The organism is Burkholderia sp. Bp8986 (assembly GCF_003854225.1).
Classification (GTDB): Bacteria; Pseudomonadota; Gammaproteobacteria; order Burkholderiales; family Burkholderiaceae; genus Burkholderia.
Window position 1 is genome coordinate 112646 of sequence record NZ_QTQM01000002.1, and the last position, 226731, is coordinate 339376.

204 protein-coding genes, 1 tRNA gene, 1 pseudogene and 1 riboswitch (2 of these 207 only partly in view) are annotated in these 226731 nt (G+C 68.4%); of the genes and pseudogenes, 106 read left to right on the top strand and 100 right to left on the bottom strand.

Annotation, left to right across the window (positions count from 1 at the left end; genetic code table 11):
• On the top strand, window positions 1-257 hold the 3' portion of the coding sequence (gene nadB / locus DID99_RS02450; protein ID WP_044845597.1) for an L-aspartate oxidase. The gene continues 1330 nt to the left of window position 1, outside the view; only the last 257 of its 1587 coding nucleotides appear in the window; its start codon lies beyond the left edge, outside the window; its stop codon occupies window positions 255-257.
• Window positions 258-349: 92 nt separating this feature from the next.
• On the opposite strand, the gene nadC is transcribed toward nadB, so the two are convergent.
• The 6 genes from nadC to purN form a co-directional block, all read right to left on the bottom strand.
• Window positions 350-1231, bottom strand: a complete 882-nt coding sequence (gene nadC / locus DID99_RS02455) for a carboxylating nicotinate-nucleotide diphosphorylase (protein WP_124523875.1) — start codon at window positions 1229-1231, stop codon at window positions 350-352.
• Window positions 1228-2364 (bottom strand): quinolinate synthase NadA, encoded by a 1137-nt coding sequence (nadA, locus tag DID99_RS02460; RefSeq protein WP_124572035.1) that lies wholly within the window; start codon window positions 2362-2364, stop codon window positions 1228-1230. Before nadA ends, nadC begins: the two co-directional genes overlap by 4 nt.
• 404 nt (window positions 2365-2768) lie before the next feature.
• Entirely contained in the window at window positions 2769-3962 is a 1194-nt protein-coding gene (locus DID99_RS02465; protein ID WP_044845595.1) for an acyl-CoA desaturase, read from the bottom strand.
• A 222-nt stretch (window positions 3963-4184) separates the two neighbouring features.
• Window positions 4185-5567 carry a mechanosensitive ion channel family protein gene (locus DID99_RS02470; RefSeq protein WP_124486993.1) on the bottom strand — a complete coding sequence of 461 codons (1383 nt, stop codon included), beginning with the start codon at window positions 5565-5567 and terminating at the stop codon, window positions 4185-4187.
• Between the two features lie 18 nt (window positions 5568-5585).
• On the bottom strand, window positions 5586-6851 hold the full coding sequence (locus tag DID99_RS02475; RefSeq protein ID WP_044845593.1) for an RsmB/NOP family class I SAM-dependent RNA methyltransferase: 1266 nt from the start codon (window positions 6849-6851) through the stop codon (window positions 5586-5588).
• On the bottom strand, window positions 6848-7510 hold the full coding sequence (gene purN / locus DID99_RS02480; RefSeq protein WP_124486992.1) for a phosphoribosylglycinamide formyltransferase: 663 nt from the start codon (window positions 7508-7510) through the stop codon (window positions 6848-6850). Before purN ends, DID99_RS02475 begins: the two co-directional genes overlap by 4 nt.
• 122 nt (window positions 7511-7632) lie before the next feature.
• Here purN and DID99_RS02485 point away from each other — a divergent pair, with 122 nt between their 5' ends.
• From DID99_RS02485 to dut, 5 genes are all read left to right on the top strand, one after another.
• Complete coding sequence (locus tag DID99_RS02485; RefSeq protein ID WP_044845591.1) at window positions 7633-8625, top strand: bifunctional riboflavin kinase/FAD synthetase; 993 nt, start codon at window positions 7633-7635, stop codon at window positions 8623-8625.
• Between the two features lie 102 nt (window positions 8626-8727).
• Window positions 8728-11565, top strand: a complete 2838-nt coding sequence (ileS, locus tag DID99_RS02490; RefSeq protein ID WP_124666022.1) for an isoleucine--tRNA ligase — start codon at window positions 8728-8730, stop codon at window positions 11563-11565.
• Between the two features lie 2 nt (window positions 11566-11567).
• Complete coding sequence (gene lspA, locus DID99_RS02495; protein ID WP_044845589.1) at window positions 11568-12068, top strand: signal peptidase II; 501 nt, start codon at window positions 11568-11570, stop codon at window positions 12066-12068.
• 67 nt (window positions 12069-12135) lie between these two features.
• Window positions 12136-13347 carry a bifunctional phosphopantothenoylcysteine decarboxylase/phosphopantothenate--cysteine ligase CoaBC gene (coaBC, locus tag DID99_RS02500; protein ID WP_124486990.1) on the top strand — a complete coding sequence of 404 codons (1212 nt, stop codon included), beginning with the start codon at window positions 12136-12138 and terminating at the stop codon, window positions 13345-13347.
• Window positions 13348-13402: 55 nt separating this feature from the next.
• On the top strand, window positions 13403-13849 hold the full coding sequence (gene dut, locus DID99_RS02505) for a dUTP diphosphatase (RefSeq protein ID WP_124486989.1): 447 nt from the start codon (window positions 13403-13405) through the stop codon (window positions 13847-13849).
• Window positions 13850-13912: 63 nt separating this feature from the next.
• On the opposite strand, the gene DID99_RS02510 is transcribed toward dut, so the two are convergent.
• The 4 genes from DID99_RS02510 to clpS all read right to left on the bottom strand — a co-directional run bounded on the left by DID99_RS02510 (window position 13913) and on the right by clpS (window position 18930).
• On the bottom strand, window positions 13913-14683 hold the full coding sequence (locus tag DID99_RS02510; RefSeq protein ID WP_044845586.1) for a membrane protein: 771 nt from the start codon (window positions 14681-14683) through the stop codon (window positions 13913-13915).
• 152 nt (window positions 14684-14835) lie between these two features.
• Complete coding sequence (locus tag DID99_RS02515) at window positions 14836-16215, bottom strand: amino acid permease (RefSeq protein ID WP_124572037.1); 1380 nt, start codon at window positions 16213-16215, stop codon at window positions 14836-14838.
• 103 nt (window positions 16216-16318) lie between these two features.
• On the bottom strand, window positions 16319-18619 hold the full coding sequence (gene clpA, locus DID99_RS02520; RefSeq protein WP_044845584.1) for an ATP-dependent Clp protease ATP-binding subunit ClpA: 2301 nt from the start codon (window positions 18617-18619) through the stop codon (window positions 16319-16321).
• On the bottom strand, window positions 18616-18930 hold the full coding sequence (gene clpS / locus DID99_RS02525; RefSeq protein WP_006398529.1) for an ATP-dependent Clp protease adapter ClpS: 315 nt from the start codon (window positions 18928-18930) through the stop codon (window positions 18616-18618). Before clpS ends, clpA begins: the two co-directional genes overlap by 4 nt.
• A gap of 546 nt (window positions 18931-19476) precedes the next feature.
• Between clpS and DID99_RS02535 the strand changes: the two genes are divergently transcribed.
• Window positions 19477-19680, top strand: a complete 204-nt coding sequence (locus DID99_RS02535) for a cold-shock protein (protein WP_004196460.1) — start codon at window positions 19477-19479, stop codon at window positions 19678-19680.
• Between the two features lie 178 nt (window positions 19681-19858).
• Here DID99_RS02535 and DID99_RS02540 read toward each other — a convergent pair whose 3' ends face one another.
• Entirely contained in the window at window positions 19859-21457 is a 1599-nt protein-coding gene (locus DID99_RS02540; RefSeq protein ID WP_124572038.1) for a multicopper oxidase family protein, read from the bottom strand.
• Between the two features lie 690 nt (window positions 21458-22147).
• On the opposite strand from DID99_RS02540, the gene DID99_RS02545 reads away from it, so the two are divergent.
• A complete protein-coding gene (locus DID99_RS02545) occupies window positions 22148-22372 on the top strand; it encodes a hypothetical protein (RefSeq protein WP_044845583.1) in 225 nt (74 codons plus the stop codon).
• Between the two features lie 129 nt (window positions 22373-22501).
• Here DID99_RS02545 and DID99_RS02550 read toward each other — a convergent pair whose 3' ends face one another.
• Together DID99_RS02550 and icd are read right to left on the bottom strand one after the other, a co-directional pair.
• On the bottom strand, window positions 22502-24730 hold the full coding sequence (locus DID99_RS02550) for an NADP-dependent isocitrate dehydrogenase (protein WP_124666023.1): 2229 nt from the start codon (window positions 24728-24730) through the stop codon (window positions 22502-22504).
• 268 nt (window positions 24731-24998) lie between these two features.
• On the bottom strand, window positions 24999-26255 hold the full coding sequence (gene icd / locus DID99_RS02555; protein WP_044845581.1) for an NADP-dependent isocitrate dehydrogenase: 1257 nt from the start codon (window positions 26253-26255) through the stop codon (window positions 24999-25001).
• Window positions 26256-26530: 275 nt separating this feature from the next.
• On the opposite strand from icd, the gene DID99_RS02560 reads away from it, so the two are divergent.
• From DID99_RS02560 to DID99_RS02580, 5 genes are all read left to right on the top strand, one after another.
• Window positions 26531-27109 carry a pseudouridine synthase gene (locus tag DID99_RS02560; RefSeq protein ID WP_124486986.1) on the top strand — a complete coding sequence of 193 codons (579 nt, stop codon included), beginning with the start codon at window positions 26531-26533 and terminating at the stop codon, window positions 27107-27109.
• A 289-nt stretch (window positions 27110-27398) separates the two neighbouring features.
• Window positions 27399-27611: a hypothetical protein gene (locus DID99_RS02565; RefSeq protein ID WP_072465376.1), complete on the top strand. Its 213-nt coding sequence runs from the start codon at window positions 27399-27401 to the stop codon at window positions 27609-27611.
• A gap of 160 nt (window positions 27612-27771) precedes the next feature.
• On the top strand, window positions 27772-28272 hold the full coding sequence (locus DID99_RS02570; protein WP_044845579.1) for a DUF192 domain-containing protein: 501 nt from the start codon (window positions 27772-27774) through the stop codon (window positions 28270-28272).
• A gap of 223 nt (window positions 28273-28495) precedes the next feature.
• Entirely contained in the window at window positions 28496-30607 is a 2112-nt protein-coding gene (fusA, locus tag DID99_RS02575; protein ID WP_044845578.1) for an elongation factor G, read from the top strand.
• A gap of 177 nt (window positions 30608-30784) precedes the next feature.
• Window positions 30785-31801, top strand: a complete 1017-nt coding sequence (locus DID99_RS02580; protein WP_260426328.1) for a HoxN/HupN/NixA family nickel/cobalt transporter — start codon at window positions 30785-30787, stop codon at window positions 31799-31801.
• A gap of 772 nt (window positions 31802-32573) precedes the next feature.
• Here the strand turns inward: DID99_RS02580 and DID99_RS38325 are convergent.
• A complete protein-coding gene (locus DID99_RS38325; RefSeq protein WP_185733725.1) occupies window positions 32574-33095 on the bottom strand; it encodes a hypothetical protein in 522 nt (173 codons plus the stop codon).
• A 36-nt stretch (window positions 33096-33131) separates the two neighbouring features.
• Entirely contained in the window at window positions 33132-33977 is an 846-nt protein-coding gene (locus DID99_RS02595) for an aldo/keto reductase (protein WP_124523007.1), read from the bottom strand.
• A 168-nt stretch (window positions 33978-34145) separates the two neighbouring features.
• Between DID99_RS02595 and DID99_RS02600 the strand changes: the two genes are divergently transcribed.
• The gene (locus DID99_RS02600) at window positions 34146-34892 is read left to right on the top strand and encodes a GntR family transcriptional regulator (protein WP_044845577.1); all 747 of its coding nucleotides are present in this window, start codon (window positions 34146-34148) and stop codon (window positions 34890-34892) included.
• Between the two features lie 37 nt (window positions 34893-34929).
• On the opposite strand, the gene DID99_RS02605 is transcribed toward DID99_RS02600, so the two are convergent.
• Window positions 34930-36321 carry a CoA transferase gene (locus tag DID99_RS02605; protein ID WP_124666024.1) on the bottom strand — a complete coding sequence of 464 codons (1392 nt, stop codon included), beginning with the start codon at window positions 36319-36321 and terminating at the stop codon, window positions 34930-34932.
• Between the two features lie 139 nt (window positions 36322-36460).
• On the opposite strand from DID99_RS02605, the gene DID99_RS02610 reads away from it, so the two are divergent.
• The gene (locus tag DID99_RS02610; protein ID WP_124666025.1) at window positions 36461-37693 is read left to right on the top strand and encodes a citrate/2-methylcitrate synthase; all 1233 of its coding nucleotides are present in this window, start codon (window positions 36461-36463) and stop codon (window positions 37691-37693) included.
• On the opposite strand, the gene DID99_RS02615 is transcribed toward DID99_RS02610, so the two are convergent.
• A complete protein-coding gene (locus tag DID99_RS02615; protein WP_124666026.1) occupies window positions 37666-37989 on the bottom strand; it encodes a DUF2917 domain-containing protein in 324 nt (107 codons plus the stop codon). The two genes, DID99_RS02610 and DID99_RS02615, sit on opposite strands and share 28 nt — an antisense overlap.
• 191 nt (window positions 37990-38180) lie before the next feature.
• Between DID99_RS02615 and mdtD the strand changes: the two genes are divergently transcribed.
• Window positions 38181-39620, top strand: a complete 1440-nt coding sequence (gene mdtD / locus DID99_RS02625) for a multidrug transporter subunit MdtD (protein ID WP_044845573.1) — start codon at window positions 38181-38183, stop codon at window positions 39618-39620.
• A gap of 182 nt (window positions 39621-39802) precedes the next feature.
• Window positions 39803-41077, top strand: a complete 1275-nt coding sequence (locus tag DID99_RS02630) for an EAL domain-containing protein (RefSeq protein ID WP_044845572.1) — start codon at window positions 39803-39805, stop codon at window positions 41075-41077.
• Window positions 41078-41093: 16 nt separating this feature from the next.
• Here the strand turns inward: DID99_RS02630 and DID99_RS02635 are convergent, their stop codons facing one another.
• Both DID99_RS02635 and DID99_RS02645 read right to left on the bottom strand, forming a co-directional pair.
• A complete protein-coding gene (locus DID99_RS02635) occupies window positions 41094-41708 on the bottom strand; it encodes a bifunctional 2-polyprenyl-6-hydroxyphenol methylase/3-demethylubiquinol 3-O-methyltransferase UbiG (protein ID WP_124486980.1) in 615 nt (204 codons plus the stop codon).
• Window positions 41709-41948: 240 nt separating this feature from the next.
• Window positions 41949-42473 (bottom strand): DUF962 domain-containing protein, encoded by a 525-nt coding sequence (locus tag DID99_RS02645; protein WP_044848582.1) that lies wholly within the window; start codon window positions 42471-42473, stop codon window positions 41949-41951.
• Between the two features lie 81 nt (window positions 42474-42554).
• On the opposite strand from DID99_RS02645, the gene DID99_RS02650 reads away from it, so the two are divergent.
• A complete protein-coding gene (locus tag DID99_RS02650) occupies window positions 42555-43262 on the top strand; it encodes a Crp/Fnr family transcriptional regulator (protein WP_044848581.1) in 708 nt (235 codons plus the stop codon).
• Between the two features lie 141 nt (window positions 43263-43403).
• Window positions 43404-44615 (top strand): chromate efflux transporter, encoded by a 1212-nt coding sequence (gene chrA / locus DID99_RS02655; RefSeq protein WP_124522999.1) that lies wholly within the window; start codon window positions 43404-43406, stop codon window positions 44613-44615.
• A gap of 110 nt (window positions 44616-44725) precedes the next feature.
• On the opposite strand, the gene sodB is transcribed toward chrA, so the two are convergent.
• The gene (gene sodB / locus DID99_RS02660) at window positions 44726-45304 is read right to left on the bottom strand and encodes a superoxide dismutase [Fe] (RefSeq protein WP_124486975.1); all 579 of its coding nucleotides are present in this window, start codon (window positions 45302-45304) and stop codon (window positions 44726-44728) included.
• Window positions 45305-45544: 240 nt separating this feature from the next.
• Window positions 45545-46927 carry an exodeoxyribonuclease VII large subunit gene (gene xseA / locus DID99_RS02665; protein WP_124522998.1) on the bottom strand — a complete coding sequence of 461 codons (1383 nt, stop codon included), beginning with the start codon at window positions 46925-46927 and terminating at the stop codon, window positions 45545-45547.
• 450 nt (window positions 46928-47377) lie between these two features.
• Between xseA and lpxK the strand changes: the two genes are divergently transcribed.
• From lpxK to adk, 4 genes are all read left to right on the top strand, one after another.
• Window positions 47378-48406: a tetraacyldisaccharide 4'-kinase gene (gene lpxK / locus DID99_RS02670; protein WP_124666028.1), complete on the top strand. Its 1029-nt coding sequence runs from the start codon at window positions 47378-47380 to the stop codon at window positions 48404-48406.
• Window positions 48387-48590, top strand: coding sequence for a Trm112 family protein (locus DID99_RS02675; protein ID WP_006750935.1), 204 nt, complete (start codon window positions 48387-48389; stop codon window positions 48588-48590). The genes lpxK and DID99_RS02675 overlap by 20 nt, the downstream gene beginning before the upstream one ends.
• A gap of 116 nt (window positions 48591-48706) precedes the next feature.
• Window positions 48707-49498: a 3-deoxy-manno-octulosonate cytidylyltransferase gene (gene kdsB / locus DID99_RS02680; protein ID WP_044848576.1), complete on the top strand. Its 792-nt coding sequence runs from the start codon at window positions 48707-48709 to the stop codon at window positions 49496-49498.
• A gap of 208 nt (window positions 49499-49706) precedes the next feature.
• Entirely contained in the window at window positions 49707-50369 is a 663-nt protein-coding gene (gene adk, locus DID99_RS02685; protein ID WP_044848575.1) for an adenylate kinase, read from the top strand.
• 134 nt (window positions 50370-50503) lie between these two features.
• On the opposite strand, the gene DID99_RS02690 is transcribed toward adk, so the two are convergent.
• On the bottom strand, window positions 50504-51355 hold the full coding sequence (locus tag DID99_RS02690) for a LysR substrate-binding domain-containing protein (protein ID WP_044848574.1): 852 nt from the start codon (window positions 51353-51355) through the stop codon (window positions 50504-50506).
• A gap of 113 nt (window positions 51356-51468) precedes the next feature.
• Between DID99_RS02690 and DID99_RS02695 the strand changes: the two genes are divergently transcribed.
• Window positions 51469-52125 (top strand): FMN-dependent NADH-azoreductase, encoded by a 657-nt coding sequence (locus DID99_RS02695; RefSeq protein ID WP_124666029.1) that lies wholly within the window; start codon window positions 51469-51471, stop codon window positions 52123-52125.
• A gap of 237 nt (window positions 52126-52362) precedes the next feature.
• Complete coding sequence (locus DID99_RS02700) at window positions 52363-53121, top strand: SDR family NAD(P)-dependent oxidoreductase (RefSeq protein ID WP_124486970.1); 759 nt, start codon at window positions 52363-52365, stop codon at window positions 53119-53121.
• Between the two features lie 79 nt (window positions 53122-53200).
• Here the strand turns inward: DID99_RS02700 and DID99_RS02705 are convergent, their stop codons facing one another.
• The gene (locus DID99_RS02705; protein ID WP_124486969.1) at window positions 53201-54043 is read right to left on the bottom strand and encodes a SirB1 family protein; all 843 of its coding nucleotides are present in this window, start codon (window positions 54041-54043) and stop codon (window positions 53201-53203) included.
• A gap of 8 nt (window positions 54044-54051) precedes the next feature.
• Window positions 54052-55602, bottom strand: a complete 1551-nt coding sequence (murJ, locus tag DID99_RS02710) for a murein biosynthesis integral membrane protein MurJ (protein WP_044848571.1) — start codon at window positions 55600-55602, stop codon at window positions 54052-54054.
• A gap of 304 nt (window positions 55603-55906) precedes the next feature.
• On the opposite strand from murJ, the gene rpsT reads away from it, so the two are divergent.
• Complete coding sequence (rpsT, locus tag DID99_RS02715) at window positions 55907-56179, top strand: 30S ribosomal protein S20 (protein ID WP_006482211.1); 273 nt, start codon at window positions 55907-55909, stop codon at window positions 56177-56179.
• A gap of 147 nt (window positions 56180-56326) precedes the next feature.
• Here the strand turns inward: rpsT and DID99_RS02720 are convergent, their stop codons facing one another.
• Window positions 56327-56647, bottom strand: coding sequence for a DUF3579 domain-containing protein (locus DID99_RS02720; RefSeq protein ID WP_044848570.1), 321 nt, complete (start codon window positions 56645-56647; stop codon window positions 56327-56329).
• Window positions 56648-57063: 416 nt separating this feature from the next.
• Here DID99_RS02720 and argF point away from each other — a divergent pair, with 416 nt between their 5' ends.
• Window positions 57064-57993 (top strand): ornithine carbamoyltransferase, encoded by a 930-nt coding sequence (gene argF, locus DID99_RS02730; protein ID WP_124666030.1) that lies wholly within the window; start codon window positions 57064-57066, stop codon window positions 57991-57993.
• Window positions 57994-58133: 140 nt separating this feature from the next.
• On the opposite strand, the gene murB is transcribed toward argF, so the two are convergent.
• Window positions 58134-59183, bottom strand: coding sequence for a UDP-N-acetylmuramate dehydrogenase (gene murB, locus DID99_RS02735; protein ID WP_124486967.1), 1050 nt, complete (start codon window positions 59181-59183; stop codon window positions 58134-58136).
• Window positions 59184-59319: 136 nt separating this feature from the next.
• Between murB and DID99_RS02740 the strand changes: the two genes are divergently transcribed.
• Complete coding sequence (locus tag DID99_RS02740; RefSeq protein WP_014896235.1) at window positions 59320-59805, top strand: YajQ family cyclic di-GMP-binding protein; 486 nt, start codon at window positions 59320-59322, stop codon at window positions 59803-59805.
• A gap of 130 nt (window positions 59806-59935) precedes the next feature.
• Here the strand turns inward: DID99_RS02740 and plsY are convergent, their stop codons facing one another.
• Together plsY and ybaK are read right to left on the bottom strand one after the other, a co-directional pair.
• Window positions 59936-60574: a glycerol-3-phosphate 1-O-acyltransferase PlsY gene (gene plsY / locus DID99_RS02745; RefSeq protein WP_124570661.1), complete on the bottom strand. Its 639-nt coding sequence runs from the start codon at window positions 60572-60574 to the stop codon at window positions 59936-59938.
• Window positions 60575-60756: 182 nt separating this feature from the next.
• Window positions 60757-61248 (bottom strand): Cys-tRNA(Pro) deacylase, encoded by a 492-nt coding sequence (gene ybaK / locus DID99_RS02750; RefSeq protein ID WP_044848566.1) that lies wholly within the window; start codon window positions 61246-61248, stop codon window positions 60757-60759.
• Window positions 61249-61609: 361 nt separating this feature from the next.
• Here ybaK and DID99_RS02755 point away from each other — a divergent pair, with 361 nt between their 5' ends.
• On the top strand, window positions 61610-63172 hold the full coding sequence (locus DID99_RS02755; protein WP_124570663.1) for a class I adenylate-forming enzyme family protein: 1563 nt from the start codon (window positions 61610-61612) through the stop codon (window positions 63170-63172).
• Window positions 63173-63218: 46 nt separating this feature from the next.
• Here the strand turns inward: DID99_RS02755 and xerD are convergent, their stop codons facing one another.
• The 3 genes from xerD to queG form a co-directional block, all read right to left on the bottom strand.
• A complete protein-coding gene (gene xerD / locus DID99_RS02760) occupies window positions 63219-64193 on the bottom strand; it encodes a site-specific tyrosine recombinase XerD (protein WP_185733726.1) in 975 nt (324 codons plus the stop codon).
• A complete protein-coding gene (locus tag DID99_RS02765; RefSeq protein WP_124486964.1) occupies window positions 64193-64660 on the bottom strand; it encodes a methylated-DNA--[protein]-cysteine S-methyltransferase in 468 nt (155 codons plus the stop codon). Before DID99_RS02765 ends, xerD begins: the two co-directional genes overlap by 1 nt.
• Before the next feature lie 63 nt (window positions 64661-64723).
• On the bottom strand, window positions 64724-65959 hold the full coding sequence (gene queG, locus DID99_RS02770) for a tRNA epoxyqueuosine(34) reductase QueG (RefSeq protein WP_124666031.1): 1236 nt from the start codon (window positions 65957-65959) through the stop codon (window positions 64724-64726).
• 17 nt (window positions 65960-65976) lie between these two features.
• Here queG and tsaE point away from each other — a divergent pair, with 17 nt between their 5' ends.
• Together tsaE and DID99_RS02780 are read left to right on the top strand one after the other, a co-directional pair.
• On the top strand, window positions 65977-66528 hold the full coding sequence (tsaE, locus tag DID99_RS02775; RefSeq protein WP_044848561.1) for a tRNA (adenosine(37)-N6)-threonylcarbamoyltransferase complex ATPase subunit type 1 TsaE: 552 nt from the start codon (window positions 65977-65979) through the stop codon (window positions 66526-66528).
• Window positions 66510-68045 (top strand): N-acetylmuramoyl-L-alanine amidase, encoded by a 1536-nt coding sequence (locus DID99_RS02780; RefSeq protein ID WP_124522990.1) that lies wholly within the window; start codon window positions 66510-66512, stop codon window positions 68043-68045. The genes tsaE and DID99_RS02780 overlap by 19 nt, the downstream gene beginning before the upstream one ends.
• A 45-nt stretch (window positions 68046-68090) precedes the next feature.
• Here the strand turns inward: DID99_RS02780 and DID99_RS02785 are convergent, their stop codons facing one another.
• Window positions 68091-68969, bottom strand: a complete 879-nt coding sequence (locus tag DID99_RS02785) for an EamA family transporter (protein WP_185733727.1) — start codon at window positions 68967-68969, stop codon at window positions 68091-68093.
• Between the two features lie 252 nt (window positions 68970-69221).
• Between DID99_RS02785 and DID99_RS02790 the strand changes: the two genes are divergently transcribed.
• Both DID99_RS02790 and trxA read left to right on the top strand, forming a co-directional pair.
• On the top strand, window positions 69222-70103 hold the full coding sequence (locus DID99_RS02790; RefSeq protein ID WP_124570665.1) for a pirin family protein: 882 nt from the start codon (window positions 69222-69224) through the stop codon (window positions 70101-70103).
• 52 nt (window positions 70104-70155) lie between these two features.
• A complete protein-coding gene (gene trxA / locus DID99_RS02795) occupies window positions 70156-71004 on the top strand; it encodes a thioredoxin (RefSeq protein ID WP_124666033.1) in 849 nt (282 codons plus the stop codon).
• A 102-nt stretch (window positions 71005-71106) separates the two neighbouring features.
• Here trxA and tcdA read toward each other — a convergent pair whose 3' ends face one another.
• Entirely contained in the window at window positions 71107-71964 is an 858-nt protein-coding gene (tcdA, locus tag DID99_RS02800) for a tRNA cyclic N6-threonylcarbamoyladenosine(37) synthase TcdA (RefSeq protein WP_124666034.1), read from the bottom strand.
• Between the two features lie 128 nt (window positions 71965-72092).
• Here tcdA and pdxH point away from each other — a divergent pair, with 128 nt between their 5' ends.
• The 3 genes from pdxH to DID99_RS02815 all read left to right on the top strand — a co-directional run bounded on the left by pdxH (window position 72093) and on the right by DID99_RS02815 (window position 75443).
• Window positions 72093-72737, top strand: coding sequence for a pyridoxamine 5'-phosphate oxidase (pdxH, locus tag DID99_RS02805; RefSeq protein ID WP_044848555.1), 645 nt, complete (start codon window positions 72093-72095; stop codon window positions 72735-72737).
• Between the two features lie 130 nt (window positions 72738-72867).
• Entirely contained in the window at window positions 72868-74088 is a 1221-nt protein-coding gene (locus DID99_RS02810) for a cyclopropane-fatty-acyl-phospholipid synthase family protein (protein ID WP_124486959.1), read from the top strand.
• Between the two features lie 23 nt (window positions 74089-74111).
• The gene (locus DID99_RS02815) at window positions 74112-75443 is read left to right on the top strand and encodes a DUF72 domain-containing protein (RefSeq protein ID WP_124666035.1); all 1332 of its coding nucleotides are present in this window, start codon (window positions 74112-74114) and stop codon (window positions 75441-75443) included.
• 45 nt (window positions 75444-75488) lie between these two features.
• Here the strand turns inward: DID99_RS02815 and msrA are convergent, their stop codons facing one another.
• Window positions 75489-76049, bottom strand: coding sequence for a peptide-methionine (S)-S-oxide reductase MsrA (msrA, locus tag DID99_RS02820; protein ID WP_044844456.1), 561 nt, complete (start codon window positions 76047-76049; stop codon window positions 75489-75491).
• A 563-nt stretch (window positions 76050-76612) separates the two neighbouring features.
• Between msrA and DID99_RS02825 the strand changes: the two genes are divergently transcribed.
• The 3 genes from DID99_RS02825 (at window position 76613) to DID99_RS02835 (ending at window position 79510) form a co-directional block, all read left to right on the top strand.
• A complete protein-coding gene (locus DID99_RS02825) occupies window positions 76613-78019 on the top strand; it encodes a selenium-binding protein SBP56-related protein (RefSeq protein ID WP_124666036.1) in 1407 nt (468 codons plus the stop codon).
• Window positions 78016-78681 carry a hypothetical protein gene (locus DID99_RS02830; protein ID WP_124666037.1) on the top strand — a complete coding sequence of 222 codons (666 nt, stop codon included), beginning with the start codon at window positions 78016-78018 and terminating at the stop codon, window positions 78679-78681. The genes DID99_RS02825 and DID99_RS02830 overlap by 4 nt, the downstream gene beginning before the upstream one ends.
• A 319-nt stretch (window positions 78682-79000) precedes the next feature.
• Entirely contained in the window at window positions 79001-79510 is a 510-nt protein-coding gene (locus DID99_RS02835; RefSeq protein WP_044844459.1) for a flavin reductase family protein, read from the top strand.
• On the opposite strand, the gene DID99_RS02840 is transcribed toward DID99_RS02835, so the two are convergent.
• Window positions 79497-79997 carry an Lrp/AsnC family transcriptional regulator gene (locus DID99_RS02840; RefSeq protein ID WP_044844460.1) on the bottom strand — a complete coding sequence of 167 codons (501 nt, stop codon included), beginning with the start codon at window positions 79995-79997 and terminating at the stop codon, window positions 79497-79499. The genes DID99_RS02835 and DID99_RS02840 overlap by 14 nt on opposite strands.
• Window positions 79998-80127: 130 nt before the next feature.
• Between DID99_RS02840 and kynB the strand changes: the two genes are divergently transcribed.
• The 6 genes from kynB to DID99_RS02875 all read left to right on the top strand — a co-directional run bounded on the left by kynB (window position 80128) and on the right by DID99_RS02875 (window position 87759).
• Window positions 80128-80769 (top strand): arylformamidase, encoded by a 642-nt coding sequence (kynB, locus tag DID99_RS02845; protein WP_124666038.1) that lies wholly within the window; start codon window positions 80128-80130, stop codon window positions 80767-80769.
• 55 nt (window positions 80770-80824) lie between these two features.
• A complete protein-coding gene (gene kynU / locus DID99_RS02850; RefSeq protein ID WP_409333442.1) occupies window positions 80825-82081 on the top strand; it encodes a kynureninase in 1257 nt (418 codons plus the stop codon).
• A gap of 92 nt (window positions 82082-82173) precedes the next feature.
• The gene (kynA, locus tag DID99_RS02855; RefSeq protein ID WP_044844544.1) at window positions 82174-83100 is read left to right on the top strand and encodes a tryptophan 2,3-dioxygenase; all 927 of its coding nucleotides are present in this window, start codon (window positions 82174-82176) and stop codon (window positions 83098-83100) included.
• Between the two features lie 582 nt (window positions 83101-83682).
• A complete protein-coding gene (dalD, locus tag DID99_RS02865; protein ID WP_124570668.1) occupies window positions 83683-85077 on the top strand; it encodes a D-arabinitol 4-dehydrogenase in 1395 nt (464 codons plus the stop codon).
• A 127-nt stretch (window positions 85078-85204) separates the two neighbouring features.
• A complete protein-coding gene (gene xylB, locus DID99_RS02870; RefSeq protein ID WP_124570669.1) occupies window positions 85205-86686 on the top strand; it encodes a xylulokinase in 1482 nt (493 codons plus the stop codon).
• Between the two features lie 116 nt (window positions 86687-86802).
• Complete coding sequence (locus DID99_RS02875) at window positions 86803-87759, top strand: sugar-binding transcriptional regulator (RefSeq protein WP_044844466.1); 957 nt, start codon at window positions 86803-86805, stop codon at window positions 87757-87759.
• Window positions 87760-87772: 13 nt separating this feature from the next.
• Here DID99_RS02875 and DID99_RS02880 read toward each other — a convergent pair whose 3' ends face one another.
• Both DID99_RS02880 and DID99_RS02885 read right to left on the bottom strand, forming a co-directional pair.
• Window positions 87773-89011, bottom strand: coding sequence for an MFS transporter (locus DID99_RS02880; protein WP_124570670.1), 1239 nt, complete (start codon window positions 89009-89011; stop codon window positions 87773-87775).
• On the bottom strand, window positions 89008-90210 hold the full coding sequence (locus DID99_RS02885) for a serine hydrolase (RefSeq protein ID WP_124570671.1): 1203 nt from the start codon (window positions 90208-90210) through the stop codon (window positions 89008-89010). The genes DID99_RS02880 and DID99_RS02885 overlap by 4 nt, the downstream gene beginning before the upstream one ends.
• Window positions 90211-90323: 113 nt before the next feature.
• Between DID99_RS02885 and DID99_RS02890 the strand changes: the two genes are divergently transcribed.
• Entirely contained in the window at window positions 90324-91208 is an 885-nt protein-coding gene (locus tag DID99_RS02890) for a LysR family transcriptional regulator (protein WP_124522973.1), read from the top strand.
• A gap of 13 nt (window positions 91209-91221) precedes the next feature.
• Here the strand turns inward: DID99_RS02890 and DID99_RS02895 are convergent, their stop codons facing one another.
• The 8 genes from DID99_RS02895 to DID99_RS02930 all read right to left on the bottom strand — a co-directional run bounded on the left by DID99_RS02895 (window position 91222) and on the right by DID99_RS02930 (window position 99577).
• Window positions 91222-92331, bottom strand: a complete 1110-nt coding sequence (locus tag DID99_RS02895; protein WP_124570672.1) for an ABC transporter ATP-binding protein — start codon at window positions 92329-92331, stop codon at window positions 91222-91224.
• Between the two features lie 62 nt (window positions 92332-92393).
• A complete protein-coding gene (locus tag DID99_RS02900) occupies window positions 92394-93122 on the bottom strand; it encodes an HAD family phosphatase (protein WP_124522969.1) in 729 nt (242 codons plus the stop codon).
• Window positions 93119-93970: a carbohydrate ABC transporter permease gene (locus tag DID99_RS02905; RefSeq protein WP_124666039.1), complete on the bottom strand. Its 852-nt coding sequence runs from the start codon at window positions 93968-93970 to the stop codon at window positions 93119-93121. The genes DID99_RS02900 and DID99_RS02905 overlap by 4 nt, the downstream gene beginning before the upstream one ends.
• Window positions 93967-94914 (bottom strand): carbohydrate ABC transporter permease, encoded by a 948-nt coding sequence (locus tag DID99_RS02910; protein WP_044844473.1) that lies wholly within the window; start codon window positions 94912-94914, stop codon window positions 93967-93969. Before DID99_RS02910 ends, DID99_RS02905 begins: the two co-directional genes overlap by 4 nt.
• Before the next feature lie 102 nt (window positions 94915-95016).
• Window positions 95017-96342 carry a sugar ABC transporter substrate-binding protein gene (locus tag DID99_RS02915; protein WP_044844474.1) on the bottom strand — a complete coding sequence of 442 codons (1326 nt, stop codon included), beginning with the start codon at window positions 96340-96342 and terminating at the stop codon, window positions 95017-95019.
• Between the two features lie 89 nt (window positions 96343-96431).
• Window positions 96432-97784 carry a D-tagatose-bisphosphate aldolase, class II, non-catalytic subunit gene (locus tag DID99_RS02920; protein WP_124522967.1) on the bottom strand — a complete coding sequence of 451 codons (1353 nt, stop codon included), beginning with the start codon at window positions 97782-97784 and terminating at the stop codon, window positions 96432-96434.
• Entirely contained in the window at window positions 97772-98728 is a 957-nt protein-coding gene (locus tag DID99_RS02925; protein ID WP_185733728.1) for a sugar kinase, read from the bottom strand. Before DID99_RS02925 ends, DID99_RS02920 begins: the two co-directional genes overlap by 13 nt.
• Before the next feature lie 72 nt (window positions 98729-98800).
• Window positions 98801-99577, bottom strand: a complete 777-nt coding sequence (locus DID99_RS02930; RefSeq protein WP_124486942.1) for an L-iditol 2-dehydrogenase — start codon at window positions 99575-99577, stop codon at window positions 98801-98803.
• 328 nt (window positions 99578-99905) lie between these two features.
• On the opposite strand from DID99_RS02930, the gene DID99_RS02935 reads away from it, so the two are divergent.
• From DID99_RS02935 to DID99_RS02960, 5 genes are all read left to right on the top strand, one after another.
• Window positions 99906-100367, top strand: coding sequence for a Fur family transcriptional regulator (locus DID99_RS02935; RefSeq protein ID WP_014896195.1), 462 nt, complete (start codon window positions 99906-99908; stop codon window positions 100365-100367).
• A 48-nt stretch (window positions 100368-100415) separates the two neighbouring features.
• Entirely contained in the window at window positions 100416-101330 is a 915-nt protein-coding gene (locus tag DID99_RS02940; RefSeq protein ID WP_124666041.1) for a metal ABC transporter solute-binding protein, Zn/Mn family, read from the top strand.
• 13 nt (window positions 101331-101343) lie between these two features.
• Entirely contained in the window at window positions 101344-102243 is a 900-nt protein-coding gene (locus tag DID99_RS02945) for an ABC transporter ATP-binding protein (RefSeq protein WP_124666042.1), read from the top strand.
• Window positions 102236-103021 (top strand): metal ABC transporter permease, encoded by a 786-nt coding sequence (locus tag DID99_RS02950; RefSeq protein ID WP_044844479.1) that lies wholly within the window; start codon window positions 102236-102238, stop codon window positions 103019-103021. The genes DID99_RS02945 and DID99_RS02950 overlap by 8 nt, the downstream gene beginning before the upstream one ends.
• Before the next feature lie 195 nt (window positions 103022-103216).
• Window positions 103217-103495: a hypothetical protein gene (locus tag DID99_RS02960; RefSeq protein WP_124486939.1), complete on the top strand. Its 279-nt coding sequence runs from the start codon at window positions 103217-103219 to the stop codon at window positions 103493-103495.
• Window positions 103496-103523: 28 nt separating this feature from the next.
• Here DID99_RS02960 and fghA read toward each other — a convergent pair whose 3' ends face one another.
• Both fghA and DID99_RS02975 read right to left on the bottom strand, forming a co-directional pair.
• Window positions 103524-104372 (bottom strand): S-formylglutathione hydrolase, encoded by an 849-nt coding sequence (gene fghA / locus DID99_RS02965; RefSeq protein ID WP_124666044.1) that lies wholly within the window; start codon window positions 104370-104372, stop codon window positions 103524-103526.
• Window positions 104373-104629: 257 nt separating this feature from the next.
• Window positions 104630-106081: a xylulokinase gene (locus DID99_RS02975; RefSeq protein ID WP_124486937.1), complete on the bottom strand. Its 1452-nt coding sequence runs from the start codon at window positions 106079-106081 to the stop codon at window positions 104630-104632.
• A gap of 449 nt (window positions 106082-106530) precedes the next feature.
• Between DID99_RS02975 and DID99_RS02980 the strand changes: the two genes are divergently transcribed.
• Complete coding sequence (locus DID99_RS02980; RefSeq protein WP_185640842.1) at window positions 106531-107907, top strand: nucleobase:cation symporter-2 family protein; 1377 nt, start codon at window positions 106531-106533, stop codon at window positions 107905-107907.
• 259 nt (window positions 107908-108166) lie between these two features.
• Here the strand turns inward: DID99_RS02980 and DID99_RS02985 are convergent, their stop codons facing one another.
• From DID99_RS02985 to DID99_RS02995, 3 genes are read right to left on the bottom strand one after another with little or no spacing between them, the layout of a single operon-like run.
• Entirely contained in the window at window positions 108167-109690 is a 1524-nt protein-coding gene (locus DID99_RS02985; protein WP_044844485.1) for an efflux transporter outer membrane subunit, read from the bottom strand.
• Window positions 109690-112890, bottom strand: a complete 3201-nt coding sequence (bpeB, locus tag DID99_RS02990; RefSeq protein WP_044844486.1) for an efflux RND transporter permease BpeB — start codon at window positions 112888-112890, stop codon at window positions 109690-109692. Before bpeB ends, DID99_RS02985 begins: the two co-directional genes overlap by 1 nt.
• 15 nt (window positions 112891-112905) lie before the next feature.
• The gene (locus DID99_RS02995) at window positions 112906-114183 is read right to left on the bottom strand and encodes an efflux RND transporter periplasmic adaptor subunit (RefSeq protein ID WP_124486935.1); all 1278 of its coding nucleotides are present in this window, start codon (window positions 114181-114183) and stop codon (window positions 112906-112908) included.
• A 398-nt stretch (window positions 114184-114581) separates the two neighbouring features.
• On the opposite strand from DID99_RS02995, the gene DID99_RS03000 reads away from it, so the two are divergent.
• Complete coding sequence (locus DID99_RS03000) at window positions 114582-115223, top strand: TetR family transcriptional regulator (protein WP_124486934.1); 642 nt, start codon at window positions 114582-114584, stop codon at window positions 115221-115223.
• A gap of 5 nt (window positions 115224-115228) precedes the next feature.
• Here the strand turns inward: DID99_RS03000 and DID99_RS03005 are convergent, their stop codons facing one another.
• On the bottom strand, window positions 115229-115882 hold the full coding sequence (locus tag DID99_RS03005) for a cysteine hydrolase family protein (protein WP_124666045.1): 654 nt from the start codon (window positions 115880-115882) through the stop codon (window positions 115229-115231).
• Window positions 115883-116034: 152 nt separating this feature from the next.
• Here DID99_RS03005 and DID99_RS03010 point away from each other — a divergent pair, with 152 nt between their 5' ends.
• Window positions 116035-117036, top strand: coding sequence for a helix-turn-helix domain-containing protein (locus DID99_RS03010; protein WP_124521101.1), 1002 nt, complete (start codon window positions 116035-116037; stop codon window positions 117034-117036).
• Window positions 117037-117109: 73 nt separating this feature from the next.
• Here DID99_RS03010 and DID99_RS03015 read toward each other — a convergent pair whose 3' ends face one another.
• From DID99_RS03015 to DID99_RS03040, 6 genes are all read right to left on the bottom strand, one after another.
• Window positions 117110-117820 (bottom strand): CoxG family protein, encoded by a 711-nt coding sequence (locus DID99_RS03015; protein WP_124570684.1) that lies wholly within the window; start codon window positions 117818-117820, stop codon window positions 117110-117112.
• Window positions 117821-117848: 28 nt separating this feature from the next.
• Complete coding sequence (locus DID99_RS03020) at window positions 117849-118208, bottom strand: DUF427 domain-containing protein (protein ID WP_044844491.1); 360 nt, start codon at window positions 118206-118208, stop codon at window positions 117849-117851.
• Window positions 118209-118346: 138 nt separating this feature from the next.
• Complete coding sequence (locus DID99_RS03025) at window positions 118347-118784, bottom strand: carboxypeptidase-like regulatory domain-containing protein (protein ID WP_124666046.1); 438 nt, start codon at window positions 118782-118784, stop codon at window positions 118347-118349.
• A gap of 93 nt (window positions 118785-118877) precedes the next feature.
• Window positions 118878-120362, bottom strand: coding sequence for a DegQ family serine endoprotease (locus DID99_RS03030; RefSeq protein ID WP_044844493.1), 1485 nt, complete (start codon window positions 120360-120362; stop codon window positions 118878-118880).
• Between the two features lie 120 nt (window positions 120363-120482).
• Window positions 120483-121829, bottom strand: a complete 1347-nt coding sequence (locus DID99_RS03035; protein ID WP_124486929.1) for an ATP-binding protein — start codon at window positions 121827-121829, stop codon at window positions 120483-120485.
• Between the two features lie 3 nt (window positions 121830-121832).
• Window positions 121833-122495, bottom strand: coding sequence for a response regulator (locus DID99_RS03040; protein ID WP_044844495.1), 663 nt, complete (start codon window positions 122493-122495; stop codon window positions 121833-121835).
• Between the two features lie 183 nt (window positions 122496-122678).
• Between DID99_RS03040 and dacB the strand changes: the two genes are divergently transcribed.
• The 3 genes from dacB (at window position 122679) to DID99_RS03055 (ending at window position 126811) form a co-directional block, all read left to right on the top strand.
• Window positions 122679-124214, top strand: coding sequence for a D-alanyl-D-alanine carboxypeptidase/D-alanyl-D-alanine-endopeptidase (gene dacB, locus DID99_RS03045; RefSeq protein ID WP_124666047.1), 1536 nt, complete (start codon window positions 122679-122681; stop codon window positions 124212-124214).
• A 441-nt stretch (window positions 124215-124655) separates the two neighbouring features.
• Window positions 124656-125570: a sterol desaturase family protein gene (locus tag DID99_RS03050; RefSeq protein ID WP_124666048.1), complete on the top strand. Its 915-nt coding sequence runs from the start codon at window positions 124656-124658 to the stop codon at window positions 125568-125570.
• A gap of 95 nt (window positions 125571-125665) precedes the next feature.
• Window positions 125666-126811 carry an SGNH/GDSL hydrolase family protein gene (locus DID99_RS03055; protein WP_124666049.1) on the top strand — a complete coding sequence of 382 codons (1146 nt, stop codon included), beginning with the start codon at window positions 125666-125668 and terminating at the stop codon, window positions 126809-126811.
• Window positions 126812-126902: 91 nt separating this feature from the next.
• On the opposite strand, the gene DID99_RS03060 is transcribed toward DID99_RS03055, so the two are convergent.
• From DID99_RS03060 to pyk, 6 genes are all read right to left on the bottom strand, one after another.
• Entirely contained in the window at window positions 126903-127931 is a 1029-nt protein-coding gene (locus DID99_RS03060) for an L-threonylcarbamoyladenylate synthase (protein WP_124666050.1), read from the bottom strand.
• Between the two features lie 11 nt (window positions 127932-127942).
• Entirely contained in the window at window positions 127943-129136 is a 1194-nt protein-coding gene (locus DID99_RS03065) for a 5-(carboxyamino)imidazole ribonucleotide synthase (protein ID WP_044844500.1), read from the bottom strand.
• A gap of 88 nt (window positions 129137-129224) precedes the next feature.
• Window positions 129225-129746 carry a 5-(carboxyamino)imidazole ribonucleotide mutase gene (gene purE, locus DID99_RS03070; protein ID WP_044844501.1) on the bottom strand — a complete coding sequence of 174 codons (522 nt, stop codon included), beginning with the start codon at window positions 129744-129746 and terminating at the stop codon, window positions 129225-129227.
• Window positions 129747-129763: 17 nt separating this feature from the next.
• A complete protein-coding gene (locus DID99_RS03075) occupies window positions 129764-130654 on the bottom strand; it encodes a phosphoribosylaminoimidazolesuccinocarboxamide synthase (RefSeq protein WP_124666051.1) in 891 nt (296 codons plus the stop codon).
• A 231-nt stretch (window positions 130655-130885) separates the two neighbouring features.
• Complete coding sequence (gene fba, locus DID99_RS03080) at window positions 130886-131950, bottom strand: class II fructose-bisphosphate aldolase (RefSeq protein ID WP_044844503.1); 1065 nt, start codon at window positions 131948-131950, stop codon at window positions 130886-130888.
• A gap of 312 nt (window positions 131951-132262) precedes the next feature.
• Window positions 132263-133699, bottom strand: coding sequence for a pyruvate kinase (gene pyk, locus DID99_RS03085; protein ID WP_044844504.1), 1437 nt, complete (start codon window positions 133697-133699; stop codon window positions 132263-132265).
• On the opposite strand from pyk, the gene DID99_RS37715 reads away from it, so the two are divergent.
• Window positions 133698-133826, top strand: coding sequence for a hypothetical protein (locus DID99_RS37715; RefSeq protein ID WP_257773798.1), 129 nt, complete (start codon window positions 133698-133700; stop codon window positions 133824-133826). The two genes, pyk and DID99_RS37715, sit on opposite strands and share 2 nt — an antisense overlap.
• A 157-nt stretch (window positions 133827-133983) precedes the next feature.
• On the opposite strand, the gene DID99_RS03090 is transcribed toward DID99_RS37715, so the two are convergent.
• From DID99_RS03090 to DID99_RS03100, 3 genes are all read right to left on the bottom strand, one after another.
• Entirely contained in the window at window positions 133984-135180 is a 1197-nt protein-coding gene (locus DID99_RS03090) for a phosphoglycerate kinase (RefSeq protein ID WP_124521091.1), read from the bottom strand.
• A 279-nt stretch (window positions 135181-135459) separates the two neighbouring features.
• Window positions 135460-135783, bottom strand: coding sequence for an AzlD domain-containing protein (locus tag DID99_RS03095; RefSeq protein WP_124486924.1), 324 nt, complete (start codon window positions 135781-135783; stop codon window positions 135460-135462).
• The gene (locus DID99_RS03100; RefSeq protein ID WP_124486923.1) at window positions 135780-136535 is read right to left on the bottom strand and encodes an AzlC family ABC transporter permease; all 756 of its coding nucleotides are present in this window, start codon (window positions 136533-136535) and stop codon (window positions 135780-135782) included. Before DID99_RS03100 ends, DID99_RS03095 begins: the two co-directional genes overlap by 4 nt.
• A gap of 207 nt (window positions 136536-136742) precedes the next feature.
• Between DID99_RS03100 and DID99_RS03105 the strand changes: the two genes are divergently transcribed.
• The 6 genes from DID99_RS03105 (at window position 136743) to DID99_RS03130 (ending at window position 141321) form a co-directional block, all read left to right on the top strand.
• Complete coding sequence (locus DID99_RS03105; protein ID WP_047898927.1) at window positions 136743-137666, top strand: branched-chain amino acid transaminase; 924 nt, start codon at window positions 136743-136745, stop codon at window positions 137664-137666.
• Window positions 137667-137716: 50 nt separating this feature from the next.
• Complete coding sequence (locus DID99_RS03110) at window positions 137717-137911, top strand: zinc-finger domain-containing protein (RefSeq protein ID WP_006749970.1); 195 nt, start codon at window positions 137717-137719, stop codon at window positions 137909-137911.
• 141 nt (window positions 137912-138052) lie between these two features.
• Window positions 138053-139090 carry a lipopolysaccharide heptosyltransferase II gene (gene waaF / locus DID99_RS03115; protein WP_044844509.1) on the top strand — a complete coding sequence of 346 codons (1038 nt, stop codon included), beginning with the start codon at window positions 138053-138055 and terminating at the stop codon, window positions 139088-139090.
• A 115-nt stretch (window positions 139091-139205) separates the two neighbouring features.
• Window positions 139206-139652, top strand: coding sequence for a nuclear transport factor 2 family protein (locus DID99_RS03120; protein WP_006749968.1), 447 nt, complete (start codon window positions 139206-139208; stop codon window positions 139650-139652).
• Window positions 139653-139685: 33 nt separating this feature from the next.
• Entirely contained in the window at window positions 139686-140723 is a 1038-nt protein-coding gene (locus tag DID99_RS03125; RefSeq protein ID WP_044844510.1) for a hydrolase, read from the top strand.
• Entirely contained in the window at window positions 140716-141321 is a 606-nt protein-coding gene (locus DID99_RS03130) for a DUF2946 family protein (protein WP_044844511.1), read from the top strand. The genes DID99_RS03125 and DID99_RS03130 overlap by 8 nt, the downstream gene beginning before the upstream one ends.
• A 30-nt stretch (window positions 141322-141351) precedes the next feature.
• Here DID99_RS03130 and DID99_RS03135 read toward each other — a convergent pair whose 3' ends face one another.
• The gene (locus tag DID99_RS03135; RefSeq protein ID WP_124666052.1) at window positions 141352-143046 is read right to left on the bottom strand and encodes a M48 family metalloprotease; all 1695 of its coding nucleotides are present in this window, start codon (window positions 143044-143046) and stop codon (window positions 141352-141354) included.
• A gap of 273 nt (window positions 143047-143319) precedes the next feature.
• On the opposite strand from DID99_RS03135, the gene moaC reads away from it, so the two are divergent.
• The 6 genes from moaC to DID99_RS03165 all read left to right on the top strand — a co-directional run bounded on the left by moaC (window position 143320) and on the right by DID99_RS03165 (window position 151401).
• Complete coding sequence (moaC, locus tag DID99_RS03140; RefSeq protein ID WP_124666053.1) at window positions 143320-143808, top strand: cyclic pyranopterin monophosphate synthase MoaC; 489 nt, start codon at window positions 143320-143322, stop codon at window positions 143806-143808.
• A gap of 215 nt (window positions 143809-144023) precedes the next feature.
• Window positions 144024-146711 (top strand): type VI secretion system Vgr family protein, encoded by a 2688-nt coding sequence (locus DID99_RS03145; protein ID WP_124666054.1) that lies wholly within the window; start codon window positions 144024-144026, stop codon window positions 146709-146711.
• Window positions 146704-147573 carry a hypothetical protein gene (locus DID99_RS03150; RefSeq protein WP_124521085.1) on the top strand — a complete coding sequence of 290 codons (870 nt, stop codon included), beginning with the start codon at window positions 146704-146706 and terminating at the stop codon, window positions 147571-147573. Before DID99_RS03145 ends, DID99_RS03150 begins: the two co-directional genes overlap by 8 nt.
• A 79-nt stretch (window positions 147574-147652) precedes the next feature.
• Window positions 147653-148801, top strand: coding sequence for a glycosyl hydrolase (locus DID99_RS03155; RefSeq protein WP_124666096.1), 1149 nt, complete (start codon window positions 147653-147655; stop codon window positions 148799-148801).
• Window positions 148802-148871: 70 nt separating this feature from the next.
• Window positions 148872-150170 carry a glycosyl hydrolase gene (locus tag DID99_RS03160; protein WP_124666055.1) on the top strand — a complete coding sequence of 433 codons (1299 nt, stop codon included), beginning with the start codon at window positions 148872-148874 and terminating at the stop codon, window positions 150168-150170.
• 31 nt (window positions 150171-150201) lie between these two features.
• A complete protein-coding gene (locus tag DID99_RS03165) occupies window positions 150202-151401 on the top strand; it encodes a hypothetical protein (RefSeq protein ID WP_124666056.1) in 1200 nt (399 codons plus the stop codon).
• An 84-nt stretch (window positions 151402-151485) separates the two neighbouring features.
• On the opposite strand, the gene DID99_RS37720 is transcribed toward DID99_RS03165, so the two are convergent.
• From DID99_RS37720 to recA, 9 genes are all read right to left on the bottom strand, one after another.
• Entirely contained in the window at window positions 151486-152256 is a 771-nt protein-coding gene (locus DID99_RS37720) for a TonB family protein (RefSeq protein WP_260444533.1), read from the bottom strand.
• On the bottom strand, window positions 152253-154031 hold the full coding sequence (locus DID99_RS03175; RefSeq protein ID WP_124486919.1) for a Wzy polymerase domain-containing protein: 1779 nt from the start codon (window positions 154029-154031) through the stop codon (window positions 152253-152255). Before DID99_RS03175 ends, DID99_RS37720 begins: the two co-directional genes overlap by 4 nt.
• A gap of 171 nt (window positions 154032-154202) precedes the next feature.
• Window positions 154203-154799, bottom strand: a complete 597-nt coding sequence (locus tag DID99_RS03180; protein ID WP_044844519.1) for a pilin — start codon at window positions 154797-154799, stop codon at window positions 154203-154205.
• Between the two features lie 97 nt (window positions 154800-154896).
• Entirely contained in the window at window positions 154897-155601 is a 705-nt protein-coding gene (locus DID99_RS03185; RefSeq protein WP_124666057.1) for a TerC family protein, read from the bottom strand.
• Between the two features lie 166 nt (window positions 155602-155767).
• Window positions 155768-156649, bottom strand: coding sequence for a succinate--CoA ligase subunit alpha (gene sucD / locus DID99_RS03190; protein ID WP_006477916.1), 882 nt, complete (start codon window positions 156647-156649; stop codon window positions 155768-155770).
• 68 nt (window positions 156650-156717) lie between these two features.
• A complete protein-coding gene (sucC, locus tag DID99_RS03195) occupies window positions 156718-157884 on the bottom strand; it encodes an ADP-forming succinate--CoA ligase subunit beta (protein WP_006755512.1) in 1167 nt (388 codons plus the stop codon).
• Window positions 157885-157952: 68 nt separating this feature from the next.
• The gene (locus DID99_RS03200; protein ID WP_044844521.1) at window positions 157953-158561 is read right to left on the bottom strand and encodes a DUF2889 domain-containing protein; all 609 of its coding nucleotides are present in this window, start codon (window positions 158559-158561) and stop codon (window positions 157953-157955) included.
• A 146-nt stretch (window positions 158562-158707) separates the two neighbouring features.
• Window positions 158708-159577 (bottom strand): recombination regulator RecX, encoded by an 870-nt coding sequence (gene recX / locus DID99_RS03205; protein ID WP_124666058.1) that lies wholly within the window; start codon window positions 159575-159577, stop codon window positions 158708-158710.
• A complete protein-coding gene (gene recA, locus DID99_RS03210) occupies window positions 159577-160647 on the bottom strand; it encodes a recombinase RecA (protein ID WP_044844523.1) in 1071 nt (356 codons plus the stop codon). Before recA ends, recX begins: the two co-directional genes overlap by 1 nt.
• Window positions 160648-160837: 190 nt before the next feature.
• On the opposite strand from recA, the gene DID99_RS03215 reads away from it, so the two are divergent.
• From DID99_RS03215 to DID99_RS03230, 4 genes are all read left to right on the top strand, one after another.
• A complete protein-coding gene (locus DID99_RS03215) occupies window positions 160838-161566 on the top strand; it encodes a response regulator transcription factor (RefSeq protein WP_124486916.1) in 729 nt (242 codons plus the stop codon).
• 17 nt (window positions 161567-161583) lie between these two features.
• On the top strand, window positions 161584-163137 hold the full coding sequence (locus DID99_RS03220; RefSeq protein WP_124486915.1) for a sensor histidine kinase: 1554 nt from the start codon (window positions 161584-161586) through the stop codon (window positions 163135-163137).
• Window positions 163138-163375: 238 nt separating this feature from the next.
• A complete protein-coding gene (locus tag DID99_RS03225) occupies window positions 163376-165034 on the top strand; it encodes an MFS transporter (RefSeq protein WP_124486914.1) in 1659 nt (552 codons plus the stop codon).
• A 124-nt stretch (window positions 165035-165158) separates the two neighbouring features.
• A tRNA-Met gene (locus DID99_RS03230) sits at window positions 165159-165235 on the top strand.
• A gap of 111 nt (window positions 165236-165346) precedes the next feature.
• On the opposite strand, the gene DID99_RS03235 is transcribed toward DID99_RS03230, so the two are convergent.
• A complete protein-coding gene (locus DID99_RS03235; RefSeq protein ID WP_124666059.1) occupies window positions 165347-166318 on the bottom strand; it encodes a LysR family transcriptional regulator in 972 nt (323 codons plus the stop codon).
• 197 nt (window positions 166319-166515) lie between these two features.
• Complete coding sequence (locus tag DID99_RS03240) at window positions 166516-167484, bottom strand: GlxA family transcriptional regulator (protein ID WP_124570692.1); 969 nt, start codon at window positions 167482-167484, stop codon at window positions 166516-166518.
• A gap of 116 nt (window positions 167485-167600) precedes the next feature.
• Between DID99_RS03240 and DID99_RS03245 the strand changes: the two genes are divergently transcribed.
• Window positions 167601-168284, top strand: coding sequence for a DJ-1/PfpI family protein (locus DID99_RS03245; RefSeq protein ID WP_124570693.1), 684 nt, complete (start codon window positions 167601-167603; stop codon window positions 168282-168284).
• An 82-nt stretch (window positions 168285-168366) separates the two neighbouring features.
• The gene (locus tag DID99_RS03250; protein ID WP_124486910.1) at window positions 168367-168678 is read left to right on the top strand and encodes a cupin; all 312 of its coding nucleotides are present in this window, start codon (window positions 168367-168369) and stop codon (window positions 168676-168678) included.
• Window positions 168679-168721: 43 nt separating this feature from the next.
• On the opposite strand, the gene DID99_RS03255 is transcribed toward DID99_RS03250, so the two are convergent.
• The 4 genes from DID99_RS03255 to DID99_RS03270 all read right to left on the bottom strand — a co-directional run bounded on the left by DID99_RS03255 (window position 168722) and on the right by DID99_RS03270 (window position 173268).
• A complete protein-coding gene (locus DID99_RS03255) occupies window positions 168722-169006 on the bottom strand; it encodes a PAAR domain-containing protein (protein WP_044844531.1) in 285 nt (94 codons plus the stop codon).
• Window positions 169007-169133: 127 nt separating this feature from the next.
• Window positions 169134-170336 carry a porin gene (locus DID99_RS03260; protein ID WP_124570694.1) on the bottom strand — a complete coding sequence of 401 codons (1203 nt, stop codon included), beginning with the start codon at window positions 170334-170336 and terminating at the stop codon, window positions 169134-169136.
• 114 nt (window positions 170337-170450) lie between these two features.
• The gene (locus DID99_RS03265) at window positions 170451-171923 is read right to left on the bottom strand and encodes an amidase (RefSeq protein WP_124570695.1); all 1473 of its coding nucleotides are present in this window, start codon (window positions 171921-171923) and stop codon (window positions 170451-170453) included.
• Window positions 171924-171951: 28 nt separating this feature from the next.
• The gene (locus tag DID99_RS03270; RefSeq protein ID WP_124486907.1) at window positions 171952-173268 is read right to left on the bottom strand and encodes an MFS transporter; all 1317 of its coding nucleotides are present in this window, start codon (window positions 173266-173268) and stop codon (window positions 171952-171954) included.
• A 199-nt stretch (window positions 173269-173467) separates the two neighbouring features.
• Between DID99_RS03270 and DID99_RS03275 the strand changes: the two genes are divergently transcribed.
• Both DID99_RS03275 and DID99_RS03280 read left to right on the top strand, forming a co-directional pair.
• Window positions 173468-174385 (top strand): LysR substrate-binding domain-containing protein, encoded by a 918-nt coding sequence (locus DID99_RS03275; protein WP_124570696.1) that lies wholly within the window; start codon window positions 173468-173470, stop codon window positions 174383-174385.
• A pseudogene (locus DID99_RS03280) lies at window positions 174384-174704 on the top strand (LysR substrate-binding domain-containing protein); the annotation flags it as partial. The gene DID99_RS03275 and the pseudogene DID99_RS03280, both read left to right, overlap by 2 nt.
• Before the next feature lie 225 nt (window positions 174705-174929).
• On the opposite strand, the gene DID99_RS03285 reads toward DID99_RS03280, so the two are convergent.
• Window positions 174930-175322 (bottom strand): MAPEG family protein, encoded by a 393-nt coding sequence (locus DID99_RS03285; RefSeq protein WP_124486999.1) that lies wholly within the window; start codon window positions 175320-175322, stop codon window positions 174930-174932.
• Window positions 175323-175741: 419 nt separating this feature from the next.
• Here DID99_RS03285 and DID99_RS03290 point away from each other — a divergent pair, with 419 nt between their 5' ends.
• Window positions 175742-178840 carry a transglycosylase domain-containing protein gene (locus tag DID99_RS03290; RefSeq protein WP_124666060.1) on the top strand — a complete coding sequence of 1033 codons (3099 nt, stop codon included), beginning with the start codon at window positions 175742-175744 and terminating at the stop codon, window positions 178838-178840.
• A 34-nt stretch (window positions 178841-178874) separates the two neighbouring features.
• Here DID99_RS03290 and DID99_RS03295 read toward each other — a convergent pair whose 3' ends face one another.
• Window positions 178875-179222: a GFA family protein gene (locus tag DID99_RS03295; RefSeq protein ID WP_124486903.1), complete on the bottom strand. Its 348-nt coding sequence runs from the start codon at window positions 179220-179222 to the stop codon at window positions 178875-178877.
• A gap of 152 nt (window positions 179223-179374) precedes the next feature.
• On the opposite strand from DID99_RS03295, the gene DID99_RS03300 reads away from it, so the two are divergent.
• Window positions 179375-179620 carry a DUF1272 domain-containing protein gene (locus DID99_RS03300; protein WP_124486902.1) on the top strand — a complete coding sequence of 82 codons (246 nt, stop codon included), beginning with the start codon at window positions 179375-179377 and terminating at the stop codon, window positions 179618-179620.
• A 27-nt stretch (window positions 179621-179647) separates the two neighbouring features.
• On the opposite strand, the gene DID99_RS03305 is transcribed toward DID99_RS03300, so the two are convergent.
• Entirely contained in the window at window positions 179648-180367 is a 720-nt protein-coding gene (locus tag DID99_RS03305; RefSeq protein WP_260426203.1) for a FadR/GntR family transcriptional regulator, read from the bottom strand.
• 119 nt (window positions 180368-180486) lie between these two features.
• On the opposite strand from DID99_RS03305, the gene dgoD reads away from it, so the two are divergent.
• Window positions 180487-181635 carry a galactonate dehydratase gene (dgoD, locus tag DID99_RS03310; protein WP_044844540.1) on the top strand — a complete coding sequence of 383 codons (1149 nt, stop codon included), beginning with the start codon at window positions 180487-180489 and terminating at the stop codon, window positions 181633-181635.
• A gap of 139 nt (window positions 181636-181774) precedes the next feature.
• On the opposite strand, the gene DID99_RS03315 is transcribed toward dgoD, so the two are convergent.
• On the bottom strand, window positions 181775-182707 hold the full coding sequence (locus DID99_RS03315) for a CopD family protein (protein ID WP_124666061.1): 933 nt from the start codon (window positions 182705-182707) through the stop codon (window positions 181775-181777).
• A 377-nt stretch (window positions 182708-183084) separates the two neighbouring features.
• On the opposite strand from DID99_RS03315, the gene DID99_RS03320 reads away from it, so the two are divergent.
• The 3 genes from DID99_RS03320 (at window position 183085) to DID99_RS03330 (ending at window position 186751) form a co-directional block, all read left to right on the top strand.
• Window positions 183085-183849: a c-type cytochrome gene (locus tag DID99_RS03320; protein ID WP_044844542.1), complete on the top strand. Its 765-nt coding sequence runs from the start codon at window positions 183085-183087 to the stop codon at window positions 183847-183849.
• Between the two features lie 19 nt (window positions 183850-183868).
• Window positions 183869-185167 carry a cytochrome c gene (locus DID99_RS03325; protein WP_044844543.1) on the top strand — a complete coding sequence of 433 codons (1299 nt, stop codon included), beginning with the start codon at window positions 183869-183871 and terminating at the stop codon, window positions 185165-185167.
• A gap of 129 nt (window positions 185168-185296) precedes the next feature.
• Window positions 185297-186751 (top strand): DEAD/DEAH box helicase, encoded by a 1455-nt coding sequence (locus DID99_RS03330; protein WP_124666062.1) that lies wholly within the window; start codon window positions 185297-185299, stop codon window positions 186749-186751.
• Here the strand turns inward: DID99_RS03330 and DID99_RS03335 are convergent.
• The 3 genes from DID99_RS03335 to DID99_RS03345 form a co-directional block, all read right to left on the bottom strand.
• Window positions 186745-187254, bottom strand: a complete 510-nt coding sequence (locus DID99_RS03335; protein ID WP_044846780.1) for a hypothetical protein — start codon at window positions 187252-187254, stop codon at window positions 186745-186747. The genes DID99_RS03330 and DID99_RS03335 overlap by 7 nt on opposite strands.
• A gap of 68 nt (window positions 187255-187322) precedes the next feature.
• A complete protein-coding gene (locus tag DID99_RS03340; RefSeq protein ID WP_044846781.1) occupies window positions 187323-188150 on the bottom strand; it encodes a ferritin-like domain-containing protein in 828 nt (275 codons plus the stop codon).
• 314 nt (window positions 188151-188464) lie between these two features.
• On the bottom strand, window positions 188465-190105 hold the full coding sequence (locus tag DID99_RS03345; protein WP_124570698.1) for a gamma-glutamyltransferase family protein: 1641 nt from the start codon (window positions 190103-190105) through the stop codon (window positions 188465-188467).
• Between the two features lie 223 nt (window positions 190106-190328).
• Between DID99_RS03345 and DID99_RS03350 the strand changes: the two genes are divergently transcribed.
• The gene (locus DID99_RS03350; protein ID WP_044846783.1) at window positions 190329-191108 is read left to right on the top strand and encodes a DeoR/GlpR family DNA-binding transcription regulator; all 780 of its coding nucleotides are present in this window, start codon (window positions 190329-190331) and stop codon (window positions 191106-191108) included.
• 315 nt (window positions 191109-191423) lie between these two features.
• Window positions 191424-191621 carry a hypothetical protein gene (locus DID99_RS03355; protein WP_044846784.1) on the top strand — a complete coding sequence of 66 codons (198 nt, stop codon included), beginning with the start codon at window positions 191424-191426 and terminating at the stop codon, window positions 191619-191621.
• Window positions 191622-191712: 91 nt separating this feature from the next.
• Here the strand turns inward: DID99_RS03355 and DID99_RS03360 are convergent, their stop codons facing one another.
• A complete protein-coding gene (locus DID99_RS03360; protein ID WP_044846785.1) occupies window positions 191713-192081 on the bottom strand; it encodes a hypothetical protein in 369 nt (122 codons plus the stop codon).
• Window positions 192082-192243: 162 nt separating this feature from the next.
• On the opposite strand from DID99_RS03360, the gene glpD reads away from it, so the two are divergent.
• The 4 genes from glpD (at window position 192244) to DID99_RS03380 (ending at window position 197167) form a co-directional block, all read left to right on the top strand.
• Window positions 192244-193767, top strand: a complete 1524-nt coding sequence (glpD, locus tag DID99_RS03365) for a glycerol-3-phosphate dehydrogenase (protein ID WP_124486896.1) — start codon at window positions 192244-192246, stop codon at window positions 193765-193767.
• 105 nt (window positions 193768-193872) lie between these two features.
• Entirely contained in the window at window positions 193873-195375 is a 1503-nt protein-coding gene (gene glpK / locus DID99_RS03370) for a glycerol kinase GlpK (RefSeq protein ID WP_124570699.1), read from the top strand.
• Window positions 195376-195471: 96 nt separating this feature from the next.
• Window positions 195472-196188 (top strand): MIP/aquaporin family protein, encoded by a 717-nt coding sequence (locus DID99_RS03375; RefSeq protein ID WP_044846788.1) that lies wholly within the window; start codon window positions 195472-195474, stop codon window positions 196186-196188.
• A 292-nt stretch (window positions 196189-196480) separates the two neighbouring features.
• On the top strand, window positions 196481-197167 hold the full coding sequence (locus DID99_RS03380; RefSeq protein ID WP_124488633.1) for an HAD family phosphatase: 687 nt from the start codon (window positions 196481-196483) through the stop codon (window positions 197165-197167).
• A 90-nt stretch (window positions 197168-197257) separates the two neighbouring features.
• On the opposite strand, the gene ribB is transcribed toward DID99_RS03380, so the two are convergent.
• From ribB to DID99_RS03395, 3 genes are all read right to left on the bottom strand, one after another.
• Window positions 197258-197968 carry a 3,4-dihydroxy-2-butanone-4-phosphate synthase gene (ribB, locus tag DID99_RS03385; protein WP_124488632.1) on the bottom strand — a complete coding sequence of 237 codons (711 nt, stop codon included), beginning with the start codon at window positions 197966-197968 and terminating at the stop codon, window positions 197258-197260.
• Window positions 197969-198086: 118 nt separating this feature from the next.
• Window positions 198087-198235: riboswitch (FMN riboswitch) on the bottom strand.
• Between the two features lie 189 nt (window positions 198236-198424).
• Window positions 198425-199108, bottom strand: coding sequence for a helix-turn-helix domain-containing protein (locus tag DID99_RS03390; protein ID WP_044846799.1), 684 nt, complete (start codon window positions 199106-199108; stop codon window positions 198425-198427).
• A 217-nt stretch (window positions 199109-199325) separates the two neighbouring features.
• Window positions 199326-200501, bottom strand: coding sequence for an MFS transporter (locus tag DID99_RS03395; RefSeq protein WP_124488631.1), 1176 nt, complete (start codon window positions 200499-200501; stop codon window positions 199326-199328).
• 147 nt (window positions 200502-200648) lie between these two features.
• Here DID99_RS03395 and DID99_RS03400 point away from each other — a divergent pair, with 147 nt between their 5' ends.
• From DID99_RS03400 to lnt, 8 genes are all read left to right on the top strand, one after another.
• Entirely contained in the window at window positions 200649-201581 is a 933-nt protein-coding gene (locus DID99_RS03400; RefSeq protein WP_044846801.1) for a LysR family transcriptional regulator, read from the top strand.
• A 273-nt stretch (window positions 201582-201854) separates the two neighbouring features.
• Window positions 201855-203228 carry a tRNA (N6-isopentenyl adenosine(37)-C2)-methylthiotransferase MiaB gene (gene miaB, locus DID99_RS03405; RefSeq protein ID WP_044846802.1) on the top strand — a complete coding sequence of 458 codons (1374 nt, stop codon included), beginning with the start codon at window positions 201855-201857 and terminating at the stop codon, window positions 203226-203228.
• 33 nt (window positions 203229-203261) lie between these two features.
• A complete protein-coding gene (locus tag DID99_RS03410) occupies window positions 203262-204308 on the top strand; it encodes a PhoH family protein (protein WP_124488629.1) in 1047 nt (348 codons plus the stop codon).
• A gap of 152 nt (window positions 204309-204460) precedes the next feature.
• On the top strand, window positions 204461-205246 hold the full coding sequence (ybeY, locus tag DID99_RS03415; RefSeq protein WP_124666063.1) for an rRNA maturation RNase YbeY: 786 nt from the start codon (window positions 204461-204463) through the stop codon (window positions 205244-205246).
• A gap of 14 nt (window positions 205247-205260) precedes the next feature.
• Window positions 205261-205893 (top strand): gamma-glutamylcyclotransferase, encoded by a 633-nt coding sequence (locus DID99_RS03420; protein WP_124488627.1) that lies wholly within the window; start codon window positions 205261-205263, stop codon window positions 205891-205893.
• Between the two features lie 67 nt (window positions 205894-205960).
• On the top strand, window positions 205961-206110 hold the full coding sequence (locus tag DID99_RS37120; protein WP_185500336.1) for a hypothetical protein: 150 nt from the start codon (window positions 205961-205963) through the stop codon (window positions 206108-206110).
• 287 nt (window positions 206111-206397) lie between these two features.
• Window positions 206398-207285: an HlyC/CorC family transporter gene (locus tag DID99_RS03425; protein ID WP_044846806.1), complete on the top strand. Its 888-nt coding sequence runs from the start codon at window positions 206398-206400 to the stop codon at window positions 207283-207285.
• Window positions 207286-207337: 52 nt separating this feature from the next.
• Window positions 207338-209029, top strand: coding sequence for an apolipoprotein N-acyltransferase (gene lnt, locus DID99_RS03430; protein WP_124666064.1), 1692 nt, complete (start codon window positions 207338-207340; stop codon window positions 209027-209029).
• A 165-nt stretch (window positions 209030-209194) separates the two neighbouring features.
• Here lnt and DID99_RS03435 read toward each other — a convergent pair whose 3' ends face one another.
• On the bottom strand, window positions 209195-210832 hold the full coding sequence (locus DID99_RS03435) for a tetratricopeptide repeat protein (protein WP_124666065.1): 1638 nt from the start codon (window positions 210830-210832) through the stop codon (window positions 209195-209197).
• A gap of 344 nt (window positions 210833-211176) precedes the next feature.
• On the opposite strand from DID99_RS03435, the gene glyQ reads away from it, so the two are divergent.
• Genes glyQ through DID99_RS03460 form a run of 5 tightly spaced genes read left to right on the top strand, consistent with a single transcriptional unit; the run spans window position 211177 to window position 216631 of the window.
• Window positions 211177-212181: a glycine--tRNA ligase subunit alpha gene (gene glyQ, locus DID99_RS03440; RefSeq protein WP_080294533.1), complete on the top strand. Its 1005-nt coding sequence runs from the start codon at window positions 211177-211179 to the stop codon at window positions 212179-212181.
• A 22-nt stretch (window positions 212182-212203) separates the two neighbouring features.
• The gene (gene glyS / locus DID99_RS03445; protein ID WP_124570703.1) at window positions 212204-214303 is read left to right on the top strand and encodes a glycine--tRNA ligase subunit beta; all 2100 of its coding nucleotides are present in this window, start codon (window positions 212204-212206) and stop codon (window positions 214301-214303) included.
• 10 nt (window positions 214304-214313) lie between these two features.
• Window positions 214314-214877 (top strand): D-glycero-beta-D-manno-heptose 1,7-bisphosphate 7-phosphatase, encoded by a 564-nt coding sequence (gmhB, locus tag DID99_RS03450; RefSeq protein ID WP_124488623.1) that lies wholly within the window; start codon window positions 214314-214316, stop codon window positions 214875-214877.
• A 43-nt stretch (window positions 214878-214920) separates the two neighbouring features.
• Window positions 214921-215685: a 1-acyl-sn-glycerol-3-phosphate acyltransferase gene (locus tag DID99_RS03455; protein WP_044846811.1), complete on the top strand. Its 765-nt coding sequence runs from the start codon at window positions 214921-214923 to the stop codon at window positions 215683-215685.
• Between the two features lie 46 nt (window positions 215686-215731).
• A complete protein-coding gene (locus tag DID99_RS03460) occupies window positions 215732-216631 on the top strand; it encodes a M48 family metallopeptidase (protein ID WP_124570704.1) in 900 nt (299 codons plus the stop codon).
• A gap of 100 nt (window positions 216632-216731) precedes the next feature.
• On the opposite strand, the gene gloA is transcribed toward DID99_RS03460, so the two are convergent.
• Complete coding sequence (gene gloA / locus DID99_RS03465) at window positions 216732-217121, bottom strand: lactoylglutathione lyase (RefSeq protein ID WP_044846812.1); 390 nt, start codon at window positions 217119-217121, stop codon at window positions 216732-216734.
• A 381-nt stretch (window positions 217122-217502) separates the two neighbouring features.
• Between gloA and DID99_RS03470 the strand changes: the two genes are divergently transcribed.
• On the top strand, window positions 217503-218438 hold the full coding sequence (locus DID99_RS03470) for a DMT family transporter (protein ID WP_124570705.1): 936 nt from the start codon (window positions 217503-217505) through the stop codon (window positions 218436-218438).
• Between the two features lie 116 nt (window positions 218439-218554).
• On the opposite strand, the gene rsmA is transcribed toward DID99_RS03470, so the two are convergent.
• Genes rsmA through DID99_RS03490 form a run of 4 tightly spaced genes read right to left on the bottom strand, consistent with a single transcriptional unit; the run spans window position 218555 to window position 224206 of the window.
• A complete protein-coding gene (rsmA, locus tag DID99_RS03475) occupies window positions 218555-219385 on the bottom strand; it encodes a 16S rRNA (adenine(1518)-N(6)/adenine(1519)-N(6))-dimethyltransferase RsmA (protein ID WP_124666066.1) in 831 nt (276 codons plus the stop codon).
• Window positions 219386-219434: 49 nt separating this feature from the next.
• Window positions 219435-220424 (bottom strand): 4-hydroxythreonine-4-phosphate dehydrogenase PdxA, encoded by a 990-nt coding sequence (pdxA, locus tag DID99_RS03480; protein WP_124666067.1) that lies wholly within the window; start codon window positions 220422-220424, stop codon window positions 219435-219437.
• An 11-nt stretch (window positions 220425-220435) separates the two neighbouring features.
• A complete protein-coding gene (locus DID99_RS03485) occupies window positions 220436-221794 on the bottom strand; it encodes a peptidylprolyl isomerase (protein WP_124488618.1) in 1359 nt (452 codons plus the stop codon).
• A 51-nt stretch (window positions 221795-221845) separates the two neighbouring features.
• Window positions 221846-224206, bottom strand: a complete 2361-nt coding sequence (locus DID99_RS03490) for an LPS-assembly protein LptD (RefSeq protein ID WP_124521052.1) — start codon at window positions 224204-224206, stop codon at window positions 221846-221848.
• Between the two features lie 223 nt (window positions 224207-224429).
• Here DID99_RS03490 and DID99_RS03495 point away from each other — a divergent pair, with 223 nt between their 5' ends.
• Window positions 224430-225479: an aminoglycoside phosphotransferase family protein gene (locus tag DID99_RS03495; RefSeq protein ID WP_124521051.1), complete on the top strand. Its 1050-nt coding sequence runs from the start codon at window positions 224430-224432 to the stop codon at window positions 225477-225479.
• Between the two features lie 31 nt (window positions 225480-225510).
• Window positions 225511-226233, top strand: a complete 723-nt coding sequence (murU, locus tag DID99_RS03500) for an N-acetylmuramate alpha-1-phosphate uridylyltransferase MurU (protein ID WP_124488615.1) — start codon at window positions 225511-225513, stop codon at window positions 226231-226233.
• A 48-nt stretch (window positions 226234-226281) separates the two neighbouring features.
• Here the strand turns inward: murU and DID99_RS03505 are convergent, their stop codons facing one another.
• Window positions 226282-226731, bottom strand: partial view of an ABC transporter ATP-binding protein/permease gene (locus DID99_RS03505; RefSeq protein ID WP_124666068.1) — the 3' end only. The gene runs 1422 nt beyond the window's last position; 450 of the gene's 1872 nt are visible here — the last part of the coding sequence; its start codon lies beyond the right edge, outside the window — the gene reads right to left on this strand; it ends in the stop codon at window positions 226282-226284.

Consider the following 226731-nt stretch of genomic DNA (forward strand, 5'->3'; position numbering starts at 1 on the left):
TCGTGCGCACCGACAAGCGTCTCGAGCGCGCGAAGCACCGCTTGTCGCTGCTGCGCGACGAGATCCACGAGTACTACGCGAACTTCCGCGTGACGCGCGACCTGCTCGAGCTGCGCAATCTCGTCGACGTCGCGACGCTGATCGTGAAGAGCGCGTACTCGCGCCGGGAAAGCCGTGGGCTGCACTACAGCCGCGACTGGCCGCACACGCTGCCGAAGGCGCTGCCGAGCGTGCTCACGCCCCGCTCGCGCCGCTGACCGGTACGCCCTTCCCGGCTGCCGCCGCACAAAAAAAGCCGCTGGCGTCATGCGCGCCAGCGGCTTTTTTCGTCAGACGGTATGTCGCGCGGTCAGTCGACGATCCGCATCGAGTAGTCGGTCGCGCGCACGTCCTTCGTCAGCGCGCCGATCGAGATACGGTCGACGCCCGTCTCCGCGAACGTGCGCACCGTATCGAAATTGACGCCGCCCGACACTTCGAGCACGGCCTTGCCGGACGCGATGCGCACTGCCTCGCGCATCATGTCGAGCGTGAAGTTGTCGAGCAGCACCGACTGCGCGCCATGCGCGAGCGCCGTGTCGAGCTGCGCGAGCGTCTCGACTTCGACCTGCACCGGCACGCCCGATTCGAGCGCGAACGCCGCATCGAGCGCTTCGCCGACACCGCCGGCAGCCGCGATATGGTTTTCCTTGATCAGGATGCCGTCGTACAGCGCCAGACGCTGGTTCTCGCCGCCGCCGACCCGCACCGCGTACTTCTGCGCGAGCCGCAGGCCCGGCAGCGTCTTGCGCGTATCGAGGATCTTCGTGCGCGTGCCTTCGACGCGATCGACGTAACGACGCGTCGCGCTCGCGACGCCCGACAGCAGCTGCAGGAAGTTCAGTCCGTTGCGCTCGGCCGTCAACAGCGCGCGCGCCGGCCCTTCGAGTTCGCAGACGGTCGAATCCGGCGCCATCCGGTCGCCTTCGCGATAGCGCCACTGCACGACGATCGACGGATCGATTCGCGCGATGACGGCCTCGAACCACGGCACGCCGCACAACACGGCTTCCTCGCGCACGATGATGCGCGCACGGCGCCGCTCGCCGGCCGGCACGAGCCGCCCGGTCTGGTCGCCGGTGCCGACGTCTTCGGCGATCGCATCGGCGACGTTGCGCGCGATCGCTTCGTCGAACGCCGCGCCGTATTGTGCGCGGACGGCTTCGAACAGCGGAGAGACTGCGCCGGTCATGCAGCCCCCACGTTCGCGAACAGTTGCTGATCGCGCTGCAGATCGCCGCTCGCTTGCACGCGCTTCTTGTGCGCCGCGGCGAAATCGAGCATCCGGTCGATCGGCAGACGCGCGCGCGCGCCGATCGCCGGATCGACGAAGATCTCGTTGTGACCGCGCTCGAGCACGTCGGCGAGGTTCGCGAGGCCGTTCATCGCCATCCACGGGCAATGCGCGCAGCTCTTGCAGGTCGCACTGTTGCCGGCCGTGGGCGCGGCGATGAAGGTCTTGCCGGGCGCCGCGATCTGCATCTTGTGCAGGATGCCGAGGTCGGTCGCGACGATGAAGTGCGTCGCGTCGAGCTTCACGGCGGCATCGATCAGCTGCGTCGTCGAGCCGACGACGTCCGCCTGCGCGACGACGTTTTCCGGCGACTCCGGATGCACGAGCACCTTCGCGTCCGGATATTCGGCACGCAGCAGGTCGAGCTCGATGCCCTTGAATTCGTCGTGGACGAGGCACGAACCCTGCCACAGCAGCATGTCCGCGCCGGTTTTCTTCTGGATGTAGCTGCCGAGATGGCGATCCGGTGCCCAGATGATCTTCTCGCCCCGCGCGTGCAGGTCCGCGACGATTTCGAGGCCGATCGACGACGTGACCATCCAGTCCGCGCGGGCCTTCACGGCGGCGCTGGTGTTCGCGTAGACGACGACGGTGCGGTCGGGATGCGCATCGCAGAACGCGGAGAATTCGTCGACCGGGCAACCAAGATCGAGCGAGCAGGTCGCGTCGAGATCGGGCATCAGTACGCGTTTGCCGGGGCTCAGGATCTTCGCGGTTTCGCCCATGAAGCGTACGCCGGCGACGACGAGCGTCTGCGCGTCGTGGTCGCGGCCGAAACGGGCCATTTCGAGCGAATCGGCGACGCAGCCGCCGGTTTCGTCCGCCAGTTCCTGCAGCTCGGCATCCACGTAGTAGTGAGCGACGAGCACGGCCTTTTCACGTGCGAGCAGCGCCTTGATGCGCGCCTTCAGTGCGGCGCGTTCTTCGGCAGACGGCGCCTCGGGCACTTTGGCCCACGCCTGGCCTACCCCACAGACGGTTCCCGCCGAGACCGGCCGGTCGTACTCGACGGGTTTGATCGTCGATTGCATCTCCATATCTCCTGTCGACCCGAGTTAGCGCTTTAGCGCTTACTCGGGTCCCATGCTTCGCGGTCGACCCGAGTTAGCGCTTTAGCGCTTACTCGGGTCCCATGCTTCGCGGTCGACCCGAGTTAGCGCTTTAGCGCTTACTCGGGTCCCATGCTTCGCGGTCGGCCAGAGTTAGCGCTTTAGCGCTTACTCGGCCCCATGCTTCGCGGTCGGCCCGAGTTGGCACTTTAGCGCTTTTGCTCCAGCGCCATCCCTGCGCTCGCTCCGGGGCGCCACGTCAGCGCTGCCCCGAGCCTCATACGAATTCCGGCGCTTCCGGTCGCCCTTCGAAAACCGGCCGCCCAAATGAAAAAACCCCGCCAACGCGGGGTTTGTGACGTCCTGAGATTCTAATCGATTTCGAATCAGGCGTAGCGACGCAGGCGCGTCGCGAATTCCTGCAGCGCCTTGATGCCGCTTTGTTCCGCGCGATGGCACCAATCCTGCAATTGCGCGAGCAGCTGTTCGCGCGAAGCGGTCGAGCGATCCCAGATCGCGGCCAGATCCTGGCGCAGCTGGAAGTACGTGTGCAGCTTCTGGCTGTTCGCGAAGATCTCCGGCAGCAGCTTCTTCTGCGGTTCGTCGAGGCCGTCGGCGTCCTTGTGGAACCACTTGCGCGCGCCGCGCATCAGCTGGTACTTCTCGCCGCCGATTTCCTTCAGGTGCGCGAGCTCTTGGCGGTACGCACGCTTCACGGCCTTGCCGTAGCGCGCCATCACTTCGTAGCGGTTCGACAGCACGGCCTGCAGCGTTTCCTGGTCGAGCACCGTCTTCGGCTTGTTCAGGCGCGGCGTCGGTGCAACCTTCTTCACCTTCGCGAGACCGAATGCCGACATGATGCGGATGTACATCCAGCCGATGTCGAACTCGTACCACTTGTTCGACAGCTTCGCCGACGTCGCGAACGTGTGGTGGTTGTTGTGCAGCTCTTCGCCGCCGATCACGATGCCCCACGGGAACAGGTTCGTGCTCGCATCGGCCGAGTTGAAGTTGCGGTAGCCCCAGAAATGGCCGAAGCCGTTCACGACACCCGCGGCCCAGAACGGAATCCAGACCATCTGCACGGCCCACACGGTCAGGCCGAGCACGCCGAACAGCGCGACGTCGATCACCATCATCAGGCTCACGCCGAGGATCGGGTACTTCGAGTACACGTTGCGCTCGATCCAGTCATTCGGCGTGCCGTGGCTGAACTTGCGCATCGTTTCTTCGTTCTTCGCTTCCGCGCGATACAGCTCGGCGCCTTCGAGGAACACCTTCCAGATGCCGCGCGTCTGCGGGCTGTGCGGATCTTCCTCGGTTTCGCACTTCGCGTGGTGCTTGCGATGGATCGCGGCCCACTGGCCCGTCAGCATGCCGGTCGTCATCCACAGCCAGGCGCGGAAGAAGTGACTCGCGATCGGGTGCAGCTCCAGCGCGCGGTGCGCCTGGCAGCGATGCAGGTAGACCGTCACGCCGATGATCGTGACGTGCGTGACGGCAAGCGCGAACAGCGCGACCTGCCACCACGAAAAGCGCAGGAGCCCGTGGGAAAGAAAATCGAGCAGGGAATTCAACAAGGCAGTTACCTGTGGTGAGAGCGATGCCGGCGCAAGCCGACGTCATAAAAATGAAAGCATACCGCGTGTAGACCGGAATTTTACTTCAACCGTTCCAAGTCTTTGTAAAAAATGAATATTCTCTTGTCTTGACGCAACGCAAACAGTCCATCGGCGGACCGGGAAAGGCGCCCGATCCGGTTCTGGCCGCAGGCCCCGCCCGATGCGCGCCGTCGGCCGCATCTACGCGGCCGACGCCCGCCCGTCCACCGATCGGCCATCGGCCACGGGCACGCCCTCGGCGACCACGCCGGTCGCGGCGAACCCCTCCGGCAAACCGACCACGCGCACTTCGCGCTGCGGGAACGGAATCGAGATCCCGTGCTCGCCGAACAGCCGCCAGATGTTGCGGTTCACCGACGAACGCACGCCCGACGTGCCCTTCGCCGCATCCTCGATCCAGAAGCCGAGCTCCAGGTCGATCCCGTCCGCGCCGAAGCCGACCAGATACGGCGTCGGCGCCGGCTCCGCGAGCACGCGCGGCACGCCCTTCGCGGCCTCCGCGAGCACCGCGAGCGCCTGCTCGACGTCGCTGGTATAAGCAATCTGCACGGCAACCTTCGCGTAGCCGCGCGTCAGGTACGACGACTGGTTCTGCACGACGTCGGTGATCAGCTTCTCGTTCGGGATCAGCGTCTCGTTGCCGTCGAGGCCGCGCACGACCGTATAGCGCGTGCGGATCTGCGTGACGACGCCCTGGAGCCCGCCGACGCTGATCGCGTCGCCGAGCCGCAGCGAACGGTCGAGCAGGATGATGAAGCCCGACACGTAGTTGCTGGCGATCTTCTGCAGCCCGAAGCCGAGGCCGACACCGACCGCGCCGCCGAACACGCCGAGCACCGTCACGTCGATGCCGACGAGCGACAGCCCGATCAGGATCGCCGCGAACACGAGCAGCGCGCGGCCGATCCGCGACATCACGACCTTCAGGTTCGCGTCGAGCGTGGTGGCGCGCGCGAGGCGCTCCTCGAGCACCGAGCCGAGCCACATCGCGACCATCAGCGTCACGCACACCCACAGCGCGCCGGAGATCACCGACAGCAGCGTGAGGTGCGCATTCGCGACGCGGAACTGCACGCTGTCGAGCCACGCGATCACGTCGCGCTGGATCCCGAGCACCGTCAGCACCATCGCCGCCCACACGATCACCGACACGATCTTCTCGACGATCGACAGCCACGCATGCGTGTGGCCGTCGCGGGCGAACACGCGCCGCGCGAAGAAGAACAGCACGTAGATCAGCCCGATGCCGAACAGCGGCACGAGCGCGAGCGACAGCAGCGACGTCGACATGAACGGGTCGAACCCGAGCTGCGCGGCCAGCACGAACAACCCGCCGAACAGCGGGAACAGCGCGCGCTTCAGGCTCTGCGCCCCGGCGCCCGGCATCCGGCCGGCGGCGCGCCGGCGCGCGTCGATGCGGCCGTGCACGAACCGCGCGGCAACCCATGCAAAACACAGCGCGCCGACGAGGATCGCCGCCTGCCAGATCATTACCGGCTGGTTGAAGTCGCGGATCACCGACGCGAGCCGGTGCGACAGCAGGCGGTTCTGCAGATTCTCCATCGTCCGTGCGCCCCGCCGTTACTGCGCGGCGCGCCGTTCCAGCACCGCGGCGAAGAAGCCGTCGGTCGCATGGCGGTGCGGCCACAGCGACAGGTAGTCGCCAGTCTCGAGTTCGATGCGCTGGTCGGCCAGCACCTTCTGTGCGGGCACCAGCACGAAGTCCGGATGGTCGGCGAGGAACTGCTCGACGATCGCCTCGTTTTCCGCGTCGAGCACGCTGCAGGTCGCGTACACGAGCCGGCCGCCCTTCTTCACGAGACGCGCGGCGCTCGCGAGGATCGACGCCTGCTTCGGCGTGAGTTCCTCGATCGACGTGCGCGTCTGGCGCCACTTGAGGTCGGGGTTGCGGCGCAGCGTGCCGAGGCCGCTGCACGGCGCATCGACCAGCACGCGGTCGATCTTGCCCGCGAGCCGCTTGATCTTCGCGTCGTGTTCGCTGTCGATCAGCACCGGGTTCACGTTCGACAGCCCGCTGCGCGCGAGGCGCGGCTTCAGCTTCGTGAGGCGCTTTTCCGACACGTCGAACGCATAAAGGCGCCCGGTCGAGCGCATCATCGCGCCGAGCGCGAGCGTCTTGCCGCCGGCGCCCGCGCAGAAATCGACGACCATCTCGCCGCGGCGCGGCGCGACCAGCGAGCACAGCAGCTGGCTGCCTTCGTCCTGCACCTCGATCTGGCCTTCCTCGAACAGCTTCAGACGCGTGAGCGCCGGCTTGCCGACGACGCGCACGCCTTGCGGCGCGAACGGCGTCTCGCCCGCGTCGATGCCGTTCGCGCGCAGCGCGTCGATCACCTGGTCGCGCGTCGCCTTCTGCGCGTTGGCGCGCAGGTCGAGCGGCGCCGGGTAGTTCAGCGCGGCGGCGAGCTGCGCGAGTTCCTCCGCGTCGAAACGGGCGGACAGCGCCTGGTAGATCCAGTCGGGCAGGTTGGTGCGCACGCGCACCGGCAGGCTCGCCGGATCGATCTTCGACACGTGCTCGAGCCACGCGGCCTCGGTGTCCGACACGAACGGCTTCAGCGCATTGCGGCCGAGCGTCTGCATCAGGCCGAGCAGCGTCAGGCGCCGCGCGGGGCTGCCCGTGCCGCTCTCGGCGAGGTGCGAGAACTCCATCTTGCGGCGCAGCACCGCGAACACCGCCTCGGCGATCACGCCGCGCTCGGCGTGGCCGAGCTTCGGGTGCGCACGGAAGAACCGGCTCGTCGTCGCGTCGGCGGGGCCGGTGAACTTCAGCACCTCGGCCAGCAAGGTCTCGGTCTGGCCAATCAGGAATCCGTGCAGCTTCATACGCCCTCGCTCGTTTCGGTATGCGGTTGATCCGCGAAAATCCAGCGCGCCTCTTCCGGCGCGACCACTGCCCTGCCGTTCTCGAGGCGCAGGCGCCCCTCGACGAACCAGCGGACCGCACGCGGATACAGCACGTGCTCGACCGTCAGCACGCGCTGCGCGAGCGCGGCCGCGTCGTCGCCCGCGCGCACGGGCACCGCGCCCTGCGCGACGATCGCACCGCTGTCGAGTTCGGGAATCACGAAATGCACGCTCGCGCCATGCAGCGCGACGCCGGCATCCAGCGCCTGCTGGTGCGTGTGGATGCCCTTGAAGCTCGGCAGCAGCGACGGGTGGATGTTCAGCAGCCGGCCTTCATATCGTCTGACGAAATCGGGCGTAAGGATGCGCATGAAGCCGGCAAGCACGACCAGATCGGGCGCGAAGCGGTCGATCTCGGCGGCGAGCGCCGCGTCGAAGCTGTCGCGGCCGTCGAACGAACGATGGTCGACCACCGCGGTCGCCACCCCGTGCGACGCGGCAAAAGCCAGGCCGGCCGCGTCGGGCCGGTTGGCGATCACGGCGGCGACCTCGGCCGGCCAGCGTTCCTGCGCGCACGCGCGGACGATGGCCTCCATGTTGCTGCCGCGACCGGAAATCAGGATCACGAGTTTTTTCATCCGCGAATTTTACCATTCGCCCCCGCGTTTCCCCCCTTCTCGGCCGCCCGACCGCCCGAACGTTTATAATCTTCTGCTTTGCGGCATCCCACCGCCCATTCCCCGACGCTGCATCCGCTATCGTGAAAGTCTTCCGCGGCCTGCCCAACGCCGAGAGCCGCGCGCCGTGCGCGCTGACGATCGGCAACTTCGACGGTGTCCATCGCGGCCACCAGGCCCTGCTCGCGCGCGTGCGCGCGGCAGCGGACGCGCGCGGCCTGCCCGTGTGCGTGATGACCTTCGAGCCGCACCCGCGGGAATTCTTCAACCCGGCCGGCGCGCCGCCGCGCATCGCGATGCTGCGCGACAAGCTGGAAGCGCTGCGCGAGCACGGGGTCGACCGCGTCGTCGTCGAGCACTTCAACCATACGTTCGCAAGCCAGTCGCCGCAGGCGTTCGTCGAGCGCACGCTGGTGAACGGGCTGCACACGCGCTGGATGATGGTCGGCGACGATTTCTGCTACGGCGCGAAGCGCGCGGGCACCTTCGACACGCTGAAGGCGGCCGGCGAGCAGTACGGCTTCGAGGTCGAGCAGATGGGCACGGTCGCCGGCAGCGACGGCACGCGCATCTCCAGCTCGGGTGTGCGCGCCGCGCTCGCGGCGGGCGATCTCGACGCGGCCGCGCAGGCGCTCGGCCACGGTTACGCGATCAGCGGCCACGTCGCGCACGGGCTGAAGCTCGGCCGCGACCTCGGCTTCCCGACCCTGAACCTGCCGATCGCGCACAAGCGGCCGGCGCTCGCGGGCATCTTCGTCGTGCAGGTGCACGGCCTGGGCCCCGCCCCGCTGCCGGGCGTCGCGAGCCTCGGGCTGCGCCCGACCGTCGACGATTCCGGCCGCGTGCTGCTCGAAGTCCACCTGCTCGACTGGCACGGCGACGCGTACGGCAAACTCATCCGCGTCGAATTCCTGAAGAAGCTGCGCGACGAGGCGAAGTTCGACGATCTCGAGGCGCTGTCGCGCGCGATCGCGCTGGACGTCGCGAATGCACGTGCGTACTTCGTCGAGCGCGACCGCGCGCCGGGCAGCCGCACGACCGGCTTCTCGACCTCGGCGACCGACCGAATTAGCTGATCCGGCCGGCGGCGCCCCGCGCCGCACCCTCGCGCCGCCGACCCGCGCGCATCCCCGATTCACGACGCACGAGCGTCCCCCGATTTAGATAGCGATCCCATCATGAGCAACAAGAAAGCCGATTCGAAACCGCAGGCCAAGTATCCGGTCAACCTGCTCGACACGCCGTTCCCGATGCGCGGCGACCTGCCCAAGCGCGAGCCGCAGTGGGTCAAGGAATGGGAAGAGCGCGGCATCTACGAGAAGATCCGCGCGGCCAGCCAGGGCCGGCCGAAGTTCATCCTGCACGACGGCCCCCCGTATGCGAACGGCGACATCCACCTCGGTCACGCGGTCAACAAGATCCTGAAGGACATCGTCGTCAAGTCGCGCAACATGGCCGGCTTCGACGCGCCGTACGTGCCGGGCTGGGATTGCCACGGGATGCCGATCGAGATCCAGATCGAGAAGCAGTTCGGCAAGTCGCTGCCGGCGGCCGAAGTGATGAGCAAGGCGCGCGCGTACGCGACCGAGCAGATCGAGAAGCAGAAGGTCGGCTTCAAGCGTCTCGGCGTGCTCGGCGACTGGGCGAACCCGTACAAGACGATGAACTTCGTCAACGAGGCGGAAGAAATCCGCGCGCTCGGCAAGATCATCGAGAAGGGCTACGTGTATCGCGGGCTGAAGCCGGTGAACTGGTGCTTCGACTGCGGCTCGGCACTCGCCGAGGCGGAAGTCGAGTACAAGGATCGCACCGACCCGACGATCGACGTGATGTTCGCGTTCGCGGAACCGGAAAAGACCGCGCAGGCGTTCGGCCTGCCGGCACTGCCGCGCGCCGAGGGCGGCATCGTGATCTGGACCACCACGCCGTGGACGATCCCCGCGAACCAGGCGCTGAACCTCCATCCGGAAATCGTCTACGCGCTGGTCGACACCGAGCGCGGGCTGCTGATCATTGCGGAAGAACGTGTCGAAGCCTGCATGACCGACTTCAAGCTGACCGGCCGCGTCGTCGCGACCGCGCCGGGCGTGAAGCTCGCGAACCTGCGCTTCCACCACCCGCTCGCATCGGCCCACCCCGGCTACAAGCGCACCGCGCCCGTCTACCTCGGCGACTACGTGACGACCGACACCGGTACCGGCGTCGTGCACTCGTCGCCCGCCTACGGCATCGAGGACTTCCAGTCGTGCAAGGCGCACGGGATGACCGACTCGGACATCATCAACCCGGTGATGGGCGACGGCCGCTACATCGAATCGCTGCCGCTGTTCGGCGGCCTGTCGATCTGGGACGCGAACCCGAAGGTCGTCGACGCGCTGCGCGAGGCCGGCTCGCTGCTGCGCAGCGAGCACTACAAGCACAGCTACATGCACTGCTGGCGTCACAAGACGGCGATCATTTACCGTGCGACGTCGCAGTGGTTCGCCGGCATGGACGTGGCGCCGCGCGACGGCGGCAAGACGCTGCGCGAAACCGCGCTCGAAGGGATCGACGCCACCGCGTTCTACCCGTCGTGGGGCAAGCAGCGCCTGTTCAGCATGATCGCGAACCGTCCCGACTGGACGCTGTCGCGCCAGCGCCAATGGGGCGTGCCGATGGCGTTCTTCGTGCACAAGGAAACCGGCGAGCTGCATCCGCGCACGCTCGAACTGCTCGAGGAAGTCGCGAAGCGTGTCGAGCAGTCGGGCATCGAGGCGTGGCAGACGCTCGATCCGCGCGAGCTGATCGGCGACGACGCGAACCTGTACGAAAAGAACCGCGACACGCTCGACGTGTGGTTCGACTCGGGCACGACGCACTGGCACGTGCTGCGCGGCTCGCACAAGGATCAGCTGCAGTTCCCGGCCGACCTGTACCTCGAAGGCTCGGACCAGCACCGCGGCTGGTTCCACTCGTCGCTCTTGACCGCATCGATGATCGACGGCCGCGCGCCGTACAAGGGCCTGCTCACGCACGGCTTCACGGTCGACGGCGAAGGCCGCAAGATGAGCAAGTCGCTCGGCAACGGAATCGACCCGCATGAAGTCGCGAACCGTCTCGGCGCGGAAATCATCCGTCTGTGGATCGCGTCGACCGACTACTCGGGCGAACTCGCGATCTCCGAGGAAATCCTGAAGCGCGTGACCGAAGGCTATCGCCGCATCCGCAACACGCTGCGCTTCCTGCTCGCGAACCTGTCGGACTTCGACTTCGCGCAGCACGCGGTGCCGGTCGACGAATGGCTCGAGATCGACCGCTACGCGGTCGCGTTCTCCGCGCAACTGCAGACGGAACTGCTCGGCCACTACGAGAAGTACGAATTCCACCCGGTCGTCGCGAAGCTGCAGACGTACTGCTCGGAAGACCTCGGCGGCTTCTACCTCGACGTGCTGAAGGACCGCCTGTACACGAGCGCGGCCGATTCGCGCGCACGCCGCTCCGCGCAGACCGCGCTGTACCACCTCACGCACGGGCTGCTGCGCGTGCTCGCGCCGTTCCTGTCGTTCACCGCGGAAGAAGCGTGGAAGGTGTTCCAGCCGGCCAGCGACACCGTGTTCACGGAAACCTACTACGCGTATCCGGAAGTCGCCGGCGCGGCCGCGCTGATCGAGAAATGGGCGCTGCTGCGCGACGTGCGCGGCAACGTGACGAAGGCGCTCGAGGAAGCCCGCACCGCGAACCGCATCGGCTCGTCGCTGCAGGCCGAAGTGGCCGTGCATGCGAGCGGCGCGCGCTACGACGCGCTGACGAGCCTCGGCGACGACCTGAAGTTCGTGCTGATCACGTCGGCGGCAACGGTCGTGAAGGTCGACGACGAAGCGCAGGAAAGCGTCGACGTGGCCGCGTCGAAGTACCAGAAGTGCGAACGCTGCTGGCACTACCGCGAGGACGTCGGCGCGCACGCCGATCATCCGACGCTGTGCGGCCGCTGCTTCTCGAACCTGTTTGAAAACGGCGAAATCCGGAGCGCTGCGTAAATATGGCGAAAACCCTGTCGAAACCGGCCAGCGGCGCGCTCGCGCCCTGGCTCGGCATTTCGCTGATCGTGATCCTGTTCGACCAGCTGTCGAAGATCGCGATCCTGAAAACGTTCGCGTACGGGGCGCAGCATGCGCTGACGTCGTTCTTCAACCTCGTGCTGGTGTACAACCGCGGCGCCGCGTTCGGCTTCCTGTCGACCGCGAGCGGCTGGCAGCGCTGGGCGTTCACCGCGCTCGGCGTCGGCGCGACGCTCGTGATCTGCTTCCTGCTGAAGCGCCACGGCCACCAGCGGCTGTTCAGCGTGTCGCTCGCGCTGATCCTCGGCGGCGCGCTCGGCAACGTGATCGACCGGTTGATCTACGGCCACGTGATCGACTTTCTCGATTTCCACCTCGGCGACTGGCACTTCCCGGCGTTCAACCTCGCCGATTCCGCGATCACGATCGGCGCGGTGCTGCTGATCTACGACGAACTGCGTCGCGTGCGCGGCTCGCGCTGAGCGCGCATACTCGGTGGCGACGGCCGGCTTCGCGCCGGCCGTTCCGTTTGACCCTTGGAGGCCTGAGTTGGCACACGCAGAACTCGCAGGAAAACACCTCGTTCTCGGCCTGACGGGCGGCATCGCCTGCTACAAGATCGCCGAGCTCACCCGGCTGCTGACGAAGGCAGGCGCGACCGTGCAGGTCGCGATGACCGAAGCCGCCACGCAGTTCATCACGCCCGTCACGATGCAGGCGCTGTCCGGCCGGCCCGTCTACATGAGCCAGTGGGACGCGCGCATCGGCAACAACATGGCGCACATCGACCTGTCGCGCGAAGCCGACGCGATCGTGATCGCGCCCGCGTCGACGGACTTCCTCGCGAAGCTCGCGCACGGGTTCGCGGACGACCTGCTGTCGACCCTGTGCGTCGCGCGCGACTGTCCGCTGCTCGTCGTGCCCGCGATGAACCGCCAGATGTGGCAGAACCCGGCCACGCAACGCAATGCCGCGCAACTGCGCGCCGACGGCGTGTCGGTGCTCGGCCCCGATTCGGGCGCGCAGGCGTGCGGCGAAGTCGGCGACGGCCGCATGCTCGAGCCCGAGGCGATCTATGAGGCGATCGTCTCGCACTTCGCGCCGAAGGTGCTCGCGCACCGCCGCGTGCTGATCACGGCCGGCCCGACGTTCGAGCCGCTCGATCCGGTGCGCGGCCTCACGAACCGCTCGAGCGGCAAGATGGGCTTCGCGCTCGCGCGCGCCGCGCAGCAGGCCGGCGCCGACGTGCATCTCGTCGCGGGGCCGGTCGCGCTCGACACGCCGTGGGGCGTGTACCGCCAGGACGTGCAGACCGCGCAGCAGATGTACGACGCGGTGATGCAGGCGGTAGCCGACGCCGACATCTTCATCGCGGTGGCCGCGGTCGCCGACTGGCGCGTCGATCAGCCGGCCGAGCACAAGATGAAGAAGACGGCCGACCGCAAGATGCCGGCGCTCGCGTTCGTCGAGAACCCCGACATCCTCGCGTCGGTCGCGGCGCTGCCCGATCCGCCGTATTGCGTCGGCTTCGCGGCCGAAAGCGGCGACCTCGACGTGCACGGCGACGAGAAGCGCAAGCGCAAGAACGTGCCGCTCCTGGTCGGCAACCTCGGCCCGCTGACGTTCGGCCGCGACGACAACGAAGTCGTGCTGTTCGAGGCAGCCGGCCTCACGCGCCTGCCGCGCGCGCCGAAGGACGAGCTCGCGCACGTGCTCGTCGCGGAAATCGCGAAGCGCCTGCCGGACAACCGCCTGATCTGATTACCCGCGCGGCGGCCCGCGCCGCCGCGCCCTTCCCGACCGATTCGACGACCGCATGAAACTCGACCTGAAGATTCTCGACGCGCGCATGCGCGACTACCTGCCCGCCTACGCGACCACCGGCAGCGCGGGCCTCGACCTGCGCGCGTGTCTCGACGCGCCCGTCACGCTGCAGCCGGGCGAAACGACGCTGGTTCCGACGGGCCTCGCGATCCATCTCGAAGACCCCGGCTACGCAGCGCTGATCCTGCCGCGCTCGGGCCTCGGCCACAAGCACGGGATCGTGCTCGGCAACCTCGTCGGCCTGATCGATTCCGACTACCAGGGCCAGCTGATGGTGTCGACGTGGAACCGCGGCCAGACCGAGTTCGTGCTGAACCCGTTCGAGCGGCTCGCGCAACTCGTGATCGTGCCGGTCGTGCAGGCGCAGTTCAACATCGTCGACGACTTCGCGCAAAGCGATCGCGGCGAAGGCGGCTTCGGCAGCACCGGCCGTCACTGAACGGCGCAACGCAAAAAGGGGCCTCGCGGCCCCTTTCCTTTTTCCGATTCAGTGTGACTGCGCTCACCGCTCGGCCGTCTGCGCGATCCGCGCGGGTACGAGTTCGCGGCGCCGCGCCTGCGCGATGCTCGCGTAGATCACCAGCGCGACCAGCACGCCGAGCAGCACCGCCGACGAGCCGACCGTGCCGAGCGCGAGTCCACCCTTGGCGACCGGTTTCGTCAGCAGGTCGCCGACCGTCGCCCCGAACGGACGCGTGAGCACGAACGCCGCCCAGAACAGCAGCACGCCGGAAATGCGCGTGAAGTAGTGCGCGAGCACGATCGCCGCGAGCAGCCCGCCGATCAGCAGCGCGCCGCCGCCGAAGCCGAGGCCCGAGCTGTCCGCGAGGAAATCGCCGAGCGCGGTGCCGAGCGTGTTCGAGAACAGGATCGCGATCCAGTACAGCAGCTCGACCTTGCGCGTGCGGATCAGGTCGACCGACAGCGATTCGCCGCTCAGGCGCCACACCGTGAAGATCGCCAGCAGGATCGCGACGAGAATCGACGAGCCGGCCGCATAGCCGAGGCCGAGCGTGCGGTCCATGAAGTCTGACATCGTCGTGCCCGCCGTGCTCGTCGCGACGATCACGGCCCAGTAGATCGCCGGGCGATATTGCGTCGTCCTGAGCTGCGCGCCGAGCGTGACGAGAAAGAAACCGAACAGCAGGATCGAGCTCACCGCATAGCCGACGTTCAGCGTCATCGAGAGCAGGTCGCCGCCGGTTTCGCCGAGCGTCGTCGCGCAGATCTTCATGATCCAGAACGCGAGCGTGATTTCGGGAAGTTTGTTCATTCGAACCCCTTTTACAGATGGCGCCGGGCTGGCGTGCGCCGGCCCGGATCGCGGACAGGTTCGAATGTAATCGCCGCCGGCTTAACGGAACCTTAGCGCGGCGGGCGTTGCGATGCCGCGCGGGCCGCAGCCCCGCGGCGGGAACGCACGCGTCAGCGCGCGTGCTGGTGCCGATAGTGCAGCGTGTACGCGAGCGTCAGCAGCACGACGAACACGACGCCGACCACCATCGTCATCCGGAATTCGCGCGTGAACGCGGTCGTCAGCAGGATCGCGCCGACGAGCCCGGCACCGAGCAGGCTGCCGAACGGGTGTCCCCACATCCGGAACGCGAGCGCCGGGCCGCGGTACCGCGCGCGAAAGCGCAGATGCGTGACGAAGATCATCATCCACGTGAACAGCGCGCCGAACATCGCGATCGCCATCATCACGGTAAACGCGGTGTCGGGCGACAGCGCGACCAGCACGGCCGCGACCGCGACGCCGCTGGTCGAGATCCACAGCGCCGCGCGCGGCACGCCGTTGCTGCCGAGCCGGCCGAACACCGCCGGCGCGAGCCGCGCGCGCGACAGGCTGAACATCATCCGCGTCGTCACGTAGAGCTGGCTGTTCATCGCCGACAGCGCCGCGATCAGCAGCACGAAGTTGATCACGCCGGCCGCATACGGCACGTGCGTCGCGGCCATCACCTTCACGAACGGGCTTTCGTCGGTGCCGGCCTGGGTCCAGGGCACGATCGCGAGCATCAGCGACAGCGTCAGCAGGTAGAACAGCACGAGCCGGAACACCGTCGAGCGGAACGCGCGCGTGACCGCGTGCTGCGGATCGCGCGCCTCGCCGGCCGCGATCGCGACCGCCTCGATGCTCATGTAGCTGAAGATCGCGACGATCACCGCGACCCAGGTGCCCCACGGCCCTTTCGGCATGAAGCCGCCATGCGCGGTGTAGTTCGCGAAGCCGATGCCGGAAGCCGCCGGCGCCGACCACACGAGATACGCACCGAGCACGATGAACACGACGATCGCCGCGATCTTCAGCAGCGAGAATGCGTATTCGACCGAGCCGTACAGCGTGACGCTCGCCAGGTTCACCGCGATCAGCAGCGCGGAGAAGCCGATCACCCAATACCAGCCGGGCACGGCCGGAAACCAGTACTTCATGAAGACGGCGATCGCGCTGATCTCGGTGCCGATCGCGAACACTACCGCGAACCAGTATGCATAGCGCACGAGAAAGCCCGCGAGCGGGCCGACGTAGTGCTCGGCATACGCGCCGAACGAACCGGCCGTCGGATGCGCGACCGTCATTTCCGCGAGCGCGCCCATCAGCAGCAGCGCGATCAGCGCGCCGATCGCGTACGAAACCAGCACGCTCGGGCCGGCGAGCCCGATCGCGAACCCGCTGCCGAGGAACAGCCCCGTGCCGATCGCGCCGCCGATCGCGATCATCGCCATCTGCCCGGACGTCAGCGCATGGCGCAAGCCTTGTTCGCGCGCGACGATGTTGTCGAACGATCGTTGTTGTTGTGTCACTGCGTTACCACTCCCCTGCACCGCCATCGCGCCACCGGCGCCAGATAAAACGAAACGGCGCGGAGAACTTCCCGCGCCGTTCGCATGAACCACGAATTATCGCTTACTCGACTTCGACCGCCTCTTCGTTCGGCTTGTGCGGCGGATTCGCCAGCTTGTCGAACGACAACTGCACCTTGTCGTTTTCGTCCACGTCGACCGTCACATGGCCGCCATTGACGAGCTTGCCGAACAGCAGCTCGTCGGCCAGCGCGCGACGGATCGTGTCCTGGATCAGCCGCTGCATCGGCCGCGCCCCCATCAGCGGGTCGAAGCCGTGCTTCGCGAGATGCTTGCGCAACGCGTCGGTGAAGAGCGCGTCGACCTTCTTCTCGTGCAACTGCTCCTCGAGCTGGATCAGGAACTTGTCGACCACGCGCATGATGATTTCCTCATCGAGCGAGCGGAAGCTGATGATCGCGTCCAGACGGTTGCGGAACTCCGGCGTGAACAGGCGCTTGATGTCGGTCATCTCGTCGCCCGTTTCGCGGCGCGTCGTGAAGCCGATCGTCGCCTTCTGCATCGACTCGGCGCCCGCGTTCGTCGTCATGATGATGATGACGTTGCGGAAATCCGCCTTGCGGCCGTTGTTGTCCGTCAGCGTGCCGTGGTCCATCACCTGCAGCAGCACGTTGAAGATGTCCGGATGCGCCTTCTCGATCTCGTCGAGCAGCAGCACGCAGTGCGGCTTCTTCGTGACGGCTTCGGTCAGCAAGCCGCCCTGGTCGAACCCGACGTAGCCCGGCGGCGCGCCGATCAGCCGGCTCACCGCGTGACGCTCCATGTATTCCGACATGTCGAAGCGGATCAACTCGATGCCGAGCGTGAACGCGAGCTGGCGCGCCACTTCGGTCTTGCCGACGCCGGTCGGGCCGGAGAACAGGAACGCGCCGATCGGCTTGTCCATCTTGCCGAGGCCCGCGCGCGCCATCTTGATCGACGCGGCGAGCGCGTCGATCGCCGGATCCTGGCCGAACACGACGCTCTTCAGGTCGCGATCGAGCGTCTGCAGCTTGCTGCGATCGTCCTGCGACACGCTCTGCGCCGGCACGCGCGCGATCTTCGAGATGATTTCCTCGATCTCGCTCTTGCCGATCGTCTTCTTCTGCTTCGACTTCGGCAGGATGCGCTGCGCGGCACCCGCTTCGTCGATCACGTCGATCGCCTTGTCCGGCAGGTGACGGTCGGTGATGAAGCGCGCCGACAGTTCGGCCGCGGCCGACAGCGCGCCCGACGAATACTTGACGCCGTGATGCTCCTCGAAGCGCGACTTCAGCCCGCGCAGGATCGCGACCGTCTGCTCGACGGTCGGCTCCGTCACGTCGACCTTCTGGAAGCGCCGCGACAGCGCCGCGTCCTTCTCGAAGATGCCGCGATACTCGGTGAACGTGGTCGCGCCGATGCACTTGAGCGTGCCCGACGACAGCGCCGGCTTCAGCAGGTTCGACGCGTCGAGCGTGCCGCCCGATGCGGCGCCCGCGCCGATCAGCGTGTGGATTTCGTCGATGAACAGGATCGCGTGCGGCCGTTCCTTCAACTCCTTCAGCACCGTCTTCAGACGCTGCTCGAAGTCGCCGCGATACTTGGTGCCCGCAAGCAGCGCGCCCATGTCGAGCGAATACACCTGCGCGTTCGCGAGGATGTCCGGCACTTCGCCGCGCGTGATGCGATAGGCGAGCCCTTCCGCGATCGCGGTCTTGCCGACGCCGGCCTCGCCGACGAGCAGCGGATTGTTCTTGCGGCGGCGGCACAGCACCTGCACGACGCGCTCGACCTCGGGCTCGCGGCCGATCAGCGGATCGATGCGGCCGTCCTTCGCCATCTGGTTCAGGTTCTGCGTGAACTGCGCGAGCGGGGTTTCCTTCTGCGCATTCGCGTCTTCGCTTTCCGCGTTCGCGTCGGACGACTTCGCGGCTTCGCCGCCGTTCGTCTTCGCGATGCCGTGCGAAATGAAGTTCACGACGTCCAGGCGCGTGACGCCCTGCTGCTGCAGGTAGTAGACCGCGTGCGAATCCTTCTCGCCGAAGATCGCGACCAGCACGTTCGCGCCGGTCACTTCCTTCTTGCCGTTCGACGTCGACTGGACGTGCATGATCGCGCGCTGGATCACGCGCTGGAAACCGAGCGTCGGCTGGGTATCGACATCGTCGGTGCCCGGGACGGTAGGTGTGTTGTCGTGGATGAAATTGCGCAGGTTCTGACGCAAGTCCTCGATGTTGGCCGCACACGCGCGCAACACCTCGGCTGCCGTCGGATTATCCAGCAGGGCCAGCAGCAGATGCTCGACCGTAATGAACTCATGGCGCGCCTGGCGTGCTTCCATGAACGCCATGTGCAGGCTGACTTCCAATTCCTGGGCAATCATGCTTCCTCCATCACGCACTGCAGCGGATGCCCGGCCTGCCGCGCATGGGTAACGACTTGCTCAACCTTGGTCGACGCGATGTCCCGCGTATAGACCCCACAAACCCCTCGCCCTTCGCGATGGACCTTCAGCATGATCTGCGTGGCCGTCTCGCGATCCTTCTTGAAATACTCCTGTACGACCATCACGACGAACTCCATCGGCGTGAAGTCGTCGTTCAGCAGCACCACCTTGTACATCGAAGGCGGCTTGAGCTTCTGCTGCTTGCGTTCCAGGACGGTGCTGTCCTGCTTGTCCGGGATAATCGCCATACACCCATTCTAAACAACTCGGACAGGCCCGCAATCCTGCCGTTACCCGACCGACCGGCCGGTGCCCTCCCTGGTTCCCGACGACCCGCGATCGTCTTCGCACCATACGAAAGCCGGCTGCGGTGCCGGCTTTCACGCGTGGCGCGGAACACGAACCGTCAGGGGGAAACTGCACCGGACGTCGCATCCGCGTCCAGTATCCCACAAGCCGGGACGACTCGATCGCGTGTCACTCGAGCCTGGTATATGAGCCGATTATGCGTCTTTTCAAGTCCGCGCGCTCGACGGGATGCTGCAAAGCAAAGCCGGAAAAACCCTGAAAATGGGTTCTTTACAACGTCCCTCTAAACGTCTAAAAATTCCCCTTGACACTCAAATAAAGAGCGCCAACAATCAAGCTGGCACTTTTTTCAACTCGCCAGTTGGCGAAATGAAAGAGGCCGAAGGTGAGCTTGTGAGGGGGGAACGGCTGTATTTTCCGGTCGTTTAGCTTTTCGAGCGTGCTCGTGGTAAGTAGCAGCGACTGTGTGACAGGGGAAGTAGGAAATGGCAACTGGTATCGTTAAGTGGTTCAACGACGCGAAGGGCTTCGGTTTCATCACTCCCGACGAGGGCGGTGAAGATCTGTTTGCGCACTTCTCGGCCATCAACATGCAGGGCTTCAAGACCCTGAAGGAAGGCCAGAAGGTGAGCTTCGAGGTCGTTCAAGGGCCGAAGGGCAAGCAAGCGTCGAACATCCAGGCCGCGTAAGGCACCGGATATCAGACGAAGAAACCCGGCATTGCGCCGGGTTTCTTTTTTTTCAGGCCGGCCACTCGTTAATTCGATTGGCCGGCCTTTTCGTTCAATCCCGATAATCGAACACGTATTGTCTTGTTGCACGCGCAGATCGAATGCCGTCATGCGCGTGAAACATATTCGATATCCGTTACACGACCTTCAGCGTGCCCATCATGCCGAGATCCTCGTGTTCGAGAATGTGGCAATGAAACATGCGCTCGCCGGGCATGTCTTGCGTGACGAGTAGCGTCACGGTCTCGCCGCTGCGCACGTTGACGGTATCGCGCCATGCGCGGAACGGTTCGCTCGTGCGCGTGCCGTCCGACGCGCGCTCGATCACCTGGAATTGCGTGCCATGCAAGTGGAACGGGTGATCCATGTCGGTGGCGTTGCGCAGGGTCCAGCGCTCGACGTCGCCGCGGCGGCTGGTCAGCGTCGCGCGATGCGGCGCGTAGGTCGCACCGTTGATCATGAAGCGCATGCCCGCCGGGCGGCCGTGTGCCGGCCCTTTCATCATCGCGTCCATGTCCATCTTTTCGCCGAACTCGATCGTCTTCTGCGCGACCGGCTCACCGAGCGCGGGCACCCTGCGCAGCGTCGCGGGCAGCGCGCGCGCCGCTGCAGGCGAGAACGCGACATCGGCGAGCGCCAGCGCCGGATCCGGCGGCAGGCTGCCGTGGCCGCCGTCGTGCGACATTGCCATCTTGCGGCGGTCGTATTCGGCCGCCTGCAGCACCGCGCGTGACGCGCGGTCGCCGGCGCGCACCAGCAGTTCCGCACGCTCGCCCGGCGCGAGCAGCAGCGACGTCACGCGGCGCGGCGCATCGAACAACCCGCCGTCGGTACCGACCTGCTCGAACGCGCGGCCGTCGTCGAACGCGACGCGCAGGTAGCGCGCGCTGCATGCGTTCCACACGCGCCAGCGCTCGTCGCCCGCGACGTCGATCCGCGGCCGGCGCGCCCCGTTGACCAGTACGAACTGGCCTTCGCGGCCGTTCATCCAGTCCATCATGTCGTTCGGCGGGATCGTGCCGTCGCGCGCGAGCTTCAGGTCGGACACGAACAGGTTGCGCTCGGGCCAGCCTGCGAGCGGGTCGTCGGCGGCGCGCACGATGAAGGGCCCCGCAAGCCCGCGGAATACCTGTTCGGCCGTCATCATGTGCGGATGGGGGTGATACCAGTAGGTGCCGGCGCTGCCCTTCGGCAGCGTGAAGCGGTACACATGCGACGCGCCCGGCGCGACCGGATCGGACGGATTGCCGTCCTGGTCGGGCGGCACCGGCAGCCCGTGCCAGTGGATCGTCGACGGTTGCGGCAGCTTGTTCACGAAGCGGATCTCGACCGTGTCGCCCTCGCGCACGTCGATCAGCGGGCCGACAACAGGCCCTTGCGTGCCGGCGCCGAACTGCCAGAACGTCGTCGGACGCGCTCCGTGCAGCATCGCACGCGCGACCGGCTGCGCGACCAGCGTCGCGCGGAACGTGCCGGGTTCGCGGCTTTCGTTTGCCAGGATGCGCAGCGACGCGAGCGGCGTGCCGGCCGGCAGGGCATCGGCCGCGGCGAGCGCGGCCGGCGCCGGCTTCGCGTGCTGCGCGTGGTCCGCCATTCCCGACATGCCCGGCATGTCGTCCATCTGATCCATGCCGGCCATGCCCGCGTGACCGGCATGCTGCGCCCATGCGGCGCGCGCAAACAGCGAAGCGGCCGCGACACCGATGGCGTGCGACAGGAAGGTTCTCCGTATCATCAATCGTTCCTCGTTATTCGTGCTGCATCGCGCGGCCGTCGCGACCTGCGCGCGTGCCGGCACGGGGAAGCGCCCGTGCGACGCGCAATCCGATGCCCGCGTCATCATAACCGCAGCACTCGGTCGAAACGCCGCGACACCGCGCGAGCGTCGATACGCCGCACGACGCGGCCGGCCCGACGATTCGCGCGCCGCGCGGGCCGCGTTTTCGCTCATCGAACGACGCCGCGGGCCCCGCTGCCTTCACGCCGGCCGGGGCGATCGACGCCTTGCATCCCCGCTTTGGTCACGCCCGATCGAAGGCATTTGCTGCCGCTGCGCATCGCGTCATCGACGCGTCGCGCGCCCTCTTTGCCTGAACCCCTCGATTTTTCACGATGTGGAACAAGTCTCTGCTTTATAAAAATTCGTGGTGCACGGCACAAATTCGCTGTTTCGCGATGCCAAAAATCATTCCGCAATACAAAACACACGAAATATCACATTGTTTTAAAAGGAGAATTTTTGTTTCGAGAAAGCGTTCTACGCGCACCATCGAGCGCGCTCGCGGACGTAGACTTTGTTCCATGCACTGACGCTTCGCCACGACGTTCGATACGGAACCCGGCGCAAGCAGCCAGTCGGGCCACAGCCGGACGCGCCGGCGGGCGGCACACCAGAATCGCTTGTGATCAGAAAGGGAGAACGGAAATGAAGGGATTTCGCTTTGGTTCAGCGCTCGGGTCGTTCTACATCCTGCCGGCAAACGGCGGCTGGGAAGCGACGTTCGGCAACGCCTCGCTCGGCGCGTTCTCGTGCCCGGAAGTGGCAGCCGACCACATCTCCCGCGGCGACTGCGAACAGCCGTCCGAACTGGATACGGCCACGCTCGAAGTGCCGCACGAAATCGCCGAATGGGAAATCGTTCACGTCTGAATGGCACGCCTGCAACGAAAAACGCCCCGGGTGACCGGGGCGTTTTCATTATCGGCGGGACGGCGAGCCGCCAGGCCCGCCGCATCTGCTGCTGCCGTTGCCAGGGCGCGCGCGGTGGCGCGGCCGGCGTCAGGCGACTGCGTCGACGATGCCGTTCAGCGTTGCGCTCGGGCGCATCGCCTGGCTCGTCAGCTCGACGCTCGGACGGTAGTAGCCGCCGATCGCCTGTGCCTTGCCCTGCGCGGCCGACAGTTCTTCCAGGATGCGCGCTTCGCTGTCGGACAGCGACTTCGCGACGCCTTCGAATTGCGCCTTCAGTGCGGCGTCCTCGGTCTGCTCGGCCAGCGCCTGCGCCCAGTACAGGCACAGGTAGAAGTGGCTGCCGCGGTTGTCGAGGCCGCCGACCTTGCGCGCCGGCGACTTGTTCTCGTCCAGGAACTTGCCGGTCGCCTGGTCGAGCGTCTTCGCGAGCACGAGCGCCTTCGGGTTCTGGTAAGCGTTGCCGAGGTGTTCGAGCGACGCGGCCAGCGCGAGGAATTCGCCGAGCGAATCCCAGCGCAGGAAGCCTTCCTCGACGAACTGCTGCACGTGCTTCGGTGCCGAGCCGCCCGCGCCCGTCTCGAACATCCCGCCGCCGGCCATCAGCGGCACGATCGACAGCATCTTCGCGCTGGTGCCGAGTTCCATGATCGGGAACAGGTCGGTCAGGTAGTCGCGCAGCACGTTGCCCGTGACCGAGATCGTGTCCTTGCCCGCGCGGATGCGCTCGAGCGAGAAACGCGTCGCGTCCACCGGCGTCATGATGCGGATGTCGAGGCCGTTCGTATCGTGATCCTTCAGGTAGCGTTCGACCTTCGCGATGATCTGCGCGTCGTGCGCACGTGCCGGATCGAGCCAGAACACGGCCGGCGCGCCGGTCGCGCGGGCGCGGTTGACCGCGAGCTTGACCCAGTCCTGCACCGGTGCGTCCTTGGTCTGGCACATGCGCCAGACGTCGCCCGACTCGACCGCATGCTCGAGCAGCACGTTGCCGGCTTCGTCGGTGACGCGCACGACGCCGTCGGCCGGGATCAGGAACGTCTTGTCGTGCGAACCGTATTCCTCGGCCGCCTGCGCCATCAGGCCGACATTCGGCACGCTGCCCATCGTGACGGGGTCGAATGCGCCGTGCTGCTTGCAGTCCTCGATCACGGCCTGGTAGACGCCCGCGTAGCAGCGGTCCGGAATCACGGCCTTCGCGTCGTACAGTTCACCGTCCGGGCCCCACATGCGGCCCGACTCGCGGATCATCGCCGGCATCGATGCGTCGACGATCACGTCGCTCGGCACGTGCAGGTTCGTGATGCCCTTGTCCGAGTTGACCATCGCGAGGCGCGGACGCACCGCGTACTCGGCCTTGACGTCGGCTTCGATCGCTTCGCGCGTGTCGGCCGGCAGGTCCTTCAGGCGCGCGTACAGGTCGCCGATCCCGTTGTTCGGGTTGAAGCCGGCCTGCGCCAGCACGTCCGCGTGCTTCGCGAGCGCGTCGCGGTAGAACACCGACACGAAGTGACCGAACAGGATCGGATCCGAGACCTTCATCATGGTCGCCTTCAGGTGCACCGAGAACAGCACGTCCTGCGCCTTCGCGTCGGCGATCTGCGCTTCGATGAAGCTGCGCAGCGCCTTGCGGCTCATCACCGAGGCGTCGATGACTTCACCGGCCTTCACGGCCGTTTTTTCCTTCAGCACCTTCTTCACGCCGTCGGCCGTCGTGAGTTCGATCTTCACGCTGCCGGCATCGGCGATCAGCGCCGACTTCTCGCTGCCGTAGAAGTCGCCTTCGGTCATGTGCGCGACGTGCGCCTTCGACGTGGCCTTCCATGCGCCCATCTTGTGCGGGTGCTTGCGTGCGTAGTTCTTGACCGACAGCGGCGCGCGACGGTCGGAGTTGCCTTCGCGCAGCACCGGGTTCACCGCGCTGCCCTTGATCTTGTCGTAGCGGGCCTTGACGGCCTTCTCTTCGTCGCTCGACGGCTCTTCCGGGTAGGCCGGCAGCTTGTAGCCCTGCGCCTGCAGTTCGGCGATCGCGGCCTTGAGCTGCGGCACCGACGCGCTGATGTTCGGCAGCTTGATGATGTTCGCTTCCGGCTTCAGCGTGAGCTGGCCCAGTTCGGCCAGATCGTCGGAACCCTTCTGCTCCGGCGGCAGGACGTCGGCGAATGCCGCGATGATGCGGCCGGCGAGCGAGATGTCGCGCGTTTCGACGGCGACGCCCGACGAGCGCGTGAAGGCCTTGACGATCGGCAGCAGCGAATAGGTCGCGAGCGCGGGCGCTTCGTCGGTGAGGGTGTAGATGATCTTGGGCGAAGTGGACATGGTCGATGCGTTGCTACGTGAAAAGGAGCGCCGGCGGTAACCGGCGGGGAGCGACCGGGTCGATCGCGAAAGGGGTGTGCCGGCTAGCCGGGCGGTGGTGTTGCGAGGGCCGTCATGTTCTACCTTGCAGGGCACCCGGGCCGCATCGCGGCGCCGCGGCCCGCATGCCGGACCGCCCTGCCAACAAACCTGCCGTTCATGAAACGCCCCGGCGCCGGCAGTAGGCGCCGGGGCGGCCGGCGGTCCGCCGGCCTGCCCCGGAAGGGACTTACATGTTCTCGATCAGCACTTCGCCGAAGCCGGAGCACGACACCTGCGTCGCGCCTTCCATCAGACGCGCGAAGTCATACGTGACGCGCTTCTGCAGGATCGACTTCTCCATCGCGGCGATGATCGTGTCGGCCGCTTCCGTCCAGCCGAGGTGGCGCAGCATCATTTCCGCCGACAGGATCTCGGAACCGGGGTTCACGTAATCCTTGCCCGCGTACTTCGGCGCCGTGCCGTGGGTCGCCTCGAACATCGCGACCGAATCCGACAGGTTCGCGCCCGGCGCGATCCCGATGCCGCCGACCTGCGCGGCCAGTGCGTCGGAGATGTAGTCGCCGTTCAGGTTCAGCGTCGCGATCACGTCGTATTCGGCCGGACGCAGCAGGATCTGCTGCAGGAATGCGTCGGCGATCGAATCCTTGATGACGATCTCGTTGCCCGTCTTCGGGTTCTTTACGCGCATCCACGGGCCGCCGTCGATCAGCTCGCCGCCGAACTCCTTCTGCGCGAGCGCATAGCCGGCGTCACGGAACAGGCCTTCCGTGAACTTCATGATGTTGCCCTTGTGCACCAGCGTGACCGACTTGCGATCGTTGTCGATCGCGTACTGGATCGCCTTGCGCACGAGACGCTCGGTGCCTTCGGTCGACACGGGCTTGACGCCGATCCCCGAGGTTTCCGGGAAGCGGATCTTCTTCACGCCCATCTCTTCCTGCAGGAACTTGATGACCTTCTTCGCCTGCTCGGAGCCCGCGGCCCATTCAATGCCCGCGTAGATGTCTTCCGAGTTCTCGCGGAAGATCACCATGTCGATCTTTTGCGGCTCGCGCACCGGCGACGGCACACCCTTGAAATACTGGACCGGACGCAGGCAGACGTAGAGGTCGAGTTCCTGGCGCAGCGCGACGTTCAGCGAACGGATGCCGCCGCCGACCGGGGTCGTGAGCGGCCCCTTGATCGACACCACGTATTCTTTCAGCACCTGCAGCGTTTCGTCCGGCAGCCACACGTCCGGACCGTACACCTTCGTCGCCTTCTCGCCCGCGAAGATCTCCATCCAGTGGATCTTGCGCTTGCCCTTGTAGGCATGCGCGACCGCCGCGTCGACGACCTTGATCATGACCGGCGTGATATCGAAGCCCGTACCGTCGCCTTCGATGTAGGGAATGATCGGCTGATCGGAAACGTTGAGCGAGAAGTCCTTGTTGACGGTGATCTTGTCACCGCCCTCCGGAACCTTGATGTGCTGATACGGCATGATCGACTCCAGTGACGTGGCTGAGCAGGTGATGCTGGTCGAAACTGCGCGCGCGGCGAGGTGGCCTTGCCACCTTCGTGACGGCAACAGCGAGCCGCTATTCTAGCGCCCCAACCGGGGCCGGCGGCACGAAGCGCGACGCTGCGTATCAAGTCTTCCCTTATGTCTTATATAAGACAGAGGACTTGCCGTTCCGTATTATGCATTAAGATTCCGCCATTTGCCATAGACCGCCCGTCCCGCCGCCCCGCGGCACGCCGGGCGGGCGCCCCGCCATGACCCTGATCGCCCTCAACAAGCCGTTCGGCACGATTTGCCAGTTTTCCGCGCACGAGACGCGGCCGTCGCTCGGCGACTGGGTAACCACGCCCGGCGTCTACCCGGCCGGCCGGCTCGACGCGGACAGCGAGGGCCTGCTGCTGCTCACCGACGACGGCGCGCTGCAGGCGCGCATCGCCGAGCCGCGCCATAAGCTCGTCAAGCGCTACTGGGCGCAGGTCGACGGCGCGCCGGGACCGGCCGACCTGAAGGCACTCGCGCGCGGCGTCGATCTCGGCGACTACGTGACGCGCCCGTGCCGCGCCGAATTCATCGAACCGCCCGAGGCGCTGTGGCCGCGCAACCCGCCGATCCGCTATCGCGCCGCGATCCCGACCACGTGGATCGAACTCGCGATCACCGAAGGCAAGAACCGGCAGGTGCGCCGGATGACGGCCGCGATCGGCTTCCCGACCTTGCGTCTCGTGCGTGTCGGCATTGGCGCACTCGACATATTCGCGCTCGGCATTGCACCGGGCGAAACAATCGCGCTGCCGCCGCGGGCCCCGTGGGACGGTTTCGCACGCACCGAATGACGAATTCGGGACGCGCGAATTTTTCGTCATCTTTTTCGTCAACCGCCGGCGAAGATCGTGCGTTAAACCACGCAGATGCCAACCTTAGCTATCCGGCATTGGCAGCCGAACCGGTATTTCCGTGTTTGCGTCACGAAAGCGACGTTTTCTTCGAATACGATTCGGCGCCCGCAGCGCAAAGAGAAATTTCTCGAAGCGTCTGTCAACCGAAAGGTGGATGGCACCGTTAGACGACATGACTCCTATTGCCGGGTCATTTGGTTAATTAACTAAAGCTGAGGAACACAACATGAACAAACTGATCGCCGCTCTGGTCGCTGGCCTCTTCGCAACGGCAGCATTCGCACAAGCTTCGGCTCCGGAAGCTGCTTCGGCTGCTGCTCCGGCAGCTGCTTCGGCACCGGCAAAGCACGCTGCCAAGAAGCACCACGCAAAGAAGAAGCACCACGCAGCTAAGAAGGCAGCTAGCGAAGCCGAAGCACCGGCAGCTGCTTCGAACTAAGCAAGCTGTTTGTAATAACGCAGTCAAGAACACGCAGTCTTGCCGTTCTTACGGCGTTGAAAGGCAGATCACCGCGAGGCGATCTGCCTTTTTCTTTTTTGTGCCCGCCGGCGCGCTTCGCGTACCATGCGGGTCTCGTTTTCCCGATAGGAGCCCTGCTGTGCGATTCTCCCTGCGCCCGTCGCTCGGCCGCCTTGCGCGCGCCGCCGTGTTTCCCGCCGCGCTCGCCGTCCTCGCACTCGGCATGCAGACCGCCCACGCCCAGATGCCGCCCGGCGCCAAGCAGCCGGGCGAGTTCCCGCGCGTGAAGCTGCGCGCCGGCATGTACGTGATCGACGCGGCCGTCGCCGCGAACGACGCCGATCGCGAACAGGGGCTGATGTACCGGTCGCAGCTCGCGCCGAACGAAGGCATGCTGTTCGTGTTCAACGAGAACGCCGTGCACTGCTTCTGGATGAAGAACACGCTGATCCCGCTGTCGATCGCGTTCGTCCGCGCGGACGGCACGATCACCGACATCGACGAGATGAAGGCCGAGACGACCGACAACCACTGCCCGCGCAACAACGGTGTCTATGCGCTCGAAATGAGCAAGGGCTGGTTCGCGGCGAAAGGCATCAAGCCGGGCATGAAGCTCGACGGGCTGCCCAAGGCGCAGTAATCGCCATCGCCGCGGCACCGCCGCGCATCGACCGCAGCCGGCCGCCCTGCTTGTTGGGCGCCGGCTTTTTTTTCGCCGGCCGGCGGCCGCGGCCGCCTTGATACGGCGCACCTTGCCCGCATCTGCAAAAGCCACGGACAAGCGCTATGCTTTAAATCTCGCTTGTTTCAGCCCGGGCCGGCGCCGCCGTCCCGCTTACGATCCGAACCACCAGGAGGTTCACGTGCCCCGCAAAACCCCCATCGAGCGCTATCGCAATATCGGGATCAGCGCTCACATCGATGCCGGCAAGACCACGACGACCGAGCGCATCCTGTTTTACACCGGCGTGAGCCACAAGATCGGTGAAGTGCACGACGGCGCGGCCACGATGGACTGGATGGAGCAGGAGCAGGAACGCGGCATCACGATCACGTCGGCTGCGACCACAGCCTTCTGGAAAGGCATGGCCGGCAACTACCCCGAACACCGGATCAACATCATCGACACGCCCGGGCACGTCGACTTCACGATCGAGGTCGAGCGCTCGATGCGCGTGCTCGACGGCGCGTGCATGGTCTACGACTCGGTCGGCGGCGTGCAGCCGCAGTCCGAAACCGTATGGCGCCAGGCGAACAAGTACAAGGTGCCGCGCATCGCGTTCGTCAACAAGATGGACCGCATCGGCGCGGACTTCTTCCGCGTGCAGCGCCAGATCGGCGAGCGCCTGAAGGGCGTCGCCGTGCCGATCCAGATTCCGATCGGCGCGGAAGATCATTTCCAGGGCGTCGTCGATCTCGTGAAGATGAAGGCGATCGTCTGGGACGACGAAAGCCAGGGCGTGAAGTTCACGTACGAAGACATCCCCGCGAATCTCGTCGAGCTCGCGCACGAATGGCGCGAGAAGATGGTCGAGGCCGCCGCGGAAGCCAGCGAGGAACTGCTCGAGAAGTACCTGCACGACCATGAATCGCTGACCGAGGACGAGATCAAGGCCGCGCTGCGCCAGCGCACGATCGCCAACGAGATCGTGCCGATGCTGTGCGGCAGCGCGTTCAAGAACAAGGGCGTGCAGGCGATGCTCGACGCGGTGATCGACTACCTGCCGTCGCCGGTCGACGTGCCGGCCATCCTCGGTCACGACTTCCACGATCCGGAGAAGCCGGCCGAACGTCACCCGAGCGACGACGAGCCGTTCTCGTCGCTCGCGTTCAAGATCATGACCGATCCGTTCGTCGGCCAGCTGATCTTCTTCCGCGTGTATTCGGGCGTCGTCGAATCGGGCGACACGGTGCTGAACGCGACGAAGGACAAGAAGGAGCGGCTCGGCCGGATCCTGCAGATGCACGCGAACGAGCGCAAGGAAATCAAGGAAGTACGCGCGGGCGACATCGCGGCGGCAGTGGGCCTGAAGGAAGCGACGACGGGCGACACGCTGTGCGATCCGGCCAAGCCGATCATCCTCGAGAAGATGGAATTCCCGGAGCCGGTGATCTCGCAGGCCGTCGAGCCGAAGACGAAGGCCGACCAGGAGAAGATGGGCCTCGCGCTGAACCGTCTCGCGCAGGAAGATCCGTCGTTCCGCGTGCAGACCGACGAGGAATCCGGCCAGACGATCATTTCGGGGATGGGCGAGCTGCACCTCGAAATCCTGGTCGACCGGATGAAGCGCGAGTTCGGCGTCGAGGCGACGGTCGGCAAGCCGCAGGTCGCGTATCGCGAAACGGTGCGCACGACGGCATCCGATGTCGAGGGCAAGTTCGTCAAGCAGTCGGGCGGGCGCGGCCAGTACGGGCACGCGGTGATCACGCTGGAGCCGAACCCCGGCAAGGGCTACGAGTTCCTCGACGAGATCAAGGGCGGCGTGATTCCGCGCGAATTCATCCCGGCCGTCGACAAGGGCATCACCGAGACGCTGAAGAGCGGCGTACTCGCGGGCTACCCGGTGGTCGACGTGAAGGTGCACCTGACGTTCGGCTCGTACCACGACGTCGACTCGAACGAAAACGCGTTCCGGATGGCCGGCTCGATGGCGTTCAAGGAAGCGATGCGCAAGGCCAAGCCGGTGCTGCTCGAGCCGATGATGGCCGTCGAGGTCGAGACGCCCGAGGACTTCATGGGCAACGTGATGGGCGATCTGTCGAGCCGGCGCGGCATCGTGCAGGGGATGGAAGACATCGCGGGCGGTGGCGGCAAGCTGGTGCGCGCCGAGGTGCCGCTCGCGGAAATGTTCGGCTATTCGACGTCACTGCGCTCGGCGACGCAAGGCCGTGCGACGTACACGATGGAGTTCAAGCACTACGCGGAAACGCCGGCGAACGTGTCGGAAGCCGTGATCAACGCGAAAGTGAAGTAAGCGCGGCGCACCTGCGCACTGCTGCGCGGCAAGTACGAGCCCGTCCGGTTCCGGACGGGCTTTTTTTCGTCCGTCGAACGCAGCGATGCGACCGGCCGGCGACGTTTTTGATCGGCACGCCAGGCATTTTTTTCGCATGCCACAATGCATCGCGATTCGTCCGACGGAACCCTGCCGATGCCACGCCGCCCTGCCCTGCGCCGCCTGCTGATGCTGTATGCCGGCCTCATCGCCGCGAACGTCGCCGTCTGGCTGTGGGCACTCGCGGTGCTGCGCGACCATCCGCTGCTGCTCGGCACCGCGGCGATCGCGTACGGGCTCGGCCTGCGTCATGCGGTCGACGCCGATCACATCGCCGCGATCGACGTCGCGACGCGCAAGCTGATGCAGGACGGCCGGCGTCCGGTGACGGTCGGCCTGTTCTTCTCGCTCGGCCACTCGACGATCGTGATCGCCGCGACGCTCGGCATCGCGCTGAGCGCGTTCGCGCTGCGCGACCGCTTCGACGCATTCCGCGAGATCGGCGGCACGATCGGCACGGCCGTGTCGGCCACCTTCCTGCTCGTGCTCGCGTGCATCAACCTGGTGATCCTGCGCGACGTGTGGCGGCGCTATCGCGGCGCGCCCGATCACGCGCACGACGCCGCGCATGCACATCCTCCGGCCGGCCTCGTCGGTCGGCTGCTGCGCCCGCTGTTCCGCTTCGTGTCGAAGAGCTGGCACATGTATCCGGCCGGGGTGCTGTTCGGCCTGGGTTTCGATACTGCAACCGAAATCGCGCTGCTCGCGATCGCGGCCGCACAGGCGAGCCACGCGCTGCCGCTCTATACGGTCATGCTGTTTCCCGCGCTGTTCGCGGCCGGCATGACGCTGATCGACTCGACCGACAATGTCCTGATGATGCATGCGTACGGATGGGCGATGGACGACCCGCGGCGCAAGCTGCTCTACAACGCGAGCATCACGCTGCTGTCGGCGGCCGTCGCGCTGGCCATCGGCGGGATCGAGGCCGCCGGCCTGCTCGCCGACAAGCTGTCGTTGACGGGCCCCGTACGCGATGCGCTCGATGCACTCGGGGAACGCTTCGGCGCGATCGGTTACGGCATCGTCGCACTCTTTCTCGTCGCCTGGATCGCGTCGATCCTCTGCCATCGCTGGCCGCGCGCTGCCGACACGACGGCGCGCCAGACGTAGTCAGACGTTTCAGTTCGGAAACAAAAAGCTCACGACGACGTATCGCACGCTGTCGCGCACTCCGTGCGCGCCTTGCGCCGCGGGCATAGCCGGCCGGTGGCACGAATCTCGCAGTTAGGGATTCGCACGGCGGGCCCGCGTGCCGACTCGTGCTCGCGGCTGGCCTCCGGCGCCGGCCGGACACACGTCGGCCGCCGAAACGACACTGCATCGTTGCTGGTCCCCTGCTCCACACGTTGATGAACGCGCGTGTCGAGGCATCGCGCGCATCGGGAGGCCAATGATGAGCATAACGAAACAACTGTCCCGCACGACGGGACGGTGCTATCGCATGACCCTGCTGGCCGCAGCCGCGATTGCGTGCTGCTGCTCGTATGCCGTCGCGCAGGACACGACAACCGTCGTTCCTGTGACCGTGCTGCCGGGTGACGGCACTTCCACCACCCCATCCGCCCAGATCGAGCAGAATGCGGCGCCTGACGCCACGTCCAGCGCGGACACCGTGATGATCTTGGCCGAAAACGCTGCGTCATGTGCGGCCAACCCGGCCGCTTGTGCGGTGCGTGTGTATGCCGGCGGCGGCAATGGCGGAAATGGCGGCCTCGGTAGCGGCGGAACGACCGGAAGCGGGAGCGCCAGCACGGGTAGCGGCGGAAACAACGGCAATGGCGCCGTCGGCCCCGCAGGCGTCGGCGGGACAACGGGCGGGACGAACGGCTCGGTTGGCTCGGGGGGCACCGGCCGCGGCGGCAATGCCGCCGGCAGCGGGGGCTCAGGCGGTGGTACTTTGGGCGGTGGTACTTCCGGGGGCGGTACTTCCGGAGGCGGTACTTCCGGAGGCGGCCATGGTGGCGGTGGCGGCTCCGGCGGTGACGGAGGCCATGGCGACGGAGGCCATGGCGACGGAGGCCACGGTGACGGAGGTCACGGCGATGGAGGCCACGGCGACGGAGGTCACGGCGGTGGCGGCTCCGGCGGTGGCGGAGGCCACGGCGACGGGGGGCATGGTGGCGGCGGCTCCGGCGGTAGCGGAGGCTCCGGTGGCGGAGGTCACGGTGGTGGCGGCTCCGGCGGTGGCGGAGGCCACGGTGGCGGTGGTTCCGGCGGTGGTTCCGGCGGCGGCGGCCATGGCACCGGCGGCCATGGCACCGGCGGTCACGGCAACGGCGGTGGCAACGGTAATGGCAACGGTAGCGGCGGCGCTGGCAACGGTGGCGCCAACGGCGTCGGCAATGGCAATGGAAGCGGCAGTGCCGGCGGCAATGGCGGCAACGGCGGATCGTCCAGTGGCCATGGCCACTGACCGACGCATCGCCTGCCCCCGACGCGGTCAGAGCATTTCGAGCGCGCGCTTGCTGCGCGGCGGACGGAAGTACCCGTCGAGTTGCGCGCGCTCGTCATCGCTCAACACGAGATCGAGCGCGGCGCGATTGTCGCGCACGTGCTCGATCCGCGACGTCTTCGGAATCGCGAACACGCCCGGCTGCGCAAGCACCCAGGCGAGTGCGACGCGCGTGACCGACACACCGCGCTGCCGCGCGATTTCATCGAGCGGAGAACGCTTCGGCAGCCGTCCGTGATCGACCGGGCTGTAGGCCATCGCCGGCATCCGATGATCGGCGAGCCACGGCAGCAGGTCGAATTCCGGGCCGCGCCGCGCGATGTTGTAGAGAATCTGGTTGGTCGCGCACGCGCCCCCGCCCGCCTCGTCGACGAGCTCGGCCATGTCGGCCGTATCGAAGTTGCTGACGCCCCAGTGGCGGATCTTGCCCGCGCGTCGCAGCGCCTCGAACCCCTCGACGGTCTCCTCGAGCGGCACCGAACCACGCCAGTGCAGCAGGTACAGGTCGAGACGATCGGTACGCAGACGCTTGAGGCTCGCGTCGCACGCGGCGACGACGCCGCGCCGGCTCGCATGATGCGGATACACCTTGCTGACCAGGAACACGTCGTCGCGCAGGCCGGCGAGCGCCTCGCCGACGAGTGCCTCGGTCGCACCGTCGCCGTACATCTCGGCGGTATCGACCAGCGTCATCCCGAGATCGATCCCCTCGCGCAATGCGGCGATCTCGTCCGCCCGGCGCGCGGGCCGCTCGCCCATTTCCCAGGTGCCCAGGCCGAGTTTCGGAATCGTCTCACCGTCCGGCAGGACGACCGTGGCGATCGTGTCTGTCATGTGCTCCTCGCTGCGGATTCGTGGCCGCGCACCCGCGGCCGAAGCATCAAATACGACGCATCAGTGTAGTCAATCGGTGCGGCGTCCACCTGTTACACGGCAAAAACCGGCTATAACGGCACCGCATGATGACTTAGAATGGCCGGCACCCTGATCGATACCCATTCCATGAAGGCACCCACGGACGACCGCTGGCAGGACCTGCGCCCCGACCCCGACAACGACACGCCGCTCTACCTGCAGCTCGCCCGCAAGCTCGGCGACGCGATCCACGACAATCGCTGGGCGGCCGGCGAGGCGCTGCCGTCCGAACGCGTGCTGTCCGAAGCGCTCGGCGTGTCGCGCATTACCGCGCGCAAGGCGATCGCGCTGCTCGTCGAGCAGGGCCTGATCCGCCGCACGCAAGGGGCCGGCAACTTCATCCGGCCGCGCTACGAAGATCCGCTGTCGCGGCTGTCGAGCTTCAGCGAGATGCTCGAGCGCCGCGGCTTCAAGCCGAGTTCGCAATGGCTCGAGCGCGAAATCCAGCCAGCGAATCGCGACGAAGTGATCCAGCTCGGCCTGTCGCCGGCCGCCTCCGTTACACGGCTGAAACGCCTGCGCCTCGCCGACGGCATCGTGATGGCCGTCGAGAATTCGACGTTCCCCGCCACGCTGATTCCCGATCCGCAGGCGATCGGCGGTTCGCTGTACAGCTATCTCGAAGCGCGCGGCACGCCGATCGTGCGCGCACTGCAGCATTTCCGCGCGGTCAACGCGACCGACGAGATCGCGCAACAGATGGGCATCGCGCCGCACGACGCGCTGCTGCTGATCACGCGGATCGGTTATACGGCCGACCAGCGCGCGATCGAACTCACCGATACCTACTGCCGCAACGACTACTACGACTTCGTCGTCGAACTGCGCAAGTAACGCCGGCAATACTCACGGCGTACGGCGCCGCCGGCGCTCACAACCAGCATGCTTCGTCCGTGCCGAGCGGCACGGGCGGCCTCGAGAAGCGCGGCGGTGTCGCCGACAGGCGTTCGGCCGGACGCACGGCATCGATCGTGCCGAACGGCGACGCGCTCCGGTCGATCCGGTCGCGCACGTCGTCGAACGTGAAATCCGGCGCCCGCAGGCCGTCCGGCACCGTGCCGAACGATTGCAGCCAGCGCCCCGTCTGCGCGAGCGAGAGCCGCACGTGCCAGCTCCCCCCTTGGGTCGCACGGCGCGCGAGCGCGATCATCGCGCCGAACGCCGCGAGATAACCCGTCGCATGATCGAGCGCCTGGCATGGCAGATGGCGCGGGCCGTCCGCGTGCGCGGCGTGCTGCTCGTGCCACGCGATACCGCTCGCCGACTGCACGAGACTGTCGAAGCCACGCCGCATCGACCACGGCCCCGCGTGCCCGTATGCGGACACCGACACGCAGACGATGCCGGGTCGCAGCTCCGCCAGCGCCTGCGGCGAAAACCCGCGCGCCGCGAGCGCGCCGGGGCGATAGGCCTGCAGGAATACGTCGGCGTCGCGTGCGAGCGCGCGCAACGTGGCGACACCGCCCGCCTCGCGCAGGTCGATCCACGTCGAGCGCTTGCCGCGCCCGTTGTCGATCACGAGCGACGCGATGTTCGGCAGGTGCGGGCCGTTGACGAGCAGCGTCTGTGCCCCGTGCGATGCCAGCGTGCGGCCCGCGACCGGCCCCGCGATGATGCGCGTGAGATCGAGCACGCGCACGCCCGCGAGCGGCTGGTCGGGCGCGCCGTGGCCGATCGCCTCGACGGGCGCGTCACCGATCCGCTCGATCTCGAACAGCGGCAGCGACGCGAGTGCCCGTGCCTGGTCGTGCGCCGCCCATTCGTCAGGGGTTCTGATCAATGCCGCGCACAGGCCGGCCTCGGCGAGCGCGGTATCGAGTGCCGCGCCGTCCCACGTGCGGATCGCCGCGGCCACGTCATCGCGCTGCGGGCCGCTGCCGAGCACGTCGAGAATCCCGTGCAGGTGATGCGGAAAGTTCGCATGCAGCTGGATCCAGCGCCCGTCGCGCGTTTCGTAGAAGCCCGTCACCGGATGGCGCGGCTCGGGCGGCAGGCCGTCGTCCACGCGCAGGTAGCGTTCGCTGCGAAACGCGACGAGCGCGTCGCGCATCGACACGTCGACGCGCTGCGCGACGCCCGTGCGCAGCCGGTGGCATTCGGCCGCCGCGAGCCCGGCCGCCGCGATCGTCGCCGCGGCGAGCGTGCCGACGTGGAATGCCGACGGCAGCGTCGGGTCCTGCCCCGCCACGGCCGCGCGGGCCAGTGCGCGCGGTTCGCCGTGCGCCAGTTGCCACAAGTGGGTCAATGCGAGTTCGGAGGTCATGGTGGAAGCGCGCCGTGGAGGAGACGCATTCGAGTCTAGAATTCGCGACAGGCGCGATCAATCTTGATTGCGCGAATCAACGCATAACGAATAGTTGTAGCCGGGCCGCGCTTCATGCGCCCCGACAGGAGCGATCGGCATGACGTCCCTCAGCGCGCCGGAAGCCGCCGGCATCCTCGGTGTCAGCGTGAGCACCCTTTACGCGTATGTGAGCCGCGGCCTGCTGCGCTCGCTGCCCGACGGCGCGAGCAAGCGCCGCCGCTACGACGCGGACGAGGTGCGCCTGCTCGCGCGCCGCCGCGCCGACGCAAAGCGCGCGGGCGGCGTCGCCGAACGCTCGCTCGACTGGGGCGTGCCCGTGCTCGAATCGCGGATCACGCAAATCGCCGACGGGCGCCTGCACTATCGCGACGCCGATGCGATCGCGCTCGCGAACGACGCGACGCTCGAGGAAACGGCGGCCCGCCTGTGGGATTGTCCGCCCGCGCGGCTCGCTGCGGCAGCGCTTGCATCGACCGGTTTCGACGCCGCCCAGTGGGAAGACTGGGCCCGCCGCTGGGCCCATCTCGCGCCGCTCGAGCGCACGCTGGTGCTGCTCCCCGCCGCGGCCGCCTCGCTGCCGCGCCTGTGGGCGCAGGGGCGCGACGCGCAGTTCGACGCGGCCACGCTGCTGCTGCGCGTGACGACGGCCGCGCTGGCCGGCATCGCACCGGGCGACGCGCCCGTGCATCGACAGCTCGCCACCGCGTGGCGGATCCGGCGGCGCGACGACGCCGACCTGCTGCGCCGTGCACTCGTGCTGTGCGCCGATCACGAACTGAACCCGTCGACCTTTGCGGTGCGCTGCATCGCGTCGACCGGCACCCATCTGTTCGGTGCGATCGCGGGCGGGCTCGCGGCGCTGTCGGGCCCACGCCACGGCGGCGAGACGTTCCGCGCGGGCGCCCTGCTCGACGAAGCCGCGCGGGCCGCCAACCTCGACCGCTACCTCGCGCTGCGCGTCGCACACGACGAACGCGCGGACGGCGCACGCACGGCGCTGTCCGGTTTCGCGCATCCGCTCTATCCCGACGGCGATCCGCGCGCACGCGCGTTGCTCGACGCACTGCACGCGACGCTGCCCGCCCGGGCACCGCTGCGCATGGCCCGCGCGCTCGCCGCGCGCGTCGAGGCGGCGACCGGCCTGCATCCGTCGATCGATTTCGCGCTCGCGGTGCTGGAGCGCACGCTTGCGCTGCCCGACGGCGCCGCGTTCACGCTGTTCGCGGCCGGCCGCACCGCGGGCTGGATCGCGCACGCACTCGAGCAGTACGCTGACGGCAAGCTCATCCGGCCCCGCGCGCGCTACGTCGGCAGCGACGCGGCTGCCTGAGCGCGGCCGCCGCGCCATGCGGCGAGCCGCCGCCACGCGCTCGGCGCGGCCTGCACGGCCGGCGCCGCCTGCGGGCCGAACGCGAACACCGCGCCGCCCGCCGCCGCGCTGATCCATACGCGCATGCCGGGCAGCAGCGCCAGGGTCTCGCCGGCATGCAACCAGTGATCGTCGGGCCGGCCCTCGATCGTCACCCACAGACTGCCGTCCGCGACCTGCAACGCGGTGCGATCGACGATTCGCCACCGCCCGGCCGGTTCGTTGCCGTCCATCTCGTAGAGTCGCAGTTCGCGCATGGCCGCCTCCGGGTCGCGTGGGTTCGATGACGCCAGTATTTCGGACCGTGGCGACACACGGACAGATACGCCTGCAGACACTTTCGACTGAACTGTATCGGTCCGCCGCCGGACAGGCGTCCGGACCGATCCTGCGTGGCACGGCGGCTTTGCCTACAATGGCGGCTGTCCCGCGCCACCGGTCCGTCCCCATGTTCCAACGTCCGCCCGCCGCCGCTCCCGGCGAAAAGAACCTCACCATAATGCTCTGGCTCGTTGCGACGGGCTTCTTCATGCAGACGCTCGATGCGACGATCGTCAACACGGCGCTGCCGTCGATGGCAGTGAGTCTCGGTGAATCGCCGCTGCGGATGCAGTCGGTCGTGATCGCCTACTCGCTGACGATGGCGGTGATGATTCCCGTCTCGGGCTGGCTCGCGGACACGTTCGGCACGCGGCGCGTGTTCTTCAGCGCGATCCTGGTGTTCTCGCTCGGTTCGCTGCTGTGCGCGAATGCGCATACGCTGTCACAGCTCGTCGTGTTCCGCGTCGTGCAGGGGGTGGGCGGCGCGATGCTGCTGCCGGTCGGGCGGCTGGCGGTGCTGCGCACCTTCCCGGCCGAACGCTACCTGCCCGCACTGTCGTTCGTCGCGGTTCCCGGGCTGATCGGGCCGCTGATCGGGCCGACGCTCGGCGGCTGGCTCGTGAAGATCGCGTCGTGGCACTGGATCTTCCTGATCAACGTGCCGGTGGGCGTCGCCGGCTGCGTCGCGACCTTCTACTCGATGCCCGACGCGCGCAACCCGGCCGTCGGCCGCTTCGACCTGAAGGGCTATCTGCTGCTGACGATCGGGATGGTCGCGATCTCGCTGTCGCTCGACGGGCTCGCCGATCTCGGGATGCAGCATGCGGCCGTGCTCGTGCTGCTGATCCTGAGCCTCGCGTGCTTCGTCGCGTACGGGCTGTACGCGGTGCGCGCGCCGCAGCCGATCTTCTCGCTCGAGCTGTTCAAGATCCATACGTTCAGCGTCGGCCTGCTCGGCAACCTGTTCGCACGGATCGGCAGCGGCGCGATGCCGTACCTGATCCCGCTGCTGCTGCAGGTGAGCCTGGGCTATTCGGCATTCGAGGCCGGGCTGATGATGCTGCCGGTCGCGGCGGCCGGGATGTTCTCGAAACGGATCATCACGCGCCTGATCACGCAGCACGGCTACCGCAAGGTGCTGCTCGCGAACACGATCATGGTCGGGGTGATGATGGCGAGCTTCGCGCTGATGCGCGACACGGTGCCGGTGTGGGTAAAGGTCGTCCATCTCGCGCTGTTCGGCGGCTTCAACTCGATGCAGTTCACCGCGATGAACACGCTGACGCTGAAGGATCTCGGCACCGGCGGCGCGAGCAGCGGCAACAGCCTGTTCTCGCTCGTGCAGATGCTGTCGATGAGCCTCGGCGTCACGGTCGCGGGCGCGCTGTTGGCCACCTTCACCGGGATGCTGCGCACGGTGACGCCGAGCAACACGCTGCCCGCGTTCCATGCGACCTTCATCTGTGTCGGGATCATCACGGCCGCGTCCGCGTGGATCTTCGCGCAACTCGCGCCCGACATCCGCGGCGGCACGCAGCACAAGACCGATCCGTCCGAACGCGCGTGACGCACGGCGCGCGCCGCCACAATCGCCACGGCGGCGCGCGCCGCGCACCATGTCGGTGCAGCACGGCTGCACCGCGCGCGCCCTGCCGGCCGCGACGGCCCGCCGCACGGGGCACGATGCCGTGCATGCTTCTTGCTCGCCTATTCTGTAGGTAAACTGGCAGTCTTCCTTCGGCCGACATCATGAGCATGATCGACATCGATCCACCCGGCTTCCAGCCGCCCCGCCCCGTCGCCGGCGACGACGGGAAGCGGCGCACCGTGCTGTACGGCGCATACACCGTGTTCAGCGTGTTCCAGCCCGTTTTCTCGGTGTCGCACCGCCGCGCGATCGGCTATCACGCGTCGCTGCGCGCGCACGACGAGGACAGCCGCCAGGTCGCGTCGCACGAGGTGTTCACGCAGGCGGCGCGGCGCGGCGACCTGCTCGAGCTCGGCCGGCTCGCCGAATCGCTGCATCTCGGCAACTTCCACGCGTTCGACAGTCACGACGAATGGCTCTTCCTGAGCCTGCACCCGGCGGCGCTGATGGACACCGTCTACGGCGACGCGCTGCTCGCGAACCTGAAGGCGCTCGGCCTGCCGCCGCATCGCGTGGTGCTCGAGGTGCCCGAGCAGGCGGGCGGCGAGACGCCGCGCTATGCGGCGATCGTCGACGGGCTGCGCAAGGCCGGCTTCCTGATCGCGCTCGGCGGCTTCGGCGCGAAACATTCGAACATCGACCGCGTGTGGCACCTGCACCCCGACATCGTCACGCTCGACCGCGGGATCCTCGCGCAGGCGAGCGAACACTCGCATCTCGAGCGCGTACTGCCCGGGCTCGTGTCGCTGCTGCACGAATCCGGCCAGCTCGTGCTGATGGGCGGGCTCTCGACCGAGCGCGACGCGATGATCGCGCTCGAATGCGACGTCGATTTCGTGCAGGGACAGTACTTCGCGGGGCCGAGCGTCGACCCCGTGCAACCGCAGGCCGCCGCAGGCTGCATGGATACGCTGTCGGCCGCGTTGCGGCTGCGCGTCGCGCAACGCGAGCGCACGCAGGCCGAACGCCTCGCGCCGTATGTCGCCGCGCTGGAGGAAGCCAGCCGGAAGCTCGTCGCGGGCGAATCGCTGATCGACGCGGCCGGCGCCGTGCTCGGGTTGCCGGAAACCGCGCGCTGCTTCCTGCTCGATGCATCGGGCCGCCAGATCGGCGACAACGTGCTCGCGCGCGGCAGCGTCTCGCAGCGGGCGAAGCGCTTCCGGCCGCTGCTGCATTCGGAAGGCGCGAGCTGGGAGCGCCGCCCCTACTTCATCCACGCGATGCGCGCGCCCGGCCGCGTGCATCTGACGCCGCCGTACCTGTCGATCAACGAAGCGCACCTGTGCGTGACCGCATCGATCGCCGCGCCGGCCGCGACCGGCATGCAGGTGCTGTGCGTCGACATCAACTGGGAAGCGGCACTCAGCCGCGAATGAGTTCGCGCGGCCGCGCTCACGCGGCGCCGTCGAGGGCGTTGGCGCGGCGCGCGATCAGCCGGTGCACGCGCTTGCCGGACGACGCGCTGACCACCTCGTGCTCGTCGATCACGTGCATGCCGGCGCCGAGCGCCGCATGCATGCGCGCCGAATCGAGCGGCGTATACAAGCGGCCGCGCTCGTCGCGCAGCGCGCCGTTGCCGGCCACCCGCCAGCTCAGGTACAACGTGCCGCCGGGCATCAGCAACCCGGCCAGCCGCGCGGCCGCCGCTGCAGCATCCGCCTGTTCGAGGTGCATGACGACCGTCTCGCACAACACGTTTCGAAACGCGCCGGCCGGCACGCCGGCGAGCGCCGGCAGCGCAGCCAGCTCGAAGGTCAGCGACGGGTGGCGCAAGCGCGCCTCGGCGAGCAGCGCGGCGCTCGCATCGTAGCCGCGCACGTCGAATCCGCGCGAAGCGAGCCACGCGGCGTCGCGTCCCGCACCGCAGCCGACGTCGGCCGTCGGCCCGGGCGAGAAATACTGCTCGAGCAGTGCATACATGTCGTCGGGGGCGGCCTGGTCGAGCCAGTCCTGCGCGTATTGCGCGGCATGGGCTTCGTAGGCATCGAGAGTCGGGCGATCCACCATGGCGATTGCTCCGCGTACGCGTCCTGTCGTGCGACGCACCCCGCATCTTAGCCGTTGCGCGTCGCGCGTGGGATGGCGGGCGACGCGCGGCCCCGCGCCGCTCGCAGGTCGCCGGCGCGGTCAGTTCGGCCCACGGCGCATCGCCGCGCCAGGGCCGGCCGCGATGCCGCCGCGAACCGGCCGCCGAGGGGGCAGCCGACCGCGTCCGCGCCGAACCCGCAGGCCGGCGCGGCCGACGCGTCAGACATGCGAATGCGCGCCGCCGTGCACGGGCCCCGCGCGCCGCTCGACCTCGCGGCGCACGTCGCCGCGCAGGCCCGCGAAAAACGCGACTTCGGCGACGACGAACAGCGGCCCGACCATCAGCCCGACCAGATCGTCGACGAACGCGGGCTTGCGCCCCTCGAACCAGTGCCCGACGAACTGTACGATCCAGCCGACCACGAACGCGCCGATGCCGATCCCGAGCCATTGCGCGGTCGGCAGCAGCGCGAGCGTCTGCGCGGCCCACAGGCCGAGGGCGAACAGCGCGGTCATGACCGCCCCGAAGCGCAGGTCGAGGCGCAGGTAGAACACCGCGAACGCCACCGCGAGCAGCAGCGCCGGCGACAGCGCGACACCGGCCAGCGTGCCGAGCGCCGGCCGCGACAGCAGCACCTCGACCGCGAACACGATCATCGGAATGCCGACCAGATGCGTCGCGATGTTGCGCGCGTCGCGATGGTAGGCCGCATACTGGGAAAGGTGGTCTTCGAGCGTCTTCATGGCGTCTCCTGAACGATCATTGGGCGCTATGATGCGCGTCACGCCCAGGAACCTCTGTCAGCTACCCGACATCGCGTGCCCATGCCCTCGCCGCTCGCCCCGTACCTGCCGCAGATCGAAGCGCACCCGTGGTTCGCCGCGCTGCCGCGGGCGTTGCGCGACGACCTGCTCGCCCGCGCCGCGTTGCGGCACCTGCCGGCCGGCCACGCGCTGTTCCGCCGCGGCGACCCGCCATGCGGGCTGTATGCGGTGCTGGCCGGCGCCCTCACCATAGGCGCGGTCGATCCGCAGGGCAAGGAAGCGCTGCTGACGGTCGCCGAACCCGTCACATGGTTCGGCGAGATCGCGCTGTTCGACGGCCAGCCGCGCACGCACGACGCGATCGCGCTCGACGACACGCTGCTGCTGCACGTCCCGCAGCGCGCGCTGCTCGCGATTCTCGACACGACGCCGCAATACTGGCGGCAGTTCGCGCTGCTGATGGCGCAAAAGCTCCGGCTGAGCTTCCTGACCGTCGAATCGATGAGCGTGATGCCGGCCGCGCAGCGGCTTGCCGCACGGCTGCTGATGATCGCCGACGGCTACGGCGGGATCAGCGCCGGCCGCACGCGCATCCGGCTGTCGCAGGAAAAGCTCGCGGCGATGCTGTCGCTCACACGGCAGACCACCAACCAGCTGCTGAAGGCGCTGCAGGCCGACGGCGTCGTGCGGCTGCATGTCGGCGAGATCGAACTCGTCGATGTCGATGCGCTGCGCCGGGCGAGCGGGCTGCCTGACGGCACTCACTGACGGCACGCACTGACGACGCGCCGCCTCCGTCCTGACGCGCCCGTCGTGACGCCATCGAGCGATCGCCGCAACGCCGCATTCCCGCCGTCATCGCTTCGCGCTATCGTGGCGGCTCGTTCGTCCTTCTCCCCGCATACGCGCTTGAACACGTCCACCCTTACCGCCCCTTCCCGCCACGCGTGGCCTGTCTTCGTCGCGTTCCTGCGGCTCGGCCTCACGTCGTTCGGCGGGCCCGTCGCGCATCTCGGCTACTTCCGCGACGCGTTCGTCACGCGGCGCGGCTGGCTGACCGAACGCGCGTATGCCGATCTCGTCGGCCTGTGCCAGTTCCTGCCGGGGCCGGCGAGCAGCCAGGTCGGGATGGCGATCGGCCTGTCGCGCGCGGGTTATGCGGGAATGTTCGCCGCATGGCTCGGCTTCACGCTGCCGTCGGCGCTGCTGATGATGCTGTTCGCACTCGGCATGCACGCTGCGGGCATGCCGGTCGCGGCCGGCGCGCTGCACGGGCTGCGGATCGTGTCGGTCGCGGTGATCGCGCAGGCGGTGTGGGGCATGGCGCGCACGCTGTGCCCGGATACGCGCCGCGCCACGCTGATGGCGGTCGCAGCCTGCCTCGCGCTGCTCGTGCCGGCCGCATGGCTGCAGGTGGCCGTGATCGTCGCGGCCGGCGCGGCCGGGCTCGTACTGTTGCCGCAGCCCGAGCGCGGCGCGCACGATCCGCTGCCGCTGCACGTGTCGCATCGCGCGGGTGCGCTGTGGCTCGTGCTGTTCGCCGCATTGCTCGTCGCGTTGCCGTTCGCGGCGGGCGCGCTGCATTCGCATACCCTCGCGGTGGCCGACGCATTCTTTCGCACCGGCGCGCTGGTGTTCGGCGGCGGGCACGTCGTGCTGCCGCTGCTGCAGGCAGCCGTCGTCGCGCCGGGCTGGGTCGGCGATTCGGCGTTCCTCGCCGGCTACGGTGTCGCGCAGGCCGTGCCGGGGCCGCTCTTCACGTTCTCGGCGTTCCTCGGTGCGTCGCTGCGCGACGCGCCGAACGGCTGGCTCGGCGGGACGATCGCGCTCGTGTCGATCTTCGCGCCGTCGTTCCTGCTCGTCGCGGGCACCGCGCCGTTCTGGGAACGCCTGCGCCGCAGCACACGCATGCAGGCCGCGCTCGCGGGCGTAAACGCGGCCGTGGTCGGGCTGCTGCTCGCCGCGCTGTATCACCCGGTGTGGAGCGAGACGATCGTGTCGCCGCGCGACTTCGCGGCGGCGCTTGTCGCGTTCGTCGCGCTCGTGTTCTGGCGGGTGCCGCCGTGGGCCGTCGTGATCGCGAGCGCGGCGCTCGGCTGGTTGGCGACGGCGCTCGCCTGATCCGGCAAGTGCCACGCATCGATTCCCGCCCGACCAAAACAAAAAAGCCCTCGTGACGAGGGCTTTTCTTCGGGTGCCGCGCGCCGCAACGGCGCGCAGTACGCATGGACTTACGCGAAGTTCTTCGCTGCGAAGTCCCAGTTCACGATGTTCCAGAACGCTTCGACGAACTTCGGACGTGCGTTGCGGTAGTCGATGTAATACGCGTGTTCCCACACGTCGATCGTCAGCAGCGGCTTGTCGGCCGTCGTCAGCGGCGTGGCGGCGTTGCTCGTCGACACGATGTCGAGCGAACCGTCAGCCTTCTTCACGAGCCATGCCCAGCCCGAACCGAACGTGCCGACTGCGGCCTTCGAGAACGCTTCCTTGAACGCGTCGTACGAACCCCACTTCGCGTTGATCGCGTCGCCCAGCGCGCCCGACGGTGCGCCGCCGCCGTTCGGCGACAGGCTGTTCCAGAAGAACGTGTGGTTCCAGATTTGCGCGGCGTTGTTGAAGATGCCGCCCGACGACTTCTTCACGATCTCTTCCAGCGACAGGTTTTCGAATTCCGTGCCCGGGATCAGATTGTTCAGGTTCGTCACATAAGCCTGATGATGCTTGCCGTAGTGGTACTCGATCGTCTCTTTCGAGATGGTCGGCGCGAGTGCGTCTTCAGCGTACGGGAGCGGCGGGAGCGTATGAGCCATGGCGATTCCTTCGTTGAGTATGTAGGGAGGCTGTGTTGAATGCTGCCGAGCGTCCGATTGTAGGCGAGTCCGAATATCCCCGCAAACTCACGGGCATTTATCCGCGGTATGCAGAAAATCGGCGTTCCCGCTTCATCCGGCAGGACCAGAAGACGGATGCGCAGCATCCGTTCCCGCGCCGGGCGCCGGACCATCCGGAGCGCCGGACGCGCGACCTTCGTTCCGCTTACGCCGCCGCCGTCAGATCGTGTCGGTCAGCCGCGGCTGCACGTCGGCGAGCGATACGTCGGCCGAGCCTTCGGCGAGATGCACGGTCAGGCGGCGCTGCGGTTTCAGCGCATTCGGCGCGCGCACCGCGCGGCCGGTCTGCGTGTCGATCAGCGCCGCGTAGCCGCGCTCGAGCGTGCGCTGCGGGCTCAGCACCTCGAGCCGCGCCGCGCAGGCCGACACGCGCGCGGTATCGCGCTCGTGACGGCGCTGCAGCGCCACCGCGAGACGTTGCGACAGCCCGGCGAGTGCCTGACGCGCCTGCGCCGGGTCGGGCCGCGCGCGCTGCCAGCGCAATTGCGCGAGCGCGAAACGCGCACGCGCATCGCGCACCGGCCGCGACGCGGCCGAGGCGAGCCGCACCGCCAGTTGCTCGACGTGGGTGCGCTGCCGCTGCAGCCGCTCGGCCGGGCTGACGAGCCGGCGCGCGAGCCAGTCCAGCTGCTGCGCGCGCTGCTCGAGCCCGCGTTCCAGGCAGCGCGCAAGCGCGCGCTGCCGGTCGGCCACCTCGCGCAACAGCAACGCGCGCTGCGGACTCGCGAGCTCGGCCGCGCCGGTCGGCGTCGGCGCGCGCAGGTCGGCCGCGAAGTCCGCGATCGTGAAATCGGTTTCGTGGCCGACGCCGCTGACGACCGGCAGTTCGCTCGCCGCGATCGCACGCGCGAGCGCTTCGTCGTTGAACGACCACAGATCCTCGATCGACCCGCCGCCGCGACAGACCAGCAGCACGTCGACCTCGCGCCGCGCGTTCGCCGCCTGCACGGCCGCGACGAGCTTCTCGGCGGAGCCCGCACCCTGCACGGGCGCCGGATAGACGATCACCGGAATGTGCGGCGCGCGGCGCGCGAGCGTGGTCAGCACGTCGCGCAGCGCGGCGGCCTGCAGCGACGTGACGATGCCGATCGCGCGCGGGTGCGCCGGCAGCGGCCGCTTGCGCTCGGGCGCGAACAGGCCTTCGGCCTCGAGCTGCGCCTTCAGCCGCAGGAACGCCTCGTACAGGCGCCCCTGGCCGGTACGCCGCACCGCCTCGACGTTGAGCTGCACTTCGCCGCGCGGCTCGTACATCGTGACGACCGCGCGCACCTCGATCCGGTCGCCTTCGCGCGGCGTGAATTCCGCGTACTGCGCGCGACCGCGGAACATCACGCAGCGCATCTGCGCCTGCTGGTCCTTGATCGAGAAATACCAGTGGCCGCTCGCGGCGCGCGTGAAATTCGACACTTCGCCCGAAATCCACAGCAGCGGAAACGAGCGCTCGAGCATCGTCGAAATCGCGCGATTGAGCGCCGAAACGGGAATCACTTCGTCGCCGCCGCGGGTCGCGCCGGGAGCGGAAAAAGGAGAGTCGGAAAGCATGGGCGGTCGGATGAATGCTGGCGGCGACACGATAGTCCGACACGCGCGCGACGTCCAGCGCCGGCCGCCCGCGCTGCACCATTTGAAAGGTGTCCACACTCTGGCAATCGTCCATCAAAAACGCTTCAAAACCGCGGAAAAACCCAGACGATTCCTCACAACGCATTGATTTTTATAGTTTTTTAAACCTTGCAGTTTGATTTGCCGCCGATTCGATGTCCGCCCGGCGGGCGTTTCACGCGGACAGGCCGGGAGTTTTTCACAGAGTTATCCACAGCCCGCTCCGTTCCGGCCCCATCGGGTGCGTCGCCCGGCCGCGCTTGCCGCGCCCGCGTGCGGCGCGCTAGAGTGCCGCCTTCCGAACCCCTTGCGGCATGCGCCGCCCCACGGAGAATCCGTCTTGACGAATCCGTCCCACGCCGCGGCGCAAGACGCGCCGCGCCCGGCCCGATGAGCGCGCCCGGCGGCCCGCTCGCGCGGCTCGAAGCGCGCCTCACGCGCGAATGGCAGCGACGCGGCGCCCTCGCATGGGCGCTCACGCCGTTCGCGTGCGTGTTCGGCCTGTGCGCGGCGCTGCGCCGCACGGCCTACGCGCAGGGCTGGAAACAACCGGTCGACGTCGGCGTGCCCGTCGTCGTGGTCGGCAACGTGACCGTCGGCGGCACCGGCAAGACGCCGACCGTGATCGCGCTCGTCGACGCGCTGCGCGCTGCCGGCTTCACGCCGGGCGTCGTGTCGCGCGGCTACGGCGCGAACGTGAAGGCGCCCACCGCGGTCGCGCCCGCGTCGCGCGCGAGCGCGGCCGGCGACGAACCGCTGCTGATCGCGCGCCGCACCGGCGCGCCCGTATGGGTGTGCCCCGACCGCGTCGCGGCCGCGCAGGCGCTGCGCGCCGCGCACCCGGACGTCGACGTGATCGTCAGCGACGACGGCCTCCAGCACTACCGCCTCGCGCGCACGGTCGAGCTCGTCGTGTTCGACCACCGGCTAGGCGGCAACGGCTTCCTGCTGCCGGCCGGGCCGCTGCGCGAGCCGCTGTCGCGCCACCGCGACGCAACGCTCGTCAACGATCCATACAGCGGCGCGCTGCCGCCGTGGCCCGACACCTATGCGCTCGCGCTCACGCCGGGCGCCGCGTGGCACCTCGACCAGCCGGCGCTGCGCCGCCCGCTGTCGCAGTTCGCGCACGAGCGCGTGCTCGCCGCGGCCGGCATCGGCGCGCCGGAACGCTTCTTCGCGACGCTGCGTGCGGCCGGCCTCGCGCCGGCGACGCGCGCGCTGCCCGACCATTACGCGTTCGCCGACAATCCGTTCGTCGACGACGCGGTCGATGCGATCCTGATCACCGAGAAGGATGCAGTAAAATTGGGCGCTTCCTGGCGCGACGCTCGGCTGTGGGTCGTCCCCGTCGAAGCCGCGCTCGATCCTCGCCTCATTGCCCTCGTTGTGGAGAAACTCCGTGGACGCTCGCCTGCTTGAAATCCTTGTGTGCCCTATCTGCAAAGGCCCGCTCCACTATGACCGCGCCGCGCAGGAGCTGATCTGCAACGCGGACAAGCTCGCCTACCCGATCCGCGACGGCATCCCCGTGATGCTCGTCGACGAAGCACGCCAGACCGTCGAAGGCACGCCGGTCGACCCCGCCGGCCCGGCCGGCAGCTAAACGCCGCACCGCTGCACCGGCGCCCGGCCGCGCTTCTTCGCGGCCGCGTGCCGGCCCTGCCGGGCGGCCTGCCTTCGACGCGCCGCCCGCCCTGCTCTTCTCACCGCTCAGCCCCGATGACTCATCCGCAGCCCTTCATCGCCGTCATTCCTGCCCGGCTCGCGTCGACGCGCCTGCCGAACAAGCCGCTCGCCGATCTCGGCGGCAAGCCGATGGTCGTGCGCGTCGCCGAGCGCGCGCGCGAAGCGGGCGCGCAGCAGGTGCTCGTCGCGTCCGACGCGCAGAGCGTGCTCGACGCGGCCCGCGAGCACGGTTTCGAAGCGGTGCTGACGCGTGCCGACCATCCGTCCGGCACCGACCGGCTCGCGGAAGTCGCCGCGACGTTCGGGTGGAGCGACGACACCGTCGTCGTCAACGTGCAGGGCGACGAGCCGCTGATCGACCCGGCGCTCGTCCGCGACGTAGCGTCGCACCTCGCCGCGCACCCGGACTGCGCGATCGCGACCGCCGCGCACCCGATCCACGACGCGGCCGATGTATTCAACCCGAACATCGTGAAGGTCGCGCTCGACGCGCGCAACGTCGCGATGTACTTCTCGCGCGCGCCGATTCCGTGGAGCCGCGATGCGTACCAGCCGCACTGGCCCGACGTCGCGGCCATGCCTGCACCGGCCTTTCCGGTCTATCGCCACATCGGACTCTACGCCTATCGCGCGCGTTTCCTGCGCACCTATCCGTCGCTCGCGCAGGCGCCGATCGAGCAGGCCGAGCAGCTCGAACAGCTGCGCGCGATGTGGCACGGCGAGCGCATCGCGGTGCTGATCACCGAGCATGCACCCGAAGCCGGCATCGATACGCCGGCCGATCTCGCACGCGTGCAGGCCCTTTTTCGGCCGGGTTCAAAATAACCCGTGGCATAATCAGGCGATTGTGCGAGCCGTCCGCGACCCGCGCGCCCTAGCTTGACCCTGCCACGGCCCGTCCCGGCAGCCGCGCGTCGCCTTTCGCCGACGCGCCGCATCAGACCGGTCCGCCGCGCGCAAGGCAAGCCCCGCGCACGCTGTCGCCGACGCTTTTGCGTCTCGCCACACGAATCTACATACCGGAGATATCACCATGCGTTTGATCCTGTTGGGTGCGCCCGGCGCGGGCAAGGGTACCCAGGCAAACTTCATCAAGGAAAAGTTCGGCATCCCGCAAATCTCGACGGGCGACATGCTGCGCGCGGCCGTCAAGGCCGGCTCGCCGCTCGGCGTCGAGGCGAAGGGCTACATGGACGCCGGCAAGCTCGTGCCGGACGCGCTGATCATCGGCCTCGTGAAGGAGCGCCTGAAGGAAGCCGACTGCGCGAACGGCTACCTGTTCGACGGCTTCCCGCGCACGATCGCGCAGGCTGACGCGATGAAGGAAGCCGGCGTCGCGATCGACTACGTGCTCGAAATCGACGTCCCGTTCTCGGAGATCGTCGAGCGCATGAGCGGCCGCCGCACGCACCCGGCATCGGGCCGCACGTACCACGTGAAGTTCAACCCGCCGAAGGTCGAGGGCAAGGACGACGTGACGGGCGAACCGCTGATCCAGCGCGACGACGACAAGGAAGAAACCGTCCTGAAGCGTCTCGAAGTGTACGAAGCGCAGACCAAGCCGCTGATCACGTACTACGGCGACTGGGCGCAGCGCGGCGAGGAAAACGGCCTGAAGGCCCCGCAGTATCGCAAGATCTCGGGCCTCGGCAGCGTGGACGAAATCCGCGAGCGTGCGTTCGACGCACTGAAGTAAGCACCGCGTCGTGCACCGCAAGCCGCCCTTTCGGGGCGGCTTTTTTTTGGTTCATCGTGGAATTGCGTGAACCGGCGACGATGCATGTGCCTCTGGCCGCGCAAATCCCAACGCTGTCGCCGCGATGAACGTGGTCACCCGTTGTGCGCGAATGCCAGCACGATTGCGTTGCCCAGTTCATCGACAACCCTGGCCGACGCGCCCGGTGCCGCGAACATCGTGAACTCGACATCGGGCAGGGCCGGCAGGCCGGCATCCGGCGGAATCGCACGCAAGCCGTGCGCAAGTTGTGTGTGCACGATCGGCGTCACCGCAAGGCCCGCGTGCGCGGCGGCGCACAGGCCGGCGCCGCTCGGGCACACGAGCACGATCCGGTAATCCACGCCCGCTCGGGCCAGTGCTGCCAGCGAGGCCTCGCGATACGGGCAGGGTTCCGGCAGCAGCGCAATCGGCACCGGTACGCCGGGCGTGAGCGACGCCCAATCCGCACCGGCCCACACGAGCGGCTCGCGCCAGAGCACGCGTCCGGCGGGCCCGCCGTGGCAGCGCCCGCCCATCACCACATCCAGTTCACCGTGATCCAGCGCCTGGAGCAGATCGCCCGGGATACCCACTCTGATGCTGAATGCGATGCGCGGGTACCGCCCGGCAAACGCCTTCATCACATGCATCAGCCTGACGTTGGCGAGGTCTTCCGACAGACCCACGCGGATCGTGCCCGCGCTCGGTTCGCGCAGCAGTTGCGCCCGCGCGTCCTGATTGAGCGCGAGGATGGCGCGCGCGTAACCCAGCAGCAGCTCGCCGTCCACCGTGAGCGCGACCGAGCGCGTGGTGCGCACGAGCAGGTCACGGCCGACCTGTTTTTCCAGACGGCGCAGATGCGCGCTGACCGCGGACTGCGTCAGATTCAGACGGGCCGCGGCATGCGTGAACCCGCCTTCCTGGACGACGGCCACGAAGGAGCGCAGCAAAACGGTATCGAACATGAGATGTCCCGCAATACAGTGCGAATTCTACTGAGTATCGTGATGATACTTTGTTTATATTTCGAATCGAACTATGTTCTGATGAGGGCCGTCAACCCGTCAGGAGTCGTTCCATGTCGACCTTGCTTCATATCGAATCGTCCCCGCGCAAGTCGCGGTCCGCATCACTCGACGTTGCGCACGCGTATCTGGAAGCCTGGCGCGACGCGCATCCGGTGCATCGGGTCGACGTGCTCGATCTGTGGGCGACGCAATTGCCGGAACTCGACGGCGATGCGCTCGATGCCAAATACGCGGACTTGAGCGGCACGCCGCTCAGCGAAGGCCAGCAGCAAGCGTGGGCGGATTTCCGCCAGCTGGCGCAGCGGATGCACGACGCGGATACGCTGCTGTTCTCCGTGCCGCTGTGGAATTTTTCCATCCCGTACAAGCTCAAGCATTTCATCGACGCCGTGTCCCACCGCGGGCTCCTCTTCTCATTCGACGAGCGTGGGTTGGCGGGATTGCTGAACGGCAAGAAAGCCGTCGTGATCTATGCGAGAGGCCTCGACTATTCAAGGCAATCGAGCACGCCCGCCGAGTCGTTCGACTATCAGCGGCCGTTTCTTGAGGCGTGGCTGCGCTTCATCGGTATCACCGACATCGAATCGATCGTCGTCGAGAAAACGCTGTTTGGACCCGAAATCGATCACGCGGGCAGGGAGGCTGCGCGCGAACAGGCAGTGACGCTGGTACACGCGGCTTCAGCATCAGCTTCGGTTGACGGCTGAACTGGCCAACGGCTGGAGACCGCCGAGCGCCGACAGTCTTCCACGTGTTCGCCGGCAATCTTCGATGAACCTTTTTTCCGCCTGCGCCATCCGTTTCGTCCGACCTCGCACGACCGCGCCGGTCTCGCCGGCATCCGGCGGCGCCCCGTACAATCGATCGAATACGTGCGCCGCACGAACCGGCGCGGCGGCCGTGCCTCCGATCGACCGGCATCGGACCCAACCAAGGAGACAGTGATGGAGATTCGCGACAACGTCTTTCTGATCACGGGCGGCGCATCGGGCCTCGGCGCCGGAACGGCCCGCATGCTCGCTCAGGCCGGCGGCAAGGTCGTGCTCGCCGACCTCAACGAAGCAGCCGGCGCGGCGCTCGCGGGCGAACTCGGCGGCGTATTCGTGCGCTGCGACGTATCGAGCGAGGTCGATGCGCAGGCGGCCGTCGACGCCGCGACGCGCGCGGGCACGCTGCGCGGCCTCGTGAATTGCGCGGGCATCGCGCCCGCCGCGAAAACCGTCGGCAAGGACGGCGCGCATCCGCTCGACGTGTTCGCGAAGACGATCAACGTCAACTTGGTCGGCACCTTCAACATGATCCGGCTCGCGGCCGCCGCGATGGCCGCGACCGCGCCGAACGCCGGCGGCGAACGCGGCGTGATCGTCAGCACCGCGTCGGTCGCCGCGTACGACGGGCAGATCGGCCAGGCCGCGTATGCGGCGTCGAAGGCCGGTGTCGCTGGCATGACGCTGCCGATCGCGCGCGACCTGTCGCGCCACGGCATCCGCGTGATGACGATCGCGCCCGGGCTGTTCGAGACGCCGATGCTGCTCGGCATGCCGAAGGACGTGCAGGACGCGCTCGGCGCGATGGTGCCGTTCCCGCCGCGGCTCGGCAAACCGGACGAATACGCGATGCTGGTGCGCCAGATCGTCGAGAATCCGATGCTCAACGGCGAAGTGATCCGCCTCGACGGCGCGATCCGGATGCAGCCGAAGTAAGTGCAAGCAAGCAGCTGCAAAAAAAACGCCCGCGATGCGGGCGTGTCGACGTTCGGGGCGCCGGTGAGACTGCGACGGCTCAGTCCTCGCCGTCGCGCTGCATCCGCTGCCGCAACTCGGTCACCTGCGACTCGACGACGGTCGCGTCCTCCGCATCGGGCCGCTCGCCGAGATACTGCTCGAGATCCTCGAGCGCGGGGCGCAGGTAGTCGAGCCGCGCATACGCGAAGCCGCGGTCGCGCACTTCGTCGAGCTGTTCCGGCAGCAGGATCACAAGCCGCTGCTGCACCGCGAGCAGCCGCTGCCAGCGTTCCGTCTGCAGATAGATCGTCTTCAGGTTGCGCAGCATCCGCGCGATGATCTCGCGGCTGGTGGCCGGCTGCAGCAGCGCGCGCAACGCGCTGTCGACCGCGCCCGCCGCACGCGCGACGTAGGGCTCGAGCATCTCGACCATCTCGGCCTCGGACAGCGAATGGCCGTTGGTCGGATCGATGATCAGGTCGCCGTCCGGCAGCGTCACGCGCAGCAGGAAGTGGCCGGGGAACGACACGCCGCGCGCCGGCACGCCGATCTGCTCGGCGAGCTCCAGGTACAGCACCGACAGCGAGATCGGAATCCCGCGCCGCCGCTTCAGCACCGCGTTCAGGTGGCTGTTATCGGGGTCGTAGTAATCGTTGTGATTGCATGCGAAGCCGAGTTCGCGGAAGAAGAATGCGTTGAGCGCGGCGACGCGGTCCTTCAGGTCCGCATCGTCGCCGAGCCGGCGGCTCAGCCGCGCGGCCAGGATGTCGATTTCGGCCAGCGTACCCTGCAGGTCGAGGTCGGGATACGCGTCCTGCGCAAGCGACAGCGCGGTTTCCGTGACGGGCAGACTGTCGTCGTCCGCCACGAGCGTGCTGAAGTAGTCGAGGACGCGGGTCATTGCGGTCGTCACTTGGCGCGCCTTCTGAAGTAAGCGTATTTGAAGCCCATCACCCACAACATACCGAAATATAGTGCAGCGAACAGCACGAGGCACGCGGCCATCAGTGCAATGCGATCGAGCGGCTGCGCACGCATGCCGGCCCAGTCGAAGTTGATCGCGCACCAGTGCATCAGGCCGGCGAGCACGAGCGCCGCGCCGATCAGCTGCACGAAGAAGCGCAGCCAGCCGGGCGACGGCTGGTAGATGCCGCGCTTGCGCAGCCCGAGGAACAGCAGCAGCGAGTTCAGGCAGGCACCGACGCCGATGCTCAGCGTGAGGCCCGCATGGCCGATCAGCGGCACGAACACGTAGTTCGAGATCTGCGTGACGATCAGCACGCCGATCGCGATCTTCACCGGCGTCTTGATGTCCTGCTTCGCGTAGAAGCCCGGCGCGAGGATCTTGATCAGGATGATGCCGACGAGACCGATCCCGTAGGTCGCGAGCGCGCGCGCGACCATCGTGACCGTATGCGCGTCGAACTTGCCGTAGTTGAACAGCGTCGCGGTGAGCGGCGTCGCGAAGAAGAACAGCGCGAGCGCGCTCGGCGCCGCGAGCAGGAACGTGACGCGCAGCCCCCAGTCGAGCAGCGCCGAATATTCATGCGAATCGGCGTCGACGTGCGCCTTCGACAGGCTCGGCAACAGGATCGTGCCGAGCGCGACGCCGAGCAGCGCGGTCGGGAACTCCATCAGGCGGTCGGCGTAGTTGATCCACGAGACCGCGCCCTGCCCGAGCCGCGACGCGATGTTGGTGTTGATGATCAGCGACAGCTGCGCGACCGACACCGCGAACGTCGCGGGCACCATCTTGGCGAGCACCCGCTTCACGCCGGGATGACGCAGCGCGCGCACCGGGTTGAGGCCGATCAGCGGCACCATGTCGATCTTCTTCAGCCCCGGCAGCTGCACGATGAACTGCAGCACGCCGCCCACGATGACGGCCCACGCGAGCGCGTAGACCGGCACCTTCAGGTGCGGCGCGACGAACACGGCCGCGGCGATGAACGCGACGTTGAGCAGCACCGGCGCGAACGCCGGCAGCGAGAAGCTCTTGTAGGTATTGAGCACGCCTGACGCGAGCGTCGTCAGCGAGATGAACACGATGTACGGGAACATGATCCGCGTCATCGTGACCGCGAGCGGGAACGCCTGCCCGTCGGTATGCAGGCCGGACGCGACCGCGAACACGACCCACGACGCGCCGGCGATCCCGACGACCGACAACACGGCGAGCGCCCACGCGAGCACGGTCGACATCGCGTCGACGAGCGCCTTGGTCGCATCGTGCCCCTGCTGGTTCTTGAACTCGGCCAGGATCGGCACGAACGCCTGCGAGAACGCGCCTTCGGCAGACAGGCGGCGCAGCAGGTTCGGAATGCGGAAAGCGACGTAGAACGCGTCGGTGTATTGACTGGCGCCGAACGCACGGGCGATCAGCGTCTCGCGGGCCAGTCCGGTCACGCGCGACAGCAGCGTGAAGCCGCTGACCGTCAGCAGGGCTCGGAATAGATTCATGGGGCGCTTATTATACGGACGTTGCGTGGCCCGGCACGGACGGATGGCGAAAAGGGCGCGCGTCGCCGGCGCCCCCGTCCGGCCGACGTCACGTTGACCTTGCCACGCGCTTGATTTTGTTGCTATAATCGCCGGTTTCTGAGCCTGTTACATGCACGGCGCCTGTCGTTTTCATGTCTCGGCCTCGGTTAAAATCACCGTTTTTTATGCGCCCCTGGGCAATCGCTCTCAGGGGACGGATCGAAAAGCAGCGCTTGGCCGTCAGGCTCCAAGCTCTGGAAACAGGACAGGATAAGGAACCGTCATGGCTAACTCCGCACAAGCACGCAAGCGCGCCCGCCAAGCCGCGAAGGCAAATTCGCACAACTCGGCGCTGCGCTCGAAATTCCGTACCGCGATCAAGTCGGTTCGCAAGGCTGTTGAAGCCGGCGACCAGGCAAAGGCTGCCGAGCTGTTCAAGGCTGCCGTGAAGACGATCGACACGATCGCCGACAAGAAGATCGTTCACAAGAACAAGGCCGCTCGCAGCAAGAGCCGCCTCGCCGCAGCCGTCAAGGGTCTGCAGGCAGCAGCGTAAATCCGGCGTGCCCGCTTCGGCGGGCGCTCCTGTTTCCTGCGATCGCAAAAAAGCCCGCCTAGGCGGGCTTTTTTGCTGTGCGTCGCCCGCGCATCGCGCCGGGCGACCGCCAGGCAGGGGCGCGGCACGCGCCCTCGCCCGTCGAACTCACTTCTTCTCGTGGTAGTCCGGCAGCTCGCACGCCTCGGTGACGACGAGGTTGTTGTCCTTCGCGAAATTCAGCACGAAATCGAACGCCATCGGCTCGACGTCGCGCAGCCGGGAATCGAGGATCACGCATTTGAGGTCGCCGAGCATCGTCGGGCGCACGTACAGCGAATATTTCAGGCGCGCGTTCGGCCCGCTCGCACCGGGCCCGAAGCAGGCCATCACGCCGGCCAGACGCTCCGACCAGTCGCTCGGGCGAAACTTTTTCCCGTCTTTCGTAATGCCCTGGATGAAGAATTCGGTCGGAGGGGTTTCAGCCATGTGGTTACCCAAGTGACGGCCCGGCGATGTCCAGGCGACAGCGCCCGGATACGCGAACACAAAGCTCGAGCGGACAGCGGCACTCGCGCTCCGATATCCCGAAAAAAACAGGCTGTCGAGGCGTGCCGCCGACGCGCCGCACCGGATTTGTGCAGCGCATGGCTTGTGTCCGGCAGAGCGCGAAGAGGCTTGCCTGCCGGGCTGGAGAAAACTTTTGGATTATACCGCAGCGCGGCATCGCGCGTCGTCTCGCCGCCCCTCGTCCGGCGCCTTCCAGCGTGCGCCACGATCCCAACCCGGTTTTCGTCGCGGCTCGTCAAAGCACAGAAAATCCTTTATGCTGCTTTGAGTTATCCACACCCGACGGCGGCGCCGTCCGGCCGCGCGGCCGGTTCAGACCCGCCGTATTTCGTTTCATGACCGCCAAAACCATTCGTCACTACCTGCAGTTCAAGGATTTCTCGCTGGAAGACTACGAGTACGTGCTCGAACGCACGGGTATCCTGAAGCGCAAGTTCAAGAACTACGAGACCTATCACCCGCTGCACGACCGCACGCTCGCGATGATCTTCGAGAAGAGCTCGACGCGCACGCGCCTGTCGTTCGAAGCCGGCATCTTCCAGCTCGGCGGCCACGCGGTGTTCATGAGCACGCGCGACACGCAGCTCGGCCGCGGCGAGCCGGTCGAGGATTCCGCGCAGGTCATCTCGCGGATGGTCGACATCATCATGATCCGCACGTTCGAGCAGGACGTGATCACGCGCTTCGCGGAAAACTCCCGCGTGCCGGTGATCAACGGCCTGACCAACGAATACCACCCGTGCCAGGTGCTCGCCGACATCTTCACGTACTACGAGCACCGCGGCCCGATCGCCGGCAAGACGGTCGCGTGGGTCGGCGATGCGAACAACATGCTGTACACGTGGATCGAAGCCGCGCAGATCCTCGGCTTCAAGCTGCGCCTGTCGACGCCGCCGGGCTATGCGCTCGACATGAAGCTGGTGGCGCCGGACAGTGCGCCGTTCTACGAGGTGTTCGACGATCCGAACGAAGCGTGCAAGGGCGCCGATCTCGTGACGACCGACGTGTGGACGAGCATGGGCTTCGAAGCCGAGAACGAAGCGCGCAAGCAGGCGTTTGCCGACTGGTGCGTCGACGAGGAAATGATGGGGCACGCGAATCCCGACGCGCTCTTCATGCACTGCCTGCCCGCGCACCGCGGCGAGGAAGTGACGGCCGGCGTGATCGACGGCCAGCAGAGCGTCGTGTGGGACGAGGCGGAAAACCGCCTGCACGTGCAGAAGGCGCTGATGGAGTTCCTGCTGCTCGGCCGCCTCAAGCACTGACCGCCGCACGCATTACGTGCGCATTACGCGCGCATGCCGCCATCCGCGCGGCATGCGGAAAAAAGGCGCCGATCGTCGTCGATCGGCGCTTTTTTGTTGGGTCGGACGAACGCGAATGAACCGCGCAGCGCAACACCGCGTTACAGGCACACGGGCTCGGGTTCGAGCTCGACGCCGAAGCGCTCGCGCACGTCGTCCTGGATCGCGCGCGCCAGCGCGAGCACGTCCGCGCCCGTCGCGCCGCCGCGATTGACCAGCACGAGCGCCTGCCGGTCGTGCACGGCCGCCGCGCCGAGTGCGCGCCCTTTCCAGCCGCAGCGGTCGATCAGCCAGCCGGCCGCGAGCTTCACCTGCCCGTCCGGCTGCGGATACGACACGACTTCGGGTGCGCGCGCGCGCAGCGCGTCGAACTGCGCGACGTCGATCACCGGATTCTTGAAGAAACTGCCCGCGTTGCCGAGCACGAGCGGATCGGGCAGCTTCGCGCGGCGAATCGCGACAACGGCGTCGAACACGTCGCGCGGGGTCGCGGCGTCCGGCGCGATGCCGCGTGCGTCGAGCTCGCGCGTAACGTCCGCGTAGCCGAGCCGCGGCGTCCAGCGCTTGGGCAGCCGGAACGTCACGGCGACGATCGCGAAGCGGCCGCGCCCTTCCCGCTTGAAGAAGCTGTCGCGATAGCCGAACCCGCAGCGCGCGGCGTCGAAGCGCTCGCTGCGCCCCGTCGCGAGCTCGACGGCGACCAGCGAGTCGAAATAGGTCTTCATCTCGAGGCCGTATGCGCCGATGTTCTGGATCGGCGCGGCGCCGACGGTGCCCGGAATCAGTGCAAGGTTCTCGAGGCCCGGCATCCCGTGCTCGAGCGTCCACGCGACGAACGCGTGCCAGGTCTCGCCGCCGCCGGCCTCGACGTACCATGCGTCGTCGTCCTCGCGCACGACGCGACGGCCGGCGATCTCGTCGAGCAGCACGACGCCGTCGAAATCGCGCGTGAACACGACGTTGCTGCCGCCGCCGAGCACGAGCTGCGGCAGCGATGCGACGCGCGGGTCGCGGTGCAGCGCCTCGAACTGCGCCGCATGCGTGACGCGCGCGGCAAAGCGCGCCTTCGCGGCAATGCCGAACGTGTTATGCGCGGCGAGCGGATGGTCGGGGAGCAGCGACAGGGCGGAATCGTCAGGAGGCATCGGCATTCGCGGTCACGTCCGCCGGGCGGGCATACGGCCGGCCTTGGGCAAACGGAGGGGCATCGGTAAAATGGCAAACAGTCCGCAATTATAGCGAGTGCCCGCGCGCGAGCCGGGCGCCCGCATCTCAAGGGAGAATGCCATGCCATCGTTCGACGTCGTTTCCGAAGCGAACATGATCGAAGTGAAGAACGCCATCGAGCAGTCGAACAAGGAAATCTCGACGCGCTTCGACTTCAAGGGCTCCGACGCGCGCGTCGAGCAGAAGGAGCGCGAGCTGACGCTGTTCGCCGACGACGATTTCAAGCTCGGCCAGGTCAAGGACGTGCTGATCAACAAGCTCGCGAAGCGCAACGTCGACGTGCGCTTCCTCGACTACGGCAAGGTCGAGAAGATCGGCGGCGACAAGGTCAAGCAGGTCGTCACCGTGAAGAAGGGCGTGACGGGCGACCTCGCGAAGAAGATCGTCAGGCTCGTGAAAGACAGCAAGATCAAGGTGCAGGCGAGCATCCAGGGCGACGCGGTGCGCGTGGCCGGCACGAAGCGCGACGACCTGCAGAGCGTGATCGCGATGCTGCGCAAGGACGTGACCGACACCCCGCTCGACTTCAACAACTTCCGCGACTGATCGACGCGGTCGGCCGCGCCGTCAAGCGCGCCGTCAAGCGCGCCGTCGACCACGCCGTCGACCAGTCACGCCGCGCCGCCGGGCCCCGCATGCGGGGCGCCCCGGCGGGCGGCGGCGGCAATCCCCTTCCTCAGGCCTTCCCGCCGTCCTGCGCGCCGCCGTCGGATGCCGCCTTCTTCTTGTCGCCGATCCGGCTTTCCTGCCCCGCCAGCAGCTTCGAGATATTGCCGCGGTGACGCCACACGAGCAGCACGCTCATCGCGAGCACGGCCCACGCGACCGGGTTGTGGCCGGTGCCGAACAGGAACACGTCGAACACCGGTGCGAACACGGCCGCCACCAGCGCCGCGAGCGACGAGTAACGGAAGAAGAACGCGACGATCAGCCAGGTCAGCGCGGTCGCGAGGCCGAGCACCGGGTGCACGGCGAGCAGCACGCCGGCCGCTGTCGCGACGCCCTTGCCGCCCTGGAAGCGGAAGAACACCGGATAGAGGTGGCCGAGGAACACGGCGATCGCGACCCACGCGACGGCGACGTCGGGCAACCCGAAGTGCCGCGCGAGCCAGACGGCGAACCAGCCCTTGAACGCGTCGCCGACGAGCGTCAGGATCGCGGCCTTCTTGTTGCCGCTGCGCAGCACGTTGGTCGCGCCGGGATTCTTCGACCCGTACGAACGGGGATCGGCCAGGCCCATCGCGGCGCTGACGACGACGGCGAACGACACCGAACCGATCAGGTAGGCAACAAGTGCGGCGAGCAGGATCTGCATGCGGAAAACTCTTCTTTCAACGTATCGGTAAAGGGACGGCCGGGCGCGGCGGGCCGGCCCGTCGGGGCAGGCGCCGCCGCGGCGAACCGCCGGCAGGCCGCGGCAGCCGGCCGTGCGGGCCGACCGGCCGAAACGGCGCCCATTCTACCGAACGAGCGCGGCCTGCCACGAAGGTGAAACCCTCAGTCGACGCTCGCGCACTGCACGGGCGTCGCGCCGAGCAGCGTCGTGAGTACCGCCGGCGCGAGGCTGACGAGGTAGCCGCGGCGGCCGCCGTTCAGGTAGATCGTCGGCAATTCGAGGATGGTCGACTCGACGTACACGGGCATCGTCTTGCGCGTGCCGAACGGCGACGTGCCGCCGACCAGATAGCCGGAATGGCGGTTCGCGACGTCGGGCTTGCACGGCTCGACGCGCTTCGCGCCGATCTGCCGCGCGAGGTTCTTGGTCGACACCGTGCGGTCGCCGTGCATCAGCACGATCAGCGGCTTCGCGTGCTCGTCCTCCATCACGAGCGTCTTCACGACGCTATGCTCGTCGACGCCGAGCTGGCGCGCCGACTCGCCGGTGCCGCCGTGCTCGACGTAATCGTACGGATGCTCGCCGAACGCGACGCCGTGGCGGCGCAGCAGCTGGGTCGCGGGTGTCTCGGACACGTGTCTGGATTTGCTCATGGCGGCATTTTAATGGCGAACGACCGGCGGGCGGCGTTGCGGCCATCGCATGCATCGCACGCCATTGCGCACGAGCGCATCACGCCTTCGCCTTCGCCTTCGCCTTCGCCTTCGCCTTCGCCTTCGCGACAGCGTACCGGGCGCCGGCGGTATACTCGCGGCCCTTTTGTCCCGGGCGAGCGCAGCCGCAGCCGCGTCGAGCCGAGCCGATCCGCACCGCACCGCACCGCACCGCACCGGCATCATTGCGGACATCGCGAAGTGCTATTGCCCGATTGACCGATTGTGGCGCGCCCGCCGCCATGGCACGATCGTTCGCAAAACTCGCCGCGCCACTGCACGGCCTTCTTCTGGAGACGCCATGTCCTCGCCTGTCCGCTCATCCGCGCCGCTCGACGTCGCGGCACTGCTCGCCGCGCTGCCCGGCCGCATCGCCGACGTGCCCGCCCGCTGGGCCGCGCAAGCGCCCGCGCACCCGGCGCTGATCGAGGACGCGCGCCGCCTGTCGTACGGCGAGCTGTCGCGGGCCGTCGATGCGGCCGCCGAGCGGCTCGCGCGCCTCGGCGTGCGCGGCGGCGATCGCGTGATGATCGTCGCGGAAAACAGCGTCGCGCAGATCGTGCTGCTGTTCGCAGCCGCGCGCGTCGACGCTTGGGCGCTCGTGTCGAACGCGCGGCTGTCGGCCGGCGAGCTCGATGCGATCGCCGCGCACGCGCGGCCGAAGCTGATCGCGTTCGCGACGGAAGCATCGCCCGATGCGCGCACGCACGCGGCGCGCCACGGCGCGACGCCCGCCGACGCGCTGCCGGTCGACATCGGCACGTGGTCGTACCGCGTCGACGCGAGCGCGCCCGACGAGCCGGTGTCACCCGACGGCGCCGCGCAGTGCGCGGCGCTGATCTACACGACCGGCACGACGGGTACGCCGAAAGGCGTGATGCTGTCGCACCGCAACCTGCTGTTCATCGCGGCGACGTCGAGCGCGCTGCGCGGCGTGTCGCCCGACGACGTCGTCTATACGGTGCTGCCCGTGTCGCACGTGTACGGGCTCGCATCGGTCTGCCTCGGCAGCCTGTACGCGGGGGCGACGCTGCGGCTCGCGCCGCGCTTCGCGCCGGAGGCCGTGCGCGTCGCGCTCGCCGACGAAGGCGTGACGATCTTCCAGGGCGTGCCCGCGATGCACGCGAAACTGCTCGAGCACCTGCACACGCACGCGCACGCATGGCATGCGCCGCGGCTGCGCTTCGCGTATTCGGGCGGCTCGCCGCTCGACGCCGACCTGAAGGCGCGCGTCGAGCGCGTATACGGCGTGCCGCTGCACAACGGCTACGGCATGACCGAGAGCAGCCCGACGATCACGCAGACGCCGCTCGACGCGCCGCGTACCGACTGCTCGGTCGGCGTGCCGATCCCGGGCGTCGAGATGCGGATCGTCGCACCGGACGGCACCGACGTGCCGCCGGGCGAAGTGGGCGAAATCCGCGTGCGCGGGCCGAACGTAATGCTCGGCTACTACCGCAACGCGGACGCGACGCGCGCGGCCGTGTCGCCGGACGGCTGGCTCAGCACCGGCGATCTCGCGCGCCAGGCAGCGGACGGCTCGGTGACGATCGCGGGCCGCAGCAAGGAGCTGATCATCCGCTCGGGCTTCAACGTGTATCCGGTCGAGGTCGAACAGGTGCTGAACGCGCACCCGGACGTCGTGCAGGCGGCCGTCGTCGGCCGTGCGGTTGAGGGCAACGAGGAAGTGCTCGCGTTCGTCGAGCTGGTGCCGGGCGCGGCCGCGACCGAGGCCGCGCTGCAGGCGTGGTGCGCGCAACGGCTCGCGCCGTACAAGCGCCCCGCGCGCATCCGTGTGCTCGATGCGCTGCCCGCCGCATCGACGGGCAAGGTGCTGAAGCACAAGCTGCGCGAACTCGCGTGACGCGCGGCGCCGGCCGCATCCCGCGCGTAGGCCGGCGCGCGCCGCGCTAACCGCGCGGGTGGTGTTGCGCGTGCAGCGTCTTCAGCCGCTCGCGCGCGACGTGCGTGTAGATCTGCGTGGTCGAGATGTCGCTGTGGCCGAGCAGCAGCTGCACGACCCGCAGGTCGGCGCCGTGGTTCAGCAGGTGCGTCGCGAACGCGTGGCGCAGCGTATGCGGCGACAGGTGCGCGCGCACATCGGCCTGCTGCGCGTGGCGCTTGATGATGTTCCAGAACTGCTGGCGGGTCATCCCGTCGCCGCGCGCGGTCACGAACAGCGCGTCGGCCGCGCGCGCGCCGAGCAACGCGGGCCGCGCGTCGCGCAGATAGCGTTCGATCCAGCCGTGCGCGACTTCGCCGAACGGCACGAGCCGTTCCTTCGAACCCTTGCCCATCACACGCACGACACCCTCGTTGAGCCCGACCTCGACGGTCTTCAGCGTCACGAGCTCGCTCACGCGCAGCCCGCTCGCGTACATCAGCTCGAGCATCGTGCGATCGCGCAGGCCGAGCGGCGTGCCGATGTCGGGCGCGCCGAGCAGCGCTTCGACCTGCGCCTCGGACAGCGTCGACGGAAACCGCGCGGCCTGCTTCGCCGACGTGATCCGCAGCGTCGGGTCCGCGCTCGCGTGACGCTCGCGCACGGCCCAGCCGTAATAGCGCCGGAACACCGACAACCGCCGGTTCGACGACGTCGCCTTGCCGTCGCTGCGCGCGGCGATGTAGCCCGTCAACATCGCTTCGTCGGCCGAGTCAAGCGACGTGTCGTGCGTCGCGGCCAGCCATTGCGAAAACAGCGCCAGGTCGCGCCGGTACGCATCGAGCGTGTTGCGCGCGAGCCCATGCTCGAGCCACAGCGCATCGCAGAACACGTCGATCGACGCGCGGCTCGCGAGCAGCGCGGGCGATGCGGCGGCCGCGGCATCGCTGGCGTCGGACGCGGAATCGGAGTCGGAGTCGGGGGAAAGCAACGGTTCATTCATCAGTACGGCACGCCTTCATGCGCCAGCAGCCAGCGCTTCACTTTCTGGTAATAGCCATTGTCGTCGTGATTCGCGAAACCGCCGAGGCCGCCGGCCGCGACGACGCGATGACACGGGATCACGAGCGGGAAATAGTTCGCGCCGCACGCCTGGCCGACCGCGCGCGGCGCGCTGCCGATCCGCTTCGCGACCTGCCCGTAGGTCAGCACCGTGCCCGGCGGAATGTCGCTGATCACGTTCCACACGCGGTGCTGGAATGCACTGCCGACGTCGGCGAGCGGCAGGTCGAAGCGCGCCGACGCACGCTCGAAATAACGTTCGATCTGCTCGACCGCGCGCTTCGCGAGCGGCGAATCCGGATCGACCGACTTGACCGACTCGGGCAGATAGACGATCTCGCGCACCACCGCGGCATCGGTGCGGATGCCGACCTTGCCGAACGGCGCGTCGATGACTGCGTTGAACATGAACTTCTCCTGACCGGTGAAACACGCGGCGCCGCCGCGCGCCGACGACACTTTACGCCGCCTTCATGCGGCACGCAGCGCCCATTCGACATGCTCGCGCACGACCGGCGACGGATCGTCGGCCCGCGCGCGCAACGCGGCGACGATCGCGGTGCGCGCTTCGGGTGCGAGCCGATCGGTCGGCGCGCGCAACGCATTGCCGAGCCCGACCGCGAGATTGCGCAGCCAGCTTTCGTAACCGATGCGCCGGATCGCGCTGCCCTGCATCCGCGTGTCGAACGCGTCGGCGTCCCACGCGAACAGCTCGACGAGCGTCGCGCGGTCTAGCCCGTGCCGCACGTCGAAATCGGCGACGGGCGCGGCCTGCGCGAACTTGTTCCACGGACACACGAGCTGGCAGTCGTCGCAACCGTACACGCGGTTGCCGATCAGCGGCCGCAGCGGCTCCGGAATGCTGCCTTTCAGTTCGATCGTCAGGTACGAGACGCAGCGGCGCGCGTCGACGCGATACGGTTCGACGATCGCGCCCGTCGGGCACGCGCCGATGCAGCGCGTGCAGCTGCCGCAGTGCGCGCCGGGCGTCTCGGGCGCGCGCTCGGGCACCGTTTGCGCGTCGGTCGGCAGCGGCACGTCGACGTAGATTTCGCCGAGGAAGAACAGCGAACCCGCGTCGCGCTGCAGCAACAGCGTGTGCTTGCCGCGCCAGCCGACCCCGGCCTTCTGCGCGAGCTCGACCTCGAGCACCGGCGCCGAATCGGTGAACACGCGGTAGCCGAATGCGCCGATCTCGCGCTCGATGCGCTCCGCGAGCGTCTGCAGCCGGTTGCGCAGCACCTTGTGATAGTCGCGGCCGCGTGCGTAGATCGACACGACGGCCGCCTGCGGATCGTCGAGACGCGCGCGCTCGCGTGCGCGCCAGTCGTGCGGCGCGAGCGCGCCGGATGACGCATCGGGTGGGTCGGCGGCGAGCGTTTCGGCCGGCAGATAGGCGAGCCGCGCGGAAATCACGCGTCGCGTACCGGCCACAAGTTCGGCCGGCCGCGCGCGTTTCATCCCGTGTTTCGCCATATAATCCATTTCGCCGTGGTACCCGGCTTCCAGCCAGGCGGCGAGGCCTGCTTCGGCATCCGAGAGATCGGTATCGCTGATGCCTATCGCCCCGAAACCCAATTCGCGCCCCCACGCCCTGATGCGCGCGGCGAGCGCAGCCAACGTCGCATCATCGAGCGCGCACGGCGCCGCGCCTTCGGCACGAGTCGAAGGCCTGTCGGATGCGGCGAGTTCCGGTAATCGGTTCATCGCACTATTTTACGAGAATGCCAGCCACGTCCCATACGCCTCATGCCGACACGCTGCCCGCCCCGCTCGCGGAGCGCGTGATCGCACTCGCCGACGAAGCGGCGACCGAGGCCTTCGGCACCCGCTTCGCGCACGCGCTCGACGCGGCGCGTAGCGAACTCGCCCATGCACACGCGTTCAACGGGCTGCAGATCCAGCTGATCGGCGACCTCGGCGCGGGCAAGACGACCCTCGTGCGCGCGATCCTGCGCGGCCTCGGCCACCCGGGGCGCGTGCGCAGCCCGACCTACACGCTCGTCGAACCGTACGCGTTCGCGCGCGACGACGGGGAACTTGAGGTCTATCACTTCGATCTGTATCGATTCAACGATCCGGCCGAATGGTCCGATGCAGGCTTTCGCGAGTATTTCAATTCCAGCGCGATCTGCCTCGTCGAATGGCCGCAGCAGGCGGGCCCCCTGCTCGGCGTGCCCGATCTGGTTTTCTCGCTCGACGTGGATGGCGACGGCCGCGCCCTCACCGTCCGTGCGTACAGCGCTTCAGGAAAGGCATGTCTCGAAAGATGTTGATCAAACCGTTCCGCTCGATCGAATCGGCGGCCACCGCCACGCACAACTGGCGGCGCCGCCAGATCCTGTGCGCGGGCGCGTCGACGCTGGTGCTCGGCCTCGTCGCGCCGCGGCTCGCGCACGCGTCGTCGGTGCTCGGCGTGCGTGTATGGCCCGCGCGCGATTACACGCGCGTCACGATCGAATCCGACCAGCCGCTGCAGAATAGCCAACAGCTGCTGCAGGGTCCCGACCGGCTCGTCGTCGACCTGAACGGGCTCGACCTCGACCAGGCGCTGCGCGACCTCGTGTCGAAGATCGCGCCGAACGATCCGCAGATCCAGTCGGTGCGCGTCGGCCAGTATCAGCCGCACGTGGTGCGGATGGTGTTCGACCTGAAAGGCTCGGTGAAGCCGCAGGTGTTCACGCTGCCGCCGGTCGGCACCTACAAGTACCGGCTCGTGTTCGACCTGTATCCGGCCGTCGCGCCCGATCCGCTGACCGACCTGATCGCGCAGACGGAACGCAAGGAACAGGCGCTCAACGACACCGCGCGCGCGCAGCAGGTGCAGCCGCCGGGCGCGCTGAACGGGCCGGCGACGCCGCCCGTCGCGGGCAACGACAACAGCGACGCGTTCTTCCAGCGCTTCGCGCAGAACACGCCGGCCGCGCCGCGCACGCCGCCGGCCGCCGCGACGCCGTCTTCGCCTGCCACGCCCGCGAAGCCGGCCGTCAAGCCGCCGCCCGTCATCGCGCGCCGCGACGACAGCGAGGACGACGGCGATACCTACAAGTTCACCGCGCCGAAATCCGGCAAGGGCGGCACCGTGCGCCTGCTGACGGTCGCGATCGACCCGGGCCACGGCGGCGAGGATCCGGGCGCGATCGGCGGCGGCGGCACGTACGAGAAGCACGTGGCACTCGACATCGCGAAGAAGCTGCGCGCGAAGATCGACGGCGCGCCGAACATGCGCGCGATGATGACGCGCGACGCCGACTTCTTCGTGCCGCTGAACGTGCGCGTGCAGAAGGCGCGCCGCGTCGGCGCGGACCTGTTCGTGTCGATCCACGCCGATGCGTTCACGACGCCGTCCGCGCGCGGCTCGTCGGTGTTCGCGCTGTCCGACCACGGCGCGTCGAGCGCCGCGGCGCGCTGGCTCGCGAACAAGGAGAACTCGTCCGACCTGATCGGCGGCATCAACATCAAGACCCAGGACGCGGCAGTCAGCCGCGCGCTGTTCGACATGTCGACGACCGCGCAGATCCGCGATTCGCTGCGCTACGGCAACTACGTACTGAAGGAAGTCGGCGGCATCAACAAGCTGCACAAGGGCTCGGTCGAGCAGGCCGGGTTCGCGGTGCTGAAAGCGCCCGACATTCCGTCGATCCTCGTCGAGACGGCGTTCATCAGCAATCCGGAAGAGGAAAGCCGGCTGAACGACGACAGCTATCGCGACCAGATGGCCGACGCGATCTTCCGCGGCATCAAGCGTTACTTCGCCGCGAATCCGCCGCTCGCGAAGAGCCGGATGGCCTGACCGGCCACCCTTCCCCGCCGCCGGCACGCGCTGCGTGCCGGCGCGTCACGACGCCGCGAAGCGGCGCGCGAGCTTCCCGCCGAACACGTTCACCGCGAGCCCGCCCATCACGAGCGCGGCGCCGATCAGCTGCGCGTCCGTCAGATGCTCGTCGAGCAGCAGCGCCGACGACGCGAGCCCGACGATCGGCACCAGCAGCGAGAACTGCGCGACCTGGGCGGCCGGATAACGCGACATCAGGCGGCTCCACAAGCCGTAGCCGAGCAGCGTCGCGACGAACGCGAGATAGACCACCGCGAAGATCGACGCGCCGTTCAGCCCGAGCAGCGCGGCCTCGATCCGCTGCGGCCCCTCGAACCACAGCGACAGCAGGAAGAACGGCACCGGCGGCACGAGGCTCGCCCACACGACGAGCGACACCAGGTTGGCCTTGCCCAGCTTCTTCGTGACGATATTGCCGAACGCCCACATCGCGGCCGAGCAGAGGGTCAGCAGGAAGCCCGCGAGCGTCATCGCGCGGCCGCCCTGCGCAGCGATCACGACGAGTCCGGCCGCGGCGACCGCGAGCCCGACCAGGCTCTGCACGCGCAGCCGCTCGCCGAGGAACAGCATCGCGAACACCAGCGTGAAGAATGCCTGCGACTGCAACACGAGCGACGCGAGGCCGGCCGGCATGCCGACGTACATGCCGGTAAACAGGAGCACGAACTGGCCGAGCTGGATCGTCGCGCCGTACAGGATCAGCATGCGCCACGGAATCTGCGGCCGGCGCACGAAGAACACCGCGGGCACCGCGGCGAGCGTGAAGCGCAGCGCGCCGAGCAGCATCGGCGGCATGCCGTGCAGGCCGACCTTGATCACGACGAAGTTCATGCCCCACGCCAGGATCACGACCAGCGCGAGCAGCAAGTCCTTCGGGGCCATCATCGGCGTCTCCTCGATTTTGTCGGATGGTTTCCTGAACGCCGCTCAGTCTACCGAATTTCGCCGCGCGACCCGATACCCGCGCGGCGCACATGGAATCGGCGCCAGGCACGGCGCCGTGGACGCGCCGCACGACGCGTGCCTGCCCCGCGGCCGCATCGCGCGGCGGATATCCGGCTGCCCGTTGCACGCGTGGCCGCCGTGCCGCCAGTACAATGACCGGCATTCCTGCCGTTCCCCACGAGGCCCGCCATGACCGATCCGATCAAAGCCCTGCTGAAGCCGCACATCCGCGACATCGGCAACCTGCAGGTGCGCCGCACGCTGCCCGCGCTCGCCGCACGCCTCGTCGGCCCGTTCATCTTCTTCGATCACATGGGGCCCGCGACGCTGCCGGCCGGCACCGGCCTCGACGTGCGCCCGCATCCGCATATCGGGCTCGCCACCGTCACCTACCTGTTCGACGGCGCGATCCTGCACCGCGACAGCCTCGGCTCGCTGCAGGAGATCGTGCCGGGCGACGTGAACTGGATGACGGCCGGCCGCGGCATCGTCCATTCGGAGCGCACGCCCGACGCGCAGCGCGCGAGCGGCCACACGGTGCACGGGATCCAGACCTGGGTCGCGCTGCCGGTTGCCAACGAGACCACCGAGCCGTCGTTCGAGCACCATGCGGCCGACACGCTGCCCAAGCGCGACGAAAACGGCGTGTCGCTCACGGTGATCGCCGGCGACGCGTTCGGCCTGCGCTCGCCCGTCACGACGTTCTCGCGCACGCTGTACGTCGCCGCCGAATTCGCGGCCGGCGGCCACCTCGAACTCGACGCGTCGCACGAGGAACGCGCGGTCTACGTGGTCGACGGCGACCTGTCGATCGACGGCACGCCGGTGCCGGCCGAGCAGATGGCCGTGCTCGCACCGGGCGCCACCGTCACGCTCGCGAGCGGCAACGGCGCGCGCGCGATGCTGCTGGGCGGCGACAAGATCGACGGCGAGCGCTTCATCGAATGGAACTTCGTCGCCAGCAGCCGCGACGCGATCGAGCGCGCGAAACGGGCGTGGACGAACCAGGAAATGGGCAAGGTGCCCGGCGAAACCGAGTGGATTCCGCTGCCCGAGTCGAAGCCGCGTTGAAAAAGGGGCGCGCCACCCCCATCCTGACGACATTCGAACCGAAGAGAACGACATGGACACCACGCTTGCCACTTTCGAGAAAGACGTCATCGAGGCGTCGCTGGACACGCCCGTGCTGGTCGACTTCTGGGCGCCGTGGTGCGGCCCCTGCAAGACGCTCGGTCCGCTGCTCGAAAAGCTCGAAGCCGACTACGAAGGCCGCTGGAAGCTCGTGAAGGTGAACGTGGACGAGAACCAGGAGCTCGCCGCGCACTTCCAGACGCGCAGCATCCCGCACGTGATCGCGTTCGCCGACGGGCGCCCGGTCGACCAGTTCATCGGCGTGCTGCCGGAAGGCCAGTTGCGCGCGTTCCTCGACCGGCTGCTGCCCGCGCCCGACGAAGCCGAGCGCCGCGCCGCACAATACGCGATCGCCGAATCGCGCTACGACGATGCGATCACCCACCTCGAAGCGGCGCTCGCGCTGAACCCCGGCTTCGACGACGCGCGGCTCGACCTGATCGAACTGCTGCTCGCGAACAACCAGGTGGACGCCGCACACGCCGAGGCCGAACGCCTGTCGCCGCAGACCGTGCAGGGCACCGATCCGCGCTACCAGGCGATCAAGACCCGTTTCGATGCGCTCGACGCGACGGCCGACCTGCCGCCGACCGACGCGCTCGAGGCGCGCATCGCGGCGAACCCCGCCGATCTCGACGCACGCTTCGACCTCGCGCAGAGCCTGATCGCGCGCCGCGCGTACGAAGGCGCGCTCGAGCAGTTGCTGGAAATCGTGCTGCGCAACCGCGCGTATGGCGACGACCTCGGCCGCCGTACGATGATCTCGGTGTTCGAGCTGGCGGGCGATCGCCCGGAACTCGTCGCCGCGTGGCGGCGCAAGCTAAGCATGGCGCTCAACTGACGAACGAACGGCCGGGCCGCGATGGCCTGGCCGACTCGCCTCGTCGCGCGCGGCGGCTCCGCCGCGCCGCAACATTCCTTGGCGCGTCGCTCGACGCCGCGATCAACCCGCGGCCCGCGCCGCGATCGCCCGCAACGCATGCGCGGCGGCCGCGAAACCGAAGCTCGCGGTCACGCACACGCTCGAGCCGAACCCCGCGCAGTTGAGCCCCGCGACATGCGCGGCGGCGGACGGTTCCGCGCCATCCTCGATGTCGCACGCGGCCGCTTCCGGATAGATCAGCGGCTCGTCCGAATACACGGCGCTGACCTTGAAGCGCGCCTTCGGCCCGCGCGGAAAGCCGTGCTGCTTGCGCAGCTGCGCACGCACCTTCGACAGCAGCGGATCCTGGATCGTCAGCGCGAGATCGTCGATGCGGATGCGCGTCGGGTCGAGCTGCCCGCCTGCGCCGCCGACCGTGACGAGCGGCTGCCCTTTCGCGACGCACCACGCGATCAGCGCGACCTTCGTGCGCACGCTGTCGATCGCGTCGATCACGTAGTCGAAGCCCCCGCCGAGCAGCGCGTCGAAGTTGTCGGGTTCCGCGAAATCCTCGATGCGGTTCACGCGGCACGCGGGATCGATCAGCGCGATCCGCTCGGCCATCGCGTCGACCTTCGGCTTGCCGTAATTGCCGTCGAGCGCGTGGATCTGCCGGTTCGTATTGCTTTCGGCGACGTTGTCGAGATCGATCAGCGTCAGCATGCCGATCGCGCTGCGCGCGAGCGCCTCGGCCGTCCACGACCCGACGCCGCCGATGCCGATCACGGCCACGTGCGCGCCCTCGAACGCGGCGAGCGCCGGGGCGCCGTACAGCCGCGCGATGCCGCCGAAGCGGCGCTCGCGATCCACGTCAAGCTGGATTGTCGGGGTCGGGGTAAGATCAGAGGAACTGAGCGGGGCGGTGTCGGCAGCGGACATGGCAGCAAGGAAAACGTAAGTCGAGCAGCCCTCTATTTTGCCTGAACTCCCCGCCGGCACGCGCCACTGTGCACGCACGATTCTCGCGCGTTAGCTATACTGGCCCCAGATTGAAGCGTTCGCATAACATGACGACTCTCGCCGATCTCCGCATCAACTATTCGCGTGCTTCGCTCGACGAAGCCGATGCCGCCCCCGACCCCTTCGCCCAGTTCGATCGCTGGTTCAAGGAGGCGCTCGCCGCCAAGCTCCCCGAGCCCAACACGATGACGCTCGCCACCGTCGGCGACGACGGCCGGCCGTCGGCACGCATCGTGCTCATCAAGGCTGTCGACGAACGCGGGTTCGTCTTCTTTACCAATTACGAAAGCCGCAAGGGGCGCGACCTCGCCGCCCATCCGTACGCGGCACTGCTGTTCTACTGGATCGAACTCGAGCGCCAGGTGCGCATCGAGGGCCGGATCGAAAAGACCAGCGCCGACGAAAGCGACCGCTATTTCGCGTCGCGCCCGCTCGGCTCGCGCATCGGCGCGTGGGCGTCCGAGCAGAGCGCCGTGATCGACAGCCGCGCGACGCTCGAAGCGCGCGAGAAGGACGTGGCCGAACGCTACGGCGAGAACCCGCCGCGCCCGCCGCACTGGGGCGGCTATCGCGTCGTGCCCGACGCGATCGAGTTCTGGCAGGGCCGCCCGTCGCGGCTGCACGACCGCCTGCTCTATACGCGCGACGCCGCTGCGGCGTCGGGCTGGACGATCTCGCGCCTGTCGCCGTAAGCCGAACCGCGGCCGCGGTGCCGCTTGCCGGTCGTGTCTCGTGTTGCATCCGGGCGCCCGCCTCGCAGGAGGCGGGCGCCGGTCAAGATACTTGGCTGTATTCGATTCAACGAACAAACGGAGAATCCAAATGTTCTGGGAAAAGAAGCTGGCACAGTGGGCGGACGAAGTACGGGCGAAAGCGAACATACCGGCGCGCCTCGTGCTGTGGAACGGCGATCAACTCGATTTCGGCACCTTCAGCGCACCGCAGGTCACGCTGAAGGTCAACAGCGCGTCGGCGCTGCCGCTCTTGCTCGAACCGAGCCTCGACAATCTCGGCGAGGCGTACGTGAAGGGCAAGATCGACATCGAAGGCCGGCTGTCGGACATCATCAACATCAGCTATTCGCTCGCGCGCAGCACGGTCACCAGCGCGAGCAAGCTCGCGCGCGTGAAGCGCTACTTCAATCACACGAAGAACACCGACCGGAAGGCGATCCAGTATCACTACGACGTCTCGAACGAGTTCTACCAGCTGTGGCTCGACGAGAACATGGTGTACTCGTGCGCGTACTTCGAGAACGGCGACGAGGATCTCGCGACCGCGCAGATCAAGAAGATCGACCACATCCTGACCAAGATCCAGCTGGAGCCCGGCCAGCGCCTGCTCGACATCGGCTGCGGCTGGGGCGCGCTCGTGCTGCGCGCCGCGCAGAAGTTCGGCGCGACGTGCCTGGGCGTGACGCTGTCGCAGAACCAGTTCGATCTCGCGACCGCGCGCGTGAAGGCCGCCGGGCTCGAGGACAAGATCGAGATCCGCCTGCAGGACTACCGCGAGATCGACGGGCAGTTCGACCGCATCACGAGCGTCGGGATGTTCGAGCACGTCGGCCGCAAGAACCTGCCGCTCTATTTCTCACGCGTGCACGACCTGCTGACCGACGACGGCATCGCGATGAACCACGGGATCACGTCGACCGACGCGGAAAGCGGCGAAACGGCGCTCGGCGGCGGCGAATTCATCGACCGCTACGTGTTCCCGGACGGCGAGCTGCCGCACATCAGCCTCGCGCTCGAAGCGGCGCAGCGCGGCGGGCTCGAGGCGATTGACGTCGAAAGCCTGCGGCGGCACTATGCGCGCACGCTCGACATCTGGACCGAGAACTTCGAGGCGAAGGCGGACCAGGCGCGCGCGCTCGTCGACGACGAGAAATTCCGCATCTGGCGCGTGTACCTCGCCGGTTGCGCGTATGCGTTCGAACACGACGACGTGTCGATCTTCCAGATCGTGTGCCGCAAGGCCGGACGCAGCGCGAAAACGCTGCCGTGGTCGCGGCGCTACATGTACGAACACACGCTGCCGCGCTAGGCGGCACTTCACGCTGGGCATGCATGGGTGACGGCAGGACGCGGCGCAACACGCCGCCGCAACGACAGCAGCGCGACGAACCGGACGGATCGCACGCCGACGGGCAGTTCGACCTGTTCGGCGGCGCGGCGCCCGACGACGCGCGCGCGGGCGCGGCCGCGCCCGCGGATGGCGACAACGCTGCAGGCGCCGACGCACGCGTGACGCCGGACGAGCACGATACTGCGCGGCCGGCAAAGTCGCCCGCGCGCCCCGGCCGTGCATCGCCCCGCCCTTGCGCCGACCAGGAGCCGGCGGAACCGCCCCCTGCCTCCGGCCTGCTGTGGGACGAACCGTCTCCACCGGCCGCGCCGCCGAAGAAAAGCCGGCGCCGGCGCGGCGTGCCGCCCGCCCCGGTTTCCGCGGAAGTCGCCGCCGCCGCGGCCGCGCTGCCGCCCAATGTGCGGCTCGGCACGTCGTCGTGGTATTTCCCCGGCTGGGACGGCATCGTCTACGACGGCGATTTCGCGCAGACGAAGCTGTCGCGCGAAGGGCTCGAGGCGTACGGCGCGCATCCGCTGCTGAAGAGCGTAAGCCTCGACCGCTCGTTCTACGGGCCGCTGTCGGTGGCCGATTACCTGCGCTACGCGCAACAGGTGCCGGACGACTTCCGCTTCGTCGTGAAGGCGCCGGCGTCCGTCACCGACGCGGTCGTGCGCGGCAGGCGCGGCGAGCCGTCGGGCCCGAACCCGACCTTCCTCGACGCGCAGCTCGCGACCCGGGAATTCGTGCAGCCGTGCCTCGAAGGGCTCGGCCGGAAGGCCGGCGTGCTGGTGTTCCAGTTCTCGCCGATGCCCGATCAACTGCTCGCCGAGCCGGCCGCGCTGATCGACCGGCTGTCGGCATTCTTCGCGGCATTGCCGCCGCTGCCGCCGGACGCCGACGGCACGCGCTACGCGATCGAGATCCGCGACGCGAGCCTGCTCACGCCGCGCTTCATCCGCGCGCTCGCGGCGCTCGGCGTGCGCTACTGCGTCGGCCTGCACGCGCGGATGCCAGACCCGCTGCGCCAGGCGGCCGCGCTCGCGCTGCTCGACGGCGATGCGCCGGGCCCGCTGATCGTGCGCTGGAGCCTGCACGGCGGCTTCAAGTACGAACAGGCGAAAGCGAAGTACGAGCCGTTCGACAAGCTCGTCGACGAGGACCCGGCCACGCGCGCGGCGCTCGCCGAGCTGGCCGCGCGCTACGCGCTGGCCGGACAGCCGGTGATCATCACGATCAACAACAAGGCGGAAGGCTCCGCGCCGCTGTCGTGCCTCGCGCTCGCGCGCGAGATCGCCGCCGCGTGCGCGCACTGGCGCAGCGAGGCTGCGTAGGGGTCGCGGCGCGGGTGCCCGCGCCGCTTGCGGCTGACGCGCCGATTACGCGCCGCGCTGCGACTTCAGCCGGTGCGAGAACTTCTGGCGGAATTTCGCGAGCTTCGGCCCGATCACGACCGAGCAGTAGCCCTGCCCCGGATTGCGTGCGTAATAGTTCTGATGATAGTCCTCGGCCGGCCAGTAGTTGCCGTCGAGCGGCACGACCTGCGTGACGATCGGCTGCCCGAACACCTGCTCGCGCTCCAGTTCGCGGATCACGTCGAGCGCGACGTCGCGCTGCGCGTCGGAATGCGTGAACACGACCGACCGGTATTGCGTGCCGACGTCGTTGCCCTGCCGGTTCAGCTGGGTCGGATCGTGCGTCGCGAAGAAGATCTCGAGGATCTCGCGATAACCGATGCGCGCCGGATCGAACGTCACGTTCACGACCTCGGCGTGACCGGTGTCGCCGTCGCAGACGTCGCGATAGCCGGGATTGCGCGTATGGCCGCCCGCATAGCCCGACTGGACGGCCGTCACGCCGTCGACGTCGAGAAACACGGCCTCCGTGCACCAGAAGCACCCGCCGCCCACAGTCGCGGTTTCAAGCATCTCGTTCACCATGAAATCAGTACCTCGTTGAAGACGGCGGCCGGCACGCAGGCACGCGCCGGCGCCGCCGGTCCTTATCGTCGCTGCCCGGTTGCCCGGCGCGCAGCGGCAGCGTTCAAGTATCTCACTCGCGCGCGAATCCGGCAGAACCGCATGCGCGCCGCGCGCCACCGGCTGCGCGTTTCTCGACTACACTTAGGCACGCTTCGCCGCGACGGCACACCGTCCGGCTGCACGCAGCGTCCGATGCATGCCCGCCCTGATGCCAACAACATCCGCCGGAACATCGATATGCACGCCTCAGCAGAAATCGCCCGCATGACGGGCCCGGCCGCCGGTGCCCCGCGCGCCGTCGCCTTCACCGCACCCTCGCGTCACCGTACGCCCGTTGCGCCGCCTGCGCGACGATCCGGCGCGCCGCGTTTCCCCGCTTTCCCGACCTGATGCACCGCACCGCGCGTCCTGCAATCGCGCGCCACCGCCTTTGCATTCCCGTCACGCAACCTGTTCGACCCGCACGCCCGCAGTGAACGGCCGTGCGCCCGTGATCCGATACAACCGAGAGAGGCACCACGATGAGCATGCGGCCTGACCCGACCTTTCACGCTTCGCCGGAACTTGCGATGCAGGCGCCCGCGGAAGAGTTTGCCTATACGTTGTTGCTGAGCCCCGATTTTTCCAGGCCCGACGCGCTCGCCGTGATCGACGTGAAACCCGGCTCGGCGACCTACGGCAAGATCGTGCACACGGTGACGATGCCGAACACCGGCGACGAATTCCACCACTTCGGCTGGAATGCGTGCTCGTCGTCGCTGTCGCCGCTGACCGGTCACGCGTTTCTCGAGCGCCGCTTCCTGATCATCCCGGGCCTGCGCTCGTCGCGGATCTACGTGATCGACACGAAGCCGCACCCGACGCAGGCGCGTATCCACAAGATCATCGAGCCCGGCGAGGTGTTCGCGAAGACCGGCTATTCGCGGCCGCATACGGTTCATTGCGGCCCCGAGGGCATCTACGTGAGCACGCTCGGCGGCGCGGGCCCGGACGGCACCGACGGCGCGCCCGGCATCTTCATCATGGACTGCGAGACCTTCGACGTGCTCGGCCGCTGGGAAATCGACCGCGGCCCGCAGGACAAGCATTACGACTTCTGGTGGAACCTGCCGCGCGACTACATGGTGTCGAGCGAATGGGCGCTGCCGCCGCAATTCGAGAACGGCATCGTGCCGGAAGACCTGCTCGCGAACCGCTACGGCCACCGGCTGCATTTCTGGGACCTGCGCGCGCGGCGCAACGTGCAGACGATCGATCTCGGCGCGCAGCACCAGATGGCGCTCGAAGTGCGGCCCGCGCACGATCCGGTGCGCGAATACGGGTTCGTCGGCGTCGTGGTCGACACGACCAATCTCGAAGGATCGATCTGGACCTGGTGGCGCGAGGACGGCCGGTTCCATGTGGAGAAGACCGCGACGATTCCGCCCGAGCCGGCCGCCGCCGACGAACTGCCGCCGCTGCTCCAGGGATTCGGCGCGGTGCCGCCGCTCGTGACCGACATCGACCTGTCGCTCGACGACCGTTTCCTGTACGTATCGTGCTGGGGCACGGGCGAGATGCGTCAGTACGACGTGTCGGATCCGCGTCACCCGGTGCTCGCCGGGTCGGTGCGCATCGGCGGGATCGTGCGCCGCGCGCCGCACTCGAACGGCCGCGCGTTCGCCGGCGGCCCGCAGATGGTGGAAATCAGCCGCGACGGCCGGCGCGTGTACTGGACCAACTCGCTCTACTCGACGTGGGACGACCAGTTCTATCCGGACGGCGTGCCGGCCGCGCAGGTGCTCGCGCATGCGGGGCCGGACGGCGGGCTGACGCTCGCCGACGACTACTGGGTCGAGTTCCCCGACGGCTATCGCGCGCACCAGATCCGGCTGGAAGGCGGCGACTGCTCGACCGACTCGTTCTGCTATCCGTCGGTCAAGCGTTGAGCGCCGGCCTCTCCGCGCCGCTCGCGCTGTGGGCGGCCGTGCTCGCGAGCGGCGTCTATCACGGGCTCAATCCGGCGATGGGCTGGCCGCTCGCGGTGTCGAACGCGTTGATGACGCGCCGCGGCGGCGCGCTCGTCGCGGCGCTCGGCTATCTCGCGCTCGGCCATGCGCTCGCGGTATTCATGGTGATGCTGCCGTTCGGGCTGCTCGCCGCGCTGCTTGCATGGCAGTCGGCGATCCGGATCGGCGCGAGCGCGCTCGTGATCGGCTTCGGCGCGGTGCTGCTGATCCGGCGGCGCCACCCGCGTGCGCTCGCGCGGATTCCGCCCGCGCGGCTCGGGCTGTGGTCGTTCGCGGTCGCGCTCGCGCACGGCGCCGGGCTGATGCTGGTGCCGATCTATCTGGGGCTTTGCGGGCTCGACACGGACGCCGGCGATCGCGCGGCGGCCACGCTCGTCGACGCGCATCTCGGAATGGCGCTCGTCGTCGCGGCCGTGCACGCGGCCGCGATGATCGGCACGGGCGGCGTGCTCGCGTGGCTCGTGTACCGCTATCTCGGGCTGAAGTTCGTCGCGCGGAGCTGGTTCAACCTCGATGCGGTGTGGGCGTCGAGCCTGATCCTGACGGGTGTGCTGTCGCTCGGGCTGGCGGCGGCGCGGTAGCGCACGCGCGGCGGCTGCCGCGCGGGATTCATGGCGTGGCGGATGGCCTGCCGCATGGGCGGGCCACCGACCGCGCGCGATAAAACACGCCAGAAACGCCGCCGCCGGCCCGATCGCGGCGCCGCGCGACTGTGTTCGCTACCTCACGCTGGCCCCGCAATGCACCGTCCGCACGGGCCCGGCGGTCGCGATTCCGCTAAAATCGCGCCATGCGCACCACTTCCCGACCGACCGCCCTGGCCTTGCCGCCTTTCGTCCGCCGCGCCTCCCGCACCCGCCGCGCGCCGCGCCTGTCCGTTTCGATCCGGATGGCCGCCCGATGAAGCATGCCACCCCGCCCGATTTCGACTCGGCCGCCTTTCGCCAGGCGCTCGGCCAGTTCGCGACCGGCGTCACGGTCATCACGACGCGTGCGCCGTCCGGGCAGTTGATCGGCATCACCGCGAGCTCGTTCAACTCGGTGTCGCTCGATCCGCCGCTCGTGCTGTGGAGCCTCGCGCACAAATCGGCGTCGACGCCGGTGTTCCGCAGCAACAGCCATTACGTGGTGAACGTGCTCGCGGCGTCGCAGCTCGACCTGTGCAAGCGCTTCTCGACCTACAAGGGCGACCGCTTCGAAGGGATCGCGCACGCGGCCGGCAACTCGGGCATGCCGGTGCTCGACGGTGCGCTCGCGTGGTTCGAATGCCACAACCGCAGCCGCTACGACGAAGGCGACCATGTGATCTTCGTCGGCGAAGTGGAACGCTGCGGCGTGCGTGCCGTGTCGGATGCCGCTCCGCCGCTCGTGTTCCACGGCGGCGGCTTCCACGGCCTCACACCGCTTTGATCGCCCCCATGCGCGCCAGCCCGACCGGCGCGCCCGCTTCGTCCTTCAGCGTCTGCAGCACGATGTTCGAACGGATGTCCATCACGCCCGGCGCCTTGTAGAGCCGGTTCAGCACGAAATCCGAATAGTGCTTGAGGTTGTGCGCGAGCACGCGCAGCAGGTAGTGGCTCTCGCCCGTCACGACGAACGCGCCGACCACCTCCGGCCATTCGCGCAGCGCCTCCGCGAAGCGCTCGTGCCATTGATTCTCTTCGTTGCGCATCGACACCTGCACGAACGCCTCGAGCTCGAAGCCGAGCTTCTCGCGGCTCAGGCACGCGCGATAGTGCTCGATCACGCCCTGCTCCTCGAGCAGGCGCATCCGGCGCAGACAGGCGGATGGCGAAAGCGAGATGCGTTCCGCCAGATCGAGATTGCTGATTCTGCCCTCTTCCTGCAGGACCGCCAGAATCCGGCAGTCGGTGGCATCGAGCGTGATCGCGTGCATTTTTGGTCCCCGTTTTCCCTCTGAGTCGAATTATCTGCCAATCGGGCGGATTGTCCATGTTTATTTCGCAAGCACTTTCTGCGAGCGTCCACCTATCATTCGAAGCATCGATTCACCGACTCGTCATGCCATGGACACACTCTGGGACATCTCGCCGCCCGTCAGCCCCGCCACCCCCGTGTGGCCGGGCGACACGCCGGTTTCCGTCGAACGCGTCTGGCGGATGGAGGCCGGCTCGCCGGTCAACGTCGCGCGCCTGACGCTGTCGCCGCATACCGGCGCGCACTGCGACGCGCCGCTTCACTACGACGCCGACGGCGCGCCGATCGGCGCGGTGCCGCTCGACACCTATCTCGGCCCGTGCCGCGTGATCCACTGCATCGGCGCATCGCCGGTCGTGCGTCCGGCCGACCTCGGGGCCGCGCTCGCCGGCGTGCCGCCGCGCGTGCTGCTGCGCACCTATGCGCGCGCCAGCGTCGCGCAATGGGACAGCAGCTTCTGCGCGGTCGCGCCCGAGACCGTCGACCTGCTCGCCGCGCACGGCGTCAAGCTGATCGGCATCGATACGCCGTCGCTCGACCCGCAGGAATCGAAGACCATGGATGCGCATCACCGCGTGCGCACGCACCGGATGGCGATCCTCGAAGGGATCGTGCTCGACGACGTGCCGCCCGGCGACTACGAGCTGATCGCGCTGCCGCTGAAATTCGCGACGCTCGACGCGAGCCCCGTGCGTGCGGTGCTGCGCGCGCTGCCCGGCCGGTCCTCCTGATTCATCCAACCATCGACCCGCGAACCACTCGTCCGCGAACTACTGACCCGACATCATGATCATCAAGACCCGTGAAGACGCGCTCGCCCTCGACCGCGACGACCCGCTCGCCGCGCTGCGCGACCAGTTCGCGCTGCCCGACGGCGTGATCTATCTCGACGGCAACTCGCTCGGCGCGCAGCCGCGCGCATCGGCCGCCCGCGCGCAACAGGTGATCGGCGCCGAATGGGGCGAAGGCCTGATCCGCAGCTGGAACACCGCCGGCTGGTTCGCGCTGCCGCGCCGCCTCGGCGACAAGCTCGCGACGCTGATCGGCGGCGCGCCCGGCGAAACCGTCGTGACCGACACCATCTCGATCAACCTGTTCAAGCTCCTGTCGGCGATGCTGCGCCACCAGGCCGAACGCGCGCCGGAGCGCCGCGTGATCGTGTCGGAGCGCTCGAACTTCCCGACCGACCTGTACATCGCGCAAGGGCTGATCGAACAGCTCGGCGGCGACTACGAGCTGCGCCTGATCGACGATCCGGCGGACCTGCCCGACGCGCTCGGCGCGGACACGGCCGTCGCGATGATCACGCACGTGAACTACCGCACCGGCTACATGCACGACATGCCGGCCGTCACGCAGCTCGTGCACGATGCGGGCGCGCTGATGCTGTGGGATCTCGCGCATTCGGCCGGCGCGGTGCCGGTCGACCTGAACGGCGCGCACGCGGACGGCGCGGTCGGCTGCACGTACAAGTACCTGAACGGCGGCCCCGGTTCGCCGGCCTTCGTGTGGGTGCCGCGGCGCCATCTCGCGCATTTCTCGCAGCCGCTGTCGGGCTGGTGGGGCCATCGCGCACCGTTCGCGATGCAGCCGGGCTTCGCGCCCGATCCGGGCATCGCGCGCTTCCTGTGCGGCACGCAGCCGATCGTGTCGATGTCGATGGTCGAATGCGGGCTCGACGTGTTCCTGCAGACCGACATGCACGCGATCCGCCGCAAGTCGCTCGCGCTGACCGACGCGTTCATCGCGCTCGTCGAAACGCGCTGCGCGGGCCTGTCGCTGAAGCTCGTCACGCCGCGCGCGCATCACCAGCGCGGCTCGCAGGCGAGCTTCGAGCATCCGCACGGCTACGAGGTGATGCAGGCGCTGATCGCGCGCGGCGTGATCGGCGACTACCGCGAGCCTTACGTGCTGCGCTTCGGTTTCACGCCGCTCTATACGCGCTTCGTCGACGTGTGGGATGCCGTCGAGACGCTGCGCGACATCCTCGCCACCGACGCGTGGAAGGCGCCCGAGTTCGCCGAGCGCGGCGCGGTGACCTGACCGCTTCCAGCCCGGCGCGCGCCGCCGCGACGTGCGGATTGCGCGCCGCGCCCCGTCATTCAAATCTGGAGAAAGTCGTGAATTCTGGTCATATTCAGCCACCCGGCGACGATGCGCCGGCGGGCTGCCCGTTCTCGGGCGCACGCGCGGCCCAACCGGCTCATGAAGCGCCGCACGTGCCTGGCGAAGCCACCGCTCAAGCCGGCTGGCACGATGCGCAGCTCGATTTCTCGAAGTCGATGAGCTACGGCGACTACCTGTCGCTGAACGCGATCCTCGACGCGCAGCATCCGCTGTCGCCCGATCACAACGAGATGCTGTTCATCATCCAGCATCAGACGAGCGAGCTGTGGATGAAGCTCGCGCTGTTCGAGCTGCGCGGCGCGCTCGACGCGGTGCGCGGCGACGCGCTGCCGCCCGCGTTCAAGATGCTCGCGCGCGTGTCGCGGATCCTCGAGCAACTCGTGCAGGCGTGGAACGTGCTGTCGACGATGACGCCGTCCGAGTATTCGGCGATGCGGCCGTATCTCGGCCAGTCGTCGGGCTTCCAGTCGTACCAGTACCGGCAGCTCGAATTCCTGCTCGGCAACAAGAACGTGCAGATGCTGCAGCCGCATGCGCACCGGCCCGACATCCTCGAACAGGTGCGCGCGACCCTCGAGGCACCGTCGTTCTACGACGAGGTCGTGCGCCTGCTCGCACGGCGCGGTTTCCCGATCGCGCCGGAACGGCTCGAGCGCGACTGGACACAGCCGATGCGTCACGACGAAACGGTCGAAGCCGCGTGGCTCGAGGTCTATCGTCACCCGCAGCAGCACTGGGAGCTCTACGAGATGGCCGAGGAACTCGTCGATCTCGAGGATGCGTTCCGCCAGTGGCGCTTCCGCCACGTGACGACCGTCGAGCGCATCATCGGCTTCAAGCAGGGCACCGGCGGCACGAGCGGCGCGCCGTATCTGCGCAAGATGCTCGACGTCGTGCTGTTCCCCGAGCTCTGGCACGTGCGCACCACGCTGTAACGCATCGCCTCGCGCCCGCGCGTCACGACGACGTGCGGGCCGGCGCCTCCCCTTCGCGCGGCAACGCGCGTTCGTGTGCACGCCGCGGAATGTGCCGCCGCAGCCGGCGCCGCCGGCTCGCGCAAGGGCCGGGCACGCACGGGATCGGCCTCGCGCCGTCCGCGTGCGGGATCCGATGCCGACGCGGTCGCCGCGTTTCCGACGGGCCGACGGGCCGACATATCGACGTGCGGACGAGCCGACGAGCCACCGGGACGATCGCCGGCATATCGCCATATCGTTGCGGCGCCGCACCATCCGCTACTCACGCTCACCGTGTTCCGACGGCGTCACGGCACCCTGCCGGGGCGGCCAGCACGCTCGCTGCTCGACGAACTCGTCACATCGATGCGCGACGGACGCTGACGCCTTCCGCCTTCCGCCCCCGCTTCCGCCCCGCCCCGCCCACGCGCCGCCGCAGCGCACCATCGAAATGCCGCGCCCGCGCCTTGACTTTCGCTCGCCCGAATACGATCATTCGCTCACATAAAGAGCAAATGATCGTATTCGACAGGAAAGACTGGCACGAACAGGAGACACCGGATGAGCGAATCGCCCTCCGCCCACGCGCCCGTGCTGCTGCACATCGGCGCAGGCTCGTTCCACCGCGCGCACCAGGCGTGGTATCTGCACCGCGTGAACGCGGCCGTGCCGGCCGACGAACGCTGGTCGCTGACCGTCGGCAACATCCGCGACGACATGCGCGCGACGATGGACGCGCTCGCCGCGCAGCACGGCGCCTACACGCTCGAAACCGTCACGCCGCAGGGCGAGCGCGCGTACGAGACGGTCCGCGCGATCTCGCGCGTACTGCGGTGGTCGATCGATCTCGCCGCGCTGATCGACGCCGGCGCCGACCCGGCGTGCCGGATCGTGTCGTTCACCGTCACCGAAGGCGGCTACTACCTCGACGAACACAACCGGCTCGACCTCGCGAACGCCGATCTCGCGGCCGACCTGCAGGGCGCGCGCACGACGCTGTACGGCGCGCTCGCGGCGCTGCTCGCCGAACGCGCGAAACGCGGCGCGGGCCCGCTCACACTGCAGAGCTGCGACAACCTGCGCAACAACGGCGCGCGCTTTCGCGCGGGCATGCGTGAATTCCTCGAGCGGCGCGGCGAGACCGATCTGCTCGCGTGGTTCGATGCGAACGTCGCGACACCGAGCGCGATGGTCGACCGCATCACGCCGCGCCCGACCGCCGACGTGCGCGAACGGGTGCGCGCGGCAACCGGCGTCGACGACGCGTGTCCGGTGATGGGCGAGTCGTTCATCCAGTGGGTGATCGAGGACCGCTTCGCGGCGGGCCGGCCGCGCTGGGAGCTGGCCGGCGCGGAACTGGTCGACGACGTGCATCCGTACGAGGAAGCGAAGATCCGCATCCTCAACGCGACGCACAGCTGCATCGCGTGGGCCGGCACGCTCGCGGGCCACACGTACATCCACGAAGGCACGCACGACGCGGCGATCCGCCGCTTCGCGCACGACTACGTGACGCAGGACGTGATCCCGTGTCTCAGCCCGAGCCCGCTCGACCTCGAACGCTACCGCGACGTCGTGCTCGAACGGTTCGGCAATCCGTACGTGCTGGACACGAACCAGCGCGTCGCGGCCGACGGCTTCTCGAAGATTCCCGGCTTCATCGCGCCGACGCTCGCCGAATCGCTCGCTCGCGGCGCGGCGCCGGTCGCCACCGCGGTGCTGCCGGCGCTGTTCCTGCGCTTTCTCGAACGCTGGGCGCGCGGCTTGCTGCCGTATGCGTACCAGGACGGCGTGATGGACGACGGCGCCGCGCGGGCGATCGTCGAGGCCGACGACCCGGTCGTCGCGCTGTGCGCGAGCCGCGCGCTGTGGGGCTCGCTCGCCGGCAACGCGGCGTTGTTCGACGCGCTGCGCGCCGGGCTCGCACGCGTCGACGCATGGCTCGCGCAGCGCTGACGCATGGCGGCCCGCGGCCTCGCAGCCGGCCGCCCGCGAGCGGCCGCGCATCCGGGCGAACCTGCGTTGGCAGGCGCGCGCGCGTGCGGCTAAAGTAGCGGCTCCTCACTGACGGAACGGATCGCTCATGTATCTCGGCATCGACCTCGGCACCTCGGAAGTGAAGGTGCTGCTGCTTGCTCCGGACGGCACCGTGGTCGGCACCGCCGGCACGCCGTTCAGCGTGTCGCGGCCGCACCCGCGCTGGGCGGAACAGCATCCGGACGACTGGTGGCAAGGCACGCTCGCCGCGCTCGCGGCGCTGCGCGAACGGCATCCGCAGGCCTTCGCGCAGGTGCGCGGGATCGGCCTGTCGGGCCAGATGCACGGCGCGGTGCTGCTCGGCCGCGACGACCGCGTGCTGCGCCCCGCGATCCTGTGGAACGACATGCGCAGCGCCGACGAATGCGCGCTGCTCACCGAACGCGCGCCCGATCTCCACGCGCTGGCCGGCAACCTCGCGATGCCCGGCTTCACCGCGCCGAAACTGCTGTGGGTCGCGAAGCACGAACCCGACGTGTTTGCCGCAACGGCCTGCGTGCTGATGCCGAAGGACTACCTGCGCTTCCGGCTCACCGGCGCGAAGGTGTCCGATCCGTCCGACGCGGCCGGCACGTTGTGGCTCGACGTCGCGCGCCGCGACTGGTCCGACGCGCTGCTCGCCGCGTGCGACATGACGCGCGACCAGATGCCGCGCATCGTCGAAGGCAACGCGCCGTCCGGCACGCTGCGCGCCGACGTCGCGCGCGAAATCGGGCTGTCGGAGGCCGTCGTGGTGGCGGGCGGCGGCGGCGACAACGCGACGAGCGCGCTCGGCATCGGCGCGATCCACGCGGGCGACGGCTTCGTGTCGCTCGGCACGTCGGGCGTGCTGAGCGTGGTCGGCGACCGCTTCATGCCGAATCCGGCGTCGGCCGTGCATGCGTTCTGCCACGCGATCCCCGATCGCTGGCAACTGATGAGCGTCGTGCTGTCGGCCGCGAGCTGCCTGCGCTGGGTCTGCAAGCTGACGGGCACCGACGAGCCGGCGCTGCTCGCCGAAATCGCGGCGCTCGACGCGGACGCACTCGCGACGGCGCCGCTGTTCCTGCCCTACCTGTCCGGCGAACGCACGCCGCACAACGATCCGTATGCGCAGGGCGTGTTCTTCGGGATGACGCATGCGACCGAGCGCGCGCATCTCGGCTACGCGGTGCTCGAAGGCGTGACGCTCGGCCTCGCGGACGGCCTCGACGCGCTGCACGCGGCCGGCGTCGAAACCGACCGGCTGTCGCTGATCGGCGGCGGCGCGCGCAGCGCGTTCTGGGCGCAGCTGATCGCCGACGCGCTGGACGTGCGCACCTGCCAGCACGGCGGCGGCGAAACGGGTGCGGCACTCGGCGCCGCGCGGCTGGGCTGGCTCGCCGTCGGCGGCGATCCGCAAGTCGTGCTGACCAAGCCGCCGGTGCGCGCCGAATACGTGCCCGACGCCGCGCGTCATGCGCTGCTGCGCGAGCGCCTCGACGCGTTCCGCGCGCTGTATCGCCACGTGCGCCCGCTTTACGAACCGTCGCGCGCGCGGCTCGCGTAGGCGGCGACGCAGGGCGGCCGTCGGCCGCACGCCGCGCATGCGTTACAGTGGATGCCATTGCGCCGCCCGACGGCCGGTCCGCGGGCGGCCCCCCAGATCCGAACCGAACCGCTATCGTGTCCAAGTCCTCAGAAAAACTCGATCTCGCCACGCGTGCCGCGTGGCTCTACTACGTCGCGGGCGACACGCAGAACGAAATCGCCGAGAAGCTGCAGGTGTCGCGCCCGGTCGCGCAGCGCCTCGTCGCGTTCGCGGTCGAGAAGAACCTGATCCGCGTGCGCGTCGATCACCAGCTCGCCGACTGCCTCGAGCTCGGCGCGCAGTTGTCGAAACGCTACGGGCTCACGATGTGCGAAGTCGTGCCCGTCGATGCCGATGCGGCCGAAGCGATCGACCGCAAGCTCGCGGTCGCCGGCGCGCAGGTGATGGAGCGCTACCTGAACGAGACGCGCCCGATGGTGATCGCCGTCAGCAGCGGCCGGACGCTGAAGGCGGCGGTCGCGCAGATCGCGCAGATCGAGCGGCCGCAGCACCGGCTCGTGTCGATGGTCGGCGCGATCGCCGCCGACGGCTCGTCGAACCGCTACGACGTCGCGCAGTACATCTCCGAGAAAACCGGCGGCAAGCACTTCCTGCTGCCCGCGCCGCTGTTCGCCGACAGCGACGCCGAGCGCGCGCAATGGTGCAATCACCGGCTGTACCGGATCGTCGACGCGCTGTCGGCGCAGGCCGACGTCGCGTTCGTCGGGATCGGCAACATCGGCCCGCACTGCCCGCTCTACGAGGACGGCTTCATCACCGAACAGGAACGCGACGAGATGACCGCGCTCGGCGCGGTAGCCGAACTGCTCGGCGTGCCGATCGATGCGCAGGGCCGGCTCGTCGACGTGTCGACGAGCGCGCGCGTGACGAGCGTCGCGCTCGACGCGCCGCCGAAGCGCCCGACGATCGCGTTCGCGGGCGGCCCGAAGAAGCGCGACGCGGTGATCGCCGCGCTGCGCGGCGGCTGGCTGTCGGGGCTCGTCACCGACGAAACCTGCGCACGCGCGGCGCTCGACGCGAAGGCGGCCTGACGCCTCCGCACGCTCACGCGGCCGCGCGCGGCGCCGGAAACGCATGCCGGCGCGCGCGCCATGCGCCGAGCCACGCAGCCGCCAGCAGCACGACCAGCACCCACGGAATCGCGCCCGCGCCCGTCGCGCCGAGCAGCATCCCGCCCGCGATGCCGCCGCCCGCGATCGCGAGGTTCCACACCGTCACGAGCATCGACTGCGCGACGTCGGCCGCATCGCCCGCCGCGTTCGCGGTGGCCGTCTGGAACAGCGTCGGCGCGCCGCCGAACGCGAGCCCCCACAGCGCGACACCCGCATAAACGATCGTCATCCCGGACCCGGCACCGAGCATCGCCGCCGCAAGCGCGAACAGCGCGATGCTCGCGAGCGTCAGCCGCCGCTGCGCGGCGCCGATCCATGCGCCCGTCAGCGCAATGCCGACCAGCGACGCGATACCGAACACGAACAGCGCCGCATCGACCTGCGCGCCCATCCGCACGCCGGCAAGGAACGGCGCAACGTACGTGTACAGCATGTTGTGCGCGAGCACATAGGCGAACATCACGACCAGCACCGGCCCCACGCCGGGCAGTGCGATCACGCCGAGCACCGGCTCGCGGGCGCCGGCGGGCTGTCCCGGATAGTCGGGCACGCGCAACCGGATCCAGCCGATCAGCGCGAGCGCCGCGACCGTGATGCCCGCGAACGCGATGCGCCAGCCGAACATCGCGCCGAGCGCGGTGCCGGCCGGGATGCCGATCGACATCGCGACCGGCGCGCCGAGCATCGCGACCGCGATCGCCCGGCCGCGCAGCGATGCGTCGACCATCCGGCTCGCATAGCCGGCCAAGAGCGCCCACAACAGCCCGGCCGACATGCCCGCGACGAAGCGCGCGGCGAGCGTGAGCGCGTAATACGGCGACGCGGCCGTCAATGCATTCGACACGACGAACCCGGCAAGCGCCGCGAGCAGCAGCCGGCGCCTGCGCATCGCGCGCGTCGCGGCGACGAGCGGGATCGCCGCGACGATCGAGCCGAGCGCGTAGACGGTCACGAGCTGGCCGATCAACGCCTCGGTCACGCGCAGGTCGATGCTCATCAACGGGAGCAAGCCGGCCGGCAACGCTTCGGTGAGGATCGTGATGAACCCGGCGGTGGCGAGCGCCAGCAGGTTCGCGACCGGCAGGCGTTCGCGCACCAGTGCGGACAGACCGGACGCCGGGTCGGCGACGCGGTCGGAAGCGCGGTCGGGAACGGATACGCACTCGCTCATGCCGCGCTCCGGTCGTCGACGCCATACACCGCGTCGCGCACGTCGGTGACGACACGCCCGTGCATCCCTTCGTACAACGTATTGGTCAGCGCGACGACCGTCAGCCCGGCCGCGCGGTCGACGAACCACGCATGCCCGTACGCACCGCCCCAGCGCCACGTGCCGACCGACTCCGGCGACTGCGCGGCCGCCGGATCGCGCAGCACCGAAAAACCGAGCCCGAAACCGAATCCCGGCGCGTCCGGCAGGTCGTGCGCGCCCGGCTGCACGCGCGCCATCTCATCGATCCAGCGGCGCGCGAGCCAGCCGTCGCGGCCGGTGCGCAACGCATCGAGCAGCGTCATGCAGTCGCGCGCGGTGCCCACCATTCCCGCGCCGCCCGACGGCCACGCGGCCGCGTCGAACGCGCGCGCCGGCGCGAAGCGGATGCCGACCGTGCCGTCGTACACCGGCGCGAGATCGTCGTCGGCCATCCGGCGCGGCGCGCCCGGCGTGCTGACGTACGGCGTCGCGAAGCGCGCGGCGTCGTGCGAGAAGAACGCGGTGTCGGTCATCCCGAGCGGCGTCGTGACGAGCGCGGCCACGGCTTCGGCGAGCGGCCGGCCGTCGACCGCCTCGATCAGCGCGCCGACCACGTCGGTCGCGAGCGAGTAGTCCCACGACGTGCCGGGCGCGAACCGCAGCGGCACGCCGGCGATGCGCCGCACGTTCTCCGCGAGCGACAGGTCCGCGCGGTCCATCCCGTCGGACACGCCGGCACGCGCATACGGGCCGTCGGCGTCGGCTTCGAGGAAGCGGTAGCCGAGCCCGGCCGTATGCGACAGCAGATGACGCAACGTGATGTCGGCCGGCGTGCCGTCGGGCAGCGTCGGCCGGAACGCGGGCAACCAGCGCGCGACCGGCTCGTCGAGCCCGATGCGCCCCGCCGCGACCAGCCGCATCGCGGCGGCCGTCACGATCGGCTTCGATACCGATGCGAGCCGGAACAGCGTGTCCTCCCGCATCGGCGTGCCGGCCTCGCGATCGGCCAGACCGGCCGCGCGCGCATAGCGAAGTTGGCCGTGGCGGGCGACCAGCACGACCGCGCCGACCACGCGCGCATCGGCCAGCGCGCGATCGAGCGCGGTGTCGAGGCGCTCGGGCAGCGCGGCGTCGGCATCCGGTTCGGCGCGGTGGGCGGTGACAGGCAGGGATGACATGGCGTGACCTCGAACAGTGAAGGAACGCCCATCGTAGGGAGCCGGCGCGAGAAGAAAAACCGGGTTAGAGTTCCGGACACTCCGGACATCGATGTCCGCAATCGAGAACCAGCATGGAAAATCTTGGCGGCTTCGTCGTGTTCGTCCAGGTCGCGGAAACGCGCAGTTTCGTCGCGGCCGGCCGCGCGCTCGGGCTGTCGGCGTCGGCGATCGGCAAGCGCATCGCGCGGCTCGAGGCGCGGCTGAACGTGCGCCTCTTTCACCGCAGCACGCGCAGCATCACGCTGACCGCGGAAGGCACGCGCTTCCTGGAACGGTGCCGGCGCGTGATCGCCGAGATCGACGCGGCCGAGCAGGAACTGACGCACAGCGCCGAAGCGCCGCGCGGGCGCCTGCGCGTGAGCCTGCCGACGATCGGCACGCTGCTGCTGCCGCTGCTCGCCGATTTCATGGCCGCATATCCGGAGATCGAACTCGACATCGATTTCAGCGACCGCCTCGTCGACGTCGTCGAAGAAGGCTTCGACGCGGTGCTGCGCACCGGCCAGCCGACGGATTCGCGGCTGTCGTCGCGGCTGCTCCGCCATTTCCGCCAGCACCTCGTCGCGTCGCCCGACTACCTCGCGCGGCACGGCACGCCGCGCACGCCGGCCGATCTCGCGCAGCATCGCTGCCTGCACTACCGCTTTCCGAGCAGCGGCAAGCTCGAGACCTGGCCGCTGCGCGTGCCGCATGCGAGTACGCCGCCCGAGGTGCCGGTCGCGATGGTCAGCAACAGCGCGGAAGCGCGCCTGTGCTTCACGCTGCGCGGGCTCGGCATCGCGTGCCTGCCCGAGTTCTTCGTGCGCGACGCGCTCGACGACGGCACGTTGTGCGCGGTGCTCGACGAACACGTCGCGAGCTGCACGCCGATCTACGTCCTGTGGCCGTCAGGCCGCCATCCGACGCCGAAACTGCGCGCCTTCGTCGATTACATGGCCGACCACCTGCGGCTCTGACCGGCGCGCGCCCTCACGCCGCCTTCGCGTGCGCGCTCAAGCGCCGGAACGCCTGACCTTGCTCGTCGAACAGGTGGCAGTGCTCGGCCTGCGCATGCACGTGCAGCGCCTCGCCGGTGCGGTACGTGTCGAGCGGCGGAATCCGCGCGATCAGCCCGTCCGGCGCGACCGCCGACTCCGCATACAGGTACGCGGCATCGCCGAGCGATTCGACGGCCATCGTCCGCGCGGCCACGCCGGTCTCCGCCTGCCCCACCATCAGATGTTCGGGCCGCACGCCGACGGTCACCGCCGCGCCGCGCAGCAGTCCGGCCGCCTCGACCGCGACGCGCTGCGTCTCGCCGCTGCCGAAGCGCACCAGCACGCCGGCCGCGTCGACCGACTCGACGGTGCCTTTCAGGAAGTTCATCTTCGGCGAGCCGATGAAGCCCGCGACGAACTGGTTGGCCGGCGCGTGGTACAGCGCGTTCGGCGTGCCGACCTGCTGCACCGCGCCGCCCGACAGCACGACGATCTTGTCGGCGAGCGTCATCGCCTCGACCTGGTCGTGCGTCACGTAGATCATCGTGGTCTTCAGCTCGTCGTGCAGCCGCGCGAATTCCAGCCGCATCTTCACGCGCAGCGCCGCGTCGAGGTTCGACAACGGCTCGTCGAACAGGAACACCTTCGGCTTGCGCGTGATCGCGCGGCCGATCGCGACGCGCTGCCGCTGGCCGCCCGACAGCTGCTTCGGCTTGCGGTCGAGCAGGTGGTCGATGTGCAGGATCTTCGCGGCCTGCTTCACCGCCTGGTCGATCTCGGGCTTCTTCGCGCCGGCGAGCTTCAGGCCGAACGCCATGTTGTCGTACAGCGTCATGTGCGGGTACAGCGCATACGACTGGAACACCATCGCGATGCCGCGCTTGGCGCTCGGCACGTCGTTGACCTTCGCGCCGTCGATCAGCAGCTCGCCGCTCGAGATGTCCTCGAGCCCGGCGATCATCCGCATCAGCGTGGATTTGCCGCAGCCGCTCGGCCCGACGAACACGACGAATTCGCCGTCGGCGATGTCGAGGTTCACGTTGCGCAGCACTTCGGTGTCGTCGTAGCGCTTCGCGATGTTGCGCAGGAGCACGCTTGCCATGGTCTGTCTCCGTTCGTTCGTGATGCGCCGCGTTGAAGGCGGCGCGCATTCGTTCCTGGTTGCTAGCCCGGCAGCACCGCGCCAGTCGCCTGCCAGCGCGCGACGTAGCCGGGCAGCTCGTGCATGTCGTCGAATACGTGACGCGCGCCGATCCCGCGCAACGCGTCGATCTGCGCGGCCGACGCATGCCCGCCGCCGACGAAGCCGAGCACGGTCATGCCGGCCGCGGCGGCCGCGGTGATGCCGGTCACGCTGTCCTCGACGACGAGGCACTGCGCGGGCACCGCGCCGAGCGCACGCGCGGCCGCGAGATACACGTCGGGCGCCGGCTTCGGCCTCGCCACGGCGTCCGCGCAGAACAGCCGGTCGCCGAAGAAGCGCGCGAGGCCGGTGCGCGCGAGCGCCGCCTCGACGTACGCGCGGTAGCTGTTGCTCGCGCACGCGGTCGTCAGGTTGAGCGCCGCGAGGGCCTTGTCGATGCCGTCGACCATCGGCGCGTTGACGGCCGCCGCCTCGACCGCGCGGCGGATCGCGTCGACGTCGCCGGCCGACAGCGTGCGGCCGACGGCCTCGCCCGCGCCGGCCAGCACGCGCTCGATGCGCAGCCCGAGCAGCGGCATCACCGCCGGCCGCGCGTCGACACCCGGCCAGCGCGCATCGAGCTCGCGCACGATCACGTCGGCGGCGACGGCCTCGCTGTCGATCAGCACGCCGTCGCAGTCGCAGATCAGCACGTTCATCCCGTGACCGAACGCGCGTTCGCCGGCCGCACCTTCGCCGGTAGCGCTCATTTGACCGCCCCGAACGTGAGCCCGCGCACGAGCTGCTTCTGCGACAGCCAGCCGACGATCAGGATCGGCGCGACCGCGAGCAGGGAAGCCGCGGACAGCTTCGCCCAGAACAGCCCCTCGGGGCTCGAGTACGACGCGATGAACACGGTCAGCGGCGCGGCGTTCGAGCTCGACAGGTTGATGCTCCAGAACGCCTCGTTCCACGACAGGATCACGAGCAGCAGCGCGGTGGACGCGAGCCCCGGCAGCGCCATCGGCATCAGCAGGTAGACGATCTCCTGCCACGTCGACGCGCCGTCGATGCGCCCCGCTTCGAGGATGTCCTTCGGGATCTCGTTGAAGTACGTGAAGGTCATCCACACCGCGATCGGCAGGTTGATCAGCGTGTACACGATCACGAGGCCCGACACGGTATCGAGCAGCCCCGCGTTCTTCCACAGCAGGTAGATCGGCACGAGCACGCCGACCGACGGCATCATCTTGGTCGACAGCATCCACAGCAGCACCTTCTGCGTGCGGTGGTTCGGGAAGAACGCCATCGCGTAGGCCGCCGGCACCGCGAGCAGCAGCGAGATCACCGTGACGCCGGCCGAGATCAGCACCGAGTTCCACGCGAACGAGAAGTAGTTGCTGCGCGCGAACACCTCGCGGAAGCTGTCGAGCGTCGGCATGAAGAACAGCGTCGACGCATACGCCTGCTGCTCGGTCTTGAACGCGGTGATCGCCATCCAGAAGAGCGGGAAGAACAGCAGCAGCGCGAGCAGCCACGCGAGCGCACCGGGCAGCGCGCGCCGCACGAGGTCGAATGCAGCCGGCGCGCGCCGGCCTTCCAAAGTCAGGTCGCTCATTTCTCGTACTCCCCCTTCAGGTTGCGCGCGAGCATCCGCACCAGGAAGAACGACACGACGTTCGCGACCACGACGGCGATGATCCCGCCCGCGGATGCGAGGCCGACGTCGAACTGCTGCAGGCCGAGCGCATAGATCAGGTACGACAGGTTGGTCGTCGCATCGCCCGGGCCGCCGCCCGTCGTCGTGTAGATCTCCGCGAAGATCGACAGCAGGAAGATCGTCTCCATCATCACGACCACGGCGATCGCGCGCTTCAGGTGCGGCAGCGTGATGTAGAAGAACATCGCGATCGGGCCCGCGCCGTCGATGCGCGCGGCTTCCTTCTGCTCCTGGTCGAGCGACTGGATCGCGGTGAACAGGATCAGGAACGCGAACGGCAGCCACTGCCACGCGACGATGATGATCACGGCGGTGAGCGGATAATCGGCGAACCAGTCGATCGGCGTCATCCCGAGCGCGCGCATCGCGTTCGCGACGAGCCCGTACACCGGATGCAGGATCATGTTCTTCCAGATCAGCGCGGCGACCGTCGGCATCACGAAGAACGGCGCGATCGCGAGCAGGCGGGCCACGCCTTGCCCGTAGAATTTGCGGTCGAACAGCACGGCCATCAGCACGCCGCCGACCACGGTGATCGCGAGCACCGCGCCGATCAGCACGAGCGTGTGCCAGATCGCGGGCAGGAACGACGGATCGGTCGCGAGGAAGCGGTAGTTGTCGATCCCGGCGAAGCCCTTCACGTCCGGGTTCAGCAGGTTGTAGCGCGAGAACGAATACCAGATCGTCATCGCGAGCGGGATCGACATCCACAGCAGCAGCACCGCGACGGACGGCGACACGAGCCAGCTGGCGCCGCCGCGCGCGCGGCGCGGCGCGCCCGGCGGCGACGATGCGTCGCCGACCGGCGACGCGTGGCTCAGGGGAAGACGCAAATGACGCATGATCGGAGTCCCTCCGGTTGAGACGCGGGCACGAACGGGCGGCCCGCCTTTCTGCATCGGCGACGCGCACCGTGCGCGGCGGCGCGCACGGTGCCAGCCGCGTTACTTCTTGTAGCCGGCCTGCCGGACCGCGCGGTCGGCCGCCGCCTGCCCGGCGGCGAGCGCCTGGTCGACCGTCATCTGGCCGGCCACCGCACCCGCGATCGCCTGCCCGACCACCGTGCCGAACGACTGGAATTCAGGAATCCCGACGTACTGCACACCCGTGTACGGCACCTTCTTCAGCGACGGATCGTTCGGGTCGGCCGTCTCGATCGCCTTCAGCACGAAGTCCGAGAACGGCGCGGCAGCCTTGTACTCGGCGCGCTGGTAGGTCGACGTGCGGGTGCCCGGCGGCACCGACGCCCAGCCTTCGTCCTTGCCGACCATCTCGATGTACTGCTTCGACGTCGCCCACGCGATGAACTTGCGCGCGGCGTCCTGCTGCTTCGACGTCTTCGGCACGGCCAGCGCCCACGCCCACAGCCAGTGCGAGCCCTTCGGCGTGGCGGCGACCGGCGCGGCGGCGAAGCCGATCCGGTCGGCGACCTGCGACTGCTGTTTGTTATAGAGCATCCCGGCCGCGACCGTCGCGTCGATCCACATCGCGCACTTGCCCGACGCGGTCAGGGTCAGGTTCTCGTTGAAGCCGTTCGAGCTCGCTCCCGGCGGGCCGTCCTTCTTCAGCAGGTTCACGTAGAAGCCGATCGCCTTCTTCCATTCCGGCGACGTGAGCTGCGCGTTCCAGTTCTCGTCGAACCAGCGCCCGCCGAACGTGTTCACGACCGTCGACACGTACGCCATGTTCTCGCCCCAGCCGGCCTTGCCGCGCAGGCAGATGCCATAGGTTCCCTTCGCCTTGTCGGTGAGCTTGTCCGCGAACTCGGCGATCTGGTCGTAGGTCGGCTGGTCGGGCATCTTGAGCCCCTTCGCCGCGAACAGGTCCTTGCGGTAGAACGTCATCGAGCTCTCGACGTAGAACGGCAGCGCATACAGCTGACCGTTGTACGACAGGCTGTCGCGCGCGGTCTTCACGATGTCGTTCAGGTCGTAGTCGGCGGGCAGCCCCGTGATCGGCGCGAGCCAGCCGCGCTTGCCCCACTGCGGCGTCTCGTAGGTGCCGATCGCCATCACGTCGAACTGGCCGCTGCCGGTCGTGATGTCGGTGGTCGCGCGCTGGCGCAGCACGTTCTCCTCGAGGATCACCCAGTTCAGCTTGATATCCGGGTTCGCCTTCTCGAACGCCGGCGACAGCTTCTTCAACTCGATCATGTCCGGGTTGTTCAGCGTCGCGATCGTCAGCGTGCCGGCGGACGCCGCGCACGCGGCCGTCGCGAGCGCGGCCCCGGCGAAGCAGCGTACGGCGGCATCGAGCATCTTTCGTTGCATGGCATGTCTCCTGTGATTGTTCGAACTGTCGTCGGTGTTGCGTATTGCGTATTGCGTGTGTCGCGTTGCTGCACTTCCTTCGCGGCCCGTCACGCCGGCCGCTGCATCCCGCACGCGCGCGCATAGTGCGCGATCACGTCGCGTATCCGGTGGCGCACCCAGGCGCGCGGCTCCTTCGCGAGGCCACCCGCGCGGCACGCCGCGTACACGTCCGGCAGCCACTGCGCGACGAGCGTTTCGGGCACCGGCTGCCGCGCGAGGTTGTCGAACAACTGCTCGACCGCCGCCGCGACGGCCGGCTGCAGCCAGTAGTAGCGGATCCGGTCGCTGTAGCTGAACTGGCGCGCGAGCCGCTGCTCGGTCTCGTCGCCGCGGTAGTACGGCGCCCAGTGCTCGGGCTGCGCGCGCATCGCGGCGTCGACCACGTCGCGCAACCGCGAGCGCTGCGCGCCGTCGCCGATCAGCGCGTCCTCGATGAAGGTGAGCGCGAACAGCGCCTCGCGCAGCGCGAAGGTCAGCGCGGGGCCAACCTTCAGCACCGCGAAGTGGTCGCGCACGAGCGCGGCGAGCGCGCCTTCGGTCTGGTAGTCGGTCGAATGCGCTTCGAACACGAGGCGCGGCGTGCGCAGGATGCTTGCACCGAGCGATGCGGCCTTCGCGCTGTCGTAGTCGAGCACGTGGCGATCGTCGAAATCGACGCCCGGCTGCGCGACGATCGCGACCACGCGCGTCCATGCGTCGTCGAGCCCGGCCGCCGCGAATGCGCTGCGATGCGCGTCGAGCGTCGCCGCGATGCTGTCGCTGCGCGTGACCGCGATCCGCGCGATCGCATCGCCGGCTGCGTCGCCGGCCACTTCGCCGCCCGGCGTCGGCACCTCGGTGCCGATCACGTAGACGGGCGCGACGCCGGCGCGCGCCGCCGCGTCTTCGGCCGCGCGGCACAGCCCGGCCGCGCGCGCGGCGATCGTCCGGTCGTCGAGCCGCGCCGGATCGTCCGCACACGCCATGCTCGCATCGAGATGGATCTTCTCGAACCCGGCTTCGACATACGCGGCGACCATCGCGGCCGCTTCGCGCATCGCGTCGGCCGCGCGGCGGTGCCGCCACGGGTTCGGTCCCAGATGGTCGCCGCCGAGCACCAGCGCCGACGGCGCGAGCCCGCAGCGCTGCGCGATCGCATCGACGTCGCGCCGGAAATCGGCGGGCGTCATGCCCGTATAGCCGCCGAGATGGTTCACCTGGTTGCAGGTCGCCTCGATCAGGAGCGGCGAGCCGTCCGCGCGCGCGGCCTCGCACGCGGCCTCCAGCACGAGCCGGTGCGCGCTGCAGACCGAATAGATGCCGCGCTGCGCCTGCGCGCGGTTCGCGTCGAAGATCATCCGCAGCACGGCGCCGGCGTGCGCGCTGCGCGGGCGTTCGGCAGTGGAAGTCAGGCCGGGCATGCGACACCTCGTTCGGTCAGGAAGCGGTCGATCTCGGCCGCGCTGCTGTTGCCCTCCATCGGGCCGCGCCGCGTGACCGCGATCGCGCCGGCCGCGTTCGCGCGGCGCAGTGCGACGTCGATCGGCAGGCCGGTGACGAGACTCGCGACCAGCGTGCCGCCGAAGCAGTCGCCGGCGCCGGTCGGGTCGCGTTCGTCGACGGGATAAGCCGGCGCGTCGACGCGGCTCGCGCGGTCGAACGCCACGCTGCCGGCCGCGCCGCGCTTGAGCACGACGCGTTCGAGCAGCGGATGCGTCGCGAGCAGCCCGGCGATCGCGCGCTCGGCCGGCTGCGGCCCGCAGAAGAACGGCAGGTCGGCCTCGCTCGGCAGGAACAGGTGGCACGCGGCGAGCAGCGTGTCGAGCGCCGCGCGCATCGGGCGGAAGCTCAGCATCTCGGGCCGCACGTTCGGGTCGAACGACACCTTCGCGCCGGCGCGCGCCGCCTCGATCACGCCGCGCTGGACCGCCGCGATCGCCGATTCGCTCGTCAGCGACGAGCCCATCACGTGGAAATAGCGGCAGCCGTCGAACATCGCGGTGTCGACGTCGGATGCGGCGACGCACGCGGCCGCGCTGGTCGACAGGCTGAACACGAAGCTGCGCGAACCGTCGTCGCGATACGCGACGAACGCGGTGCCGGTCGGACGTGCGACGCGACGGATGCGCGCGACGTCGACGCCATCGCGCTCGAGCCGCGCGACGATCGCGTCGCCGAACGCGTCGCGGCCGACGCAGCCCGCATACGCGACGCGCACGCCGAGCCGCGCGGCCTGGTCGGCGAAGATCGCCGGCGCGCCGCTCGGGAACGGGCCCGCGAACAGGCCCGGCACGTCGAAGCCCTGGCCGCGCTCGGCGGCGACGAATTCGGCCAGCAGTTCGCCGGCAACCACGATCTCCGCCATCATGCGTGTCCTCGTTCGGCGGCGGCCGCGCGCGGCACGAACGCCAGGGGTAAGCGTGCGAGCGGCGCCACTTCAGCTCATCCAGTTGCCGCCGTCGACGTTCAGCGTCTGGGCGGTGATGTAGTCGGCGTCGGCCGACGCGAGGAACAGCGCGGCGCCCGTCAGGTCGCCCGGCACGCCCATCCGCCCGAGCGGCACGGCAACGCCTACGAGCCGCTTCTTCTCGCCGAGCGGCCGGTTCTCGTAGCGCGCGAACAACGCATCGACCTGCTCCCACATCGGCGTGTCGACCACGCCCGGCGCGATGCCGTTCACGTTGATCCGGTGCGGTGCGAGCGCGAGCGCGGCCGACTGCGTATAGCTGATCACCGCGGCCTTGGTCGCGCAGTAGTGCGAAACGAGTGCCTCGCCGCGACGCCCCGCCTGCGATGACATGTTGACGATCTTGCCGCCGCGGCCCTGCTCGACCATCCGCTGCGCGACCGCCTGCATCAGGAAGAACAGCCCTTTCACGTTGACCGCGAACAGCCGGTCGAACACGTCCCAGGATTCGTCGAGGAGCGGGCGCATGTCGAACAGCGCCGCGTTGTTGAACAGGATGTCGACGCCGCCGAAGCGCTCGACCGCGGTCGCGACGATGCGCGCGATGTCGTCGCGGCGCGTGACGTCCGCGGTAACGGCCACCGCCCGGCCGGGATTTTGCTCGATCAGCCGCGCGAGCGAGCCGCTCGGCGGCTTCACGTCGACCAGCACGCAGCGCGCGCCCTCGTCCAGATAGCGTTGCGCGACCGCTTCGCCGATACCGCTTGCCGCGCCCGTCAGGATCGCGACCTTGTCTGCCAGTCTCACTGGTTGTCTCCGGTTCGTTCTGCTGCACGAAGGCCGCGAGGTGAGCGAACGCTCGCCGGCCGATCAATTGCTCTGTTGTTGATCGAATGATCGGATACGCGATTCATGCTGTCAAGGCGACACGGCGGCTTTCGATGATGCGCTGCGGCACGGCCGCGCCGTGCGCCGGCCGGCGACCCGCGCCCGGCAAGGCGCGGCGGGCTGGGTGCGGCGCGGCTGAAACGGCGCTGAAGGGGACAGAGCGCGTGCATCGGCAGGAATTCGGGCTGCACGGCATGGAGATACGTTATATCATCGCGATACTTCGTTTCATTGCCTGCTTCACGCCATGGCCACCTCATCGCCCATCGACGCCCGGCTGTCCCGGGCCGACGCATTCGCCGCCGAGCACGGGCTCGCGTGGACGCCGCTGCGCCGCCAGGTCTACGAACGCGTGCTGGCCGCGCAGCGCCCGATCGGCGCGTACGACCTGCTCGCCGAGCTCGAGCCCCAACGCGGCCGCGTGCCGCCCACGACCGTCTATCGCGCGCTGGATTTCCTCGTCGAGCACGGCTTCATCCACCGGATCGAATCGAAGAACGCGTTCTTCGCGTGCTGCGAGATCGGCGTGCCGCACGAAGGCCAGTTCCTGATCTGCGATTCGTGCGGCGAGACCGTCGAGATCCCGGGCAGCGACCTCGCGAAACAGTTGTCCGCGAGCGAGCCCGCGCACGGGTTCGAAGTCCACCACCAGGTCGTCGAGCTGAACGGCCTGTGCGGGCACTGCAAGGGCAAGCCCGCGCAACGCTGACACCGCACCGCGCGGCGCACGGCGCCGCCCCTTCCAACGAGGAGTTCCATGTCCATTGCCCTGAAGCGCGCGCCGCGGCGCGCCCTGCCGCTTGCCCGCCTGCTGGCCGCTGCTGCTGCCGCGCTGTCGATCGCGGCGCCCGCGTTCGCGCAGGCCGCGACCGTCAACGTGGTCGCCGCCGAGAATTTCTATGGCGACGTCGCGTCGCAGATCGGCGGCCGCCATGTCGCGGTAACCAGCATCCTCAGCAGTCCCGACCAGGATCCGCACCTGTTCGAAGCGAGCCCGAAGACCGCGCGCGCGCTGCAGCACGCGCAGGTCGTGATCTACAACGGCGCGAACTACGACCCGTGGATGGCCAAGCTGCTGTCCGCATCGAAGCAGGCGAAGCGCGCGACGATCGTCGTCGCGGATCTCGTCGGCAAGAAGGCCGGCGACAACCCGCACCTGTGGTACGACCCGGCGACCATGCCGGCCGCGGCGCGCGCGATCGCGGCCGAGCTCGGCCGGGCCGACCCGGCGAACAAGGCCGACTACGACGCGAACCTGCAGAAGTTCGTCGCGTCGCTGAAGCCGATCGACGACAAGGTCGCCGCGCTGCGCGCGCAGTACAAGGGCGTGCCGGTGACGGCCACCGAGCCGGTGTTCGGCTACATGTCGGATGCGATCGGCCTCGACATGCGCAACCAGCGCTTCCAGCTCGCGACGATGAACGACACCGAAGCCAGCGCGCAGGACGTCGCCGCGTTCGAGAACGACCTGCGCAAGAAGCAGGTGCGCGTGCTGATCTACAACAGCCAGGCCGAAGCGCCGATGACCAAGCGCCTGCTGAAGGTCGCGCGCGACGGCGGCGTGCCGAGCGTCAGCGTCACCGAGACGCAACCGGCCGGCAAGACCTTCCAGCAATGGATGGCCGGCCAGCTCGACGCGCTCGCGGCCGCGCTTTCCGCCGGCAAGAAATGATTCACGCTACGACATGACCGCCACTCCCCACGCACTCGCACTCGATCGCGTCACGCTCGAACTGGGCGGACGCACGATCCTGCGCGACGTGAGCTTCTCGATCGAACCCGGCGAATTCGTCGGCGTGCTCGGGCCGAACGGCGCGGGCAAGACGACGCTGATGCGCGCGGTGCTCGGCCTCGTGCCCGTCACGGGTGGCACGCTGTCGGTCGGCGGCGTGCCGGTCGTGCGCGGCAACGCGTCGATCGGCTACATGCCGCAGATCAGAAGCGGCCTCGCGAATCGCCGGATGCGCGGCTACGACTTCGTCGCGATGGCCGCCGACGGCCACCGCTGGGGGCTGCCGCACACCAACGCCGCGACGCGGCGCGACGTCGACCGCGTGCTCGACCTCGTCGGCGGCCCGACGCTCGCGCGCCGGCCGCTGTCGGAACTGTCGGGCGGCGAGCGGCAGCGCCTGCTGCTCGCGCAGTGCCTGCTCGGCAGCCCGAAGCTGCTGCTGCTCGACGAGCCGCTGATCAGCCTCGACCCGAACCACCAGCGCGGCGTCGTCGAACTCGTGCGCAACGTCCAGCGCGAGCTCGGCATCACCGTGCTGTTTTCCGCGCACGAACTGAATCCGCTGCTGAACGCGCTCGACCGCGTGCTGTATCTCGGCAACGGCGTCGCGGCGCTCGGCACCGTCGACGAGGTGATCACGAAGCCCGTGCTGTCGCGGCTCTACGGCTCGCCGATCGACGTGATGCGCGTGAACGGCAGGATCTTCGTGATGTCGGGCGACGTCGAAATCGAGAAGCACGATCACGAACACGAGGACGACGACGGCCACTCGCACGGCGGCGGCGGTCACGATCACGATCACGGTCACCACCACCACGGACACGCTCATCCCGGGCATTCGCACGATGTTTGAATACGACTTCATGATCAACGCGTTCGCCGCGTCGGGGATCGTCGCGGTGCTCGCGGGCATCGTCGGCTACTTCCTGGTGCTGCGCGGACAAACCTTCGCCGGCCACGCGCTGTCGCACGTCGGCTTCACCGGCGCGACCGGCGCGGTGCTGCTCGGCATCTCGCCGATCTGGGGGATGGTCGGCTTCACGCTCGCGGCCGGGATCGGGATGGGCGCGCTCGGCGAACGGCTCGCGGGCCGCGACGTCGCGATCGGCGTGATCCTGTCGGGCGCGCTCGGCTTCGGGCTGCTGTTCCTGCACTTCTACACGTCGTTCGCGACGCAGGTCACCGCGCTGCTGTTCGGCAACGTGCTCGCGGTCAGCCACGATACGCTCGCGGTGCTGGCCGGCATCGGCGCGGTGAGCCTCGTCGCGCTCGCGCTGATCGCGCGGCCGCTGCTGTTCGCGTCGCTGCAGCCCGAGCTGGCCGAAGCCAAGGGCGTGTCGCTGCGCACGGTGTCGATGCTGTTCCTCGCGGTGTGCGCGCTCGCGGTGGCCGCGGCGACGCAGATCGTCGGCGTGCTGCTCGTGTTCACGCTGCTGGTCGGGCCGGCCGCGGCCGCGCAGAACGTGTCGACGCGGCTGTCGACCGGCGTGCTGCTCGCCGCGCTGTTCGCGCTGTTCGAAGCGTGGGCCGGGATCGCGCTCGCGTATCACACCGACTGGCCGACGAGTTTCTGGATCACCGCGCTGTCCGCGCTCGTGTATGGGGCGAGCCTGTTGCGGCGACGCACATGACGTTCAGCCGGCGCTCGACAGGGTGCGCAATCGCGCATGTCGGCACGCCCCCAAAGGCGTGCACGGAATCAGCAGGGGATGCGTGACCATCGAGTCGACGATCGATTACGCGCGACTGAGAAACTTGCTGACCGCGCAGAAGCCGGTTCCGATCCCCGGCTCCTCCGTGCGTGCGTACGGCACGATTACAGTCAAATGAAGCGAGTCGCGTACCGAGCCGCGGTGACCGCTTGGGTACTCGTGGCATCCGTGTCGCTTGCACGGCTGTGCCTCACTCACGAGTCGTTCGCACTGCCGATACCCGAGCGCACGTGGGCTTGGCTCGTCACGCATGTTCCCGGATTCTGGGACGGCGAGTCGGGCGATGATCTCGTCATCGTCGTGCATTTGCTGATAGCGCTTGCGGTCGTGATACCGGTGACCTGGCTCGCCTTGCGCACGCTGCGAAAGTGGAAGCGCCGCGCCACTCGCTGATGGCGGATGGCGCGGCCGGTTTATCGCACTAACGTGCCAGCACCCGCGCATGATGCGCGATGTGATCGGCGATGAACGTCGAGATGAAGTAGTAACCGTGGTCGTAGCCCGCATGGCGGCGCAGCGTCAGCGGCTGGCCGGCTTTCGCGCACGCGGCTTCGAACACGTCGGGGTTCAGCTGGTTCGCGAGGAACTGGTCGGCGAGGCCCTGGTCGACGAGGATGCCGTCCGCGAACTTCGGCGCATCCGCGCGCGCGACGAGCTCGCTTGCGTCGTGCTCTTTCCATGCTTCGCGGTCGGCACCCAGATAACCCGAGAACGCCTTCTCGCCCCACGGGCAGCGCGTCGGCGCGGCGATCGGCGCGAACGCCGACACCGACCGGTACAGGTCGGGGTGACGCAGCGCGAGCGTCAGCGCGCCGTGCCCGCCCATCGAGTGGCCGAAGATCCCGAGCCGCGCGCCGTCGATCGGCAGCTCGGCCGCGACGAGTTCGCGCAGCTCGCCCGTCACGTAGGACTCCATCCGGTAATGCGTCGACCACGGTGCTTGCGTCGCGTCGACATAGAAACCCGCGCCGACGCCGAAATCCCACGCCTCCGACTCGCCCGGCACACCCGCGCCGCGCGGGCTCGTATCGGGCATCACGAGCGCGAGGCCGTGCTGTGCCGCGTACTGCTGCGCGCCGCCCTTGATCGCGAACGTCTCCTCGGTGCAGGTGAGCCCCGCGAGATAGAACAGCGCCGGCACGCGGTCGTGCGCCGCCTGCGGCGGCAGGTACACCGAGAACTTCATCGGCAGGCCGATCGCCTTCGAATCGTGGCGATAGAAGCGTTGCTCGCCACCGTGGCAAGCATGCGAAGAAACGAGTTCGAGCATGGGGTTCCCTTCCGTTCAATACAGCACGATCGGGCGAATCGATTCGCCCTTCTTCATCGGGTCGACGCCGTCGTCGAGCATCTCGCGCGGCAGAGCGCGCGTGATCAGGTCGCGCCGTGCCGCGCGACACGGCAAAGCCGTATCGTGTCCGGCATGATCTCCGATCCCGCTGCCCGGCGCGCGCGGGAAACGGCCGCCGGCTTGCCGCGAGGCGTCACCGTGGTCGCAACAGGACAATCCAGGACAAGTGCCCGAGTTTAAACGCCGCTCGTGAACCACGCATCCGTTCGCGCATACAGATCGATGAAACGCGCATGGCGGGCGGCCAGCGCGCGATCGTCGCGCGGCGCGGCGACGGGCGACGCAGCCGGCGCCAGCGTGCGCAGCGCGTCGTCGCGCCAGTGTCCGATCGCGACGCCGGCGAGCAGCGCGGCACCGCGCGTCGCGGCGTTCGGGCAATCGACCGCGTCCAGCGACGCGCCGAGCGCATCCGCGAGCAACTGGCGCCAGCGCGGATCGACCGAGCCGCCGCCGGCGAGGCGCAGCGCCGTCACCGGATCGGCCGGGTTCGCAGCGCGGATCGCATCGAGCCCCGCGCGCAGCCCGAACGCGACGCCTTCGAATGCGGCGCGCATCATCGCGCCGCGCGTGTCGCCGAGCCCGAGCCCGAGCCAGCCGCCGCGCGCGTCGGGATTCATCCACGGCGAGCGCTCGCCCGTCAGGTACGGCAGGAAGCACAGCCGCTCGGACGCCGGCTGCGCGAACGCGTCGTCGTACGCATCCGCCCAGCCCGGATAGCCGAGCCAGCCACGCACGGCTTCGAGCGCGAGCCCGACGTTCTGCATCGCGGCCATCGTGTAATAGCCGTCGCCGGCTGCCGCGCGATAGCGGTGCAGCCCGCGCCGCGCGGGCGGCAGCGCATCCGCGAGCACGACGATCTGGCCGCCGCTGCCGGTGGTCAGCAGCGCGTCGCCGGCCGCGACGAGCCCGCTGCCGAGCGCCGCGCACGCCGTATCGGCCGCCCCCGTCGCCAGCGGCACGCCGGCCGGCAGCCCGAGTGCCGCCGCGGCCTTCGCATCGAGCACGCCGCAGCGCGCGCCCGACGCCCGCACCGGCGCGAACCGGTCGAGCGGCAGGCCCAGCGACTCGATCAGCGCCGTATCCCATGCGCCGTCCGGCGTCGCGAGCGCGGTCGCGCACGCGTCGCTCGGATCGGCCACGACCTCGCCGCCCAGCGCCACGCGCAGCCAGTCCTTCGGCTGCACGGCCCAGCGTGCGGCCCGCAGCGCCTGCGGTTCGTGTGCGGCCAGCCAGCGCAACAGCGGCCCCGCCATGCCGGGCGCGACGGGATTCGGTGCGACGGGCAAACCGGCGACGGGCCAATCCGCCGCGTCCGCTTCGCGCACCGCGCGCGTATCGGGCCACAACAGCGCGGGCCGCACCGGCTGCCCGGCCGCGTCGATCAGCACGACGCCATGCATCTGGCCGGAGAAGCCGATCGCGGCGACCTGCGCGCGCTCGCCGGCCGGCAGCCGCGCGGCGGCCCGCACGAGCGCCTGCCACCAGACGTCGGGCGCGATTTCGGCCCAGCCGGGCTGCGGCGACGACAACGCATAGGGTTCGCTCGCCACCGCGCGCTCGATGCCATCGGCATCGAGCGTGACGAGTTTGACGGAGCCGGTGCCGAGGTCGATTCCGAGCAGGCGCATGACGGGATGGCGTAGTCGAGTGGACGGATATCGATGATAGCGGGATCGCGCCATGCGCCCCGATTTTTGCGACGCTTTCGGCCGCGCGGCGACGCGAAAACACGGCCGTGAACGACCGGCTTCGCCGGGCCGCACCTTGCCCGCCAAAACAGCCGCTCGCGGGTTAACCCGGCGCGATCTTGCGCCGGTCGTTTTTGCCACTATGCCGCGGTCGCGATACACACCATAAAGCGGCCGATATTTGACATGGGGGTCCGCGCTATTTTGTAGGGCTATAAAACCGGGGAACCTCACTCCAGCGGCAGTTTCCCGATGATCGACACCCTGTTTCATGCCGACCAGGCATATCGAACCAGCAAAGAACGGAATAGAACCCAGCGCTCTTGTTGCGATGTGGCATTCCGCATAACTTCGTACCACCCCGAAAACAAGATCATGGAGTGAGACAGATGCAATCGAACACGGTCCATCCGTGCGATGAGGTGCTGCCGACCGGCAAGCTTGTAACGCTTGGTCTCCAGCACGTCCTCGTCATGTACGCCGGCGCCGTCGCCGTGCCGCTTATCGTTGGCGGCGCGCTGAAGCTGCCGAAAGACCAGATCGCGTTCCTGATCAGCGCCGATCTGTTTTCGTGCGGCATCGCCACGCTGATCCAGACGCTCGGCCTGTGGATCTTCGGGATCCGCCTGCCCGTCATCATGGGCTGCACGTTCGCGGCCGTCGGCCCGATGATCGCGATCGGCACCAACCCCGGCCTCGGCATTCTCGACATCTTCGGCTCGACCATCGCGGCCGGCATCATCGGCATCGTGCTCGCGCCGATGATCGGCAAGCTGTTGCGGTTCTTCCCGCCGGTCGTGGTCGGCACCGTGATCGCGGTGATCGGGCTGTCGCTGATGGAAGTCGGAATCAACTGGGCAGCCGGCGGCGTCGGCAACCCCGAATACGGCAGCCCCGTCTACCTCGGCCTGTCGCTGCTCGTGCTCACGCTGATCCTGCTGATCAACAAGTACGGCCGCGGCTTCCTCGCGAACATCTCGGTGCTGCTCGGCATCGTCGCCGGCTTCGTGATCGCGTTCGCGATCGGCCGCGTGAATACCGACGGCGTCGCGCACGCACCGTGGGTCGGCTTCGTGATGCCGTTCCACTTCGGCCTGCCGCACTTCGACCCGCTGTCGATCGCGACGATGGTCACGGTGATGTTCGTCACGTTCATCGAATCGACCGGCATGTTCCTCGCGGTCGGCGACATGGTCGATCGTCCGGTCAACCAGGACCGCCTCGTGCGCGGCCTGCGCGTCGACGGCCTCGGCACGCTAATCGGCGGCATCTTCAACTCGTTCCCGCATACGTCGTTCTCGCAGAACGTCGGCCTGATCGGCGTGACGGGCGTGAAGAGCCGGTTCGTCTGCGCGACGGGCGGCGTGATCCTGGTGCTGCTCGGCCTGTTCCCGAAGATGGCGCAGGTCGTCGCGTCGGTGCCGCCGTTCGTGCTCGGCGGCGCGGGCATCGTGATGTTCGGGATGGTGGCCGCGAACGGCATCAAGGTGCTGTCGAAGGTCGACTTCGTGAACAACTCGCACAACCTGTTCATCGTCGCCGTGAGCGTCGGCATGGGCCTCGTGCCGGTCGTGTCGCCGCACTTCTTCTCGAAGCTGCCGCCCGCGCTCGCCCCGATCCTGCATAGCGGCATCCTGCTCGCGTCGGCCACCGCCGTGATCCTGAACGTCGTGTTCAACGGCGTGAAGGGCGAGAAAGACGCGCGTTGCGAGATCCGCCGCGCAGGGCACGACTTCGACGGACGCCCGGCCGACGTGCATCACTGATCGGTCCGACCCGGACGCGCCGAAGGACGGCGCGATACGGTAAAGGAAAAACGCCACGGCTTGCCGTGGCGTTTTGCTTTGCGGCGAGTGATTGAGCGACGATAGCGGAGGTGCCGGTGATGACGATCCGCGGTCGCGGCCAACCGAACCGGCCGCACATAAAAAAACGCCACGGACCTTCGTCCGTGGCGTTGTCGCATCCCGGGGACCGCGACTTCGGCGAACCGGCGCGGTCGCCCGCTCCTGCCCGCCGTCGCGCTTACCCGTTCGTCGCTGCCGCCGACGCAGCAGCCGGAGCAGCCGCCTTGTCGTAGTCGACCGTCTCGTCCGGTGCGCGCGGCGTCTCGCCCGCGTGCTGGATCCAGCCGCCGCCCAGTGCGCGGTACAGCGTGACGAGGTTCGTCCAGCGTGCCAGGCGCGCGCTGATCAGCGACTGCTGCGCCGAGTACAGGTCGGTCTGCGCGGTCAGCACCGACAGGTAGCTGTCGACACCGTTCTTGTAGCGCAGGTCCGACAGGTCGAAGCGACGCTGCTGCGCGTGCTCGTTGCGCTCGAGCGCGGCGATCTGCTGGTCGTACGTGCCGCGTGCGGCCAGCCCGTCCGACACTTCGCGGAACGCCGACTGGATCGCCTTCTCGTAGTTGGCGATCTCGATGCGCTTCTGCACGTTCGCGAGGTTCAGGTTCGCGATGTTCTGCCCGCCTTCGAAGATCGGCATCGTGATCTGCGGCGCGAACGACCACGCCGCGGTGCCAGCCTTGAACAGGCCGCCGAGCGTCGGGCTGCCGGTGCCGAACGCGCCCGTCAGCGAGATGCGCGGGAAGAACGCCGCACGCGCCGCGCCGATGTTCGCGTTCGCGGCCAGCAGCGTCTGCTCGGCCTGCATCACGTCCGGACGACGCGTCAGCAGGTCGGACGGCAGACCGGCCGGCACGTCCGTCAGCAGGTTCTGCGCGTCGAGCGGCATGCCCGCCGGCAGATCGTCCGGCAGCGGCTCGCCGATCAGCAGCACCAGCGCGTTCAGCGCCTGCGCACGCGCGCGCGCCTGCGCCTGCTGGTTCGCGAGCGCCGTCTCGACGACCGTCTGCGCCTGACGCAGCTCGAGCTCGGAGCCCGTGCCGTTGTCGAACTGCAGCTTGGTCAGGTCGTAGGACGCCTGGGCCGACTTCAGCGTGTTTTCCGTGACCTGCAGCAGGTCGTCGGTCGACAGCAGCGTCAGGTACTGATCCGCCACCTGCGACACCAGCGAGATCTCGGCAGCCTGCCGTGCGTACGACGTCGACAGGTACTGCGCGAGCGCCTGGTCCTTCAGGCTCTGCACGCGACCGAACAGATCGAGTTCCCACGACGCGGAAACGCCGACGTTGTAGGCCCGCGAGATATACGGCGCACCCGTCTGCGACAGGCCCTGCGGTACGCGCTGGATGCTGCCCGTGCCCGTGCCGTCGAGCGTCGGGAACAGGCCCGCGCGCGTGATCTGGTACTGCGCGCGCGCCGCCTCGATGTTCAGCACCGACACGCGCAGGTCGCGGTTGTTCTTCAGCGCGATCTCGATCAGCCGCTGCAGGCGCGGATCGACGAAGAATTCGCGCCAGCCGATGGCGGTCGCTGCCTGGCCGTTCGCGCTGCGCGCGCCGGCAGCGCCCGGCTGCGTCGCATAGACGCCGCCGGCCGGGTACGCCTGCGCGACGGGCGCGTCGGGCCGCGTGTAGTGCGGCGCCATCGTGCAGCCCGTGGCCAGCAGCGCGACCGCGATTGCAGTCAAAGCGTGTTTTTGCATCATCACTGTCCCTTGTTGCCTTCGTCGCCGTTGCCCGGCTTCTCTTCGTGGTGCGAGTGCTCCTGAGCCAGACGCAGCGCCTGGTCGACGTCTTCCTTCTCGCCGCTGAAGATCGCGCGGATCTTCACGAAGAACATCGGGATCATGAAGATCGCGAGGAACGTCGCCGTGATCATCCCGCCGATCACGCCGGTACCGATCGCGTGCTGGCTGGCCGAACCCGCGCCGTTGCTGATCGCGAGCGGCATCACGCCGAGAATGAACGCGAGCGACGTCATCAGGATCGGACGCAGCCGCAGGCGCGCGGCTTCCAGCGCGGCCTCGATCGGCCCCATCTTCTCGGTCATCTGCAGTTCGCGCGCGAATTCGACGATCAGGATCGCGTTCTTCGCGGACAAGCCCACCGTGGTCAGCAGGCCGACCTGGAAGAACACGTCGTTCTCGAGGCCGCGCATCGTCGCCGCGAGCAGTGCGCCGACCACGCCGAGCGGCACCACCATGATCACCGAGAACGGGATCGACCAGCTTTCATACAGTGCCGCGAGACACAGGAACACGACGAGGATCGAGATCGCGTACAGGATCGGCGCCTGCGAGCCGGACTGGATTTCCTGGAACGACAGGCCGGTCCACGAATAGCCGATACCGACCGGCAGCTTCTTCGCGAGCCCTTCCATCGCGGTCATCGCCTGACCGGTCGACTTGCCCGGTGCGGCCTGACCCTGGATTTCCATCGCCGACACGCCGTTGTAACGCTCGAGCTTCGGCGAACCGTACGTCCAGTGACCGGTCGCGAACGCGCTGAACGGCACCATCCCGCCCGACCCGTTGCGCACGTACCAGATGTTCATGTCCTCCGGCGTCATCCGGAACGGCGCATCCGACTGCACGTACACCTTCTTGATCCGGCCGTCGGTGTCGAGGAAGTTGTTCACGTACTTCGACGCCCACGCGATCGAGAACGTCTGGTCGATCGCATCCGCCGTCACGCCGAGCGCATTCGCCTTCTCGCGATCGATGTCGACCTTGTACTGCGGCGTATCGTTCAGCCCGTTCGGACGCACGCCCTGCAGCGTCGGATCCTTCGAGGCCATCCCGAGCAGCTGGTTACGTGCGGCCATCAGCGCGTCGTGGCCGAGACCGGCGTTGTCCGTCAGCTCGAAGTCGAAGCCGGCGGCGGTGCCGAGTTCCGGAATCGACGGCGGGTTGAACGGGATCACGATCGCGTCCTTGTAGCCCGAATAGCGCCCGAACATCCGGCCGATCAGCGCCTGGACCTTCTGGTTCGCGTGCTGGCGCTGCGAGTAGTCCTTCAGGCGCACGAACACGAGACCCGAGTTCTGGCCGCGGCCGGCGAAGCTGAAGCCGTTGACCGTGAACGCCGATTCGACGATTTCCTTCTCGTCCTTCAGCAGGTAGTCGGAAATGTTCGCGAGCGTCTTCGCGGTCGTTTCCTGCGTCGAGCCCGACGGCGTCTGCACGATCACGAACATCAGGCCCTGGTCTTCATCGGGCAGGAACGACTTCGGCAGGCGCACGAACAGCAGGCCGACCGCGACGATCACGACCAGGTAGATGATCAGCCAGCGGCCCGAGCGCTTGATCACGTGGTGCACGCCGACGTGGTACTTGTCGCGGCTGTTGTTGAACGTGCGGTTGAACCAGCCGAAGAAGCCCTTCTTCTCTTCGTGATGGCCCTGCGGGATCGGCTTGAGGATCGTCGCGCACAGGGCGGGCGTCAGAATCAACGCGACCAGCACCGACAGCACCATCGCCGACACGATCGTCAGCGAGAACTGACGATAGATCGCACCGACCGACCCGCCGGAGAACGCGACCGGCACGAACACCGCCGACAGCACGAGCGCGACGCCGACGAGTGCGCCGGTGATCTGGCCCATCGCCTTGCGGGTCGCCTCCTTCGGCGACAGCCCCTCTTCCGCCATCACGCGCTCGACGTTCTCCACCACCACGATCGCATCGTCCACCAGCAGGCCGATCGCGAGCACGAGGCCGAACATCGACAACGTGTTGATCGAGAAGCCCACCAGCGACATGATCGCGAACGTGCCGAGCAGCACGACCGGCACCGCGATCGTCGGGATGATCGTCGCCCGCAGGTTCTGCAGGAACAGATACATCACGAGGAACACGAGCACGATACCTTCGAGCAGCGTCTTGACCACTTCCTCGATCGACAGCTTCACGAACGGCGTCGTGTCGTACGGATACTTCACGACGAGGCCGTGCGGGAAGAACGGTGCGAGCTCGTCGATCTTCGCGCGCACGGCCTTCGCGGTCGCGAGCGCGTTCGCGTTGGTCGCGAGCTGGATACCGAGTGCCGCGGTCGGCTGACCGTTGTACTTCGTGTCGAAGTTGTAGTTTTCGCCGCCGAGGCCGATTTGCGCGACGTCCTTCAGGCGCACCTGCGAGCCGTCCTGGTTGACCTTCAGCAGGATGTTGCCGAACTGCTCGGGCGTCTGCAGCAGCGTCGATTCGGTGATCGTCGCCTGCAGCACGGTGCCCGGCTTGGCCGGCGTGCCGCCGATCTGGCCGCCCGCGATCTGCACGTTCTGCGCGGTGATCGCGCTCGTCACGTCGACCGGCGTGAGGCCGTAGTTCGTCAGGCGGGTCGGGTCGAGCCAGATCCGCATCGCGTACTGCGAGCCGAACAGCGTGACGGTACCGACGCCGTTCAACCGGCTGATCGGATCCTTCACGTGCGACGCCACGAAGTTCGCGAGGTCGTACTTGTTCATGCTGCCGTCTTCGGAGTTGAAGGCGAGCACCAGCAGGAAGCTGCTGCTCGACTTCGTCACCGACAGACCGAGCTGCTGCACGACCTGCGGCAGAACCGGCGTCGCGAGCGACAGCTTGTTCTGCACCTGGACCTGCGCGATGTCGGCGTTGGTGCCCGGCGCGAACGTCAGCGTGATCGTGGCGTTGCCCGAGTCGTCACTCGTCGACGACATGTACAGGAAGTTGTCGAGACCGCTCATCTGCTGCTCGATCACCTGCGTCACCGTGTCTTCCACCGTCTTCGCGGAAGCGCCCGGGTAGTTCGCGGTGATCTGGATCGATGGCGGCGCGATCGTCGGATACTGCGCGATCGGCAGCGTGAAGATCGCCGCAACCCCGGCCAGCATCAGGATGATGGCGATCACCCACGCGAAGATCGGGCGATCGATAAAAAACTTTGCCATGAAACAGGCTCCCTGTTATTGCGCGCTCGAAGCAGCGGCGGCGCTCGCCGGCGCTGCGCCCGATGCGGCGGCGCCGGACGCGGCGGCGGCGCCGGAACCGGCGGCAGCCGGCGCGGCGGTGGCAGCGGCGACACCCGATGCGGCACCGGCCGCCGGTGCGAGTTGTGCCTCCACCGACTTCACGGTCGCGCCCGGACGCACCTTCTCGCCCCCCTGCACGATCACGTGGTCGCCCGCCTGCAGACCGCCTTCGACGATCCAGTCCTGGCCGCGCATGCCCGCCGTCTTCAGCGGACGCGGCTCGACCTTGTTGCTCGCGTTCACCACCATCGCGATCGCCTGGCCCTTCTGGTCATGCGTGACGCCGATCTGCGGCACCAGGAACGCGTTCTCGTTCACGCCTTCCTCGATCCGTGCGCGCACGAACATCCCCGGCAGCAGCACGCGGCCCGGGTTCGGGAAGACCGCGCGGATCGTCACCGAGCCGGTGGCCTGGTCGACCGTCACGTCGGAGAACTGCAGCTTGCCGGCTTCGGAGTACGTCTTGCCGTCTTCCAGGATCAGCGACACCTTCGCCGCGCCCGGGCCGCTCGTCTTCAGGCGGCCGCTCTGCACGTCCTGGCGCAGCTTCAGCCCGTCGAGGCTCGACTGCGTCAGGTCGACATAGACCGGATCGAGCTGCTGCACCGTCGACATCAGCGTCGCCTGGCTCGCCTGCACGTACGCGCCCGGCGTCACCTGCGAAATGCCGACGCGGCCGGTGATCGGCGAGACCACATCCGTGTAGCCGAGATTGATCTGCGCGGTGTCGACCGCTGCCTTGCCGGCCGCGACGTCCGCCGCGGCCTGCCCTTGGGTGGCCACCGCGTTGTCGTAGTCCTGCTTGCTGACCGCGTTCGCGGCCACCAGCACCTTGTAGCGCGCGACCAGCGCGTTCTGCGTGACGAGGTTCGCCTGCGCCTTCGCGAGCGTCGCCTTCGCGCTGTTCAATGCAGCGAGGTACGGCGCCGGATCGATCTTGTACAGACGCTGGCCGGCCTTGACGTCGGTGCCTTCGGTGAATTCACGGCGCAGCACGATGCCGTCGACCCGCGCGCGGACCTGCGCAACGAGGAATGCGCTGGTACGGCCCGGCAGTTCGCTGTAGACCGGCACGGCTTGCGGCTGGACGGTGACGACGCCGACTTCCGGCGTTTGCGGCGGCGGTGCCGATTCTTTTTTTCCGCATGCAGCCAGGAAAACCGCGGCTGCCGCGACAGTGATCAAGCGGTATGGAACCCGTTCGACGCGCATGGAGCGACCTCTGTGTGTAACCAATGGAATGAGTGCGGCGCACGGACGGAGCGCCACACGGATGCGCCTCGCGGCGCAGATCGAACACCTGAATTACTGGACTACTGGATACAGCAAGTCGGCACGAGACCTCCATGCCGACGAGATGCCGCGAACTGCGGACTGGTACTTTGGCGGGAATCAGCAGAGTGGGATATTAACTGATTGCCACTTTGGTCATTCGATCGTAGGGTGGTATTGTATATACATTCACGAATGTATGTAAAAAGCCCGCTCGTCCGTCGCCAACCGCCAAGTCTTACGAATTATTACCAGTCGCAAGCATAGCCCGTCCGCACAGCCGCGACGAGGGTTACGGACCCTATATTCACCTACGATCGATCCATTCAGGCCTGCACATGGTCAGACGCACCAAGGAGGAGGCGCTCGAGACGCGCAACCGCATTCTCGACGCCGCCGAACACGTGTTCTTCGAGAAGGGCGTGTCGCACACGTCGCTCGCGGACATCGCCCATCACGCCGGCGTGACGCGCGGCGCGATCTACTGGCATTTCGCGAACAAGAGCGAGCTGTTCGACGCGATGTTCGACCGCGTGTTCCTGCCGATCGACGAACTCAAGCGGATGCCGCTCGATGCGCCCGGCGGCAATCCGCTGGAGAAGATCCGCAAGATCCTGATCTGGTGCCTGCTCGGCGTGCAGCGCGACTCGCAGTTGCGGCGCGTGTTCAGCATCCTGTTCATGAAGTGCGAGTACGTCGCGGACATGGAACCGCTGCTGCAGCGCAACCGCGCGGGGATGAGCGAGGCGCTGCACGCGATCGATGCCGATCTCGCGGGCGCCGTGCGGCTCAAGCTGCTGCCCGAGCGGCTCGACACGTGGCGCGCGACGCTGATGCTGCACACGCTCGTCAGCGGTTTCGTGCGCGACATGCTGATGCTGCCCGACGAGATCGACGCCGAGCAGCACGCGGAACAGCTCGTCGACGGCTGCTTCGACATGATGCGTTACAGCCCGGCGATGCTGAAGACGGGCGACTGACCGGCTCAGGCCGCCTTCGCGCGTTGCGCGCGGGCCCGCCGGTTCGACGCGGCCACCGAATCGCGCGTCGGCATCGCCGCGCCGCCGAGTCCCGCGATCCATGCGTCGGTCGACATCACGGCCGCGAAATTCGACTGGAACACCACCGTGTACGCGCGGTGAATCTCTTCGGCGCTCGCCGCGCCCGCTTCGTTCTCGTACGGCAACGCGCCGGTCGCGTCCGCCAGGTATTCGACGGCGAGCCCCGCGTGGGCCGCGTGATAGACCGTCGACGCATTGCAGTTGTGCGTCATGTAGCCGGCGACCGCGAGCGTATCGATGCCGTGCGCGTCGAGCCACGCGGCGAGATCGGTGCCGGCGAACGAACTGGCCTGCGCCTTCACGATGAGGTGCGCATACGGCCGGTCGGCGACGACCGGATGCAGCGCGACACCGTCGGTGCCCGGTGCGAAGATCGGCGCGCCCGCCGGCGCGACGTGCTGGACGACGATCACCGGCACGCCGGCCGCGTGCGCGGCGTCGATCGCGCGGCCGATGTTCGCCAGCGACGCGTCGACGGGCGGATATTCGATCGGCAGGTTGCCGGTCACGTATTCGTTCTGGACATCGATCACGATCAGGGCACGGCGGGAAGCGGAAGACGATACGGCGTTCGACATGGCAGGCTCCGGGTTCGGCCGCGCCGCCCCGCTCCGGAACGGGGCGGACAGCAGCGCGATGCGATGCATTGTCGGATTGCATCGCGCCGGCGGACAGTGGCCCGATAGCCATTCTTCGATAGAATCGGGCCATCGCCACCCCGGAGCCCGTCATGCGCGCCGCTGCGTCGTCCGTTGCCCCCGCCTCAACCGTCGTCGCCGTGATCGCGTACGACGGCATCAGCCCGTTCCACCTGTCGGTGCCGTCCGTCGTGTTCGGCAAGGAGCGCGATGCGGCCGCGATGCCCGCGTTCGAGTGCCGCGTGTGCTCGGCCGAGCGCGGCCCGCTGTCGACGACGGGCGGCTTCACGATCACCGCGCCTTACGGGCTCGACGCGCTCGACGACGCGGACATCGTGATCGTGCCGGCATGGCGCGATCCCGACGAAGCGCCGCCGGACGTGCTGGTCGATGCGGTACGCGCGGCCGCCGCGCGCGGCGCGCAGGTGGTCGGCCTGTGCCTCGGCGCGTACGTGCTCGCCGCGGCCGGGCTGCTCGACGGGCGCCCGGCCACGACACACTGGGCGTGGGCCGACGACTTCGCGCAGCGCTTTCCGCGCGTGAAGCTCGACCCCGACGTGCTGTACGTCGACGACGGCAACCTGATGACGTCGGCCGGCACGGCCGCAGGGCTCGACTGCTGCCTGCACGTCGTGCGGCGGCGCTTCGGCTCGGACGCCGCGAACCGGATCGCGCGGCGTCTCGTGATCCCGCCGCACCGCCAGGGCGGCCAGGCGCAATACGTGCCGCAGCCGGTCGCCGCGCATCCGCGCGACGCGCGCCTCGCGGGCCTGCTCGACTGGGTGCGCGCGCATCTCGACGTCGCGCACAGTGTGGATTCGCTCGCCGAACGCGTGCTGATGAGCCGGCGCACCTTCACGCGCCACTTCCGCCAGGCGACGGGCACGACCGTCACCGCGTGGCTGCAGGCCGAGCGGCTCACGCGCGCGCAGCATCTGCTGGAAACCACCGGACAATCGATCGACGCGATCGCGCAAGCGGCCGGCTACGGCTCGAGCGTGTCGCTGCGCCAGCATTTCGCGGGCGCGCTCGGCACGTCGCCGTCGGCATATCGGCGGGAATTTCGCGGCGCCGGGCCCGACGCCCGACGCTAGCGGCGGCCGCACCGCCGACGAACGGCCGGCGACCGGCCGGACAATGAGACAGCGCGGCGGCGCGCGCAGGCGCTCAGGTGCCGTTGATCCAGCGCGCCGCGTACAGCAGCAGCGCCACGAACACGACGATCGCGGCCCACGCCCAGACGGGCAGCGGACCCGATTCGCGATGATGCACGGCGCTCGCGGCGCGGCCGCCGAGCGCGCCGCCGAGGTGCGGCGGCAGCGGACGCTTCGCCGCGGCCATCAGCGACGCCGGCCGCAGGAACACATGCTGGCGACGCTGCGGGCTCGAGCGCGCGCGGTTCGGCACGAGACCGTGCTTCGCCTGCACGACCGCGCAGAATTCGCGGAAGAAATCGTCCGTCCACTCGTGCAGCGCGTTCTCGATCTGCCGCGCCGGCAGCTCGGCGAGCGGCCCGCTCGCCGTCGCCCACACCACGTATTCGATGCACGTCGCAGCCGTGTCGTCATCGTCCGGCCGCAGCACGAGCTCGACCTGCCCGCGCAGCGCGCCGAGGCCGTCGGCCCGCGCCTTGAAGTTGAGCACGCGGCGCGGCTGCCCTTCCGCGTCGCCCTGCTCGCTCGCCGAATGCGCACGCACGTCGTAGCGCGCGCGCAGCGGGCCGAGCGGCACCGTGATGGTCAGCGCGAACTCGCCGCGCGCGAGCTTCACGAACGATTCGCAATGATCGAAGCTCGCCCGCAGCAGCGCGAGATCCTCGAGCGCCGCCCGCACGACGGCCGGCGCGAGCGGTACGCGTAACGTGTCGTTCAGTTCCATGATGCCTCCCCGATGAACACGCGCCGCATCAGGACGTCTCGACGAGACTGTCGACCCGTGCGACGTCGAAGGCGACGTAGTGCGCAAGCGCGGACGCAGTCGCCCCCGGTTCCTCGTAACTCCATGCGGCGTTCTCGATCACGCCGTCTTCGGTCTGCAGGTCGAAATACACGGCCCGGCCCCTCAGCGGACAGTCCGTCGTGACGCTCGACTTCACGAGCCGGTGCATGTTCACGTCGCCGCGGGGCAGGTAATGGATATCCGGCAGGCCCGTTTCGCGCACGGTCAGCGCGCCGTGCGAATCGGCATACGTGATGCCGCGATGGATCACGCGCACGCGATGGCGGTTCGGCACGATTTCGAGGCGAGGGTCGGCGGCATCGGACATCGTTTCTCCTCCGGGCGGCGGTCCCGGCGCGCAAGCCGCGGGCCGGAAACGAAAAAGCCACGGCACAAGTGCCGTGGCCTTCATTATGGGCGAAACTGGGCCCGATTGCGCGGCCCGGCCGGGCCTGCGCGCGACGCGCTACTGCGCACTCCACTGGAACGCGACCTTCGCGCCGCCCTTCGCGCCGACCGTGACCGCCCGCGATTCGTCGCTGCCCTGGTACGACGCATGCACGGTGTAGCGCCCCGGCGGCAGCTTCACGAGCATGTAGGGCCCGCGCGCGTCCGTCGCCAGCAGCTCGGTGCCCTTGCCGTCGACGATCCGCACATGGACGTCGGCCAGGTATTCGCCGCCCTTGCCGGTGAACCGCAGCGCCAGCGGCCACGCCGCCTCGTTGCTCTCGAACGCCGTCGATTGATCCTTGCCGATGCCGCCTGACACGTAGCTGACATCGCCCTGCTGGCTCGCCGCGGGCAAGCCGTCCGATTGCGCGTACGCGCCGGGCACGGCGGCGGCGAGGCCGGCGGCCAGCGCCGCCGCGACGGCAAATCGGGACACGTTGCGTAGATATTGCATGGCTCCCTCCTTTCGGGTCGGAACACAGCACCACGGGCCGAACGCCGGCGGCGCCCGTCAGGGCCGGCCACGCCGGCCCGCAACGGCCGCCGGTCAGCTCAGGTCGACCGGCACGAAGATCTGTGCATTATCCCGCTGGATCAGGAGAGCAAGACTGTTGCCTGCTCCCTTGACCGCGTCGCGCAACTGCTCGGGGCTCGTGACCGGGCGGCCGTTGACCGCGAGGATCACGTCGCCGGGCTGGATGCCCGCGCTGGCTGCCGGGCCGCCGGCCTGCTGCACGATCAGCCCGTGCGACAGGTTGGCGGCACTGCGCTCCTGCGGCGTGAGCGGACGCACCGCGACGCCGAGGCGCCCCTGCTCGACGGGGCCGCCGTCGTTCGATGCCAGCTTCGCGTCGGTCATCGCGCCGAGCGTCACGCTGATCGACTTCGTCGACTTGTCGCGCCACACCTGCAGGTCGGCCTTCGAGCCCGGCTTCAGGTTCGCGATCTGCGCGGGCAGCGACGTGGAGTCGGCCACCGGCGAGCCGTTGACCGCGAGGATCACGTCGCCCGGCTGCAGGCCGGCCTTCGCGGCCGGGCCATTCGGGTCGACCGAGCTGACGAGCGCGCCGTCCGGCTTCTGCAGTCCGAACGAGCTCGCGAGCGTCTGGTTGAGCCCCTGCACGGCGACGCCGAGGCGGCCGCGGCTCACGTGGCCGGTCTTCACGAGTTCGTCCTTGACCTTGATCGCCTCGTTGATCGGGATCGCGAACGACAGGCCCTGGAAGCCGCCCGTCTGCGAGTAGATCATCGAGTTGATGCCGATCACCTCGCCCTGCAGGTTGAACAGCGGGCCGCCCGAGTTGCCGGGGTTCACCGGCACGTCGGTCTGGATGAACGGCGTGTAGTTCTCGTCGGGCAGCGCGCGCGATTTCGCGCTGATGATGCCGGACGTGACCGTGTTGTCGAAGCCGTACGGCGAACCGATCGCGACGACCCACTGGCCGACCTTGCTCTGTGCCGGGTCACCGATCTTCACGGTCGGCAGGCCGCTCGCGTCGATCTTCAGCACCGCCACGTCGGACTGCTTGTCGGCGCCGACGACCTTCGCCTTGTACTCGCGCTTGTCGGTCAGCTTGACCGTGACGACGTTCGCGCCGTCGATCACGTGCGCATTGGTGAGGATGTACCCGTCCGAGCTGACGATGAATCCCGACCCGAGGCTCGCGCTCGGCTGGTCGTCCGGCTGCGTGTCGCCGCCCATGCCCGGCACCTGGCCGTAGAAGTGCTTGAAGAACTGGTAGAACGGATCGCTCGGATCCATCGGCAGCTGCGGCTGCGGCACGCGCCGCGACACCTGCTTCACGACGTGCTTCGCGCTGATGTTCACGACCGCCGGGCCGTAGGTTTCGACCAGCCCGGAGAAATCGGGAATGCCGGTCTTCGCCGCGGCCTCGGCCGGCATCAGCGCGGCGGCCTGCGCGGGCGTGATGATCTGCGGATCGGCGCGGCGGGTGCCCGCGACATAACCGGCGGACAGGGCGGCCGCCACGGCGACCGCGACGGCGCCGCGCGCAAGGAATCGGGTGTTCATCGTAGGACCTCCTCGTTGTTAGGACGCAGCGTAACGACGCTGACTTAAAGGAGGCTTAATCGACCTTAAGCGGGGCTTAGGCCGCCGCTACCGCGCGGCGCCCGCGCGGTGTGCCGTTCGTCATACGGATTCGGACGCCTGCGGCGCCGGCTGCGGCAGCTCGGCATCGCGGAACACGACGCTCACGAGCAGGCCGCCCGCGGCCGCGTCGCCGAGCGTCACGGTCGCGCCCTGCTGAGCCGCCACGCGCTTGACGATCGCGAGCCCCAGACCGCTGCCCGACACGTCGGCCCGCGCCCGCGCGGAGCTGTCGCGGTAGAAGCGGTCGAACACGCGCTCGCGCTCTTCGGCCGGGATGCCGGGGCCGCTGTCGCCGATCTGCACGCACGCGCGGCCGGCCGCGTCGCGCGTCAGCGACACGTCGATGCGGCCGCCGTCCGGCGTGTACTTCACCGCGTTGTCGAGCAGGTTGCCGAACATCACGCGCAGCGCGCCGACGTCCGCGACGACGGTCGCCGCGCGCGTCTCCTCGAAGCCGAGATCGATGCTGTGCCGTTGCGCGAGCGGTGCATGCGCGGCCACGCATTCGACCAGCAGCGCCTGCAGGTCGACCGGCTCGCGCATCGTCGCGCCGTCCGGTTCGGCGCGCGCCAGCGCGAGCAGTTGCTCGGCGAGGCGCGTCGCGCGCGTGACGCCGTCCTGCAGATCGGCGAGCGCCTCGCGGCGCGAAGCGTCGTCCTTCGCGCGCGCGACGAGCTGCGCCTGGATCTGCACGGCCGCGAGCGGCGTGCGCAGCTCGTGCGCGGCATCGGCGACGAAGGCCTTCTGCGTGTCGAGCGCGGCCGCGAGCCGCGCGAGCAGCCCGTTCAGCGCGCGCACAAGCGGCTGCACCTCGAGCGGCAGGCGCGCATCGGGCAACGGATCGAGCGCTTCCGGCCGGCGCGCCTCGACCGCGCGCGTGAGGCGCTCGAGCGGCGCGAGCCCTTGCCCGACGATCATCCAGACCGCCGCGCCGAGAAACGGCAGCAGCACGATCAGCGGCCACAGCGTGCGCAGCGCGACGTTCGCCGCGAGCCGGTTGCGCACCGACAGCGGCTGCGCGAGCTGCACGACGTTGTCGCCGACGATCGCGCCGTACACGCGCCATTCGCCGCGATCGGTGCGCTCGGTCGAGAAGCCGAGTTCCGCGCGCGGCGCGATCGGCGCGCGCGGATGCGAGAAGTACATCAGCACGCCGTTGCGGTTCCAGATCTGGATCACGATGCCTTCGTCGCCGTTGGTGCGCGAACCGAACACCTGCGAAAACGGCTCGGACGGCAGCGCCGCGGCGATTTCCTGCAGCTGGTAGTCGAACAGCTCGTTCGCTTCGGCGAGCGCCTGCCGGTAGATCAGCCAGCCCGCGGCGCCCACGCCCGCGACGACGATCGCGAGCAGCCAGATCAGTAGTTGATGACGAATCGACCGCACGCGTCAGCTTTCCTTGACGACCATGTAGCCGAGCCCGCGCACGTTGCGGATCAGGTCCGAGCCGAGCTTCTTGCGCAGCGCGTGGATGTAGACCTCGACCGTGTTGCTGCCGATCTCCTCGCCCCAGCCGTACATCTTTTCCTCGAGCTGGCTTTTCGACAGCACCGCGCCGGGCCGCGCGAGCAGCGCCTCGAGCAGCGCGAACTCGCGCGCGGACAGCGCGACGGGCGCGCCGTCGAGCGTCACCTGGTGCGACGCGGGGTCGAGCGTCAGCGCGCCGTGGCGGATCAGCGACTCGCTGCGCCCCGCCTGGCGGCGGATCAGCGCGCGCATCCGCGCGCCCAGTTCGTCGAGGTCGAACGGCTTGACGAGGTAGTCGTCGGCGCCCGCGTCGAGCCCCTTCACGCGATCGGCCACCGCATCGCGCGCGGTGACGATCAGCACCGGCAGCGACTGCCCGCGCGCGCGCAGCGTGCGCAGCACGTCGATGCCGTCGCGCTTCGGCAGGCCGAGGTCGAGCAGCAGCAGGTCGTACGTCTCGCCGCCGAGCGCCGTGAGCGCGGCGTCGCCGTCCTGCACCCAGTCGACCGCGAAGCCGTCGGCGCGCAACGCCTTGCGTACGCCCTCGGCGATCATTCGATCGTCTTCAACAAGCAGAATCCGCATCGGAACCGGAACCCATCTGACGAGTAAGACATGGCGACCATTGTAGCGCCGCGAATCGGGTGCGCCGCCTGCAATGCAACAGAAAGGCGGATTGCAAGGGGCGTGTGCGCACTTGTCTCTACAATGTGCGCTCCGGCGCCGCGCGCGCCCTGCCCGAGCCCGATGCTTTTCCCGTATTCGCCCATGCCGATTTCCGATTTTTCCGCCCGGTTCGCCCCCCGCGCCCGCCCCTTCCTGCGGGCGGCCGCCGTCGTCGCCACCTGCACGGCCCTTGCGTTCGCACCGTCCGCGCAGGCCCGCAAGAAGTCCCACAAGGAAGCGCGCAAGACCGTCGTGGTGTCGCCCGCCGCGCGGGCGGCCGGCCTGCCGGCGTCCGTGCTCGTCGCACTGCAGCGCGCGAAGGTGCCGGCCTCGGCGATGAGCGTCGTCGTCGAGCGCGTCGGCGATCCCGAGCCGCTGATCGCGTGGAACGCGAGCCGGCCGATGATGCCGGCGTCGACGATGAAGCTCGTCACGACCTTCTCGGGGCTGTCGATCCTCGGCCCCGACTTCCGCTGGCGCACCACCGCGTATGCGGACGGCCCGGTCGATCCGGACGGCACGCTGCAGGGCAACCTCTACATCAAGGGCACCGGCGATCCGAAGCTCGTACCGGAGGAACTGATCGACCTCGTCGACAAGATCCGCAAGGCGGGCATCAAGCGCGTGGCCGGCGGCCTCGTGCTCGACAAGAGCTATTTCGCCGCGTCGACACGCGACCTGCCGTCGTTCGACGACGACGTGAGCGCGCCGTACAACGTCGGCCCCGATCCGCTGCTGTATGCGTTCAAGGCCGTGTCGTTCACGGTGACGCCGGGCGACGACGGCAAGATCGCCGTCGACGTGCTGCCGCCGCTCGCGAACCTGTCGATCGACAACCAGTTGGTCGAAGGCACCGGGTCGTGCGGCGCGGCGGCCGCGGCCGCGCGTCCGACGTTGTCGGCGGGCGGCGGCGGCATCATGACCGCCTCGTTCGCCGGCGACTATCCGCTGCGCTGCGGCGCGCACACCACGAACCTCGCGATCCTCGATCACACGACGTTCTTCGCACGCGGCTTCCTCGCGCTGTGGCAGCAGGACGGCGGCACGATCGCGGGCCCCGTCAGCGAAGGCAAGGTGCCGACCACCGCACGGCCGCTCGCGGTCCATCACAGCCCCGTGCTCGGCAGCATCGTCTACGACATCAACAAGTTCAGCAACAACGTGATGGCGCGCAACCTGTTCCTGACGATCGGCGCGGTCGCCGGCAAGCCGCCCGCGACGCCCGAGCAGTCGAGTCGCGCGATTCGCGCGTTCCTGCAGAAGAGCGGGATCGCGATGCCCGACCTCGACCTCGAGAACGGCTCGGGCCTGTCGCGCGAAGAACACGTGAGCGCGCAGTCGCTCGCCGCGCTGCTGCAGGCGGCGAACGCGAGCCCCGTCGCGCAGGCGTTCATCGATTCGCTGCCGATCGCCGGCATCGACGGCACGATGAAGAACCGTCTCACCAACGCCGGCGTGCTCGGCAACGCGCACATCAAGACCGGCACGCTGCGCGACGTGCGCGCGATCGCGGGCTACGTCGCGGGCGCCGACGGGCAGAGCTACATCGTCGTCAGTTTCATCAACGACGATCGAGCCGAAGGCGCGCGTGCCGCGCACGACACGCTGCTCGAATGGATCTACGCGGGCGCGCACTGACGACGCACGCGCCGCGAAGCGGCGCACGCATGCCGCGCTGCCGGCTTGCGTCGATCGCGGGCGGCGCCACATGTCGGGGCGCCCCGCACCCCGGGCGTTCTCGCCGCGCGGTTTGAAACGGTCCCGGCCGCCGGCGCGCCGCGCAGCGCCCGCCAGCCGTGCCCATGAAACGGGGCCGCACCGCGCGGCCCCGTTCCGCATGGCTTCCGTAGAAACCCTGTCCTCAAGAAAACGCCGGGCCGCCCCCAGGTTTTCGGCCCCGCACGACGCCCCCTCGGCGGCCTGGCGCGAAGCGACCGGTTTGGGCCGCTCAGAGGGAACCCTCTACGCTGCCCCCTCGCCTAGTGCGTGCCGATTGCGTAGGCTGTTGGCCTGACCGATATCTACAACGGGCCATACGCCCGGCCTCACGGCTTGCAGGGGAAAGGAGGAGACACGTCCATGCGATTCGACGTCGAATTGCTTCTGCTCGCGCTGGCGCCCGTCTTCCTGCTCTGCATCGCGTGGGAGGCCTGGCACCTCGCCCGCACGCGCGCGCAGGATCATCTCTATGCGTGGGGCGACACGCTGTGCAATGCGGCGCTCGCGCTGATGCACCAGGCCGCCGACAAGCTCGCGTGGCTGTTCGTGATCCCCGTTTATGCGTACTGCTACGCACATTTCCGGCTGTTCACGTGGCACGACGGCTGGCTGTCGTTGGCCGTGCTGTTCGTCGGCCAGGATCTCCTCTACTACGGGTTCCATCGCGCGAGCCATCGCGTGCGCTGGCTGTGGGCCGCGCACGTCGTGCACCACTCGTCCGAGCGGATGAATTTCTCGACCGCGTTCCGGCAGAGCCTGATGTATCCCGTCGCGGGCATGTGGGCGTTCTGGCTGCCGCTCGCGTTCCTCGGCTTTCCGCCTCAGCAGATCGTCGGGGTCGTGCTGATCAACCTCGCGTTCCAGTTCTTCGTGCATACGCAGGCGATCGGCAAGCTCGGCTGGCTCGAATACGTGCTCAACACGCCATCGATCCATCGCGCGCACCATGCACGCAACCCGCGCTACATCGACCGCAATTACGCAGGTGTGCTCGTGATCTGGGATCGCCTGTTCGGCAGCTACGTCGAGGAGTCGCCCGACGATCCGCCGCAATTCGGAATCGTCGAGCCGCTCGGCTCGAACAACCCGCTCGTCGCGACGTTTCACGAGTGGGTGTCGATGGCGGCCGACGCGTTGCGCGTCCATGGATGGCGCAACAAGCTGCGCGCGATTTTCGGCCCGCCCGAATGGGCGAGCGCTTATCATGCGCAGATCGCCGAGGCCGCAAACCACGATCCGCGCACCACGCCGCTCGCGGCCGTGCGCGACCAATAAACCGCTTCAGCCAACGGCCGCCGCGCAGCCAGTACCGGAGGAGACGCGCGGCAGATGCACAATACATCAGGCCATATCTACGAGGAGATCCATCGATGCAGTCACGACAACACACTCCGTCGCGCAACCGCCAACGCCTGCTGCGCACCGCGCAAGTCGCGATCGCGGGCGCCGCGCTCGCCTTGCTCGCCGCATGCGGCGGCGGTGACGACAACAACAGCAGCAGCGCGTCGAACACGCCGCCGTCCGGCGTGAAGATGCAGATCGTGTCGTTCGGCGACAGCCTGTCGGACGCCGGCACCTACTCGCAGATCAAGCTCGGCTTCGGCGGCGGCCGCTTCACGACCAACCCCGGCCAGGTGTGGACCCAGGATGTCGCGCAGTACTACGGCGACACGCTGCAGCCCGCGAACCAGGGCGGCTTCGGCATTCCGCTGCAGGCGACGGGCGGCCTCGGCTATGCACAGGGCGGCTCGCGCGTGACGCTGCAGCCGGGCATCGGCCACGCGGACGCGAGCGTGCCGAACGCCGACTACGCGCAGGCGACCACGACGCCGATCGCCGATCAGGTCAAGCAGTACCTGACGCAGCACGGCAGCTTCAACGCCGGCCAGATCGTGCTGGTCAACGGCGGCGCGAACGACATCTTCTACCAGGCGCAGGTCGCGCAGGCGCAAGGCAACACGCCGGCCGCGCAACTCGCGGCGGCGCAGGCGATCGGCCTGGCCGCGCAGCAGCTCGGCGGGATCGTCCAGCAGATCGTCGCGGCGGGCGCGGCGCACGTGTACGTGTCGAACGTGCCGGACATCGGCGGCACGCCGCTCGCGCTGCAGGGCGGCGCGCAGACGCAGGCCGCGTTCACGCAACTGTCCGGGCTGTTCAACAAGACGCTCGCCGGCACGCTGGCTGCGCTGAAGGTCGACACGACGAAGGTCGCGCTGCTCGACACGTTCACGTGGCAGGACGGCATCGCGGCCAACTACCAGGCGAACGGCTTCAGCGTGTCGAACACCGACACCGCGTGCAACCTGAAGGCGATGGTCGCGGCCGCGACGCAGTACGGCGTCGCGAACGCGACCGCATTCGGCTCGTCGCTGTTCTGCTCGCCGCAGACCTACACGGTCCCGAACGCGGACCAGACCTACATGTTCGCCGACACGGTCCACCCGACGACGCGCCTGCACGCGCTGTTCGCACAGTTCGTGGAGAAGCAGATCGCGGCTTCGGGCGTCGGCAAATAAGCCGCCCGCCACGCACGCAAACAAAAACGCCCGACCGGTTCGCCGGTCGGGCGTTATTTCATTCCGGAGCGGACGGCGTCGGAAAGCCGCGTCAGTCGCGCGCTTCGAACGCCGCGGCCGCACGACCGAGACGATCGTTGACCGCGATCCACTCGACGGTCTCGGGCAGCTTCTCGACGAGAATGCGGGCGACCTGCGCACGATCGAGCGCGCGCAGCATCCCGTACAGATCGCGCGCATATGCCTGCGGATCTTCCGGCGCCGCGACGAAATGCACGCCGTCGGCCTGCGCCCAGCGTCCCGCGCGCGACGCGCGCGCGACGAGCGCGACGCGTTCGCCATCGGTCTGCGCGGCCGCGAGCAGCGGCTCGAGCGCCTCGAACGGCAGCAGCGCGAGCGGCGTGCGCGGCGCGTAATGCGCCTTCAGCGTGCCGGACGCACGCGGCGCGGTCGCATCGCTGCCGTCGGGCAGGCGCGGCGCGCGGCCGAGCACGTCGGCGATCTGCTGCGGCGTCACGTGGCCCGGGCGCAGCAGCGCCGGAAAACCGCGCGACAGGTCGAGGATCGTCGATTCGATGCCGACTTCCGACGGACCGCCGTCGAGCACGTGCACGGTGTCGCCGAATTCTTCGCGCACATGCTGAGCGGTGGTCGGGCTCACGTGGCCGAAGCGGTTCGCGGACGGCGCGGCGACGCCGCCGTGGCCGCCGCGCCGCGCGCTGAATGCGGCCAGCAGCGCCTGCGCGACCGGATGCGACGGACAGCGCAGGCCGACCGAATCCTGGCCGCCGCTCACGGCATCCGGAATGCGCGCATGACGCTTCAGGATCAGCGTCAGCGGGCCCGGCCAGAATGCATCGATCAGCGCCTGTGCATCGGCCGGCAGGTCGTCGGCCCAGTAGCCCGGGTCGCCGCCGGGCGGCAGATGCACGATCACCGGATGGTTCGCCGGCCGCCCTTTCGCCGCATAGATGCGCGCGACGGCCTCGGGATTCGCCGCGTCGCCGCCGAGCCCGTACACGGTTTCGGTCGGGAATGCGACGAGTTGCCCCGCGTCGAGCAGCGCGGCAGCCGCGTCGATCTGCGCGGGCGTCACGGTGTTCGGGAGATCGATGGACATCGGCCGGTGCCTCAGTCGAGCGGCACGCGCAGCAGCTGCGCGCACGCGGTGGCCGCGGCAACCGCGTCGTCGCGCGTCTCGGCCGTGAAGTTCACGTGACCCATCTTGCGGCCGACGCGCGCTTCTTCCTTGCCGTACAGGTGCAGGTGCGCGGCCGGCATCGCGGCGACCGTGTCCCACGGCGGCGTGACGGCCTCGGCCGCACCGTTCGGGAACCACACGTCGCCGAGGATGTTCAGCATCGCCGCCGGCGAGTGCTGGCGCGGGTTGCCGAGCGGCATGCGCGTCATCGCGCGCACCTGCTGCTCGAACTGGCTCGTTGCGCACGCATCGACCGTGTAGTGGCCGGAGTTGTGCGGGCGCGGCGCCATTTCGTTCGCGACGAACGAGCCGTCTTCCAGCACGAAGAATTCGACGCACAGCACGCCGACGTAGCCGAGCGTATCGGCGATCCGCACGGCTGCCTGCTGCGCCTCCTCGACGCGCGCGGCATCGGCGGCCGGCGCCGGCACGACCGTCAGCGCGAGGATGCCGTTGTGATGCACGTTCTGCGCGAGCGGGAACGCGGCCGAGCGGCCGTCCGCGCCGCGCGCGATCAGCGCGGACACTTCGTATTTCAGCGGCAGGCGCTTCTCGAGCACGCACGGCACGCCGCCGAGCGACGCATGCGCGTCGCGCGCTTCCCGCGCGGTGCTCACGCGCACCTGGCCCTTGCCGTCGTAGCCGAGGCGCGCCGTCTTCAGGATGCCCGGGAGCACCGCGTCGAGCGCGGCATCGTCGAGCGCGGCGAGTGCCGCCGCCGATTCGATCACGACGTGCGGCGCGACCGGCACGCCCGACGCCTCGATGAAACGCTTCTCCGCGATCCGGTCCTGTGCGACCGCGACGCAGCGGCCGGCCGGCGCGACGAACGTCGTGCGCGCGAGGAAATCGAGGCTCGCGGCCGGCACGTTCTCGAATTCGGTCGACACGGCATCGCACAGTTCGGCCAGTTCGGCGAGCGCGGCTTCGTCGTCGTAGGCCGCGCGCAGGTGACGGTCGGCGACCGCGCCGGCGGGGCTCGTCGGATCGGGATCGAGCACGGCGACGCGATAGCCCATCGACTGGGCGGCAAAGCAGAACATGCGGCCGAGCTGGCCGCCGCCGACCATGCCCAGCCACGCGCCGGGCAGGATCGGGGAAACGGAATCAGGAGTTGCGGTCATGTCAGTGGTCGGTCGCAGCGGGCAACGCCCGCCGCAGTGGGGAGGATCAGGCGGCCGCTGGCATCGCAGTGCGGCCGCCGGTGCGCCGTCACGCGAGCGGCGGCAGCACCATCGCGTGCGCGGCTTCGTTCTGGCGCACGCGGAACGCGGCGAGCCGGTTCGCGTAGTCGACCGAGTTGCCGGACAGGATCGACACCGCGAACAGCGCGGCATTCGCGGCGCCGGCCTCGCCGATCGCGAACGTCGCGACCGGCACGCCCTTCGGCATCTGCACGATCGAGTGCAGCGAATCGACGCCCTTCAGGTACTTGCTCGCGACCGGCACGCCGAGCACCGGCACCGTGGTTTTCGCGGCCAGCATGCCGGGCAGGTGCGCGGCACCGCCGGCGCCCGCGATGATCGCGCGCAGCCCGCGCTCGCGCGCCTTCTCCGCGTAGTCGAACATCTCGTCGGGCATCCGGTGCGCGGACACGACCTTCGCTTCGTACGGCACGCCGAATTCCTGCAGGATCGCGACCGCGTTCTTCATCACGTCCCAGTCGGAACTCGAACCCATCAGCACGCCGACGAGCGGCGCGCTGTGCGTGTGGGCAGTCTGGACTTCACTCATTTCGTGCGTTCCTTCGTTCAGGCGAGCGGCTGGCCGGTGATGCGCTCGAGCGCTTCCTGGTACTTCGCGGCCGTCTTCTCGACGACGTCGGCCGGCAGTGCCGGTGCCGGCGCGGTCTTGCCCCACGGCTGCGCCTCGAGCCAGTCGCGCACGAACTGCTTGTCGAACGACGGCGGGTTGGTGCCGACCTGGTACTGGTCGGCCGGCCAGAAGCGCGACGAATCGGCCGTCAGCACTTCGTCCATCAGGTACAGCTTGCCGTGGTTGTCGAGGCCGAATTCGAACTTCGTGTCGGCGATGATGATGCCGCGCGTCGCCGCGTAGTCGGCTGCTTCCTTGTACAGGCGGATCGAGATGTCGCGGATCGTCGCGGCCAGCTCGGTGCCGATGCGGCGCTCGGTTTCCTCGAACGTGATGTTCTCGTCGTGCTCGCCGAGCTCGGCCTTCGCGGCCGGCGTGAAGATCGGCTCAGGCAGCTTCTGCGCGTTCTGCAGGCCTTCCGGCAGCTTGACGCCGCACACGGCGCCCGACGCCTGGTATTCCTTCCAGCCGCTGCCGGCCAGGTAGCCGCGCACGACCGCCTCGATCATGATCGGCTCGAGGCGCTTGACGACCACGGCGCGGCCGTTGACCTGCTCGACCTCGTCGGCCGCGACGACCGCTTCCGGCGTGTCGCCCGTCAGGTGGTTCGGCACGATGTGCGCGAGCTTGTCGAACCAGAAGTTCGCCATCTGGTTCAGCACGCGGCCCTTGTTCGGAATCGGCTCGCCCATGATCACGTCGAATGCCGACAGGCGATCGGTCGTGACGATCAGGAGCTTGTCGTTGCCGACCGCGTAGTTGTCGCGGACCTTGCCGCGACCGAGGAGCGGCAGCGAGCGGAGCGTGGATTCGTAAAGGGTAGACATCGTCTTTTCGCAGATAAGGAGCCAAACAAAAAGGGAAACGCCGTTCCCCGCGGCAGGCGGGAACGGCGGTCTTGCAATGCGTCGGCGAACCGCCGGGAGATCACGCCCGTCGGTTGCCGGCCGGCCCTTGTTCGGCCGGACGGAACGGCTGCCGGGGCCGGATCCGATCCGGCCCCAAGGCAGTCAGCCCCGGCCCGGCGCGAAACCGGGCGGGGCAATCGTACTACAGTCTCAGCGCACGACCTGCGCGAGCGCGCCGGACTTGTACTGTTCGGCGATCTTGTCGAGCGACACCGGCTTGATCTTCGCGGCCTGGCCTTCGCAGCCGAACGCGAGGTAGCGGTCGACGCAGACCTGCTTCGCCGCTTCGCGCGCGGGCTTCAGGTAATCGCGCGGATCGAACTTGCCCGGGTTCTCGAACAGGTAGCGGCGGATCGCGCCGGTGATCGCGAGACGCAGGTCGGTGTCGATGTTGATCTTGCGCACGCCGTGCTTGATGCCTTCCTGGATTTCCTCGACCGGCACGCCGTAGGTTTCCTTCATGTCGCCGCCGAATTCGCGGATCTCGGCCAGCAGTTCCTGCGGCACCGACGACGAACCGTGCATCACGAGGTGCGTGTTCGGGATGCGTGCGTGGATTTCCTTGATGCGCTGGATCGACAGGATGTCGCCCGTCGGCTTCTTCGAGAACTTGTACGCGCCGTGCGAGGTACCGATCGCGATCGCGAGCGCGTCGCACTGCGTGAGCTTCACGAAGTCGGCGGCCTGCTCCGGATCGGTCAGCAGCTGCTCGCGGGTCATCGTGCCTTCCGCGCCGTGGCCGTCTTCCTTGTCGCCCTTCATCGTCTCGAGCGAGCCCAGCACGCCGAGTTCGGCTTCGACCGTCACGCCGATCGAGTGCGCCATCTCGACAACCTTGCGCGACACGTCGACGTTGTATTCGTACGAGGCGACCGTCTTGCCGTCGGCTTCGAGCGAACCGTCCATCATCACGCTGGTGAAACCGCTGCGGATCGCGGCCGTACAGACCGCCGGCGACTGGCCGTGATCCTGGTGCATCACGACCGGGATGTGCGGATACGACTCGACCGCCGCTTCGATCAGGTGGCGCAGGAACGGCTCGCCCGCGTACTTACGCGCACCGGCCGATGCCTGCATGATCACGGGCGCGCCGACCTGGTCCGCTGCCGCCATGATCGCCTGGACCTGCTCCAGGTTGTTCACGTTGAAGGCCGGCAGGCCGTAACCGTGCTCTGCCGCGTGGTCCAGCAATTGACGCATTGATACGAGAGGCATTGTGGAACTCCTTGGAATGAAAACCGGTGCGCCCTGACGCCGGCGCGGCGCTCGCTCCCCGTCGAATCCGGGGCGGCACGGCGCGGCTGAGCGTCGAATAGCCGCATTTTATCGCGAAGCGCCTCCGATTCCGACCGCCCGGTGGCGCGTACTCGCATTTTGTTACCTTCGCACGGCACAATGCGGCCAAAAAACAGAAAAAAAGCCGCGCGGGGCATCGAACCCCGCGCGGCTTTCGTCGAATAAACGGTGCCCGATCAGTTCGGGCGGCCGTCGGACCGGTCGACGGACCGGCCCGGTGCACGCCGGCGCTCAATAATGTTCGCCGACCCGCACGATCTTCAGCGTGTTGGTGCCGCCCGCCTGCCCCATCGGCTCGCCGACGGTCAGCACGACCATGTCGCCGTGCTGCACGTAGCCCTGCTTGACGACGATCTCGAGCGCCGCCTGCAGCGCCGAGTCGCGATCGCTGTTGAAGTCGACGTGCAGCGGCGTCACGTTGCGGTACAGCGCCATCGTGCGCTCGCTGCCGACGCGCGGCGTCAGCGCGAAGATCGGCACGTGCGTGTAGTGACGCGACATCCACAGCGCGGTCGCGCCCGATTCGGTCAGCGCGACGATCGCCTTCGCACCCAGGTGATAGGCGGTAAACAACGCGCCCATCGCGATCGACTGGTCGATCCGCGTGAACGTGCGGTCGAGGAAATCCTTGTCGAGTTCGACGTGTTCCGACTTTTCCGCCTCGACGCACACGGCCGCCATCGTCTCGATCGTGACGACCGGGTACTTGCCGGCGGCCGTCTCGGCCGACAGCATCACCGCGTCGGTGCCGTCGAGCACCGCGTTCGCGACGTCCGACACTTCCGCGCGGGTCGGCACGGGCGCGTGGATCATCGATTCCATCATCTGCGTCGCGGTGATCACGAGCTTGTTCGACTCGCGCGCCATCCGGATCATGCGCTTCTGCAGCGCCGGCACGGCCGCGTTGCCGACTTCCACCGCGAGGTCGCCGCGCGCGACCATGATGCCGTCGGACGCGTCGAGGATGCTCTGCAGCGCCGGAATCGCCTCCGCGCGCTCGATCTTCGCGATCATCTTCGGCTTGATGCCGTACGGCGCGCCCGCGATGTTCGCGAGCTGGCGCGCCATTTCCATGTCGGTCGCGTTCTTCGGGAACGACACCGCGACGAGATCCGCGCCGAGCGACATCGCCGTGCGGATGTCTTCCATGTCCTTCGCGGTCAGCGCGGGCGCCGACAGGCCGCCGCCCTGGCGGTTGATCCCCTTGTTGTTCGACAGCTCGCCGCCCACCTTGACGATCGTGTGAATCTCGTCGCCGAGCACGCGCTCGACGGTCAGCACGATCAGGCCGTCGTTCAGCAGCAGCAGGTCGCCCGGCTTCAGGTCGCGCGGCAGCTCCTTGTAGTCGAGGCCGACCCGCTCGTCGTTGCCGAGCTCGCAGCCCGCGTCGAGGATGAAGGCCTGACCCGGCACGAGCGTCGTCTTGCCGTTCTCGAACTTGCCAACGCGGATCTTCGGGCCCTGGAGGTCGGCCATGATCGCGATCTCGCGGCCGACCCTGCGGGCGGCCTCGCGCACCATCTCGGCGCGCTGGCGGTGATCGTCGGCCGTGCCGTGCGAAAAATTGAGCCGCACGACGTCGAGGCCCGCCTGCATCATCTGCAGCAGAATCTCCGGCGAACTGGAAGCCGGGCCGATCGTGGCGACTATCTTGGTGGCGCGCTGCATGAAACTCCTCATCTGGATCAAGGTGGATGCGCTGGGTGAAACGCTGCGAGAGCCGGAATCGGCGAGCCCAGCGGCGGCCGTTCCGGGGGGCGTGCCGGTGCTTGCGCCCGGCATCGCTTTGTTCTGAATCTCGTGGTGCTGCATGGCCGCGTCGCCGGCGGCCGCCGGTGCGCGCGGGGTGGAGTTCGCCCGCGCGGGCGCGCGTTTGCGCTTGCCCGCGCCGGCCGGCTGCTCCGCTTTCGCGAAGCGCGCGGCCTTCGTCACCCCTGCGCGCGCCACCACGCTCAGGCCGCCCGCGTTTCGAGCACTTCCACGGCCGGCAGCTTCTTCCCCTCGAGGAACTCGAGGAAGGCGCCGCCGCCCGTCGAGATGTAGCTGACCTGGTCGTGGATGCCGTACTTCGCGATGGCCGCGAGCGTGTCGCCGCCGCCCGCGATCGAGAACGCGGACGATTTGGCGATCGCTTCGGCGAGCGTCTTGGTGCCGTTGCCGAACTGGTCGAACTCGAACACGCCGACCGGGCCGTTCCACACGATCGTGCCGGCCTTCTCGAGCTGGCTGGCGAGCGCGCGGGCCGTATCCGGGCCGATGTCGAGGATCATGTCGTCCGCTTCGATGTCGGCGACCTGCTTCACCGTGGCTGCTGCCGTCGGCGAGAATTCCTTGGCGGTGACGACGTCGCTCGGGATCGGCACCGACGCGCCGCGCTCGCGCGCCTCGTCGATGATCGCCTTCGCCTCGGCGACGAGATCGGCTTCCGCGAGCGACTTGCCGATCGACAGGCCGGCCGCGAGCATGAACGTGTTCGCGATGCCGCCGCCGACGATCAGCTGGTCGACCTTGCCGGCCAGCGACTTGAGAATGGTCAGCTTGGTCGACACCTTGGAACCGGCGACGATCGCGACCAGCGGACGCGCCGGGTTGCCGAGCGCCTTGCCGAGCGCGTCGAGTTCGGCGGCCAGCAGCGGGCCCGCGCATGCGACGGGCGCGTACTTCGCGATCCCGTGGGTGGTCGCTTCCGCGCGGTGCGCGGTGCCGAACGCGTCGTTCACGTACACGTCGCAGAGCTTCGCCATCTTCTGGGCGAGCTCGTCCGAATTCTTCTTCTCGCCCTTGTTCACGCGGCAGTTCTCGAGCAGCACGACCTGGCCCGGCGCGACGTTCACGCCGTTCTCGACCCAGTTCGAGACGAGCGGCACGTCGCGGCCGAGCAGTTCGGCGAGTCGCTTCGCGACCGGCGCGAGCGAGTCTTCCGGCTTGAATTCGCCTTCGGTCGGACGACCGAGGTGCGACGTGACCATCACGGCCGCGCCGGCGTCGAGCGCGGCCTGGATGGCCGGCACGGACGCGCGCACGCGCGTGTCTTCGGTGATGTTGCCTTGATCGTCCTGCGGGACGTTCAGGTCGGCGCGGATGAACACCCGCTTGCCGGCGAGCTGGCCGGCGGCGATCAGGTCGGTAAGACGCTTGACTTGGCTCATGTTGAACAGATTGAAGTAGTGGATGGGGAAAGGGGGTTCACGCTGGACGTGCGCGGGCTGCCGCGAAAGGGCGCCGGATGCGGCCGTGGCTGGCGGTTCGCATGACGCGCACGGGTAAAAAATCTCGAACGGGCATTCTAGCCGATCCATCCGGCAGACTGACCCGTGCGGCGGCGAATTCCGCCTATTTGGGATCGCGCGTGGCCATCGACACATTGCCGCAACGCAGCAATGCGCGCGCGCCAGCGGCCGGCCCCGGCCGGCCGGCGCGGCGATTCGTCAGAAGATCAGGCGCAGCACGGTGAAGACGAGCATCCCGATGACGATCGTACCGAGCATGCTGCGCCGCCACAAGAACCAGCCGAGGCCGGCGAGCGCCGCGTAGAACGGGTGATTGGACAGCGCGAACGACAGCCCGGCCGGCGTTTCGAGCACGTCGGGCAGCACGACCGCGACGAGCGCGGCGGCCGGCGCGTAGCGCAGCGCGCGCTGGGCGCGCTCGGGCAGCACGGTGCGTTCGCCGCCGAGCAGGAACAGCGCACGCGTGACGGCCGTGACGACCGTCATCCCGACGATGACGATCCAGATCTCGGTCGCGCTCATTCGATCTCCTTCTCGTGCACGGTTTCGGTACGGATGCGCCGCCAGTCGGCCCGTTCGACGAAGAAATCGGCCATGCTGCCGGCCGCGAGCGCGGCCAGCACCGCGATCGGCAGCGCGAGCCGGTACGGCAGGTCGAACGCGACGAGCGACACGATGCCCGCGACCGCGACGGCCGCGAGCGTCGAGCGGTTCGCGACCGCCGACACCATGATCGGGATCAGCGCGAGCGTGCCGGCCAGCTCCAGCCCCCAGCTCGCGGGAACGAAGCTCGCGAGCAGGATGCCGGCGAGCGACGACGCCTGCCACGACGCCCAGCTCGCGAGCGCCATCCCCCAGAAATACGCCTCCTTGCCCGGCACGTGGCCGTTCGCGAAGCCCTGTTTCTGGAACAGCAGGTAGATCACGTCGCCGTTGAAATAGCCGATCGCGAGGCGCCGCCACAGCGGGAGGTAGGAAAAATGGGGAGCAAGCCCGGCGCTGAAGATCACGAAGCGCAGGTTGACCATCGTGGCCGTGAGCAGGATCGTCCAGATCGGCAGCTTCGCGACGAGGAGCGGCAGCACCGCGAGCTGCGACGAGCCCGCGTAGACGAAGATCGACATCGCGCTCGCCTGCCCGAGTGTCATCACCGACTTGCTCATCGCGACGCCGGTGACGAGCCCCCAGGACAGGATCGCCATCAGGGTCGGGGAATAGTCGCGCGCGCCCTGGATCAGCGCAAAGCGGTCGGTGGCGGACAATCGAGCGAGCATGGGAAAGCGGGCCGCAGCGGGCGGTTCGTCCGGGCTCCGGCGTCTCCTGCCGGCACGGCCCGTCGTCATTGGAATCGGTGCCGGACGATTATAGCCCCGGCCCTCGGCCGACCGACCGGCTCGACGCCAAATGACGCTAAAATATGCGTCTTTCCGGCTCAACGCTGCACACAACCCGCAGCACCTCACCGCTTCCAGGAGAATCCTATGTCAATGGCCGACCGCGACGGCAAGATCTGGATGGACGGCAAGCTGATCGACTGGCGCGACGCCAAGATCCACGTCCTGACCCATACGCTGCACTACGGCATGGGCGTCTTCGAGGGCGTGCGTGCGTACAAGACGGCCGACGGCAGCACCGCGATCTTCCGTCTGCGCGAGCACACCAAACGTCTGCTGAATTCGGCGAAGATCTTCCAGATGGACGTGCCGTTCGACCGGGAAACGCTCGAAGCCGCGCAGCTCGAAGTCGTGCGCGAGAACAAGCTCGAGTCGTGCTACCTGCGCCCGATCATCTGGGTCGGCTCGGAAAAGCTCGGCGTGTCGGCGAAGGGCAACACGATCCACGTCGCGATCGCGGCATGGCCGTGGGGCGCGTACCTCGGCGAGGAAGGCCTCGCGAAGGGCATCCGCGTGAAGACGTCGTCGTTCACGCGCCACCACGTGAACGTGTCGATGGTGCGCGCGAAGGCGTCGGGCTGGTACGTGAACTCGATCCTCGCGAACCAGGAAGCGACCGCCGACGGCTACGACGAAGCGCTCCTGCTCGACGTCGACGGCTACGTGTCGGAAGGCTCCGGCGAGAACTTCTTCCTGGTGAACAACGGCAAGCTTTACACGCCCGACCTATCGTCGTGCCTCGACGGCATCACGCGCGACACGGTCATCACGCTCGCGAAGGACGCCGGCATCGAGGTGATCGAGAAGCGCATCACGCGCGACGAGGTCTACACGGCCGACGAGGCGTTCTTCACGGGCACGGCCGCCGAAGTCACGCCGATCCGCGAACTCGACAACCGCACGATCGGCAGCGGCGCGCGCGGCCCGGTCACGGAAAAGCTCCAGTCGGCGTTTTTCGATATCGTGTCGGGCAAGAACGCGAAGTACGCGCACTGGCTGACGAAGGTCTGAGTGCGCTGCGCCACCGACCGCCCCACAAAAGAGTGATAAGAGAAAGTCTCATGAGCGAAATCAAGGAAATGCCGCTGGTCGAGCTGACGGCCAAGGATCTCCCCGCCTACTGCCCGAACCCGGCCATGGCGCGCTGGAGCGCGCACCCGCGCGTGTTCATCGACGTCTCGCACGGCGAGGCGCGCTGCCCGTACTGCGGCACGCGCTACAAGCTGCGCGACGGCGAGGTGGTCAAGGGCCACTGAGCCCCGGCTGGCCGGGCCCGCGGGCCCGCCGCACGCAAGGCGGCGCAGCCGGAATCCCGGCGCGCCGCCCTTTTCCTGTTCTGACAACCCGAACGCGGTGCCTGTGCGCCGTGCTTCATTACGACATCGGAAGTCGACCTGATGCGTCGAGCGCTGGTTATCGCACCGAACTGGATCGGTGACGCATTGATGGCGCAGCCGCTTTTTGCGCTGCTGAAGAAGCTCCATCCCCGCATCGCGATCGATGCCGTCGCGCCCACCTGGGTCGCGCCCGTGCTCGAGCGGATGCCCGAGATCCACGATGTCTACGCGACCGACCTCGCGCACGGCAAGCTGCAGCTGCTGCGCCGCTGGCAGCTCGCGAGCGACCTGCGCGACGTCGGCTACGACGCGGCGTACGTGCTGCCGAATTCGCTGAAGTCCGCGGTGATCCCGTGGCTCGCGAACATCCCGCTGCGGATCGGCTACACGGGCGAGCATCGCTACGGCCTGCTGAACGTGCGGCACGCGAACCCGGACAAATCGGCCGAGCGAGCGCCGATGACGACCCACTACGCGGCGCTCGCGTATGCGCCGGGCGCGAAGCTGCCCGAGTCGATGAAGACGCTGCCCGCGCCGCGCCTCGACGCCGACCTGAACGAGACGGCGCGCGTGTCCGCGCGTTTCAATCTCGATACGCGCAAGCCGCTCGTCGTGTTCTGCCCCGGCGCAGAATACGGCCCGGCCAAGCGCTGGCCGCCCGAGCATTTCGCGACGCTCGCGACGATCGTCCATCAGTCGTTCCCGTACACGCAGATCGTCGCGCTCGGCTCGCAGAAGGATGCCGCCGCCGCGCAGGCGATCGCCGACCACGCGCCGAACGTGCGCAACCTGTGCGGGCAGACGTCGCTGTCCGAGGCATGTGCGCTGATCGCGCGCGCGAACGCGGTCGTGACCAACGATTCGGGGCTGATGCACGTCGCGGCCGCGTTGCGCCGGCCGCTCGTCGCGCTGTACGGATCGACCGATCCGCGCCACACTCCTCCGCTGTCTGACCTGGCGAAGGTACAATGGCTGCATCTCGAATGCAGTCCCTGCTTCGAACGCGAGTGCCCGCTCGGCCATCTGAAGTGCCTGCGCGAACTCGGTCCCGAGCAGGTATTCGGCGATTTGCGCGGCATGCTCGTCGGGCAGCGCTGACCCTGGCCGGCAGCGTCGCACGACGCGCCGGGCAATCCGATTCACCGGTGTACGGCGGCTCCATCCGGGCCGCCGTGCTGAATACGGCGCGCGACGCGCGCGAGAGATAACCCCGATGCCACGTTTTGCCCGCCTTTTCGAAGCCGCTGCCGATACGCTGAACGCCTACTACCAGGCCGTCGCCGATGCCAATCTCGACGCGCTGCTGGGGTTGTGGATCGACGAGGACTTCGCCAGCTGCGTCTGGGCCGACGGCGAGCATCTGCACGGCCTCGACCAGATCCGCAGCGGGCTGGCCAACCGGCTCGCGACGCGCCCCGTGACGATCGAACCGCTCGACATCCGCGTATACGACAGCCTCGGCACCGTCGTCTACACGATCGCCGAAGCGCATCAGCAGGCCGACCTGACGGCCGAACCCGACATGGTTTTCGCCACGTACGTGATGATTCACGAACGCGGCGAGTGGCGCATCGCGCATATTCACGCGAGCCCGATTCCCGAACAAGCGGCCGGACAATTCGCCGCGAAGATCCGTCACGGGCAGGGTCCGCTGCACTGACGAAGAACGAAGCAACGCATTAGCGGGGCGATCATGAGTACGGCTTCTCCGCCCACCTCGCCGCTGACAGGGGCCCCGGCCCCCGACGACGATTCACTGCGCTATCGCGCACCGCGCTGGCTGCCGAACAGCCATGCCCAAACCATCGTGCCCGCGCTGTTCGCACGGCGTCCGGCGGTCGCGTACCGACGAGAGCGCTGGGAAACCCCCGACCACGACTTCATCGATCTCGACTGGGTCGCGCATCTCGACAGTGCCGCGCCGCCGCCCGACGCGCCGCTGTTCGTGCTGTTCCACGGCCTCGAAGGCAGTTCCGGCTCGCACTACGCGCTGGCAATGATGGCCGCCGCGCGCGCGAAGGGCTGGCATGCGGTCGTCCCGCACTTTCGCAGCTGCAGCGGCGAGCTCAACCGGCAGCCGCGCTTCTACCATCTCGCCGACAGCGCCGAGGTCGACTGGATCCTGCGCCGGCTCGCCGCGCGGCATCGCGGGCCGATCGTCGCGGCCGGCGTGTCGCTCGGCGGCAACGTGCTGCTGCGCTGGCTCGGCGAGCACCGCAGCGACACGTCGATCGTGCACGCGGCCGCCGCGATCTCGACGCCGATCGACGTGCACGCGGGCGGCCGCGCGCTGTCGCAGGGCTTCGCGATGGTCTATACGCGCAGCTTCCTGAAGACGCTGAAACGCAAGGCGCTCGCGAAGCTCGACCAATATCCGGGGCTGTTCGACCGCGACGCGATGCTGCGGGCCGTGACGATGCGCGACTTCGACGAAGTCGTGACCGCACCGCTGCACGGCTTCGCCGACGCCGACGACTACTGGACCCAGGCCACGACGCGCCCGCTGCTGCCCGCGATCGACGTGCCCACCTTGATCCTCAACGCCCGCAACGATCCGTTCCTGCCCGAATCCGCGCTGCCGAGCGCCGCCGACGTGTCGCCGGCCGTCGAGCTCGACCAGCCGGCGGACGGCGGCCATGCGGGATTCATGACCGGGCCGTTCCCCGGCCGCCTCGACTGGCTGTCGGCGCGGGTGTTCGGCTATTGCTCGAAATTCGTCGACCATGGATGACATCGTCAGGCAGGCCCTCGCCAAGTGGCCGAACGTGCCGCACTGCACCGGCTGGCTGTTGCTCGACCGGCGCGGCGAATGGCGGCTGCGCGACGACGCCGCGCAGGCCGCCGGCGAGCTCGGCTCGCCGGTCCGGCATGCGGCGCTGAACGCGTTCATCGGGCGCAACTACGAATGCGATGCGCACGGCCAGTGGTTCTTCCAGAACGGGCCGCAACGCGTGTACGTCGAGCTCGCCTATACGCCGTGGGTCGTGCGCCTGGCCGAGCGCGACGGGCAGCTCACGCTGGCCGACCAGACCGGCGCGCCGTTCGAGCCGGACGCCGCGTGGCTCGACGATGCGGGCGGCGTGCTGTTGCGCGCGCCCGGCACGCCGCCGCGCATCGCGGCGTTGCACGACCACGACCTCGGCCTGTTCGCCGATCACGCGGACTTCGACGCGACGCCGCCCGTGCTGCGCTGGCGCGACGGGCGCACGCTGCCGCTCGGCAGTCTCGCCCGTGCCGACGTGCCGGCGACGTTCGGCTTCGTCGCGAGTCCCGCGCAGCGGGCGCACGATACGTCGGGCGCGCCGAACGGCGGCAGCACCGGAAGCTGAAGCGCAAGCGCCCTGCCCGTCTGACGGCCGTCATCCGCGGCCGTTCTTCTCGTCCTCGCGCTCTTCCTTGTAGCGCGCCTCGAATTCCAGCAGCCGCGCGCCGATGATCGACTGGTCGTAGAACGACACGTCCTTCGCGTCGCGCGCCTCCTTCAGCTGGCGAATCGCCGACGGCCACGCGCCGTCGAGCGCCAGCTTCTCCGCGAGCGCGCGGCGCCGCGCGAGCACGTCGCCACGGCCGTCGCTCGCCTTCGCGAGGTAATCCCACCAGTCCGGCTGCTCGGGGTCCGCCTGCGCCTGGGTGCGCGCGAGCGCCTGTGCGTCGGCGAAGCGGCGTGCGGCGATCAGCGCCTGCAGGTGCGCGACGATCGCCGCATGCGACGCCGGCCAGCGCCGCTGCGCGAGCGCCGCGAGCCGCACCGCGTCGTCGGTCCGTCCCGCGCGGCGGGCGATGTCGGCCGCAAGCACGTCGAGGCTCGGCGAACTCGTCGCCAGATCGTCCGCGCGCCGCTCGCGCGCGTCGAACGCGGCGCGCGCCGACGCGAGCGCCTTGTCGGCCGCATCGTACTGGCCGAGCAGCGTGTTCGCGAGCGCGATCCCGTACGCGTTCGCCGCGACGTTCGGTGCCGTCCGATCGTCGAGCTCGAGCTGCATCCGGCGCGCCTCGGCCGCGATGTCGTTCGGCGCGCGGTTCTGCAGAATGCGCAACCGCGCGCGCACGAAGCCATATTCGGCCGACTGGTGCGGCTGCCGATACGGCGCGCGGCGTGCGCGATCCTCCATGTCGGCGATCCGCTCGCCCGTCAGCGGGTGCGTGCGCGCATAGGCCGGCACGCCCGCGTCGCCCATCGACGTGCGCTCGAGCCGTTCGAAGAAGCCCGGCATCCCGTACGGGTCGTAGCCGGCACCGGCGAGCAGCTGGAACCCGACGCGGTCGGCTTCGCGCTCGGCCGACCGCGAGAAGCGCAGCTGGTTGTCGACCGCATAGGCCTGCCCGCCCATCGCGATCGCGCTGCCGAGATCGCCGCTGCGCGCGAGCACGCCTGCCAGCACGCCGAGCAGCATCGTCGCGAGCGCGGTGTAGCCGGTCTTCTCGTTCGCGCCGATCATCCGCGCGATGTGCCGCTGCAGCACGTGGCCCATCTCGTGGCCGACCACCGATGCGAGTTCGGATTCCGTCTGCGTCGTGACGACCAGCCCGCTGTTGATGCCGATGAAGCCGCCCGGCATCGAGAACGCGTTGATCTGCGGATCGCGCACCGGGAACAGCTCGAAGTCCGGCATGTAGCCGCCGATGTAGCGCGCCGCCGCAGCCGCCGCGAGCCGCTTCGCGATCGCGTTCAGGTAATCGCGTGCGAGCCAGTCGTCGAGATAATCCGGATCGCGCCGCACCTCGCGCATCACGCGCTCGCCGAGACGGCGTTCGGCCTGCGGCGTGAGCGAACCGCCGGAGCCATCGCCGAGGTCGGGCAGCTCCAGCGTGCGCAGCGGCGCGCGCAGGCTCGCGCCGGGCGCGGACGCGCCGTCGGCGCCGGCAAACCGGCTTTCCGCGCCGCCGTAGGTGCCGAACACGCCGGTCGCGATGCCCGACGGCACCGTGGAGATCGACGGCGAGGCGCCGGTCGCCGGCTCGAGCGGCAGCGCGGAGGTGCGCTGTGCATGGCCGCTCGGCGGCAGCACGAGCGCCGCCGACAGCAACACGGCAAGCAACTGTTTGACACGCATGGCAGGATGAAAGCGACGCCGCACCGCGCGCCGGGCGCGCATTGCGGCGTGTGGTCTGAATATTCGGGTCATTGTACCGGCGACATCGCAACTGTCCCGTGCGGCAAGTGCGCCATCTGCGCGCCCGGTGCCGCGAAGGCCACTGCTATGATAGGCGCCCGTTGAAACGTTGGATCGGATCGGGGTGCAGAGAGGGATTCGGCGCCCCAGCCGGTCACGAAGCAGGATCGGGTGACGTGCTCGCGCGCGCACGCCGTTCCACTGGAGCAAGACATGTCAGGACTGACCCATTTCGACGCTGCCGGCCACGCCCACATGGTCGACGTCGGCGGCAAGCAGGAAACGCAACGCATCGCGATCGCGCGCGGCACGATCCGGATGCTGCCGGCGACCTTCGCGCTGATCCGCGACGGCAAGGCGAAGAAAGGCGACGTGCTCGGCGTCGCGCGGATCGCCGCGATCCAGGGCGCGAAGCGCACCGCCGACCTCATTCCGCTGTGTCACCCGCTCGCGCTGACGCGCGTGGCCGTCGACTTCGAACTCGACGATGCGCTGCCGGGCGTGCACTGCGTCGCGCAGGTCGAGACGTTGGGGCGGACCGGCGTCGAGATGGAAGCGCTGACGGCCGTGCAGGTCGGGTTGCTCACCGTGTACGACATGTGCAAGGCGGTGGATCGCGGGATGGTGATCACCGAGGTGAGCGTCAGGGAGAAGCGCGGCGGGAAGTCGGGGGACTGGAAGGCGGAGGATGTCGCGGGCTGAGCGGCCCGGGCCTGGTCGATCCGGCCTGAACCACCCACGCCCGACCATTGCCCGACCGGATGACGTGCACGCCCTGCCCCGTCAGGCCGACGCGCCGACCGCATTTGAAATGTCGTTGAAAGGCAAATTCGAGATAGCTGGCGTTTATCTCATACAATTGGCGGATTCCGCACGGGAGAGCGTGCGACCCAGCACAAAAAAAGCGAGCACGGGTGATGAATTCGCAAGCATTGAGAAACGCACGGCTGGCCGGGCCGATCCAGGACGAACGACTCGTCCAGCTAGAGACGCCGCTCGGCCCTGACGTCCTGCTGCCCCATCGCGTCAAGGGACGCTCCCGGCTCGGGCGTCATTTCGAGTTCACCGTCGACGCCGTGTCGGTGTCCGACGACATCGAGCTCAAGAAGCTGATCGCGCAGCCCGTCACGCTGCGGATCCAGCAGGCCGACAAGTCGTACGCGCCGCACCACGGGTATGTGCATGCTGCCCGCCGGCTCGGGTCGGACAGCGGCCTCACGCACTACCAGATCGTCTTCGCGTCGTTCCTGCACTTCCTGAAGTTCCGCCGCGACCAGCGCATCTGGCAGGACAAACCCGCCGACGAGATCATCGCCGACGTCCTGAACCAGCACCCGCAAGCCAGGGGCTGCTTCGACTTCAGGCTCTACCAGCCGCTGCCGTCCCGCTCGTTCTGCATGCAATACGAGGACGACTGGAACTTCGTGCACCGCCTGCTGGAATCGGAAGGCCTGTACGGTTTCTGGGAGCAGGCGCAAGACGGCAAGTCGCACACGCTCGTCGTCGTCGACCGGATCGACGCGCTGCCCGCGCTGTCGCCGCCGACCGTGCGCTTTCATCACGCCGGCACACGCGACGAGGCCGACACGCTCGTCCAGTTCTCCGGCACGCGCACGCTGCGCAGCGTCGAGCGTACGACGCGCACGTTCGACTACAAGCAGCCGCCCACCGCGTCGAATCCGAAGGCGACTCATCTGCCGACGATCGCGAACCAGGGCGACCTGCCGCAGCAGCTCGAAGTCTACGAATACACCGGCGCCTACACGTACCCCGAACAGTCTCGCGGCGACCATCTGTCGAAGCTCTGGATGGAGCAGCAGGAGTCGCTTGCGAAGCGTTTTCACGGCATCGGCGGCGTCCGGCGCATGGATGCGGGACGCACGTTCGAGCTCGCCGATCACCCCGAACACGACAAGGACGACGCGGGCCAGCGCCGCTTCGCGGTGATCGAGACGGCCTGGCTGATCGCCAACAACCTGCCCGTCGCCGACCGACAGGCCGGGTTCCCGCACAGCCTGCAGGCCGACATCGGCGCGCTCGTGCGAGCCGGCGGCACGGATCTGTCGTACGTCCGGCATCCGGACGGCAGCGAGGGTATTTTCCAGGTCAGCATCGAGGCGCAGCGCACGACGGTGCCGTTCCGCAGCCCATTCGAGCACGCGAAACCGCCGATGCATCTGCAATCCGCGATCGTCGTCGCACCGCAGGGCGAAGAAGTCCACACCGACGCGCTCAACCGGGTCAAGGTCCGATTCCATTGGGATCGCCTGAACGACGGCGACGAGAAGGCGTCGTGCTGGCTGCGTGCCACGGCATCGGATTCCGGAAACGGCTATGGCGCCGTTCATCCGCATCGCAGCGGCGAGGAAGTGCTGGTCGACTTCCTCGGCGGCGACTGCGATCGTCCGATCATCGTCGGCAAGGTCTACAACGGTGCGACGAGCCCGCAATGGCACAGCAACGGCATCCTGTCCGGTTACCGGTCGAAGGAATATGCGGGTGCCGGCTACAACCAGCTGGTGCTCGACGACGCGACGTCGCAGAACCGCGTACACCTGTACAGCAGCCAGGCCAACACGCACCTGCACCTGGGCTACCTGATCGACCACACGGGCAACGATCGCGGCGGCTATCTCGGCAGCGGCTTCGACCTGCGCTCGGATGCATACGGCGCGGTGCGCGCGAGCCGCGGGCTGTACGTCACGACGCACCCGAAGCAGCCGGCAAGCCAGCCGCTCGACGTGAAGGAAACGCAACAGCAGCTCGTCCGCGCGGAAGGCCTGATGGAAACGATGTCGGAGGTCAGCGCGCAGCATCAGGGGGAGTCGCTCGACCCCGGCCACACGGCGCTGAAGCAGTTCAGCGACGCGACGCAGAACAGCGTGAGCGGCAGCACCGCGGGCGGCAGGACCGCCGGCGGCGGCACCGGCACGGCCAACGCGTTCAAGGAGCCCGTGATGCTGTTCGGCAGCCCGGCCGGCATCGCGCTGTCGACGCAGCAGTCCGTGCAGTTCGCCGCGGACCGGCACGTCAACCTCGTCAGCGGACAAAGCACGCACGTCGCGGCCGGCAAGTCGCTGATCGCGAGCGTCCTCGACCGGATCAGCCTGTTCGCGCAAAACGCAGGCATGAAGCTGTTCGCCGGCAAGGGCAAGGTGGAAATCCAGGCGCAGGCGGACAACATCGAACTGACCGCGCAGAAGGCGCTGAAACTGGTGGCGGCCACGCAGTCGATCGAAGGCGCGGCAGCGAAAGAAATCCTGCTGACTTCCGGCGGCGCCTACATCCGCATCGCGGACGGCAACATCGAGGTGCACGCGCCCGGCAAGATCGACATCAAGGGTGCGCAGCACCTGTTCAACGGCCCCACGCACCTGTCGCAAACCATGCCGACGCTGCCGAACTCGAGCGGCAACTACGACCAGGCGTTCATCGCGCACTGGGCCGGCACCGACATTCCGGTCGCGAATACGCGATACCAGATGTTCTCGAACGGCACGCTGATCTCGGAAGGCGTCACCAACGCGGCAGGCGAGACCGGGCTCACGCAGAGCCACGTGCCGCACGACGTCGTCGTCAAGTTCTTGGGGAAATCGAATGGCTGACGTGCAACAGAAGGACAACGTGCTGGGTACCGGCGCGGGGATGCTGACGCCGACGGGGTACAAGGATCGGCCGAAGGTGGCGATCAATATCTGCGACAAGCATGTGACGCCGGCACCGAAATGGATCGTCGGCACATGTCCGTTCTACTATCGGCCACTTCACGGGGCCTATATGGAGACGGTCGAGAAGGTCAGCATGTCGAGCATCTGGTCGACCATCAAGGGTTTCGCGCTGTCGTGGGATCCGTGGACCGACTCGAACGTGGCGCACCGACTCCTGCACCGGCGCGAGGAACTGATCAAGATAGACAGCACGAATTCCGACTGGTCTCGTCACGGCAACTTCATGATGCGTCACGTCGGATGCGGACATAAGCCGCCGGATTACTACATCAGCTACGGCTACTACTATTGCTCCGACTATGGCAAGAATCTTTACCCTCGACTCAGCCCCCAGGGAAAAGCGTGGTTGAACAAAGCGCGAAAACTGCTTCAGGTCAACATGGAAGACGGCCTGAATCAAAACATGGTGGGCAACACGATCCAGATGGCCAGCCCGACGCCAGGAAACGGTAGCGTCGATATGACGTGGCCACAGTTCGAGTTGGAAATGGACACCGAAAAGTTCAAGGAATTCGCATTCAAGACGCACCCGATGGCCTACCTCGACGGCGGCTTGGCGGATCTACCGATCATGGATCTCGTCAGGATCGGAATGCGCCCGAACATTCAGGAATGGGGCGACGGAAGAACGTGGGGACAGGCGCGCGACTCGGCCATCCCCGTTCTGAGGAACAAGGCCGAGGAATGGGACGTCGATGATCCGGTCGGCAAGGCACTCGGAAGACTGCTGGTGAAGTGACATGCGAAAAAGCAAACGATGGCTTTTGATCGCGGGATGCGTTCTTGTTCTGCCGATCGCTATTTACGGATATACGGAAATGACTTCAGGGTGGGAAACGGTATCGACCGAATTCATGCGCAACGACAAGCCGTACGGCGCAGGCGCATTTCGCGTTCAGCGCAACGACTTCATGTCGTTGAAGGTTGCAAGACCGGAACTCACGTTCAAGCCGGAAAGCGAGCAGAAGAACCCGGACGTCGCGGAGTTCGCCGAACCGTGGATGGACGATTCAAACGAGCGGCTGAACCGGTCCACCGTCAGTTTCCTGCGCGGCACGCTGGGCGGCAGCGTCGTGCGCCACTTCCAGCAACCGGGCCAGACCGCGTCATGGTGGTACTCGCCCGACTGGCGGGTCCTGTACGTCAGTACCGGCTGGATGGACTACAAGGCACCTCGCCCCGACGACGGCGCGGTCCTCCAGACTACGAGGCTTTGGAAATCGAGCGACGGCGGCCAGCACTGGTCCCAACTCCAATGGCCTGCGGATCACAACATCAGCCGATTGCTGTTCATCGATGCCCAGCGTGGTTACGCGATCGGCTGGGGACCGCGCGTCTGGCGAACGACAGACGGCGGCCAATCGTGGCAGGAAATCAAGGCGCCTCCGGGCGCAATCATCCCAGGCAAGCCGCGCAGATCATTCGATGGAGTCGCCCTCGGCCCGGACGGTACATTGCGCGTCGCCTATCTGGCCAACGAGCCCGGTTATCCGCAACCGACCAGCGTCGTCAGCAGGCTCGACTGGGATCAGCCGGACTTCGCCCATGAAGCCGAGCTACCCGGCCACGTCGTCGGCCTCGAAGCACCGCCAGCACCGTATCGAGACTACCCGCTGTATGTGCTGTCACGCGCGGCCAATGCATCCGGCGACAACCGCGATACGGGAGGCATTTCGACCTGGACCAGCGAGCATCCTGATCGCATCCAGCAGTTGCACACGTTCGAGGACCGCTTGACGCTCAACGGGCTGAGTGTCGGGCGCAACGGCGTTCTGCTTGTTCACGCAACCGATCCAAACACCGCAAACGGCGGCGGCTCGCCCATCGACGTGACCATCAGCAGCACCGATGGCGGCAAGACCTGGCAGCAAACCACCGACAAGGCCTCGCAGGGCGGTTACTTCGACCCGGAAACGAATACGCTCTATTCGGTGTTCGCCTACACGCTGCGGAAACGACAATTCTGATCGCCGCCTGGCACGCGTGCCGCGGGCCGCGTCCGCAGAATCGGACAACGCCCGCGGCACAACCGGCCTCATGCCCTCTCCGTCGACTTCAATGCGCAATCGATCCCGGCTGAAGCGGCTGGCCGCCATCACGATCGGCAGCATCGTACTGATTCTGCTGTACGAAAACACCGGCCCCCGATGGCAAACCGTTTCGTCGCAGATCACATGGCCCGACCCGCCGACAGGCATCGGTGATTTCTACATCACCGGCAACGAAATCATGTCGCTCACGGTCGCCGATCCCGTGGTGGCGCTGAAGCCTGCCGACGAGTGGAAGAATCCGACGGTTGCCGAGCCCACCGAAGCATGGATGAACAACGCGGGAGAAACCCTCAATCGGCGGACCGCGAATTTCTTCCGCGGCACGCTCGATCGCGGACTGCAGCGCAGCTTGCAAGCGCCCGGCCAACACATCGCGTGGTGGCATTCGCGAGACGGTCATGTCCACTTGATCAGTGCCGGCTGGATGAGCTACACATCGCCGCGTCGCGCGGACGACCTCAACCCGCAGCAAACCCGTGTCTGGAAATCGCTCGATGGCGGCCGCCACTGGTCGCAGCTCGAATGGCCGGCGCACGAAGAGATCGATCAGCTCCTCTTCATCGACGCGCAGCGCGGCTACGCGATCGGCCGGGGCCCGGCCGTCCGGCGAACATCCGACGGCGGCGACTCCTGGCAGCGGATTGCACTACCGCCGAATGCAGTCGTCCCCGGTCTGCCCCCGCGCAACTTCGAAGCGGTGAACCTCGGCCCCGACGGCACCCTGCGAGTGGCTTACCATGTCGATCGGTCGGCGACGGCCCCCGCTCGCAGCGTCGTATATCGGCTCGCGCCGGATCAGCAGACGTTCGTTCCCGACGCCGTCCTGCCGAACCAGACCGTCACCCGACTCGCGTCAACACCGGCCACGACCGGCGGTTACACGCTTTACGCGCTGTCCCTCCTCGACAACGGGAGCGGTGACGATACTGCGCCGGACGGCGCACACCGGACCGGCGTGCTTTCGACGTGGGCGGCCACGCACCCCGAGCGCGTCCGGCAAGTGACGACGTTTGACAGCAAGCTCATCGTGAGCGACCTCGACGTGGGCCGCGACGGCCTGTTGCTCGTCTATGCGACCGATCCCGGGCAGGCAACCGACGATCCACCGGTCCCCCTGATGGTCAGCAGCATTGACGCAGGCAGGACCTGGAAACAGAAGGTCGACGACATCGTCCATAACAGCCGGTACTTCGATCAGGATACGAACACGCTCTATTCGCTGCTCGACGAAAGACTGGAGAAGCTGTCGTTCCCTGTCCGAAATGCCACGGCCTCACAGGACTGAATCCCCTCGCAACGCCCGGAGACTCCATTCGATGAACAAATCGATACATCGCGCCGCACTCGCGCTGTGCGTTGCCGTATCGCCCGCCGCCTTCGCCGCCAGCCCCTGCCCCGCCGCCGACACAGCCGCGCGCGCCGCCGTCGACGCGCAACACCGCGTGCAACAAGTGCGCAATCCGCAAGGCGACGGCGGTGGCACCGTCGACGTGTCGCCGCCCTTGCGCGATGCGCTTCGCGCGTACAAGCAGGCGCTCGTCGGCGCGATCGACGCGCGGCTCGCGTGCAGCGGTGAACTCGTTGAACCGGCGGCGCTGAAACGCGCGCTCGCGGCAACGCTCGGCGTACCCGCCCAACCCGCCCAGCCGAAAACCGGCGAATCGGCGTTCGGCCGCAACGCGGACGTCGACGTCGCGCGCGCCGGCACGTCCCGTCCGCTGCTCTTCGTGCGCGCCGGCTTCGACATCGCGTGCGGCGACGATAACCTGCTCACCGCGTACGCGTGGGAAAACGGCGGCTGGCGGCGCGTGCTGCGTTGGCAAGCCGACGACTACAAGGACATCGGCGGCGCCTACGGCGGCGGCTTCTGGTTCGGTGCGTTGCCCGGCGGCCAGGTGGCGATCGTCCATGGCACGCCGTGGTGCTCGTCGCGCTGGAGCCGGTTCGGCGCGGACGTGGTCGCGCCAGCCAACGGCACGGCCGCGCAACGCACGCTGTTCCATACGGATCACGGCTACGTGCTCGACGACGACGCGCTCCGCTTCAAGGTGCGCCCCGACGGCTTGGAGATGCGCACGACGGTCGGCTCGCGCGACAGCGACGTGATGACGCGGCCGGGCATCTTCCGCTACCGCGTCGACGGCGACACCGTGCAGCGTGTGCAGCCCGTCGCGCTCAACGGACGCGATTTCGTCGACGAATGGCTGAACGTGGACGATGCGCTCGCGCGCGAGTGGAGCGAACCGGCGGCCGCTGCGGTGGCGCTGAAGGCCCGGCAAGCGTTCAATGCCGAAAGCAAGGCGCCCGATGTCGGGTTCGAGTACGGTCCGGTACGCGGCTGCTCGGACGGCAAGGATCGCTTCCAGGTCGAACTGGATCTGACCGGTAAGGATGGAAACACGGTGGCGCGGCGCTATGCGCTGATCCGCCAGGAGAGCAACGGGTTCACGATGCTCGGGCTACGCAACGCGGCCGCGCCGGCTTGCCATGGCGCAAACCTGATGCCGCGGCACTGAACCGCTGCGGCATGGCGGCACCGGAGAGGAAACGACGGAACGCGGCTGGAGCGACACGGCATGACCAGCCGCGTCGCCCGCCCATCACTCGCCGCGACGCGGCTCGAACACGAACGGTTGCGTGAGCAGAAACGGATTCGCGGTGGCGCCGGTCTGCGCGCAGGTCGCATGCGTCATCGCGTCGACGGCCGCGCGGTCTGCCGCGGCATTGCGGCTGCTGGTCGTCACGGTGACGTTCTGGGCTTCGCCCGAGGTCGTCATCAGCGCGCGCACGAGCACGGTGACGGGACGCGTGAGCGGCGTCGCGCCATCCGGGTAGACGGCGCGCGGAATGCGGCAGGTCAGCTTGCTGTCCTGCGACGACGACAGCATCGCGCAGCCGGAAAGCAGCACGGCGACGGCAGGCAGGATCAGGATGGTCGAGCGAAGAGCCATGGTCGAATATCGTTCTTGAGTACTGTTGCGGACGATTGCCGCGCCGGCCGACATCGTCCGGCCGCATCGCGTGCATCGCCCCGCGCCGCGGCCATCGGACCGGCGCCCCGTTGCGGCCGCACGACCGATGGTTGCCCGGTCGCGATCCTGCTGCGCGGGTTCCCGGAAATCCGGGGGCAGCGTTCGTGCCGGCAGCCCGCTCCGGGCGGCCATGCACGCGAACGCTTTCGCGCATTGTGCACGCGCCGCCTCGCGCGTGGCGGCGATTTGACAATGGTTGACGCGAATCGCGCCGTATCCGGCCGGCATCCATTCTTCGCGGGAAGCAATCGCCGCACCGTCCCGGGCTGCCATCGCTCCCCTGCTCCACCGCAATCCGACCGACGCCGGGATTCCCCGCCCGGCGCCGCGCGGCGTCACTCCGAATCGTCGTCCGAGTCGTCGTCGTCCGCGTCGGCCGGGACTTCTCCGTACTTCGCGACCACCGCCGCCTTGAACGCCTTCAGCGCCGGCTGCTGGTCGCACAGCTTGTACAGCAACCCAAGCTGCTGCGGCCAATCCTTCAACTCCTTCGCGAACACATGCAGGCGCGCAACCGTATCGAGCGCGTCGGCGTCGCGGCCGGCCAGCGCCTGCAGCGCCGCATAGCGGCGCAGCACCGTCTCGCCGGGCAGCAGCGCGATCGCGCGCTCGTGCGCGACGAGCTTGAGCGGCAGGTTGTCCGGCGAAATCGTCAGCAGCGTGGCCGCGCCGTAATCGCCCCACGCGCCGAACAGCAGCGACGGCGCGTCGCGGTACTGCGCGGCCGGTTCGCTGCCGTAGTACAGCACTTCCGCGCGCTGGTAGTCGCGCAGCACGGGCACTGCCGCCAGCACGCCGCCGACAGACAGCACCGCGAACAACCCGAACGCCACGCGGCCCGGCAGGATACGCAGCGGCTTCACGTCGAGCAGGCCGATCACGAACATCGCCGGCAGCAGGAAGAACATGTATTGCTGCGGATATTCGACGAGCGCATGCATCAGCAGGATGCCGATCAGCGCGAGGCCGAACACGCGCGTGCTCGACTGCGGCGCGCGCACCGCGCGCACGAACCATGTGACGAGCGCGACGACGAGCACGCCGAGGCCGACGAGGCCGGACTTCGCGAGCAGGTCGATGAAGATGTCGTGCGAGTTGTTCGCGATCTCGACACCGCCGAGCGTACGCACGAGCGCGAACTGATGCGACGGGAATTCGCCCCAGCCGACGCCGAGCAACGGATGCTCGCGGAACATCGCAAGCCCGTACTTCCACAGCGCGAGGCGCGGCGCGATCTGCCCCGCGTCGCGCATCCGGTCGGCCGCCGACTCGGCGAGCCCCAGGTGGAAGTGCACGTTGGCCCAGCGCACCGCGACGTTCACCGCGACGAAGATCACCGCGAGCGCGACCGGCATCAGCCATGCGCGGCGGTTGCCCGGCGCGCGGCGCGACTCGAGCCATGCCATCCAGAAACCCGCGACGACCAGCACCGCGACCTGCAGCCACGGGCCGCGCGACACCGTCAGCGCGAGCCCGACCGACAGCGCGATCGACAGCGCGAGCCACGCCCATGCCGCGAGCCGGCGCGTCTGCGCCAGATACAGCGCGCCCGCGAGCGCGAACGCGATGTAGGTCGCCAGGTGGTTCGCCTGCGCCATGTTGCCGTACGGGCGGCGATCGACCGCGATGTTGTACACGACGACGAACGGCGACACCGCGGACTCGAGATGGAACAGCTGAACGATCTGGCTCGCGACCGCGAACACCCCGCCGACGAGCAGCGCGCCGGACATCATTCGCGCGACGGCTTCGGCGAGCCCCTCGCGCGCGAGCGTGTAGCCGGCCTGCATCGCGACCAGCGCGGCGGCCAGATAGCCGACCGCCAGCCAGTTCATCGACGGCACCTTCAGCGGCATCAGCGCGACCTGCGCGATCAGCACCGCCGCGAACCCGAGCGGCGCGACGAACGCGGCCGGCGCGGCGAACGGCTCGGCCGGGCGGCCCGTGCGCGCGAGCAGGACGACGGAGAGCCCCACCAGCAGATACAGCACCAGCGCGGCAAATTCTGAATAGAAGGTTGGAATCGGATACGTGTGATTCGTGATCGAGTACGGCACGATCAGGGCGACAGCCAGCGCAACGAGCGGCAACGAGCGGGAAAAAGTAGAAGGCATGAGCGAACCGGATGTCAGCAACCGGCGCACTATACAAAACTTTCCCCGCTCTGTGCGGGCCCGTCGCACCGTCACCCGACGCGGCGCGACCGGTGCGACCGGCGCAACCCGCCGGCACGGCGGGCGCCGTGCCGTGCACGCGGCCCCGCACTGGCCGGCATGCCCCCGCCCCTACGCGCGGCATTCCGCCGGCGCATATTTCGCGGGCAACGTCGCGGCCTCCGCCGGCAGCGGGCCCGCTCCCGGCGCCGGGAGCGACGACGCAGCCTTGCCGGCGGCAAAGCACTCCCATGCGATCGCCCCGGCCTGCATCGTGCCCTTTTTCAGCGGTACGCGCGCGGTCGGCGTATCGGCCTTGTCCGGCGCGGACGGCACGAGGACGAGCGTATTCGCGCCGGCCGCGGCGACGCGGGCGGTAAACGCCACCGTGATCTGGCCCGTGTCGCCGTCGATGACGACGGATTCGACGTTGCGGGTGGCGGCCGGCGGGCTGTAGCCGCCGTCGAGGCCCGCGCCGCTCGCGGCATTGTCGGCGACCGCGAGCCGCGCGGACGACGCGAGCGCGAGCCCCTCGCCGACGCGCGAGCGCGCGAGGTAATCCTGGTACGCGGGAATCGCATAGGCCGCGATCACGCCAACGATCGCGAGCACGATCATCAGCTCGATCAGCGTGAAGCCGGCCGGCCGCCAGCGCGGCGCCGGCCGGCGCGCGCGCCGCAGATCGGCGGCGATGCGACGGAACAGGGAAACGGAAAAGGCTTCGAACATGACTGGCTCCGGAAACGAAAAACGCCTGCCGGATCAGGCAGGCGTTTCGATCGTAGCCAGCGGACCGCGGCCCCGGCAGTCGGCCGGACGGCCAACGTCAATGCGCGCGCGGGACGCCGCGGCGGCGCCGGAGCGCGTAACCCGCGGTGACGACGAACAGCGCGCCGGCGATGCTCGCGCCATAGATCGCGGCCTGCGTATCGAGTACCGGCCAGCGGTCGCCGACCGGGTCGTGCACCATCAGCCCGCCGGCGATCCAGCCCAGCAGCCCGGCGCCCAGCGCGACGACGACCGGAAAGCGGTCGAGCAGCTTCAGCACCAGCGTGCTGCCCCACACGATGATCGGCACGCTGACGACGAGCCCGAAGATCACCAGCGCCAGCCGGTGCGACGGATCGGCCTGCTCGGCCGCGCCGGCGATCGCGATCACGTTGTCGAGGCTCATCACGGCGTCGGCGATCACGATCGTCTTCACCGCGTCCCACAGCCGGTCGGCCGGCTTCACGTTGTCGTGCGCATCGGCGTCCGGCGCCACCAGCTTGACGCCGATCCACAGCAGCAGCAGGCCGCCGCCGAACTTCAGGAACGGCACGTCGAGCAGCACGACCGCGAATGCGATCAGCGCGACCCGCAGCAGGATCGCGCCGGCCGTGCCCCACACGACGCCGCGCAGCCGCTGGTTGGCGGGCAGGTTGCGGCATGCGAGCGCGATCACGACCGCGTTGTCGCCGCCGAGGAGAATGTCGATGATGACGATCTGAAACACCGCGCCCCAGTGGAGCGACGTCAGGAATTCAAGCATGAGCAGTATCGGGTGATCGGGTGCGGGGCCACGGCTGTCGAACAGGCGGCCCGGGTCAATGCCGGGACATGCATCGCGCAGCCCCGGGGCTTACAAATTCATTGCGCGAGCATAACAAAAAACGCCGGCGAAGCCGGCGTTTTTTGCAGGATGAACCACGCGGAAATTACAGCGCCTTCTTCAGCAGGCGACCCATTTCCGACGGGTTGCGCGTGACGGTGATGCCGCACGCTTCCATGATTTCCAGCTTCGCTTCGGCCGTATCCGCACCGCCCGAGATCAGCGCGCCGGCGTGGCCCATGCGCTTGCCCGGAGGCGCCGTGACGCCAGCGATGAAGCCGACGACCGGCTTCTTCATGTTGTCCTTGATCCACTCGGCGGCGTTGGCTTCGTCCGGACCGCCGATTTCGCCGATCATCACGACCGCATCCGTGTCCGGATCGTCGTTGAACATCTTCATCACGTCGATGTGCTTCAGACCGTTGATCGGGTCGCCGCCGATACCGACTGCCGACGACTGGCCGAGGCCCAGTGCCGTCAGCTGCGCAACCGCTTCATACGTCAGCGTGCCCGAACGCGACACGACGCCGATGCGGCCCTTGCGGTGGATGTGACCCGGCATGATGCCGATCTTCAGTTCGTCCGGCGTGATCGTGCCCGGGCAGTTCGGCCCGAGCAGCAGCGTCTTGCGGCCTTCGCGACGCATGCGGTCCTTCACTTCGATCATGTCGCGAACCGGAATGCCTTCCGTGATGCAGATCGCGAGATCGAGGTCGGCTTCGACCGCTTCCCAGATCGCAGCAGCAGCACCTGCCGGCGGAACGTAGATGACCGACACGGTCGCGCCGGTTTCGGCCTTCGCTTCCTTGACGCTCGCGTAGATCGGAATGCCTTCGAAGTCTTCGCCGGCCTTCTTCGGGTTCACGCCCGCGACGAATGCTTCGCGGCCGTTTGCGTATTCACGGCAGGCGCGCGTGTGGAATTGACCGGTCTTGCCGGTAATGCCCTGCGTGATGACCTTCGTGTCCTTGTTGATCAGAATCGACATGTATTTTGACCTCTGTTCGATTGGCGTCGCGTGCAAACCGCGCCGCCATACCTATTCATTGAGCGCGCTTACTTGCCTGCGGCAGCCGCGACAACCTTCTGCGCAGCCTCTTCCATGCTGTCAGCCGAGATGATCGGCAGGCCCGAATCGGCCAGCATCTTCTTGCCGAGGTCTTCGTTCGTGCCCTTCATGCGCACGACGAGCGGCACGTTCAGGTTCACGGCCTTCGAACCGGCGATCACGCCTTCCGCGATCACGTCGCAGCGCATGATGCCGCCGAAGATGTTCACGAGGATCGCCTTCAGGTCCGGGTTCTTCAGCATCAGCTTGAACGCTTCCGTGACCTTCTCGGTCGTCGCGCCACCGCCGACGTCCAGGAAGTTCGCCGGCTCGCCGCCGAACAGCTTGATCGTGTCCATCGTCGCCATCGCGAGGCCTGCGCCGTTCACGAGGCAGCCGATGTTGCCGTCGAGCGAGATGTATGCGAGGTCGAACTTCGACGCTTCGATTTCAGCCGGATCTTCTTCGTCCAGGTCGCGGTACGCGACGATTTCCGGGTGACGGAACAGCGCGTTCGAGTCGAAGTTGAACTTCGCGTCGAGTGCGATGACCTTGCCGTCGCCGGAGACGTTCAGCGGGTTGATTTCAGCCAGCGATGCATCGGTTTCCCAGAATGCCTTGTACAGGCCTTGCAGGATCGCGCGCGCTTGCGGAATCGAAGCGGCCGGCACGCCGATCTTCGCGGCGAGGTCGTCGGCTTGCGCGTCGAGCAGGCCCGTCGACGGCTCGACGATGACCTTGTGGATCAGTTCCGGGTGCTTTTCGGCAACTTCCTCGATGTCCATGCCGCCTTCGCTCGAACCCATCAGCACGATCTTCTGCGAGATGCGGTCGACGACGAGGCTGACATACAGTTCCTGCTTGATGTCGGCGCCTTCTTCGATCATCAGGCGGTTGACCTTCTGGCCTTCCGGACCGGTCTGGTGCGTGACGAGCTGCATGCCGAGGATCTGGTTCGCGTATTCGCGGACCTGCTCGATCGATTTCGCCACCTTCACGCCGCCGCCCTTGCCACGGCCACCCGCGTGGATCTGAGCCTTCACGACCCAAACCGGGCCGCCGAGCTCTTCTGCCACCTTGACGGCCTCGTCAACCGAGAACGCCGGCTTGCCGCGCGGTACCGCGACTCCGAATTTCCGCAGGATTTCCTTACCCTGGTACTCGTGAATCTTCATGCGTGATTCCCTTCAGTCTGAGAGTTGGATGAAATGTCGCTTAAGACGCTTCTTCGAATGATTTCCGTTCATTCCTTCGTGCTGCCCTCACCGGGCAGATCCGGCCGAAGCGGGCCGTACCACCGCGGGTAGTACTGCCGCACGACCTCGCCGTCGAACCGCAATGCCCGGCAGCGGCCGAGCTGGAAAGGCGGCTCGACGTGCTCGCCGTCATGGTCCGGCCCTTCGCCGCCCTCTTCACGCACGTTCCACACGTCACCGGCGAACGCCTGGATCGCTGCCGTCGGCAGCACGGCGCACAGTTCGGTCAGATGGGAACAGCCCGCGACGCCGGCGAGCAGCCGGTTCGCGTTGCGGCGGAAATTGCGGAAAAGGTTGAGCCCGATGAGGGCCCGATAGGCGGGAGGGGCGGATTGGCAGTGACCGGGATAGGGAACCCACTCCGAAGACGCTTCGGCGTCGACGACATTGAGGTCACGATCGATGGTCACGCGCAGCCAGAGTTCGTGGATCGGCAGGCCCTGGGGCCGGATGCCCGACGCAAGCGCGACATCGCGCGGCTTGTGGTCGGTCAGGCAGGCTTCGATGTCCCACAAGCCGTCGTCGCGCTCGTAGGCTTCCGCTCGGATTGCGCGTCGATGTCGCAACTGACGGGGCACGGGCTCGGATAGCGGCATGCTGGAGGTTGAGGCCGAAGAGGAAAACCCGTGGATTTTAGCATATTGGGTATTTGAGGCATCCGGCCGCGACGGCGGGTATTCCCGCCTGTCCGGAAACGGTTGCATTGCAGCAAAATCGCGCGCAGCGCGCGCGACCGAAGCGGTCAGTCGTCGATCGGGAAATCGTCGCCGACCTTCAGCAACTTCACGATGGTCGCGCTCGAAAAGCCGCGCGCGGCAAGGAAGCGCGCCTGCTTCGCGCGCTCGGCGGGCGTTTGCGGCAGTGCACCGAATTTCTTGCGCCAGACGGCCTGCGCGCGCGTCCACTCGGTCTCGCGCAACTGCGCATTCACTTCCTCGACGAGGTTGTCGCCGACCGCATGGCGCTTCAGTTCGCTGACGATGCGTGCGACGCCGACGCGCGATGCGCGGCGATGCACGAGGCTCTCGGCAAAGCGTGCATCGGACAGCCAGCCTTCCTGTTCCAGCGCATCGAGCACCGGCTCGACCGATTCGTCCTCGCCGACGTACGGCGCGAGCTTGCGCGCGAGTTCGGCGCGGCTGTATTCGCGCCGTGACAGATAGCCGAGTGCGCGGCCCTTCAGCGAACGTGGCGGTTTCGACGACTTGCGCCCGGTGGCGCCGGCCTCGTCGCCGGAAGCAGCGCTGCCTGAACCGCCGGCCGCACGGCGTGTGCGACGCGGATGCTGGCTGCTGCGCGTATACACATCTTCCTTGACCGACGCCGCCGCATCGGCTGCGCGCTCGCCCGGGAAGCCGACACCGGACACGCGACGGCGCGACCGGTCGTGCGCGTCGAACGATTCGTCGTCGTCGAACGGATCGACCGGTGCGGTGATCTCAAACGAAACGAGGGCATCGTCGGATGCCCTCGTCGCGGTGCGGTGCGCGGACTGACTGCCCGCGCCCCGCCGGTCGGCACCCGAGGATGCGGCTCGCCGGTCGGAGCGGCCCGCCGTGTCGGGCGCGGCGCTCGGGTCCGGTTCGCCAGCGTGACCTCGGCGCCCGACCATCACTCTTCTTCGTCCATCGCCTCGGCTTCGTCGACTACGCCATCGGGCATCGCGGCAACGCCGAGCGACTCGCGAATGCGGTTTTCGATCTCGCGGGCGATTTCCGGGTTCTCGCGCAGGAATTCACGCGCGTTGTCCTTGCCCTGGCCGATCTTCTCGCCGTTGTAGCTGTACCAGGCGCCGGCCTTGTCGACGATCTTCGCCTGCACGCCGAGATCGATGATCTCGCCCTGGCGCGAAATGCCTTCGCCGTACAGGATGTCGAAGATCGCTTCGCGGAACGGCGGCGACACCTTGTTCTTGACGACCTTCACGCGGGTTTCGTTGCCGATCACCTCGTCGTTCTTCTTGATCGAGCCGATCCGGCGGATATCCAGACGCACCGACGAGTAGAACTTCAGCGCGTTGCCGCCCGTCGTGGTTTCCGGGTTGCCGAACATCACGCCGATCTTCATCCGGATCTGGTTGATAAAGATCACGAGGCAGTTCGTGCGCTTGATCGTGCCGGTCAGCTTGCGCAGCGCCTGCGACATCAGGCGAGCCTGCAGGCCCGGCAGCGAATCGCCCATCTCGCCTTCGATTTCCGCCTTCGGCACGAGCGCCGCGACCGAGTCGATGACGATCATGTCGATCGAGCCCGAGCGCACCAGCGCGTCGGTGATTTCGAGCGCCTGCTCGCCGGTGTCCGGCTGCGAGATCAGCAGCTCCGGCACGTTCACGCCGAGCTTCGCTGCATATTGGACGTCGAGCGCGTGCTCGGCGTCGATGAACGCTGCGGTGCCGCCCAGCTTCTGCAGTTCGGCGATGACCTGCAGCGTGAGCGTGGTTTTACCCGACGATTCCGGACCGTAGATCTCGACCACCCGGCCGCGCGGCAGACCGCCGACGCCGAGCGCGATATCGAGACCCAGCGAGCCCGTGGAGACGACCTGGATGTCTTCGGCCGCTTCGCCGTCGCCCATCCGCATGATCGACCCTTTGCCGAACTGCTTCTCGATCTGCGCGAGTGCGGCCGCCAGCGCCTTGCTCTTCTCGGCGGTCATCCCGGAGCCCTTCTTGCTATCTTCCATGAATCGTCCTTTGCTATGATGAGCAGCGTCTGTCAGAGGCGCGCCCGCTTTCAAGCGCTGCCCACGAATGCAGACACTGTATAAAAAAACAGTGTTTTATGCAAGCCCGCAATGCAGGCTGCGTTGTACACGGATAACTTCGGAGACAGCCGCGCCGGCGCGCACGCCCCGCCGGCCATCGGTCAGCAACATGCGAATTCTCATCGCCGAAGACGACAGCATACTCGCGGACGGCCTCACCCGGTCACTCCGCCAATCGGGCTATGCGGTCGACCACGTGAAGAACGGCATCGAGGCCGATACCGCGCTGTCGATGCAGTCCTTCGACCTGCTGATCCTCGATCTCGGGCTGCCCAAGATGTCCGGGCTCGACGTGCTGAAGCGCCTGCGCGCGCGCAATTCCAACCTCCCCGTGCTGATCCTGACCGCCGCCGACAGCGTCGACGAGCGCGTGAAGGGGCTCGACCTCGGCGCGGACGACTACATGGCCAAGCCGTTCGCGCTCAACGAGCTCGAGGCGCGCGTGCGCGCGCTGACCCGGCGCGGCGCGGGCGGCGGCCCGACCGTCGTGCGCCACGGCTCGCTCGCGTTCGACCAGGTCGGCCGCATCGCGTATGCGAACGAACGCGTGCTCGATCTGTCCGCGCGCGAGCTCGGGCTGCTCGAGGTGCTGCTGCAGCGCATCGGCCGGCTCGTGTCGAAGGAGCAGCTCGTCGACCATCTGTGCGAATGGGGCGAGGAAGTCAGCAACAACGCGATCGAAGTGTACGTGCACCGGCTGCGCAAGAAGATCGAGCCGAGCGGCGTGCGGATTTCCACCGTGCGCGGCCTCGGCTACTGCCTCGAGAAAGTCGCGCCCGCGGCGCCAGCCGACCCGGCCGCGCCCCAGCCCGCGGCGGCCGGCACGCCGCTGCGCTGAACCCGGCCGTCGCCGCGATGGCCACGCCGGCCCATTCCCGCCATCCGACCGGCGAGCCATCGTCCGCCGCCGACGCCGTGCGCGACGCACGCTACGAGAACCCGTTCGCGCCGCCCGACGAAACCGATACGCCCGAGGCCGCGCGCCCGCGCTCGCTGTTCGGCGAAATCCTCGACTGGATGCTCGCGCCGCTCCTGCTGCTGTGGCCGATGAGCATCGCCGTCACCTATCTCGTCGCGAAAACGATCGCGAACGGCCCGTTCGACCGCGCGCTCGAGACCAACGCGTACGTGCTCGCGCGGCAGATCCATCCGGTCAACGGCGTCGCCGAGCTGACGCTGCCGCAGCAGACGCGCGACTTCCTGCGCGCGGACAACGTCGACAGCGTTTACTTCCAGGTGCTCGGCACGCGCGGCGAGCTGGTCGCGGGCGAGGCCGACATGCCGCTGCCGCGCGACGAGGACCGCCCGCCGCCGGGCGTCGTCGTGTTCCGCGACGACCTGCTGCGCGGCAACGACGTGCGCGTCGCGTATACGACCGTCGCGCTGCCGGAGTCGAGCAGCACGCAGCCCGTGCTCGTGCAGGTCGGCGAGACGCTCGACAAGCGCAACGCGCTCGCGAACGACATCATCAAGGGCGTGATCCTGCCGCAATTCGTGATCCTGCCGCTCGCGATCCTGCTCGTGTGGTTCGGGCTGTCGCGCGGGCTCGCGCCGCTCAACGCGCTGCAGGCGCACATCCGCGCGCGGCGGCCCGACGACCTGTCGCCCGTCGAGGCGCAGCGCGCGCCGCCCGAGATCGAGCCGCTCGTCACGTCGTTCAACGACCTGCTCGCGCGCCTCGAACAGAACATGGCGCTGCAGAAGCGCTTCATCGCCGACGCCGCGCACCAGATGAAGACGCCGCTCGCGGGGCTGCGCACGCAGGCCGAGTTCGCGTTGCGCCATCCCGTGCCGCCCGACGTCCAGCGTTCGCTCGAGCAGATCGCGACGAGCTCCGAGCAGGCCGCCCGGCTCGTCACGCAGTTGCTCGCGCTCGCGCGCGCCGAGAACCGCGCGAGCGGGCTGACCTTCGAGCCGGTCGAGATCGGGGCGCTCGCGCGCCGCACGGTGCGCGACTGGGTGCAGGCCGCGCTCGCGAAGCGCATGGACCTCGGCTACGAAGGCCCGGAGGACGACACGCCGCTCGACGTCGACGGCAATCCCGTGATGCTGCGCGAGATGCTCGGCAACCTGGTCGACAACGCGATCCGCTACACGCCCGAAGGCGGCCGCATCACGGTGCGCGTGCGGGCCGAGCCTGCGGCGCGGCGCGTGCATCTCGAAGTGGAGGATACGGGCCCCGGCATCCCGGCCGGCGAACGCGAGCGCGTGGTCGAGCGCTTCTACCGGATCCTCGGCCGCGAAGGCGACGGCAGCGGCCTCGGGCTCGCGATCGTGCGCGAGATCGCCGCGCAGCACGGCGGCACGCTGACGCTCGACGATCACGTCTATCAGAGCGCACCGCGCCTCGCTGGCACGCTCGTGCGCGTCAGCCTGCCGTTGTCGGACACCGCCGCGGATCGATCCTGATACGGGCGGACCCGAACCGCATACCGCCGCATACGCGCCTCGATCGCATCGAAACCGGCGTTTTACCGCCCTGCCGCGACACGATGGGGGCACGAAACGGCCGATTCGGCGCGGGTTAACGTGCAGTCGTTTTGCGCCCGCGAGTCAGTGCGCCGTAAGTTTCCGTGCCAATAATCGTCGACAGGCCCGCCCACCCAAGGCGGCCACACATCTATATCAAGGGACTTGGAGACGATTCATGGCAACGTTAGGCGGGCAAATTTCGCACTCGCCGATGACGGGCGAAGAGAAGAAGGTGATCTTCGCGTCGTCGCTCGGCACCGTGTTCGAGTGGTACGACTTTTACCTGGCCGGCTCACTCGCGGCCTACATCAGCAAGAGCTTCTTCTCCGGAGTCAATCCGACCGCGGCATTCATCTTCACGCTGCTCGGCTTCGCGGCCGGGTTCGCCGTGCGTCCGTTCGGCGCGATCGTGTTCGGCCGGCTCGGCGACCTCGTCGGCCGCAAGCACACGTTCCTCGTGACGATCGTGATCATGGGCATCTCGACCTTCGTGGTCGGCTTCCTGCCCGGCTACGCATCGATCGGCATCGCGGCGCCCGTGATCTTCATCGCGATGCGGCTGCTGCAGGGCCTCGCGCTCGGCGGCGAGTACGGCGGCGCGGCGACCTACGTCGCCGAGCATGCGCCGGCGAACCGCCGCGGCTTCTACACCGCGTGGATCCAGACGACCGCGACGCTCGGCCTGTTCCTGTCGCTGCTCGTGATCCTCGGCGTGCGCACCTTCATCGGCGAGGAAGCGTTCGGCAGCTGGGGCTGGCGCGTGCCGTTCGTCGCATCGATCGCGCTGCTCGCGGTGTCGGTGTGGATCCGGCTGCAGCTGAACGAATCGCCGGTGTTCCTGCGCATCAAGGCGGAAGGCAAGACGTCGAAGGCACCGCTGACCGAAGCGTTCGGCCAGTGGAAGAACCTGAAGCTCGTGATCCTCGCGCTCGTCGGCCTGACCGCCGGCCAGGCCGTCGTGTGGTACACGGGCCAGTTCTACGCGCTGTTCTTCCTCACGCAGACGCTGAAGGTCGACGGCGCCAGCGCGAACATCCTGATCGCGATCGCCCTCCTGATCGGCACGCCGTTCTTCCTGTTCTTCGGCTCGCTGTCGGACAAGATCGGCCGCAAGCCGATCATCCTCGCGGGCTGCCTGATCGCGGCGCTCACCTACTTCCCGCTGTTCAAGGCGCTTACGCACTACGCGAACCCGCAACTCGAACTCGCGACGCAGAAGGCGCCGATCACGGTCCTCGCCGATCCGGCCGCCTGCTCGTTCCAGTTCAACCCGGTGGGCACGTCGAAGTTCACGAACTCGTGCGACATCGCGAAGAGCGCGCTCGCGAAGGCCGGCCTGAACTACGAGAACGTCGCGGCACCGGCTGGCACGACCGCGCAGATCAAGGTCGGCGATACGGTGATCCCCGCGTATGACGGCAAGGCGGCCGACGCGAAGGCGCAAGGCGCGGCGTTCGACAAGACGCTCGCGTCGACGCTGAAGGCGGCCGGCTACCCGGCCAAGGCCGACCCGGCGCAGCTCAACTGGCCGATGACGATCGTGATCCTGACGATCCTCGTGATCTACGTGACGATGGTCTACGGCCCGATCGCGGCGATGCTGGTCGAGATGTTCCCGACGCGGATCCGCTATACGTCGATGTCGCTGCCGTATCACATCGGCAACGGCTGGTTCGGCGGCTTCCTGCCGGCGACCGCATTCGCGATCGTCGCGGCGAAGGGCAACATCTACTCGGGGCTCTGGTATCCGATCGTGATCGCGCTGGCCACGTTCGTGATCGGTGTGCTGTTCGTCAAGGAGACGAAGGACTCCAATATCTACGCGCAGGATTGAGGTCGGGTAGCGGGCGGCCACCCCGCCCGCTACACTGCCCGAACGGGCCGCCGGCAACTTTTTTCAGGGAAGATGAAAAAAGGTGTTGACAGCCCGGCGGCACATCAGCATAATTCAAGTCTTCGGCGAATTAGCTCAGTCGGTTAGAGCGACGGAATCATAATCCGCAGGTCCGGGGTTCGAGTCCCTGATTCGCCACCAAATGCGAAAAGCCGCTGTTCCGCAAGGATCAGCGGCTTTTTTCATTGCGTCATCCGGCGCGTGCGAGGAATTCGCGCGTCGCCTGCCCTGCAGGCACGCGCATCCCACACGTTACGCCACCACCGATCCCCGCTCCTCCACGGCCGCCGCCCGCACCTTCCCCCGCCAGTTCTCCCCGCCCTCCAGCGCCGGCGTCGACTCGAACAGCTCCGCGATCCAGTCCGCGAACACGCGAACCTTCTGCGACAGATGCCGGTTGTGCGGATACACGATCGAGATCGGCTTGGGCTTCGGATTGCAATCGGGCAGCACCTCGACCAGCGTGCCGTCGCGCAGGTTCGGCAGCACCATGAACAGCGTCGGCTGGATCATCCCGAACCCTTCGACCCCGCACGTCACGTACGCATCCGAATCGTTCACGGTGACACTGCCGTTCATCCGCACCTCGACCGGCTTGCCCTCGATCATGAACACCCACGGAATCGCCCGCGCGCCGTGGCTCGCGCGGAAATTCACCGCATGATGGTCGGCCAGGTCGGCGATCTCCTGCGGCTCGCCGTGACGCGCGAGATAGTCGGGCGACGCGCAGGTCACGCGCTTGAGCATGCCGATCCGGCGCGCGACCATCGACGAATCTTCGAGCGGCCCGACCCGGATCATGCAGTCGATACCCTCCTCGACCGGATCCACGTAGCGGTCCGCAAGGCCGAGGTCGAGCGTGATGTCCGGATAGCGCTGCCGGAAGATCGACAGCGCCGGCAGCACGACGCGCCGCCCGAGCGAACTCGGCATGTGGACGCGCAGCACGCCGCTCGGCTTGCGGTTGCCGGTCTGGAAACTCGCGTCGGCTTCCGCGATCTCCGAGATGATCTTCACGCAGTGCTCGTAATACGCGGCGCCCTCCGGCGTCAGCGACAGCCGGCGCGTCGTCCGGTGCATCAGGCGCACGCCGAGCAGCGCCTCGAGATTCTGGATGATGGTCGTGACCGACGCGCGCGGCATCGCGAGCGTGTCGGCCGCGCGCGTGAAGCTGTTCGCGTCGACCACGCGGGTGAAAACTTCCATTGCCTGGATGCGGTCCATGCTGCGCCCCCTTCGAATCGCCAACGGAACAGAATAGAGCGCGCAATGCGCGCGGCACAAGCCCCCGCCCATTGTTCTCCTCGCCCGAATAGTCGCAGCGTTTCGGACTCGAAAGTGATCGCGATTCGCGCAGTTCCGAACGTCGACGGCTCCGTCCCCGGTTGCCACGCGCGGCATGCTCGCCGCGCACCGGCACGTTATCGCACGAACCGCTCGCGATAGCCCTGCGGCGACACGCCGAGCACGCGCACGAAACTGCGCCGCAGCGTCTCTTCCGAACCGAAGCCGCACCGCGTGGCGATCCGTTTGACGGGCCACGCGGTTTCGCCGAGCAAGCGCTGCGCGGCCTCGACGCGAATCTGTTCGACCGCGCGCGCGGGCGTGCGGCCGGTCCCCGCGCGGTAGTGCCGCACGAAGCTGCGTTCGCTCATGCTGACGCGCTCGGCGAGCGCCGGCACCGACAGGTCGGCCGTCAGGTGCTCGGCGATCCACGCATGCAGTTCGCCGAAACGGTCGTCGGTGCGCTGCATCGACAGCATCGCGCTGAACTGCGCCTGCCCGCCCGGCCGCTTCAGGAACACGACGAGTTCGCGCGCGACATCGAGCGCGATCGCCCGCCCGAGATCCTCCTCGACCAGCGCGAGCGCGAGATCGATGCCGGCCGTCACGCCGGCCGACGTCCACAGCGCGCCTTCGCGGATGAAGATCGGATCGGGCTCGACGCGCACGTTCGGATAGCGCGCGGCGAATTCGTCGCAGCGCGCCCAGTGCGTGACCGCGCGCCGCCCGTCGAGCAGGCCGGCCTCGGCGAGCAGGAACGCACCGGTGCAGACCGACGCGACACGTCGTGCGCGCTGCGCCTGCTGACGGACCCAGCGCACCGTGCGCGCATCGCGCGACGCGGCCTGCACGCCCTTGCCGCCGGCCACGATCACCGTGTCGGGCCGCCCGGCCGAGCGCAGCGAATCGGCCATCACGACGAGCCCCGACGACGTCTCGACCGGCCCCGCCTCGGCGGCCACGACGCGCGGCGCATACGGCGCGGGCCGGCCGCACTCCTGCGCGAGTTCGTTGACGGAGGCGAACACCTGCAGCGGCCCGGTCACGTCGAGCAACTGCGCACGGGGGAACGCGAGGATCAGGATCGAGCGCGGAGCGGCTGGCATGGCGATTGGCTGAAAACGTGGGCGATCTGGCAATTTCGCCAAACACTACGCGCCTAGAATCGATCTGTCCATCGTGCGCCGGCCGCGGCGCCGCCCCTTCCCTTCGGAGTGTTCGCATGACCGTGCATATCGGCTTTCTCGTGTTTCCGGGTGTCCAGCAACTCGATCTCACCGGCCCGCACGACGTGCTCGCATCGCTGCCCGACGCGGCGGTTCATCTGGTCTGGAAATCGCGCGACACCGTCGCGTCGAGCAGCGGCCTCGCGCTCGCGCCGACCTGCACGTTCGACGACTGCCCGCCGCTCGACGTCATCTGCGTGCCCGGCGGAATCGGGATCAACGAGCTGCTGCTCGATGCCGAAACGATCGCGTTCGTGCAGCAGCGCGCGGCCGCCGCGCGCTACGTGACGTCGGTCTGCACGGGCGCGCTGCTGCTCGGCGTGGCCGGCCTGCTGCGCGGCCGCCGCGCGACGACGCACTGGGCGTTTCATGCGCTGCTCGCGCCGCTCGGTGCGGTGCCCGTGCGCGAACGCGTGGTGCGCGACGGCAACCTGATCACCGGCGGCGGCGTGACGGCCGGCATCGACTTCGCGTTGACGATCGCCGCCGAACTGGTCGGCGACGAAGAGGCGCAGGCGATCCAGCTCGCGCTCGAATATGCGCCCGCGCCGCCGTTCGATGCAGGCTCGCCGGATACCGCGCCGGCATCGGTCCTGAAGCGCGTGACCGAGCGTTCGGCTGCGGGGCTCGAGAAGCGGAAGCAGACGATCGACGCGGCCTTGCGCGCGATGTCGCGCTGATCCCCGGTACACGGAAACCGGCGCGCGGACGTGCAGCCTGCCCGCGCTCCGCAGCCTTCACATTCACGGACCGGACCTACCGATGAACATCATCCGCAGCACCGCCTTCACCGCACAGCGCGCATGGGGCGCGCTGGACATCGCGAACCTGAACGGCATCACGGTCCGCCTGCACTGGACCGATCAGCCGTACCGGTGGCACGTGAACGACGGCGAGGAAGTCTTTGCGGTGCTCGACGGCCGCGTCGAGATGCGTTACCGCGAAGCAGGCATCGAGCACGCGACGGTGCTCGAAACGGGAGACGTCTTCCATGCGACGGTCGGCACCGAACATGTCGCGCATCCGCTCGGAGAAGCGCGCATTCTGGTGATCGAGACCGCAGGCAGCGTCTGACGACGGGCGGCGCGCCGCGCGCGTCGCACGGAGTCGACGGGCATCAGCCCGAGATGGTGCCCGTCCCCTGCGACGGGATCAGCTTCGGCTGCGGCGCGCACAGGCACTGGCACAGGTCGTGTTCGAGCGCGACGACCTTGCCCATCACGGTCATCGTCCGCTCGCCGCCATCGGAGACGATCACCCCCTGGGTCTTGCACGCGGCGCAGAACACCGGCGCGCCGAGATAGGCAAGCTCGCGGCCGTCGAACGACGAATTGGCGATCCCGTCGAGCACGACGCCGCCGTGATCGGTCGTGTCGCCCTTCAGAATGAATTTGCGGCTCATGGTTCGGCTCTCCCTCGGAAACGCCGCGCAGCACGGCGTCGGGCCGCGTGCGGGCAGTCGGTATCCACCCGTCGGTCGCGGGCGTTTCGCGAGGATATCACCGCGCAGCCGCTCGCCGTCTCCCTGATCAGAACTTGTGGCGCATGCCGATCCGCGCCTGGAACTGCCGGTCGTTCGCGGAGGCGCCGGGGCCGTTGATCGCCGCGACCGCCGCATGCCCGGTCGAGTCGGTGCCCGACGCACGCTGGAACACGGCGCTCACGTAGACGTCGGTGCGCTTCGACAGGAAATAGTCGAGCCCCGCGGCAACCTGGTGATACGTCGCGCCGTCGCGGCCGTCCACGCCGCCGCCGCGCGTGTAGTCGTACGCCACGCCGCCGAACAGGTAAGGCGTGAACTGATAGCGCACGCTCGCCTCGGCGTCGTTGAACACCGCGTTGCCGGACACGCCACCCGGATTCGGGCCGGACGACAGATCGCCGAGCTGGCGAAACGACGTGTTCGTGTACATCGCGCCGAGCGTCACCGCGCCGATCGCATAGGTGCCGCCGAGCGCCACGACCTGCAACGTGCGCGCCGACGCATAGCCCGAATACACCGGCGACAGCATGTTGTTGCCCGGCACGCCGCCCACGGTCGGCGCGGGGCTGCCGGTCGTGCCGAAGAACGACACGTTCGGATTGCGCGCATTCAGGTAGCCGGCCGCCACCGCGAGCGGCCCGCGCGTGTAGCCGGCCGTGGCCGACCACACCTGGTTGCGCGTCGTCGCGCCCGCCACGCCGCCGACCCCGTACATCGCGGCGACGCGCAACCCGCCGTAGTCGTTGCTGGTGAACTTGATCGCGTCGTTGGTCGAGTTCGCGTTGTTCACGTTGTCGAGGTCGCCGGGGTGCGCGACCATGTAGCCGCCGAACAGCGCAGCGGCCTCGAGCGGGCCGAGGAAGTCGACGTTGGTGTCGTACTGCCGCCCGAGCGTGACGGTGCCGAGCGGTCCCGACAGCCCGACGAACGCCTTCTTGCCGAAGATCAGCCCGCCCTGCCCGAGCTTGCCGGTGCTCGGATCGAACCCGTTCTCGAGCGTGAATACGGCCTTCAGCCCGCCGCCGAGATCCTCGCTGCCACGCAGCCCCCAGCGGCTCGCCTGCTGCACGCCGCCGAGCATCCGCAGCGCGGGCTTGCCGCTTGCCACGCCGTTCGCGCCGGTCACCGCGACGTTGCTCGAGTAAGTCAGCCCTTCATCGATAATGCCGTACAGCGTGACGCTGCTCTGTGCGTGCGCCGCACCCGCGATCAGCGCGACGCCCGCGCCTGCCAACAGCCGTTGTTTCATCGAGAGATCTCCATTGCGCGGGTCGAATGGCCAAACGCTGGCGTGCGCGCCCCCCGCAGGCGCGCGGCCTGCCGGCACGGACCGGAACGGTCCGCTATCAGCCGGGAAAAGTGGTCAGCGCAGCGCGTCGGCGACGACGGGCGGCAGCGTCCGGCGACTGCCGGCCGCGACTTCGTACGCATGGCCGAACTGGAGCACGCCCCAGTCGTCGCGGTAGCGGCCGACGATCTGCATGCCGATCGGCAAGCCGGTCGCGGAGAAACCGCACGGCACGGACAGGATCGGCGCCTCGGTCGACGACAGCAGCCAGCACACGCGCATCCAGTCGATGTAGGTCGTGTTCGCGATACCGCGCACATCGGCGGGCACGCGCAGCGCGGCGTCGAACGGCATCACCTGCGTCGTCGGCAGCAGGTAGAACGCATAGCGCTGCATGAACGCACGCATCCGGTCGAACAGCCGTGTCTTGCGCACGAACATGCGGCCGAGATCCGCGGCCGAGAGCGACCGATGCAGCCGGTATTCGTCGAGGAGTTCGGGCTTCAGCGCGGCACGCTGCCGTTCGTCGAAGCCGTCGACCAGCGTGCCGATCATCCAGGCACGCTCGATGCGGAATACTTCTTCGGCTTCCGAAAGATCGGGATCGTCGAATTCGACTTCGCAGCCGAGCGACGCAAACACGCGCGCCTGCGCATCGACGGCGCGCCGGATCTCCGGATCGACCGGCACGCCGGGCAAGCCGCGCGACATCGCGATGCGCGTGCCGCGGAAATCGCGTTCGAGCGGCTGCGCGAAGCGCGCGCCCGGCTCCGCGATTTCAGTCGCGGTTTCGCCGCTCGGCCCGGCGATCGCGGACAGCAGCAGCGCGGTGTCGGCGACGTCGCGCGCCATCGGCCCGTCGACGCCGAGCGTCGCCCAGCCGTTCAGGTCCGGCGCGCGCGGCACGCGGCCCGGCGACGGCCGCAGCCCGACCACGCTGTTCCACGCGGCCGGGTTGCGCAGCGAGCCGCCCATGTCGCTGCCGCACGCGAGCGGATTCATCCCGCAGGCGAGCGCCGCGGCAGCGCCGCCGCTGCTGCCGCCCGCGGAACGCGTCAGGTCCCACGGGTTGCGGGTCGCGCCGAACACCGCGTTGAACGTATGCGAGCCGGCGCCGAATTCCGGCGTGTTCGACTTGCCGATCATCAGCGCGCCGGCACTCGCGCAGCGGCGCACGATCAGCGCGTCGTGCTGCGGCACGTGATCGGCGAACAGCGGCGAGCCGAAGGTCGTGCGCACGCCGCGCGTCGCGGTCAGGTCCTTCTGCGACACCGGCAGCCCGTGCAGCGGCCCCAACCATTCGCCGCGCGCCCAGCGTGCGTCGATCTCGCGTGCGCGGGCACGCAGCGCATCGGGATCGACGACAGTGACGAGCGCGTTCACGCGCGGGTTGACCGTCGCGATGCGCGCGAGATGCGCATCGAGCAGGTCGCACGCGCTGATCTGCCGCGCCTTCAGCAGATCGAGCATGGTGCGTGCGGGCAGGTCGCACAGGTCGCCGGCGGCGACGTCGGCCGGCGACGACGAAAACGAAACGGTGGTGGTCATGGGGCGAATGGAAGAAAAGGAAGATCGGTCAGTCATCCTGAGCGCTTCGATCGGACGCAAACGCGAGCGCGACGAGCGACAGCACGCCGCAGACGATCACGTACCACGCCGGCGCGGCCGGATTGCCGGTTGCCCCGATCAGCCAGGTGACGATGAACTGCGCGAAGCCGCCGAAGATCGACACGCCGCCCGCATACGCGATCGACAGCGCGGTCGCCCGCGTGCTCTTCGGAAACAGTTCCGCGAGGATCACGCCGTTCGCGCCGGCATTGATCGAGTGCAGCGCGGCGAGCAGCATCACGACCGCGTACATCGTCGCGATCGACGGCACCGCACGGATCAGCCAGAAGCCCGGCAGGATCAGCACGGTCAGCGCCACGCGCGTCCACAGTGCGACGCGCTTGCTGCCGGTGCGGTCCGACAGCCGTCCGCCGATCGGCGCGGCGACGAACATCACCGCACCTGACAGGATTCCGCACCACAGCGCGGTATCCATCGGCAGGTGCAGCACGCGGATCGCGTACGTCGACATGTAATAGAGGACGATGAAGTGCGCCGCGGTGCCGCCGACCACGAGGCCGAGCGCGGTCAGCACGGCGCCGCCGTCGCGCCGCAGCACGGTGCCGAGTACCGCGGACGAGCGCCGCGCGGCCGCGGCCGGCGCGTGCTGCTCGATCGCATTGAAGCGCGCGCGCAGATACAGGCCGACCGGCGCGATCAGCACGCCGGCGAGGAACGGCACGCGCCAGCCCCACGATTCGAGCGCGGCGGGGGCGAGGAAATGCGACAGCAGGAAGCCGACGAACGAGCCGGCCAGCGCCGCGGCGCCCTGGCTCGCGAACTGCCAGCTCGTGTAGTAGCCGCGCTCGCCGGGCGGCGCGCGTTCGGCGAGCAGCGACGTCGACACGCCGACCTCGCCGCCGGCCGAAAAGCCCTGCAGCAGCCTGGCGAGCACGACCAGCACGGGCGCCGCGATGCCGATCTGCGCATAGGTCGGCAGAATGCCGATCATCCCGGTGCCGAGCGCCATCGTGACGAGCGTGAGGTTCATCGCCGGCACGCGGCCGAAGCGGTCGGCCACGAGCCCGATCACGACGCCGCCGACCGGCCGCGCGATGAAGCCGACGCCGAACGTCGCGACCGACATCAGCAATTGCTGCTGCGCGGACGCGGCCGGAAAGAACAGTTTGCCGAGCAGCACCGCGAAAAAGCTGAACACGGTGAGATCGAAGAATTCGAGGCCGTTGCCGATCGTGATCGCGACGATCAGCTGGCGATTGGACGGGGATGCGGCAACGTCGCCGACATGCCCGCCGAACATGCTGTCCGCTCGGGGCGCCTTCATGAAGATGAGTCTCCGTACTGGTTATGCGGGTCTGGTGCGCGGCCCGTTCGACGGCCTGCGCATGCAGTCTAGGCATTCAAAATACGCAGCCCGGAGCGACATTTTCCGATCGTGATAACGCCCGGTTATCGCGTGCTTTTCGCGCGCCGCCGCGGTGTAGGATGCGAAGGTCGCCACTGCCGCCGCGCCCTGCCACGCCGTGAAACACCACCAGCTCCGGGCGCTTGCCGCCATCGCCGAACACGGCAGCCTGCGCGCCGCCGCGCGCGCGATCCACCTGTCGCAGCCCGCGCTCACGAAGGCGATCCGCGAACTCGAGCAGGACCTCGGCGTGCCGCTCGTCACGCGCAACGCGCGCGGCGCGCAGCTCACGCGCTTCGGGCAGGCCGTCTATGCGCGTGCGCGCCTGATCCTCGCGGAGATGCAGCACGCGCGCGACGACGTGATCCAGCTTTCAGGCGGCAAGGAAGGCGCGCTCGCGTGCGCGCTGACGCCGCTGATGTCGCTCGGTTTCCTGCCGGCCGCGCTCGACGCGTTTCGGCAGCGGATGCCGACGATCCGCCTCGACGTGCGCGAAGGCTTTCTCGACACGGCGCTGCCGCGCCTGCGCGACGGCTCGCTCGACTTCGTGATCGCGATCGTCGATGCGACGCGGCTGTCACCCGAATTCACGTTCCGGCCGCTGCTCGAATCGGAGCTGATCCTGATGACGCGCGCGAGCAATCCGCTGCGCCACTGCACGTCGCTCGCGCAGTTGCAGGATGCGCAGTGGGTGCTGAACACGTCGCCTGAAAGCATCGGCCGGCTGCTGCAGAACGTGTTCGTCGCGCACGGCTACCGGGCGCCGCAGCCGATCGTCGAATGCACCTCGTTCAGCGCGGCGTTCTCGCTGTCGGTGCACACCGACACCGTGTCGTGCGTGCCGAAGCATTTCATGGAAGTCGACTGGATCCGGGAACGGATGGTCACGATCGACGTGAAGGAGACGATTCCGACCGTGTCGGCCGGCGTGCTGACGCGCCGCGACGCGCTCAACACGGTCGCGTGCGACTACCTGATCCACTGCTTCGTCGAGGCCGTGCGGTGGCACGATCCCGCGAAGCTTCTGTGGCGATAGCGACGCCGGTCATCTGTACCTCGCCCAGATCCGGCACGTAATCGAGGAAATCGACCGCGTCGAGGAAACGATCGCGTCGATGCACCACGAGCCCAACAACATCGGGCTGATCCGCAACTGGGCGCTCGCCGGCATGGGCATCGCGGTGCTGCCGGACTTCCTCGCCGCACCGGATCTCGCCGCCGGCCGGCTGCGCGAACTGCTCGCCGACTATCGGCTCGAGGAACTCGAGATGAACGTCGTATACCCGAGCCGGCGCCATTTTCCTCGCAACGCGCGGCTTTTCATCGATCACCTGATCGATCATTTCGTCAGGTGAATGAAAGGCTGTAATCACGCGCCATTTTTACCAACGCCGGCGTCGCCGTACGACCAGCGCCTCGGTTATTCGATGCTTCCCGCATTCCAGCAGCAACTGCTCGCGCGCGGCTTCGTCATCGGCAAGCAGGTGCGCGATTCGGTCGTGCGGCCAGCTGATCCACTGCTTCGTCGAGACCGCGCGGCGGCACGATCCCGCGAAGCTGCCATGGCGACAGCGGCCTGCTCAGACGAACAGCGCGACGCATAGCGCGGCGCCGCACAGATACGTGCCGAGCGCACCGATGAAACGCAGGGGATTCGGCCTCGCCATGGTCGGCCATGCGAGCAATCCGATCACGAGCAGGCAGCGGCACGCGGTTGCCGCGACGATCAACGAGACGATCGCGCGCGATGGGTCGTGTGCGCCGAAATAGAGAAACAGCACCGCGAGAAACGGTGCGTATTCGGCCGTGTTGCCATGCGCGCGCACGATCTTGTGCAATCCGTCGGTCGGATCGGACGCACACCCGGAATTGGTGGTACGCCGGAAGCGCGTGACGGACACGACCAGGCCGAGCCCGAACAGCATCAACCCCAGGATCGCCGTGCAAACGAGCGCGACGGGATGAATCGACATGGCACCCCCGGCGAAAACGGACATGCGCCCATATCCGGCGATCGTACCTGCGGCCCGTGCATCCGGCTATCTCGGAAACGCGTAGCTTCGTCGCGCATCGCGCCATGACTTCGGCAATACGATCGGACCCGATTTGTCGCGATTTCGCAATGCACAAGGCCGGTGCGTAAAACGATCAGCGCGATCGGCACGGCCACCCTCGTCGCCGTTGACACACGCGGGCACGCGAGCGGAACGCGCAAACGTTACGTCACGGCGACACGCGCCACCGCACCACCGGCCGGTTCCCGCATGTCACAGGCATGCGCGTTGCGCCGACGCATCTCGGTAGTGAACCACCCTTGGCAGCCCGCTGCGGAGGACTACACTAATCCTTAATGGGGTGCGGCCGGAGCCTGCGCCTTCAGGGAGACGCCGCCATGAATCGGCCGCTGAATCGCATCCTGCCGCGCGTGACCGGGAGTGCATCGGTCTGGACGTGGATCAAGTGGTCCTTGCTCGCCGCGCTGGTGATCGCGGTGGCGATCATTGCCCGGCTCGTGATGACCGAGTTCGAGACGTCGCGCCTGCAGGCGCGCTACCTGTCCGAGCTCACCCGCGACATCGGCTATACCGTCGAGGCGGGCGCGAGCGATCACATCCGCTTCCCCGTCAACGGGCCGTACGACCAGCGCCTCGGCTATTCGCTGCTTCCCGCGTTCCAGCAACATCTGCTCGCGCGCGGCTTCGTCATCGGCAAGCAGGCGCGCGATTCGGAACGGATGCTGTCGCTCGCCGATCGCGGCCTGTTCCTGCCTTACGAAGAGAAAGACCAGGCCGGGCTGATGCTGTTCGACTCGACCGGCTCGCCGCTGTTCGCGACCGTGTTCCCGCAACGCGTGTACGCCGACTTCGACACGGTGCCGCGCGTCGTCGCCGATTCGCTGCTGTTCATCGAGGATCGCTACCTGCTCGACGCGAACCAGCCGAACCGCAACCCGGCGATCGACTGGGGCCGCTTCGGCCGCGCGCTCGCCGACCAGGCGCTGCACGTCGTCAACCGTCATCAGGCACGCCCGGGCGGCAGCACGCTCGCGACGCAAATCGAGAAGTTCCGCCATTCGCCGGACGGCCGCACCGCGACGCCGCCGGAGAAGCTGCGGCAGATCGCGTCCGCGTCGATCCTCGCCTACATGAACGGCCCGCAGACGATGCTCGCGCGCCGCGCGATCGTCGTGCGCTACCTGAACTCGGTACCGCTCGCCGCGCGGCCGCACGTGGGAGAAATCACCGGCATCGGCGACGGTCTCGCCGCGTGGTACGGCCGCGACTTCAACGACGTGAACCGCATCCTGTCCGCGCCGACGACCGGCGACAACGTCGACGAACAGGGCAAGACGTTCCGCGAAGTGCTGTCGCTGATCATCGCGCAGCGCGCGCCGTCGTACTTCCTGAATCGCGGCTATCCGGCGCTGCAGAAGCTGACCGACAGCTACCTGCGGCTCCTGTCGAACGGCGGCGTGATCTCGCCCGCGCTGCGCGATGCGGCGCTTGCCGCGCAGATCGAACGCAGCGCGCCGCCGGCCGCCGCGCACGTGCAGTCGTTCGTGTCGCGCAAGGCCGTGTCGTCCGCGCGCGCGTCGCTGCTGTCGGCACTCGGGATCAGCGACCTGTACCAGCTCGACCAGCTCGACCTGGAAGCCACCAGCACGCTCGACAACGGCGTGCAGCAGGCGGTCGCCGAACGGCTCGCGAAGGCGTCGACCCGCGACGGCGCGCAGGCCGCCGGCCTGTACGGCTTCGAGATGCTCGCGCCGAAGGACGACCCGTCGCACCTCACGTACAGCTTCACGCTGTACGAGCATCGCAACGGCGCGAACATGCTGCGCGTGCAGACCGACAGCGTGAACCAGCCGTTCGACGTGAACCGCGGCGGCCGCATCAACCTCGGCTCGACCGCGAAGCTGCGCACGCTGATCACCTACCTGCAGATCGTCTCCGACCTGCATGCGCGCTACGGCAACCTGTCGAACGCGCAACTCGCGAAAGTGAAGCCCGACCCGCTCGACGGGCTGTCGCACTGGGCGCTCGACTACCTGTCGCACACGCGCGACCGCTCGCTGCAGGCGATGCTCGACGCGTCGGTCGAACGCAAGTACTCGGCGAGCCCCGACGTGTTCTACACGGGCGGCGGCGCGCAGGTGTTCTCGAACTTCGAGAAATCGGACAACGGCCGCATCCTGACGCTGCATACGGCGTTCGAGCACTCGGTCAACCTCGTGTTCGTGCGGCTGATGCGCGACATCGTCCATTACGAGATGCTGCAGGCGGCCGGCCCGTCGTCGTCGTGGCTCGACGATCCGGCGCAGCGCAAGCATTACCTCGAGCAGTTCGTCGACGGCGAAAGCCAGGTCTACGTGAAGCGCTACTACACGCGCTATGCGGGCAAGGCGCCCGACGATGCGCTCGCGCTGCTGCTGCAGACCGTGCGCAAGTCGCCGCCGAAGATCGCGACGGTGCTGCGCAGCGTCGCGCCGAACGAATCGCTCGCGTGGTTCGATGCGCAGATGCGCGCGCAGCTGAAAGGCACGCCGGCCGCGACGCTGTCGGACGACGATCTCGCCGCGCTCTACGCGAAATACGCGATCGACCGCTTCAACCTCAACGATCGCGGCTATATCGCGAGCGTCCACCCACTCGCGCTGTGGACGCTCAACTACCTGCGCGCCCACCCGAACGCGTCGCTCGCCGAGGTCCGGCGCGACAGCCACGATGCGCGCTTCTACACGTACTCGTGGCTGTACAAGACGCGCTACCACGCGACCCAGGACCGGCGCATCCGCCGCATGGTCGAGCTGCGCGCGTATGCGGAAATCACGAAGGCGTGGCGCGCACTCGGCTACCCGTTCGAGGAAGTCACGCCGTCCTACGCGGCCGCGATCGGCGCATCGGGCGACCAGCCCGACGCGCTCGCGAAACTGATCGGCCTGATCGCGACCGGCGGCCGAAAAGCGCCGACCGAGACGATCACGCGCCTCGACTTCGCGAAGGGCACGCCGTACGAAACGCGCTTCGTGCGCGCGGCCGCGCAGCCGCAGCCGATGCTGTCGCCGGAGATCGTCAACGTGGCACGCACGCTGCTGCGCGACGTCGTGCTGAACGGCACGGCGCGGCGCCTGTCGGGCGGCTTCACGCTGCCCGACGGCAAGACGCTGCAGGTCTACGGCAAGACCGGGACGGGCGACCAGCGCTTCAATGTCTACGCGCGCGGCGCGCGGCTGATCGAGTCGCGCAAGGTCAATCGCAGCGGCACGTTCGTGTTCGTGCTCGGCGACCGCTTCTTCGGCGTGCTGACGGCGACCGCGCACGAACCTTACGCGGCGCGCTACGACTTCACGAGCGCGATGGCCGTGCAGTTGCTGAAGTCGATGGCGCCGGCGCTCGCGCCGCTGATCGAACGCCCGGCCGCGGCCGGCACGCGCACGACGGGCCCCGCGCCGCAGGCGGAAACGCCGGCGCCGCAGGTCGAGCCGTCCTGACGGCGGCCCGCGCGCTCATGCAACGACGCGCCGCTCAGTGCGAGCGGCCGTCGTAGTGCGTGACGGGCAGCGCATCGAGATCGACATCCTCGAGGCATCGCACGTTGATCGCGGCCATCGCGGTGCCGTCCGGATGGGTCCCCTCGGCGAACGTGTGGATCCCGCAGCGCTTGCAGAAGCGATGGCGGATCACGTGCTTGTTGAACAGGTAGGTGGCGAGATTGTCGTCGGGCGTGAGGAGTGTCATGTGATCGCGCGGCACGAACCACATCAGCGCGCCCTTGCGCCGGCAGATCGAGCAGTTGCAGGCCATCACGCCCTGCAGGTCGCCTTCCGCCTCGAACTTCACGTCGCCGCAATGACAGCTTCCGTGATAAAGCATGGTCGTCTCCCGGGGCGGCCCGTGCGCGTCGGCGGTATCCGGGCGGACACCGTTGGCCAGGCCAGTCCAAACGCGTACAGTAGCGCTCGCATGCGCCGCACGCAACGTCCGGCGGCGCCCGTCCCGACCCTCTCCGACCAAGGAAAACCGTCATGCTCGAACTGCGCCCCGGCTGCGAATGCTGCGACAAGGACCTGCCGCCCGATTCGGCGGAGGCGCGCATCTGTACGTTCGAATGCACCTTCTGCGCGACCTGCGCCGACGACGTGCTGAAGGGCCGCTGCCCGAACTGCGGCGGCGACCTGGTCGCGCGTCCGCGGCGGCCGGCGAGCCTGCTCGCGAAGTACCCGCCATCGACGGAGCGCATCGTCAAGCCGGGCGGCTGCGCGAACGCCTGACGGCGCCGCACCGCCCGTCCCTTTCCGTCACGCCATCTCGATCCGCGCGCGCGTCACCGCGAGCAGCGACGCCATCGCGCGGCGCGCGCCGTCCTCGTCGCGCACGCGGATCGCATCGCTGACGGCAACGTGCTCGGCGAGCGATGCGTTGTAGACGTGCGCCCGGCGCGCGTTCAGATGCAGCTGTGCCTCGAGCGTGCGATCGATCAGCGCGCCGAGCGGCACCAGCAGTTCGTTGCCACCGGCCTCCAGCACGCTCAGGTGAAAACGCAGGTCCGCACGCACCCACTCGTCGACGTTGCGCGCGGCGGCCATCGCGCGCGCCGCGCCATCGATCGCATCGAACGCTTCGGGCGTATGCGTGCGAGCAGCCAGCGCGGCCGCATGCGGCTCGATCATCTCGCGCATTTCCTGCAGCTTCAGCGCGAACGCGAGCGGCGGCGCGACGCGCGCGTACCAGTCGAGCAGGTCGGCGTCGAGCAGGTTCCATGCGCGGCGCGGCCGCACGCGCGTGCCGACCTTCGGCCGCGATTCGACCAGTCCCTTCGACGTCAGCGTGCGCAGCGCCTCGCGCAGCACCGTGCGGCTCACCCCGAACATCGCCATCAGGTCCGGCTCGCGCGGCAGCAGCGACTCGGGCGGATAGTCGCCCCGCAGGATCGCCGTCGCCAGCCGGAAGGCCGTCTGTCCATGCAGGTCGCGTTGAATGATCGTTCTCCGGTGATGGGCAACGCCGCGGCTGCCCACTATCTGCACAATAGTGCTATTAATACTATTTTTTAACGCGCTACGCTAGGATCGTCGTCACGTACTCGACCGGCGCCGCGTCCGCACGTCCGCGCCGGTCCACCCTGGAGACAAGCGACATGAAAATCACCCGCCTCGAAACCTTCGTCGTCCCGCCGCGCTGGCTGTTCCTCAAGATCGAGACCGACGAGGGCATCGTCGGCTGGGGCGAGCCGATCGTCGAGGGCCGCGCACACACGGTCGAGGCCGCGGTGCAGGAACTCGCCGACTACCTGGTCGGCCGCGACCCGCTGCTGATCGAGGATCACTGGCAGGTGATGTACCGCGCCGGCTTCTACCGCGGCGGCCCGATCACGATGAGCGCGATCGCGGGCGTCGACCAGGCGTTGTGGGACATCAAGGGCAAGCATCACGGCGTGCCCGTGCATGCACTGCTCGGCGGCCAGGTGCGCGAGCGCATCAAGGTGTATTCGTGGATCGGCGGCGACCGGCCGAGCGACGTCGCGAACAATGCGCGCGCAGTGGTCGAGCGCGGCTTCAAGGCGGTGAAGATGAACGGCTCCGAAGAGCTGCAGATCGTCGACACCTACGACAAGGTCGAGCAGGTGATCGCGAACGTCGCGGCGGTGCGCGACGCGGTCGGCCCGCACGTCGGGATCGGCGTCGACTTCCACGGCCGCGTGCACAAGCCGATGGCGAAGGTGCTCGCGAAGGAGCTCGATCCGTACAAGCTGATGTTCATCGAGGAGCCGGTGCTGTCGGAGAACGCCGAGGCGCTGCGCGACATCGTCAACCAGACCAACACGCCGATCGCGCTCGGCGAGCGGCTCTACTCGCGCTGGGACTTCAAGCACATCCTCGCGGGCGGCTACGTCGACATCATCCAGCCCGACGCGTCGCACGCGGGCGGCATCACCGAGTGCCGCAAGATCGCGACGCTCGCGGAAAGCTACGACGTCGCGCTCGCGCTGCACTGCCCGCTCGGCCCGATCGCGCTGGCCGCATGCCTGCAGCTCGACGCGGTCAGCTACAACGCGTTCATCCAGGAACAGAGCCTCGGCATCCACTACAACCAGGGCAACGACCTGCTCGACTACCTGCGCAACCCCGAGGTGTTCCGCTACGAGGACGGCTTCGTCGCGATCCCGCAGGGCCCGGGGCTCGGCATCGACGTCAACGAGGAGAAGGTGCGCGAGATGGCGAAGACGGGCCACCGCTGGCGCAACCCGGTGTGGCGCCACGCGGACGGCAGCGTCGCCGAGTGGTGATGCCGAGGTGAGATGAGACGCGTTGCGCGGCGGGCATGCCGCGCATCGGCTTCGAGACGGCCGCCCGGCAGGCGGCCGTTCTTGCATCCGCAGCACGCGGCGCGCGGGCACCCGGCCCTGCGCCGCGCCGAGCCGGCCGTCAGCCGAGCGCCGCGAACCCCGGCACGCAGGACGCCAGCACGGCGGCCGCGACGAACACGCCGATCATCGTCAGCGCCTCGAGATGCAGGATGTTGCGGAACGTGTGCGCATCCTCGGTCGACGCGGTACGGCGCAGGCGCGGCAGCGCGGAGAAGCGGTTCAACCCGCCGAGCACGAGCGCGAGCGCGACGAGCAACAGCTTGAGCAGCAGCACGCGCCCCCACGTGCTGCCGTCGAGCGGCGCGACCGAGCCGCCGAGCCCGCGCAGTGCATTGAGCACGCCCGTGCCGAGCACGAAGACGACCGCGATCACCGACGTACGCGACAGGTGCTGGCCGATCCGGATCAGCGCGCCGCGCGCGACCGACGAGCCGAGCACCGGCAGCACCGCGAGCCCGCCCGCGAGCACGAGGCCGCCCCACACCGCGGTGGCGAGCAGGTGCAGCGTCTGCACGCCGACCGCCGCGGACAGCAGGCCGGTATCGGCCGCATGGCCGAGCGACGCCTTGCCGCCCGCGACCACGATCACCGCGAGCCACAGCACCGCGTGCGCGACCGGGCCGTCCGGCTTCGCGAGCGCGACGATCGCGAGCGCCACGGCGCCGGCGAACGCGACGCTCCACGCGAAGCCCGCGTGGGTCTGCGCGAGCATGACGGGAATCGCGGCGAACGCACCGCCGAGCCCCGCGCCGCTCATCGCCGCGGCTTCGTACACGAGCCAGCCGAGATCGGCGAGCACGAGCGCGAGCGCCGCCGCGACCAGCGAATGTTGCGCGCGCAGCCATGCGGGATGCGACGGCGCGACGACCGGCCGCGCGCCGTCCTTGCCGAGCCACGCCTTGAGCAGCGCCGAGCCGACCGCCATCGCGAACGTCGCGTCCATCAATGCCGCCAGCGCGACCTGCCCGATCCACAAGCTGTCGATCCTCATCGCGCGCACCCTCCCGGGAACGGCCGGCCGGCGGCGCGGCGGCAAGTGGAACGACAGCGGGAAGACGGCAACGGCACGGTAAGGAACGTCATCGATGAATCCGGAAACGGGAGAAATGACTGGATCTGCGGCGGAGGCGGCGCCGCGCGACCCGCGAGTGTACGGTCTTCGATGGTCAAAGCGCACGCCGGTTCGCACGATGCGTGCAGATAGCGCGTCAAATTGTCGCAAGTCGTAAACAGGCAGGAACCGATGACCTTTTGCCAAATAGCCGTCATTACCCATCGATGATAGAATGCCGCGTCGCAGCAGCCCGGCTGTCCTGCCGTCCATGCGCCGAGCCGATCGTAGCCCGGACAGGTCCCCGACGAATAAACATGGAGTCTCGTGTGTCTTCAAGACGCCTCTTCCGTCCGTTGCTTGCCGTTCTCCTGATCGGTGGCGCGGGCCTTATGAGCGCTGCCCAAGCGCAGACCAAGCCCACGGAGCAAGCGCACGCCCAGCAGGCGCCGCTCAAGGCACCCGATACGATGGCCGAGCGTGTGCGCGGCTGTACCGCATGTCACGGCGTTCACGGCCAGGGCACGGACAACGACTATTTCCCGCGTCTTGCCGGCAAGCCGGCGGAGTACCTGTACAACCAGCTCGTCAACTTCCGTGATGGCCGGCGCAAGTACCCGCCGATGAACTATCTGCTGACCTACCTGAACGACGATTACCTGAAGGAAATCGCCGAGCACTTCTCGGCCGAACGTCCGCCGTACCCGACGCCGGCCAAGCCGACGCTGCCGGCTGCCACGCTCGCGCGCGGCAAGCAGCTCGTCACGCAAGGCGATCCGTCGCGCAAGCTGCCGGCCTGCGTGGCCTGCCACGGCGCAGGGCTGACCGGCATGCAGCCGGCGATCCCGGGCCTCGTCGGCCTGCACGCCGATTACCTGAGCGCACAGCTCGGCGCATGGCGCTCGGGCAACCGCCACGCGAAGGCACCGGATTGCATGCACGACATCGCCGCGAAGCTTTCCGACGAAGACGTGACGGCCGTGACCGCATGGCTCGCCGCGCAACCGGCGCCCGCCAACCCCGTGCCGGCACCGGCGCGTTCGATGAAGACTCCGCTCGCCTGCGGCAGCGAACCGCAATAAGGCAAGGGAGACAGACACAATGAAACGCAAGTCCCTGTTTGCACTCTCGGCTGTCGCGATCGTCGCGGCCGCCGCCCTCGTGCCGGTCCTGTGGCCGGGCAACGACACGCTGCACGGCGCTGCCGCCGTCGCGGCCACGCCGGCCGACCAGGCCGCGCTGATCAAGAAGGGCGAATACCTCGCGCGCGTCGGCGACTGTATCGCGTGCCACACCGTGCGCGGCGGCAAGTCGTTCGCGGGCGGCCTGCCGATGGCGACGCCGTTCGGCACGATGTACACGCCGAACATCACGCCGGACGACAAGGACGGCATCGGCAAGTGGACGTCGGACGACTTCTACCGCGCGATGCACACCGGCCGTTCGAAGGACGGCAGCCTGCTCTACCCGGGCTTCCCGTTCGCGAGCTACACGAAGGTCACGCGCGCCGACTCAGACGCGATCTACGCGTACCTGCGTTCGGTCCCGCCGGTCTCGGTGCCGAGCCGTCCGCACGAACTGAAGTTCCCGTTCAACAACCGCAACCTGCTGATCGGCTGGCGCACGCTGTTCTTCAAGGAAGGCGAGTACAAGCCGGATCCGACCAAGTCGGTCGAATGGAACCGCGGCGCGTACCTCGTCGAAGGCCTCGGCCACTGCTCGATGTGCCACACGTCGATCAACATGATGGGCGGCCCGGTGAACTCGGCAGCCTTCGCGGGCGGCCTGATCCCGCTGCAGAACTGGTATGCGCCGTCGCTGACGAACGACAAGGAACTCGGCCTCGGCGACTGGCACGTGCAGGAGCTGTCGGACCTGCTGCAGGCCGGCGTGTCGAACAAGGGTGCGGTGTTCGGCCCGATGGCCGACGTCGTGCACAACAGCCTGCAGTACATGAGCGACGAAGATACGCGCGCGATGTCGACGTACCTGAAGTCGATCCCGCAGAAGGCTGAAGCGCCGAAGAACATGCAGTACGAGCCGTCGAAGCAGTTCGGCAACACGCTGTTCGACCAGGGCAAGAAGATCTACGCGGACAACTGCGCGACCTGCCACGCCGAAACCGGCGCGGGCAAGCCGCCGGCGTATCCGCCGCTCGCGGGCAACCATTCGATCGTGATGGAATCGGCGGTCAACCCGATCCGCATGGTGCTGAATGGCGGCTATCCGCCGAGCACGTTCAAGAATCCGCGTCCGTACGGGATGCCGCCGTTCGCACAGTCGCTGTCGAACCAGGAAGTCGCGGCAGTCGTCACGTATATCCGGATGTCGTGGGGCAACAACGGTACGCCGATCTCGCCGCAACAGGTGAGCGACCTGCGTTCCGCGCCGCTTGACTAAATAGCGCGCGACACAAACGGGGGCGCGGCTGCGGGAAACCGCAGCCGCGCCCCTTTGCTTTTTTGCGACGCCGTTCCCCGCGCTGGCCGCGCGAGGCGTCGCCGATCATAAAACTCAAGAGTGGTATCTATGTCTTTCGAATCTCTCGGCCTGGCCGAACCGCTCGTCAAGGCGGTCAACGAGCTCGGCTACACGTCGCCGACGCCCATCCAGCAGCAGGCGATCCCTGCCGTCCTCGGCGGCGGCGACCTGCTCGCCGGCGCACAGACCGGCACCGGCAAGACCGCCGGCTTCACGCTGCCGATCCTGCAGCGCCTGCACACGTTCTACGCCGAGCATCGCGGCGCGAAGCGCGCGGTGCGCGCGCTGATCCTCACGCCGACGCGCGAACTCGCCGCCCAGGTCGAGGAAAGCGTGCGCGCGTACAGCAAGTACCTGAAGCTGCGCTCGACCGTGATGTTCGGCGGCGTCAGCATCAATCCGCAGATCGATGCGCTCAAGCGCGGCGTCGACATCGTCGTCGCGACGCCGGGGCGTCTGCTCGATCACATGCAGCAGAAGACGATCGACCTGTCGGATCTCGACATCCTCGTGCTCGACGAAGCCGACCGGATGCTCGACATGGGCTTCATCCACGACATCAAGCGCGTGCTCGCGAAGCTGCCGCCGCAGCGCCAGAACCTGCTGTTCTCGGCGACCTTCTCCGACGAGATCAAGTCGCTCGCCGACAACCTGCTCGATTCGCCGGCGCTGATCGAAGTCGCGCGCCGCAACACCACCGCGGAAAGCGTCGCGCAGAAGATCCACCCGGTCGACCGCGATCGCAAGCGCGAGCTGCTCACGCACCTGATCCGCGAACACAACTGGTTCCAGGTGCTCGTGTTCACGCGCACCAAGCACGGCGCGAACCGGCTCGCCGAGCAGCTGACGAAGGACGGTATCAGCGCGATGGCGATCCACGGCAACAAGAGCCAGTCGGCCCGCACACGCGCGCTCGCGGAATTCAAGAACAGCACGCTGCAGGTGCTGGTCGCGACCGACATCGCCGCGCGCGGGATCGATATCGACCAGTTGCCGCACGTCGTCAACTTCGACCTGCCGAACGTGCCGGAAGATTACGTGCACCGGATCGGCCGCACGGGCCGTGCAGGCGCGACCGGCGAAGCCGTGTCGCTCGTGTGTGTCGACGAGAAGCAGCTGCTGCGCGACATCGAGCGGCTGATCAAGCGCGAGATTCCGCAGGAAGTGATCGCGGGCTTCGAACCCGATCCGACCGCGAAGCCGGAGCCGATCCAGCAACGCCGCGGCCAGCAGCCGCGCGGCGGCAACGGCGGCGGCGGTGGCGGCGGTGGCGGCAATCGCCAGCCGCGTGCAGGCGGCTCGGGCCAGCCGGCCGCGAAGCGCGACGGCAATGCGCAGCCGAAGGCCGCGAAGGCGGCCAAGCCGCGCGCGGCCGGCGGTGCGAGCGGCAACGCCAGCGGCGGCGGCCGCCCGTCAGGCGGCAACGGCGCGCGTCCCGCGAACGGCAACGCCGCGCACGCGAACCGCAACCGTTCGTCGCGCAGCGGCCAGCGCGGTCACTGAAGCCGCGCGGCCGCGCGCCGCAGGTGCTCGACCTGGCGCTGCCAGCGCGCGAGCACCTCGGCGCGCGCCTCCCCTTCCAGCGCAAACGTGACGCCGGTCGCGAGACGCGCATAGCCGACCCGCTGCGCATCGCCGTGCGCGATCGTCGCAGCGAATCCGGCAAGGCCCCCGAAGTCCCCTTCGAGCGGCTCGATCCTCAGTTGTGCCTGAAAGAATGCGCCGTCCGCGACGAGCGTCAACGCGGCCGCGCGCCGTTGCGTCAGCGCACGCGCCGCGCGCGATTGCGGCCAGAGCGCGAGCAGCAGCGTATGCGCGTCGCGCGCGTGGATCTCGCCGACGCTGAGCAGCGTCGTGCGCAGCTGGCCGTCGTCGGTCGCGACGATCAGCGATGCGGCGAAGTCGGCATGGCGTTCGAGCGCGGTGCCGTCGAACAGCGCAACGACGGCCGGCGGCCACGCGTCGAACGTCCATTGTTCGAGCGCGTGGCGATGGGAATCGGTCATGATGGCGGCCCCGGTGAAAAGCAGATGATGATCGCGCAGCATACGCGCGCCGGACCGCGCGGTGACGATCAGCGCATGAACACGTGCCGCGTGATCTTCGTCAGCGGATAGTGGACGCTCGGCTGGATCTTCGCGGGCAGGTCGAGCGGCTTGAGCAGCATCTTCACGCACATGTCGGCCGACAGGTTGCGCCGCACGAGCGAGCTGATGCGCGCGGCACGCTCGCGGTTGTATTGACTGTCGCCGACGCGATCCGGGTAGCGGACTGCGAACACGTGGCGCAGCGCGATCTCGGAATCCTCGTTCTTGATTTCCATCACGCGGCGCATCAGCGCGCCGAGCACCGCGAGACGGCCGTTGCCTTCGAGCTTGTTGTACTTCTTGAAGAACTTGAAGAAGTGCTTGTAGTGACGCACTTCGTCCGAGCGGATGTTGTCGGTGATTTCCTTCAGCACCGGCTCGTCCGAGCATTCGTTGATCGCGCGATAGAGCGTGGCCGTGCCCGTCTCGACGACGCAGCGCGCGACCATCTCTAGCGCGCGGGTCTTCTCGAACGCGTCGACCGAGCAGGTCTTCGAATACTCGGCGAAGAAATTCGCGAACGCGGTGTCCCAGTCGAACTCCGGCCACACGTGCGCGATATACGCCTTCAGCGCGCGCCCGTGCTGCAGTTCCTCGTGCTCCCACGCATTGTTGAGCCACGCGGACACTTCCGGATCGTCGTTGAAGAACTCGCTCAGGTTGCTCGTGTAGAGATCCGAGCCGCTTTCGATGAACGACGACGCGCACAGCAACAGCAGCAGATCCTCGTTCGCGGCGGCGCGCTGACGATCGATCCGGTTCAGGTCGATGTCCTCGATACGCCACGGCATGACATGCGTCGTTTCAGTAGGCATGGTGATGCGCTCCCAGTCGTCGCGCGGCCGGCCGGCCCCTCTCTTCGCACAGGCCCGGCGTGCCCGCAGGCGACGTTTTGCTTGCATTTATTAGTGGATTGGTCCGGCCGAACCATGCTGGCATCTTAGCCGGACTTTTATGTTCGTGCTTCAAAGCACTGACCATGCCCGCCGCGCGCAGTTCCGCCGCGCATGTTGCGGATCGTTAGATGAGTTGTTCGAACCGGTTGCGCGCGCGCGACGGCATGCGCTGCATCCAGGCAAAACGGGCGGCCATCCGGCCGCCCGTCGGGCACAACGCTGGAAGCGTTCCGTCAGAAACCGGCCGCAAGACCGTCGCGACGGCTGTCGCTCGCGGCCACGTAGCCGCGGTCGGGATCGTCGCGATCGAGACGCCACACGAACTGCCCCGAACCGAAATCCATGTAAGGATCGTCGATCGACTTGATCGTATGGCCGCGCGCGGCGAGCCCGTCGACCGTCTCGCGCTTCATCGTCGACTCGACGTCGAGCGTGAAGTCGCGATTGACCTTCCAGCGCGGCGCGTCGCAGGCGGCCTGCGGCTGCTGTCCGTAGCCGAGCATGCGCACGACGGTCTGCAGGTGGCCCTGCGGCTGCATGTCGCCGCCCATCACGCCGAAGCTCATCACGGCCTCGCTGCGGCCGTCGACTTCCTCGGTGACGAACGCGGGGATGATCGTATGGAACGGCCGCTTGCCGCCCGCGACGACGTTCGGCGACGCCGGGTCCATCGAGAAGCCGTGCCCGCGGTTCTGCAGGGCAATGCCGGTACCGGGCACGACGAGCCCCGAACCGAAGCCCATGTAGTTCGACTGAATGAAGCTCACCATCATCCCGCGCTCGTCCGCCGCGGACAGGTAGATCGTGCCGCCCGACTGCGGGCGGCCGGCAGCGAAGTGCGTCGCGCGCGCGCGATCGATCAGCTTCGCGCGTTCCGCGAGATACGCATCGTCGAGCATCTGCGCGGGCGTCACGTCCATCGCGCGCGGATCGGCGACGTAGCGATAGACGTCCGCGAACGCGAGCTTCATCGCCTCGATCTGCAGGTGCTGCGAGTCGACCGAATCGACCGGCCATTCGCTCAGGCCAGCCTGCTCGGCGATCCCGAGCGCGATCAGCGCGGCGATGCCCTGCCCGTTCGGCGGGATCTCGTGAATCGTATGACGGCCGAAGCGCTTGCCGATCGGCTCGACCCATTCCGGCCGGTACGCGCGCAGGTCGGCTTCGGTCAGCGCGCCGCCGCCTTCGCGCGCGAACGCCGCGAGCTGCGCGGCGAGCGCGCCTTCGTAGAACGCGCGCGGGCCGTCGTTCGCGAGCGTGCGCAGCGTCTGCGCGTGGCCCGGCAGGCACATGCGCTCGCCGACGTGCGGCGCGCGCCCGCGCGGCATGAAGGTGTCGGCGAAACCCGGCAGTCCCTGCAGTTCGGGCACCGCGGCCGCCCATTTGTGCGCGACGATCGGCGACACCGCATAGCCGCGCTCGGCGATCTCGATCGCCGGCTCGAGCAGATCCGCGAACGGCAGCGAGCCGAACTTCGCATGCAGCGCTTCCCAGCCCGCGATCACGCCCGGCACCGTGACGGTGTCCCAGCCGCGCGTCGGCTTGTTCGCGATGCCGTGCGCGTCCTCGCCGTGGCGCTTGCGGAAATAGTCGGGACTCCATGCGGCCGGCGCGACGCCCGACGCATTCAGCCCGGACAGCCGCCCGCCGTCCCACACGAGCGCGAACGCATCGCCGCCGAGCCCGCACGACACGGGTTCGACCACTGTGATCGCGGCCGCGGCGGCCAGCGCCGCATCGACGGCATTGCCACCCTTCCACAGCATCCGCAGCCCGGCCTGCGCGGCGAGCGGGTGCGACGTCGACACGACGTTGCGCGCGAATACCGGGATGCGGGTCGTCGGATACGGGTTGTGCCAGTTGAAGCCAGTCATCGGTTCCACCTCGTCGAAAGCTGAATGAACGCGCCGGACGCACGACCGGCATGCGCGGACAGTCCGCCATTGCAGCGCGATCCGCGCGATCGCACAAATTCATTTGTCACATGAATCCATGTACTTTCCGCATGAATTCCGGGCGGTGATGCGCCGCAGGCCGGTCGAACGCCCTTCCCGCCCTTACAATACCCGCTCCGCCTCACGATCCGACCGCCGAGCCATGACCCGAGATCCCCGCCTCACCCTCAACGCGCGCCAGCAGGAACTGCTCGAATGGGTGCAGCGCGACGGCTTCGTGACCGTCGACGATCTCGCCGCGCACTTCGCGGTCACGCCGCAGACGATCCGCCGCGACGTGAACTGGCTCGCCGACCTGAACCTGCTGCGCCGCTACCACGGCGGCGCGAGCCTGCCGACCAGCTCGGAAAACGTGTCGTACACCGCGCGCCAGCGGATGTTCCATGACGAGAAGCGGCGCATCGCGGCGCTCGCCGCGTCGCACATCCCCGACCAGGCGTCGCTGTTCATCAATCTCGGCACCACGACCGAGGAAGTTGCGCGCGCACTGAATCGTCATCACGGGCTGCACGTGATCACGAACAACCTGAACGTCGCGTCGATGATGAGCGGCTATCCCGACTGCGAGGTGCTGATCACGGGCGGCATCGTGCGGCCGTGGGACAAGGGCATCGTCGGCGAGCTCGCGATCGACTTCATCCGCCAGTTCAAGGTCGACTACGCGATCATCGGCACGTCGGCGATCGAAGCCGACGGCACGCTGCGCGACTTCGACACGCGCGAGGTGCGCGTGGCCGAGGCGATCATGCAGCATGCGCGCACGGTCTACCTCGTCGCCGATCATTCGAAGGTCGGCCGTCCGGCGCTGGTGCGCCAGGGCCACCTGAGCCAGGTTCATGCACTCTTCACCGACAAGCCACTGCCGCCGGAGATGGCCGACGCGGTGGCGAACGCGGGCACCCAGGTGTACGTCGCGGAATGACCCCGCGGAATGACCCGCGCGATGCTGCACCGCACCTGAAACTTCAAGTGAAATCAAGAAGTTGGCGCGCCCGCTGAACCGCTAGCGGTTTGCGTGCCTGTCAAACTGAAAATTAACGGGGCACGATTTGTCGTTGCCCGCGCGCTCGACTAGACTCCAGTTCCCCGGCCCGTTCGCGCGATCCGCCCGTGCCAAGGCGTGTGCGAATCCGAAGGCCGGCGAATACAGCTTTCCCCCCAAGCCATACCCCGCCGGGTATCGCGCAGCGGCGTTTGCGCCGGCTGCGCGGGCAAACCGATTGCCATGGAGAGAACGATGCTGAGTCCGCATGAATTCGCCACGCTACTGCTTGTGAAGGATGCCCCCGATCATGGGGACATGGATCGCGATGAACTCGACGCGCTGCTCGAACAGCAGCTCGTGCGGCTGGAAGGGCTGGGATCGGGACGCAAATACTGCGTGACCGAAACCGGCGACGCCGCGTTGCGATCCATCAAATGCCGCTATTCCTGAAGTCCCGCTGTTCCTGACTTGAGCGCGCCGGCCGGATTTCCGGCCGCGCCGCTTTTCCCGCGCTTTTCCCGCCTCCCGCAGCGCTCCGGCGTCAGCCGCCGCGCAGCGTCGGATCGACCGCGGCCCGCCAGCTGACGGCCTGCGCGCGCGCGCCGTTGAAATACGCGACCCATCCGGCGCGCCCCGCCGCGTCGGGCGCCGCATAGTGCGCCGAAAGTTCGTTTACGAACGCGCAATAGTTCGCCTGCGTCAGCCCGCGATACCGTTTCGCCACATACGCGTCGTACAGCGTCGAATAGACCGGCTGCGCGTCCGCGCCCCAGTCGCGCGCGGTGCCGCCGCACGACGTCTGCAGGTCGACGAACGACGGCGCCCGCCAGTTGCCGGCAAGCGGCGGCGTGCCGGCGCTGCATCCTGCCAGGACGACGGCGCACGCGCCGGCCCACATCCCAATACGCATGATTCACCTCGCGAAACGGTCGATTGCGCCAGTATCGTCCGGGATCGCGCCACGCGCTACTGGCCCCGCTTTTTCGAACTTTACTTTTTCGATTTCGTTCGTTAAATTTCGAATTCGAACATTTCATGTTCGCCCATTTCCATCAGACGATAAGGACAGCAGGTGACCCAACCGAATCGCTACGATCTGCTCGTCGTCGGCGGCGGCATCAACGGCGCCGGCATCGCGCGCGATGCGGCCGGCCGCGGCCTGTCGGTCCTGCTCTGCGAGCAGGACGACCTCGCGTCGCACACGTCGTCGTCCAGCACGAAGCTGATTCACGGCGGCCTGCGCTACCTCGAATACAACGAATTCGGACTCGTCCGCAAAGCGCTGCAGGAGCGTGAGACGCTGCTGCGCGCGGCGCCGCACATCATGTGGCCGCTGCGCTTCGTGATGCCGCACATGCCGAACCTGCGGCCGGCCTGGCTGATCCGCATCGGCCTGTTCCTCTACGATCACCTCGCGAAGCGCGAACTGCTGCCCGGCTCCCGCGGCATCGACATGCGCCGCCATGCGGCCGGCGCGCCGCTGATCGACTCGATCAAGCGCGGCTTCGTGTATTCGGACGGCTGGGTCGACGACGCGCGCCTCGTCGTGCTGAACGCGCTCGATGCGAAGGAGCGCGGCGCCGAGATCCTCACGCGCACGAAACTCGTGTCGGCGGAACGCCACGGCGACGAATGGGAAGCGCGGCTGCGGCACGCGGACGGCTCGATCCGCGTCGTGCGCGCGCGCGCGGTCGCGAACGCGGCCGGCCCGTGGGTCGGCGAAGTGCTGCACGGCGCGCTCGGTCGCGGCGCGCAGCACAGCGTGCGGCTCGTGAAGGGCAGCCACATCATCACGCGGCGCCTGTTCGATCACGACCACGCATACATCTTCCAGAACCCGGACAAGCGGATCATCTTCGCGATTCCGTACGAGCATGACTTCACGCTGATCGGCACGACCGACGTCGAATACACGAACGATCCCGCGAAGGTCGCGATCGATCGCGACGAGACGCAGTATCTGTGCGATTCGATCAACCGCTACTTCAAGCGCAAGATCTCGCCGGCCGACGTGCACTGGACCTATTCGGGCGTGCGCCCGCTGCTGGAAGACGAAAACGCGGCGAACGCGTCGGCCGTCACGCGCGACTATCGCCTCGAGATGGACGACGGCGCCGGCGCGCCGCTGCTGTCGGTGTTCGGCGGCAAGATCACGACGTTCCGCAAGCTCGCGGAGGAAGCCGCCGACCTGCTGTGTCGCGCGCTCGGCCGCGACGCGAAGACCTGGACGGCCGGCGCGCCGCTGCCGGGCGGCGACATCGCGAACGCGAAGTTCGACGTGTTCGCCGACGCATTCGCGAAACGCCATCCGTGGCTGCCCGCCGCGCTTGCGCGCCGCTATGCGCGCGCGTACGGCACGCGCGCGGAACGCGTGGTGGACGGCGCGACGTCGCTCGCCGACCTCGGCGCCGAGATCGCGCCGGGCATCCACGACGCCGAACTGCGCTACCTGCGCGACGTCGAATGGGCGACCTGCGCGCAGGACGTGCTGTGGCGCCGCTCGAAGCTCGGCCTGCACGTGGCGCCGGGCACGCTCGACGCGGTGACGGCCGCGGTCGATGCGTGGTTCGCCGCCGCGCACGCGCCGCACGCGTGATCCGTTTGCAGTTGCAGTTGCCTGACCGACGTTGATTCACCGACGCGCCGCGTAACATGCGGCGCGCATCACAACTACGCCAATCCACGGATGGAGATGAGAGACATGCAGGATCAGTACATCCTCGCGCTTGACCAGGGCACGACGAGCTCCCGCGCAATGCTGTTCGATCGCCAGGGCAACATCGTATCGATCGCCCAGAAGGAATTCGAACAGATCTACCCGCAACCCGGCTGGGTCGAGCACGACCCGCAGGAAATCTGGTCGACGCAGGCGGGTGTCGCCGCCGAAGCCGTCACGCGCACCGGCCTGAACGGCACGTCGATCGCCGCGATCGGCATCACCAATCAGCGCGAGACGACGATCGTCTGGGATCGCGAGACGGGCCAGCCCGTCTACAACGCGATCGTGTGGCAGGACCGCCGCACCGCCGACTTCTGCGATTCGCTGAAAGCACAGGGCCTCGAGGCGAAGGTGCGCGCGAAGACCGGCCTGCCGATCGACTCGTACTTCTCCGCGACCAAGATCCGCTGGATCCTCGACAACGTGCCGGGCGCGCGCGACAAGGCGCGCCAGGGCAAGCTCGCGTTCGGCACCGTCGACAGCTGGCTCGTGTGGAACTTCACGAAGCACGAGCTGCACGTGACCGACGTGACGAACGCGTCGCGCACGATGCTGTTCAACATCCACACGCGCGAGTGGGACAGCGAGCTGCTCGAGTTGCTCGACATCCCGCGCAGCATGCTGCCGGAAGTGAAGGCGTCGTCGGAAATCTACGGCCATACGAAAACCACGGTGTTCGCGTCGAAGATCCCGCTCGCGGGGATCGCCGGCGACCAGCACGCGGCGCTGTTCGGCCAGATGTGCACGACGTCGGGCATGGTGAAGAACACCTACGGCACCGGCTGCTTCCTGATGATGAACACCGGCGACAAGCCGATCGAGTCGAAGAACAACCTCGTCACGACGATCGCGTGGCAGATCGGCAACGACGTGCAGTACGCGCTCGAAGGCAGCATCTTCATCGCGGGCGCGGTCGTGCAGTGGCTGCGCGACGGTGTCGGCATCATCAAGACGGCCGCCGAAATCGAAGCGCTCGCCGCGAGCGTGCCGCATACCGACGGCGTCTATCTGGTGCCGGCGTTCGCGGGCCTCGGCGCGCCGCACTGGAACGCACGGGCGCGCGGTTCGGTGTTCGGCGTCACGCGCGGCACCACGTCCGCGCATCTCGCGCGCGCGGCGCTCGATGCGATCGCCTATCAGTCGCTCGACGTGCTGGCCGCGATGGAAGCCGACTCGGGCATCAGCATCGGCGAGCTGCGCGTCGACGGCGGCGCGAGCGCGAACGACCTGCTGATGCAGTTCCAGGCGGACCTGCTCGGCGTCGACGCGGTGCGCCCGCAGATCACCGAGACGACCGCGCTCGGCGCAGCCTACCTCGCGGGCCTCGCGATCGGCTACTGGAAGAACCTCGACGAAGTGCGCAGCCAGTGGCAGCTCGATCGCCGCTTCTCGCCGTCGATGCCGAAGGAGCAGGTCGAGCGCTGCATGGCCGGCTGGCAACGCGCGGTGCGCGCCGCGAAGGCGTGGGCCGACGACGTACAGTAAGCACCGCGGCAGCAATCACAAGAACTCCGAACGAAATACAACAACACCGGCGGACCGCGCAACGCGCGAGTCCGCCGCGACCTACGAGAGACAAACATGTCACCTTATATTGCAGAATTCATCGGCACCGCCATTCTCGTGCTGCTCGGCAACGGCGCGGTCGCCAACGTGCTGCTGGCGAAGACCAAGGGCAAGGGCGCGGACCTGATCGTGATCGTGATGGGCTGGGCGATGGCCGTGTTCGTCGCCGTCTACGTGACCGCATCGTTCAGCGGCGCGCACCTGAACCCGATCGTCACGATCAGCCTCGCGCTCGCGGGCAAGTTCGCGTGGTCGAAGGTCGGCGGCTACATCCTCGCGCAGATGCTCGGCGGGATGGCGGGCGCCTTGCTCGTGTGGCTCGCGTATCGCCAGCACTTCGCGAAGGAAGTCGATGCGGACCTGAAGCTCGCGGTGTTCTGCACGGCGCCCGCGATCCGCAGCACCACGCACAATGTGCTGACCGAAGCGATCTGCACGTTCGTGCTGATCCTCGGCGTGCTGTATCTCGCGTCGCCGCAGGTCGGCCTCGGCGCGCTCGACGCGCTGCCGGTCGGCCTGCTCGTGCTCGGCATCGGCATCTCGCTCGGCGGGCCGACCGGTTATGCGATGAGCCCGGCGCGCGACCTGTCGCCGCGCCTGATGCATGCGCTGCTGCCGATCCCCGGCAAGCGCGACAGCGACTGGCGCTATGCATGGGTGCCGGTGATCGGCCCGCTGCTCGGCGGCGCCGCGGCGGCCGGCCTGTATCTGCGCCTGCACGCGATGGCCTGAGCGCGCCGTCATTCGACCTCGAGCCTGCGCGCGGCACGGCCTGCCGCGCGCTTCCGGCCACTCACTTCGTCGCGCGATCGTCGCTTCGCCGGCACCGCGAATCGGCCGTGGCCGATACCGGACGACTTCGACGCCGGGACCACGCTTCGCGACACGCAAGGGCTCGCGGGTCGGAACGGTGATCGACGACGAGTCCGCCGCGCTCGCGCCGCCCGCGCCGCACGGCGCAGTCGCGAAAGCACGTATCATGGCGGCATGATCGGCGTCGCCGACACCCCGCTTCTTCACCATCATGCTCGATCACCTTATCTGCGACTGCGACGGCGTGCTCGTCGACAGCGAAGTCATTGCCGACCGCGTGCTGCTCGAAACGCTGTCCGCCACCTTCCCGCACCTCGATTTCGAAGCCGCCGCGAAGTCCGCGTTCGGCCAGCAGACGTCGCGCTTTCTCGCGGGGCTCGAAGCGCATTTCGGCATCCGGATGCCGGACAACTTCATCGAGACCGTCGAGCGCAACATCGAAACCGGTCTCGCGCAATCGCTCGCGCCGATCACCGGCGTGCGCGACGCGTTGCTGAAGGTCGGCCTGCCGGCCGCGGTGGTGTCGAACAGCCGGCTCGTGCGCGTGCGCAGCTCGCTGAAGCGCGCGTCGCTCACCGAAATCTTCGGCGAGCGCGTGTTCAGCTCCGAGCAGGTCGCGCGGCCGAAGCCCTACCCCGACGTGTACCTGCATGCGGCGCGCACGCTTGGCGTCGCGCCGGCGCGCTGCATCGTCGTCGAGGACAGCGTGTCGGGCCTGAACGCCGCGCGCGCGGCGGGCATGAAGACGATCGCGTTCGTCGGCGCGAGCCACATCCCCGACAACTACGCGGACGCGCTGCGCGCGATGGGCATCACGCGGATCATGCGCAGGATGGATGAACTGCCGGCGCTCGTCGCGGCCGGCCTGCGCGGCGAATTCGGCGACGTGCAGTCCTGACCGACCGCCGCGCCGGAGCGACATCACCGGCGTGCGGCTCGCTGCGCACGCCGTACCGCGGGCGCCACGGTGCGCCCGCCATGCCGGCCCTCAGGCCGGCTCGCAGCAGCGCTCGCGCGCGGCCGCCAGCGCTTCGCGGAATTCGACGAGTTCCGCGATCGTCAGCATCGGCAGCCCGTGCTGCTGCGCGAAACGCTCGACGTCGTCGCCGCGCGTCATCGTGCCGTCGGGATTCATCAGCTCGCACAGCACGCCCGCCGGCTTCAGCCCCGCGAGGATCGACAGGTCGACCGTCCCTTCGGTGTGGCCGCGGCGCGCCAGCACGCCGCCCGGTTGCGCGCGCAACGGAAACACGTGGCCGGGGCGCACGATGTCGTACGGCTTCGCATCGTCGGCGATCGCCGCGCGGATCGTCGTCACGCGGTCGGCCGCGGACACGCCGGTATGCACGCCTTCGCGCGCCTCGATCGACACGGTGAACGCGGTGCCGTTGCGGCTCTCGTTGGTCTGCACCATCGGCGGCAGCTCGAGCGCGCGGACCTTGTCGTCGGTCAGGCACAGGCACACGATGCCGCTGCACTCTCGGATCAGGAGCGCCATCGTCTCGGGCGTGATGCGTTCGGCGGCGACGATCAGGTCGGCCTCGTTTTCTCGGTCGTGATCGTCCTGCAACACGACCGCGCGGCCCGCGCGCAACGCGTCGAGCGCGGCGGCGATGCGCGGCGGCACCGGTTCGGAATCCAGCAACGGGAGATCGGCAAAGGCGTCGGCAGGTGCCGACGAAACGGACTTGAAGGACATGTGAAACGCTCCTCGCGATTACGATTTGGGCGAAAAACGTTTCAGGGCATTGCAAACAGACAGAACGACAACCCGCTTCGCACGGACGGCAAAGCGGCCCTGACGGACATGACTATCTGCACATCTTCTCTCATCCGGACTATGACCGTCGGCTCTGGCATTCGACCAGATCTGCTGACCCCGCGCGGATGCGCGGGCGCTCGCGGGCTCGCCGGCTTTCGCCAGCCTACCGCCGGTGGGGAATTTCGCCCCGCCCTGAAGACGCACTGATTACCGGCCACGGGGATCTCCCCGTGGAACGGCCGGCCAAGCATACATCAGCTGCGCGCACCGCGCAGCGAACCACACCTAAAACCTTACTGACGACGCCGTCTAACGGCATCGTCCGAACGGCCGATACCGGGCCTGCGCGCGTCCCGATGGAACCGGCGCCGGCCCGGCGACCCGCCCGCGCGCTCAGCCGGCCGCGTGCGCGGCGTCGGGCACGAGCCAGCGCGGCGGCACCTCGGGGCTCACCGTCACGCGGAACGCGCGCGCCTCGCTGTCGCCGGGATTGCGCAGGCTGTACGGCTGGTCGGCGTCGAACACGATTGCGTCGCCGGTCGCGAGCAACTGGCGGCGATCGTGCACGCTGACTTCGAGCGTGCCCTCGCTGACGACCAGGTTGACCGTCGTGCCGGGCGCGCGGCGCGTGCCGGGCTCCGTGTGCAGCGGCGCGATCCGCAGCTCGTGGAACTCGGCCGCGGCCGGTTCGCCTTCCGGATACAGCGCGCGCGCCGAGAAGCGGCCGTTCGAGCTGACGACGCGCGCCGCGCGCTCGGCCGCCAGGTGCTCGAAGCCGTTCACCGCGTGACGGCGCAGGAATGCGGCGACCGATACCTTGAGCGCCGCGGCGATCTTGCAGAGCACCTTGATCGACGGCACGCTGCGCGCGGATTCGATCTGCGCGAGCATCGCGCGCGACACGCCGGACAGCCGCGCGAGCGCATCGAGCGACAGCTGCCGCTCGGCGCGCAGGCGCGCGAGGTTCACGCCGACGACCTGCTCGAGGACGTCGAGCGACGCGGACGTCCGCGCGTCGACGGCATTGCCGGATTCGAAGGAAGACACGTCGCGCACCAGCGCAAGGGGTGAAGACATAGCATGGCCTCCGGGCCGCCGCGCGGCCCTGCGAATGGGGTAAGCCTGAATCGGAATCGGGTTGCGCCACGAACGGCGCGTATCGAGACGCTATCACCCGGCCCCGACCCGGCAAACGAAGTTATCTTCACACCGTTATCAGCATCGCGGAGGAATGCGTTTCTCGCGAACCTTTTCCTGTCGCCATAGCGCCGGTGCACCGCCGCCCGATGCACCATCAATGCGCGGCCGGTGCGGCGCCGCGCGCCGGCGCGCGCGCATCGAGCCGCATCGCGAGCCACGTGACGACGAGCGCCGCGAACGTCACCGCGACGGCGACCCACGGCAGCGCGTCGAGCGCGAAGCCGTGCCCCAGCGCGAGGCCGCCGAGCCACGCGCCGGCCGCATTGCCGACGTTGAACGCGCCGATGTTCAACGTCGACGCGAGATGCGGCGCGCTCGCGGCCTTCTCGACGACGCGCGCCTGCAGCGGCGGCACCGTCGCGAACGCGGCGATTCCCCATACGAACACGGTCACCGCGGCCGCGACCGGCAGGTGGCTCGTCTTCGCGAACACGGCCATCACGGCCATCAGCGCGACCAGGATCGCGATCAGCGACGGCATCAGCGCGCGATCGGCGAGCTTGCCGCCGAGCGTGTTGCCGACCGTCAGCCCCGCGCCGAACAGCACGAGGATCAACGCGACCGCGCGCGGCGAATAGCCGGTGACGGTTTCGAGGATCGGCGCGATATACGTGAACACGACGAACACGCCGCCGAAGCCGAGCACGGTCATCAGCAGCGCGAGCCAGACCTGCGGCTCCTTCAGCACGCGCACTTCGTGGCCGAGGCCGACGGGCCCGCTGTCGTGGCGGTTCGGCACCAGCAGCGCGACGCCGCCGAGCGACAGCACGCCGAGCGCGGCGACGATCCAGAACGACGCGCGCCAGCCGAGCAGCTGGCCGACGAACGTGCCGAACGGCACGCCGAGCACGTTCGACAGCGTGAGGCCCGTGAACATCAGCGCGATCGCGCTCGCGCGCTTGTCGGCCGGCACGAGCGACGCGGCGACCACGGCGCCGATCCCGAAGAACGAGCCGTGCGCGAACGACGTGACGACGCGCGCGACCATCAGCATCGCGTAGCCGGACGCGGTCGCGCACAGCACGTTGCCGACGATGAAGATCGCCATCAGCAGCTGCAGCGCGGCCTTGCGCGGCATGCGGCTCGTCAGCACCGCGAGCAGCGGCGCGCCGGCCGCGACGCCGAGCGCGTAGCCGGTGACCAGCAGCCCGGCCGACGGCAGCGACACGGCGAGGTCGTGCGCGACTTCGGGCAACAGGCCCATGATGATGAATTCGGTGGTGCCGATGGCGAAGGCGCTGATCGCGAGCGCCAGGAGCGGAATGGGCATGACGTTCTCCGAAAGGGCGGCGGACGCGGCGCCCGGTCGGTGCCGCACCGCACAAAAGGCGGGATCTGCGCGCATTGTCCCGAATACGCCTATCTTTGATAATTGGCGTGGCATTTGAACCATTTTCAAAAATTTCTGGAAAATCCGATGGATCGACTGGGCGACATCCGGCTGTTCGTCGAGGCGGCCGAACTGGGCAGCCTGTCCGCGGCCGGGCGCAAGCTGAACCTCACGCCGGCCGCCGCGAGCGCGCGCCTTGCGAAGCTCGAGGCGAAGGTCGCGACGCGGCTGTTCGAGCGCTCCACGCGGCAGCTGCGGCTCACCGACGAAGGCCGGCTCTACCTGAACTGCTGCCGGCAGGCGCTGCAGGCGCTCGACGACGCGCATGCGCTGCTGCAGGAAGGCCGCAACGTGGTGGCCGGCAAGGTACGGTTGTCGTCGACGTCCGATTTCGGCCGCAACCAGCTGCTCGACTGGCTCGACGAATTCACCACGCTGCATCCGGGCGTCACGTTCTCGCTGACGGCGTCCGATTCGGCGTCGAACCTGTGGCAGGACGAGATCGACCTCGCGATCCGCTTCGCCGCCCCGCCCGACGGCGCGCTGATCGCGCGCCGGCTCGCCGCGAACCGGCGCGTACTGTGCGCGGCGCCGTCGTTCGTCGAGCGCCACGGCGTGCCGGCCGATCCGCACGATCTGGCCCGCTTTCCATGCAACGTGATCACGATCGCGTCGGGCCCGATGAACACGTGGCGCTTCACGCGCGGCGACGAGGTGCAGACCCACACGGTGCCGGTGTCGACCGCGTTCGAGACCAACGACGGCGGCTTGACCCGCGAATGGACGCTGCGCGGCCACGGCATCGCGCTGAAGTCGCTGTGGGACATCGCCGACGACGTGCGCGCCGGCCGGCTGCGCGTGCTGCTGCCCGACTGGCGGCACCAGGACGCGCCGCTGCACGCGATCTATCACAGCAAGCGCTACATGGCGCCGCGCGTGCGCGTGCTGCTCGACTTCCTCGCCGAACGCTTCGCGCGCGAGGAAGCGGCGCTGGACGACCTGCTGAACGCGTGCCGCTGACGGCCGCCGCGCCGTCATATCAGGGTCGGAATGCAACGAAAGGCGTCGCGCGGCCGCAACCCGCCGCCCGCCCGGCACGGCGCGTAAAGCTATAATGGAAGGCTTTCCCGACGGCTTTTCACGCGTTCACGCGTTGCGCGAGAGGCTCGCCCGACGCGCGCTGCGCGCCCCGGTCCGCCACGCGGCACCGGCACGCGCCGCTGCATCGCAGCAGCCGTCCCGATTCACCCTTGACGACGCCCCCAGGTCAACCACTGCGAACGGCGAATCCCCATGACCAAGAAAGTTTACGTAAAGACCTTCGGCTGCCAGATGAACGAGTACGACTCGGACAAGATGGTGGACGTGCTCAATGCGGCCGAAGGCCTCGAAAAGACCGATACCCCGGAAGACGCGGACATCATCCTGTTCAACACGTGCTCGGTGCGTGAGAAGGCGCAGGAAAAGGTGTTCTCCGATCTCGGCCGCGTGCGCGAGCTGAAGGAAGCGAAGCCGGGCCTGCTGATCGGCGTCGGCGGCTGCGTCGCCAGCCAGGAAGGCGCGTCGATCGTGTCGCGCGCGCCGTACGTCGACCTCGTGTTCGGCCCGCAAACCTTGCACCGCCTGCCTCAGATGATCGACGCGCGCCGCGAGAGCGGCCGCGCGCAGGTCGACATCTCGTTCCCGGAAATCGAGAAGTTCGACCACCTGCCGCCCGCGCGCGTCGAGGGCCCGAGCGCGTTCGTGTCGATCATGGAAGGCTGCTCGAAGTACTGCAGCTACTGCGTCGTGCCGTACACGCGCGGCGATGAAGTGTCGCGCCCGCTCGACGACGTGCTGACCGAAGTGGCTGGCCTCGCCGACCAGGGCGTGCGCGAAGTCACGCTGCTCGGCCAGAACGTGAACGCCTACCGCGGCGCGCTGGCGGCCGGCTCGTCCGAAATCGCCGATTTCGCGACGCTGATCGAATACGTCGCCGACATCCCCGGCATCGAACGGATCCGCTACACGACGTCTCATCCGAAGGAATTCACGCAGCGCCTGATCGACACCTACGCGAAGGTGCCGAAGCTCGTGAGCCACCTGCACCTGCCGGTCCAGCACGGCTCCGACCGCATCCTGATGGCGATGAAGCGCGGCTACACGGTGCTGGAATACAAGTCGGTGATCCGCAAGCTGCGCGCGATCCGCCCGGACCTGTCGCTGTCGACCGACATGATCGTCGGCTTCCCCGGCGAGACCGAAGAGGATTTCGACAAGATGATGGCGCTCGTGCACGAGATGAGCTACGACACCAGCTTCTCGTTCATCTACAGCCCGCGCCCCGGCACGCCGGCCGCGAACCTGCACGACGACACGCCGCGCGAGGTCAAGCTCAAACGCCTGCAACATCTGCAGGCGACCATCGAGGAAAACGTCGCGCGCATCAGCCAGTCGATGGTCGGGAAGGTCGAGCGGATCCTCGTCGAGGGCCCGTCGCGCAAGGACCCGAACGAACTGTCGGGCCGCACCGAGAACAACCGGGTCGTGAATTTCCCGGCGCCGCTCGCGTCGCACCCGCGCCTGATCGGCCAGATGATCGACGTGAAGATCAACCATGCGTACCCGCACTCGCTGCGCGGCGAGCTGCTGCTCGTGAGCGACGACGCGAGCGCGGCCACCCACTGACCGACTGACGTTCCACAGGAGCCCGACGCTACTTTGAAGACCGTCCAAGCACTGGAATTCACCGCGCCGCGCGACGACAACGCGCGCCTCGCCAACCTCTGCGGCCCGCTCGACGAGAACCTGCGGCAGATCGAACAGGCGCTCGACGTCACGCTCGCGCGGCGCGGCCACCGGATCACGATCCGCGGCCGCGGCGCGAAGCTCGCGCTCGCGGCGCTCGAGAACTTCTACAACCGCGCGCGCGATCCGCTGTCGGTCGACGATATCCAGCTCGCGCTGGTCGAAGTGCGCCACACGTCCGGCAACGGCCGCCAGGACACGCTCGACGTGCGCTTTCGCGGCGATCCGGACCATCCGTTCGACGAGCCCGTCGCGCAGCTCGACGCGGAAATGCCGGACGAAGAACCCGCGCCGAAGCTCTACACGCGGCGCGCCGACCTGCGCGGCCGCACGCCCGCGCAGCGCGAATACCTGAAGCAGATCCTGCAGCACGACGTGACGTTCGGCATCGGGCCGGCCGGCACCGGCAAGACCTACCTCGCGGTCGCGTGCGCGGTCGATGCGCTCGAGCGCGACCAGGTCAAGCGGATCGTGCTGACGCGCCCGGCCGTCGAGGCCGGCGAGCGGCTCGGCTTCCTGCCGGGCGATCTCGCGCAGAAGGTCGACCCGTACCTGCGGCCGCTGTACGACGCGCTGTACGACCTGCTCGGCTTCGACAAGACCGCGAAGATGTTCGAGCGCCAGATGATCGAGATCGCGCCGCTCGCCTACATGCGCGGCCGCACGCTGAACCACGCGTTCATCATCCTCGACGAGGCGCAGAACACGACGCCCGAGCAGATGAAGATGTTCCTCACGCGGATCGGTTTCGGCTCGAAGGCCGTCGTCACCGGCGACACGAGCCAGGTCGACCTGCCGCGCGGGCACAAGAGCGGCCTCGTCGAGGCGCAGCAGGTGCTCGGCGGCGTGCGCGGCATCGCGCTCACGCGCTTCACGAGCGCCGACGTCGTGCGCCATCCGCTCGTCGCACGCATCGTCGAGGCGTACGACGACTTCCACGCGCAGCACAAGGACGCGTAGGAAGCCGGCTGCGCCAGCGCGCCGCACCGGCCGACGGCCCGGCCCGCCCGACGGCGCGCCGGGCATTTTTTCGCCCGCGCGCGGCCGGTTCGAATTCGGGAGCGATCGGCCGTTTGGTGTATCCTCAACGCGTTCCAATCGCCGCACCCGTCATGAAATCTTCCCGTTCTCGCAAGTCCGGGCGCGACCAGTCCGCCGCGCCCGATTCCCCGCGTCTTTCGCTGTTCGATGCGAAGGGCAAGGCCCGGACCGTCAACGCGCAAGGGCTTCGAATCGACTTCCCGGACGGCCGCAGCCTGATGTTCGACCTGTCGGGCAGCTCGGGCGAGGCAGCCGTCGCGATCGTCGCGCAGCACAATGATCCGGCGATGCGCGCGAAGCTCGCGCTGCAGCCCGAGCACTACGACAGCGTGACGCTGCACGTGGGTGCCGAACCCGCGCCGCGCGACGAGGAAATCGCAGAAATGGCAGACGAGCTGCGCGAGCTGGAGCTCGACCTGTCCGTGCAGTACGGTGACAAGATCACCGCCGACATCCGCAAGACGCTGCCGAAACGCAAGCTGATCGCCGAATGGCTCGAGCCGGCGCTGTTCGCGAACGCGCAGCTCACCGTGCGCTTCGTCGGCGAGGAAGAAGGCCGCACGCTGAACGCCGGCTACCGCCACAAGGACTACCCGACCAACGTGCTGACCTTCGCGTACGACCCGGCGCCCGACGGCACCGTGATCGGCGACCTCGTGCTGTGCTGCCCGGTCGTCGAGAAGGAAGCGCACGAACAGGGCAAGCCGCTCATCGCCCATTACGCGCACCTGCTGGTGCACGGCGCGCTGCACGCGCAGGGCTACGATCACGAGACGAGCGACGAGGACGCCGCCGAAATGGAAGCGCTCGAAGTCGACATCCTCGCGAAGCTGGGCTTCCCGAACCCGTACCAGTAAAAGCCGTCCGCACCATGCACCACGCCGCGATGCTGCCGCCCGCCTACCCGCCGTCGATCGGCGAGGGACGGCTGCTGACGGAAGACGAACTCGCGGCGTCGCTCGCGCACACGATGCGCGACTGGGACGGCCGGCAGGATCTCTGGCTGTTCGGCTATGGCTCGCTGATCTGGAACCCCGGGCTGCCGACCATCGCCGCCGTGCGCGGCAAGGTGCACGGCTACCATCGCGGGCTCTACCTGTGGTCGCGCGTGAACCGCGGCACGCCCGAACGTCCGGGCCTCGTGCTCGCGCTCGATCGCGGCGGCTCGTGCTCGGGCATCGCGTTCCGGCTCGCGGGCCCGACTGCGCAGCCGCATCTCGAGACGTTGTGGAAACGCGAAATGCCGATGGGGTCGTACCGGCCCGCGTGGCTGCCGTGCACGCTCGAGACCGGCGAACGCGTGAACGCGCTGGCATTCGTGATGCGCCGCGACGTGCCCACCTACACCGGCAAGCTGACCGACCCCGTCGTGAAGGAAGTGTTCAGCTGCGCGGCCGGCCGCTACGGCACGACGCTCGACTACGTGAGCCGCACCGTGGACGCGCTGCGCGCGAGCGGCATCCCCGACCGCGCGCTGGAAGGGCTGCTCGCGCGATGCCGGTGATGCCCGACCGGCCGGCTTGCGCCACATCGGCCGCCGCCCCCGTGCGTTCGAAGGAGAATCCGCGCCGATGAACCCGTCACGCAGATCGCGCGTCATGCTGGCCGCGCTGCTCGTCGCCACGAGCGTCGCGCTGTCCGGCTGCGGCATGTTCGGTTGCGGCGGCGCCGCGACCAACGGCGCGGCCGCCGGCGGCTGTTCCGCCGGCATGCGCTTCTGAGGGTCCGAGCGCCCGCCCGGCCCGCCCTGCACGCGACGAAATGCCGCCGACGCCGACCGGCCGGCCGGTCGCCTCCGCTTTTTTTGCCGCCGTGCCCCGCCGCCCCTTTCTGAGATAGGATGGATACACAGGACGGCGTCGCGCCCGGCGCGGCCGTTCCCGAGCGGGGCTCGCGCGCGCCGCCTGCCCCTGGCCGGACGGCCGGTGTGACACGGCCGCGCCATGCCCTTGGTGTATCCTTGCCTACTCCGTGACCGCGCGCCCCGGCATGACCCGGGCGCACCACCATGAACGATTCGTATCCCAGTCGTAAGCTCACCGACAAACCGCAAGAAAAGCGCTCGCTGCTCGAGCGCCTGACCGACTTCATCTCGCCCGAGCCGGAATCCCGGTCCGAGCTGCTGGAAATCCTCCAGGACGCCCACGAACGCAACCTGATCGACGCCGATTCGCTGTCGATGATCGAAGGCGTGTTCCAGGTGTCCGACCTGTGCGCGCGCGACATCATGGTGCCGCGCGCGCAGATGGACGCGATCAACATCGCCGACAAGCCTGAAGACTTCATCCCGTTCGTCCTCGAGAAGGCGCACTCGCGCTACCCCGTGTACGAGGAGAACCGCGACAACGTGATCGGCGTGCTGCTCGCGAAGGACCTGCTGCGCTTCTACGCCGAAGAGGAATTCGACGTGCGCGGGATGCTGCGCCCCGCCGTGTTCATTCCCGAATCGAAGCGCCTGAACGTGCTGCTGCACGACTTCCGCGTGAACCGCAACCACCTCGCGATCGTCGTCGACGAATACGGCGGCGTCGCGGGCCTGATCACGATCGAGGACGTGCTCGAACAGATCGTCGGCGACATCGAGGACGAATACGACTTCGACGAGGAAGCCGGCAACATCATCTCGGGGCCCGACGGCCGCTTCCGCGTGCGCGCGCTCACCGAGATCGAACAGTTCAACGAGGCGTTCGGCACCGACTTCCCCGACGACGAGGTCGACACGATCGGCGGGCTTATCACCCATCATTTCGGCCGCGTGCCGCACCGCGGCGAGAAGCTGCAGCTCGGCAACCTCGTGTTCGAGATCCAGCGCGGCGATGCGCGCCAGGTCCACGTGCTGCTGGTGCGCCGCAACCCCCTCGCGAGCCGCCGCGCCGAAACCTCGCACGAGGACTGACCGTCTCGCGCCGGTCGCGTCTCCTTCAACCGCTCGCCCTCTTTTGCTTCACATGGACGATCCGATCCCGTCCCGCCCGGCTGGCGGTCTTCTCGCGCCGGCGCCCGGCCGCACGCTGCCGCGCTGGCACTATCCGGCCGCGCTGCTCGCCGGCGCGGCCAATACGCTCAGCTTCGCACCGACCCCGCACGGCGGCTGGCTGCAACTCGTCGTATTCGTCTGGTTTTTCGCGCAGCTGACGCGCACGTCGAGCTGGCGCGGCGCCGCGCTCACCGGCGGCGCGTTCGGCTTCGGCAACTTCATCAGCGGCATCTGGTGGCTCTACATCAGCATGCACGTGTACGGCGAGATGGCCGCACCGCTCGCGGGCGGCGCGCTGGTGCTGTTCTCGCTCTACCTGTCGCTGTACCCGGCGTTCTCGGCGGGGCTCTGGTCGTTCTGCGCAGGCCATGCATGGCATCGCCGCGAACCCGATCCGCGGCCGTTCTCGCCGACCTGGCACGGCGCGTTTGCGTTCGCGAGCGCCTGGGCGCTCGGCGAATGGCTGCGCGGCACCGTATTCACCGGCTTCCCGTGGCTCGCGAGCGGCTATCCGCAGGTCGACGGTCCGTTCGCGGGCTTCGCGCCGGTCGTCGGCGTGTACGGCATCGCCTGGGTGCTCGCGCTGTTCGCCGCGCTGGTCGTGCAGGCGCTCGTCGCCGCGCGCCGGGCGCCCGCATCCGAAAACAGCGCCGCCGGCAACGCGCGCGTGCGCATCGCCGCGCCGGCCGGCATCGCCGTCGCGCTCGTCGCGGCCGGCATCGCGCTGTCGCAGGCCGCGTGGACCGTGCCCGCGAACGCGCCGCTCACGGTGCGGCTGCTGCAGGGCAACGTGAAGCAGGACATCAAGTTCGAGCAGGAAGGCATCGACGCGGCGATCAAGATGTACACGCAGATGATCGTCGAGAAACCGGCCGACCTGATCGTCACGCCGGAGACCGCGATCGCGGTGATGATCCAGGAGCTGCCCGAACCGTTCGCCGTCGCGATCCGCAAGTTCAGCGACACGACCGGCTCGGCCGTGCTGTTCGGCGCGGTCGGCGCATCGGTCACGCCGGACGGCCACTACGTCGACTACACGAACAGCCTGTACGGCGTGACGCCGCACTCGCGCGACATCTATCACTACGACAAGCACCATCTCGTGCCCTTCGGCGAGTTCATCCCGTGGGGCTTCCGATGGTTCGTCAACCTGATGAAGATGCCGCTCGGCGACTTCGCGCGCGGCGCGCCGGTGCAGAAGCCGTTCCTCGTGCACAACCAGCCGGTGATGGCCGACATCTGCTACGAGGACTTGTTCGGCGAGGAAATCGCCGCGACGATCCGCGACAATCCGCAGCCGCCCGGCGTGCTCGTCAACGTGACGAACCTCGCGTGGTTCGGCGACACGATCGCGCTCGACCAACACCTGCAGATCGCGCGGATGCGCGCGCTCGAGACGGGCCGGCCGATGCTGCGCTCGACCAATACCGGGATGACCGCCGCGATCGACGCGCGCGGCCGCGTGCTCGGCCAGCTCAAGCCGTTTACGATCGGCTCGCTCGATGTGCGGATCGAAGGCACGAGCGGCTTCACGCCGTACGTGACGAGCGGCAACAACATCGTGCTCGCGGTGTCGCTGGTGCTGCTCGCGTTCGGCTTCACGTTCGGGCCGGGCCTGCGCCGCCGCAACGGCGCGAAGGCCGGCGGAGACCGGAACGCCTGACGCATCGGGCGGCCGGCGCGCGCGGCGCGGCTCCGCCGCCGCCGTCGATGCGGCATGCGGACCGCCCCGCCCGCCGACGTTCGGCGCACGAGGCCGAGTCCGCACGACACCCCGGCAAGCCGCATGCAGGAAGCAACGACGCGCGACAGCGCGACGGCCAGCCGTTCAGGCCGGCCGCTGCGCGGCCGCGGCCAGGCCGCGCAGATCCCGCCCGAGCGCTTCCAGCACCGGCGCCCACGCGCCGAACGTCGGCTGCCGGTACAGCGTCGCGGTCGGATACCACGGGCTGTCGGTGCGCTCGAGCAGCCATGGCCAGTGCGGATTCACGTCGAGCAGCACCCAGGTGCGCGCGCCGAGCGCGCCCGACAGGTGCGCGACCGATGTGCACACCGTGATCACCAGATCCAGCGCGCCGATGAACGCGGCCGTATCGTCGAAACTCTCGAGTTCGCCGGTGAAGTCCTCGATCGCGAAACCGGCCGCGCGCGCCGCGGCGACATCCGCGTCCGCGCCCGGCTGCAACGAGTAAAACGCGACGCCGTCGACACCGCGCAACGCATCGGCATAACGCTCGAGCCCGACGCGCCGCAACGGATTGCGCTGGTGCCCCGCGCTGCCCGTCCATACGAGCCCGACCTTCAGCCGGCCGTCGCCCGCGAGCCGCGCTCGCCATGCGTCGCGCGCGCGCGGATCGGCATGCAGGTACGGCACCGCCGCGCCGAGCGTCGACGTCTCCATCCCGAGCATCAACGGCAGGCCGATCAGCGGCACTTCGTAGTCGAACGCCGGCAGCGCGTCGACGCCGCCGCCCGCGCTGAACGCATCCGCGTGCGCGCCGAGGCTGCGCCGCATCAGCGTGCCCACCTGCGGAAACGTGTTCCACGCGAGCCGGCCGCCCTCGCGGTGCACGCGCTCGGCGAGCGGCGCGACGAAGCGCGCGAACTGCAGCACGTCGCCGAGCCCCTGCTCGCCCCAGACGAGCAGCGTCTTGCCCGCGAGCGGCTCGCCGTGCCAGCGCGGGCCGGGCAGCACCGGCCGGCGGCCGCGCAGCTCGCCGGCGCCGTCCCAGCGCGCCTCGTGGCCGCGCCAGCCGGCCGCGTAGTTGCCGCGCACGAGCTGGATGATCGCGAGGTTGAAACGGAACGACGCGTCATCGGGCGCCAGCTCGCACGCGCGCGCCGCATGGCGCTCGGCGTCGTCCCAGCGTTGCGCCTCCTTCATCGCCATCGCGATGTTGTTCTGCGCGAGCGCATTGTCGGGCGCGATCTCCGCGAGCCGCGCCGCGCACGCGAGCGCGCCGTCGAGGTCCTGCGTCGCCAGCCGCGCGACGACCAGGTTGGTCCACACCTGCACGTCGTGCGGGTCGGCCGCCACGGCCGCGTCGAGCAGCGCGATTTCTTCGTTGCGGTCGCCGCCCGACAGCCGCAGCGCGATCGCCAGGTTGTTGCGCAGCGACGGCCAGCCCGGATCGAGCGCATAGGCGGCGCGGTACGACGCGACGGCGTCGGCGTGACGGCCGAGCATCTGCAGCGCATAGCCATGATTGAAACTCGCGCCGGCGCCCGGATGCACGCGCAGCGCGCACTCGGCCAGCGCGAGCGCGTCGGCGCCACGCTGCCGTGCGAGGAGCGCCGCGGTAAGCTGCGCGAGCGCGGCCATGTCGACGGCGTGCAGATGGCCGGCGGCGGCGAGCCAGAGCGCATGCGAGTCGCGCTCGCCGCGCGCGTGCGCGTCGGCGGCCTGCCCGAGCAGCGCAAGCAGCGGCGGCATCAGCGGAATGAGGAGGTCGTTCGAATCGTCCATGCGGTCCGGAGTGGGCAATCGGTCGCGCGGCAGGCGTCGCGCGCGCCGCAATACGCGCATCTTAACGCCCGCGCAAAGCGGCGCGGCAGGCGGAGCGAGCAGCGCATCGCGACACCGCGCGCGAGCGCACCGCGCGCATCGACGCGCCGCGCACAGGCCGCGCACGGCTCGCCCGAAACACCGCCGACGCCCCCTTCGTCCGCGTTCCGGCCGCATCCGGCCGCCGATCCGGTAAAATTGCACGTTTCAGCACACTAACAAGCCGCGCCGCCGCGCGAGCCGACCCTCCGGGCCCCGCCCGGAGCGCCGCCCGCAACGGAGCGCCAGCGCCACGAAGGCTCTTCATGCTTACGTTTCAGCAAATCATCCTGACGCTGCAGTCCTACTGGGACAAGCAGGGTTGCGCCCTGCTCCAGCCCATCGACATGGAAGTCGGCGCGGGCACGTCGCACGTCCACACGTTCCTGCGCGCGGTCGGCCCGGAGCCATGGCGCGCCGCCTACGTGCAGCCGTCGCGCCGCCCGAAGGACGGCCGCTATGGCGAGAACCCGAACCGCCTGCAGCATTACTACCAGTACCAGGTCGTGCTCAAGCCGGCGCCGGAGAACATCCTCGATCTCTACCTCGGTTCGCTGGAAGCGCTCGGCTTCGACCTGAAGCAGAACGACGTGCGCTTCGTGGAAGACGACTGGGAGAACCCGACGCTCGGCGCGTGGGGCCTTGGCTGGGAAGTGTGGCTGAACGGCATGGAAGTCACGCAGTTCACGTATTTCCAGCAGGTCGGCGGCCTCGACTGCAAGCCGGTGCTCGGCGAGATCACGTACGGCCTCGAGCGCCTCGCGATGTACCTGCAGAAGGTCGAGAACGTGTACGACCTCGTGTGGACCGAATGGGAAGAGCAAGGCCCGAACGGCCCCGAGCTGCGCCGCCTGTCGTACGGCGACGTCTACCACCAGAACGAGGTCGAGCAGTCGACCTACAACTTCGAGCACGCGAACGTCGACCTGCTGTTCACGTTCTTCAACAGCTACGAAGCGGAAGCGAAGAAGATGATCGACGCGCAGCTCGCGCTGCCCGCGTACGAGCTCGTGCTGAAGGCCGGCCACACGTTCAACCTGCTCGACGCGCGCGGCGCGATCTCGGTCACGGAACGCGCGGCGTACATCGGCCGCATCCGCGCGCTGTCGCGTCTCGTCGCGCAGGCTTACTACGACTCGCGCGAGAAGCTCGGCTTCCCGATGCTCGGCAACCCGCCGGGCGTGCCGGGCCTCACCACCGACGCCCAGGACGCCGCCCAGCCGGCATGGGCGCCGCCGCTCAAGGTCGAACGCAAGATCGATCAGGACTGACGAGACGAGATTCAATCCACACATGACGCACAATCATCCCGCCCCCCTGCTCGTCGAACTGCTGACCGAAGAGTTGCCGCCGAAGGCCCTCGCACGCCTCGGCGACGCATTCGCCGAAGGCCTCGCGCAACGCCTCGCGGCGCGCGACCTCATCGAAGGCGAACTCGTATTCGAACGCTACGCCACGCCGCGCCGCCTCGCGGTCGTCGTGCAGAACGTGCGCGCCGTCGCGCCTGAAAAGCAGGTCCGCGAAAAGGTCCTGCCGGTGTCCGTCGCGCTCGACGCCGAAGGCCGGCCGACCGCCCCGCTCGCGAAGAAGCTCGCGGCGCTCGGCCATCCGAACCTGTCGATCGCCGATCTCGAGCGCGCGCAGGACGGCAAGGCCGAAGCGTTCTTCGTCAACTACTCGGCGGCCGGCGCGACGCTCGCCGACGGGCTGCAGGCCGCGCTCGACGAAACGCTCGAGAAGCTGCCGATCCCGAAGGTGATGACCTACCAGCGCCCGGACGGCTCCGACGTGAAGTTCGTGCGTCCGGTGCACCGCCTGACCGTGCTGCACGACGACCGCATCGTGCCCGTCACCGCGTTCGGCGTCGATGCCGGCGACACCACGCTCGGCCACCGCTTCCTGTCCGACGGCCTCGTCGCGATCCAGCATGCGCGCGCGTATGCCGACACGCTGCGCGACAAGGGCCGCGTGATCGCGCACTTCGCCGATCGCCGCGAAACGATCCGCACGCAGCTGAACGAGCACGCGAACGGCGACACGGTCGTGATGCCCGAGTCGCTGCTCGACGAAGTGACGTCGCTGGTCGAATGGCCGGTCGTCTATCCGTGCCGCTTCGAGGACGAATTCCTGCAGGTTCCGCAGGAATGCCTGATCCTCACGATGCAGACGAACCAGAAGTACTTCGCGCTCACCGACGTCGCCGGCAAGCTGCGCTCGCGCTTCCTGATCGTGTCGAACATCGAGACGAAGACGCCGGGCGAGATCATCGAAGGCAACGAGCGCGTCGTGCGCCCGCGCCTCGCCGACGCGAAGTTCTTCTTCGAGCAGGACAAGAAGAAGCCGCTCGCGGACCGCGTGCCGCTGCTCGCGAACGTCGTCTATCACAACAAGCTCGGCTCGGCGCTCGCACGCGTCGAGCGCCTCGAGGCGCTCGCCGGCGAGATCGCGCCCGCGATCGGTGCCGACGCCGCGCACGCGAAGCGCGCCGCGCGCCTCGCGAAGGCCGACCTGCTGACCGACATGGTGGGCGAGTTCCCGGAGCTGCAGGGCACGATGGGCACGTACTACGCGCGCCACGACGGTGAGCCCGACGACGTCGCGCTCGCCTGCGCCGAGCATTACCAGCCGCGCTTCTCCGGCGACGCGCTGCCGACCACGCCGGTGTCCACCGCCGTCGCGCTGGCCGACAAGCTCGAGACGATCGTCGGCATCTGGGGCATCGGCCTCGCGCCGACCGGCGAGAAGGATCCGTTCGCGCTGCGCCGTCACGCGCTCGGCGTGCTGCGCCTGCTGCTCGAGAAACAGCTGCCGCTCGATCTCGTGTCGCTGCTGCGCACGGCCCATGCGCGCTTCGAAGGCGTGCCGGGCGTCGCCGAATCGACCGACGCGATCTTCGCGTTCTTCATCGACCGCCTGCGCGGCCTGTTGCGCGAGCGCGGCTACTCGGCCGGCGAAGTCGACGCGGTGCTGAGCCTGAACCCGACGCGTGTCGACGATCTCGTCGCGCGCCTCGACGCGGTGCGCGAATTCACGCGCCTCGCGGAAGCCGAAGCGCTCGCGGCCGCGAACAAGCGGATCTCGAACATCCTGAAGAAGTCGGAAGGCGGCGCGAACGGCACGGTGCAGCCGACGCTGCTCGTCGAGGCCGCCGAGAAGGCGCTGCACGAGCAGCTCGCAGCCGTGACGCCGCACGTGCAGTCGCAGCTCGAGGCGCGTGCGTACACGGGCGCGCTGTCGGCGCTCGCCGCGCTGCGCGCGCCGGTCGACACGTTCTTCAACGACGTGATGGTCAACGCCGAGGATCCCGCGCTGCGCGCGAACCGTCTCGCGCTGCTGTCGGCGCTGCATCAGCAGATGAACTGCGTCGCCGACATCTCGAAGCTCGCCGCGTAAAGGCCGAACGATGCCGACCAGCCCCAACCGCAAGCTCGTCGTCCTCGATCGGGACGGCGTGATCAACGTCGATTCGGACGCGTTCATCAAGACGCCCGACGAGTGGATCGCGCTGCCCGGCAGCCTCGAGGCGATCGCACGACTCAACCACGCCGGCTATCGCGTGGTCGTCGCGACCAACCAGTCCGGCATCGGTCGCGGGCTGTTCGACATGGCCACGCTCAACGCGATGCATCTGAAGATGCATCGCGCGGCGGCCGCGGTCGGCGCGCGCATCGACGCGGTGTTCTTCTGCCCGCATACGTCGGAAGACCACTGCGACTGCCGCAAGCCGAAACCCGGCATGATGCAGATGATCGCCGAGCGCTTCGAGATCGATCCCGGTCACACGCCGGCCGTCGGCGATTCGCTGCGCGACCTGCAGGCCGGCGTCGCGGTCGGCTTCCGGCCGCACCTCGTGCTGACCGGCAAGGGCAAGAAGACGCTCGCCGCGGGCAACCTGCCGGACGGCACGCAGGTCCATGACGACCTGCGCGCGTTCGCACTCGACTTCCTTTCACACGAACACGAGTGATGCGGCCGCCGCGCGCATCCTCCCTACTGTCAGACCCACGCCGATGCGCTTCGTCCGCTCCCTGCTGCTGCTGATCTATTTCATCCTGTACACGGTGCCGTACGCCACCGCGTGCTTCATCGCCTTTCCGTTCATGCGCCCCGACGCGCGCTACTGGATGGCGGCCGGCTGGTGCAAGTCGACGCTGTGGGTCGTGCGCTGGCTGAACGGCATCCGCTACCGGATCGAAGGCTACGAGAACCTGCCCGACGGCCCGGCCGTGCTGCTGTCGAAGCACCAGTCCGCGTGGGAGACGCTCGCGTTTCCGGCGCTGATGCCGAAGCCGCTCTGCTACGTGTTCAAGCGCGAGCTGCTGTACGTGCCGTTCTTCGGCTGGGCGCTCGGGCTGCTGCACATGGTCAACATCAACCGCAAGGAAGGCAAGAATGCCTTCGTGTCGGTGATCCGCCAGGGCAAGAAGCGCCTGTCGGAAGGCGCGTGGATGATCATGTTCCCGGAAGGCACGCGCACGCCGGTCGGCAAGCAGGGCAAGTACAAGACGGGCGGCGCGCGCTTCGCGATCGAAACCGGCGCGCCGGTCGTGCCGATCGCGCACAATGCAGGTCGGGTGTGGCCGCGCAATTCGTTCACGAAGTTCCCGGGCGTCGTCACCGTGTCGATCGGCAAGCCGATTCCGGTCGAAGGCAAGACGCCCGACGTATTGAACTCGCAGGTCGAAGCATGGATCGAAGCGGAAATGCGCCGCATCGATCCCGATGCGTATCGCCAGCCGGGCAATGCCGGCACGCGCGATGCCGCACGCGTCTGAATCACCCGGATTGCAGCCGTTGCGTACGACGAAACGAAGCGAACTGATGAAAAAGCGTCCGCGGCCACGGCCTGCCATCGTGGCACTCGATCATCGCCAGATGGACCTGCCGCTCTTCGACGGGCCGGCAGCATCGCCGCCACCGTCGGCGCCCGCCGCGCTGCCGTCGCCGCCTGAAGCGGCTGCGGCTCCCGCGGTGCCGCTCGATCCGGGTCCCGCACCCGATCGCTCCCGCGTCCGGACGTTCGCACTCGACAGCCGCGTGCTCGAATATCGGTTGAAGCGCTCCGCGCGCCGCACGATCGGCTTCACGATCGACGGCAGCGGGCTGTCGATCACCGCGCCGCGCTGGGTCACGCTCGCCGACATCGAAGCGGCGATCGCCGAGAAGCAGCGCTGGATCTTCGCGAAGCTCGCGGAGTGGAAAACCCGCACCGAGCAGCGCGCGCTGCCGCAGATCGACTGGCGCGACGGCGCGCAACTCCCTTATCTCGGCAAGACGATCACGATCGCGCTCGGCGCGGGCGCCGTCGCATTCGACGCCGATGCGCAACGGCTGTCGCTGCCGCTGCCCGTGCAAGCCGACATGCAGCAGATCAAGGATCGCGTGCAGGGCTGGCTGCAGGGCGAAGCGAAGCGGATCTTCGGCGAACGCCTGGCGGTCTACGCGGAACGGCTCGGCGTCACGTATTCGATGTATGCGCTGTCGTCGGCGGCGACGCGCTGGGGCAGCTGCTCGAGCGACGGCAAGATCCGGCTGAACTGGCGGCTGATCCACTTCCCGATGTCGATCGTCGACTACGTCGTCGCGCACGAGCTGTCGCACCTGCGCGAGATGAACCACAGTCCGGCCTTCTGGCAGACCGTCGAATCGATCTTCCCGGAATTCCGCGAAGCGCGGCACACGCTCAAGCATCACCCGCCCGAACTGCTGCCGGCGCTTTGACGCGATCGGCCGCACCAAAATACAAACGGGCGATGCGGATTCCTCCACATCGCCCGTTTTTCCTGCCCGCGACGCACATCGTGCGCCGCGCGCCCGGCGCTCAGTGCGCCTTCTTCTGAATGAACTCGATCTTGTAGCCGTCCGGATCCTCGACGAACGCGATCACGGTCGTGCCGTGCTTCATCGGGCCGGCTTCGCGGGTCACCTTGCCGCCTTGCGCCTTGATCTTGTCGCAGGCCGCGTAGGCATCGTCGACTTCCACCGCCAGATGGCCGAAGCCGTTGCCGAGATCGTAGGACGGCGTATCCCAGTTGTGGGTCAGCTCGAGCACGGTGCCCGCGCTTTCCGCTTCGTAGCCGACGAACGCGAGCGTGAACTTGCCTTCCGGATAATCCTCGCGACGCAGCAGCTTCATGCCGAGCAATTCGGTGTAGAACTTGATCGAGCGGTCGAGATCGCCGACTCGCAGCATCGTATGCAGCAAACGCATGTGTTGTACTCCTGTGGGGACTTTCCAGAAGCGGAAATTCTACCGGAGTCGGGTCAATCCCGCCGCCGGCGCCCCGTGCGCCACCGGCCGATACACAAGATCTGCACGGCGAGCGCGAAGCCCGTGCGGCGGTGGAAATCACCGCGCCCGACGACCCCGGCAAGTCCATCGATCGGGTAACATCCTTCCACTTCGCACCAAAAACGGGCATGCCGCCCGCAGCCAGAACGCGACCACCGCCTCATTCCAGCCACAGCCTGCCGTGAGAAATCGCCGATTCGCGCGCGCCGGACGCGCCGTCCGCCCGCCGCTGACCATGTCTTTGCCCAAGTCTCTGCCCATGCCCCAGCCCGCTTCCCGCCGCATCGGCGAGGTCCGCCGATGACCGCGCTCGCCGGCACGCCCGTGCGCCGCGCGCTCGACATGCGCGCCGTCGGCGTGATGCTGCTGCTGTGCGCGATCTGGGGCTTCCAGCAGGTCGCGATCAAGAGCACCAACGCGGCGATCCCGCCGATGTTCCAGGCCGGGCTGCGCTCGGTGATCGCCGCGCTCCTCCTGTGGGGCTGGGCACGCTCGCGCGGCACGCCGCTGTTCCGCGCGGACGGCACGCTCGGCGCGGGCATCGCGGCCGGTGCGCTGTTCGCCGGCGAGTTCATCTGCGTGTTCTTCGGGCTCACGCTGACGAGCGCGTCGCACATGGCGATCTTCCTGTACACGGCACCGTGCTTCACGGCGCTCGGCCTGCACCTGTTCGCGCCGGGCGAACGGCTGCAGCGCGTCCAGTGGGCCGGCGTCGGCCTCGCGTTCGCCGGCATCGCGCTCGCGTTCGCGGACGGCTTCCTGACGCCGCGCGCGCCCGGCGCATCGATGCTGGCCGGGCTCGCCGGCGACGCGCTCGGGATCCTCGGGGGCGCGATGTGGGCCGCGACGACGGTCGTCGTGCGCTCGACGTCGCTCGCGCGCGCCAGCGCGAGCAAGACGCTGTTCTACCAGCTCGCGGTGTCGGCCGTCGTGCTGATCGCGCTCGCCGCGCTGCTCGGCCAGACGTCGTTCGCGCGGGTCACGCCGATCGCGCTCGCGAGCCTCGCGTACCAGTCGGTGATCGTCGCGTTCGTCAGCTACCTGTCGTGGTTCTGGCTGCTGACGCGCTACAGCGCGTCGCGGCTGTCGGTGTTCACGTTCCTGTCGCCGCTGTTCGGCGTCGCGTTCGGCGTGCTGCTGCTCGGCGAATCGGTCGGCTGGCGCTTCATGTCCGCCGCCGCGCTGGTGCTGACGGGAATCGCGCTCGTCAACGCACCGCCGCGCCGACGCGCGTAGCGCGATGCAGACGCGGTCCGGCAGCGACGAAAGCCGTGCGAAAAAAAAGCTGCCCGCTCAGGGCAGCCTCGTCGATCGCGCTAGGGGCAGGCGCCAGGTGCGACGCCCGCATGCCGCTACTCCGCGGCCTTGCGCGCCGCTGCAAGCGCCTGCGCGACGCCGACATATTCGGCCACGCTGACATCCTCCGCGCGTCGCGCGAGATCGAAGCCGAGCGCGTCGAAATCGATCGTCTCGCGGTAGTCGCCGAGCGTATTGCGCAGCATCTTGCGGCGCTGCGAGAACGCGGCGGTGACGACTTCGCCGAGCAGCACGGGATCGACGTCCGGCAGTTCGTGCGGCTCGTACGGAATCATCCGGACGATCGCCGAATCGACCTTCGGCGGCGGCTGGAACGATTCCGGCGGCACGTCGAGCATCTTCTCCATCATATAGCGGTACTGCAGCATCACCGACAGTCGCGAGAACGCCTTCGTGCCCGGCTCCGCGACCATCCGTTCGACGACTTCGTTCTGCAGCATGAAATGCTGATCGATGACCGCGTCGGCGAACGTCATCAGGTGAAACAGCAGCGGGCTGGAAATGTTGTACGGCAGGTTGCCGACGATCCGCAGCGACGGCTTGTCGCCGGGTGCCGCGAGCGAGCGGAAGTCGAACGCGAGCGCGTCGCCCGCGTGCAGCTCCAGCAGCGCGCCGAAGCGCTGCTGCAGGCGCCCGATCAGGTCGCGGTCGAGCTCGACCGCATGCAGCGGCGACTCGGGCGTCGCGAGACGCGCGATCAGCGGCTCGGTCAGCGCGCCGAGGCCGGGGCCGATCTCGACCATCCGCTGGCCGCGCGCGGGGCCGATCGTCGCGACGATCGAGTCGATCACGCCGTGATCGACGAGGAAGTTCTGCCCGAAGCGCTTGCGCGCGAAGTGGCCTTGGTGCTGTCTGCTGTTCGACATCGACTGAGAAAAACGAAAAATACGACGAATGAGGTCAGGCTCGTGCGTGTCAGGCCGCGCGGCGATGGCGCGCCATCGTGACGGCCGTGTCGAGCGCGGCGACCATGCTGCCCGGATCCGCGCGGCCCGTGCCGGCCAGATCCAGCGCCGTGCCGTGATCGACCGACGTGCGGATGATCGGCAGCCCGAGCGTGACGTTGATGCCCTCGCCGAAGGTCGCATACTTCAGCACGGGCAAGCCCTGATCGTGGAACATCGCAAGCACGCAATCGGCGCCCTCGAGATGGCGCGGCTGGAACAGCGTGTCGGCCGGATACGGGCCGCGCGCGTCGATGCCCTGCGCTTGCGCGCGTGCGAGCGCCGGCGAGATCACGTCGATCTCCTCGCGCCCGAGATAGCCGTTCTCGCCCGCGTGCGGGTTCAGCCCCGTCACGAGGATGCGCGGCGCCGCGAGACCGAAGTCGCGCCGCAGGTCGCGATCGACGATCGCCAGCGTCTCGACGAGCCCGTCGATCGTCAGCGCGGCCGACACGTCCTTCAGCGGCAGGTGCGTGGTCGCGAGCGCGACGCGCAGCGGCCGCTCGCCCGTGCCTGCCAGCATCATCACGACGCGCGGCGTGTGCGTGCGTTCCGCAAGGTATTCGGTATGGCCGGTAAACGGCACGCCGGCATCGTTGATCGTGCTCTTCTGCAGCGGTGCGGTGACGATCGCGTCGAACCGGCCCGCCACCGCGCCGTCGATCGCGGCATCGAGCAGCCCGAGCACGTAGCGGCCGTTGGCCGCGTCGAGCTTGCCCGCCTGCGCGGGCACGGCGAGCGGATGATGCTCGACCGACACCGGCTCGCCGCCGGCGAGCACCGCCCGGTCGGCACCGACGGCCGCCGCGCGTGCGTCGAGCAGCGCGGCATCGCCGAGCACGGTGAAATGCGCACCGGGCCAGCGCCGCGCGGCATCCTGCAACGCCTGCACGGTCAGCTCCGGGCCGACACCCGCGGGTTCGCCGGTCGTGATCGCGATCTGCAGCGCGGATGCCGTCATGCGAAGCTCGCTCAGTTCGCCGGGCCGACGCCGCCGATCTTGTACTGCACGTACGACGAATCGCGCAGTTCACGCAGCCAGTCGGCGTACGCCTGCTCGGCCTTGCGCTGGCCGATCGCCTGGCGCGCGATATCCATCTGCTGCTGCACCGAGCCTTCCGCCTCGCGGCGCTCGACCACCTGGATCAGGTGGTAGCCGTACTCGGTGCGAATCGGCTGGCTGATCTGGCCGGCCTGCAGGTTGTTCATCGCGCGCTCGAATTCCGGCACGGTCTCGCCCGGGCTGATCCAGCCGAGATCGCCGCCCTGCGACGCCGAACCGTCCTGCGAGTAGGTGCGCGCGAACTTCTCGAAATCGCCGCCGGCCTCGACCTGCTTGCGGATGTCCTGCAGTTGCTGGCGTGCCTGGCCTTCCGACTTGCCTTCGCCGACGCGCAACAGGATGTGGCGCACGTGCGTCTGGACGATCTTCGGTGCCGCGGCGGTCGCGCCCTGGCTCTGGCGGCGGTCGACGAGACGCACGATCTCGAAGCCGTCCGGCACGCGGATCAGCGTCGGATTGACCTGGCCGGGGCGGAGCTTCGACGCGGCTTCGACGACGTCGGCCGGCAGCGCGGACGGCGCCTTGAAGCCGAGGTCGCCGCCCTTCTTCGCGTCGTTCGCTTCCGAGTTGTTCTTCGCGAGCTTCTCGAAATCGGCGCCCGACGTGGCCTGCTGCAGCAGCGCGTCGGCCTTCTTCTGCGCGGCTTCGATGTCGGCTTGCGGCGCGTTGGTCGGCGCCTTGATGAAGATGTGCTGGAAGCGCAGGTCCTGCTGCTGCGATGCGCTCGGCCCGCGCTGGCTCGCGATGTAGTTCGCGACCTCGGCGTCCGACACGGTGATCTTGCCGTCGACCTCGCGCTCGCGCAGCTTCGACAGCATCAGCTCGGTGCGGGCGTCGCTCGTGAACACGCTCCAGGGCACGCCTTGCGCGACGATGCGCGCGCGGTACTGCTCGAGCGTCATCCCGTTCGCCTGCGCGAGGCGCTGCAGCGTGGACTGCACGGTGGCATCGTCGATGCGGATCCCGTCGTCCTTGGCCTTCTGCACCTGGATGCGTTCGAGCACCATCTGGTTCAGCACCTGCGCGCGCAGCTGGTCGGCCGGCGGCACGGGCGCGTTCTGCTGCTGCAGCCGGCGCGAGATCAGGCCGACGCGCTGGTCGAGTTCGCGACCCGTGATCACGTCGTTGTTGACGACCGCGACGACTTCGTCGGCAAGCTGCGCGCCATGCGAACCAAGCGCCTGCGCCGCGGCCGGCGCAGCGGCGAGCAGCGCGGCGGCGGCGGCGAGGCTGGACACGACTGCCGCGAAACGAAGGGTTTTCTTCATTGCCACTGATACTCCATTGAAATCGTGCTGACCGGTGCAGACAAGCCGGCGTTACTCGTAGTTGCTGAAGCGGGACATCGGCGGCGGCGCGGACGGCAGCGGCGTATAGCCCGGCACCCCGGCGCGGAATGCGGCCACGAGACCGTTGTCGACGCTCGACAGCCCCTTCAACGTCAGCTGCATCATGAAGCGCGTCGACGAATTCTGCTGCCCCGACGTGTTCACGCCGTTCGCGTACCGCTGGACCCCGACTCCGAGCGCCCAGCAATCCGCGTCGTATTGTAAGCCGAGCAGACCGTCGACGACCCGGTCGGCGGCCAGGTCGTAGTTGAAGCGGCCGATCGCATACAGGCGGCGCGTGAGCGGCCACTGCGCGGACACCAGGAACTGGTTGATCGGTTGGTTGTCGAGCGTCGTGTTCGCACGCGTGTAGCGGTAGCCGACGTTGATCACGCGGCGCTCGCCCGGGCTGAAACCGAAACCGATGCTCGACTTCACGAGCTGGTTGTTGTTCTGGTTGTACTGGAACGCCGTCTCCGACATGAAGCCGGAGCCGAGTTTCAGCGCGGCGCCGACGATCAGGTCGGAGTGGCGCGCCAGCACGGCGCTCTGGCCGGAGTTCAGCGTCACGCGCTGGTCGGCGAAATAGTACTGCTGCGCGACCACGAAGCGCGCGCGCTCGTCACCGGTGCGCGGATCGATGAAGCGCGACGTCAGGCCGGCGGTGATCCGGTTCGCATCGGCGATCCGGTCGTTGCCGACGAACGTGTTCGGCTGGTAGATCTCCGCGAGGCCGAAGTCCGATTCCGCGGTGTCGAACAGCGGCGCGTTCGACTGGTCGCGATACGGCGTGTACACGTAGTACAGGCGAGGCTCGAGGGTCTGGATGAAGTCCTGGCCGAACAGGCGCACCGAGCGGTCGAAGATCAGGCCCGAGTCGAAGCTCACGGTCGGGATCGACTCGGTGAAGTGCTTCGGGCTGTTCGGCGTGCTCGACGACAGGTGGTTCAGGTCGTACGACGCGAAGTGGTACTGGACCTTCGGCACGGCGAAGTAGCCGGGGCCGTACACACCGTACGCGATATACGGGTTGAAGACGATCCGGTCGCCTTCGGTCATGTCGGCGGTCGTGATGCGGAACCGCGAATAGTCGGCTTCCGCGCCGAAGTCGAAGCCGCCGACGTTGTACTTCGTGTACTTCACGTTCAACTGCGGCTCGCGGCTGTACGGCGCGATCGACGGCGGCAGCGTCTGCCAGTGCTGGTAGCGCGCGAGCACCGACCACGGGCCGTTGTTGTACGTGAGGCCGGCTTCCTGCTGGTACAGCGTCTGCGTCCCGTTGATGAACTGGTTCATCGACCCAAGGTCTTCGGGATACGTGTTGTCCGAGACCTTGTTGTAGTAGACGTAGCCGCCGAAACCGCCGCCGAAGTTCTGCTGGTGCTGCCAGTAGATCGCGTAGCGGTTGCGGTGCGCGAGCCGGTCATCCGGCAGGTAATTGGCCGTAAACGTGCCCGAATACGACGGCGACAGGTAGCGGAACGTCGCTTCGGTCTGCACGCCGCGCCGCGAGATGATGCGCGGCGTGATCGTCAGGTCGCGGTTCGGCGCGATGTTGAAGTAGTACGGCAGCGACAGCTCGAACCCGTTGTTCGAGTTCATCGAGAACGTCGGCGGCAGCAGGCCGCTGCGCCGCTCGCCCGAGAGCGGGAACGTCATCCACGGGCTCGCGAAGATCGGCACGCCCTGGAAGAACAGCACGCCGTTGCGCGCGGTGCCTTCGTCGGCGCCCGTATCGAAGTCGAAGCGGCTGCCCTTGATGTACCACGCGGGGTTCGTCGCGCACTGGCACGCGGTGTAGGTGCCGTTGACGAACACCGAGCGCTCGCTGTCGAGCAGGTCGACGCGCTCCGCGCTGCCGGAGCCGCCCGTCACGTTGAAGTGGTACTTCGGCGCCGTCATGAAGCCCTGGTTCGCCTCGACCTTCAGATGCGCCTCGGGGCCCGCGAACGACGTGCCGCCGTTGACCACCTTGACCTGGCCGTACGCGTCGGCCATGTCGGTATCCTGATCGTAGTGGAGCGCGTCGGCCTTCACGACCGCGTCGCCGCGGCGCAGCTCGGCCGAGCCCTTCGCGGCGAGGTCCTGATCGGCCGTGCCGCTCGTATGATCGGCAATCACGAAGGTGGCCGGCTTCGCGCCGTCCTTCAGCGGATGATCCTCGAGCTGCGGGGCGAGACGCAGGTCCCACGGCGAGTCGAGCGGCTGCGGCTGCGCGGCCGCGCCCGACAGCTGCGCGTGCGACACGGCCGGCACGAGGCCGGGCACGGCCAGGAGCGCGAGCGCGAGCCGCCGTTTGCGCGGCGCCCCGTCACCGGGGAAGACATTCGGGAATAGCGGTTTGGGCGGCATCTATCGTTTGGCGAATCGCCCCTTGTCAACCGCAGCTGCACGGCACATTCGCGCGCGGCGGGCCGCACCGTCGCACCGCGACTGCGGCTGAGCGCAAACCGGGGAGGCGATCGGGCGGACGGCGCGACAGGCGGCGGGCCTGCACGGCGGAAGCTGACGCGGGGCGCGTCAAAAAAGTCGTGGGGTATTATATGGCAAGACGTTCCCCCCTCCGCCGAGTTTCATGACGCCCCCATCCGCCGCATCCCAGCCCGACGCCCGCCTCGAAGCCCTGACCGCGTGGCTGCGCCCGCTCGCCGAGCGCTTCGCCCTCGACCTGACGACCCTCGCGCCCGCGTCGTCGGACGCCAGTTTCCGCCGCTATTTCCGTGTCGCGTCGGCCACGAGCCCCGGCGGCACGCTGGTCGCGGTCGACGCGCCGCCGCCCGAGAAGTGCCGCGAATTCGTCCAGGTCGCGCAGCTGCTCGCCGCGGCCGGCAACCACGTGCCGGACGTGCTGGCCCACGATTTCGACGCCGGCTTCATGCTCGTGACCGACCTCGGCCGCACGTCGTACATCTCGGTGCTCGATCCGGCCGACCCGGTCGCCGCCCGCCCGCTGATGCGCGATGCGCTCGACGCGCTGATCCGCTTCCAGCTCAGCTCGAAGCCGGACGTGCTGCCGCCGTTCGACGAGGCGTTCCTGCGCCGCGAGATGGAGCTGCTGCCCGAGTGGTTCGTCGGCCGCCATCTCGGCAAGCCGGTCACCGACGCGATGCGCGGCACGCTCGACCGTACCTTCGCGCTGCTGGTCGCGAGCGCCCATGCGCAGCCGCAGGGCTTCATGCTGCGCGATTTCATGCCGCGCAACCTGATGGTGTGCGCGCCGAACCCGGGCGTGCTCGACTTCCAGGACGCCGTGTACGGGCCGCTGACGTACGACGTCGTGTCGCTGTTGCGCGACGCGTTCATCAGCTGGGACGAGGAGTTCGAGCTCGACTGCTTCGCGTACTACTGGGAAAAGGCGAAGAAGGCCGGCCTGCCGGTCGATCCGGACTTCGGCGAGTTCTACCGCCAGCTCGAATGGATGGGGCTGCAGCGCCACATCAAGATCCTGGGGCTGTTCGCGCGCATCAACTACCGCGACGGCAAGCCGCACTACCTGAACGACCTGCCGCGCTTCCTGAATTACGCGCGCAAGGTCGCGCTGCGCTACCGCCCGCTCGTGCCGTTCGCGAAGCTGCTCGACGAACTCGAGGGCAAGGGCGCGGCCGACGTCGGCTATACGTTCTGACCGCCCTCACCGTCCTTCCCCTCAGCCGAACATGAGCACTACCCTGACCACGGCGATGATCTTCGCCGCCGGCCGCGGCGACCGGATGCGCCCGCTGACCGATACCCGCCCGAAACCGCTGCTCGAAGCCGGCGGCAAGCCGCTGATCGTCTGGCAGATCGAGGCGCTCGCGCGTGCGGGCATCGAGACGATCGTGATCAACCACGCGTGGCTCGGCGAACAGCTCGAGGCAACGCTCGGCGACGGTTCGCGCTGGGGCGTGCGGCTCGCGTACTCGGCCGAAGGCGACGCGCTGGAAACCGCCGGCGGGATCGCGCAGGCGCTGCCGCTCATCGAGCGCGATGGCCGGCCGACGGTGTTCGCGGCGGTCGCGGGCGACGTGTACTGCGCGTTCGACTACCGGACGCTCGCGCCGCGCGCCGCGCAGATGGCCGCGCTCGATGCGCCCGCGATGCATCTCGTGATGGTGCCGAACCCGCCGTTCCATCCGGACGGCGATTTCGTGCTCCGCGACGACGGCCGGCTGGCGCTCGCCGGCGCCCCGCGCGTCACGTTCGGCAGCATCGGCGTGTACGACACGCGGATGTTCCGCGACATCGTGCCCGGCACGCACCGGCCGCTCACGCCCTACTTCAAGGCGACCATCGAGGCCGGCCGCGCGAGCGGCGAATTGTATGAAGGAATCTGGGAGAACGTCGGCACGCCCGCGCAGCTCGGCGAACTCGACGCGCGGCTGCGCGCCGCCGCGGGCTGATCGTTTCGCGGCTGACCGCGCCCGGGCCACCCGGCGCGGCAGCCACGCTCACGCGGCCTCGGCCGCTTCCCCGCCCGCCGCCGCGCGCTGCTGCTGCAGCGCCCACATCTGCGCATACAGCCCGTCCGCGCGCACGAGTTCGTCGTGCGTGCCGCGCTCGACGATCCGCCCGTGGTCCATCACGAGAATCTGCTGCGCGTGCACGACCGTCGACAGCCGGTGCGCGATCACGAGCGTCGTGCGATGCCGCGCGATCTGGTCGAGCTCGTGCTGGATCGCGCGCTCCGAGCGCGAATCGAGCGCCGACGTCGCCTCGTCGAACAGCAGCACCGGCGGATCCTTCAGCAGCGTGCGCGCGATCGCGACGCGCTGCTTCTCGCCGCCCGACAGTTTCAGCCCGCGCTCGCCGACCGGCGTGTCATAGCCCTTCGGCAAGGTCTCGATGAAGTCGTGGATGTGCGCGGCGCGCGCGGCCGCGATCACTTCGTCGCGGCTCGC

Excerpts from the sequence above, each read along its gene's own strand:
- DID99_RS02890 (WP_124522973.1), top strand. The coding sequence starts at position 90,324 with ATGGAAAATCTTGGCGGCTTCGTCGTGTTCGTCCAGGTCGCGGAAACG.
- DID99_RS03065 (WP_044844500.1), bottom strand. The coding sequence starts at position 129,136 with ATGACCGCAACTCCTGATTCCGTTTCCCCGATCCTGCCCGGCGCGTGG.
- DID99_RS02905 (WP_124666039.1), bottom strand. The coding sequence starts at position 93,970 with ATGAGCGACCTGACTTTGGAAGGCCGGCGCGCGCCGGCTGCATTCGAC.
- DID99_RS02995 (WP_124486935.1), bottom strand. The coding sequence starts at position 114,183 with ATGCGCGTCGAACGGGTTCCATACCGCTTGATCACTGTCGCGGCAGCC.
- DID99_RS02785 (WP_185733727.1), bottom strand. The coding sequence starts at position 68,969 with ATGGCCCCGAAGGACTTGCTGCTCGCGCTGGTCGTGATCCTGGCGTGG.
- DID99_RS03010 (WP_124521101.1), top strand. The coding sequence starts at position 116,035 with ATGCGCGCCGCTGCGTCGTCCGTTGCCCCCGCCTCAACCGTCGTCGCC.
- dacB (WP_124666047.1), top strand. The coding sequence starts at position 122,679 with ATGCCGATTTCCGATTTTTCCGCCCGGTTCGCCCCCCGCGCCCGCCCC.
- DID99_RS02910 (WP_044844473.1), bottom strand. The coding sequence starts at position 94,914 with ATGCGTCATTTGCGTCTTCCCCTGAGCCACGCGTCGCCGGTCGGCGAC.
- DID99_RS02690 (WP_044848574.1), bottom strand. The coding sequence starts at position 51,355 with ATGTTCGATACCGTTTTGCTGCGCTCCTTCGTGGCCGTCGTCCAGGAA.
- sucD (WP_006477916.1), bottom strand. The coding sequence starts at position 156,649 with ATGTCGATTCTGATCAACAAGGACACGAAGGTCATCACGCAGGGCATT.
- DID99_RS02790 (WP_124570665.1), top strand. The coding sequence starts at position 69,222 with ATGACCGATCCGATCAAAGCCCTGCTGAAGCCGCACATCCGCGACATC.
- rsmA (WP_124666066.1), bottom strand. The coding sequence starts at position 219,385 with ATGTCGAACAGCAGACAGCACCAAGGCCACTTCGCGCGCAAGCGCTTC.
- DID99_RS02920 (WP_124522967.1), bottom strand. The coding sequence starts at position 97,784 with ATGCCCGGCCTGACTTCCACTGCCGAACGCCCGCGCAGCGCGCACGCC.
- recX (WP_124666058.1), bottom strand. The coding sequence starts at position 159,577 with ATGGTCGGGCGCCGAGGTCACGCTGGCGAACCGGACCCGAGCGCCGCG.
- ileS (WP_124666022.1), top strand. The coding sequence starts at position 8,728 with ATGAGCAACAAGAAAGCCGATTCGAAACCGCAGGCCAAGTATCCGGTC.
- DID99_RS03100 (WP_124486923.1), bottom strand. The coding sequence starts at position 136,535 with ATGCTCGCTCGATTGTCCGCCACCGACCGCTTTGCGCTGATCCAGGGC.
- DID99_RS02975 (WP_124486937.1), bottom strand. The coding sequence starts at position 106,081 with ATGCGCCTGCTCGGAATCGACCTCGGCACCGGCTCCGTCAAACTCGTC.
- xylB (WP_124570669.1), top strand. The coding sequence starts at position 85,205 with ATGTATCTCGGCATCGACCTCGGCACCTCGGAAGTGAAGGTGCTGCTG.
- sodB (WP_124486975.1), bottom strand. The coding sequence starts at position 45,304 with ATGGCTCATACGCTCCCGCCGCTCCCGTACGCTGAAGACGCACTCGCG.
- DID99_RS03055 (WP_124666049.1), top strand. The coding sequence starts at position 125,666 with ATGCAGTCACGACAACACACTCCGTCGCGCAACCGCCAACGCCTGCTG.
- DID99_RS02605 (WP_124666024.1), bottom strand. The coding sequence starts at position 36,321 with ATGACCTCCGAACTCGCATTGACCCACTTGTGGCAACTGGCGCACGGC.
- kynB (WP_124666038.1), top strand. The coding sequence starts at position 80,128 with ATGGACACACTCTGGGACATCTCGCCGCCCGTCAGCCCCGCCACCCCC.
- DID99_RS03425 (WP_044846806.1), top strand. The coding sequence starts at position 206,398 with ATGAACGATTCGTATCCCAGTCGTAAGCTCACCGACAAACCGCAAGAA.
- DID99_RS02755 (WP_124570663.1), top strand. The coding sequence starts at position 61,610 with ATGTCCTCGCCTGTCCGCTCATCCGCGCCGCTCGACGTCGCGGCACTG.
- DID99_RS03395 (WP_124488631.1), bottom strand. The coding sequence starts at position 200,501 with ATGCCCATTCCGCTCCTGGCGCTCGCGATCAGCGCCTTCGCCATCGGC.
- murJ (WP_044848571.1), bottom strand. The coding sequence starts at position 55,602 with ATGAATCTATTCCGAGCCCTGCTGACGGTCAGCGGCTTCACGCTGCTG.
- DID99_RS03185 (WP_124666057.1), bottom strand. The coding sequence starts at position 155,601 with ATGCTTGAATTCCTGACGTCGCTCCACTGGGGCGCGGTGTTTCAGATC.
- trxA (WP_124666033.1), top strand. The coding sequence starts at position 70,156 with ATGGACACCACGCTTGCCACTTTCGAGAAAGACGTCATCGAGGCGTCG.
- DID99_RS02880 (WP_124570670.1), bottom strand. The coding sequence starts at position 89,011 with ATGAGCGAGTGCGTATCCGTTCCCGACCGCGCTTCCGACCGCGTCGCC.
- DID99_RS03095 (WP_124486924.1), bottom strand. The coding sequence starts at position 135,783 with ATGAGCGCGACCGAGATCTGGATCGTCATCGTCGGGATGACGGTCGTC.
- purN (WP_124486992.1), bottom strand. The coding sequence starts at position 7,510 with ATGAAAAAACTCGTGATCCTGATTTCCGGTCGCGGCAGCAACATGGAG.
- DID99_RS03135 (WP_124666052.1), bottom strand. The coding sequence starts at position 143,046 with ATGCGTGTCAAACAGTTGCTTGCCGTGTTGCTGTCGGCGGCGCTCGTG.
- DID99_RS03490 (WP_124521052.1), bottom strand. The coding sequence starts at position 224,206 with ATGCCGCCCAAACCGCTATTCCCGAATGTCTTCCCCGGTGACGGGGCG.
- fghA (WP_124666044.1), bottom strand. The coding sequence starts at position 104,372 with ATGCTCGAACTCGTTTCTTCGCATGCTTGCCACGGTGGCGAGCAACGC.
- DID99_RS03470 (WP_124570705.1), top strand. The coding sequence starts at position 217,503 with ATGACCGCGCTCGCCGGCACGCCCGTGCGCCGCGCGCTCGACATGCGC.
- DID99_RS02720 (WP_044848570.1), bottom strand. The coding sequence starts at position 56,647 with ATGGCTGAAACCCCTCCGACCGAATTCTTCATCCAGGGCATTACGAAA.
- DID99_RS03315 (WP_124666061.1), bottom strand. The coding sequence starts at position 182,707 with ATGAGGATCGACAGCTTGTGGATCGGGCAGGTCGCGCTGGCGGCATTG.
- pyk (WP_044844504.1), bottom strand. The coding sequence starts at position 133,699 with ATGCAGCGCGCCACCAAGATAGTCGCCACGATCGGCCCGGCTTCCAGT.
- DID99_RS38325 (WP_185733725.1), bottom strand. The coding sequence starts at position 33,095 with ATGGCCACTGGACGATCCGCCGTTGCCGCCATTGCCGCCGGCACTGCC.
- DID99_RS02985 (WP_044844485.1), bottom strand. The coding sequence starts at position 109,690 with ATGATGCAAAAACACGCTTTGACTGCAATCGCGGTCGCGCTGCTGGCC.
- DID99_RS02695 (WP_124666029.1), top strand. The coding sequence starts at position 51,469 with ATGTCGACCTTGCTTCATATCGAATCGTCCCCGCGCAAGTCGCGGTCC.
- clpA (WP_044845584.1), bottom strand. The coding sequence starts at position 18,619 with ATGATTGCCCAGGAATTGGAAGTCAGCCTGCACATGGCGTTCATGGAA.
- DID99_RS03130 (WP_044844511.1), top strand. The coding sequence starts at position 140,716 with ATGGATGACATCGTCAGGCAGGCCCTCGCCAAGTGGCCGAACGTGCCG.
- dut (WP_124486989.1), top strand. The coding sequence starts at position 13,403 with ATGAAACTCGACCTGAAGATTCTCGACGCGCGCATGCGCGACTACCTG.
- DID99_RS03485 (WP_124488618.1), bottom strand. The coding sequence starts at position 221,794 with ATGAAGAAAACCCTTCGTTTCGCGGCAGTCGTGTCCAGCCTCGCCGCC.
- DID99_RS02595 (WP_124523007.1), bottom strand. The coding sequence starts at position 33,977 with ATGACAGACACGATCGCCACGGTCGTCCTGCCGGACGGTGAGACGATT.
- nadC (WP_124523875.1), bottom strand. The coding sequence starts at position 1,231 with ATGACCGGCGCAGTCTCTCCGCTGTTCGAAGCCGTCCGCGCACAATAC.
- xseA (WP_124522998.1), bottom strand. The coding sequence starts at position 46,927 with ATGCTTTCCGACTCTCCTTTTTCCGCTCCCGGCGCGACCCGCGGCGGC.
- msrA (WP_044844456.1), bottom strand. The coding sequence starts at position 76,049 with ATGGTGAACGAGATGCTTGAAACCGCGACTGTGGGCGGCGGGTGCTTC.
- DID99_RS03285 (WP_124486999.1), bottom strand. The coding sequence starts at position 175,322 with ATGTCGATTCATCCCGTCGCGCTCGTTTGCACGGCGATCCTGGGGTTG.
- DID99_RS03290 (WP_124666060.1), top strand. The coding sequence starts at position 175,742 with ATGAATCGGCCGCTGAATCGCATCCTGCCGCGCGTGACCGGGAGTGCA.
- DID99_RS02835 (WP_044844459.1), top strand. The coding sequence starts at position 79,001 with ATGAAGCATGCCACCCCGCCCGATTTCGACTCGGCCGCCTTTCGCCAG.
- DID99_RS02545 (WP_044845583.1), top strand. The coding sequence starts at position 22,148 with ATGAAGGGATTTCGCTTTGGTTCAGCGCTCGGGTCGTTCTACATCCTG.
- DID99_RS03165 (WP_124666056.1), top strand. The coding sequence starts at position 150,202 with ATGAACAAATCGATACATCGCGCCGCACTCGCGCTGTGCGTTGCCGTA.
- ybaK (WP_044848566.1), bottom strand. The coding sequence starts at position 61,248 with ATGAGCAAATCCAGACACGTGTCCGAGACACCCGCGACCCAGCTGCTG.
- DID99_RS03025 (WP_124666046.1), bottom strand. The coding sequence starts at position 118,784 with ATGCAATATCTACGCAACGTGTCCCGATTTGCCGTCGCGGCGGCGCTG.
- ribB (WP_124488632.1), bottom strand. The coding sequence starts at position 197,968 with ATGTCCTTCAAGTCCGTTTCGTCGGCACCTGCCGACGCCTTTGCCGAT.
- pdxA (WP_124666067.1), bottom strand. The coding sequence starts at position 220,424 with ATGACGGCATCCGCGCTGCAGATCGCGATCACGACCGGCGAACCCGCG.
- DID99_RS02635 (WP_124486980.1), bottom strand. The coding sequence starts at position 41,708 with ATGGTGGATCGCCCGACTCTCGATGCCTACGAAGCCCATGCCGCGCAA.
- DID99_RS02780 (WP_124522990.1), top strand. The coding sequence starts at position 66,510 with ATGTCTCGAAAGATGTTGATCAAACCGTTCCGCTCGATCGAATCGGCG.
- DID99_RS03250 (WP_124486910.1), top strand. The coding sequence starts at position 168,367 with ATGAACATCATCCGCAGCACCGCCTTCACCGCACAGCGCGCATGGGGC.
- DID99_RS03420 (WP_124488627.1), top strand. The coding sequence starts at position 205,261 with ATGCACCACGCCGCGATGCTGCCGCCCGCCTACCCGCCGTCGATCGGC.
- DID99_RS03030 (WP_044844493.1), bottom strand. The coding sequence starts at position 120,362 with ATGAACACCCGATTCCTTGCGCGCGGCGCCGTCGCGGTCGCCGTGGCG.
- DID99_RS03260 (WP_124570694.1), bottom strand. The coding sequence starts at position 170,336 with ATGAAACAACGGCTGTTGGCAGGCGCGGGCGTCGCGCTGATCGCGGGT.
- DID99_RS03330 (WP_124666062.1), top strand. The coding sequence starts at position 185,297 with ATGTCTTTCGAATCTCTCGGCCTGGCCGAACCGCTCGTCAAGGCGGTC.
- DID99_RS02630 (WP_044845572.1), top strand. The coding sequence starts at position 39,803 with ATGAGCATGATCGACATCGATCCACCCGGCTTCCAGCCGCCCCGCCCC.
- purE (WP_044844501.1), bottom strand. The coding sequence starts at position 129,746 with ATGAGTGAAGTCCAGACTGCCCACACGCACAGCGCGCCGCTCGTCGGC.
- DID99_RS37120 (WP_185500336.1), top strand. The coding sequence starts at position 205,961 with ATGAACCCGTCACGCAGATCGCGCGTCATGCTGGCCGCGCTGCTCGTC.
- DID99_RS03360 (WP_044846785.1), bottom strand. The coding sequence starts at position 192,081 with ATGCGTATTGGGATGTGGGCCGGCGCGTGCGCCGTCGTCCTGGCAGGA.
- DID99_RS02550 (WP_124666023.1), bottom strand. The coding sequence starts at position 24,730 with ATGTCCACTTCGCCCAAGATCATCTACACCCTCACCGACGAAGCGCCC.
- tsaE (WP_044848561.1), top strand. The coding sequence starts at position 65,977 with ATGCCAGCCACGTCCCATACGCCTCATGCCGACACGCTGCCCGCCCCG.
- gloA (WP_044846812.1), bottom strand. The coding sequence starts at position 217,121 with ATGCGTTTGCTGCATACGATGCTGCGAGTCGGCGATCTCGACCGCTCG.
- DID99_RS03020 (WP_044844491.1), bottom strand. The coding sequence starts at position 118,208 with ATGTCCGATGCCGCCGACCCTCGCCTCGAAATCGTGCCGAACCGCCAT.
- kynU (WP_409333442.1), top strand. The coding sequence starts at position 80,825 with ATGATCATCAAGACCCGTGAAGACGCGCTCGCCCTCGACCGCGACGAC.
- DID99_RS03050 (WP_124666048.1), top strand. The coding sequence starts at position 124,656 with ATGCGATTCGACGTCGAATTGCTTCTGCTCGCGCTGGCGCCCGTCTTC.
- DID99_RS03105 (WP_047898927.1), top strand. The coding sequence starts at position 136,743 with ATGTCAATGGCCGACCGCGACGGCAAGATCTGGATGGACGGCAAGCTG.
- DID99_RS02580 (WP_260426328.1), top strand. The coding sequence starts at position 30,785 with ATGCCACGCCGCCCTGCCCTGCGCCGCCTGCTGATGCTGTATGCCGGC.
- dalD (WP_124570668.1), top strand. The coding sequence starts at position 83,683 with ATGAGCGAATCGCCCTCCGCCCACGCGCCCGTGCTGCTGCACATCGGC.
- mdtD (WP_044845573.1), top strand. The coding sequence starts at position 38,181 with ATGTTCCAACGTCCGCCCGCCGCCGCTCCCGGCGAAAAGAACCTCACC.
- DID99_RS02645 (WP_044848582.1), bottom strand. The coding sequence starts at position 42,473 with ATGAAGACGCTCGAAGACCACCTTTCCCAGTATGCGGCCTACCATCGC.
- glyQ (WP_080294533.1), top strand. The coding sequence starts at position 211,177 with ATGCTTACGTTTCAGCAAATCATCCTGACGCTGCAGTCCTACTGGGAC.
- DID99_RS03110 (WP_006749970.1), top strand. The coding sequence starts at position 137,717 with ATGAGCGAAATCAAGGAAATGCCGCTGGTCGAGCTGACGGCCAAGGAT.
- DID99_RS02980 (WP_185640842.1), top strand. The coding sequence starts at position 106,531 with ATGCAATCGAACACGGTCCATCCGTGCGATGAGGTGCTGCCGACCGGC.
- DID99_RS03400 (WP_044846801.1), top strand. The coding sequence starts at position 200,649 with ATGGATCGACTGGGCGACATCCGGCTGTTCGTCGAGGCGGCCGAACTG.
- murU (WP_124488615.1), top strand. The coding sequence starts at position 225,511 with ATGAGCACTACCCTGACCACGGCGATGATCTTCGCCGCCGGCCGCGGC.
- DID99_RS02900 (WP_124522969.1), bottom strand. The coding sequence starts at position 93,122 with ATGAGCGCTACCGGCGAAGGTGCGGCCGGCGAACGCGCGTTCGGTCAC.
- DID99_RS02915 (WP_044844474.1), bottom strand. The coding sequence starts at position 96,342 with ATGCAACGAAAGATGCTCGATGCCGCCGTACGCTGCTTCGCCGGGGCC.
- DID99_RS03460 (WP_124570704.1), top strand. The coding sequence starts at position 215,732 with ATGAAAAAGCGTCCGCGGCCACGGCCTGCCATCGTGGCACTCGATCAT.
- rpsT (WP_006482211.1), top strand. The coding sequence starts at position 55,907 with ATGGCTAACTCCGCACAAGCACGCAAGCGCGCCCGCCAAGCCGCGAAG.
- DID99_RS02885 (WP_124570671.1), bottom strand. The coding sequence starts at position 90,210 with ATGTCATCCCTGCCTGTCACCGCCCACCGCGCCGAACCGGATGCCGAC.
- DID99_RS02940 (WP_124666041.1), top strand. The coding sequence starts at position 100,416 with ATGTCCATTGCCCTGAAGCGCGCGCCGCGGCGCGCCCTGCCGCTTGCC.
- DID99_RS02945 (WP_124666042.1), top strand. The coding sequence starts at position 101,344 with ATGACCGCCACTCCCCACGCACTCGCACTCGATCGCGTCACGCTCGAA.
- DID99_RS02815 (WP_124666035.1), top strand. The coding sequence starts at position 74,112 with ATGGGTGACGGCAGGACGCGGCGCAACACGCCGCCGCAACGACAGCAG.
- DID99_RS03355 (WP_044846784.1), top strand. The coding sequence starts at position 191,424 with ATGCTGAGTCCGCATGAATTCGCCACGCTACTGCTTGTGAAGGATGCC.
- kdsB (WP_044848576.1), top strand. The coding sequence starts at position 48,707 with ATGACTCATCCGCAGCCCTTCATCGCCGTCATTCCTGCCCGGCTCGCG.
- ybeY (WP_124666063.1), top strand. The coding sequence starts at position 204,461 with ATGAAATCTTCCCGTTCTCGCAAGTCCGGGCGCGACCAGTCCGCCGCG.
- DID99_RS03200 (WP_044844521.1), bottom strand. The coding sequence starts at position 158,561 with ATGCCGCTATCCGAGCCCGTGCCCCGTCAGTTGCGACATCGACGCGCA.
- adk (WP_044848575.1), top strand. The coding sequence starts at position 49,707 with ATGCGTTTGATCCTGTTGGGTGCGCCCGGCGCGGGCAAGGGTACCCAG.
- DID99_RS03155 (WP_124666096.1), top strand. The coding sequence starts at position 147,653 with ATGACTTCAGGGTGGGAAACGGTATCGACCGAATTCATGCGCAACGAC.
- DID99_RS02925 (WP_185733728.1), bottom strand. The coding sequence starts at position 98,728 with ATGGCGGAGATCGTGGTTGCCGGCGAACTGCTGGCCGAATTCGTCGCC.
- DID99_RS03295 (WP_124486903.1), bottom strand. The coding sequence starts at position 179,222 with ATGCTTTATCACGGAAGCTGTCATTGCGGCGACGTGAAGTTCGAGGCG.
- plsY (WP_124570661.1), bottom strand. The coding sequence starts at position 60,574 with ATGCAGATCCTGCTCGCCGCACTTGTTGCCTACCTGATCGGTTCGGTG.
- bpeB (WP_044844486.1), bottom strand. The coding sequence starts at position 112,890 with ATGGCAAAGTTTTTTATCGATCGCCCGATCTTCGCGTGGGTGATCGCC.
- DID99_RS03215 (WP_124486916.1), top strand. The coding sequence starts at position 160,838 with ATGCGAATTCTCATCGCCGAAGACGACAGCATACTCGCGGACGGCCTC.
- DID99_RS03160 (WP_124666055.1), top strand. The coding sequence starts at position 148,872 with ATGCCCTCTCCGTCGACTTCAATGCGCAATCGATCCCGGCTGAAGCGG.
- DID99_RS03380 (WP_124488633.1), top strand. The coding sequence starts at position 196,481 with ATGCTCGATCACCTTATCTGCGACTGCGACGGCGTGCTCGTCGACAGC.
- DID99_RS03245 (WP_124570693.1), top strand. The coding sequence starts at position 167,601 with ATGACCGTGCATATCGGCTTTCTCGTGTTTCCGGGTGTCCAGCAACTC.
- DID99_RS03225 (WP_124486914.1), top strand. The coding sequence starts at position 163,376 with ATGGCAACGTTAGGCGGGCAAATTTCGCACTCGCCGATGACGGGCGAA.
- lspA (WP_044845589.1), top strand. The coding sequence starts at position 11,568 with ATGGCGAAAACCCTGTCGAAACCGGCCAGCGGCGCGCTCGCGCCCTGG.
- DID99_RS02895 (WP_124570672.1), bottom strand. The coding sequence starts at position 92,331 with ATGGCAAGCGTGCTCCTGCGCAACATCGCGAAGCGCTACGACGACACC.
- DID99_RS02650 (WP_044848581.1), top strand. The coding sequence starts at position 42,555 with ATGCCCTCGCCGCTCGCCCCGTACCTGCCGCAGATCGAAGCGCACCCG.
- tcdA (WP_124666034.1), bottom strand. The coding sequence starts at position 71,964 with ATGTCCGCTGCCGACACCGCCCCGCTCAGTTCCTCTGATCTTACCCCG.
- moaC (WP_124666053.1), top strand. The coding sequence starts at position 143,320 with ATGTCAGGACTGACCCATTTCGACGCTGCCGGCCACGCCCACATGGTC.
- DID99_RS03325 (WP_044844543.1), top strand. The coding sequence starts at position 183,869 with ATGAAACGCAAGTCCCTGTTTGCACTCTCGGCTGTCGCGATCGTCGCG.
- DID99_RS02700 (WP_124486970.1), top strand. The coding sequence starts at position 52,363 with ATGGAGATTCGCGACAACGTCTTTCTGATCACGGGCGGCGCATCGGGC.
- DID99_RS02810 (WP_124486959.1), top strand. The coding sequence starts at position 72,868 with ATGTTCTGGGAAAAGAAGCTGGCACAGTGGGCGGACGAAGTACGGGCG.
- DID99_RS03495 (WP_124521051.1), top strand. The coding sequence starts at position 224,430 with ATGACGCCCCCATCCGCCGCATCCCAGCCCGACGCCCGCCTCGAAGCC.
- argF (WP_124666030.1), top strand. The coding sequence starts at position 57,064 with ATGACCGCCAAAACCATTCGTCACTACCTGCAGTTCAAGGATTTCTCG.
- glpK (WP_124570699.1), top strand. The coding sequence starts at position 193,873 with ATGCAGGATCAGTACATCCTCGCGCTTGACCAGGGCACGACGAGCTCC.
- DID99_RS03340 (WP_044846781.1), bottom strand. The coding sequence starts at position 188,150 with ATGCCTACTGAAACGACGCATGTCATGCCGTGGCGTATCGAGGACATC.
- sucC (WP_006755512.1), bottom strand. The coding sequence starts at position 157,884 with ATGAAGATTCACGAGTACCAGGGTAAGGAAATCCTGCGGAAATTCGGA.
- glyS (WP_124570703.1), top strand. The coding sequence starts at position 212,204 with ATGACGCACAATCATCCCGCCCCCCTGCTCGTCGAACTGCTGACCGAA.
- lnt (WP_124666064.1), top strand. The coding sequence starts at position 207,338 with ATGGACGATCCGATCCCGTCCCGCCCGGCTGGCGGTCTTCTCGCGCCG.
- DID99_RS03150 (WP_124521085.1), top strand. The coding sequence starts at position 146,704 with ATGGCTGACGTGCAACAGAAGGACAACGTGCTGGGTACCGGCGCGGGG.
- DID99_RS02600 (WP_044845577.1), top strand. The coding sequence starts at position 34,146 with ATGAAGGCACCCACGGACGACCGCTGGCAGGACCTGCGCCCCGACCCC.
- DID99_RS03350 (WP_044846783.1), top strand. The coding sequence starts at position 190,329 with ATGACCCGAGATCCCCGCCTCACCCTCAACGCGCGCCAGCAGGAACTG.
- DID99_RS02740 (WP_014896235.1), top strand. The coding sequence starts at position 59,320 with ATGCCATCGTTCGACGTCGTTTCCGAAGCGAACATGATCGAAGTGAAG.
- pdxH (WP_044848555.1), top strand. The coding sequence starts at position 72,093 with ATGACGACTCTCGCCGATCTCCGCATCAACTATTCGCGTGCTTCGCTC.
- clpS (WP_006398529.1), bottom strand. The coding sequence starts at position 18,930 with ATGGCGATTATCCCGGACAAGCAGGACAGCACCGTCCTGGAACGCAAG.
- DID99_RS03175 (WP_124486919.1), bottom strand. The coding sequence starts at position 154,031 with ATGCCTTCTACTTTTTCCCGCTCGTTGCCGCTCGTTGCGCTGGCTGTC.
- gmhB (WP_124488623.1), top strand. The coding sequence starts at position 214,314 with ATGCCGACCAGCCCCAACCGCAAGCTCGTCGTCCTCGATCGGGACGGC.
- DID99_RS02960 (WP_124486939.1), top strand. The coding sequence starts at position 103,217 with ATGAAGCGAGTCGCGTACCGAGCCGCGGTGACCGCTTGGGTACTCGTG.
- DID99_RS02935 (WP_014896195.1), top strand. The coding sequence starts at position 99,906 with ATGGCCACCTCATCGCCCATCGACGCCCGGCTGTCCCGGGCCGACGCA.
- DID99_RS03090 (WP_124521091.1), bottom strand. The coding sequence starts at position 135,180 with ATGAGCCAAGTCAAGCGTCTTACCGACCTGATCGCCGCCGGCCAGCTC.
- DID99_RS03345 (WP_124570698.1), bottom strand. The coding sequence starts at position 190,105 with ATGACTGGCTTCAACTGGCACAACCCGTATCCGACGACCCGCATCCCG.
- DID99_RS02565 (WP_072465376.1), top strand. The coding sequence starts at position 27,399 with ATGAACAAACTGATCGCCGCTCTGGTCGCTGGCCTCTTCGCAACGGCA.
- DID99_RS02470 (WP_124486993.1), bottom strand. The coding sequence starts at position 5,567 with ATGGAGAATCTGCAGAACCGCCTGCTGTCGCACCGGCTCGCGTCGGTG.
- DID99_RS02950 (WP_044844479.1), top strand. The coding sequence starts at position 102,236 with ATGTTTGAATACGACTTCATGATCAACGCGTTCGCCGCGTCGGGGATC.
- DID99_RS02535 (WP_004196460.1), top strand. The coding sequence starts at position 19,477 with ATGGCAACTGGTATCGTTAAGTGGTTCAACGACGCGAAGGGCTTCGGT.
- dgoD (WP_044844540.1), top strand. The coding sequence starts at position 180,487 with ATGAAAATCACCCGCCTCGAAACCTTCGTCGTCCCGCCGCGCTGGCTG.
- DID99_RS03240 (WP_124570692.1), bottom strand. The coding sequence starts at position 167,484 with ATGCCAGCCGCTCCGCGCTCGATCCTGATCCTCGCGTTCCCCCGTGCG.
- DID99_RS02615 (WP_124666026.1), bottom strand. The coding sequence starts at position 37,989 with ATGCGCGAACTGCGACTCTACGAGATGGACGGCAACGAACCGGCCGGG.
- DID99_RS03390 (WP_044846799.1), bottom strand. The coding sequence starts at position 199,108 with ATGTCTTCACCCCTTGCGCTGGTGCGCGACGTGTCTTCCTTCGAATCC.
- DID99_RS02765 (WP_124486964.1), bottom strand. The coding sequence starts at position 64,660 with ATGTTCAACGCAGTCATCGACGCGCCGTTCGGCAAGGTCGGCATCCGC.
- miaB (WP_044846802.1), top strand. The coding sequence starts at position 201,855 with ATGACCAAGAAAGTTTACGTAAAGACCTTCGGCTGCCAGATGAACGAG.
- DID99_RS02610 (WP_124666025.1), top strand. The coding sequence starts at position 36,461 with ATGACGTCCCTCAGCGCGCCGGAAGCCGCCGGCATCCTCGGTGTCAGC.
- DID99_RS03255 (WP_044844531.1), bottom strand. The coding sequence starts at position 169,006 with ATGAGCCGCAAATTCATTCTGAAGGGCGACACGACCGATCACGGCGGC.
- DID99_RS03040 (WP_044844495.1), bottom strand. The coding sequence starts at position 122,495 with ATGCGGATTCTGCTTGTTGAAGACGATCGAATGATCGCCGAGGGCGTA.
- DID99_RS03125 (WP_044844510.1), top strand. The coding sequence starts at position 139,686 with ATGAGTACGGCTTCTCCGCCCACCTCGCCGCTGACAGGGGCCCCGGCC.
- DID99_RS02840 (WP_044844460.1), bottom strand. The coding sequence starts at position 79,997 with ATGCACGCGATCACGCTCGATGCCACCGACTGCCGGATTCTGGCGGTC.
- DID99_RS03015 (WP_124570684.1), bottom strand. The coding sequence starts at position 117,820 with ATGGAACTGAACGACACGTTACGCGTACCGCTCGCGCCGGCCGTCGTG.
- DID99_RS02510 (WP_044845586.1), bottom strand. The coding sequence starts at position 14,683 with ATGAACAAACTTCCCGAAATCACGCTCGCGTTCTGGATCATGAAGATC.
- DID99_RS03180 (WP_044844519.1), bottom strand. The coding sequence starts at position 154,799 with ATGTTCGAAGCCTTTTCCGTTTCCCTGTTCCGTCGCATCGCCGCCGAT.
- DID99_RS03300 (WP_124486902.1), top strand. The coding sequence starts at position 179,375 with ATGCTCGAACTGCGCCCCGGCTGCGAATGCTGCGACAAGGACCTGCCG.
- DID99_RS03145 (WP_124666054.1), top strand. The coding sequence starts at position 144,024 with ATGAATTCGCAAGCATTGAGAAACGCACGGCTGGCCGGGCCGATCCAG.
- DID99_RS03375 (WP_044846788.1), top strand. The coding sequence starts at position 195,472 with ATGTCACCTTATATTGCAGAATTCATCGGCACCGCCATTCTCGTGCTG.
- icd (WP_044845581.1), bottom strand. The coding sequence starts at position 26,255 with ATGCCGTATCAGCACATCAAGGTTCCGGAGGGCGGTGACAAGATCACC.
- DID99_RS03455 (WP_044846811.1), top strand. The coding sequence starts at position 214,921 with ATGCGCTTCGTCCGCTCCCTGCTGCTGCTGATCTATTTCATCCTGTAC.
- lpxK (WP_124666028.1), top strand. The coding sequence starts at position 47,378 with ATGAGCGCGCCCGGCGGCCCGCTCGCGCGGCTCGAAGCGCGCCTCACG.
- DID99_RS03435 (WP_124666065.1), bottom strand. The coding sequence starts at position 210,832 with ATGGACGATTCGAACGACCTCCTCATTCCGCTGATGCCGCCGCTGCTT.
- DID99_RS03000 (WP_124486934.1), top strand. The coding sequence starts at position 114,582 with ATGGTCAGACGCACCAAGGAGGAGGCGCTCGAGACGCGCAACCGCATT.
- DID99_RS02540 (WP_124572038.1), bottom strand. The coding sequence starts at position 21,457 with ATGATACGGAGAACCTTCCTGTCGCACGCCATCGGTGTCGCGGCCGCT.
- xerD (WP_185733726.1), bottom strand. The coding sequence starts at position 64,193 with ATGAATGAACCGTTGCTTTCCCCCGACTCCGACTCCGATTCCGCGTCC.
- DID99_RS03335 (WP_044846780.1), bottom strand. The coding sequence starts at position 187,254 with ATGACCGATTCCCATCGCCACGCGCTCGAACAATGGACGTTCGACGCG.
- DID99_RS02475 (WP_044845593.1), bottom strand. The coding sequence starts at position 6,851 with ATGAAGCTGCACGGATTCCTGATTGGCCAGACCGAGACCTTGCTGGCC.
- DID99_RS02705 (WP_124486969.1), bottom strand. The coding sequence starts at position 54,043 with ATGACCCGCGTCCTCGACTACTTCAGCACGCTCGTGGCGGACGACGAC.
- DID99_RS03005 (WP_124666045.1), bottom strand. The coding sequence starts at position 115,882 with ATGTCGAACGCCGTATCGTCTTCCGCTTCCCGCCGTGCCCTGATCGTG.
- DID99_RS02560 (WP_124486986.1), top strand. The coding sequence starts at position 26,531 with ATGACCCTGATCGCCCTCAACAAGCCGTTCGGCACGATTTGCCAGTTT.
- DID99_RS03320 (WP_044844542.1), top strand. The coding sequence starts at position 183,085 with ATGGAGTCTCGTGTGTCTTCAAGACGCCTCTTCCGTCCGTTGCTTGCC.
- DID99_RS03120 (WP_006749968.1), top strand. The coding sequence starts at position 139,206 with ATGCCACGTTTTGCCCGCCTTTTCGAAGCCGCTGCCGATACGCTGAAC.
- DID99_RS37715 (WP_257773798.1), top strand. The coding sequence starts at position 133,698 with ATGAAACTCCTCATCTGGATCAAGGTGGATGCGCTGGGTGAAACGCTG.
- nadA (WP_124572035.1), bottom strand. The coding sequence starts at position 2,364 with ATGCAATCGACGATCAAACCCGTCGAGTACGACCGGCCGGTCTCGGCG.
- DID99_RS03270 (WP_124486907.1), bottom strand. The coding sequence starts at position 173,268 with ATGAAGGCGCCCCGAGCGGACAGCATGTTCGGCGGGCATGTCGGCGAC.
- fba (WP_044844503.1), bottom strand. The coding sequence starts at position 131,950 with ATGCCTCTCGTATCAATGCGTCAATTGCTGGACCACGCGGCAGAGCAC.
- murB (WP_124486967.1), bottom strand. The coding sequence starts at position 59,183 with ATGCCGATGCCTCCTGACGATTCCGCCCTGTCGCTGCTCCCCGACCAT.
- DID99_RS03075 (WP_124666051.1), bottom strand. The coding sequence starts at position 130,654 with ATGTCTACCCTTTACGAATCCACGCTCCGCTCGCTGCCGCTCCTCGGT.
- DID99_RS03265 (WP_124570695.1), bottom strand. The coding sequence starts at position 171,923 with ATGACCACCACCGTTTCGTTTTCGTCGTCGCCGGCCGACGTCGCCGCC.
- DID99_RS02825 (WP_124666036.1), top strand. The coding sequence starts at position 76,613 with ATGAGCATGCGGCCTGACCCGACCTTTCACGCTTCGCCGGAACTTGCG.
- recA (WP_044844523.1), bottom strand. The coding sequence starts at position 160,647 with ATGGAAGATAGCAAGAAGGGCTCCGGGATGACCGCCGAGAAGAGCAAG.
- DID99_RS03060 (WP_124666050.1), bottom strand. The coding sequence starts at position 127,931 with ATGTCCATCGATCTCCCGAACACCGTGACGCCCGCGCAGATCGACGCG.
- DID99_RS03235 (WP_124666059.1), bottom strand. The coding sequence starts at position 166,318 with ATGGACCGCATCCAGGCAATGGAAGTTTTCACCCGCGTGGTCGACGCG.
- queG (WP_124666031.1), bottom strand. The coding sequence starts at position 65,959 with ATGAACCGATTACCGGAACTCGCCGCATCCGACAGGCCTTCGACTCGT.
- DID99_RS03220 (WP_124486915.1), top strand. The coding sequence starts at position 161,584 with ATGGCCACGCCGGCCCATTCCCGCCATCCGACCGGCGAGCCATCGTCC.
- waaF (WP_044844509.1), top strand. The coding sequence starts at position 138,053 with ATGCGTCGAGCGCTGGTTATCGCACCGAACTGGATCGGTGACGCATTG.